Genomic DNA, 194,734 nt, shown 5'->3' with positions numbered 1-194,734 from the left:
AACCGAACAGCGCAACGCTGCTCTGCCCGGCTGGCTCCACTTCTACAATCACCACCGAGCCCACTCCGCCATCGGCGGCCAGCCACCAATCACCAGGCTGACCAACCTCCCTGGACATCACACCTAGGTGTTCCCGGAGCCTGCTCCAGACGTGGGCCATGCGCGGCGCACCGTTCTGGGACGCTGCCGTCGCCGGCGGCCCCGGCAGGCCGGCGGCCCTGGCAGGATGGCCGTCTCTCCCCACGAAGGACGGACGGACCATGGCCTACTTCCTGCGCACAGGCGCGACGACGTTCCACCCCACGGAGCACGTGGGCGGGGCGTGGAAGACCGACGAGCAGCACGTGGCGCCGACGCTCGGACTCCTCACGCACCTGGTGGAGCTCGACCGCGCGGCGCGGGGCCGGCACGAGCTGGCGGCCACGCGGCTGGCCTTCGACATCTGGGGCCCGTACCGGCTCGAGGAGATGACCACCGACGTACGGGTGCTGCGCCCGGGGCGCGGCGTCGAGCTGGTGGAGGCGACGGTGGCCTGCGGCGGTCGCACGGTCGTGACGCTCCGCGCGTGGCTCGCTGCCGTGGGCGACACCGCCGACCTGGCGGGCGGCGCACCCGCGCCCGTGCCGGGGCCCGACGAGCACGCGGCGTGGAAGCCTAGCGAAGACTGGCCGGGCGCCTTCGTCGAGTCGATCGACGTGCGCCGCACGCTGGCCGAGCCCGGCCGGGGCACGGTCTGGGTCCGCACCGACCACGCGCTCGTCGAGGACGAGGAGGTGGGCGGCCTCGCCCGGACCGTCGGGCTGCTCGACCTCGCCAACGGCATGTCGGTGCGCGCCGACCCGCGCCAGGTCGCATTCCCCAACCTCGACCTGGCCGCGCACCTGCACCGCGCCCCCGAGGGCGAGTGGCTGGGCCTCGACACCACGGTCACCTTCGGCGCCACGGGCACGGGCCTCACCAGCAGCGTGCTGCACGACGTCCACGGCTCGTTCGGCGCCCTCGCGCAGGGGCTTGTCGTCCGGTCCCTCGCTGGTTGAACCTGTCGAAACCTGGCTTCGACAAGCTCAACCAGCGGTTTCGCGCCCGTCGTCGATCCGACGCCGTACCAGCTCCACCACGCGCCCCACGTTCACGGTCCACCCGACGCCGAAGACGTGCGGGCCGAGCAGGTGCTCGGCGTCCGGATCCCACACCCGCTCGCGGATGCGTTCGACGGTGGGCATCCGGAACTCGTACGGGACGAAGCCCGCGACGGTGCCGTGCCAGGTGCGCTCGTCCTTGTCCTTCCGCAGCTCCTTGGTGACGGCCGCGACCGCGAGGCCGAGGATCACCAGCTGGTACAGGCTCGGCCCGCCCTTCTTGCGGCCGTGCTGTTTGCCGTGCTCCTTGCCCTGCTCCTTGCCCTGCTCCTTGCCCTGCTCCTTGCCGTGCCGCTGCTTGCCCATCTCGGCCTCCGCCCGTCGCGTCGCTGCCCCCGAACCCATCCTGCACCCGGCGGGGGGCAAGTTCAGCGGAGACGCCGGCCCAGCAGTACGGCCCCGGCCGCGACGACGCACACCGCCGCCGTCGTCAGCAGCCCCACGGAGAAGCTCGTCCCGGCGGCGATGAACCCGACGACGAGCGACCCGAGCCCGGTGCCGGCGTCGAACCCGATGTTCCACACGGCGCTCGCGGTGCTGTGCTGCCGCTGCGGCACGGCGGCGAACGCGGCGACGAGGGTGAGGTTCTGCAGGCTGCCGTAGGAGACGCCGACGATCGTCATGCCCAGCACGAGGACGGCCGGCCGCACGCCGCCCGCCGCGATCGCCCACGCGCACAGCGCCAGCCCGCCCGCGCAGACGGCGAGCAGCGGCGCGAGGAACACGCGCGGCCCGAACCGGTCGGCGAACCCGCCCACGCCCCAGCGGGCCAGCGCCGTCGCGGCCGTGAAGCCGAGCAGCCCCGCCACGGCGGCGCCAGCTCCCCCGCCCGCGCCGCCGGCGAACTGCGGCGCGAAGGTCAGCAGCGCCCCGCCCGGCGTCGTCACCGCGAGCAGCACGAGCGACGGCATCACCAGCGCGAGCAGGGTGCGCCCACGTCGTCGAACCGCCGCACCAGCCTGGTCGACCACGGCGGGCGCCGCGGCGTCCTCGGCCGCGCGGTCCGCGTCGACGGCGTCGAGCCGGCGGCCCAGCAACACCGCGAATGGCACCGCGAGCACCGGCAGGGCGCCGAGGGCGAAGACGACGCCGAAGTCGAGGGTCTCGGCGACCCAGGCCGCGCTCGGCAGGAGCACCAGCTGCGGGAAGGCGATCGACAGGCCGTAGAGCCCGATCGCCCGGCCGTGCCGCGGCCCGTCCACCAGGGCGGCGACGGCGCTCGACCCGCAGACGGTCAGGACGGCGAACCCCATGCCGCGCACCGCGGAGAACGCGAGCAGCCACGGGAGATGGTCGGTGGCCATGAACAGCAGCGACGGGATGCCGAGCAGGACGACTCCCACGGACATCGTGAGCCGCCAGCCCACCCGGTGCAGCAGCCACGGCACCGTGGTCTGCGTGAGCACCGTGGCCAGCATGAGCACCGCGTTGACCAGGCCGGCGCCGCCCTCGCCCGCGCCGCCGTGCACCGCCCACAGCGGCGCGGCGGGCAGCAGCAGCGCGTAGCCCGAGAAGCCCAGCGCCGACATCGCCAGCAGCGGCCGGAACCCCGGGACGCGAGCGACGGACGACGAGGACTCAGGGGCGGGGCGGCGCATCCCGGGCAATCTATCGTGCGCGCAGGTCCGGGTCGTCGGCGCGGCTCAGGCCTCCGTCGGGCCGAGGTCGGGTGCGGCGACGAACCGGGCGCGCGCCCCGGCCGCACCGCGCAGCTCGAGCAGCAGCAGCTCGTTGCCGCCCGCCCGGACGAGCGGCCCGGGCACATAGAGCGTCTCGGTGGGCCCCTGGCTCGAGTACCGGCCCAGCAGCTCGCCGTTGACCCACGCCAGGCCGCGGGACCAGCCGTCCAGGCGCAGGAAGTGGTCGACGCCCGCCACCGAGTCGAACGTGCCGCGGTGGAACGACGGCCCGGCGAACGGCGCGGTGTCGTCGGCGCCGCCCGTCCACGCGGCGTCGGTCAGCAGCGTCGGTGCCTCCTGCAGCCGCAACGGCATCGCCTCCCAGGCCGTGAGCTCCCGGGTCGCGGTGCGCACCGGCCCGATCAGCCCCTTCGGCTCGCCGATGCGGGGGCCGTAGTTCACCCGGCCCCGGTCCTCGACGAGCAGCGTCAGCGTGCCGGACCGCCGCGGGAGCGGGAGGGAGTACGCGTGGGTGGCGCGGTCGAGCACGCCGACCGGGTCGCCGTCGAGCGCGACGATCGCGCGGTCGCGCACCTCGTCGACGACGAGCACAGCGTCGTCGGCCTCGACGGTCGTGGAGTACTGGGCGAACCCCGACCAGTGCCGCAGCGCGTCCATCGTCGGAATGGTCGGCGGCGGGCCGTCCGACCGGACGGCGCCCCGCGGCGCCAGCAGGTGCTGCACGTCGGCGAGGGGCACGCGGCCCTCGAGGACGACGTCGAGCTCGGGCGCCGGGCCCGGCTCGGTCGGCAGCTCGTCCGGCACCGGGGCGTGCTTGCCGATCACCGCGCGCAGGGCGTGGAACTTGGCGGTCGCGGCGCCGTGCTCGGACAGCGGTGCGTCGTAGTCGTACGACGTGGTGATGGGCAGGTACGTGCCCTTGTCGTTGGCCCCGTTGGTGAGGCCCAGGTTGGTGCCGCCGTGGAACATGTACAGGTTCACCGACGCGCCCGCGCCCAGCAGGTCGTCCAGGTCCTGGGCCGTCGTCTCCGGGGCGGTGACGTGGTGCTCCAGGCCCCACGAGTCGAACCAGCCGTCCCAGAACTCCGTGCACATGAGCGGCCCGGTGGGCTGGTGGCGGCGCAGCACGGCGAGCCGCTCGAGGGACCGCGAGCCGAAGTTCGCCGTCTTGTGCAGCTCGGGCAGCCCGCCGCGCGACAGGTGCTCGTCGTCGGCCTGGTCGGACGTGAACAGGGGCACGTCGATGCCCTGCTCGCGGGTCAGGTCCACGAGCGCACGCAGGTAGCGGGTGCGTTCGTCGGCGGGCACGCCCGGGTACGCGCCGTACTCGTTCTCCACCTGCACCATGAGCACCGGGCCGCCGCACGTCACCTGCCGCTCGGCGACCACCGGCAGCAGCCGCGCGAAGTACGTGCCGATGGCCTCGAGGAACCGCGCGTCGTACCGGCGCACGCCGGCGGGCTGCCCGGTGGGATCGCCGGCGAAGAGCCAGGCCGGCAGCCCGCCGCCGTCCCACTCGGCGCAGATGTACGGGCCAGGCCGCACGATCGCGTGCAGCCCCTCCGCGGCGACCAGGTCGAGGAAGCGGCCCAGGTCGCGACGCCCCGTGAGGTCGAACTCGTCGGCCTCGGATGCGTGGAAGTTCCACGCGACGTACGTCTCGATCGTGTTCAGCCCCATGAGCCGGGCCTTGCGGATCCGGTCCGCCCACTGGTCCGGGTGCACCCGGAAGTAGTGCAGCGCCCCGCTGATCACCTGGAAGGGGCGGCCGTCGAGCAGGAAGTCCCGCTCGCCGATCTCGAACGTCGTCAACGTGGGCAACGTGCGTGCCACCTCTCCGGGTCGGGTGCTGCGAGGGCTCTCGCCGGGACTACGGCTGCTCGTTGACCGTGAAGCCCTGTCCGTTGCCGTACGTGGTCGACTGCTCCTGCCACGTCGCGAGCCCGTCGGTCAGCGTGGTGTCGGAGACGTACGCCTTGCCCACCGTGTCGTTGAAGATCGCGTTCGCGTACACCTGGAAGGGCAAATAGTTCCAGCCGTCCACGACGTCGGCGGCCGAGTCGGCGAGCACCTCGTTGATCTTCTGCCCGCCGAAGTACTCGGACTCCGTGCCGCGGAACTCGTCCGACTCGAGGTCGGCCGTGGTGGCGGGGAACGCGCCGCCGTCGATGCGGGTCTGCACGCCGTCGCCGGCGGTGGCGTAGTCGACGAACGCGTACGCGAGCTCGGTGTTCTGGCTGGCCGCGGGGACGGTCAGCGAGGAGCCGCCGTTCTCGGCCGACGCGTGCTCCCTGACGTCCCACTGCGGCAGCTCGGCCACGCGCCACTTGCCCGACCCCTGCGGGACGCCGGACTCGAGGTTGGCGGGCATCCAGGCGCCGGTGGCGAGCGACGCGATGCTGCCGTCGCCCAGGCCCTGGTACCACTCGTCGCTCCACGAGCCGACGGGGGCGAGCAGGTCCTCGTCGATGAGCTTCTGCCACACCTCGGCGAACTTCTGGGTGCCCGGGTCGCCGCTGAAGTCGATCGACACCCCGGTTCCGTCGACCGTGTAGGGCTCCCCGCCGGCCTGCCAGATCATGCTGGTAGTGAAGCCGGCGTCGCCGTTGTCGTTGGTGATGTAGGCGTTCGGGTCCTGTTTGTGGATGGAGCGCGCAGCCTCGAGGAACTCGTCCCACGTGGTCGGCACGTCGACGCCGTACTCGTCGAAGGCCTCCTCGTTGTAGAACAGCGCCATCGGGCCCGAGTCCATCGGCAGGCCGTAGGTGCCCTTTCCGCTCTGCACGGAGCTCCACGGCCCGATGGTGAACGTGTCGTCCAGCTCGGCCGCGCCGAGCGGGGCAAGGTCGGTGAGCGCCTCTGAGATGGCGAACTGCGACACCGCGAAGTACTCGATCTGCGCGACGTCGGGCACGCCGTCGCCGGCCGCGATCGCGTTCTGCAGCGCCGTGTACTGGTCGTTGGACGTGCCGACGTTCTCCAGGTTCACCGTGACGTTCGGGTACTGCTCCTCGAAGCTCTTCACCACGTCCTCGAGCGTGGGCTCCCACGACCAGACGGTGATCTCCCCGCCCTTCTCGAGGACGGCGGCGGTGTCGACGGGCGCGACGTCGTCGCCCCCGCCCGTCCCTCCGTCGTCCGAGGAGCCGCAGGCCGCGAGGCCCAGGGCCAGCACCCCGGCGAGAGCGGCGCCGCGCGTCAGGTGGCGGGATCGTGTGTTCATAGGTTTCCTCACTTCGTCGTCAGACGCTGAAAATCGGTGGTTGAGCCTGCGCCAGGAGGTCATTCCTTGACGCTCCCGGCGGCCAGGCCGGACTGCCAGAAGCGCTGCAGCAGCAGGAAGGCGACCACGAGCGGCAGGATCGTCAGCAGCGCCCCCGTGATCACGAGGTTGAAGACCGCCTCACCGCCGGCCGTGGCTGCCTGCGCGTTCCAGGCGTTGAGGCCGAGCGTGAGCGGGTACCACGACGAGTCGCGCAGCATGATCAGCGGCAGGAAGTAGTTGTTCCAGGTCGCGACCATGGTGAACAGCAGCACGGTGACGATCCCCGGGGACAGAAGCGGCAGGCTCACGCGGAAGAACGTGCGGAACTCCCCCGCCCCGTCGATCCGAGCGGCCTCGAGCAGCTCGCCGGGTACCGCCTCGGCGGCGAACGTCCACATGAGGTACAGCCCGAACGGCGAGATCAGCGTCGGGATGATCACGGCCCACGGCGTGTCCGTGAGCCCCATCTGGCTGAACATGAGGAACGTCGGGACGGCGAGCGCCGTGCCGGGCACGGCCACCGCGCCGATGACGAGGGCGAAGACGCCGCGCTTGCCGGGGAAGTCGAACTTCGCCAAGGCGTAGCCGCCGAGGATCGCAAGGAACGTGGCCCCGCCGGCGCCCACCACCACGTACAGCACGGTGTTGCCGAGCCAGCGCACGAAGACGCCGTCGTCGTAGGTCAGCGTGGCGCGGATGTTCTCCCAGAGGGAGAAGTCGCCGGCGAACCAGAGGCCGAACGAGGAGAACAGGCTCTCCTGCGTCTTCGTGGCGTTGATGAGCAGCCACGCGAGCGGCAACAGCGAGTACACCAGGACGACCGCGGTGAGCACGGTGAGCAGCGGGCTGCGCCGCGGTCGGGCGACGGAGTGGTGGCGGGGCGTGCGCAGCCGGGGCGCGGGGCGGGCCGGGCGAGCGGTCAGCGTCGACACGGGTCACGCCTCCTTGCGCATGCCGCGCAGCTGCACCACGTAGGCGATCACCATGGTGATCAGGCCCATGATGATGGCCACGGTCGCGGAGTAGTTGTACTGCTGGCCGGAGAACGACAGCGAGTAGGCGTACAGGTTGGGCGTGAACGACGTCGTGATGACGTTCGGGGCGAGCGACTGCAGGATGCTGGGCTCGTTGAACAGCTGGAAGCTGCCGATGATCGAGAAGATCGTGGCGATGACGAGGGCGCCGCGGATGGCAGGCAGCTTGATGGCCCCGACGACGCGCCACTGGCCGGCCCCGTCGATCTCCGCCGCCTCGTACAGCGAGTGCGGGATCACGCGCAGCGCGGCGTAGAAGATCAGCATGTTGTAGCCGACGAACTCCCACGTGACGATGTTGCCGATCGACGCGAGCACCAGGTCCGGGGACAGCGGGTCCGGCAGGCTGATACCGAGGGCGTCGTTGATGTTGCCCACCAGACCGAACCGCGTGCCGTACATGAACCCCCACATGAGGGACGCGACCACGGCGGGCACCGCGTACGGCATGAAGATCGAGATACGGAAGAAGCTCTTGCCGTACAGTCGGCCGCTGTCGATCGCGAGGGCCACGAGCAGGGCGAGGCCGAGCATGATCGGCACCTGCACCAGCAGGAACAGTGACACGCGGCCGAGGCCCTCCCAGAACCGCGGGTCCTGGAGCGCCTGCGCATAGTTGTCCAGACCCACGAAGGTGGTGCCGCCCACCAATTGCGTGCGGAATACCGACAGGTACAGCGAGTAGGCGATCGGGGCCAGGAACACCAGCGCGAAGACGAGCATGAACGGCCCGACGAACGTCCAGCCGGTCCACCGGCGACGGCTGCGGCGCACGGCGGTCACGAGGGACGGCGCGGAAGCCGAAGCGTCTGCGGTCACGAAGCTACTCCCAGGGGACGGGCCGAATGTTTACGTAAACATCCTGGCCGCATTAGAGTGTCGCGGGGTTGCATGGATGTCAAGCCGACCGCAGGTCACAGCCCTGGCGGTACGGCTCGGGGCGACGACGACCGGACGGGGGCGGCGATGGCGGCGACGGCGGAGACGGCGGGGGTGGGCGGGGCGCGCGACGAGCGCTCCCGGGGCGGGGCGCGCCCGCGGTCGGCCCCCTCGCTGGCCGAGGTCGCGGCGCTCGCCGGCGTGTCCTCGCAGACGGTCTCGCGCGTGTCCATGGGCCTCGACAACGTGCGGCCCGCGACGCGCGACCGCGTCCTCGCCGCCATGGCCGAGCTGGGCTACGCCCCCAACAACGCGGCGCGCGCCCTGCGCTACGGCAGCTTCCGCACGTTAGGGGTGATCGCCCACCGGCTCGCCCGCACCGGCGAGTCCCGCACGGTCGAGGCCGTCGTGGAGGCGGCGCGGGCCGAGGGCTACACCGTCACGATCGTCGACCTCGAGAGCCCGTCGCCCGACGACGTGTCGGCGGCCGTCGCGCGCCTCTCGCACCAGGCGATCGACGGCCTCGTCATCGTGCGCGCCGAGACCGCCACCCCCGACACGCTGGTGCTGCCACCGCAGCTCCCCGTGGTCGTGTCCGACTCCCGGTTCGTGGGGCGCCACCCCGCGGTCCGCGCCGACCAGGCCGCCGGCGCCCGGCTCGCCGTCGAGCACCTGCTGAGCCTGGGGCACCGCACCGTGCACCACGTCGCCGGGCCCGACGACTCCGTACCCGCGCAGAGCCGCACCGACGCCTGGCGCGACGCGCTGCGCGCGGCCGTCCGCCCCGTCCCGGAGCCGCTGCACGGCGACTGGTCGGCGCGGACCGGGTACGCGGCGGGCCGGGCGCTCGCCGCCGACCCCGACGTCACCGCCGTCTTCTGCGCCAACGACGAGACCGCCACCGGCGTGCTGCACGCGCTGCACGAGGCGGGCCGGCGAGTGCCGCAGGACGTGTCCGTCGTCGGCTTCGACGGCATCACCCTCGCCGAGCACCTGTGGCCGCCGCTGACCACGGTGGAGCAGGACTTCGCCCGGATCGGCAAGCGCCTCGTGGACCTCCTGCTGCGGCAGGTGCGGGACGGCGTCGACCTGAGCGGCACGCACGAGACCGTGCCCGTGCGGCTCATCGTGCGGCAGAGCACGGGACCAGCCCCGCGCTGAACGACCGGGAACCGCGGCGGTCGCGGCGCGGCGTCAGCCCCCGACCAGCGCCTCCCCCAAGGCGCAGCAGGTCGAACGCGCGGGCGGGGCGTGCCCGCGCGTTCGACGCAGCCGGCCCCACTGCAGCGGGTGGTAGTGCGGCTGCACGAGCACCCGGATCGCGTGCGCGAGCTCGTGGCCGGGCGAGACGCCGAACCGGATCGCCGAGACGTCGTCGGGGGCGAGGCGGAACTCCACGGTGCGGTCACGGCTGCTGCGGGGCACGGCGTCACCGTAGCGGGGCCGTCCTCACCTCGACCTCACTTCAGGAGCCCGTTGATCTGGTCGTTCACCTCCGTGAGCGTGCTGACGTCCCGGTCGCCGATGTAGATCTCGTCCATGATCGGCGTCATGATCGCGTCGATCGCGCCGTACTGCTCGGTCACCGGGTGGAAGAGCGTCTGATTCTTCTCGACCAGGTCCGTGAACACCGAGGCGTCCAGGCCACGGTCGCCGAACGCCTCGATCGCCGCCTCGGTACCGGCGGGCCGCGCGGGGAAGACCACGCCGGCCTCCCCCACCAGCCGCTGGCAGTCGTCCGACCCGAGGAACTCCACCCACCGGGCGGCCTCCTCGGGGTTCGGGGACTGGGCGCTGACAGAGTCGGCGAGGCCGTTGTACATCGACACCGGGTGGCCCACGGGGCCGCTCGGCAGGGAGGCGATGCCCAGGTCCACGCCTTCCAGGCCGGCGTAGGTGCCGAGCATCCAGGACCCGTTCGGCGAGATCGCCGCGCGGCCCGAGCCGAGGGCCTGCTGCGGGTTGGGCTCGGTGCCGACCTCCTCATACGGCGCCATGTAGCCCTTCTCCACCAGGCCGAACAGCCACCCGATGGAGTCCTGCACCCGCGGGTCGTCGAAGTGGTACTCGGTGCCCCACACGTCGGCGTCGGTGAACGTCCAGCCGGTCGCCCCCGCCAGCCAGGACCAGGTCGTCTGCCCGGCGGTGCCGCCCGACCCGTTCGAGGCAAGGCCGTAGACCGCGATGTGGTCGGGGTCGAAGCCCTCCTCGTCGCCGCGCACCCCGTTCTCGTCCACGCTGAGGTGGGCCAGCAGCTTCTCGAAGGTGCCGCCGTCCTCCGAGTTCCAGTCGAGGCCCTCGAGGTCCTCCGGGCTCAGCCCGGCCTCGGCGATGACGGCGTTGTCGTAGAACATCGCGACTGTGTCGAAGTCCTTGGGCATGCCGTACTGCGCGCCGTCCTGGCCCACCCAGAGGTCGGACAGGCCCTCCTGGAACCCGGCGTAGTCGACGTCGGCCGTGGCCTCCAGCGTGTTCAGGTCCCGCAGCAGGCCCTTCTTGGCGAAGCTGGGGTACTGGGTGAGGTGGTCGGTGAACGCGTCCGGACCGGCGCCGGCCACGAACCCCGCGGTGAGCTTGCGCCAGTAGTCGCCCCAGCCGTATTGGCTGATCCGCACCTGCAGGTCCGGGTTCTGCTCCTCGAACTCGTCCGCGCACCGCTGGTAGGCGGGCAGCTGGTTGGCGTCCCAGAGCCAGTAGTCCAGGGTGACGGAGTCCTCCGCGGTGCCGGGACCGCCGGTGGCGGGCCCCGCGCACCCGGCGAGGACGAGAGCGCCGGCAGCCAGTCCCGCGGCCAGGGCCCCGGCCTTGCGATATGTGTGCACGATCTGCCGCCTCACTTGATCCCGTTGAAGCCGATGGAGTTGACGATCCGCTTCGCGAACGCGAGGAAGAGCAGGATCATCGGCAGCGCGGCCACCAGGGTCGCGGCCATCAGCCCAGCCCAGTCCGGCCCCGTCTGCGGGGTCTGCGCGTTGAAGTTGCCCAGGGCCACGGTGAGCACCCGGGACTCGTCGGTGTAGCTGACCATCAGCGGCCAGAAGTAGTCGTTCCACGACCCGATGTAGGTCAGGATCGAGATGGTCGCGATCGGTCCCACGGACATCGGGATGATGATCGCGAAGAACACCCTGATCTTGCTGGCGCCGTCGATGAGCGCGGCCTCCTCCACCTCGGTGGAGACGTTCATGAAGAACTGCCGCAGGAAGAAGATGGCGAACGGGGTCATGAACAGCCCCGGCAGCATGATGCCGAGCAGCGAGTCGATCAGCCCCAGCTCTTTGATCAGGATGAAGTTCGGCAGCAGGGTGAAGATCACCGGAACCATCAGCGAGAGCAGGAAGACGCTGAACACGAGGTTGCGCCCCCGCCAGCGCAGCCGCGCGAACGCGTACGCTGCCATCGCGGAGAAGAACACCTGGCATGCGGTGACCACGGTGGCCACCACCACCGAGTTACGCAGGTAGAGCCAGAAGTCGATGGAGGCCCCAGAGCCTCCCTGCGCGATGGCCTCCTCCGTGGTCTGCAGCCCGAAGACGCGCTCGAACCCGCCCCAGCTGAAGTCGACCGGCAGCAGGGAGGTGGAGTTGGCGTACAGCGCCCCGTTGCTGGACAGCGCCGTGCGCAGCATCCAGTAGAACGGGAACAGCGTGACGAGCAGGAGCAGGATCATCACCACCCACGCCACTACCCGGCCGGGGCTGGGTCGGCGACGGCGGCGTCGCGGGGGCGCCTCGTGGTGCGGGGCGGTCGCCTCGACGATCGTGGGTTCGGCTGGTGCCTTGGTCTCGGTCATGGTCGCCGCCTCCCTAGTTCAGGTCCGTCTGGCCGGCCCGCGTCACGCGGTACTGGAAGAAGGTGACCACCACCAGGATCAGCAGCATGGCCACGCTCAGTGCGGAGGCGTACCCGAAGTCGAACTGGGCGAACGCCTTGTCGTAGATGTAGAGCTGCAGCACCCGGCTGGCGTCCACCGGGCCGCCGTTGGTGGTGACCGCCACGGTGTCGAACACCTGGAACGAGCCGATCACCGAGATGATCAGCACCAGGCCGAGGATCGGGCGCAGCAGCGGCAGGGTGATGCCGAAGAACATCCGCGTCTCCGAGGCGCCGTCGACCTTGGCCGCCTCGTACGTGGTGTGCGGGATGGTCTGCAGGCCGGCGAAGATCAGCAGGGCCGTGTAGCCCATGTGTCGCCAGACGTTCACCACGGCGATGGTCGGGATGGCCCAGGCGTCGGAGGTGAAGAACCCGATCCGGTCCAGCCCGATCCACTCCAGCACCTGGTTGCCGATGCCCAGCTGGAAGTCGAGGATCCACAGGAACACCAGGGCGGCGACCACGTTGGAGACCAGGTACGGGGCGAGCACGAGCGACCGCAGCAGCGTGGACTGGCTGAGCCGCTGCATCAGCACCGCGATCACCAGGGCCACCGCGGTCTGCAGCACGATGTTGATCACCACGTACAGCAGCGTGACCCGCACGGCGTTCCAGAACACCGGGTCCGCGACCATGGTCCGGTAGTTGTCCAGGCCGACGAACTCGGCCGGGCTGAGCAGGTCCCAGGACGTGAAGCTCAGCCAGATGCCGCGGACCAGCGGCCAGAAGTAGAAGACGACCAGCCCTATGGCGGCCGGCAGGATGAACGCCAGGGCGAGCCGGGTGTCGTCCCGGCGTCGTCCCATCCGCTCCCTGGGGACGGACGGTGCTGACATGAGATACCTCCTTTGCTTCGTTGCAGGCGGTGCTCGAACGGCCCGGCGTCGTCGATGACGCCGGGCCGGGTGCGCTCAGTCGCGCGCGGGCCGGCTCCCGAAGTCGGGGATGGGCAGCCGCTGGCCGCCCGCGAGCGCGGAGGCGTGCGCCACGATGCCGGGCGCGGTGAACACCGCGGACCGCCAGGCGTCCACCGGCGGGTGCTCACCGGTGACCACGCCGCGCACGAAGTCGTCGGCGAGGAAGTGGTGCGAGCCCTCGTGCCCGTTCGGGGCGTCGGCGTAGGAGGCGGGCAGCCGAGAACGGTCGTGCACCGGCGTGGACCCCGAGGTGAACGCCTCGCGCAGCGCCGGGTCGACGTCCGCGAGGTCGGCCTCGTCGGCCCCGCTTCGGACCGGGACGAAGTCGGCGGAAACGTCCGTGGAGGTCTCCTTGTCGTTCCAGACGCTCTGGTGGGCGAGCTGCTCGAAGCTGGCCTCGGTGCCGAAGAAGCGGAACCGCGACTCCCGGATGTGGGACGGGTAGCCCACGCGGCGCATCTCGTTGGTGCGCATCGCCCCGCCGTCGGACAGCTCGAAGAGCGCCGTGGCGTTGGAGAAGCTGTTCCCGAACTGGCTGACCTCCCGGTCGAAGACGCCGTCCCCGCGCCGGTCCTCCACGCCGAGGCAGCTCACGCTGACGGCGCGGGTAGGCAGGGCGCCGAGGACGCCACCGATCGCGTGGGTCGGGTAGAGCATCGGCGGGTAGCTGGCGGTGGACTTCCAGTTCTCCCCGCCGCTGTACTGGTACGCGGCGTAGAAGCCGAGGTCCATGTCGTGGACGTAGTCGCCCTCGGCGTAGAAGACCTGGCCGAGCGCGCCCTCGCGCACCTTCTCGCGGATGAAGACGGTGGCCGGGTTGTAGTAGCTCGTCTCGCCCATCATGTAGGTGAGGCCCGTGCGCTCGACGGCGGCGATGATCGCCTCGATGTCGGTGATCTCGGTGGCCATCGGCACCGCCGAGTAGACATGCTTGCCGGCCTCCAGCGCGGCCAGCACCAGGGGTGCGTGCGTCCAGCGCTGGGTGAAGATGGCGACGGCGTCGACGTCCGAGTCGAGCATCTCCTCGAAGCTGTCGACCACGGTCGCACGCTCGTAGCGGTCCGCCAGCGACTTGGCCCGCTCCGGCACCAGGTCGGTGATCGTGAGCCGGTCGACGTTCGGGTGCAGGTCCCAGAGCGTCGCGAAGCTCCGCGAGAACTGGCCGGCGCCGACGATGCCGATGCTGATCGAGCCGGCGTCCTTCTGGAGCGGGGCGGTGGGGTCGAGGGGCAGTGCGGTCAAGGCTTCCTCCTGGAAGTCGTGGGTCATGGGTGGTGGGTCAGGCCGGTTCGGGGTGACGGGTGGGCGGGTCGACGAGCATCCATTGGCAGGCGACCACGGCCGCGCCGCGCGCCCACTCGTCGAAGCCGGAGGTGAAGGCCACCACCTCCGGCGCGGTGGCGTTCGGGTGGAGGTGCTCGGCGATCGCGGCCTCCATCGCGGGCCGGGCATGGGCGAGCATGCCCAGCCCGTCTCCGGCCAGGATCACCGCGGGCAGGCCGAGGACGTTCACGAGCTGCGCGATCAGCGCGCCCAGGGCGCGGCCGGCGTCGGCGAAGACGCGCAGGGCGACGTCGTCGCCCGCCTCCGCGAGCCCGAGCGCCGCGTCCAGGTCCAGGTCGGCGCGGCCGAGCGGCACACCGATGCCCTGGGTGATGGCCCTCGTGGTGAGGAAGGCCGAGGCGCAGCCGCGATGCCCACGGGCGCACAGCGGGCCGGAGTCGGAGACCCGTTGGTGCCCGACCAGGCCCACCTTGCCGGTGGGGCCCGCGAGCACCTTGTCCTCGACGACGATGCCCAGGCCGACCCCGACGCCGACGGTCAGCACCGCGAAGTCGCTCATCCCCCGGCCCGGTCCGGACCACTGGACCCCGGCGGTCAGCGCCCGGGCGTCCCCGCTGAGGACGGTGGGGATGCCGGTGGCCTGTTCCAGCAACCGCGCCAACGGCACCTGGTCCCAGCCGAGGTAGCCGTTGCCGCGCACGGTGTGGTCGAACCGGGACATCTGGCCGGCCAGGCCGATGCCGAGCGCCTGGATCGGCCCCGCATCGCCGAGTTCCTTCACCAGTTCAATGATCTTTGCCACGACCGTCGCCTGATCGATGTCGGCCAGCACGCGGTGCCCGCTCGCCTCCACCCGTCCGGAGGCGTCCGCCCGCACCGCGTACAGCTCACCCGCGGTGACCTTGATGCCGAGGAACAGGTGCCGCGAGGCCTGCAGCACCAGCGGAGCGCCCGGGCGCCCGCGGCTCTCGGCGAGCGGGGCTGTGTCCTCGCAGATCAGGCCGGCTGCCAGCAGCGGCTGCGTCATCTTGGTGAGGCTCGCCGGGGAGCGCTCCAGGCGCCGCGCGAGCTCCGCCCGGGAGAGCGGCCCGGCCAGCAGCAGGGCGCGCACCACCGCCCGGGCGGAGGGCCCGAGCGAGCCGAGGCGGGGAACGTCTGAGCGGCGCTGCACCCGGACACTCTGGCGTCTATTCCTTCACCCTGTCAATGAATGGACGTCAGAGATGCGGCGAGACCTCCTGCACGGCGAACTCGGCGAGGAGCTGGGCGAAGCGTTCGGGCTGGTCCTCGCCGACGAGGGTGCCGCAGTTCGCGAGCACCTCGAGGCGCGCGTCCGGGTAGAGGGCGGCGAGCCGCGGCCCGTGCTCGGGCGGCATGAGCGGGTCCTGGTCGGTCCACACGACCAGCACGGGCTTGGTGAAGTCGCGCCAGCCCGCCGCGAGCCGCAGGAGCTCGTCGCGCTTCGGGGCGCCGCGGGCGAACTTCGCGAAGTCGCGGCGGATCAGCCGGTCGCGCGTGGCGGGTGCGAACCAGTCCACGAGGAGGTCGTCCGGGATGCCGACCACCGACATCCCGCCGTAGCCGCTGCGCATGCGTCGGAACGCGCGCACCCGGAAGAGCTGCAGCGTGAGCCACATGCCGCCGGGGATCGCGGCAGCCGTGCCGAGCGCCTTGGCGGGGCCCGGCGGGAAGTTGTCGAACGCCTCGCACGCGGCCAGCACCAGCCGGCCGATGCGGTCGGTGCGGCCGTCGTTGATCAGGAACTGCCCGCCGCCCCAGTCGTTCAGCACCAGCGTGACGTCCTCGAGGTCGAGGGCGTCGAGCAGGTCACCGAGGAGGCGCGCCGTGCCGCGCTGGGACAGGTCGGCGTCGGGGTGCATCGGCGTGGTGTGCCCGCCGAGCGGCAGGGTCGGCGTGATCACGCGGAACCCCGGGAGCAGCGGCACGACCTTGCGCCAGGTGCGGGAGTCCATCGGTGGGCCGTGGCCGAGCACGACCACCGGCCCCTCGCCGCCCGTGTCCTCGTAGGCGACGGGCCCTGCCTCCAGCTCGACCACGGCCATGTCGATCCCTTCGGAGTCACGCGATGGACAGGGTTGTTGATAGATCGTTCTAGTCAGTCCACCGTAGGCTGGCGCCATGGCCACGGCAACCCCCTCGAACCAGCCCCCGCTCTTCGCAGAGCCCCCCGCCGGCGCCGGCACCCGCACCCGCATCCGGCACGCGGCGGCGCGGCTGTTCGCGCGGCGCGGGTACGCCGGGACCGGCCTCAAGCAGGTGGCCACGGACGCCGCCGCGCCGTTCGGGTCGATCTACCACTTCTTCCCCGGCGGCAAGGACGCGCTGGCGGAGGACATGATCCGCACCACCGGCCCGCAGTTCATGACGCTCGTGCTCGGCCTGCTGGAGGAGCGCGACGACCCGGTCGAGGCCGTCGTGCACGCCTTCGACTCCGCGGCGCGCGACCTCGTCGCCGGCGACTACGCCGACGGGTGCCCCGTCGCGACGATGGCGCTCGACGTGGCGAGCACCCACGAGCCGCTGCGCGAGGCCGCCGCGGACGTGTTCGCCAACTGGGTCGAGGGCGGCACCGCCTGGTTCTCCCGGCACGTCGCCCCCGACCGGGCGCGCGACCTGGCGCTGGCCATGGTCATGGTCGTCGAGGGCGCGTTCCTGCTCAGCCGCACCACCCGCGACCCGGAGCCGATGCGCGCCGCAGGCCGCAGCATGGCCGCACTGGTCGAGGCGGCGCGCTGAGGTCTGCGCCGACCCCTTCGACCCTCGTCGAAAGGGTCGTGGCCCCGCCGGCTCCTCGCGAGGCTTGCCGCAACGACGTCGCCCCGACGTCGACCGACACGCAGGAGGAGTCATGGTCTCAGTGGCCTCAGTGATCCCCGCCGACACGATCCGCATCCCGGGCTCGCGCACGTTGCGCTTCGAGGGGCGCCCGCACGGCTCGGGCGTCTCGTTCTTCCTGGTCACCAACGACCCCGGCCAGGGCCCCGACCTGCACCGGCACCCCTACTCCGAGACGTGGTCCGTGCTCGAGGGCGAGGCCACGATCCGGATCGGCGACGAGACCGTCGTCGCCCACGCGGGCGACACCGCCGTCGTCGGGCCCGACGTCTGGCACGGCTTCACCAACACCGGCGCCGGCGCGCTGCGCATGATGTGCATCCACGCGTCCGCCACGATGATCCAGCAGAACAAGAGCACCGAGAGCGAGGGGAACCGCTGATGTCGTTCCAGTCCTACCTCGACAACGTCGAGACCAAGACCGGCCTCACGCCCCGGCAGCTCGTCGAGGCCGCCGCCGAGCAGGGCTTCGGCCCGGGCAGCAAGGCGACGCCCGTCGCCGCGTGGCTCAAGGAGACCTACGCCCTCGGCCACGGTCACGCGATGGCCGTGGTGCACGTCATCACCAAGGGCGACCGGATCAGCAGCAAACACGTCGGCACGGACGGCACTCACCGCGACTCGAGCGACCGGCTGTGGCTCGACGGCAAGGACTCGCGCCCCGCGGACTGGTGAGAGGGCGTGCTCGTCGAGGGCCGTTGCTGATCCGGCGCGCCGGACGTCACGCGCCCGGCGTGACCAGCTGCTCCGTGGCGACGCACGAGACGAGGCACCGCTCCTTGCGGTCGGCGAGGAGCTGGGCGGTCCAGGTCGTGAGGCCGCCGTCGCCGATCTCGCGTCCGTCCTCGGCGACGATCCGGACGGCGACACCGGCGTAGTAGCCGCGGGCGCGCTCCCGGGTCGAGTCCTCGACCACCCGCACGGCGCCGTCGCGCACGGCGGGCAGCACGGTGTCCGCGACCCGCTCCGCCACCGCGCCGTCGTCCCACACGGTGACCTCGATCCGCGGCCGGAGGTGCGCGGCCGTGGCGCCCAGCAGCCGTTGCCACGCGCGAATCGCCGCGAGGTGGACGACCGCGTCGCGCGGGCGGGCCGACCGGCGGTCCGCCGCCTCGACGGCGAGCACGTTGCTGGAGTCGCTCACCACCTCGGTGAGCCGCGTCGTCGCGACCACCCGGTGCTGGCTCACACCGCCGAGCGCAGCGGCCGTCGCGAGCGGGGCGACGGGCGCCGGCTCGACGGCCTCGAACTCGCCCGGCAGGGCCTCCCACAGCCGGGCCCCCAGCTGCCACAGGCGACGCGGGTCGGCGGCGGACGGTCGCACCATGCGATCGCGACGCCACTGCGCGAGGACGTCGGCCGGCCGGGTCGCGGCGGCGCGGGCGGCCGCGACGTCGAGCAGCAGCGTGCGCAGGTCAGTGCCCGGCAGGTCGCTCTCCAGGAGCGCCCGGGCGTCCGCGGGCAGCCGCCGCCACGCCCGGTCGGCGGGGCGGGTGCGCGCGTCGTCGGCGGCCATCGAGCCATCGAAGCACGCGCGGGCCGTCGCCGTCAGTCGCCCGGCCACTCCCCCGTCCACTTCTCGAACGCCCGCGCCCCACCCCGGTCGATGATCGCCTTCACCACGGAGAAGATCGCGCCCTGCAGCAGGGCCGCGACGAGGATCTCGCGCAGGCGGTACTCGGACTCCAGCGGCTTCGGCGCGTCCTGACGGTCGCCGGGCGTGACCCGTTTGTACACCTGCTTGAAGACCTGGCCCGCGACGATCCCGCCCACGATCGAGCTCACGATGCCGATGGGGCGGTACAGGATCTTCGCCGCCTTGCCGCCGCTCTTCTCGCCGCGGGCGTCGCTACTCGTGTCCTCGCTCATCCCTCGACGCTAGGCCGGGTCGACGCATCACGCACGGGACACCGGCGCGCCGCCCGTCACGACCGGTCCGTAATCGTTTCGTGACTTTTGGTGGGTCGATGCGATACGTTCCTGCCCGGTGGCGGTTCAGGTATCAAGAGAGGTCGCATGACAACCCAGGTACTCCGGGGCACCACGCAGCACGGCGCCGCAGGCTCGACCCGCCACCGCGGGCGGACGGCACGATGACGCACGAGCACGCCGCGCCGGCCTCCCCGACCGACCTCCGCACCCCAGGCGCACCCGCCCCGAGCCGCCGCGACCCCGGCCGCGGCGGCAAGAGCCGACACCCGGCCCCTGCGCGACGCCGCGCCACCGAGGCCGCCCCCGCCTCTGCCACCAAGCCCGCCCCCCAGGCGGTCCGGGCGACCACCCGGGCGACCACCCGGACGACCACCCGGACGACCACCCGGACGACCACCGCCAAGACCGCCCGCACGCGTACGCCGGGCCGCTGGGCGGGCATCGGGATCGGGCTGACCGTGGCGGTCGCCACGACGACGGCCCTCACCACGGCCGCGCCCCAGGCCGCCGCGCCGGAGGCCGACGACCGGCCCACCACCGGCACCCTCGAGGCGATCACCGCGGCCGCCGCGGCCGACGACCGCGACGGCGGGGCGTCGCGCAGCAAGGCACGCACCGCTCCCGGGGCGGGCGCCGTCGGGGGCGGCGCCCAGGTCAGTGTCGCCGACGACGCGCGCATGGCCGTCGAGACGCTGGACGGCGGGAAGATCGCCCCGGCGCCCCCGCCGCCCGTCCTGCCCGGCTGCGACGGCGAGGCCGCGTCGCTCGGGTCGAACGGCCAGGTGCCGAGCAGCGAGCTGTGCGTGCTCTGGGACGGGCACACCCAGGCGCGCGCCGACGCGGGAGTCGCCCTGGCCAACCTCAACAAGGCGTACATCGCGCAGTTCGGCGAGGCCATGTGCATCACGGACGGCTACCGCAGCTACTCCCAGCAGGTCTCGACGAAGGCCGCCAAGGGGTACCTCGCGGCCACGCCGGGCACGTCGAACCACGGCTGGGGCCTCGCCGTCGACATCTGCGCCGAGTCGTACGCGGGCGGCCGCTGGGACTGGCTCGCCGCGAACGCCCCGGCGTTCGGGTGGGACAACCCCGACTGGGCCCGGTCCGGCGGGTCCAAGTACGAGCCGTGGCACTGGGAGTGGATGGAAGCCGTCGCCCAGATGGGCGGCTCCTGACCCACCGGGCGGGCTACGCCCGGACCTCGAGCGGGTACCGCCGCCGCAGGACCAGCCGCTGGCCCAGGGTCCACGCCACCGTCACCAGCAGGTAGAGCCCCGCGGCGAGCGGCACGAAGCACGCGATCACGGCCGTCACGAACTGCAGCGCACCGAGCGCGCGCTTCCCGCGCGGCCCGGCGAGCGGGTGGGGTGGGCCGGCCGGGGAGGCCGACGTCGCGACCGGCGCCGCGGGCGCGGCCAGCGGGCCGCCCGGCAGCGTCGCCCGCCGCGTCAGCTCACCCACGAGCGCGACGGCGAGCACGAGCGCCCCGAGCACGGCGATCGTCGAGAGGGCGGCCGCGCCGCCGGAGATCGCGCCGACGAGGCTCGACCCGAGCGGCACGCCCAAGAAGGTGTGGCCGAGCAGCGCGTTCCCGTGCCCGGCGATCTGCGCATGGATGAACAGCGCGTAGATGACGCCGACGACGGGCGCCTGGAGCAGCATCGGCAGGCAGCCGGCGAACGGGCTCGTGCCCTCGTCGGCGTAGAGCTGCACCGTCGCGCGCTGCAGCTTCTCGGGGTCGTTCCGGTGGCGGCGCTGCAGCTCGGCGAGCCGGGGCGCGAGGCGCGCCCGGGTGCGCTCGCCCTTGGCCTGCGAGATGCCGACGGGGATCAGGACGGCACGCACGGCCAGCGTGACGGCGACGACGGCGACCGCGGCGGCGGTGACGCCCAGGGCGGGTTCGAGCAGGTGCGACAGCCCCATCAGGGCGCGGTAGGCCGTGTCGAGCACGGCGGCGACGGGCGGGAAGGCAAACAGGTCCATGGTGGTGTCCTCGGTCGAACGGCTGGGTACGCGTTCGCCGATCACCCCGGGGGGACGAGGCAGGGCACGCTGCGCGTGCGCGCAGCGCCGACGGTCGGGCGTCGAAGGTCAGGTGTCCCGGGCCGGGCGATCAGCCGAGGACGGCGCCTGGCGCCCTGGGCCGCGGCCGGCCGGGGGCATGGGGGTCGCTCTGGGAGACGAACGGGCGCTCGTCGACGTCGTGCCGCGTGCGGTGGGCCCCCACCGGCGCCACGCCGAGCGAGGCGGCCGTCGTCGCGCGGGCGACGAACGCCAGCGCGACCGCCGCCAGGGTGGTCGCCCCGACCAGGACGAGCACCGTCGTCAGGGTCTGCGTGCCGAGCAGGAGCGCGAGCGACGCGGTCGCGTCGCGCACCAGCGCGAGCAGGGGGTCGCCCACCCCGTCTCCCCTCGTCGCGCACGGCCGAAGTGGGCGGCCGTGCCACCTCACGATAGCCCCCGGGGGGGCGCATCGCCGTGCCCCGGCAAGCCTCGCCACCGGGGGTTGCGAGGACCCGGTGGCGGCGTCTACTGGAAGTGCTCGCCGGACGCCGGGGAGCGGCGGCGAGTCGCCCAGAGAACACAAGGAAGTGTTTCGCATGACTCCCTCGCGAACGCACCGGTCGCTACGAGCAGCGGCCCTCAGCATCACGTGCGCCGTCGGTCTGCTCCTCCCCCTCGGGGCAACAGCCACGGCAGACCAGGCCGCTCGAACGGCCTCTCCATCGCCCTCCTCCACTGCCCAGCTCCAGCGAGGTTCCTCCTCGCACGGCCAGAGATGGTGGGACGACTCGCGGTCCGCGGACCGTCGCGCCCGGGCACTCCTGCGGCAGATGACCCTCGAGGAGAAGGTCGACATGCTGCACGGGGAGCTCAACAACTTCTACGGCTTCTACAACGCCCCCATCGAGCGGCTCGGGATCCCGGCCCTCACGATGGCCGACGGCCCCGCCGGCGTGCGGATCGCCAACCCCGGCGTCAACGACCAACGGGCCACCGAGCTGCCCTCGCCGCTCGCACTGGCCGCCACGTGGGACACCGACCTCGCCGAGGAGTACGGCCTGCGCGCCGGCGACGAGGCGCACCGCACGGGCCACAACGTGCTGCTCGCGCCCGCGATGGACATCGCGCGCGTCTCGCTGGCGGGCCGGGCCTTCGAGGCGTTCGGCGAGGACCCGCTGGTCTCGGGCCTGATGGGCGCCGCCATCACCCGCGGCATCCAGGAGAACCCCGTCGTCGCGGACATCAAGCACTACAACGTCTACACGCAGGAGGCCAACCGCCTCCTCGGTGGCAACGCCGTGCTCGACGAGCGGACGCTGCAGGAGATCTACACCCGTCCCTTCGACATCGCGATCGACAAGGCCCACCCGGGCTCCGCGATGTGCTCCTTCAACAAGGTGAACGGCGCGTTCGCGTGCGAGAACGACGTGCTGCTCAACGAGATCCTCAAGGTCCAGCTCGAGTTCGAGGGCTGGCTCATGAGCGACTACGGCGCCACCCACAGCACGGAGGCGTCCATCCAGGGCGGGCTGGACCAGGAGATGCCCGGCAACTACGGCGGGAACGACTGCTTCTTCTGCGCGCCGCTGGTCGACGCGGTGAGCTCCGGGCAGGTGCCCATGTCCCGGATCGACGACGCCGTGCTGCGCATCCTGCGACCGATGTTCGGTCTCGGGCTCTTCGACGAGCCCCCGACCGTCCGACCGCTGCCGGAGGAGGAGAACGGCAGCTTCGCGCGCGAGGTCTCCGAGCAGGCCAGCGTGCTGTTGAAGAACGACGGTCCGATCCTGCCCCTGGACGACGAGGACTCGATCGCCGTCATCGGGACGGACGCCGACGCGACCGTCCAGGGCGGGGGGAGCTCCCAGGTCCTGCCGACATACTCCGTGAGCCCCCTCGACGGGATCGCTGACCGTGCCGCCGGCGCGACCGTGACCCACGTCCCGGGGACCGACCCCGTGACCTCTACGGCGCTGCTGGCGGGTCCCGACCCCATCCCGTCCGACGTCCTCACCTCCGCCGGCGACGGCGCACCGGGGTTCCGGGTCGAGTACTTCGCGAACCCGGACCTGTCCGGGGCTCCGGCGCTCGACCGGACCGAGCCGTACGCGGGCATCAACGGCGGCTTCTACTTCAACCCGGGCTTCAACTCCGCGTCGCCGCACTTCCCGACGCAGACCAACGACAACACGTCGTCGATCCGGTGGACGGGAACGCTCACCGCACCGGTGGACGGGAGCTATCAGCTCTCGGTCACCTCGAACGGCACGTCGACCGTCTACCTCGACGACGTCGCCGTGCTCACGACGGAGCCGACGGCGGACCCGCTGTCCGCCAACATCTCCACGGCCGACGTGACGCTCGAGGCGGGCGCGCAGTACGACGTGCGCGCCGAGTTCGCGATCGGAGCGTCCGGCACCGACTCCGGCGCCGCATTCAAGCTGGGCTGGGTTCCCCCCGAGGGCTTCGTCCAGCCGGGCATCACCGACGCGGCAGAGGCCGCGGCGGACGCGGACGCCGCGGTCGTGGTGGTGCGCGACTACTCCACCGAGGGTGGGGACCGCCCCACGCTCGACCTGCCGAACGACCAGGCCGAGCTCATCCGTCAGGTCGCGGCGGCCAACCCCCGCACGGTGGTGGTCGTCACGGCGGGTGCCGCGGTCCAGACCTCCGACTGGGAGGACGCCGTCCCCGCTGTGCTGCACAACTGGTACGGCGGCCAGGAGCAGGGCAACGCCATCGCGCGGCTCCTGTTCGGCGATGTCAACCCCTCCGGGAAGCTGCCCGTGACCATCCCCGTCGACGAGCAGTCCACACCGGTCAGCAGCCCCGAGCAGTACCCCGGCGACGGTCTCGACCAGCAGTTCACCGAGGGCATCTTCGTCGGGTACCGCGGCTACGAGGCGCTCGGCATCCAGCCGAGCTATCCGTTCGGGCACGGCCTGTCGTACACGACGTTCGACTACAGCAGGCTGCGCACGGCAATGGACCACCACGGCGGCACGAGGCACCGGGACAAGGACGTTGCGGTCTCCGTCCGGGTGCGCAACACGGGCGAGGTGAAGGGCACCGAGACCGTCCAGGTGTATGTCGGTGAGCTGCCCACGCAGCGCGTCGACACTGCGCCGCTGGCCCTCGCCGGATGGCGCGAGATCACCCTCCGGCCGGGCGAGCGTCGGACGGTCACCGTCACGCTCGACCCGGAGTCCCTCGCGTACTGGGACGTCGACCGTGACCGGTGGACCACGCCGCGCGGCACCGTCCCGGTCTACGTCGGCTCGTCGTCGACGGACATCCGCGAGACGGGCGAGATCCGCGTCGGCAAGCGGTGGGGAGGGTGGCACGGCGGCGGGCGCTGACCACCTGACCGTCGCACGACGAGAGGAGAACATCGACGAGGGCGCCGTCGTCACGACGGCGCCCTCGTCGCCGGGCACCCCTCCGCCGCGCCGACGACGACGGTGTCCGTCATCCGCTGGAAGGCGGCCCGCTCGTCGTCGGAGAGCCGGTCGAGCATCGCGTCGAGGGCGGCGGTGACGTCGGTCCGGAACGCGGCGAACGCCGAGGCTCCGGCGTCAGTCAGCGCGACGTCGACCGAGCGGCGGTCGCCCGGGACGGCGCGGCGCTCCACCAGCGAGCGCCGCTCCGCGCGGTCGACCAGCCCGGTGAGCGCGGCCTTCTCCACGGCCAGGTGCCGGCCCAGGTCGGCCATCCGCAGCGGGCCCTCGGCGGCCAGGACGTACAGCATCCGGCTCTGGGCGGGGGTGAGCTCGTACCGTTCGGCGACGCCGCCGACCGTCGCCTTGACCAGGAGGGCGAGCTCGACCAGCGCCGGGAGCGGGTCGGCGCCGGGCCGGCAGGGATCCTTGCGGCCGGTCGTCTCGCTCACCGGGCCAACGGTACACACCACAGATAGTTCGTGCCCTGTACAGTCGTCAGCGCGTACGGACGGACGACCGACGACGGAGGAAACGATGACCTTCACCCACCCCCAGGGCACCCGCGGCGCACGGCAGCCGCGCGGGCGTCTCCTCGCCTGGATGAACCGGCGCATGGCGAACCGGATCCGCTCCAAGGGCGGCAAGGCCGGCGGCGGGGACGCGCTGGCGCTGACGACGATCGGCCGCAGGAGCGGCGAGGAGCGGACCGTCCCGGTCGCGTCGTTCCCGGGTGAGGACGACACCTGGATCATCGTGGCCTCCGCCGGCGGCGCGCCGAAGAACCCCGCCTGGTACAACAACCTGGCCGCCCACCCCGACCGCGTGACGATCGAGGTGGCGGGCGAGAAGATCCCCGTCTCGGCGACCCAGCTGCACGGCGAGGAGCGCGCCGCCGTCTGGACGACGATCAAGGCGACGGCGCCCGGGTTCGCCCGGTACGAGGAGAAGACGGACCGCGAGCTGCCCGTCATCCGCCTCGCCCGGCGCTGACGCGCACGACCACGAGGCTGTGCAAGGTATCGGAGCGACGATGAAGGCAGCACAGTTCCACCAGTTCGGGGGCCAGGACGTCCTCGAGATCGTCGACCTCCCCGACCCGCACCCGGCCCCCGGCGAGGTCCGGGTCGCGGTGCGCGCGGCGGGCGTCAACGCGAGCGACTGGAAGAGGCGCCAGGGCGAGATGGACGAGGAGCTGCCGCAGACGCTGGGCTACGAGGCCGCCGGGGTGGTCGACGAGCTCGGCGAGGGCGTGACGGACGTGGCCGTCGGCGACCGGGCGTTCGGCTTCTCCTCCGACGGTGCGGCCCAGGCCGAGCTCGCGGTGCTGTCCAGGTATGCCCGGATCCCTCCGCCGCTCGACTTCCCCGCGGCCGCCGCGCTGCCGGCCGCCATCGAGACCGCCACGCGCGCGCTCGACCAGCTCGGCGTCGTCGAGGGAAGCACGCTGCTCGTCAACGGCGCCTCCGGGACCGTCGGCAGCGCCGCCGTCCAGCTCGCGGTGGCGCGCGGCGCGCACGTCATCGGTTCCGCCGGCGCGACGAACCAGGACTACCTCCGCGCCCTGGGCGCCCGGCCCGTCACCTACGGCGACGGGTTCGTCGAGCGGGTGCGCGCGCTCTCGCCCGGCGGCGTCGACCTGGCGCTGGACGCCGCCGGCAGCGGCGTCCTGCCCGAGCTCATCGGGCTCGCCGGCGGCCCGGAGCGAGTCGTGACGATCGCCGACTTCCGCGGCGCGCAGGAGCACGGCGTGCGGTTCAGCCGCGGCGACACCGGCCGGGCGCTCCACGTGCTCGCCGAGATCGGCGAGCTGATCGAGTCCCGTCGCTTCGCGCTCCCGGTCGCGCGGACCTTCCCGCTCACCGAGGTCGCGGAGGCGCACCGCCAGGGCGAGGGCGGTCGCGTGCGCGGCAAGGTCGTGCTGGTCGTCGACGCTGCCTGACCAGGGGATCGGCGGCGAGGATCGATCGTCCCGGCGCCGTGGCCCGGCTTCCCGATAGCCCGAGCGATTTGCGTCGCCTCGTAGCATCGGGGGCGTGCGCGTGCTGATCGTCGAGGACGAGCCCGACCTGGCCGAGGCCGTCCGCGACGGCCTGCGCCTGGAAGCGATCGCTGCCGACACCGCCGGCGACGGCCGCACCGCCCTGGAAATGCTGAGCATCATCGCCTACGACATCGCCGTCCTCGACCGCGACGTCCCCGGCCCCTCCGGCGACGAGATCGCCGAGCGCATCGTCGCGTCTGGCAGCGGCATGCCGATCCTCATGCTCACCGCCGCCGACCGTCTCGACGACAAGGCCTCCGGGTTCGAGCTTGGCGCCGACGACTACCTCACCAAGCCGTTCGCGCTGCGCGAGCTCGTGCTCCGGCTCCGGGCGCTCGACCGTCGCCGCGCCCACATCAGGCCGCCCGTGCGGGAAATCGCCGGCGTGCGCCTGGACCCGTTCCGCCGCGAGGTCTATCGCGACGGCCGGTACGTCGCGCTGACCAGGAAGCAGTTCGCCGTGTTCGAGGTCCTCGTCGGCGCCGAGGGCGGTGTCGTCAGCACCGAGCAGCTCCTCGAGCGGGCCTGGGACGAGGACACCGACCCGTTCACCAACGCCGTGCGCATCACCGTCTCGGCGCTGCGCAAGCGGCTCGGGAAGCCGTGGGTCATCGCCACCGTGCCCGGCGTCGGCTACCGCATCGAGACCGGGCCGGCCGGAGACGACGACGGCGGACATGGCTAGGGCCTCCGGGCCGAGCGTCCGGCTCAAGTTCACCCTCAGCTACGCCGCGTTCCTCATGGTCGCCGGCGCGCTGCTCCTCACGGTCGTGTGGGTGTTCCTCCTGCGCTACGTGCCCGACGGCGAGATCAGGACTCTCGGCCGGTTCGTCCCCAACCGATCCGACCTGACGGCGGCCTTCGCCCCGCGGGTGGGCTGGGCGTTGGTCGCCCTGCTGGTCTTCGGCCTGCTGGGCGGCTGGATCCTCGCCGGTCGCATGCTCGCCCCGCTGACGCGCATCACGGGCGCCACGCACACGGCCACGACGGGGTCGCTCTCCCACCGCATCCGGCTGCCGGGCACCAACGACGAGTTCCGCGAGCTCGCCGACGCCTTCGACACCATGCTGGCGCGGCTGGAGGCGCAGGTGGCCGAGCAGCGGAGGTTCGCGGCCAACGCCTCCCACGAGCTGCGCACGCCGCTGGCGATCACGCAGACCCTGCTCGACGTCGCCCGCCACGACCCCGATCGCGACACCGACGAGCTCATCGAACGACTCACCGCCGTCAGCACCCGGGCGATCGGCCTCACCGAGGCCCTGCTGCTGCTCAGCCGCGCCGACCAGCGGGCGTTCACCCGCGAGCGAGTCGACCTGTCGCTCCTCGCGGAAGAGGCCGCCGAGACGCTCCTCCCCCTCGCGGAGAAGCGGGGCATCACCCTCGAGACCTCCGGCGAAGTCACCCCGGCATTCGGGTCCGAGGCGCTCCTGCTGCAGCTCACCACGAACCTCGTGCACAACGGGATCGTCCACAACGTCCCCGCCGGCGGTACCGTGCGGGTCAACACCACGACCCGCGCCGCCGAGGTCGTGCTCACCGTCGAGAACACCGGCGAGAGGCTCGCCCCGGGCCTGGTATCGACGCTCACCGAGCCGTTCCAGCGCGGCACCGAGCGCATCCACGGTGACCAGGCCGGCGTCGGCCTCGGGCTGGCGATCGTCAAGAGCATTACCCGGGCGCACGACGGGGCACTCTTCCTCATCGCCCGGGACGGCGGCGGGCTCCGGGTCTCAGTGCACCTGCCCGCCGCGCCGTGAACCGCCCGACGCAGGATCAGCTGCGGTTCCGCCGACCGCCAGAGCTTCTCAGGAGTTCTCGAGAACGCCGTCGTCGTCATTCCAGGAGGGCCGCGGCCAGTGTCCGTTCCGCCCAATCGCGATACCTGCGGAGCGACCAGCCCGCCTGCACGACCAGCGCCTCGTAGGTCGCGGGCGAGCCGATGGACCAGACGACGGCGCCCACCGCGTCCGCGTCCAGACCGGCGCGCAGGCGGCCGCGCTCGCGCAGCAGCGTCTCGACCTGTCGGTACCGTTCCAGCCGCTGCTGGCCGCGACGCTTCCGCAGCTCGGCGATCTGCGGGTCGACCGCCGCCCCCTGGTCGATGATGCGGTTCACGGGCATGGTGCGCGGGTTCACCTCCGCGAACCAGTCGGCCAGCGCATCGACCGCCGACGCCGCGTCGACCGCGGCATCGAGCCGTTCGCCGAGGAACTCCAGCACCGGTCGACCCTCCGGGCCGGACGCGCTTCGATCGAGCACGGCCGAGAGCACCGCGGCCTTGTCCCCCACCGTGTTGTAGACGGTCTGCACGGCCGCGCCCGCCTCGCGCGAGATCGCGCCGATCGTCGTCGCGACGTACCCGTCCCGGCGGAACAGGCGGTCGGCGGCCTCGACGACGGCCTCCCGCGTGGCGGCCCGCTGGGCCTGCCGACGGTTCGGGGGTCTTGTGGGCGTCGACGGCATGGACGTAGAATAGCATTCCACTGAATTGACGATGATTCTAAGTTGGTGGCGCGATGGAGACCGACGTCCTGGTCATCGGGGCCGGCCAGTGCGGCCTGACCCTGAGCCGCGACCTGCGGCGGCGAGGGATCCCGCACGAGGTGCTCGACGCGCGCGCCGCCCCCGGCGACGCGTGGCGGGAGCGCTGGGACTCCTTGCGGCTGTTCACACCCGCCCGCTTCGACGGCCTGCCCGGGCTGCCGTACCCGGCACCACCCCGGGCGCGCCCCACCGCCACGGAGTTCGCCGACTACCTCGACGGGTACGCCGAGCGCTTCGACGTCCCCCTGCACCCGCGCACGCGGGTCACGCGCCTGACGGCGGTGCTCGGCGGCGGGTTCTCCGCAGCCACCGACGCGGCCACCGACGGGACGACGTGGCGGGCCCGGCGCGTCGTCGTCGCCACCGGCGGGGACGGCACCGCACGGGTCCCGCCCCAGGCCGCCGAGCTCGACGGCGCGATCGTGCAGCTGCACACCTCGCGGTATCGGCGGCCGGACGACCTGCCCGAGGGGCACGTCCTCGTCGTCGGGTGCGGCACCTCCGGCCTGCAGCTCGGCCTCGAGCTCGCCCACGCGGGGCGGCGCGTCACCGTGGCGGGGACGCCGACGACGGCGATCCCCCGCCCGCTCCTGGCCGTCGCCGGCGGGGCCTGGTTCGCCTTCCTGCATCGGATGCTCACGCGCGCCACCCCCCTCGGCCGCAGGGCCGCGCCACGGATGCTGACCTCGGGCGCCCCGCTGATCGGCATCAGTCCCCGGCTCCTCGACCACGCCGGCGCCGAGCGCCGCCCGCGCCTGACCGGCGTGGCGGACGGGAAGCCGCTGCTCGCCGACGGTCGCGTGCTCGACGTCGGCGCCGTGCTCTGGGCCACCGGATACCGGCCCGCGTTCGGGTGGATCGACGACCTGCCCCTGGACGAGCTCGGCCTCCCCCGGCACGAGCGCGGCGTCTCCACGACGATCGACGGCCTGGCCTTCCTGGGGCTGCCGTTCCAGTACGGCCTCACGTCCACGCTCATCGGCGGCGCGGGCCGGGACGCCGGTTTCCTCGCGGCGGCGCTGGCGGCACCTAGAGCAGCAGCAGGTTCAGCCTGACCAGGGTCAGGAAGTCGGCACCGAGCGCCCTGAGCGCCGCGGCGATCATCTCCAGCCCGCCAGATGCCGGACGAAGAACCTGCCCGCGTCCTCCCCCGCGTGCGCCGGGACGCCGGTGTGCCCGCCCACATTGGCCTGCAGCGTCTTCTCCTGGGAGCCGAAAGCGTCGAACAGGTCCAGCGCCTGCTGCCGGTCGTTCCATTCGTCGTCCCACTGCAGCAGGACGTGCACGGGGATCGTGACCTGACGGGCCTCGTCGAGGATCGCGTGGGGCACGAAGCTCCCGGCGTACAGACCGGCGGCCGCGATGCGCGGCTCGACCAGCGCCAGCCGGACCCCGACGGCAATCACCCCGCCCGAGTACCCGACCCGGCCGCCGATCTCGGGCAGTGCCAGGAGTGCGTCCAGGGTGGCCTGCCACTCCGGGACCGCCTGCTCGACCAGCGGAAGGACCAGCCGGTCGACGACGTCGTCGTCGACCGGCTCACCGGCCGCGAGCGCCCGGCGGAGGTCGGCGCGGGCCTGCTCGGCGTCGGCCGATGGGGGCCGGTCGCCGCTGCCCGGGCCCTCGATCGTGGCGGTGGCGAACCCGTCCGCCGCGGCGTGCCGGGCCCGGCCCGCCAGCCGGGGGTACATCCTGCTCGTCCCGCCGGGATGGCCGAGCAGGATCAGCGGCACCGGTGCGGCTGCGGAGGCGGATGCGGGCGTCCACAGGATGCCGGGGATCTCGCCGAGGGTGAACTCGCGCTCGAGGACGTCGTCGTCGAGGCGCTGTTCGGAGGTGAAGTGCATGGTCGTGCCTTTCGGGAGTGCTCGTGGACGGCGCTCCCGGACGACCTATCGCCCGACCGTGACCCCGGAGGGGAGCACCCATGTCGTTACTGCGTTCACGGGTACCACCTCCTCGTCCTCTCGCACGGCCTCCGGAAAGCTAGCAGTGGTCACCACGGCCCGGCAACGCATTTCTGACGTTGCTCACCGCGCCGTCGGCCCTCACATCCGGTCGGTGACAACCGCGGCGGCGTACACAACGCGCTCACCACACCCGTGGTCGACGTCGAGGCGGCCGAAGGCACGGGCCAGTACACCGTGGTCGACCTCCATGGCACCGACCGGGACGCGGCGTTCAGCAAGGCATTGCGCCTCAACCCTGGATGGCTGCGTTTCCGAGCCCGCGCTGGAGGTCCGGTCACCGTGCTTCGACTGACTCCGGGCAGGCCCTCCTCCACCCGGGTCACGATGGCATGATCCGTCGTATGGACATGCCATACCTGGCGCGAGCGATCGACGCGACGACCGCCATTGCCGTCTCCCTGGGTCTACCGGCTGACGACGTGACCGTTCTCCACAACTCCAACAAGCTCGCACTGCACCTGAAGCCGTGTGGGGTGATGGCTCGGGTCGCTCGTGTCGGACAGGAGGTCGCGCAGCTGGAGGTCGCGCTTGCTCGACAGCTCGCCGACCTCGGGGCTCCCGTCGGCGCCCTGGAGCCTCGGGTGGACCCGCTGGTCTACACCCGCGACGGCTTCGCGGTGACACTCTGGGTGTACTACGAGCCGGTGACGCCTACGGTCGCCCCGGGCGAATACGCCCAGGCGTTGGAACGCCTGCACGCCGGGATGCGCGGCGTCGAAGGCACGTTCCCACCCTTCACCGATCGGATCGCCGAGGCGGAACGGATAGTTGCCGAGCCGGACCTTTCCCCTGAGCTACCCGACGTCGAGCGTGCGTTCCTCGGCAGCAGGCTCCGATGGTTGCACGAGGCGATCGATGAGAACGGGCGCGAGCAGCTGCTCCACGGTGAGCCCCATCCAGGCAACATCCTGAGCACGCGCGACGGTCCGCTCTTCATCGATTTCGAGACGTGCTGCCGCGGACCCGTGGAGTTCGACCTTGCTCACGTCCCCGAAGAGGTCTCCGAGCGCTACCGGGGTATCGACCACGAGCTCCTCGACCACTGCCGTCAGCTCGTGCTTGCCATGGTTGCAGCGTGGCGTTGGGAGAAGGGGGACCAGTTCCCGAACGGGCTGCAATTCGGGGAGGAGCTCCTCCGTCTGCTGCATGCGGGACCCCCCTGGCCCACCCTCGACGCCGTGGTCGAGCGACTGGGTGCTCCGCCCCGGGTCTGATGGATGCACCGCGACAGGGCTCGCGCACCTCGTGGCGAGGTGCGCGAGCCCTGGGGGTCACCTGCTCAGACCACCCCCCAGAGGCCGGCGAGGTAGTTGCCGAGCCTCTCCAGGGCCGCCTGCAACGCCTCCGGCGAGTACCGGTCCCCTCCGGTCGACGCCTGGTGGTGCGTCGGGCGCCCGTGGTGCCCGTCGCCGGGGCGGCCGTGGTCCCGTCGTGGCGAGGTCAGGCTGTCGCGACCGAGCAGCACGGCGCTGTCGAGCTGCCCGTCGCGGGTGTCCGCCACCGCCACCTTGACGGTGGCCACCCGGCGCGGGGTCACCGTAGCGGTGCACTTCAGTTCCGTGGTGAACCCGTTGAGCTCGGTGTCGTGCTCCCCGGCCCCCGGGTCGTTCGGGGCGAAGTTCTCCACGTAGTACCGGGAGTTGCGGTCGGCGTTCACGGTGGACGTCGAGACCGGCTGACGGCTGCGCGGCACCGTCGAGCACAGCCTGCCGTTCACCCAGATCGCGAAGGCGTCGGCGAACTCCTGATCGCTCCAGCCGGCGTACTCCTCGCTGCCGAACACGTAGGTGAGCGACAGCTTGTTGCCGCGGGGTACCACCTTCATGGTCAGCACGGCCGCGTCGTACGTCGTCTCGTCGACGAGCCGGTCCAGCGCCCTGACCCCACGGCCGCCGAGGTCGCCGGTGGTGGTGAGCTTCTGGTTCGGCCCCAGGATCGAGGACGAGGTGAAGTCGGTGTCGTCGTCAGACTGGGGGTCTGCCGCGATCACCGATCCGGTGGTGAGGGCGACGCCGCGGGCGAGGCCGGTGTCTCCGAGCCCGGAGAACCTTCCCGCCTGGACGTCGTCGCCACGGAACGTCGCGCTGCGCACGGTGACGCCACGCCCGGCGAGGGTCGCGGCGAGGTCCTCGGCCTCGAGGTCGCGCAACGAGACCACGTTCTGGCCGGGCGACGCCGTCGCCGGGCCGGTCGCGACGAGACCTGCGGCAAGGGTCGCCGCAGCAGTTCCGCCGACGACGAGCGACCGCCATGCGGTCGGTCGGCGAGTTCTTCTGAGGGTGTTCATCGATGCTCCATGAGTTCGTCGGATAGCGCCCTGGGGCGCCGCCGCGCGGGGAGCGCATCGCTCCATGCGTGGCACGTACTCGATGGAGGGGAGGTGTTGTCGCGCGCCGTAGACGCGCTCGTCCGGCCGAAGTCGCAGAGTGCGGAACCGGCGTCTCCCGCCGGCCGTGGGGCGTCGGGCCGCCCCCACTGACCCTCTCGTCAGTTCTCTGGGTTCTGGTCACTGGCCCTCTGGGGGGCGCTTCACCCGCGTTGCGGGTGTGACCCGCATCACTTTACGCTAGGTCGCGAGAGGGGAACATCGTTCGGACGAAGACGCTCACGCATTCCAGCAGAAGGTGGATGGACGTGAAGTCTTCAACATTCGCACGACCACGCGCGAGGCTGACGGGCGCGCTGCTCGCCCTCGGTCTCCTCGCCGGCACGGCTGGCGCCGCTGCCGCCCCCGCCTCCGCGGCCATCGATCCGGAGGATGACGTCGTCACCCCGTTCCGGTATCCCGGGTTCCCGGCACCGTCGGTGCACAGCCAGCAGGCCCACGACCCGCAGGAGGACTTCACCTCCCGCTGGACGCGCGCCGACGCGCTCCAGATGCGGGCGATGACCGACCCGAGCGCACCCGCGGGCGAGAACTCGATGCCCGAGGAGTACACGATGCCGGAGGTCCCCCAGGACTTCCCGGTGCTCGTGGACACCGGGGGCGAACAGGTCTGGGTCTGGGACACCTGGACCCTCACCGACGAGCACTCGAACCAGGTCAGCTTCAAGGGCTGGGAGGTCGTCTTCTCCCTCGTCGCGGACCCCAACGCCGGCTACACGTTCGACGACCGGCACACGCACGCCCGCATCGGCTTCTTCTATCGCCAGGCCGGGGTGCCGGCCGACGAGCGGCCCGAGAACGGGGGGTGGATCTACGGCGGTCACGTCTTCCCCGACGGGGCGGCCGGGGCCATCTTCGAGGACCAGTCGTTCTCGACGGTGACCGAGTGGTCGGGCTCGACCCGGATCATGGAGGGCAACAAGCTGCGGCTGTTCTACACCGCGGTCGCCTTCTACCGGGACGACGACGACCAGGAGATCCAGCCGGCCGACCCACGCATCGTGCAGACGGAGCTGCGGCTCTTCGCCGACGACGAGGGCGTGTGGCTCACCGGAGCACGCGACCAGCACCAGCTCCTGGTGCCGGACGGCGAGTTCTACCAGACACGGGAGCAGAACGCGTTCGTGAACTTCCGTGACCCGTTCACCTTCGAGGACCCGAAGGAGGACGACAGCCCGACGTACATGGTGTTCGAGGGGAACACGGCCGGCGAGCGCGGCTCGGTCGAGTGCACCGAGGAGGACCTGGGCTACCGCGACGGTGACCCGTATGCGGAGGAACCGGAGACCGTCACGGAGTCCGGGGCCAACTTCCAGATGGCGAACGTCGGCCTCGCCGAGGCGCAGAACAAGGCGATGACCCACTGGGAGTACCTGCCACCGATCCTGTCGGCCAACTGCGTCAACGACCAGACGGAGCGGCCACAGATCTACGTGAAGGGATCCAAGTACTACCTATTCACGATCTCGCACCGGCACACGTTCGCGCGTGGCCCGGACACCGACTCCGAGGACCCGCGGTACTGGTACCTCGACGGCCCGGACGGCGTCTACGGGTTCGTCGGCAACGGCATCCGCTCGGACTTCCAGCCGATTAACGAGGGCAGCGGGCTCGCCCTGGGCAACCCGACCAACCTCAACCACGCCGTCGGGACCCCGGCCAGCCCGGACCCCTACCAGACGGCGCACGCGTTCCAGTCGTACTCGCACTACGTCCAGCCGGGGGGCCTCGTGGAGTCGTTCATCGACGCCATCGGCAACCCGAACGTGCGCCGCGGCGGCACGCTCGCCCCGACCGTCAAGCTCGACATCGCCGGCACCAGTGCCGTCGTCGACCGGTCCTACGGGGACGGCGGGCTCGGCGGTTACGGTGACATCCCGGCCAACGAGGAGCAGGACGTCTCTCCGCGTCCGGACCCGCGGCCGGTGCCCTGACCGACCTACCGTGGAGCGTGACCAGCACGCGCCGCACCATGACGGCCGCCGCCGCGACAGCGGCGGTGGCCGTCGTGCTGGCCGGGTGCACGGGGCCGACGACGCCACCGACGCCTGCCGCGACGTCACCGGCCACGACGTCTGCCACCACGGCGTACGACGAACGATGGCGCCCGCAGTTCCACTACTCCCCCGCCACCGGCCGGATGGCGGACCCGAACGGCCTGGTCCGGCTCGACGACGAGTGGCACCTGTTCCACCAGCAGGACGGCACCTGGGCGCACGCCGTCAGCCCCGACCTCGTGCACTGGGAGCCGCTGCCCACCGCGCTCGGGCACGACCGGCTCGGGCAGGCGCTGTCCGGCAGCGCCGTCGTCGACGGGGCCAACACCTCCGGACTGTTCGACGACGAAGGCGGCGGCCTCGTCGCCGTCTACACCTCCACCGAGGGCGGCGAGGCCCAGTCGATCGCCACCTCCGCCGACCGCGGGCGCACCTTCGCCCGCTACGACGGCAACCCGGTGATCCCGAACGACGGGCGCACCGACTTCCGCGACCCCAAGGTCTTCTGGCACGACGACACGTCGCGATGGGTGATGGTCGTGTCGGCCGGCGACCACGTCGAGCTGTGGTCGTCCCCCGACCTGCGCGACTGGGAGCACCTCAGCGACTTCGGCGCGGACCAGGGGCTGCACACCGCGGTGTGGGAGTGCCCGGACCTCTTCCCGCTCCCCGTCGAGGGCGGCGACGACGACGAGGTCCGCTGGGTGCTGACCGTGAACGTGGGCGACTCGGAAGCCAGCGACGGGTCGACCGCGCAGTACTTCGTGGGCGACTTCGACGGGACCACCTTCACCCGCGACCCCGCGACCCCGGCCGAGACCGTGCAGGTCACCGACGTGGGCCAGGACTTCTACGCCGCGCAGACGTTCGAGAACGCCGACGGGCGCAGGATCTGGATGGGCTGGATGGGCAGCTGGCGCTTCCCCTACTCCGCCCCCACCTCCCCCTGGCAGAACGCCATGAGCGTGCCGCGCGAGCTGTCCCTGCACCGCGCGGGCGACGGGTACGCGCTCGCGCAGGCGCCCGTCGCGGAGCTCGCCTCGTTGCGCGGCGACGCGATCATCGACCGGCGTGACGTCGTCGTGGACGGGGATCTTCAGCTGCCCGACACCGGCAGCGCCTACGAGGTCGTCGCCGAGATCGACATGGGCGACGCGGACGAGGTCGGGCTGCGCCTGCGCGAGCGGCGCGACGCGGACGGGCAGGTCGCCGAGGCCACGGTGGTGGGGGCGACCCGGGCCGAGCTGTTCCTCGACCGGACCGAGAGCGGGGTCGCCGAGCTGCCCGACGCACAGGGCGACCCGGCCACCTTCGGCGTGCGGCGCACCACCTCCTACGCCCCGCCCGACGGGGTGGTGCGCCTGCGCGTGCTGGTGGACGAGGCCTCCGTCGAGGTGTTCGTCGACGACGGCGCCCCCGCCGGGACGATGGTCGTGTACCCCGGCGACGACACCGACGGGCTGTCCGTCTACGCCGACGGCGGCACCGCGACCGTCCGCTCGGTCACGGTGTGGCCGATGGCCTCGATCTGGCCGTGACGGCGTTGACCCGTCGCCCGTCCTTCACTAGCCTCACAACCTGATTAAATTCTGATCTCGAATCATCACGCATCATCAGACAGAGGAGTCCAAGCCCCATGTCAGACAACGGTGTCATCCGCGCGGGAGTCGTCGGCCTCGGCTGGGCGGGCCAACAGCACATGGCCGCCTATCACGAGGCAGCGGGTGTCGAGCTCGTGGCCGTCGCGGGCAAGGAGGCCGATGCTCGCACCGCCCTCGCAGAGCAGTACGGCGTCGCCACCTATGAGAACTGGGAGGAGCTCGTCGCAAGAGGCGACCTCGACATCGTGAGCGTCGCGGTGCCGACGTTCCTGCACGCGCCGATCAGCATCGGCGCGCTCCGCGCAGGAGCCCACGTGCTGTGCGAGAAGCCCATCGCGCGGACCGCGGCGGAGGGGCAGGCCATGGTCGATGCCGCGCGCGAGGCGGGCCGCGTCCTGGAGATCACCTTCAACCACCGGCGCCGCGGCGACGTCGAGGCCATCCGTGCCTCCGTCGACGAGGGCACCATCGGCCGCCCGTACCACGCCAGGGCGATGTGGCTGCGCCGGTCCGGCATCCCCGCGCTGGGCAGCTGGTTCACCAACGCCGAGATGGCTGGCGGCGGCCCGCTCGTGGACCTCGGCGTCCACGTCCTCGACTGGACGCTGCACCTGATGGGCGAGCCCCGCGTGACCGCGGTGTCCGCCGTCACCCACGCCGAGCTCGGCCCCCGCGGCCTGGGCGGGTCGGGCGACGTCAAGCACGGCACCGGGTCGGCCTACGAGGTGGAGGACCTGGCCACCGCGCTGCTGCGCCTCGAGGGGGGCGGTTCCGTGGTGCTCGAGACGAGCTGGGCCACGCACCGGGCCACCCCCGACGAGTTCGGCATCACCCTGTACGGCACCGAGGGCGGCGCCGACCTGTCCGTCGTCGACTACGCGCCGGCGGGGCGCCTGACCATCTTCTCCGGTCACGGCGCGGACCAGCTCGACACCCCGGTCACCGCCGAGGCGGGGCGTGGGCACGTCGCGGTCGTCGACACCTTCCTCGAGCACGTGCGCGATCCCCGCACCTGGGCCGAGCACGACGGCACCGTCGGGCTGAGCCGCGCGAAGATCGTGGACGCCGCCTACACCTCCGCGGCCGCGGGCCGCGAGGTCGCCCTGGACGAGAACCTGAACATCATCGGAGGTGCCGCGTGACCATTCGTGTGCTCGTGTGGAACGAGAACGTCCACGAGACGACCCAGCCGGAGATCCGGGCGATCTACCCCGACGGCATTCACGGCGCGATCGCCGCGGGACTGACCGACCTGCTGGGGGACGACGTCGAGGTGCGCACCGCGACGCTCGCCGACCCCGAGCACGGCCTCACCGAGGAGGCGCTCGCCGGCACCGACGTGCTGCTGTGGTGGGGGCACATGGCGCACGACCAGGTGGACGACGAGGTCGTCGCCCGGGTGCAGCGCCACGTGCTCGGCGGGATGGGCCTGCTGGTGCTGCACTCGGGTCACTTCTCGAAGATCTTCATCCGCCTCATGGGGACCACGTGCTCGCTGGCCTGGCGCAACGACGCCGAGCGCGAGCTGGTGTGGACCACGGCCCCCGGCCACCCGATCGCCGCCGGCATCGAACAGCCGGTCGTCGTCGAGCACCAGGAGATGTACGGAGAGCACTTCGACATCCCCACCCCTGACGAGGTGGTGTTCATCAGCTCGTTCGAGGGCGGCGAGGTGTTCCGGTCCGGCGTGACGTTCACGCGCGGCCGCGGCCGGGTCTTCTACTTCAGCCCCGGCGACCAGGAGTACCCGGTCTACTTCCACCCGCAGATCCGCAGGGTGCTCGCGAACGCCGTGCGTTGGGCGGCCCCGACCGACGGGGAGCGCCTCGTTCCCGAGGTGACCAACCCCGCGCGCCACGACTGGCTGGCCCAGCCGGTCTGACACCCGGTCTGACCAACAGGGCCCGTCGGGACACGCGTACCGGGGCCGGTGAGCGCTTCGCTCACCGGCCCCTGTCGTGCAGCAGCAGCGGCAGTCAGCGCAGCGCGTCCAGCTCGTCGAGGGCGCGATGGCCGCGCTCGACCACCCCGGGGACGGCGTCGTGGTGCCCCTGGCGGATGGGGATCTCGAGCATGTGGAGGAGGTGCGCCGCTGCGAGCACCGCCGCCCCTTCCCCGCCGACCAGGTCGAGGATTCTCGCCCACAGCCGCCCTCGGACACCGTCCAGCAGCGGATCTCCGAAGGTGTACCAGACGAGTGCGGTGAGATCGGTCGCCCGCGTGCCGCTACCGGCGTTCCCGATGTCCACCACCGCCACCACCCCTCCGTCACGGACCAGGACGTTGCTGGGGGTAGCGAGATCGGCGTGGACCATGTCGGGTGCCCCTGGCGGCGGTGGGGCGCCGGCGCACACGAGCCGCCCGCGCTCGACCAAGGCCGATACCGCGGAGGAGTACTCCGGGAGCCTGGCCAGGGACTGGCGAAGACCCGACTGCTCCGGTGTCTCGTCGAGATCCGGCCCGGCGGCTCCCGGTTCCTGACCGGTGGCGACCCGCCAGGCGTACGACCAGTGGTCGTAGGGCTCCGAGGCCTGGCCTGCCTGGAGCTCGATGATCTCCATCAGCTGCTCCACGAGGGACGAGGTCAGCTCGGGCGCGGGAGCCGCGTCGACGAAGTCCATCAGATGCCACACGTGAGCGGCCGTGGCCCCCACCCCGAGCCAGGCCGGGGTGGGATAGCCGCTCCCCCGCATGTGCTCGACCACTCCCTGGGCCCGCAACGTCTCGTCCAGGTGGTGGGGGTGCGCCCGGGGCACTGCTTTGAGCACTGCGTCTGCCCCGCCGCCCAGCTGGACGCGCACGGCGCCCCCGTTGACGCCCCCGGGGAGGCGATCGAGAAGAGTGACCTCTGCTCCGACCGCGCGGGCCACGTCGTCCAGGACCTCGGCGGCGGGAGTGAACATGCACGGCACCTTACGGCCGGGCCGGGCGCTGAGGCTGTGCATCCCGCAGGATCACAGGGCGAGAGCCGGCTCCAGGCAGCTGATGACCTTGCCCTTCTCCCGGGCGTACGCGATCTCGCGGCGCGTCGCCGCCCCCACGTAGCCGCCTTCGCTCACCACACGGACCTCGTCCGCCAGGTCGATCCGCCGGAGGTGCAGCTCGCGCAGAGCCGCGCGCCTGGGCGGCGTCAGCTCCTCGCTGATCGCCTCGGGACCGAGCACGATCACGCCTCGGGCGGTCAGCCGTCGCCGCTCCGCTTCGAAGAGGGTCCGGAAGCGCAGCGAGCCGCACAGGCACACCACCCGGGGTCGCATACCGGCGTCAACGCCCGCGTCTCGCGGTGACATGTCGTTCACCGCGTCGCGGGATGAAACGACGTCGGCGCGGTCGGGTCGTGAGGCACGACGACGATCTGGACGTCGTCCTCATAGATCACGCGCCCCGGGTCCTGACTCTCGACCCGCACGCACCGCACGCCGTGCGCCCGCAGAGTCTCGAGGTACGGCGGAATGCGCTCGATGAGGTGGGTCGCGGTCTCCTTGAACCACGCCGTGGCGAGCGGATGCACGGTCTCGTCGTAGACGGTGGGGTCGGTGTCCGTCGGATCCGGGTAGGCCGCGGTGTACCAGTCGTTCCCCGCGCGCCACGCAGCGTGTTCGTCGGGGTTCAGCTGCCCCGAACGTCCTAGACCGTTCGTGAGCCCGAAGATGCCGGTGTGCACACCACGCTTGCCGGGGACTGGCGACTGAAATCGGACGAACATCTACCCATCCCACCGCGTTGAGGCCAAGAGCGCGTCGTGTTGCGTGGACGCGAGCTCGTGAAATCGAGGTTGCATCTCGACAACTGTCGACGTGCAGCTCAGATTGCGCGGACACGCCGCCATACCTTGCACGATCGTCGGCGTGTCACCGATGGCGTGCAAAGTAGGTAGCGAGCCCACCCCCTCGGACGATGAGCGAGGTGCTGGGGCGCACGATTCGATCGACCCCGGAGCAACACGGGTAGGGCGCGCTAGTTCACCATCGGCTCTCTGACCGGCGCCGGGCTCGGCTTTCACCCGCGCGTCGTAGGGCCGGCCGGCTTCGATTGTCGGCGGGTCATGGTTGGCTCCTGCCAGGTCAACGGAGGCACCTATGACATCGAGCCCGAAGGCAGGACCCAACGTCGCGGTCGACCCCGACGGCGCGACGCGCACCATCCCCGAGCGGGTGGCCCGCTGGGTCTGGGTCGTGGCCGGCGGGCGGTGCACCTTCTGCAACCGCTACCTGCTGAGCGAGGAGCACACGGGACAACCGGTCGCAGTGGGACAGCTGGCACACATCGTGGGCTGGACTACCAAGGACGGGTCCCCGCGCGGCAGCGACCCTCTCCCCCTCGATGACCGCAACCTCGAGGACAACCTCATCCTCATGTGCCACGACCAGCACCGCGTGATCGACAACCGATCCCTGTGGGACACCTACGACACCCAGACGCTGCGGACGTTCAAACACGCCCACGAACGACGCATCAAGCAGCTCACCGGACTGACCGAGGAAGACCGCAGCACCGTCCTACGCGTCGTCGCCCAGGTGCACGGCGCCGCATCAGCGCTCAGCACCTCCGCCGTAGCCAGGACCTTGCTGGCCGACGGCCGCTTCCCCGACTACGCCCTGGCTGGGATCGACGAGTTCGAGGTCGACCTGCGGAGGATCCCGGGAGAAGACATCCCGGGGCAGGGCTACTGGACCTCCGCGACTGCGCACCTGCGCGACAGCGTGCACCGGCTGACCGCGCACGTCGCCAGGGAGAAGATTCACCACGTCTCGCTCTTCCCCCTGGCCCGCGTGCCGCTCCTCGTGGCCCTCGGCACAATGCTCGACGACACCGTCCCCACCGAGATCTACCCCAAGCGCCGCGGACGGGATGAACGATGGGGGTGGACGAACGGCGCACCCACGATCGACTTCACCCACCGGGCCGTGGACGCCCCAACCGGCGCCACCAACGTGCAGGTGCTGTTCTGCGTGTCCGGCACCGTCGACCCGGCACGGCTGCCCACCGCGCCAGCGCCCGCGACGCGGTATGAGATCCGCCCAGTGTCCGCGGCACCCGGGCCGGAGCTGATCGCCTCACGCGGATCACTGGACGCGTTCGCCAGCGCCTGGCGGACCCTGCTGGCCGAGCTCGAGCACACCCACCCCGGGCTCGAGAGCATCGACGTGTTCGCCGCGGTGCCCCTGACCGCTGCGGTCGCGATCGGGCGTGTCCCGATGCGCGCCATCCACCCGCGCTTGCGCGTGTTCGACCGAGACACCACCAGCGGTACTTACCAGTTCGCGCTCGAGGTCGGTCGGTGAAGCTCACCGCATACTTCGCGCACTTCCTCACCTCGTGCGTCAACCTCAACGACAACCGGATCGCGCGCCTGAACGCCCGGGTGGACTCGATCACCTCGTTCCTGAAGTCCCACCCGGTCTTCGAGGAGTACTTCCTGGACGTCATACCCCAGGGGTCCTACGCCCAACGCACGATCATCAAGCCCGTAGGTGGCCGCGAGTTCGACGCCGATGTGCTCCTGGCCCTCACCGAGCACCCCGACTGGACCCCTGCCCATTACACGGCGGAGCTGAAGAAGGCGTTCGAGCACAGCACCACCTACCAGGGCAAGGCGCACAAACGCACTCGCTGCGTCTACATCGACTACGCCGACGACTTCTACATCGACGTCGTCCCCTACGTCGAGTCCCGCAAGGGCATCACCCACAACAAGGACGACGCCTGGGTGCACACCGACCCGGAAGCGTTCACCGCATGGTTCGAGGCCAAGAGCCGGGTCGTGGGCGCAGGGCGCCTCGAAGCAGCGCTGCGACTGCTGAAGTACCTGCGCGACACCAAGACGACGTTCTCCATCAAGTCCGTACTGCTGACCATCCTTGCCGCAGACCAGGTCGACTCCTGGCGCACCACCATCGACACGAAGTACTACGCCGACCTGCCCACCGTGTTCGTGCACGTCCTGGAAGACCTGGACACCTACCTGCAGGCCAACCCCACCCTGCCCGACATCTGGGACCCCGCCGGCACCGGGCAGAACTTCAAGGAACGCTGGACCCCCGACGGCTACGCGACGTTCCGAACCAAGATCCACGACTACGCCATCAAGGCCCGCGCCGCATACGACGACCCGAACAAGGTCACCAGCCTCGCGACGTGGCAGGAGATCTTCGGCCCGGCGTTCACCGCACCCCCGGTCCAAGAGAGCGCGGCCGCCCTGCACGCCTCTGCAGCCAGCGACCCCGGCGAAGAGTTCCTCGACACCGACCGCCAGGTCCCGATCCGGTTGACCCAGACCGTCAAGCTGATCGGCCGTGTTCGCAAGGCCGGCATCATGCGGCCCTACGACCTGCCCACCCGCGGAGATCGCGTAGCAAAGAACCGCGACATCGACTTCCGCCTCGAACACTGCACCGCACCCAAGCCCTACACCGTCATGTGGAAGGTCAAGAACACCGGCACCGAAGCGCACGACGCCCGCCAGCTACGGGGAGCGATCGAACACGGAGACGCCGGCCGTCACGAGCACACCAGCTACGCCGGCAGCCACTACGTCGAGGTCTACATCATCAAGGACGGCGTATGCGTCGCCACAGATCGCCAGCCCGTGATCGTCCTTCAACGTCACCCGCGCCCCTGAGACATCCTCGAGTTCGGCCAACCCCGCATTCCCGTGCGGGCACCCTTGCGGTGGGGATCGCGGACACGACGTGACACCTGAGGGCGCGGGACGTCTTCCAGGCGTCACGCCGCGTGAATCCCGCGACGCAACTCCGACACCCGGGTCTGTCCAGATTTCGGTGTAAGAGACTGCCGCACGAATGGGGTGACACCTGACGTGTGGTGCCTTAAGGCACTGCTGGAACGATTTGTCCCGCGCCCAGGCCTCATCGCCAATCCAGGCCAGAATCTCAATCCGTCGCTCGTTCGGCACGCCGCACCCAGCTACGGCGACTCACCCTTCTCGCGCGCGCGTTTGATCGAACCCAGCTCAGAGTTTCGGGGACGAGCTCTCAGGCGGACGGTGGCGCCTCCGCCGCGAGACCATGTTGGCGAGCCGGACTGCGGCTTCGTTCGGGTCTTCGTGCTCCCAAACACGAACGACAGCCCAGCCCGCATTCGAGATTCTCGCGTTCGTGTCAGCATCACGGCTGCGGTTCTGGGCGATCTTCGCGCTCCAGAAGGCAGCGTTCTGCTTGCGTTGGTCCCGTGCTTCGGGCATCCGTGCCAGAAACAGCCGTCGACGAACACCGCGACCCTCGCGCCCTGGAAGACCATGTCGGCCCTCCAGTTCAGGTCGCGAACGGGTCGAGCGTCCAAGCGGTAGCGGAGCCCGAGTGCATACGCAGCTCTCCGGAGCGCCATCTCCGGAGCCGTGTCTCGACGCCGGTTTGCTTGCATGCGTCGACGCGCGGCCGGCGACGACGCGGCCGCACGTCGAGACGGCGGTTGTCAGGACTGCATGTCGACGAACCGTGAGTAGTGGCCCTGGAACGCGACGGTGATGGTGTCGGTAGGGCCGTTACGGTGCTTGGCGACGATCAGGTCAGCCTCGCCGGCACGCGGCGATTCCTTTTCGTAGGCGTCTTCGCGATGCAGAAGGATCACCATGTCAGCATCCTGCTCGATGCTGTTATGGACGGCGATGCCGTTCGCGATGAAGTTGTGCGTGTCGAGCACGGTGGCGTCGAAGACCTGCTTCTCCCCCGCCGGCTCGATCGCAACCACCTCGTCCCAGAGCAGATCGTTGACCGCCATGATCTCGAGCTCCTCGCTCTCCAGGACCTGCGCGATCTTGCCGAGCCGCTGACGCGACGGGCTGTGCTTCCACATGGTGCTGCCGCAGAACTGCGTGCCGATGGCCTCCGCGAACTGGCGATGAGTCATCCCCCGCTCCACGAGCAGCTCGCGCACGTCGTCCCACACCTGACGCGGCACGGTGTCGACGTTGGTGTTCGCCTGAGTGTCGCGAATGATCTGCAACAACCGGGCGGCGTTCTCGCTCCGGTCGCCGTGAACCCCGATCTCCTGGAGGAAGCGGCGCTGGTCGTCCACTCCCGAGATGTCGAGGGTGTAGCCCTGCCGGTAGGCCCCCTTGAGCGTGGCGCGTCGTACCCGGGTCGAGATGCCGAACCGCAACAGAAGACGGGACAGCCCCTCGACGAGCGGTCGAGACGTCGACGCGTAGTAGATGCGGCCACTGCGGCCGTTCTTGTTGACCGTGACCGAGCCGTCGGTCGCCCAGATGTGCTTGATGAAGAGCGCGATCTGATGCTTGGGCAGGTGGAAGACGCCCGTCGGGACGAACTTCTCGTGGCTTCGCGCACCGAAAAGGCCCATGTGGTCCAGCCACTCCGCAATCGGGTTGCGCTTGCCGCGCGCCAGACGGTACGGCGCCGGGAGGCGCAGCGTGGTGACTCGGGCGGCGGCGTACTCGTCGAGGATGGGCGTGATGCCGAACGCACCCGCCGCCTCCGAAACCGCCGTCAGGTTCTGCTCGTCGATCGAGGCGTACCGGATCGGCTGCCGCTTCACGAAGGATCCGTCACCGAGGAGGTGCGCCAGCATGACGATCTTCCGGTCGTCCCACTCCGCGTTCAGCTCGGGCCCGGGAACGTGTCGCGACACACCGACGCGCGACCCGACCTCGAGCTCCCCAAGCGGCGTCCAGCCCTCGTAAGTGAGGAACGGGTGGTTCGCCGTCGCCTCAATTTCTTTGCCCGATGACAACCGCAGCCGGTACACGGGCTTGGTGCCGGTGGGGAACACGTGCGTCAGGTGGCGTCGGACGTATTGGAGCCGGTCGTTCAGCGCCCATACCGGTACGTCCTTGGCGTTGAGCGCGAACAACTCACCCATCGTCGTCTCGGCACCGGTGTCCGCGCGCAGGATGCGCGTGTCCTCCGTCAGGCAGCCGGACTCACGCAAGTCCGACATAGCAGGCTTCTTGTCCTGCCGCTGCTCTGGTCCACGGTTCAGCTGCGACAGCGCGATGACGGGGACGCCGATCTCCTTGGCCAGGAGCTTGAGGGCGCGGGAGAACTCGGAGACCTCCTGCTGGCGCGATTCGACCTTCTTGCCGGAGCTCATGAGCTGCAGGTAGTCGATGACGACGAGCTTCAGGTCGTGCTTCTGCTTGAGCCGCCGGCACTTGGCGCGGATCTCGGTGAGCGACATGTTCGGCGAGTCGTCGATGAACAGCGGCGCCTCGGAGATCTTGCCCATCACCTTGGCGAGCTTCTGCCAGTCGTCCTCGCCCATGGAGCCGTTGCGCAGCTTCTGCAGGTGCACACGCGCCTCGGCGGAGAGCAGACGCATCGTGATCTCGTTGCGGCTCATCTCCAGCGAGAAGACGACGGACGTCTGCCCGTTCTTGACCGACGCCGAGCGGGCGATGTCGATGGCCAGCGTGGAGTTGTGCGTCGGGATCATGGCGCGGCTCGCCAGGTACAGGTGCGACGGATGCTCGATCTCGACACAACGCACCGGGACGGACTCGACCGCGACCACGTCGACGATCTTCCACGCCACGCCCGGTCGAGCGAGGGTGTGCGCGGCGCCGTCGCGCATCGAGCGGACGATGTCCTCGGTCGTGCGGATCACGGCGTCCGCCGGGTCGCCCGAAGTGCTCGACGACCACTCGTGCCAGGCGTCCGCGACGATCGTCGTCCCGTCGTCGAAGACGACCTCGTAGCAGGGGCGACCGGTCATCACGTCGGTGGCGCGCACGACGCGGGTAGGCGTGCCGTCCGCGGCGATCAGCTCGTCGCCCACGGCGACGTCGCCCATGGTGGTCCAGCCGGTCGGCGTGGGCAGGGGCGTGTCGAGCGCCAGCGCCTTGCCCATGGCCGGTCGGGCGGCGATGACGATCATCTGCCCGGGGTGCAGACCGTTGGTGAGGCGGTCAAGGTCGGCGAACCCGGTGGGCACGCCGACCATGCCCTCGCCGCGGTTCCCGGCGGCCTCGATCTCGTCCATGGTGCCGCCGATGATCTCGGCGAGCGGCAGGTAGTCCTCGGAGGTCTTCCGCTCGGTGACGGCGTAGATCTCGGCCTGCGCGGTGTTGACGATGCCCTCGACGTCGCCGCCGTCGGTGGCGTACCCGAGCTGCACGATCTTGGTGCCGGCCTCGACGAGGCGGCGCAGCACGGCGCGCTCCTGCACGATGCGCGCGTAGTACCCGGCGTTCGCGGCGGTGGGGACGCCGGCCATGAGGTCGTGGATGTACGGCGCGCCGCCGACGCGGGTGAGCTCGCCGCGCTTGGTGAGCTCGGCGACCACGGTGATGGCGTCGGCGGGCTCACCACGGCCGTAGAGGTCGATGATGGCGTCGTAGACGGCCTCGTGCGCGGGGCGGTAGAAGTCGTTGCCGCGGATCTGCTCGACGACGTCGGCGATGGCGTCCTTGGAGAGCAGCATGCCGCCGAGCACGCTCATCTCGGCGGCAAGATCCTGAGGAGGAGTGCGGTCGAAAGTGGCGCGCGGCGCCCCCCCGAATCCCGCCTCGAGCTCCTCGATCGACATGCCCACCTCGCTCCCCCGCCGTCACCGACGTCCGGTCCGTCACCGGACACCGACTCCTCGCTGTCAGGTCCACGTTCTACCGTGGGCCACTGACACCGCGGACGACGCTAGGCGCGCCCGCGACGCAAAGCAACGGGCGCTGTGGACGCAGTTGTGGACGAGCCTGTGGATAGGGTGGCTCACCCTGTGCACGGTCGGTGGACAGGCATGTGCACAACTGGGGATATCGGCTGTGTACAACTTCTGGCGGCGCGCTGACCTGCGCCGACATTACCCTCAGGCTGTGGAGGAGAAAGAAGTTGGGTGAGTTGCACCGCACCTCGGATCCAGACGGCGGACACCCCGGCGACAGGCCTTCTTCACCGGCGCCGCCGGACGGTCACGCACCTTCACCCGACACCGAGCCGGTTGTCCACAGGGGCGCCCGGCGCCGCATCGACCGCGACATCCTCGCCCTCGCCCTCCCGGCGCTGGGCGCGCTCGTCGCCGAGCCGTTGTTCATCCTGGTCGACAGCGCCGTCGTCGGCCACCTCGGCACCGCGCAGCTCGCCGGCCTGTCCGTCGCCTCCACCCTGCTGGTGACGATGGTCGGCCTGTGCGTGTTCCTCGCGTACGCGACCACCGCCGCCGTCGCGCGCCTCGTGGGCGCCGGCCGCACCCGCGACGCCCTCCAGTCCGGCATCGACGGCATGTGGCTCGCCCTCGGGCTCGGCGCCGTGCTCGCCGCCGTGCTGGCCGCGAGCGCCCCGTGGGCCGTGGGGGCGATGGGCGCGGGCGACGACATCGCGGGGTACGCCACGACCTACCTGCGCTGGTCCGTCGTCGGGCTGCCGGGGATGCTCGTGGTGCTCGCGTCGACGGGCGTGCTGCGCGGCCTGCAGGACACCCGCACGCCGCTGTGGGTCGCGTCGTCGGGCGCCGTCGTCAACGCGATCCTCTCGGTGACGCTCGTCTACGGCGCCGGCCTGGGCATCGCCGGCTCGGCGATCGGCACGGCGGCCACGCAGCTCGCGATGGCGGCCGTGCTGACCGTCGTCGTGGTGCGCGGCGCCCGGCGCCACCACGCGTCGCTGCGGCCCCACCACGCGGGGATCTGGGCGAACGCCCGCGCGGGCGCGCCGCTGTTCGTCCGCACGGCGTCGCTGCGCCTGGCGATCCTGCTGACGGTGGCCGTGGCCACGGGCCTCGGCGCCACGGCCCTCGCGGGCTACCAGGTGGTCAACAGCCTGTGGGGCCTGGCGGCGTTCGCGCTGGACGCGCTCGCCATCGCCGGGCAGGCGCTGGTGGGCCATGCGCTGGGCTCGGGAGACGTCGGCCGGGTACGCGCGGTGCTGCGCCGCTCCCTGCAGTGGGGGGTGAGTGCGGGCGTGGTGATCGGCGTCGTGTTCGCCGCGTCCGGGTGGTGGATCGCCCCGCTGTTCACCTCCGACCCGGACGTGCGCGTCGCGATCACGGCCGGGCTGGTGGTCACGGGCGTGCTCATGCCGATGGCGGGGTGGGTGTTCGTGCTCGACGGCGTCCTCATCGGCGCCGGCGACGGCCGCTTCCTCGCCTGGGCGGGCATGCTCACGCTGGTGGCCTACGTGCCGTTCGCCCTCGCCGTCCGCGCCTGGGCGCCGGACGGCGCCGTCGGGCTCGCCTGGCTGTGGGCGGCATTCGCCGGCGTGTTCATGCTGGCGCGCGCGCTCACCACGGGCCTGCGCGCCCGCAACGACCGGTGGATGGTCACGGGCGCGTGACGCCCTCGGGCCGCCAGGTGAACGGCGTGTGACGCAGCCCCGCGGGAAGTACAGCCGGCGGCTCGACCGGCAGCGCTGTCAGACCGGCACGCGCAACCGGTACCCGATGCCGCGCACGGACGACACGCGCAGCTCGGGGAGCACGTGCAGGCGCTTGCGCAGGCGCTTCACCGCGGAGACCACCGCGTCGGGGTCGCCGAGGTAGCCGGTGCGCCACACGGTGCGGGTGAGCTCTGCGAACGACCACACCCGGTCCGGCGCGGACGCGAGCGCCACCAGCAGGTCGAACTCACGCAGCGAAAGGTGCACCGGGATGCCGGCCGCCGTGACCTCCCGCGCCGCCAGGTCGACCTCGAGCGCGCCCAGCACGATCCGGCCGGCGACCGGCGGATCGCCGACGTCGCCGTCGTGGCGGTCGGCGGTGGTGGGCCCGGTGTCCGGGGCGTGTGCGACGACGGAGACCCTGGGCCCCGTCCGGTCCTCGGCCGGCGGCACGGCGGTGTGCACCTTGACGGACAGCGCGTGGACCGGTGGGTCCGCGTCGTCCTGGGGCTCGAGCAAGGGCCCGAGCAGGGTGCGCGCGCCATCGGTGTCCGCGGTCGCGATCACCGCGGCACGGCCGCGCAGCAGCCTGGCCACCTCGCCCACCCGCTTCAGCGGGAGGCCGATGCACAGGACGTAGCCGCCGACCAGCTCGGCGGGGTGTTCGTGGGGCATCGCTTTCCTCCGTCCGACACACGCGCCGAGGGGGACGCGGACATCGTTTACCCAGGTGCCTATCAGAGTCTCGACGATGCTGCGCGCCGACGGGCGGCCCCGCCGACCCGGACCTGCCCCCGGACTGACCGCGAACTGGCCCTCGCCCGTCCTTGTTGTCGCAGGTCACATCGGATGGGCTGCAAGGTGGGTCCCGATCGGGCGCCCGTCACGACGTCCCCGCGATCCGGGGACACCCTCACCTGGAGGTACCGTGCACTCTCCGATCAGTAGGAGGAGGGGGTGGGTCGCGACGAGCGCGGCCCTCGCGCTCCTAGCCACGTCCGCGGCCGGGGTGGCGCCGGCGTTCGCCGCCACCGCCGATCCGCCGCTCGCGCCGTCGGGCGCCGTCCCTGACCCCGAGGACAAGATCACCGCCAAGACCCAGTCCGCGCTGGAGAAGGGCCCCGCCGACTTCTGGGTCGAGATGGCGGACACCGCCGACCTCGGCGCCGCGAAGGGCATCGCCGACTGGGACGACCGCGGCCAGTACGTCTACGACACGCTGACCAAGGTCGCTCAGCAGTCGCAGTCCGGCCTGGTCAAGCAGCTCGACGCGACCGACGCCGAGTACGAGACGTTCTGGATCTCCAACCGGGTGCTCGTCACCGACGGCACCCTCGCCCTCGCGAACGACCTCGCCACCTCGTCCGAGGTGGCCCGCATCAGCCCGACGAAGGTGCTGGAGCTGGTGGAACCGGTCGAGCGCAAGAAGGCGGCCGACAAGGGCACGCAGGCCGTCGAGTGGGGCGTGCAGGCGATCAACGCCGACGACGCCTGGGCCCTGGGCTACACGGGCCAGGGCATCACGGTATCGAACATCGACACGGGCGCGCAGGCCGACCACCCCGCCCTCGCGGCGCAGTACCGCGGCCTCCAGGACGACGGCACCGTCGTCGACGACTACAACTGGTTCGACTCCTCGAACGCCTGCACTGGTGACACCCCCTGCGACAACGACGGGCACGGCAGCCACACCATGGGCACCATGGTCGGTGACGACGGGGCGGGCAACCAGATCGGTGTCGCCCCGGGTGCCGACTGGATCGCGGCCAACGGCTGCGCCACCTGCTCCGACGCCGACCTGATCGAGTCGGGGCAGTGGATCCTCGCGCCGACCAGGACCGACGGGAGCGACCCGGACCCGGCCCAGCGGCCGCAGGTCGTCAACAACTCCTGGGGTATGAGCGCCGCCGGCGCGATCGACGACTTCATGACCGACGAGATCGCCGCCTGGGAGGCCGCCGGCATCTTCGGCTCCTGGTCGGCGGGCAACGAGGGACCCGCGTGCAACACGACGTCGTCCCCGGGCGCCAACGAGGCGACATACGCCGCCGGCGCCTTCGACTCGAGCGGGGCCATCGCCTCGTTCTCGTCGCGGGGCACGGGCGAGAACGACGGCGTGAAGCCGAACCTCTCGGCGCCCGGCGTCAACGTGCGCTCCTCGCTGCCGGGTGACGGCTACGGCTCGTACTCGGGCACGTCGATGGCGGCCCCGCACCTCGCGGGGGCGGTCGCGCTGCTGTGGAGCGCGGCCCCGAGCCTCGTCGGTCAGATCGAGGAGACCGAGGCGCTGCTCGACGGCGCCGCGGTGGACGTGGACGACACCACCTGCGGCGGCACCGCCGCCGACAACAACGTGTGGGGCGAGGGCAAGCTCGACGTCATGGCCCTGCTCGACGCGGCGCCGATCGGCGACACCGGCGAGGTGGCCGGCTCCGTCACGGACGGCGACGGCGCCGCGGTTGCGGGCGCCGAGGTCACCTTCGACGGCGCGTCCGACCGCACCGTCACGACCGACGCCGAGGGCGCCTTCGCGGCGCAGCTCGCCGTCGGCGACTACGCGGTGAGCGCGACGGCCTTCGGGTTCCTCGCCTCGGCACCGGCCGACGTCACGGTCACCGTCGACGAGACGGTCACCGTGCCGATCACGCTGGAGCGCGCGCCGGCCCACGCCGTCACCGGCACGGTCAGCGAACGGGACGGGGCGCCCACCGAGGGCGCGCTCGTCGAGCTCTCCGGCCCGCTGGACCCGGTCACGACCGGGGCCGACGGCACCTTCGCCTTCGCCGACGTGCCCGAAGGCACGTACACGCTGAGCGTCTCGGCCGGCACGTGCGCCACGCCGTTCAGCACGGAGGTCGTGGTGGACGGCGACGAGTCGGTCGACGCCACCCTGAGCCGCCTGGTCGACGACAACGGCTACTACTGCGCCACCGGGTCGGACGGGGCCGCGACCGGCGACACGCTGCTCGACCTCACGGGGGACGACGCCGCGACCGAGGTCGAGCTGCCGTTCGCGTTCCCGTTCTACGGCGAGGAGTACGACTCCGCGTTCGTGTCGACCAACGGGTTCCTGAACTTCCTCGCGACCTCGACGGCCTACAGCAACGTCGCCATCCCCGCCGCGGCGACGCCGAACGCCGGCGTGTACGCGTTCTGGGACGACCTGCAGGTGGACGAGGAGTCCGGCGTGTACACGGGCGCCACCACCGTGGACGGCCTCGACGCGTTCGTGCTCGAGTGGCGCGACGTGCGCAGGCGCGCACCGGTGACGGACCGCCTGACCTTCTCGGCCACGCTGGTCGCCGACGGGCGCGTCGTCCTGGGCTACGGCCCGGTGACGGACACCGACACCGCGCGCGGCAGCTCCGCGACGGTCGGCATCGAGGACGAGGCGGGCGCGGTCGCGTCGCAGTTCTCGTACAACGCGGCGGCCGTCTCGGACGGCCTGTCGATCACGTACGACCTCGCCGACATGGGCACCGTCACAGGCACGATCACGGACGGCAACACCGGCGATCCGGTCGAGGGTGCCGACGTCACGCTCACGTCGAAGGACGACGGGGACGTCACGACGGTGACCACTGCGGAGGACGGCACCTACGCCGCCCTGCTGCCGCTCGAGCGGTACGGGCTCGTCATCGAGGCCGACCAGTACGAGAGCGCCACCAGCGACGCCGCCCTCACCGAGGACGGCCAGGTCGTGACCCGCGACGCCGCGCTGGCGGCGGGCCGGCTCGAGGTGAACAAGGAGAGCATCAACGCGAGCCTCGCGATGGGCGGCACCGCGTCGCGCGCCTTCCAGGTGAAGAACACGGGGACGGTTCCCGTCGAGCTCGACCTGGGCGTGGGTGGTAGCGGGTTCGAGATGCTCGACGCCGGCTCCGGCGGCGTGATCTCGCACGTCACCGAGAAGGCGACCGTGCCCGACTCGAGCGGGTCGTCGATCGGCACCGAGGGCTCCGGCCTCGGCAAGGCCGACGGCAAGTCCGGTCTCGCGTCGTCCGGCGCCAAGGCCGGGACCGTCACGCCGGACCTCTCCGCGGTCCCGCTCGAGGACACGGTGCTCACCCACTCCGCGTCGCAGGACATCGTGGCGAACAACTCCGTGGCCTGCACCAACCAGGTGACCACGCAGGACAACGCCTACCTGCGCACCTTCACGCTGGACGACTTCGGCATCGACGGGACGTTCGACGTCTCGGCCGTGTCGTTCGCCGTCGAGGCCGTGCAGGTGGCCCAGCCGCTCACCGTCAACCTGTACACGCTCGAGGGCGACCTCGTGTACGCGAACATGACGCTGATCGGCAGCGCCGAGGCCACCATCGGCACCGACGCGGGCGGCACCGTCGTGTCCGTGCCGGTGGAGGGCGAGGTGCCCGCGGGCGCCACCCTCGTCGTCGAGGTCGACGTCCCGGCGGGCGGCTGGTTCTTCGTCGGGTCGAACGACGCCGGTCAGACGGCGCCGTCGTACCTGCGCTCGGAGAGCTGCTCCATGCCGGAGCCGACCGACACCGCCGAGATCGGCTACCCCGGAATGCACATCGTGATGAACGTGTCCGGTGAGACGTCGGGCGGCGGGGTGGAGTGGCTGGACGTCCAGCCGCCGAGCGTCACCCTCGCACCGGGCGCCAGCGTCCGGGCAGCGGCGACCTTCACGGCCGCGGTCGAGCAGCCCGGGGCGTACTCCGCCACGGTCACCGTGGGCGGGAACACCCCGTACACCGCACCGACCGTCGCGGCGCTGATGACCGTCAAGGCGCCGGGCGGCTGGGGCAAGGTCACCGGCACGGTCACCGGCGCGGGCAACCCGCTCGACGGCGCCGTCGTACACCTCGACGGCAAGGCATACGACAAGACCCTCGTCACGGGGGCCGACGGCACGTACGGGTACTGGATGCCCAAGGCCAACGGGCCGCTCCAGATGGTCGTCGCGGCGAACGGGTTCATCCCCGCCGTCCGCACGGCGCCGATCGTCGCCGGCCAGACGGCGGTCTACAACGTCGACCTGAAGCCGTTGCCGTGACCGCTCGCGCGATCACGGCCTGACAGCTCGACCTGACAGGACGAACGACGACGGCCCCGGTCCCTCGCGAGAGGAACCGGGGCCGTCGTTCGTGGTCTCGTCAGGCTCGACCACCGGTGAGCGGACTCAGCCGGCGACGACCTTCACGGAGATCTTCGCGGAGACCTCGGGGTGGAGGCGCACCGACACGGTGTAGTCACCGGTCGTCTTGATCGGCTGGCCGATCTCGATCTTGCGCTTGTCCACCTGAGGACCCGAGGCGGCGACGACCGCGTCGGCGATGTCACCGGTGGTGACGGCACCGAACAGACGGCCGGACTCGCCGGCGTGCGCCGTGACGACGACCGTCTTGGCAGCCAGCGAGTCCGCGGCGGCCTTGGCGTCGTCGAACGAGGCGATCTCGCGGGACTTGCGAGCCTTGCGGATCGCGGAGACCTGCGACTCGGCGCCCTTGGTCCACGGGGTAGCCAGGCGACGCGGGATGAGGAAGTTCCGGGCGTACCCGTCCTTCACCTCGACGACGTCCCCGGGCTCACCGAGACCGGTGACCTCGTGGGTCAGGATCAGCTTCGACATGATTCAGTGATCCTTTCCGGTCAGCGGGCCGAGGACGAGTACGGCAGCAGGGCCATCTCACGGGCGTTCTTCACCGCGCGGGCGATCTGGCGCTGCTCCTGGACGGAGACGCCGGTCACGCGACGCGCGCGGATCTTGCCGCGGTCGGAGATGAACTTGCGCAGCAGCACAGTGTCCTTGTAGTCGACGGTCTCGATCTTGGCCGTCTTGAGCGGGTTAGCCTTCTTCTTGGGCTTGCGCACCACAGGCTTTGCCATGGTGTTGCTCCTTCACAGGTGCAGTCCACACGCCGCGCCGGCCGCAGTGGCCGACGTCGCGCGGGACGGGGTGATCTGGGGACGGGCGATCGATCAGAACGGGGGCTCGTCCGAGAACCCGCCACCGGAAGTGGCGGGACCGGCCGTGGCCCACGGGTCGTTGCTCTGACCGCCGCCGGAAGAACCGGAACCTCCGCCGGGCTGGCCGCCACCCTGGGAGCCGCCGAAGCCGCCCCCCTGGTTGCCGCCGCCGCCGAAGCCGCCACCGCCGCCGGAACGCTGCGCGCGGGTGACCTTCGCCGAGGCGTACCTCAGCGAAGGGCCGACCTCGTCGACCTGCAGCTCCACGACGGTGCGCTTCTCCCCCTCGCGGGTCTCGTACGAGCGCTGAGTCAGACGGCCCTGCACGACGACGCGCATGCCCTTCGTCAGCGACTCGGCCACGTTCTCAGCGGCATCGCGCCAGACCGAGCAGGCCAGGAACAGCGCTTCGCCGTCCTTCCACTCGTTGGTCTGACGGTCGAAGGTGCGCGGCGTGGACGCGATGCGGAAGTTGGCGACGGCAGCCCCTGACGGGGTGAAGCGCAGCTCCGGGTCCGCGACCAGGTTTCCGACGACCGTGATGACGGTCTCACCAGCCATGCCATGCTCCTTCGTTCGTCCGAGAGTCGTGAGGGGATCCCATCACGAGGCAGTGACATCCACGCCATCGACGAGGATGCCGCCCGCGACGGGGGCAGAGATTCGGTTCAGGTCTCAGCGGGCGTCGGCGCGCAGGATCTTGGTACGCAGCACGACCTCGTTGAGGCCGAGCTGGCGGTCCAGCTCCTTCGCGGTGTCCGGCGTCGACGTGAAGTCGACGACGGCGTAGATGCCCTCGGAACGCTTGGTGATGTCGTACGCCAGGCGGCGACGGCCCCAGATGTCGACCTTGTCGACGGAGCCGCCGTCGGTCGAGATGACCGACAGGTACTTGTCCAGCGACGGAGCCACGGTGCGCTCCTCGACCTCCGGGTCCAGGATCACCATCAGTTCGTACTGACGCATGTGTTCAACCCACCTCCTCTGGTCTCAGCGGTCACGGTCGTTCCGTGACAGGAGGGTTCTTCGTGCGTCGGCCGACCTTCTGCCCCGGAACGGTCCGGGACGACAGGCACAGCCAGTGGATCAGGATACCCGCCATGGAGGGCGTCCCGAAATCGGGTCAGTCCCCGCCGAGCGGCCAGCCCGGTTTGTCGGTCGTGTCGCCGGTGGGCTCGTCGGTCGGGCCGTTGCCGTTCCCCTTGCCCTCCGGCCCCTTGGATACGACGAGGGTCACGCTCGAGCCGGGGTCGACGCTCGCGCCCGGCCCGGGTTCCGTGCGGATGACGTTGCCCACCGGGACGTCGTCGCTGAACTCCTCGCTGATGTTCGGCTGGAGCGAGTCACCGTGCAGGATCTGCTCGGCGGACGTGCGGGGCTGCCCGGCGAGGTCCGGCACCGCCACCTGCTCGGGCTCCTCCGGCTCGCCGGTCGACACCACGAGCGTGATGGTCGTGCCCACCGGCACCTCGGTGTTCGCGCCCGACATCTGCAGCACCGTGCCCTTGGGCTGGTCGCTCTTCTGCGACTGCGTGCGCACCTTGAGCTCCAGCCCCTGCAGCTGCTGGGTGGCGGAGGCCACGTCCTGCCCGACGAGATCCGGCACGGTGACCATCGCGTCCTCGGTCTCGGTGGGGGTGGGCGACGGCGTGAACGTGGGCTGCGGCGGCACGTACTCGGGGAACTCGACGACGTCCATGCCCTCGGTCGCGACCTTCATGAAGTCGGTCCAGGCGCGTACGGGCCACGAGCCACCGGTGATCTCGCTGTACTCGCCGAAGTCGTCGATCGAGGTCTGCCCGCCCATCTTGCCCTCGTCGAGGTCGAGCGTCTTGTACTGGCGCAGCCCGACGACGGTGGTGAGCTGGGGAACGAAGCCCGCGAACCACGCGGACACGTTGTCCTGCGAGGTACCGGTCTTGCCGGCCACGGGGCGATCGAGCTCCTGGGCGGTGTCGCCCGAGCCCTCCTCGACCACCTTGGTCATGGCATAGGTCGCCGCGGTGATGTCCTCGGCCTCGAACTCCTTCTCCTGCTCCTGCGGGCCCTTGTAGAACTCGCGGCCGTCCAGGGTCTCGACCTTCTCCACCACGTGCGGCGTCGTCCGGTACCCGCCCGCGGCGATGGTGGAGTAGGCGCGGGCGAGGTCGATCGGGTAGATCGAGGCGGTGCCCAGCACGTTCGACGGCTCGACCGGGATCGCGTTCTTCTCGGACTTGCGGATGCCCGCGCGGTACGCCACGTCCGCCGTGGTCTCGGGCCCGATCTCCAGGTTGAGCTCGGCGTACGCGGTGTTCACGGAGTTCGCGGTCGCCTTCTCCAGGCTGACCTCCCCGAGGCTCTCACCACCGAAGTTCCCGACGTCCCACTCCCCGCCGTTGTCGGCGTCCGGGAAGACCTTGGGCGAGTTGCCGTCGAACGTCTCGTCGAGGGTGTGGCCCTTCTCCAGAGCCCCGATGAGCGTGAACGGCTTGAAGGTCGAGCCCGCCTGGACCACGTCCTGCGTGGCGGTGTTGAGCGACTGCTTGACGTAGTCCGGCCCGCCGTACAGCGCCTTGATCCCGCCGGTCTTGGGGTCCATCGACACCAGCGACATGCGCGCGTTCTTGCTCGCCTTGCCGTAGGTGCCGTCCTCGTGCAGCGTCTTCTCCACCTGGACGGCGGTCTTCTGCAGCTTCTTGTCGAACGTGGTGGTGATCTGCAGGCCGAGGGTCTCGAGCTCCTGGTCGGTGAACGGGGCGTCCGGGTTGGAGTCGGTCTTCACCAGCTCCTTGCGCACGGCCTGCATCAGGTAGCCCACCTGCCCGCCCCGGGTGTTGGAGGCTTCCTTCTTCTTCTGGAACTCGGGGAACTCCGCCTTGGCGTGCTCCTCCTTCGTGATGTACCCCTGCTCGTACATCTCGCGGATGCTGCGGTCCCAGCGGAACTCCGCCTGCTTGGGGTTGATCGACGGGTCCCAGTTCACCGGCGACGGGATGATGCCCGAGAGCAGCGCCGCCTCGGACGGCGTGAGGTCCTTCGCGTCCTTGTTGAAGTACTCCTTCGACGCCGCCTGGATGCCGTAGGTGCCGCGCCCCCAGTAGATGGTGTTGAGGTAGTTCTCCAGCACCTCCTCCTTGGGCTGCGTCTGCGCCACCTTGAGCGCGATGATCGCCTCGCGTGCCTTGCCCGCGTACGACGTCGTCGTGTCCATGTAGTAGCGCTCCACGTACTGCTGCGTGAGCGTTGAGGCGCCCTGCGTGGAGTTGCTCTTGATGTTGCTGTACAAGGCGCGCGCGATGCCCTTGGGGTCGATGCCGCTGTTGGTCCAGAACGTGGAGTCCTCGGAGGCGACGACGGAGTTGCCCACGTAGGCCGGCAGGTCCTCGAGCGCGACGATCTCGCGCTTCTGCTCGGCGAACGTGCCCATCTCCTTGCCGTTCGCCCAGTAGACGGTGGTGGCCTGGTTGCTGACCTCGTCCAGGCCGCCCGGGATCGTCGTCGTGCTCCACGCGGCCACGAACAGGCCGGCGGCCAGGGCTGCGCCGGTGAGGCAGGTGCCGAGGACGACGCGCCACGAGGGCAGCCATCGCTGCAGCACGCCCTTGTGGGGGCGCGGATAGTTCCAGAAGCGACGTCTCCTCGCCACGTCAAGCCTTTCGTCGTGCGGGACCGGGGGCGCTCACGTGGGCGCACTCCGGCCAGCGGACCACAGGGAACACTAGGCGATCCGGGGCCGCCGACGGGAGCCTCAGGCGCCTCGGGCGACGGTTCTTCCCGACCATCCCCAGCCCCCTGGCCCGCGCTTCGCGGAACCTTCACAACTGACCGGGACGTGCGGCGACGATGCTGCCGTTGCGCGCGGGTGCCGACGGGTCCTATTGTCGCGATGTATCGACTCGATAGGTCGACACGACGGGTCGGCACAGCACGTCGACAGGACGGAAGCATCGAACAGGGAGGGGAACCCTCGTGCGCAGCAGGTCTGTGGTGCTCGAGACGGCCATCCTCGGCCTGCTCAACTCCGCCCCGCTGCACGGGTACGAGCTGCGCAAGCGGCTCAACCTGCTGCTCGGCTCGTTCCGCGCGTTCTCCTACGGCACCCTCTACCCTGCGCTGAAGTCCCTCGTCGCCCGCGGCCTCATCGAGACCGTCGAGCACGAGGCTCCCGCCGCCGGGGCGCGGGTGTCGGGTTCCCGCCAGTCCGCCAAGTCCGCCGGCAGGTCCACCAGCAAGGCGCCCCTCACGGGGCGGCGCGGGCGGATCGTGTACCGGCTGACGGCGGACGGCAAGGAGCACCTGCAGACCGTCCTCGCTTCGTCCGGGCCGGCCGCCTGGGAGGACGAGAACTTCGACGTCCGCTTCGCGTTCTTCGCGCAGACGGACGCCGAGACCCGCATCCGTATCCTCGAGGGTCGGCGTACCCGGCTCACCGAGCGGCTGGAGGCGGTCCGAGAGTCTGCCGCACGCACCCGCGAGCGGCTCGACGAGTACACCCTCGAACTGCAGCGCCACGGGCTCGAACAGGTCGAGCGCGAAGTGCGTTGGCTCGACGGACTCATCACCACGGAACGCGACCGGGCTCTCGGCCGCGACCGCGACCACAGCGCCGGGGTGCACGACACCCCGGCCCAGAGAAACAAGGAGCGAGGATGACCTCCGTCCGCGTTGCCATCGTCGGTGTCGGAAACTGTGCATCGTCCCTGATCCAGGGCGTGCACTACTACCGAGACGCCGACCCGTCCGACACCGTCCCTGGCCTCATGCACGTGCAGCTCGGCGAGTACCACGTGCGTGACCTGGAGTTCGTGGCGGCGTTCGACGTCGACGCGAAGAAGGTCGGCTTCGACCTCGCCGAGGCGATCCACGCCTCGGAGAACAACACGATCAAGATCGCGGACGTGCCGCCCACCGGCGTCATGGTCCAGCGCGGCCCCACGCTCGACGGCCTCGGCGACTACTACCAGGCGACGATCGACGAGTCGGACGCCCAGGCGGTCGACGTCGTGCAGGCGCTCAAGGACGCGAAGGTCGACGTCCTCGTCTCCTACCTCCCGGTGGGCTCCGAGGCAGCCGACAAGTTCTACGCGCAGTGCGCCATCGACGCCAAGGTGGCCTTCGTCAACGCGCTGCCGGTCTTCATCGCCTCCGACCCCGAGTGGGCCAAGAAGTTCGAGGACGCGGGGGTGCCGATCGTCGGCGACGACATCAAGTCGCAGGTCGGCGCCACGATCACGCACCGCGTGCTGGCCAAGCTGTTCGAGGACCGCGGCGTCGTGCTCGACCGCACCTACCAGCTCAACGTCGGCGGCAACATGGACTTCAAGAACATGCTGCAGCGCGACCGCCTCGAGTCGAAGAAGGTCTCCAAGACGCAGGCGGTGACCTCGAACCTCACCGGCGCACTCGGCGGCAAGAAGGAGGACCGCAACGTCCACATCGGCCCGTCGGACTACATCGCGTGGCTCGACGACCGCAAGTGGGCGTACGTCCGCCTCGAGGGCCGCGCGTTCGGCGAGGTGCCCCTGAACCTGGAGTACAAGCTCGAGGTGTGGGACTCCCCCAACTCCGCCGGCATCATCATCGACGCCGTCCGCGCGGCGAAGATCGCCCTGGACCGCGGCGTCGGCGGCCCGATCCTCTCGGCGTCGACCTACTTCATGAAGTCCCCGCCCGTGCAGATGGAGGACACCGCGGGGCGCGCCCAGCTGGAGTCGTTCATCCGCGGCGACATCGAGCGCTGACACCGCTCGCCGGTCGAGCCTGTCGAAACCCCGACGACCGGGTTTCGACAGGCTCTACCGGCGGGGTCAGCCGACCAGCTCGACGGACCCTGTGCGGGTGACCACGTCGTCGAGCGTCACCCACGATGTCGGCCCACTGGGTCGCGTGCGAGCTGCCGTACTGCGCCACGTGGAACCCGTTCGGGTCGGCACTGATGCGCAGCAGCATCCGCAGGGCGGCCTCCCCCATCTCCGCGATGGGCTGGCGCACCGTGGCCAGGGCGGGGCGGGCCCACTGCGAGACCGTCCCGGTCGACATCGACACCCACGTGACGGGCGTGCACCGCCACGAGTCCGGCGCCCTCTCGACGCTCGTGATGAGCTTCGACGCCGCCGCCACCCACGCCTCCCGGATCGAGGTGCACGGCCCGGCGGGCTCGCTCGTCGTGCCCGGCCCGACGCCGCCGTCCCGCCGAGGAAGAGAAGGCAGCCCGCGGGGTCAGGGCGCGAGGTGGATGACGGCACCCCCGGCGGCGACGGACTCCTGGGCCGCGGCGACCACGCGCAAGGTGCGCAGCCCCGTTCGCCCGTCGGGACCGGGGGCGGTGCCGGTACGGAGGCACCCCAGGAAGTGCTCGAGCATCAGGGCGTCGAGGTTCTCGCCGAAGCCGTACCAGGCGGGTCGCGAGCCCCCGTCGACGAGGCCGCCGACGTGCGCACCGAAAGGGGCGATCTCGACGACGCCTCCGGTGCCGACGACCCACAGGGTGAGGCCGCCCCACGTGGGCCCGCCGTCGGGCATCGACCAGGAGCAGTCGACGGTCACCTCGGCGCCGCCGGCGTAGGTGATGCTGACGAGCCCGCCCGTCTCGGCGCGCACCTGCGGGTCGTCGCCGTGCAGGATCCGGTTGGTCACGGCCCGCACGGCGACGGCGTCCTCGCCGAGGAGCGCGTCGAGCAGGTCGGCCACGTGCACCACGTGGTCCACGAGCGCCCCGCCGCCGGCGAGGGCCGGGTCGGTGAACCACGCCCGGCCGGCGGGGACCTTGCCGTTGTTCGTCCCCGTGGCGCCGAGGACAGTGCCGAGCGTGCCCGCGTCCGCCAGCGCGCGCAGGGTCTGGAACTCGGGGCTGAACCGCACCGGGTAGGCGGTCATGAGGACGACGCCGGCGGCGGCGCAGGCCGCGACCATCTCCTCGGCGTCCTCGACCCGCGTGGCGAGCGGCTTCTCGCACAGCACGTGCGCCCCCGTCGCCGCGGAGGCGAGGACGACGTCCCGGTGGCGGGCGTTCTCCGAGCAGACGATCACGGCGTCGGGGCGCCAGGCGAGGGCCTCGTCGTAGGTGTCGACGTACGACGCTCCGAGCCCTTCGGCGAACTCGCGGCCCCGCAGCTCGCCGGCGGGCGCGGTCGCCGCATCGGGGTCTGCGGTGAGGAGCTCGACGTCCGGCCGGTCGCGCAGCAGCGCAAGGTACGACCCGGCGTGCGGGTGCGCGAAGGAGAGCACGGCCACCTTGAGGACGGTCGGGGTGGTGTCGTGGGTCATGCCGGGCTCCCGGTGGTCGTGAGGGCGGGCGCGCCGTGCGGCGGCACCGGCGCGCCCCCGAGCTCGCGCACCCGTGCGGCGGTGTCCAGCGCGACGGGCGCCCCGGACTCGATGGAGGCGAGCGCCGCCTCGGCGATCTCGACCGCGACGACGCCGTCGACGGCGCTCACCCGGGGACGGTCCGGATGATCCGCGGGCAGCGCCGTCGGCGAGGCCGCGAACGCCCGGGCGAACTCCCGGATCTCGGTGAGGTACGGGCTCTCCCCGGCCGCCGGCGCGGGCCGGTCCTGCCCGCCCGTCGGGACGGGCGGCAGGTCGGTGCGCACCCCGCCCGCGCCGGCCGAGTCGAAGCGCAGCACGCCGGCCCCGCCCGCGACGTGGAACGACGTGCGGAACGTGGTGTGCGGGGCGCCCCACAGCCCGCGCGAGTGGGTGATCGCGCCGCCGGCGTGCGTGAGGACGACGTGCGCGAGCGTGTGCGGCGCCCCGTCCTGCTCCAGCGAGCGCCGGGTGGCGAACACCGTCGTGACCTCCCCCGCCACCCACCGGGCGATGTCGAGGTCGTGCAGCATCAGGTCCATCACGACGCCCCCGGACAGCGCGTCGTCGCCGAACCACGCCGACCAGACCGGGAACATCCCGCCGCGGGCGAACCGCAGGACGGCGGGCGCGCCGACGTCCCCGGCGCGCACGGCGGCCCGCAGCGCGGCGTACTCCGGGAAGAACCGCACCACGTGCCCCGGGTAGAGCTGCCGGTCGGCCGCGCGGGCGGCCTCCAGCAGGGCGACGGCGTCCGCCCCGGTGCGGGCCAGGGGCTTCTCGCACAGCACGTGCCTGCCCGCCGCGAGCGCCGTGGCGGCCACCTCGAGGTGTCGCGGCGTCGGGGTGACGACGTCCACGACGTCCACGACGTCGAGCAGCTCGTCGAGCGACCCGGCCACGCGGCCGCCGTGCGCGGCGGCGAGCTCCGCCGCGCCGTCGTGCGAGTGCACGACGAGGTCCGCGCCGAGCGCGCGCCACGCGGGGGCGTGGGCCCGCGCGATGCCGCCGGCGCCGACGAGGCCGACGGTAAGGGGTGGTGCAGACCGTGCTGGCGGTGCTGACATGTGTGCTCCCTACTTGAGTCCGGAGTGGGCGAGGCCGTCGATCACCCGACGCTGCATGACGACGAACAGCAGCAGGATCGGGGCCATGGCGAGCACGCTGGCCGCCATCATCACCGTGTAGTCGGTGGTGGTGCGCCCGGCGAAGGTCGCGATACCGGCCGCGAGCGGCATGCTCTCGGCGCGGGTCGAGACCACGAGCGGCCACAGGAGGTCGTTCCACGACCACAGGACGGTGATGATCGTCAGCGCGCCGAGGCTGGGCCCGGCGAGCGGCAGCATGATGCGCGTGAAGACCTGGAACGGGTTGGCGCCGTCCAGGCGGGCGGCCTCCTCGAGCGAGTCGGGCACGCCCTTGAAGAACTGCATCATGAGGAAGGTGCCGAAGGCGCTGAAGACGCCGGGCGCGGCGATCCCGGCCACGGTGTTCAGCCAGCCGAGCCCGTTGACGATCTGGTACTGCGGGATGAGGTACACCTGCGACGGCACCATGAGGATCGACAGCACGAGGGCGAGCAGCACGCCGCGCAGCGGGAACCGCATGCGCGCGAACGCGTAGCCCGCCATCGAGCACAGCACCAGCTGGCCGACGGTGCGAACCACCGTGATCGACACCGAGACCCAGAACTCCTGGAGGAACGGGAGCTTGGAGAACACCTCGGCGTAGTTGCCCCACTGCAGCTCCCCCGGCCAGAACACCGGGGGCACGCTCATCACCTGGGCGTTCGTGGACAGCGACGTGAGCAGCTGCCACACGAACGGGAACACCATCACCACGCCGCCGGTGGCGAGCAGCACGTGCGCCCAGGCGTTGGACCCGTGGCGCGAGCCGCGCCGTCGGCCGCGGGGCGGTGCTCCGTCGGTGCTGCCTCGGGTCGGGCGTCGCGTCGTCCCGGCGACGGCCGGGGCGGGCACGAGGGTCGCGTCAGGCATAGGTGACCCACCTCCTCTGCATGCGGAACTGAATCAGAGTGACCGCGCCGACGATGAGCAGGATCACCATCGCGATGGCGGCCGCGAAGCCCTTGTCGTTGCGCAGGAACGCCTCGTTGTAGAAGAGGTACACGAGGGACTGTGTCTCCTGGATCGCGGGGTTCCCCTGCCCCATGAGCGCGTACAGCAGGTCGAAGAGCTGGAACCCGTTGATCACGGTGATGACGGTGACGAAGAAGACGCTCGGGGTCAGCAGCGGCACGGTCACGGACCGGAACTGCCGCCAGGCGGTCGCGCCGTCCAGGGACGCCGCCTCGTACAGCTCCGTGGGGATGTTCTTCAGGCCCGCGGACAGGATGATGATGGCGAACCCGAGCGACGTCCACAGCCCCACGACCGACACGGCGACCAGCGCGAAGCCCGGCGTCGACGTCCACGCGGGGCCGTCGATGCCGACCAGCCCGAGCGCCCAGTTGAGGACGCCGAAGTCGCCGTTGTAGATCAGGCGCCACACCATCGCCACCGCCGTCGGCATCGCGACGTACGGCATGAAGAAAAGCACCCGGTAGAACGCGGTGAGCCGCATCCCCGGCCGGCTTAGCAGGCTCGCGACGAACATCGCGATCGGGATGCCCAGCAGCACGATCGCGGTGTAGACGAGCGTGTTGACGATCGAGGTGCCAAGGTCGGGGTCGGCGACGAGGCGTGCGTAGTTCTCGGTGCCCACCCACGTCTGGCCGCCGAACGCGCCCCACTCCGTGAAGCTGAAGTAGCCGGTCTGGACGATGGGCCACAGGTAGAAGAGCACCACCCCGAACATCGTGGGCAGCACGAACAGCACGGGCCACCAGCCGTCGTGCCCCCGCCTGGCCCCCCGCATCGCCCCCTGCCCGGACCCCCGCGCGCGAGCGGTCGTCATTCCTTCGCCAGCTCCTCGTTCATGGCGTCCGCGAGCTCGCGGGCGACCTCCTCGACGGGCCGCTTCCCGGAGAACGCCTGGGGCAGCAGATCGTTCTCGAGCGCGTTCCAGGCCGCCGTGTTCTTCGAGATCGGGTACGGGAACGCCATCTCGTCGGCGGACTCCAGGAAGACGTCGATCCCGAAGCCCGGCTCGGAGTCGACGAACGCCTGCTGCGTCCCGGTGTACGCAGGGTTCGCGACCCCCATCTCCGCCTGCGTGCGCTGCGCCTCCTCGGAGCCGAGGTAGGCGACGAAGGCGTTGGCGGCCTCCTTGCTCTCGCTGTCCGCGGCGACCACGTTCGCGAGGCCGTGGATGACGGTGGCCCGTCGCTCGGGCCCCTCGGGCAGCCGCACGGTGCCGAAGTCGTCCTTGTTCGGCGAGTCCTTCATCTCCGCGACCGACCAGTTGCCGGACCAGAACATGGCGGCCTTGCCCGAGTTGAACCAGACGTTCGGCTTGGTGTCGGACATCTGCTCGAGCTTCGGGGACGCGCCGTCCGCCACGAGGTCGGCCCACAGCTGCAACCCCTCGATCGACGCCGGGTCGTCGTAGCCGGACGTGGTGCCGTCGTCCGAGATGACCTGCCCGCCCGCCTGCAGCATCGTGTCGTAGTAGCTGCTCTGCCCGCCGCTGTTGAGCTCGGTCACGACGCCGTAGATCCCCTGGCCGGACAGCTCGCCGGAGATCGTGTCGGCCGCCTTGGTGAAGTCGTCCCACGTCCAGTCGTCGGTCGGCAGCTCGACGCCGGCCTTCTCGAAGATCGCCTTGTTGTACCAGAGCGCCACGGTGTCGAAGTCCTTGGGGACGCCGTACTGGGCCTCCTCGAACGTGAACAGGTCGTTGAGCGCGTCGGGGTACTTCGACGGGTCCAGGTCGCCGCTGTCCACGAGGCCGTCGATCGGCTCGAGCAGGTCGTTCGCGGCGTAGAGCTGCACGTTGGGGCCGTTCATCCAGAACACGTCGGGCAGGGTCTTCGACTCGCCCTGGGTCTGGAGCTTGGTGAAGTACTGCTGGTACGGCGTGAGGTCCACGGTGACCTTGATGTTCGGGTAGGTGTCGTTGAAGTCCGCGATGTTCTGGTCGATCGCGGGCTTCTGGTTCTCGTCCCAGATCGCGTAGGTGATCTCGCCCTCGGCGTCGGTCGGCGCGGCGGTCGCGGCGCCGTCGGCGGCCTCGCCGCCGCTCGAGCAGGCCGCGAGCGTGAGTGCCACCGCGGCGACGCCCGCGACGGACCCGCTGCGCATGAGGTGCTTCATCAGTGGTGCTCCTCCGATGGTGGTCGTTACCTCTGGTCCCGCGCGACGGTGCCGCGGGTCTCGACGTCCTCGTCGAAGTGGGCCGCGACCTCGGGGGTCACGGGGCGGACACGCTGCGGGGCGGAGCCCGACCGCAGCGAGACGGTGGCGGCGATGCCGGTCGCGACGGCGTCGCGGGCCATCACCGGGGAGGTCGTGATGGGCGCGCCGTCGGCCACGAACCGCAGGAACTCGTCCACGGTGCGCCGGTCGGCGTCCTGGTGGCCCGGGCCGCCCGAGGCGATCGGGTACTCGACGTCGCCGCGCTCGGAGTACGACGTGCGGCGGTTCCACACCCGCACCGAGGCGCCGTCGCCGTCGCCGAAGTTCTCGAGCCGGCCGCGCGTGCCGATCACGGTGTAGTTGCGCCAGTAGTCCGGGGTGAAGTGGCACTGCTCGTAGCTGGCGAGCACGCCGTTCTCGAGCCGCATCAGCATCATCGACGTGTCCTCGACGTCGACCACCGGGTGCAGCCCCTTCTGCTCGAGCGGGGGCCAGTTGTCGGAGGAGAACCAGTCGGTCATGAGCTGGCCGGAGCGGTCCTCGCGGTCGTCGATGCGCCCGTAGACCTGCAGGTCGCCCATCCCGACGACCTCGCGCGTCGTCGAGCCGGCCAGCCAGTGGATGACGTCGATGTCGTGCACGGCCTTCTGCAGCAGCAGGCCCGTGCTGCGGGCCCGGTCGGCGTGCCAGTCCTTGAAGTAGTAGTCGCCGCCGTTGCCCACGAAGTGCCGGCACCACACGGCCTGCACGTCGCCGATCTCGCCGCGCGCGACGATGTCGCGCATCGTGCGGATCGCCGCCATGTGCCGCATGTTGTGGCCCACGTACAGCCGGGTGCCGGTCTCCGCCGCGGCGGCGAGCACGCGGTCGCAGTCGTCGGTGGTGGTGGCGAGCGGCTTCTCGAGGTAGACGGCGACGCCCGCGCGCAGCAGGTCCTCGGCGATGTCGGCGTGCGTGTCGTCCGGGGTGCAGACGATCGCCGCGTCCAGCGCGCGGCCGTCCTCGTCCGGTCGCAGCAGCTCCCCGCGGTCGGTGCTGAACGACGCCTCGGGCCCGAAGAGCTCGCGCGCGCGGCCCCGGCCCGCCGGGTCCACGTCGACGGCGGCGACGATGCGCGCGGGCACGCCGGTGCGCCCCACCCACTGCGCCAGGCGGGCGCGGGCGCCGACGCCCACCACCGCCACGCGCAGCGGCTCCCGCACGGAGACGGTCGCCGGTGCCGGCTCGTCCTCGGCCGCGATCGTCTCCTCGGCGGGAGGGGCCAGTGTCCGGGCGGCCTGGGCGAGCACCTCGGCCAGCGAGGCCGCCGGGTCGGCGGCGTGCAGGGACGGGACGGCGATCTCGTCGCTGGCGAACACCGCCTCCGAGCCCACCTCGAGCGCGCGGACCAGCGCGCCCAGGGCCGCGCCGTCGGACGCGAACGCGGAGCTCACCAGCGGCGCCGCCGCCCGCGGGTGCACCAGGCGGTCGATCTCTGCCTGCAGGGGCGCCCGCAGCACGTCGCCCGCGCGGGACAGGCCGCCGCCGAGCACCACGTACTCGGGGTCCACCACCATGGCGAGCGTCGCGACCCCGGGCGCGACGCGGCGCACGTACTGCTCCAGCAGCGCCACGGCGGCGGGCTCGCCCGCCCTGGCCCGCAGCGCCACCTCCTCCGCTCCCCCGGCCCGCTCGATCTCGCCCAGCAGGCTGCCCTCGCACCACCCGTTCCACCCGGTCCAGGAGAGGTCGCCCACCTCGCCGGCCGCGAACCGGTTGCCGCGGTAGACCCGGCCGCCGAGGACGAGTGCCGAGCCCACGCGGTACCCGAGCTGCACAAGGACGACGTCGTCGGCGAGGCGCGCGGCACCCAGCGCGTGCTCGGCGAGGGCGGCCATGTTGATGTCGTTCTCGACGACCACCGGGTGGTCGCCGCCCGTGGAGAGCCGGGCGGCGAGGTTCACGCCGGTCCAGTCCGCGATCGGCAGGGACAGCCGCACCCGCTCGCCGTCGACGATGCCGGGCACCGCGGCCGCGACGGCGGCGAGGCGCGAGCGCGGCGCGTCGACGTGGTCGAGCAGCTCCCGCTGCACGGCCCGGGCGACCTCGAGCCGCTCCACGCCGTCGATCGGGGCGTCCACCGTGCGGCGCACGACCGAGCGGACCTGGCCCGCGAGGTCCGCGATCATCCCGGTCACCGAGTGCACGCCGAGGTCGAGCCCCACGACGTAGCGCGCGTCGGCCGCGAAGGCGAAGCGGCGCGCGGGGCGGCCCAGCGCGCCCTCCTCGGCGCCGTCCACCTCGAGGGCGAGGCCCTGCTCCACGAGCTCGGAGACGATCGACTCGACCGTGGGACGCGACAGCCCCGTGTCCTTGGCGAGCGCGGTCAGCGTGGTCGCGGGCGTGCCGCGCAGCACCTCGATGCAGCTCAACGTGTTGCGCCGGCGCACGTCCGTGACGCGCCGATCCTGTGCACCGATCCCGTGGCGGACCATGCGCCCTCCCGTCCGTGGGCACGCGGTGTGTTCTGGCGCACACCGTCGAGCAACTTCTGGAAGGTATCTTCATAAATGGCCACCCACAAGACCGTGTCCGAGGTGCCGCAGGTCAGATCCGTGCCACAGCCGCACCACCTCGCGGAATCCCTGCAAGGCAGACCGAACACCCGGAAGCCGGAAATTTACCTAGGCCGGCTTCGAAATCCCCGACGGGACGGTCGCGGGCGCCTCGGGGGCTCTCCCCAGGTCGGCGCGCGTCGCGGACGCCATAGGCTGACCGGGTGGTAGTCATCTCGGAGCTGCGGGCGTTGCTGCGCCTCGAAGGCTTCCGCAAGCTGTTCGCCGTCCGCCTCGTCTCGCAGGCGGGTGACGGCATGTTCCAGGTCGGCCTGGCGTCCCTGCTGTTCTTCTCCCCCGAGTCGCAGGGCACCGCCACCGCGATCGCGGGCGCGTTCGCGGTGATGCTCGCCCCGTTCACCATCGTCGGGCCGTTCGCGGGCGTGCTGCTGGACCGGTGGCAGCGCCGGCAGGTACTCGTCTGGGGCAACGCGGTGCGCGTGGTCCTCACGCTCGGGATGGCGGGTCTGATGCTCGCCGGCGGCGTCAGCGGCGGCATCTACGCCGTCGGGCTCGCCGCCCTGTCGGTCAACCGCTTCCTCCTGGCGGGCCTGTCCGCCGGGCTGCCGCGCGTCGTCGACGGGCCGCTGCTGCTCACGGCCAACTCGCTGTCCCCCACCCTCGGCGCGGGCGCCGCGTTCGTGGGCGGTGGCATCGGCTTCGTGCTCGGGCTCGCGTTCGAGCCCGGCCGCATCAAGGACTCCTCCGCCCTCGTGTGCGCGGCCCTCGTCTTCGCGGTCGCGGCGCTGCTCGCGACGCGCCTCGGCCGCACCCAGCTGGGGCCCGAGGCACCCGCCGAGGCGGACCTGCGCAGCGAGGTCGCCAAGGTGGCGCGCGGGCTGGCCGACGGCGCTCGCTACCTCGTCTCTCGCCGCACCCCCGGCCAGGCGCTGCTCGCCATGGCCGTGCACCGCTTCCTGTACGGCGTCGTCTTCATCGCCTCGATCCTCATCTCGCGCAACCTGCTCGACCCGGGGAGCCAGAACGCCGGGATGGGGACGTTCGCCGTCGTCATCGGCCTCACGGGCGCGGGCGGCGCCGTCGCGATGGTGCTCACGCCGATCCTCTCGCGCCGCACCGGCCCGCAGGGCTGGATCGCGGTGATGCTGCTGCTCGCCGCCGCGAGCCAGCTCCTGCTCGTCACGACGCCGGACCGCGCCGTCGTCTACACCGGCGCCGCGCTGCTCGGGCTGGCGGCGCAGGGCACCAAGATCGCGGTGGACACCATCATCCAGCGCGACACCGAGGACGAGGTCCGCGGCCGGGCGTTCGCGTTCTACGACGTGCTCTACAACGCCGCGTTCGTCGGCGCCGCCGCCCTGGCCGCCTTCACGCTGCCCGACACCGGCTGGTCGCGCGGCGTCTTCGTCGGCCTCGCCGTGGCGTACGTGCTGGCCGCCGTCCTCATGGCCACCCGCGGCGCGCGCACCGCGTCCGCCGCCCCGGCCCGCGTCGCGCGTGGGGGCTCCGAGGACGTCGCCACCCCAGCCTGACCCTCCCGGCCGCACAGAACCCGCACCCTGGGTGCCGACGAGTTCGGTCCGGAAAACAAGTCGTCACGCCAAGCGGGAATATCGCAGGATGGTTCGTGGTCGTACACAGTACGGTCACGCCTTCCGGCGACCGCACCGAGGGTGACCGCCCCCCGGGGTACGACCGACAACGACGACGTGCAGCGCCCGACCGGCGCTCGCCGTCGCCTGCCCTTCGCCGGGCTCCCCCGGCACCGACGCGAGCGGAGCACAAGCGTGCCAGCCCCCCGACCGACAGAGACCACCGTCCCCATCGCGAGCACCCCGGAGGCCACCCTGACGACTCCCGCGACCACCGAGGCCGAGACGACCGCCACCGGTACGCCGCGCGTCACGACCACCACGGCGCCTGCGCCCGAACGCCTGACGCGGCAGCAGTTCACCGTCATCGGACTCCTGCTGACGTCGGCGTTCGTCGTCATCCTCAACGAGACCACCATGGGCGTCGCGCTGCCGGCGGTGATGGACGACTTCGCGATCACCGAGTCGAGCGGGCAGTGGCTGACCACGGGGTTCCTGCTGACGATGGCGGTCGTGATCCCGACGACCGGGTGGCTCCTGCAGCGCCTCGGCACCCGGGGGGCGTTCATCCTGGCGATGTCGTTGTTCAGCGCGGGCACGCTCCTGGCCGCGCTCGCGCCTACGTTCGGCGTGCTCGTCGCGGCACGCGTCGTGCAGGCGACAGGCACCGCGATCATGATGCCGCTGCTCATGACCACCGTCATGAGCACGGTCCCCCACCACCGCCGCGGCCGCGTCATGGGCAACGTCTCGATGGTCATCGCCGTCGCGCCCGCGCTCGGCCCCACCATGTCCGGCACCGTCGTCACGGCCCTCGGCTGGCGCGAGGTGTTCTGGATCGTCCTGCCCATCGCGCTGCTGGCCCTGGCGCTCGGGGCGCTCCTCGTGCGGGACGTGGCCGACCGGGCTCGCAACCGGCTCGATCCGGTGTCCCTGGTGCTCTCGGTGGGCGCGTTCGGCGGCCTGGTCTACGGGCTCTCCGCGCTCGGCGAGTCCGCGGGGCACGCGATGGCGGTGCCGCCGGCGGTGCCGCTCGTCGCCGGCGCGGCGTTCCTCGCACTCTTCGTGTGGCGTCAGCTCGTGCTCCAGCGCACCGGTGCCGCCCTGCTCGACCTCCGCGTCTTCCGGGCGCCGGGCTTCACCGTCGGCCTGGCGGTGATGGCCGTGAGCATGATCGCGATGTTCGGCATGATCATCGGGTTGCCGCTCGTGCTGCAGCGGGCGATGGGTCTGTCGCCCGTGACCAGCGGCCTCCTCATGCTGCCGGGCGGGCTGGCGATGGGCGTGCTCGGCCCGGTGGTCGGGCGCCTCTACGACCGGCTCGGGCCGCGCCCGCTGGTCCTTCCCGGCGTCGCCGCCGTAGGCGTCGCGATGGTGCTCTTCGCGGCCCTGACGCCGACCTCGCCGCTGTGGCTCGTGCTGGTGGGCCACATGGTCCTGAGCATCGGGCTGGCGTTCATCTTCACCCCGACGTTCACGTCGGCGCTCGGTGGCCTCACGCCGTCGATGTACTCGCACGGGTCCGCGGCGGTCGCCACGATCCAGCAGCTCGCGGGCGCCGCCGGCACCGCGCTCTTCGTCGCGCTGCTGACCCTGCGGTCGGTGACGCTGCTCGACGGCGGCGCCTCGCAGGCCGAGGCCACCGCAGGCGGGGCGCAGCTCGCGTTCACGGTCGGCGCGGTCACCGTGGTCGCCGCGCTCCTGGTGGCCACCCGGCTGCGCAGGACGGACGCACCCGAGGGTGCGCCCGTCGGCCACTGACCGCGATCTCGCTGGTTGAGCCTGTCGAAACCCGCTGGTTGAGCCTGTCGAAACCCGCTGGTTGAGCCTGTCGAAACCCGGTTTCGACAGGCTCAACCAGCGAATGGCCGGCTCAACCAGCGGACGGCCGGGTCAACCAGCAGCCGCCGGCTCACGCGAGGCGACCCGGAACGCCGGCGCGAGGGCGACCACGCCCAGCGCCAGGAGCGCCGGCACGGCGAACGCGAGGCGCAGGCTCGTCAGCTCGGCGACGCCGCCGATCAGTCCCGCCCCGACCACGAAGCCCACGTAGTTGAAGAGGTTGACCCGCGCCACGGCCACGCCCGTACCGTCCGGGTCGAGGCGACCGGCCACCGAGAACGACAGCGGCACCACGACGCTCAGCCCCAGGCCGGTCAGCGCGAAGCCCAGCACGGCCACCCACGCGGAGGGGGCGAGCGTCACGGCCGCGAGACCCGCCGTCCCGACGATCCCGCCGGCGGCCACGGGCACCACGGGACCGAATCGGTTGACCTGACGGTCGGCCGCGAGGCGGCCCACGAGTTGGCAGGCCAGGTAGGCCGCCAGGCCGAGCGGCGCGACGTTCGCCGCCCCGCCCAGGGCGTCCTCGATGTACTTGGTCGACCAGTTCGACGTCGCCGAGTCGGCGACGTAGACGATGGTCACCGCGAGGCCCACGAGCACCAGCGGCCCCCAAGGCGGGCGCGCCGCGCCCTTCGTCTCTCCCGCCGTCGGACCCGTTGCCGGACCCGCTGCCGCCCGTGACGCAGCCTCCGTGCCCACGACGAGTGAGGGGCTCCCCGCGGCGACCAGGCCCGGCACGGCCCCGCCGACGCCCGCTGCCGGTGTCCCGCGTCCCGCCAGCGCCGTCGCAGAAAGGTCCACAGCCACGCCGACAGCGGCCACCAGCCCCAGGCCCCCCGCGAGCGACCAGCCCGCCGAGTGGGCCAGCACGGCGGCGAGCGAGCCGAGGATGCCGCCCACGCTCCACGCGCCGTGGAACGAGTTGAGTAAGCTCCGGCCGTACCGCTGCTCGGCCTCGACGCCCTGCATGTTCATGGTGGCGTCCACCAGGCCGAGCAGCAGCCCCACCACCGCGACCGTCGGATACAGGACGGTGACGGTCGGCGCCAGGCCCGCGCCGAGCACGGCCACCGCCACCAGCGGGCCGCACACCCGCAGCAGCCGGGCGCTGCCCACCCGCGGGGCCAGCGCCCCCGCGAGCACGCTGCCGACCCCGGCCACCACCGGCACCACCAGGAGGATCAGGGTCAGGGTGCCGTCGGAGATCCCCAGCTCGTCCTGCAGCGTCGGCACCTGCGCGAGGAGCCCCGCGAAGCACATGCCCTGCACCAGGTAGAACGCGGACACGACGAGGCGCGCCCGCCGGTCGGCCCGGCCGCCCGTCGTGTCGCCCGCCGTGGCGCCCGCACCGGGCGCCCTCGTGGAACCGCTCATGTCCCGCCTCCGCTCAGCGACGCGGCGGGCCCGCCGTCCGGCCGGGGCGTCAGGTCACGCCTGGCGGTCGGCCCACCAGGCTCGCAGCTCCTGCTCCGCGCGCTCCTCGCCGAGCGGGCCGTGCTCCATCCGCAGGGCGAGCAGGTGCTTGTACGCCTGCCCGACGGCGGGTCCCGGCGCGATGCCGAGGATAGCCATGATCTGCGTCCCGTCCAGGTCCGGGCGGATCGCGTCGATCTCCTCCGCCTCTCGCAGCCGCGAGATCCGCTCCTCCAGATCGGTGTACGAGTCCGCAAGCCGCTGCGCCTTGCGCCTGTTGCGGGTGGTGGAGTCGGCGCGCGTCAGTCGGTGCAGCCGCTCCAGCAGCGGCCCAGCGTCGGTGACGTACCGGCGCACCGCGGAGTCGGTCCACTGGGCGTGCTGCCCTGGGCCTGTCGAAGGGTCGCCGTAGCCGTGGAAGCGCAGGTGCAGCTCGACGAGCCGCGCCACGTCCTTGACCACCTGCTTCTCGTACTTCAGCGCGCGCAGCCGCTTCGCCGCGAGCTTGGCCCCGACCACCTCATGGTGGTGGAAGCTCACGCCGCCGCCCGGCTCGAAGCGCCGCGTGGCGGGCTTGCCGATGTCGTGCAGCAGGGAGGCCAGGCGCAGCACCAGGTCAGGCGCGGGCACCGGGCCGTCGGGCCCCGTCTCCTGCGCGATCGCCTGCTCCAGCACCGTGAGGGAGTGCTGGTAGACGTCCTTGTGCCGGTGGTGCTCGTCGATCTCCAGCCGCAGCGCGGGCAGCTCGGGCAGCACGTGGTCGGCCAGGCCCGTGTCGACCAGCACCTCGAGGCCGGCCCGCGGCCGATCGCTCAGCAGCAGCTTGGAGAGCTCGGCCTGCACCCGCTCCGCCGACACGATCTCGATGCGGCCCGCCATGTCGACGATTGCCGCGCGCGTGGCCGGCTCGACGGCGAAGCCGAGCTGGGCGGCGAACCGCGCGGCGCGCATCATCCGCAGCGGGTCGTCGTCGAACGACCGCTCCGGCGCGATCGGGGTGCGCAGCACGCGGCGGGCGAGGTCGCTCAGCCCGTCGAACGGGTCGACGAACGTGAGATCTGGCAGCCGCACCGCCATCGCGTTCACCGTGAGGTCGCGCCGCGACAGGTCGCCGTCGAGCGTGTCCCCGAACGCCACGACGGGCTTCCGGGAGGCGGGGTCGTACTCGTCGCTGCGGTAGGTCGTAACCTCGACGACGACATCCCCGCCGTCGGGACCTCCGCGCCCGGAGCGCGCGAACCGGCGCGCACCGATGGTGCCGAACTCCTTGCCGATGTCCCAGTGCGCGTCACCCCAGCGGGCCAGCAGCGCCTGCGTCTCGTCCGGCGTGGCGGACGTCGCGAAGTCGAGGTCGTTGCTCGGGCGGCCCAGGAAGGCGTCGCGCACGGGACCGCCGACGAGCGCGAGCTCGTGCCCGGCGTCGCGGAACACCTCGCCCAGCTCAACGGCGGCGGGGGCCGTCTCGGTCAGCATGGCGAGGGCGCGGCGCAGCAGTGCTGCGGGGGCCGGGGGCTCAGGGGTCGACACGGCGTCCCATACTCCCAGATCCTGCCCGTCCGCGCGCCGGGGACTGGGCGGGAGGGCGGGCGCTTCTCGGTAGGGTGGGCGCATGTCATACCCGGCACCGGTTCCCGGCCCCCGGCGCGGGCGCCCGGCCGCGGGAGTCCCCGTGCCACCGGGTGGGCACCCGCTCAAGGTCGACCCCGCACGGCTCGCCGGACCGCGCGGTGCGACGAGGCCTGCCGTCGTCGGCGTCGCGCCGTCGGGCACCACCACGCACCTGCCGGTGGTCGAGGAGACCTCGGCGGGCGGGCTCGTGGTGCGGCTCGCCCCGGGCGGCCCGCAGGCCGCCGTCATCGTGCGGCGCAACCGCGGCGGCAGGCTCGAGTGGTGCCTGCCCAAGGGGCACCTCGAGGGCGAGGAGACCCCGGAGCAGGCCGCGGTACGGGAGATCCGCGAGGAGACGGGCATCCTCGGCACCGTCCGCACCCGGCTGGGCGTCATCGACTACTGGTTCAGCGGCGAGGACCACCGCGTGCACAAGGTGGTGCACCACTTCCTGCTACGCGCGGAGGGTGGCACGATCACGGCGGCCGGCGACCCCGACGGGGAGGCGGAGGACGCGCTGTGGATCCCCTTCGAGCAGCTGACCGACCGGCTCTCGTACCCCAACGAGCAGCGGCTCGCGGTCGCCGCCCAGCACGTGCTGCGCCGCACCCCCGGCGTGCTCGGGCACGCACGCGATGACACCGACGACACCGACGGCGGCTCCCGCCCTGGACCCGTCGAGTGAGGCCCGCCGCGTGACCACCTCCCGATCCACGGGTGCCCTCGCCGCACTCGCCGTTCCGTCCGCGCGCCTGGCCCGGCTCCTCGCCGTCGTCGTGCTGCTCGCGGGCGTCCTCACGATGATCGCGCAGGTGGTCGTCCCGGCCGGCCACGCGGCCGCGGCGACCCTCCCGTCCGCGCGCCAGGACGGCGCGGTGACGCTCGAGCTCGTGGGCTCGACACCGTCCGTCGCGCGGCCTGGCGACACGGTGACGCTCACCGTCCAGGTCACCAACGGCACGGACGCGGCCGTCGACGGTGCCCAGCTCGGCCTGGGGGTGTCGTGGCGACCCCTCACGTCGCGGGAGGCCCTTGCCGAGTGGGTCGACGGCGACAGCGGGCCCGCCCCGAACCAGCTCACCGAGCCCGTCGACCGGCTCGCCCCCGGCAGGTCCGAGCGGGTGCGCCTCGACCTCGACGTCGACAACCTCGGGCTCGCGGCGGACGCGCCCTGGGGCCCCCGCGAGATGTCCGTGGCGGTGACGCAGGGCGGCGCGCACCTCGACGTGCTCCACACGTTCCTGCTGTTCGCCCCGGACGACACCGACCCGGAGCCCGTGTCGGTGAGCGCGGTCGCGCCCGTCACCGGCCCGGAGCCCGACCCCCTCGACCCCGACGCGTACGCCGCCCAGCTCGCCACCCGCACCGCGGCCGACGGGCGGCTCGGTCGCCTGCTCGACGCCGCGGCGTCCACCGCCGACTCGCCAGGTCTGTCCCTCGCCGTCGATCCGGCGCTCGTGGTCGCGGCGGAGTCCGCCGAGGACACCGACACGCAGGCCTGGGCCGCGCGGCTCACCGGCCGCCCGGCGGGGTCCCAGGACGCGGACCACGACACGGTCGAGGACGAGGACGCGATCGAGACGATGGGCGCGGCGAGCACCGCCGCGGCCGCCAGACCGGCGGCCGACGTCGCCGTCCTGCCCGGCTTCGACCCCGACCTCGCCGCGGTCGCGCACGCCGACCCGTCGCGAGCGGACGTCGCCGCCGCGACCAGCGGGGAGTCCGCGCTGGGCGCGGCGTGGGAACGCCCGGAGGGCTGGGACCTCACCCTCGGGTGGCCGCAGGGCCTGCCTGACGGCGCGACGATGGCCACCGCCCGGGACGCCTCCGTCGACCAGGTGCTGGTCCCGGAGGGCCTCGCGCCAGAGGACGAGTACGTCCCCACGTCGGCCCGCACCGCCGTCGAGACGTCCTCAGGCAAGGTCTCGGCGCTCGTCGCGGACGCCGGGCTGTCCCGCGCCTTCGCCTCCCTGACGGACGGTGACGACGCACCGACCAGCACCGAGGCGGCGCAGCGCGTGCTCGCCGACACCGCGCTCCTCGCAGCGCAGCAGGAGGCTGCCGGCGGCGAGGGGTTACACGTGCTCGCGGCGCTCTCCCGGAGCTGGTCGCCGGACCCGGAGCTGGTCGCCCAGGTGCTCCGCGCCCTCGACGACGTCCCGTGGGCCGACGTCGTCCCGCTCTCGGAGACGGTCGCCGCCCCCGCGTCGCGGGTCGATCGCGACAGCCTCCCCCGCGACCGCACGGTCGACACCGAGCTCGCCCCCGAGTCCGTGCGCAGGCTGCTGGACGCCCACAGCTCCGTCGCCGCGTTCTCGACCGTGGCGGCCGATCCGGTCGAGCTGAGCGGCGACGTCGACCAGGACCTCCTCGCCCCCCTCGCCGTCGCCGGGCGGGCCGAGCCCGAGGTGCGGGCCGCCGCCGTGGACTTCGCGGTGGAGCAGGCGCGCGAGCTCCGACAGGGGATCACCGTCGCCGACCGCTCCGACGTCACCCTCGTGAGCGACACCGGCAAGCTGCCGGTGATGGTCGGCAACGGGCTCCCGGTCGACGCCACCGTCACCGTGGTGCTGCGCCCCGACGACCCGCGTCTCGTCGTCGAGTCGCGGCCCACCGTCGTCGTCCCGGCCGGCACGTCCACGAACGTGCACGTGCCCGTCCGCGCGATCGGCTCGGGCGACGTCGAGCTCCAGGTCGAGGTGCTCGCGCCCAGCGGCTCGGTCGTGAGCGGGCCCACCAGCTTCGCGGTGCGCGTCCGCGCCGGGTGGGAGACCGTCGGCACCGCCGTGGTCGCCGCGGCGGTCGCCCTGCTCTTCCTCGGGGGGATCTGGCGTACCGTGCGTCGCGGCCGGTCTTCCGCGCGAACCACCGACGAAGGTGTCGCCGAGGCCGTCGACCCGCTCCACCGCGACGACGCCCCTGATCCCCCCGACGAGGCGCCCGACGACGAGCCCGGTGCCGGCACCCCGCCCGACGCCGATCGCACCATCAGTCCGCACCCCGCCAAGGCCACGGAGACCGACGCCCCATGACCTCCGATTTCCCCGCCCCCCCCGACGACGGCGGGCCAGAGCGACCCGTGGGCGGCGCGCCGCACGGCGCCGCCGGTGGCTTGCCCGACGGCTCGCCCGACGGTGCGTCCGCCGCCCCCGCCAGGGACTCTGCCGGTGACTCTGCCGGCGACTCGGAGCCTGTCGGCGGGGTGCGGCGCACGAGCCTCGGCCGCGGCTCGCTGGTCATGACGCTGGGCACCGTCGCGTCGCGCGCCTCCGGCCTGATCCGGGCGATGCTGCTGGTCGCGTGCGTCGGTGCGGTGGGTACGGTCGCGGACGCGTTCGACATCGCGAACAAGCTGCCGAACATGCTGTTCGCGCTCATCTCGGCCGGCGTGCTGCAGGCGGTGCTGATCCCCCAGATCCTCCGCGCGATGAACGCCCGCGACGCGCGCGTGCGGCTCGACAAGCTCCTCACCCTCTCCGGCCTGGGCCTGCTGCTCCTCACCGGCGTGCTCGTCGTCGCGGCCCCGCTCATCATCTGGCTCTCCACCCTCAGCGGGGCCTGGGACGCGGACGAGCGCCATCTCGCCGTCGTGTTCGCGTACTGGTGCATCCCCCAGGTCTTCTTCTACGGCCTGTACATGCTGCTCGGCCAGGTGCTCAATGCCCAGGGTCGCTTCGGCGCGTACGGCGCCGCCCCGGTCGCGAACAACGTCGTGTCGCTCCTCGGCTTCGGTGCCTTCCTCGTCGTCTGGGGCACGGCGCCCGACCGCGGCATCTCCGACCTGTCGAGCTGGTCGACCGGCCAGACGGTTCTGCTCGCCGGCACGGCGACCGTCGGCATCGCGGCGCAGGCGTTCGTGCTGTTCGTCGCGCTGCGCCGCACCGGGTTCCGCTGGCGGTTCCGGCTGGGGCTGCGGGGCATCGGGCTGCGGGCCGCCGGGACGGTCGTCGGCTGGACCATCGGAGCCGTGGCGCTGGAGCAGATGGGGGTCCTCTTCCTCACCAACGTCCTCGGTGCCGCCGGCCAGACCGGCAGCAACCTCGACCAGGTGTTCGCCGGGAACGCCGCGTATACCAACGCGATGACGATCTACCTGCTCCCCCACTCCCTCGTCGTGGTCTCCATCGTCACGGTGCTGTTCCCGCGCATGACGGCGGCCGTGCAGGCCGGCGACATCCCCGGGGTGCGCCGGGACATGTCGCTCGGAATGCGGTCGGCCGGCGTCTTCTCGGTGTTCTCCGCAGCCGTCCTGATCGTCCTCGCCGTCCCCCTGACGGCGTCGCTGCTGCCGACCCTCGGCGCCGACGGGGTCGCCGCCGTCGCGCCGATCATCCAGGCGATGGCGATCGGCATCGTCGCCCTCGGCGCCACCGTGCTGGTGCGACGCATGTACTTCGCCTTCGAGGACGGCCGGAGCATCTTCGGCATCCAGGTCATCGCGACGGTCTCGATGGTGGCCGCGCTGTGGATCGCGATCCAGCTGCTGCCGGCCTCGTGGTGGGCCGTCGCCGCCGGCGGCGCGTACGCGCTGTCCACCTGGATCTCCCTGCTTCTGCGCGTGCGCGGCATGCACCGCAAGCTGCACGGTCTGGACGGTCGGCGCGTCATGCGGCTGTACGTCCGCGCCTCGATCGGCGCGGTCGTGGCCGGCCTGCTCGGGTGGCTGACGATCCGCCTGCTCGACGGCTTCGTGGTCACCTCCTGGGGGCACTCGGTGCTGGTCACGGCCGTCGCGGGCGTCGTCATGCTGCTGGGGTACGTCCTCGCGCTCAAGGTGCTGCACGTCCGCGAGCTCGACGACGCGCTCGCTCCCGTCCTCCGGCGGCTCAAGCGATGATGACGCGCCCGTGCCCGGGTCGGGCGAGTTCGGTGAGGGCCCTGCGGGCGCGCCCTTGCGCCACCGCGTCCAAGGCACCCACCCGCCCGTACCATGGTCCGGTGGACCGGAGGACACCCTCCCCCCGAACCCCCACTGAGGAGTCCAGGTGAGCACCGCCCATCCCGGGACCGTCATGGTCGATCGCTATCGGCTCGTGCAGCCCGCAGCCACCGACCTCGTAGCAGCCGAGGCGTGGGAGGCGCACGACCAGATCCTGGACCGTCCGGTCCGGGTGACGTTCATCGACGGGCCGTACGCCTCGTCCGCGCTCGACGCGGCGCGTCGCGCCGCGCTCGTGGCCGACCCCCGGCTGTCGCGCGTGCTCGACGTCGGCGCCACCGACCTCGGTCAGGGCCCGCGCAGCTACATCATCAGCGAGCCGTTCCGCGGGTCGTCGCTCACGGAGATCGTCTCCGGCGGACTGGTCGACGCCCAGCAGGCGCGCGCCGTCGTCGGCGAGGCCGCGGCTGCCCTCGAGGCCGCCGGGCAGCGCGGCGTCCACCACCTCGCGCTCCGCCCGGAGGCCGTCCGGGTGGACGGGCACCGGGTGGTCGTCACCGGCCTGGGGATCGACGCCGCGCTCGCCGGCGTGGACGGCGACCGGGCGAGCGCCGGCGGTCCGGACGCCGCGGCGGCCGACGCCCGCGACCTCGTGGCGCTGGCCTACTACGCCCTCACGGCGCGGTGGCCGGGCGACAGCCTCGACGAGCCGTGGGTCACCTCCGACACCGTGCGCCCGCTGCCCGCGCAGACCGACGCGAACGGCGTCGTCCCCGTCTCCGCACTCGTGCCGCACGTGGACCAGGAGATCGACACGCTGGTGCGCCGCACCTTCGGCAATGACTCGCCCGACGCCCCGGCCGGGCCGGGCGACGTCGTCGCCGCGCTGGCCCCGTGGGGCGAGGTGTCGGTGGTCGCCGCTCTCCCCCAGTTCGTCCAGCCGTCGACAGAACCGCCGGTGCGCTCCTCCGTGCTGGGCACGGTCGGGGCGGGCGCCGGGCTGCCGGGTACGCCGCCGCCCGCCGCGCCGGTCCGCCGGCCCTCCAGCGGGCGCATCGCCCGGTCCGCCCTGGGCGGGGCGGCCGCGGGAGGCTTCGCCGGAGCCGCCGCCGCAGGTCAGCCCGCCGGTGCTGCTCCCGCGCAGTCCACCCAGGCCACCCCTCCCGTCGCGGCCCCCACGGCCGCACACTCACCGGTCCCGCCGCCCCCGGGCCCCTCCACCTCGGCGATGTCGCCGGTGCCCCAGGGCGCTCAGGCGGCCGGCCAGACGCAGGCGTACGGCGCCCCCGCGCAGGGGTACGGCGCCGCCCCGGCGGGCTACGCCACCCAGCAGTACAACGGTGCGCCGCCCGCAGATCCCCGGACGTCGCACTCGCCCGTCCCTCCGCCCCCGGGCGGCAACGGTGGCGAACCGCGCACCGACACCGGTGGGTTCGCGTCCAGCCCGGCCCCCAAGCGCAAGGGCGTCAACCCGACGCCGATCGTCCTCGGGCTGGTCGTCGTGCTGGTCCTCGCCGGCGCCGTGTGGGCCGTGTCGCGCGCGATCTCGCCGATCGGCACAACCACCGCGGCGACCTCCCCTCCCGCGGAGCAGGCCGGGGGTGGCGGCGGTGGCGAGGAGCCCAGCGACGGCGAGTCCACGCCCGAGGAAACCCCGGAAGTCCGGCCCGTCATCGCGACCGGTGACCAGCTCGACCCCGGGGGCGACGGGCAGCACCCGGAGGCGGTCGACCTCGCCTACGACGGCGACCCGTCGACGTTCTGGTACACGCAGTGGTTCAACGAGCCCAACTTCTCCGGCCTGCGGGAGGGGATCGGGTACGTCATCGAGCTGGAGGAGCCCGCTCCCGTCACCTCGATCACGCTGAACACGAACTCGTCCGGTGGCCACGTCGAGGTGCGAGCCACCTCGCGCGACGAGCCCAGCGGGGGCAAGGTGCTCGCCGAGGGGTCGTTCGACTCCGAGACGACGCTCGACCTGTCGGAGGAGACCGTGGCCGACACGTTCGTCCTGTGGATCACCGAGCTCCCGCGGACCAGCGACAAGAACTACCTCGAGCTCAACGAGATCGTCGTGTCGTGAACGTTCCCGGCCGACCACACCGTGGTCGGCCGGGAACACCAGGCCCCCTCGAGGTGTTGACCGCGATGGCGCCCCAGGACGCAGACGGACCCGCAGACGACCAGGAGAAGACGTGACCGATCAGCCGACCATCACCACAGGTGAGGCCCCCGTGCACGACATCGTCATCGTCGGTTCGGGTCCCGCCGGCTATACCGCGGCCATATACGCCGCGCGCGCCGGCCTGGCACCCGTCGTCGTCGCCGGCTCCGTCACCGCCGGCGGCGCACTGATGAACACCACCGAGGTCGAGAACTTCCCCGGCTTCCCCACCGCCATCCAGGGCCCCGACCTCATGGAAGCCATGCGCGAACAGGCCGAGAACTTCGGCGCCAAGGTGCTGTGGGACGACGCCGAACAGGTCGACCTCACCGGCGACATCAAGACCATCGTCACCGGCAGCGGCGAGACCTACAAGGCCCGCGCCGTCATCCTCGCCACCGGCTCCGCCTACCGCGAACTCGGCCTACCCGAAGAGAAGCAACTCTCCGGGCGCGGCGTCTCCTGGTGCGCCACCTGCGACGGCTTCTTCTTCCGCGACCAACACATCACCGTCATCGGCGGCGGCGACTCCGCGATGGAAGAAGCCACCTTCCTGACCCGCTTCGCGTCCAAGGTCACCGTCGTACACCGCCGCGACTCCCTGCGCGCCTCCAAGATCATGGCCGACCGTGCCCAGGCCAACCCCAAGATCGAGTTCGCCTGGAACAGCGAAGTCGCTGCCATCCACGGCGAAGACAAGGTCACCGGCATCACCCTGCGCGACACCCACACCGCCGCGACGCGCGAGCTCGACGCGACCGGCCTGTTCGTCGCCATCGGGCACGACCCCCGCACCGACCTCGTCAAGGGCCAGATCGACCTTGACGACGAGGGCTACATCCTCGTCGAGGGCCGCACCACCCGCACCAACCAGCCCGGCGTCTTCGCCTGCGGCGACGCCGTCGACCACACCTACCGCCAGGCCATCACCGCCGCCGGCTCCGGCTGCGCCGCCGCCCTCGACGCCCAGGCCTACCTCACCGAGGTCGCCGACGCCGAGGGCAAGCAGGCCCTCGCCGGCACCCCCGCGGCCCCGAACCCGGACGGTCTGCCGGCAGCCCTCGACGGCCCGCTCGACCCCGTCTCCCTCTGACCCACTCCCCCACTTCGACCGAAGGAGCGACACATGGCTACCGTCGCCGTCACCGACGACACGTTCAAGACCGAGGTCCTCGAGTCCGACGTCCCGGTTCTGGTCGACTTCTGGGCGACCTGGTGCGGCCCCTGCCGCATGGTCGCGCCGATCCTCGAGGAGCTCTCGGACGAGTACGAGGGCAAGGTCAAGATCGTCAAGCTCGACACCGACGCCAACCAGGCCACCACCATGGCGTACGGCATCACCTCGATCCCCACGCTCAACGTCTACTCCGGCGGCGAGCTCGTGAAGACGGTCATCGGTGCGCGCCCCAAGAAGGCACTCCAGGAGGAGATCGACGCGGTCCTCGCGCCGAGCGCCTGACACCTCCTGCGCGTCGGCCGGGTCTGTTTCACGTGAAACAGACCCGGCCTTCGAGCTGTGCACGCCCGGACGCAACCGACACCCCGGACGGTCGCCCGCTGGAGCCGTGACGGCGTCCTCCGAGGCGTCGCCCAGGGCCACCGGCGTACGCCGAGGCCAGCTGCCCTCCCCCGTCCGGCACGGCCTCCGCGTAGATTCCGAGATGTCGGAAATAGCCGGCACGGCGTGAATGTCGAGGCCCGCCTCCGGACGTCAGGTCGTGGCGCCGGTTCTGCTCGTGTCACATGACGAACGGCCGAGACGAGATGCTCCGATCTGCCGAGACGACCTGCCGACGACTCGTCCTTCGACAGCGCTCCCCCCGCTCAGCACCGCGTCCTCCTTTGCCAGCGGAGCCCCCGCTTGGAACGATCGTTCGGACTGCAGCCTGTTTCACGTGAAACATGGGCAACCCCGCCCTCGAAGACCGTCGGTGCACAGTCGTCGACACAAGAGTGGGCGCCATCCTCAGGATGGCGCCCGCTCTCGCGGTAGTGCGGGTCGTCAGGAACGCAGCAGGCCCGGGTCCCCCGGAGCCATCACCCCGAGGATGCGGTTGAGGTCCTCGACCGACGCGAACTCGACCGTCATGCGGCCCTTCGTCTTCCCGATGCTCACCTTCACCCGCGTCTCGAAGTGGTCGGCCAACCGCACGGCGAGGTCGTCCATCGCCTCGCTCCGCTGCCCGGCTCGAGGGCCTCTCCGTGCGGGCGCCTCACCATCGCCACTGGTCAGCAGCGTGGCGATCTCCTCAGTCGCACGGACCGAGAGCCCCTCCGACACGATCCGCTGTGCAAGCCGCTCGATCTCGGCGCCATCGGTCAGGGACAGAAGGGCGCGTGCGTGTCCGGCCGAAAGGACCCCCGCGGCCACCCGCCGCTGCACCAGAGGAGGCAGCTTGAGCAGGCGAAGGGTGTTCGAGATCTGCGGCCTCGACCGCGCGATCCGGGTGGCGAGCTCCTCGTGCGTGCAGCCGAAGTCGTCCAGCAGCTGCCGGTATGCCGCCGCCTCTTCGAGCGGGTTCAGGGCGGCGCGGTGCAGGTTCTCCAGCAGCGCATCGCGCAGCATGTCCCCATCGTCGGTCTCGCGCACGATGGCCGGGATCGTGTCGAGGCCAGCCGCCTGCGTCGCACGCCAGCGACGCTCGCCCATGATCAGCTCGTACCGGTCCGCGTCGTCGGCGTCCGGCCGCACGACGATCGGCTGCAGCACGCCGATCTCGCTGATCGAGGCGATCAGCTCATCGAGCTCACCGTCGTCGAACACCGCTCGCGGCTGCCAGTTGTTTGGACGGATCGCCTCGACAGGAATCTCGGCGAAGCGCGCCCCCGGCACCGGCCTGAGCCCCGTTTCACGTGAAACAACGTCGCCGCCGTCCGCGGGTTCACCGGTGCCCACGGTCGAGGTCGCCCCGCGGCCCTCGGTGTCGTCCCCCGTCTGCTGTTCCCGGACCGCCGTCGGGGGGTCGCCGGGCTCCGCCAGGTCTGCCACCTCGATGCTGGTGATCAGGCCCATCGAGAGTCCGTCGGCCCCGAGTGTCTCGGCAGTCGAAGCGTCCTCGATCGTGTCGGCCGGGACGTCGCCCGTCGGGCGCTCGTCCGTAAGGAGCGCCGCGACCACCCCGTTCGACTCGGCGGCGTCCGACCCGTTCGTCTCGCCGTCATCCCTCGCCACGGCGTCGCTTCCGGTGCGAATGCTCAGGCGGCCACCGGCGATCGCCGAGTCCCAGGTCGCCGTCCGTCGGCTGGTGCGACCCGCGGCGTCGTTCGCATCCGACGGACCCGAGCGGTCATCTTCGCTGGTCAGAGCGGCTGACGAGCCGCCCCACGGGCCAGGCTCGCGCGCGTCGCCGGGCGGGAAGAACACATCGACCGGTCGATCGCTCTCCGGTCCTGACGGGATCAGAGCACCGAGACCCCGGCCCAGACCACGCTTCTTCTGACTCATGCTCCTGCCTCCTGCAGCATCGGGCCCCGCGCTCCCCGTGTCGTCGTCACCTTCGCGACCCCGCCGGGGTCGCGGTTAGCATCCCACGGCCAGGCACACTCTTCGGTGGTGCGCCTCGCCGATCCGTGGATACTCGTCGCGCGGCTGTTCCCCGCCTCATCCGGCGCTCTACCCGAGGTCAGCACGTCGAGGAGCTCGCTCCGCGAGCTCTCGCGCGGCCTCGAGATACGCGAGCGACCCGGTGGATCCCGGGTCGTACGTCATGACGGTCTGGGCATGACTTGGCGCCTCGGAGATCCGCACGGATCTGGGCACGCTCGTGCGCAACGTCTGGTCGGGGAAGTGTTCCCGCACCTCCGCGGCCACCTGCTGCGCAAGGTTCGTCCTGCCGTCGTACATGGTCAGCAGGATCGTCGAGACGCGCAGATCCGGATTCAGATGCGCCTTGATCAGCTCGATCGTCTTCAGCAGCTGACTCAGCCCCTCGAGCGCGTAGTACTCGCACTGGATCGGGATGAGCACCTCGCGCCCCACGACGAAGGCGTTCACCGTGAGCAGCCCGAGGCTCGGCGGGCAGTCGACGAAGACGTAGTCGATCCGCTCCTCGCCCTTGGCGTCACGGTCGGCGAGGTAGGCGTCGAGCGCGCGCCGCAACCGTGTTTCACGTGAAACAAGGGAGACGAGCTCGATCTCCGCCCCCGAGAGATCGATCGTGGCCGGAACTCCGAACAAGCCCGGGACCGTCGGGCACTCCTGCACGGTGTTCGCCAGGGGCTCGCCCTCCACGAGGACCTCGTAGATCGAGGGGGTACCCGCGCGATGCTCGATGCCGAGAGCCGTGGAGGCATTGCCCTGCGGGTCGTTGTCGATCACCAGGACCCTGAGCCCGGCCTGCGCTAGGCCCGCCGCCAGGTTGACGGTGGTGGTCGTCTTCCCGACGCCGCCCTTCTGATTGGCCACGGTAATGATCCGCGTGCGCTCCGGCCGGGCGAACTGCCGGCCCTGCAGCTCGATCCGACGACGGGAGTCGATCGCCAGCTGCGCCGCGAGCGGCGTCGACTCGTCCGCGACCGGTACCGAGGCGACGAGCGCGGCGCGGTGTCCGTCGAGTCCGGAAGGGAGGCCGCCGTGCGCCCACGCCAGCTCCGGAGCTGTTTCACGTGAAACGTGCGGTTCGCCCGTCCCGGTCCCGCCGTGCTGGGGGACGTCGTCGACGTGCTCCGTACTCGTGCTCACGTGCCACTCCTCCGGTTCGTCACAAAGACTGTGCACGAGCCCGCGGCATGAACCATGACGCCACGGTCAGGTGCTCCGCGCTCACTCTACGGCCTCGTCTACCCGCGTCGATGTCGAAACTCCGGCCTGCTGGGATCCGGGTCCGCCGGGATCCCGTGTGCCTCTCCCGCCGAACCTTCCGGCAGGTCAGCCGCGCCGAATCCGCAGGATGGTGGTGGGCTCGACGCCCTCGACGGTCCGGCCCTCGAGGATCTCTGGCTCGGCGGTCTTGAAGCTCCGCAGCACCTTGCGCGCCGGCTCGATCTCACGGTCGACGTTGCGTCCCTTCAGCACGATCATGGCCCCGCCCTTGCGGGCCAGAGGCAGACTCATGCGCGCCAGCTTGTTCAGTGCGGCGACCGCACGGGACGTCACGACGTCTACCTCGAACGCGTCGTGGTACTCCTCGGCGCGCCCCCGGTTGATCGTCACGTTGTCGAGGGAGAGGTCGTCGACGATCTCCTGCAGCCACGTGGTGCGCCGCTCCATGGGCTCGATCAGCTGGAACTCGACGTCAGGCTGCTGAATGGCGAGCACCAAGCCGGGCAGCCCTGCCCCGGATCCGATGTCTGCCACGGAGGTAGCCCCGCCGAGGTAGGGGGTGACGGCGGCGGAGTTCAGGAGGTGCCGCTCCCACAGGCGAGACACCTCGCGCGGCCCGATCAGGCCGCGGATCTCACCCTCGGTGCGCAGCCTCTCGGCGAACCGAGAGACGAGTGCGTAGCGCTCGCCGAAGTATGCCCGCACCGACGCATCGCGTCCGAGGGCCTCGTCGTCCGCGCCACCAGCTCCCGGCGCGTCGTCCTGTGCCATCTCGCACACTCCCCTCTCTCAGTCATCTCATGACGAGAGCCCGTTGTTTCACGTGAAACAACGGGCTCTCGGATCCGCCATCAGGAGGCCGGTTCGTCACCCTCGGGCGCCGCCGGCTGCACCACGACGTACCGCGAAGGCTCGACGCCACGGGAGTCGCTGACCAGCCCAGCGGCCGCCACCACATCGTGCACCACCTTGCGCTCGAAGGCGTTCAGCGGGTCGAGCTCCACCTCCCGGCCGGACTCACGAACCTCTCGGACCGCCCGTTCCGCCAGCACGGTCAGCTCATCGCGTCGGCCGGCGCGGAAGCCTCCGATGTCGAGCATCAGGCGGCTCCTCTCACCGGTACGGGCCTGCACGGCGAGCCGCGTCAGCTCTTGGAGGGCCTCGAGGACTTCCCCGTCCCGGCCCACGAGCGAGGAGAGGTCCTCCCCCTCCTCGGCCACGACCTCGACGGCCGCCCGGTCGTGGCGGATGTCCAGGTCGATGTCGCCGTCCAGGTCAGCGATGTCGAGGAACTCCTCCAGGTAGTCGGCCGCGATCTCGCCTTCCTCCTCGAGCCGGGCCGTCCGGTTCTGTCCCTGCTCCAGCGGCGTGTCCGTGGTCATCTGTGGTGACGTCCTCTCGCTACTCAGCCGCGCTTCTGGCGGTTCTTGCGCTTGGGCTGCTCCCGCTGCCCGCGCGGCAACTCCGGCTCCGGGTCAGGAGCGGCCTCGATGGCGCCCTTCGCGGCAGCCTTGCGGGCCTGCCTCTCCTTGAGCATGCGCTCCGCCTCGGAGCCCGGAGCGGGCATCTTCTTGATCGTGTAGAACTGCTGACCCATCGACCACAGGTTCGAGATCACCCAGTAGATCAGCACGCCGACCGGGAAGTTGATGCCCGAGATCAGGAAGATCACCGGGAGGATGTACAGCATCATCTTCTGCGTGCTGGCCATCGGCCCCTCGAGGGCGGCCTTCGGCATGTTCTTCATGGTCAGCTGGCGCTGCGTGAAGAACATCGTGGCGCTCATGACGATGATCAGCGCGATCACGACGACCCGCGCCGTCATGTCGTCCGTCGTGCGGAAGACGTCGGAGAGCTGCGCGCCGAACAAGGACGACGACTCGATGTCCCGGGCGACGTGCTGGTCGATCGGCCCGATCGGGTCATGGGTGCCGTTGGCGATGCCGACCAGGTTGTTGAGCACGCGGAACAGCGCGAAGAAGATCGGCGACTGCAGCAGAATCGGCAGGCAGGACGCCATCGGGTTGGTGCCGTGCTTGCGGTAGAGCTCCATCGTCTCGCGACCCATCGCCTCCCGAGACGCGGGGTCCGTCTTGCCCTTGTACTTCTTCTGGACGGCCTGCAGCTCCGGCTGCATGATCTGCATGCCGCGCGACGCCTTGATCTGCTTGAAGAACAGCGGGATCAGCGCGATACGGATCACGACCGTGAGCGCGACGATCGACAGCACCCACGCGAGGCCGGCCCCGTCCTGCATGCCGAGTGTCGTGAGGACGGTGTGTGACCCGTACATGATCCAGGCCACGACCCACTGAATGGGGAAGAGGATGGTGTCGATCATCCCGATATGTCTCCTTGGTCGGAAAGTCTGAGATCCCGGTGGCGCGGACCGGGAAGATCAGTGGCGAGGGGCGCCGCGGCGCTCGTGCACCGGCACGTCGTCGTCGACATGCTTCACACGAACGGGCGGTACATCGTCAACGCCGCCGAGGCTCCAGGGGTTGCACCGAAGGATGCGCCACAGAGCGAGACCGGTCCCCCGCAAGGTCCCGTGCGTGCGGATCGCGATGATCGCGTACTGCGAGCACGAGGGGTAGTACTTGCAGGAGGGGCCGGTGAGCGGGGAGAGGACAGTCTGGTAGACGCGGATCACGCCGATCATGACGGCCGCGGGAAGGTTGCGCAGCACGTCGCGGCCGTGTCCAAGGTTCGAGGTGCTCATCGGACGCTCCGGGCGTCGCCGGCTGCGCGCGCGACAGCCCGCCCGAGGCTGCTGAGGAGATCGCGGTCGAGCTCCGCGTAGCTGGCGCCGCTCGACGCCGGGAGTGCCCGGACGACGACGTCGGCGCCCGCGGGGAGCAGTGCGAGGTGCGCGGAGGCGGAGTGCCGCAGCCGTCGCTTCACCTTGTTCCGATGCACGGCGTTCCCCACGGCCTTGGATACGACAAGACCGACCTGTGGTGGTTCCGGCATGCTCCCGCTGCCCCTGCCGTCCTCCTGGACGGCCTCGGGGTCGACGAAGAGATGGACCACCACGGTCGATCGACCTGCACGCGTGCCGCGGCGCACCGCCCGTTCGAAATCGACGGAACGGCGCAGTCGGTGCGCCGCGGGCAGCATCCGTCAGGCAGAGAGCTCGGCGCGACCCTTGCGCCGACGCTTCGCCAGGATGGCGCGGCCGGCGCGGGTGCGCATGCGCAGCCGGAAGCCGTGGGTCTTGGCACGGCGACGGTTGTTCGGCTGGAAGGTCCGCTTGCTCACGAGGTACTCCAAGAAACGTCGGGGAGGTACACCGTCAGATCCTCGACGATGCAGGTCTTGTCGCAGGTCAGCGCACGCGTACGAGACGTGGAGGCGTCGACCGGGCCGGCCCGAGGACTGCCTGCCCGTGTGAGGGCGCGCGAAAGGACCTGGAACGGCTGTCTGACGTTACGCCGCCGGGTGGCTCTGGGTCAAACCAGGCCGAGGGGCACCGGACCGCGCTCGGTGACTACGATGACGGGGACCTCACGCACCCTCGGCGCGACGTCGCGCCGGCTGCCCGGTTACGGTCATCACCCACAGCGTTGTCCACAGGTTCCACAGCATGTGGACAACCATGTGGACGGACCGTCGGCGTGGCAGACTCGCGACTTCGCTGCCCGCCGAACGACCGAAGGACGACGCCCGTGGCCCCACCAGACGAGAACATCACCGACGTCTGGGCCCACACGCTCGCCACCCTCGAGGCACGCCCCGACATGACGGCCCGACAGCTCGCGTTCATCAAGCTCGCCAAGCCCATGGCGATCCTCGAGGACACCGTCTTCATCGCGGTGCCGCACGAGCAGACCCGCGCGTACCTGGAGACCAGCGTGCGAGACCAGCTCGTCTCCGCGATGGCCTCCACCCTTGGCCGCGACATCCGCTTCGGCATCACCGTCGATCCCGAGCTCAGCAGCGACACCCTCGCAGGACCCTCCCAGGACTACACGGCTCCCCTGCAGTCCGGGATCCCCGACGAGCCGGAGGCCCCGCCGCTGGCGCCGATCCCCAAGCCGTCGGCCGAGCCCACGCGGCTCAACCCGAAGTACATCTTCGAGACGTTCGTCATCGGTGCGTCCAACCGCTTCGCACACGCCGCGGCGGTCGCCGTTGCCGAGGCGCCGGCGAAGGCGTACAACCCGCTGTTCATCTACGGCGACTCGGGGCTGGGCAAGACGCACCTGCTGCACGCCATCGGGCACTACGCACACAACCTCTATCCCCACGTGCGCGTGCGCTACGTGAACTCCGAGGAGTTCACCAACGACTTCATCAACAGCATCGGCGAGGGGCGTGCCGGGGCGTTCCAGCGCCGGTACCGCGACGTCGACGTCCTCCTCATCGACGACATCCAGTTCCTGCAGGGCAAGGAGCAGACGATGGAGGAGTTCTTCCACACCTTCAACGCGCTGCACAACGCGGACAAGCAGGTCGTGATCACGTCCGACGTCCCGCCCAAACAGCTCAACGGCTTCGAGGACCGCCTCCGCTCACGCTTCGAGTGGGGCCTCATCACCGACGTCCAGCCGCCGGACCTCGAGACCCGTATCGCGATCCTGCGCAAGAAGGCCGCGAGCGAACGTCTCGACGTGTCGGCCGAGGTGCTCAGCTACATCGGTTCGCGCATCTCGTCCAACATCCGTGAGCTCGAGGGCGCGCTCATCCGCGTCACGGCGTTCGCCAACCTCAACCGGCAGCAGGTCGACCTTGCCCTCGCGGAGATCGTCCTGAAGGACCTCATCACGGACGACGACACGGCGGAGATCACGCCGTCGATGGTCATCGCGCAGACGGCCGCCTACTTCGGCCTCACGATCGACGACCTGTGCGGCTCCTCGCGCTCCCGCGTTCTCGTCACGGCACGCCAGATCGCCATGTACCTCTGCCGCGAGCTCACCGACCTGTCCCTGCCGAAGATCGGCCAGCAGTTCGGTGGTCGCGACCACACCACCGTGATGCACGCGAACAGGAAGATCGCCGGGCAGATGGCGGAGCGGCGCTCCACCTACAACCAGGTGACCGAGCTCACCAGCCGCATCAAGCAGCAGCACCGCGGCTGACCTTCCGCTCTCCCGACCCCGCCCCGTGGGGCCGTCTCGCCTGGGTGGGGCCGCCTTCCCCAGGCGCTGGACGGCCGTCTCGATCGTTCTCCACACCGTCGCCCACAACCGCGACGGCGATTTCGCGCGCCTCGTGCCCGATCGTCCCCAACCCTGTGGACCAGATCCGTGGACAACCTCGTCCTTCTCGGCGACATCGAGATGCACACCTGTGGATAACTCTGTGGACGAGTGTGGATTGTGGCCCGCTTTCCGTGGACGAGCAGACCCTGATCGGTGGACACCTGTGGGTACGAATCTCTTCGCCCACAGGCACCACGAGTTACCCACAGCCGCGCCCCCACTGCCTCCACAGCCAGAAGAGTGCTCTGACCTGCGCAAACACACGTCATCCCCAGATTCCACAACCCCGATGACGACGACGAACGTTTGATCTAGAAGGGAAATCCACACGCCTTCATCAGGCCGGCACGCTCCGCTAGGCACACGTCCACCACCAGTCCGGTGACGGCGTGCCGAAGCCGCCCTGTCTCGCGTAGGGTTTGGCTCGGACGACGAGGCCTGTCCGGTCACGTCGGAGGAGCCCGGGCGACTGGGCCACGACGGCCAGGTGCGCCGTCGTCCACATCGATCGACAACTCGAGGAGTGGGATGAAGTTCCGGGTTGAGCGTGACGTCCTGGCCGAGGCCGTGACATGGACGGCGCGCACGCTCCCCACGCGCCCGCCTGCCCCGGTGCTGGCCGGCGTCCGCATCGAGGTGGAGACGGCAGGCACGATCTGGCTGTCCAGCTTCGACTACGAGGTCTCCGCCCGCGCCGAGATCCCGGCCGAGGTGTCCGAGCCCGGGACGGTACTGGTGTCAGGGCGGCTGCTCGCCGAGATCTCCCGAGCCCTGCCGAACAAGCCGGTGGACGTCACGCTCGAGGGCACCAAGGTCGTGCTCACCTGCGGTGCGTCCCGCTTCACCCTGCTCACGATGCCGGTCGAGGACTACCCGACGCTGCCGCAGATGCCGGAACTCACCGGCACGGTCACCGGCGACGCGCTCACGCACGCCGTCGCGCAGGTCAGCGTGGCTGCGAGCCGCGACGACACGCTCCCCCTGCTCACCGGCGTGCGGATGGAGATCGAGGGCGAGCGGATCACGCTCATCGCCACCGACCGGTACCGCCTGGCGCTGCGGGAGCTCACCTGGACCCCGGTCACCCCCGGGTACTCGGCCGTGGCGCTGGTGCGCGCCCGCACGCTCACGGACGTCGCCAAGTCCCTCGGCGGCGGGGGCGGCCTCGTCAACGTCGGGCTCTCGACCGGCCAGGGCATGGACCTCATCGGCTTCGAGGCCGGCGGGCGGCACACCACGTCGCAGCTCGTGGACGGCGACTACCCGCCGGTGCGCCGCCTCTTCCCGGACGCGACCCCGATCCACTCCGTCGTCGCCACCGCCCCGCTCATCGAGGCGGCCAAGCGCGTGTCGCTCGTGGCGGAGCGCAACACTCCGATCCGGCTGTCGTTCACGGACGGCCAGGTGGTGCTCGACGCCGGCCAGGGTGACGACGCGCAGGCCTCCGAGGCGCTCGAGGCGGTGCTCGTGGGCGAGGACATCCAGGTGGCGTTCAACCCGCAGTTCCTGCTGGACGGCCTCGGGGCGCTCGGCACGGACTTCGTGCGGTTGTCCTTCACGCACCCGAACAAGCCGGTCGAGTTTACCGGTCAGGAGTCGCTCGACGGCGAGGACTCGTCCGAGTACCGGTACCTGCTCGTGCCCATCCGGTTCGCCGGCTGACGCACGCTTCCACCGCTCCTCGCTCCGCTCCCGGAAGGAACCCCATGGTCAGCCACATCGGACTCGTCGGTCTGGGCAAGATGGGTAACAACATGCGCGAGCGGCTGCGTCGCGGCGGCATCGAGGTGACGGGTTACGACCCGCGTCCCGAGGTCTCCGACGTGGCCTCGCTGGCCGACCTGGTGGCCGCGCTGCCCGCAGACCGTCGCGTGGTGTGGGTGATGGTCCCGGCCGGCGACCCGACCCGCGGGGTCGTCCAGGAGCTGGGCGGTCTGCTGGGCGAGGGCGACGTGGTCGTCGAGGGCGGCAACTCGCACTACCCGGAGGACCAGGCGCGCGCGGCGGAGCTGGCCGAGCGGGGCATCGGGTACGTCGACGTCGGCGTCTCGGGCGGCGTGTGGGGCCTGGAGAACGGGTACGGGCTGATGTGCGGCGGCGACACCGCGCACGTCCAGACGCTCATGCCCGTCTTCGACGCGCTGCGGCCCGAGGGCCCCCGCGAGGAGGGATTCGTGCACGCCGGCGAGGTGGGCGCCGGGCACTTCGCGAAGATGGTGCACAACGGCATCGAGTACGGCCTCATGCAGGCGTACGCCGAGGGCTACGAGCTCCTGGCCGCCAAGGACATCGTCACCGACGTGCACGGCACGATGAAGGCCTGGAAACGCGGCACCGTCGTGCGGTCCTGGCTGCTCGACCTCATGGTCAAGGCGCTCGAGGAGGACCCGGCGCTGCAGGCGATCGACGACTGGGTGGACGACTCGGGCGAGGGCCGCTGGACGGTGGACGAGGCGATCGACAACGCCGTGCCGCTTCCGGTGATCTCGGCCGCGCTGTTCGCCCGGTTCGCATCCCGGCAGGACGAGTCGCCGGCGATGAAGGCCGTCGCCGCGCTGCGCCAGCAGTTCGGCGGGCACGCCGTCAAGCCCGCGTCGTGACCGACCGGCGGTGACCCACCGAGAAGGCCCATGTACGTCTCGCACCTCTCGCTCCTCGACTTCCGGTCCTACGCCGCGGTCGACGTCGAGCTCGAGCCCGGACCGAACGCGTTCGTCGGTCGCAACGGCCAGGGCAAGACGAACCTCGTCGAGGCGATCGGGTACGTGTCGACCCTCGGCAGCCACCGGGTCGCCACCGACACCCCGCTGATCCGCGCCGGCGCGGAGCGGGCGGTCGTCCGCACCCGCGTCGTGCGGGGCGAACGGGCGTCGACGATCGAGCTCGAGATCACCGCCGGCAAGGCGAATCGCGCGCGGGTCAACCGGGGCCAGCCGGGCCGAGCGCGCGACGTGCTGGGGATCCTGCGTACCGTCCTCTTCGCCCCCGAGGACCTGACCCTGGTCAAGGGGGACCCCGACGGCCGCCGCCGCTTCCTCGATCAGCTGGTGGTGCAGCTCCTCCCCCGCGCTGCGGCCCTGCTGAGCGACTACGAACGCGTGATCCGGCAGCGATCGGCCCTGCTCAAGTCGTTGCGCGGCGTGCGGCGGGCGGGCGGCGGCACGGTGGACACCAGCACCCTCGAGGTGTGGGACGCGCGCGCCGCCCAGCTCGGCGGCCAGATCCTCGCGATGCGCCTGTCGCTCGTGCAGGCGCTGACCCCGCACGTGGCGGCCGCGTACGAGCAGGTCAGCGACGGGGACGGCGATGCGGAGCTTGCTTACCGCTCCGGCGTGCCGGAGGCGGTCGAGGGCGCCGGTGGCGGCCTGCCCGCGGCCGAGGACCTGGAGAAGGCGATCCTCGCTGCGATGGTGGAGGCCCGCAGCCAGGAGGTGGAGCGCGGTGTCAGCCTGGTGGGCCCGCATCGCGACGACCTCGTGCTGACGCTCGGCGGCCTGCCTGCGAAGGGGTACGCGAGCCATGGCGAGTCGTGGTCGTTCGCGCTGGCGCTGCGGCTGGCGTCGTACCGGCTGCTCGGCGGCGGCGCGGAGCCCGCCCACGCGCCGGACACGGCCTTCTGGGACCCGGACCTCGACACCGACGCCGACCCGGTGCTCATCCTGGACGACGTGTTCGCGGAGCTGGACGTCCGGCGTCGGGAGCGACTCGCGGAGCTGGTGGCCCCGGCCCGGCAGGTCCTCGTGACCGCCGCCGTGCCCGAGGACGTCCCGGCGGGACTGCTCGGTGCTCGGTTCGAGGTGACACCGGGCGAGGTGCGACGTGCGGGCTGACGGGGGCGGCGACGTCCCGGGCGCCGGCGATGTCCCGGGCGGCGAGGCAGGGACCGAGGCCGTGGACGACGACGCGAGCGACAGGCCGGCGCGCGACGCGGACGATCCGCGACCGGTGAAGGACCGCACGGAGCTCACGCCGCCCTCCGCGGTGGCGCGCGAGGCGCTCAACCGCGCCAAGGCGGCGGCTCGCGCCAGGGGGCTGCGCCCGGGCTCGCCGGCGCGACGCTCCCCGCTGGCCGAGCCGCGGCTGTCCGGCCAGGGGCCGGGGGCGCGCGACCCGCAGCTGCTCTCGGAGGTGCTCGGGCGCCTGCTCCGGGACAAGGGCTGGACGTCGGACGTCTCCGTGGGCGGCGTCATCGGCCGGTGGCGCGAGGTGGTGGGCAGCCACGTGGCGGACCACTGCCAGCCGGAGACGTTCGAGGAGAAGGTCCTCGTGGTGCGCGCCGACTCGACGGCGTGGGCCACGCAGGTGCGCCTGCTGGTGCCGACGCTGCTTCGCCGGCTCGCCGAGGAGGTCGGGGAGGGCGTGGTGGAGCAGGTCACCGTGCTCGGACCCGCCGGGCCCGGCTTCCGACGCGGACGCAGGACGGTGCGCGGGCCGGGGCCACGCGACACCTTCGGGTGAGCACGCAACCAGTCCGGAGACGAGAAACGCTGGTTGAGCTTGTCGAAACCAGGTTTCGACAAGCTCAACCAGCGTGAGCCCGACCGGCGTGACCGGTCAGCGCGTCAGCGTCAGCGCTGCTGCAGGCGTCGACGCAGCCAGAACAGCGCGCCACCGCCCACCACGAGCAGCGCGGCCAGCCCGGCAGCGATGCCGACCGTGGCACCCGTCTGCGGGAGCTGGTCGCCCTCGGCGGGCGGGCCCGACGCCTCGACGTCCGGGCCGCCCATGCCGGCGGGGTTGGCACAGCCGGACGACGTCGGCGGGTAGTCGACGACCGTCGAGTAGTGCGGGTTCACCTCGAAGAGCACCTGCACGCCGTCACGGGTCCAGGCGTAGTTGCCGTCGGTCTCGACGTACGAGCCGTCGTCCTGCTGCTCCCAGCCCGGCCACTGCTTCGGCTCCTCGGTGGAGGCGCCCGGCCACAGGAGCTCGCCCTCGAGGGGCTGGTCCTCGGCGACGAAGTTCTCGCCGCCGTCCGGGTTGATGAACGTGATCGTCAGCGGGTTGTCGCTGTCGACCTCGATGCCCTCGGGCAGCGAGACGCCGTAGCCGAGGTACGGGACGTCGGACTCGCAGACGGCCGCGATGTCACCCGGGATCAGCGCGCAGTCCTCCTCGGCGGGCACCAGGTCCGCGATCGGGAAGAGCACATCGCCGGCCTCGGTGCGGGTGTAGCCGCCGAGGTCGTCGCCGAACGTGTTGCCGGCGGTCGGCGCGGCGAGGACGCCCTGCTCGGTGCGCAGGTAGGTGACCTGCTCGGTGTCGGTCGGCAGGATGACGTCGGACGCGTCCGAGCCGCAGACCTCGACGGCGGCGGGAGCCTCAGGAACCACGACGACGGGCTCGACGGGCTCGGGGGGCTCCGGCGTGGCGCAGTCCTCGTCGCTCGGGACCTCGATGCCGAGGTCGGAGAGCTCCTGGTGCGTCCAGTCGACGAGGTGGTCGTCCATGGAGGAACCGTCGGGGTACGTGATGCTCTCCGGCACCGTGTACTCGTCCGGACCGCCACGCACCAGGTCCTGCTGGATGCCCCAGCCGGTGCACAGGTCGATGTCGTCGAGCGCGTCCGTCTCCGGCAGCTCGGTGTACCAGTGCTCGCCGCTCAGCAGCTCGTCCTCGGGCAGCGTGAGGGTCGTGGTGCCGAGCAGCTGCTGCTCACCCGAGTTCTCCCAGGCCGCGGGCTTGGTGCTGTCGAGCTTCGGGTACAGGTAGATGCCGACCTGCACCTGGGGCTCAGGTGTGGTCGGCGGGCAGGGCTCGGTGCTGCCGGACTGGGTCCAGTCGTACCGATCGCCCCCCTGTGCGTCGACATCGACGGTCCACTCGTGGGCCTTGGCGCCGTCGAGCTCGAACGTGCGCTCCCAGGCCTGGTCGAATCGCTCCTGGGCGACCGAGGCGCCGTCGACGGTGACCGTCACCTCGGCACCGCTGTACTGGGTCAGGGTCACCGCGAGGCTCGTACAGCTGTCCTCGACACGGGGGGTGTGGGCGGAGGCGGACGCCGCGGTGGCGACGAGCATCCCTCCGACAGCGAGCGTCGTTGCTGCGACGCCCGCCAGGGTCCTCTTCACTGTGGGCATGTCCCTTCGATGGTGACCGGTACTGGTCGGCACCGGTCGACGTGCGAAACGGGGAATCGTGGTGAATTAGACCAGTTTCCGCCGTAAATAGGGAGACCCTGTTGATAACGGTCAGAGTACAAAAGACGGACGAGTCGGGAGGATGGCCGCGGTTCGGGCGCCGGGTGTGGACAACCCTGGGGATAACTCTGTGGACAACCCTGGGGACAACCCGCCGGGGCGCTCCTGTGGACGACGTGTGCCGAACTTCGCACCAACGGCGTCAATCCGCCATTTCCTTGCCCTCGGCAGGTAGACTGGGACCGTCATTCCGGGTCGTGTTCCGACCTCCCGCGCGGCTCGGTCGGTGCGTACCCGGAACCTGTGAGCCGCGCCGCCCGTACTGAGCACGATGCGTCGACGCGTGCACGACGACCGAGGAGCAGTACCGCCTGTGGCAGACCGAACCGACACCCCCCGTCCCAGCACTGCCGCCGCAAGCGGAGCCGCCGGACCGGGGGCCGGGTACGACGCCGGCAACATCACCGTCCTGGAGGGCCTCGAGGCCGTCCGCAAGCGCCCCGGCATGTATATCGGCTCCACGGGCGAGCGGGGGCTGCACCACCTGGTCTACGAGATTGTGGACAACTCTGTGGACGAGGCCCTCGCCGGTCACGCCGACACCGTCGACGTGACTCTCCTGGCCGACGGCGGTGTCCGCGTCCAGGACAACGGCCGTGGCATCCCGGTCGCGATGCACCCCACGGAGGGCAAGCCGACCCTCGAGGTCGTCATGACGATCCTGCACGCGGGCGGCAAGTTCGGCGGCGGCGGGTACACCGTCTCCGGCGGCCTGCACGGCGTGGGCATGTCCGTCGTCAACGCACTGTCCAGCCGCTTCGTGGCGGACGTGAAGCGGGACGGGTATCACTGGCGCCAGGAGTACCGCGACGGCGGCGAGCCCGTCACCGGGGTCGACCGCCTGGAGCCGCTCGCCGAGGGCGAGTCGACCGGCACGACGCAGACCTTCTGGGCCGACGGCACGATCTTCGAGACCACCGACTACGACTTCGAGACCCTGCGCTCACGCTTCCAGCAGTACGCGTTCCTCAACAAGGGCCTGCAGATCACGCTGCGGGACGAGCGTGTTGGTCATGGGGCTGTGGACGACGAGGTCGTCGGCATGGAGACCGATGCCGGAACGGACGGCGGCAGCGGCACGGCCGACGACGCCGACCCGGTCCGCACGGTGACCTTCCGCTACGAGAACGGCCTCATCGACTACGTGGCGCACATCAACGCGGCCAAGAAGTCGGAGCTCGTCCATCCGGAGATCATCGACGTCGAGGCGGAGGACGTGGAGCGTCGCATCTCGGTGGAGATCGCGATGCAGTGGACCAGCAGCTACAGCGAGTCGGTGCACACGTTCGCGAACACGATCTCCACGACGGAGGGCGGCACGCACGAGGAGGGCTTCCGTTCGGCGCTCACGACGCTCGTCAACAGCTACGCCCGCGAGAAGTCGATCATCAAGGAGAAGGACGAGAACCTCACGGGTGACGACATCCGCGAGGGCCTCACCGCCGTCCTCTCCGTGAAGCTCGGCGAGCCCCAGTTCGAGGGACAGACCAAGACGAAGCTCGGCAACACCGAGGCCAAGACGTTCGTCCAGCGGGTCGTGCGCGAGAAGCTCACCGACTGGTTCGACGCGCACCCCACCGAGGCGCGCGACGTCATCCGCAAGGCGATCCAGGCGTCGCAGGCGCGCATGGCGGCGCGCAAGGCGCGCGAGGCCACCCGGCGCAAGGGCATCCTCAGCTCGGGCGGCATGCCGGGCAAGCTCAAGGACTGCCAGTCCAACCGCGCTGAGGACTGCGAGGTCTACATCGTGGAGGGCGACTCAGCGGGCGGCTCCGCGGTGCGCGGTCGCAACCCGCACAACCAGGCGATCCTGCCGCTGCGCGGCAAGATCCTCAACGTCGAGCGGGCCCGCCTCGACCGGGCGCTGTCCAACCAGGAGATCCAGTCGCTGATCACCGCCTTCGGGACCGGCGTCGGCGAGGACTTCGACCTCTCCAAGCTCCGGTACCACAAGATCGTGCTCATGGCCGACGCAGACGTCGACGGCCAGCACATCTGCACCCTGCTGCTCACGCTGCTGTTCCGGTACATGCGCCCGCTCATCGAGCACGGCCACGTGTACCTCGCGCAGCCGCCGCTGTACCGGCTCAAGTGGTCGAACGGGCCGCACGACTACGTGTACTCCGACCGGGAGCGGGACGCGTTCCTCAAGGAGGGGATCGCCGCCGGCAAGCGGATCCCCAAGGAGAACGGGATCCAGCGCTACAAGGGCCTCGGCGAGATGGACTACACCGAGCTCTGGGACACCACGATGGACCCCGAGCACCGCACGCTGCTGCAGGTCACCATGGACGACGCGGCCGCGGCCGACGAGATCTTCTCGGTGCTCATGGGCGAGGACGTCGAGTCTCGCCGCAGCTTCATCCAGCGCAACGCCAAGGACGTCCGCTTCCTCGACATCTAGCCGACCCACGGCGTCGTACAAATGGTGCGCACGTCGTTGTACGGCAGTTGACAGCGGTTCGAGGACGACGGTTCCCGCGCCCAGGCGGTGCGGGAAGGAAGAAGGTAGACGGTGACGGACGAGACCCCCGGTCCCGACATGACGGACGGCGTTCCCGGCGACGGAGCGCCCAAGAGCCCGGACGGTGGCGTCGCGGTGCACCACGGCCGCATCGAGCAGGTCGACCTGCAGCTGGAGATGCAGCGCAGCTACCTCGACTACGCGATGAGCGTCATCATCGGGCGCGCGCTGCCCGACGTGCGTGACGGCCTCAAGCCGGTGCACCGCCGCGTGCTGTACGCCATGTACGACGGCGGCTATCGCCCCGACCGGGCGTACTCGAAGTGCTCGCGCGTGGTCGGCGACGTCATGGGCAAGTTCCACCCGCACGGCGACACGGCGATCTACGACGCCCTCGTGCGCCTGGTGCAGGACTGGGTGCTGCGCTACCCGCTCGTCGCCGGCCAGGGCAACTTCGGCTCCCCCGGCAACGACCCCGCCGCGGCACCGCGGTACACCGAGTGCCGCATGGCGCCGCTCGCGCTCGAGATGGTCCGGGACATCGACAAGAACACCGTCGACTTCCAGGACAACTACGACGGCCGCACGCAGGAGCCCATCGTCCTGCCGGCCCGCTTCCCGAACCTGTTGGTCAACGGCTCCGCGGGCATCGCCGTGGGCATGGCCACCAACATCCCGCCGCACAACCTCCGCGAGGTGGCGGACGGCGTGCGCTGGCACCTGGCGCACCCGGACGCGTCCCGCGAGGAGCTCCTGGCCGCGCTCATGCAGCGGATCAAGGGCCCGGACTTCCCGACCGGCGCGCAGATCCTCGGCACCAAGGGCATCGAGGAGGCGTACCGCACCGGCCGCGGCTCCATCACCATGCGCGCGGTCGTCAACGTCGAGGAGATCCAGAACCGGATCTGCCTCGTCATCACCGAGCTGCCGTACCAGGTCAACCCGGACAACCTGGCGGCCAAGGTGGCCGACCTCGTCAACGACGGCAAGATCGCGGGCATCGCCGACATCCGCGACGAGACGTCGGGCCGCACGGGTCAGCGCCTCGTCATCGTGCTGAAGCGTGACGCGATCGCCAAGGTCGTGCTCAACAACCTGTACAAGCACACGCCGCTCCAGTACAGCTTCGGCGCCAACATGGTCGCGCTCGTCGACGAGGTGCCGCGCACGCTCAGCCTCGACGCCTTCGTACGGCACTGGACCACGCACCAGATCGAGGTCGTGCGCCGGCGTACCGAGTACCTGCTGGCCGACGCCGAGCGGCAGATCCACATCCTGCGTGGCTACCTCAAGGCCCTGGACGCCCTGGACGAGGTCATCGCCCTCATCCGCCGGTCCCCGACGGTCGAGGAGGCCCGCACGGGCGTCATGGAGCTGCTCGACGTCGACGAGGAGCAGGCCAACGCCATCCTCGCGTTGCAGCTGCGCCGCCTCGCCGCCATGGAACGGCAGAAGATCATCGACGAGCACGACGGGCTCGAGCGACAGATCACCGACTTCCGCGACATCCTGGCCAGGCCGGAGCGGCAGCGTTCCATCGTGGAGGAGGAGATGGACGGCATCGTCGAGCGCTACGGGGACGAGCGCCGCACCACCGTGCTGCCGTTCGACGGCGACATGTCCGTCGAGGACCTCATCCCGGAGGAGGAGGTCGTCGTCACGATCACGCGCGGCGGGTACGCCAAGCGCACGCGGTCGGACTCATACCGCGCCCAGCGCCGTGGCGGCAAGGGCGTGCGCGGTGCCGCGTTGCGCGAGGACGACATCGTCGACCACTTCTTCGTGACGACCACGCACCACTGGTTGCTGTTCTTCACCAACCTGGGCCGCGTGTACCGGGCCAAGGGCTACGAGCTGCCCGAGGGCGGTCGTGACGCCAAGGGGCAGCACGTGGCGAACATGCTGGCGTTCCAGCCGGGCGAGCACATCGCCCAGGTGCTGGACCTGCCGGACTACGCAGCGGCGGACTACCTGGTGCTCGCCACCCGCCGCGGCCTGGTGAAGAAGACCCGACTGGGCGAGTACAACTCGCCACGCTCGGGTGGCCTCATCGCGATCAACCTGCGCCAGGACGACGACGGCGCCCCGGACGAGCTCGTCGCCGCGCGGCTCGTCAACGCCGACGACCACCTGATCCTCGTGTCCCGCAAGGGCCAGTCGATCCGCTTCCCCGCCGACGACGACACCCTGCGCCCGACGGGGCGCGCCACGTCGGGCGTCACGGGGATGAAGTTCCGCGAGGGGGACGAGCTCCTCAACGCGGACGTCGTGACCCCGGGCACGGACCTGTTCGTCGTGACCGAGGGCGGGTTCGCCAAGCGCACCGCCATCACCGAGTACCGCGTGCAGGGCCGTGCCGGATTCGGCATCAAGGTGGCGAATCTCGTCGAGGCTCGTGGAGACCTTGTGGGGGCGCTCGTCACCGAGCCGGACGACGAGGTGCTGGTCATCATGGAGCGTGGCAAGATCGTGCGCTCCGCGGTGGCCGAGGTGAACCTCACCGGCCGCACCACGCAGGGCGTCACGTTCGCCAAGCCGGATCGCGGCGACCGCATCATCGCCGTCGCTCGCAACGTGGAACGCCGCGTGGACGACGAGTCGCCCAGCGACGAGTCGGTTAGCGTGGACGGACAGGGCGCGGACGAGCAGGAGACGAGCGGGGACGAGGACTGATGACGGAGAACACCGCGTCGACCAGGGCGACGTCTGCGACGCCGGCAGCCGAGCCGGAGATCGACGAGGCGACCCATCGCAGGGGTCCGGCGTCGTCTGCTCCGCGACAGGGTGGCGGGTCCATCCCGGCCGGCGTGGTCGTCGGCGGCGCGGCGGCCGCGCAGCGGGGCAGTACACCACCCGCGCCGCCGCCACCGCCGGCAGGCCCGGCAGAGGCGGCCCCGAGCACCGCTCAGGGGGCGTCGCCGGTCAAGGAGGGCGCGGTGAAGGCGGCCGCGGCGGCCCTCGCGGCCGCTCGGGCCGCGGCGAAGAAGGTGCAGTCGGTGATGCCCGAGGCCTCCGCCCGCGAGAACGAGCGCGCCGCTGCGGGTGCGCGACCGGCGCCGAGCGCGAAGGCCGGTCAGAAGCGCTCCGCGCCGGCCGAGCCGCGCCCGGAGATGCACTACTCCGCGGGCGGCGTGCACCCCGCGCCGGCCGCGGGCACCCCGATGGTCGGCACGATGCCGGGCGGCGCCGGGCCCCGACGTGTCCGGCTGTCGGTCTCGCGGGTCGACCCGTGGTCGATCATGAAGCTCGGTTTCCTCCTCTCCGTCGCGATCGGCTTCATCACCGTGGTCGCCGCGATGGTGGTCTGGTACGTGCTCAACGACATGGGCACGTTCGCCACGGTGCAGACGTTCCTGAGCGACACGATCGGGCCGCAGGCCGTGAACCTCATGCAGTTCGTCGAGTTCGACCGTGTCGTGTCGCTCGCCGTGCTCATCGCCATCGTGAACGTCGTGCTGCTCACCGCGCTGACCACGATCATGGCCATCCTGTACAACATCACGGCCGCGCTCGTCGGCGGCGTGCACCTGACCCTCACCGACGAATGACCCGGTCCCTGACCGGGAACGACGTCACACCGCGTGAGCTCGGGCCCAGTTTGGGTGCGGGCCCGCCGGTGCGGTAATGTTCCGTGCTGCACGCGTTCCCGCGGGGAGCGTGTTCGGGGCTATAGCTCAGACGGTTAGAGCGCTTCCCTGATAAGGAAGAGGTCGGAGGTTCAAGTCCTCCTAGCCCCACTCCAGGCCGCACCAGGCCCGGGCCCGACACGTACGGCCCTCGTGGTCGTGACGAGGAGGCAGAAGATGAAGAAGCTGTTCGTCCTCCTGCTCGCGCTCGGCGCGGGCTACCTGATCTGGCGCCGGCTCAACGAGGACTCCGCCGACCGGGACCTGTGGTCCGAGGTCACCGACACCATCGACTGACCTCGTCGGCAGCCCGACGCACTCCTGGCCCGGCTCGCCGAGGCCGCCAGGGGCCATGGCGCAATTGGTAGCGCACCTGCTTTGCAAGCAGGGGGTTAGGGGTTCGAGTCCCCTTGGCTCCACCGACAGCACACCGCACGGGCGCCTCGGCGTCGGCCGCGCTGACGCGGTCCGGCTTCACGGAGCGACCGGTCCCCTGAAGGGGAGGGTCTGGCCATAGACCACGCTGTTCGCCGTCGAGCCCTCCTGCCGATGAGTGCGCAGGATCGGGAACGACGAGGGCCCCGTCCTGTGGACGGAGCCTTCGTCGGGTGCGGTGCTGCTGCCGGGTGAGGAGCGGGTCAGGCTTTCGCGCCCGAGCCTGTGTCGCCCTTGTCGCCGCTGGTGTCGGTGCTGCTCGTCGTCCCGCCGGCCGTGTCGTCCGCCTTGCGGGTCGTGGTCCGGGCACGGCTGCCGGCCTTCTTCGCCGCGTCGGCGGCCTTGTCCCGAGCCTTGTCCACAGCCTCGGTGACCTTCTCGCCGACGTCCTCGCCCAGCTCGGTCGCCTTCTCCGCGGCCTCGCGGCCCCTGGCGACGGCCTGACCCGCGACCTCGCCCACGGCCTCGGCCGCGTCCCCGACCGCATGGCGGGCGTCGCGTGCGGCGCCGTCGAAGTCGGGGCCGGGCGACTGCTCCCAGGGCTCCGCCCACGGGTCGTTCTGCGGCTGCGCGCGCCGCCAGAAGGCGTAGCCGGCGACGGTGGCGCCGACGAGCGCGAGGATCCAGAAGACGCCCTTGCCCTTGCCGGACGACTTCTCGGCCTCCTTGGCCGCCTTCTCCGCAGCGACCTGGGCCTTCGCAGCCTCCTTGGCCGCCTGCTTCGCGGCCTTCTTGCCCGCTCGGCCCGCCTTCTCGGCGGCGTCCCTCGCCGCGTCTGCGGCGGCGACGCCCGCGGCACCGGCCGCCGCCCCCGCCCGGGTCGCGGCGTCGTTGAACGCGGCGACCACGCGCGGCATGTAGTCGTCGACGATCCGGTCGTGCGCGGTGTCGACCAGCGGCCCGGCCTTGTCGGCCGCCTTCTCGACCCGGGGGGCCGCGGCCAGCACGCTGTCGCGCCAGGCCTTCTCCGCCCGCGGGGTCAGCCACTCCAGGAAGTTGTCCACGCGCGGCTCGGCCCAGTCCTTGGCGCCGCCCGCGGCTCGCGCGCCGACCTCGACCAGCACGGCGGCGGCCTCGGTCGCGGAGTCCTTGAGCTTGTCGGTGTCGAGCTCGTTGATCTTCTCGCTCACCCTCGTGGCGAGCTTCTCGTTGAGGTTGGCACTGTCCTTGACGCTGTCGCCCACGTTCTTTCGCACCATGGACCCACTGTGCCACCCGGCGCCGTGGGATGCAGCGGAACGCGCGCGCCTGTTCCGGACCGGGGCCACGGGGACGGGGTGAGAGGATGGGGCGCATGTTCGCAACCCTCCACACCTCCGCCGGTGACATCCGTATCGAGCTGCTGCCGAACCACGCGCCCAAGACCGTCGCGAACTTCGTCGGCCTGGCCAAGGGCACCACGACGTGGACGGACCCGGCCACGGGCGCCGAGCGCAACGACCCCCTGTACGACGGCGTGATCTTCCACCGTGTGATCGAGAACTTCATGATCCAGGGCGGGGACCCGCTGGGCACCGGGACGGGCGGCCCCGGCTACACCTTCGACGACGAGATCCACCCCGAGCTCACCTTCGACAGCAAGTACATCCTCGCGATGGCGAACGCGGGCAAGCGTCGCAACCCGGTGACGGGCGCCGTCGAGGGCACCAACGGCTCGCAGTTCTTCATCACCACCGGCGCCACGCCGTGGCTCAACGGCAAGCACAGCATCTTCGGCAAGGTGGCGGACGACGAGTCCCGCGCCGTCGTGGACGCCATCGATTCCACCGCGACGCGCCCCGGCGACCGTCCGGTCACCGACATCGTCATCAACAGCGTCACCATCGAGGACTGACCGACACCAGGTCACGCGGTCGGGGTCAAGACTCCCGGCGCGGTCGTCTCCCTCCCGAAGCGCAGCGCCCCCTGGGGCGCGTGAACGCGATCGCCCCGAGAGTCTTGACCCCGACCGCGCTGCCGAACTACGGAGGGCCGACCCATCTCGACACCGCAGCCGCCGGGCCCCGTAGGCCCGCAGCCCGGGCAGCCCGCCGGCGGGCCGCCCGTGTGCCCCCGGCACCCCGACCGCGTCTCGTACGTGCGCTGCCAGCGCTGCGGCAGGCCCGCGTGCCCGGAGTGCCAGCGTCCGGCCCCCGTGGGGATTCAGTGCGTGGACTGCGTGGCGCAGGCCGCGCGTGCGACGCCGTCCACCCGCACGGTCTTCGGTGGGACCGTGCGGCCGGGGCGCCCGGTCGTCACGCTGACGATCGTCGCGCTCTGCGTGGTGAGCTGGGTGCTGCAGCTCGTCACCGGCGGCGAGTGGACGATGCGCTGGGCGTTCGCCCCCTCGGTAGGGCTGGACGAGCCCTGGCGGTTCCTCACCGCGGCGTTCCTGCACTCCGAGAGCCCGCTGCACATCCTGTTCAACATGTACGCGCTGTGGCTCGTGGGCCCGTTCCTCGAGCAGGCGTTCGGGCGGGTGCGCTTCGTGTCGGTGTACGTGCTGTCCGCCATCGGTGGCTCGGTGGGCTACCTGCTGATCGCGAGCCCGACGATCGACGGCGGGTGGAACACCGTCGTCGTGGGCGCCTCAGGGGCCGTCTTCGGACTCTTCGGCGCGATCATCCCGGCCCTGCGGCGCATGGGGCGCAACGCGACGCAGATCGTGGTGCTCATCGTGATCAACATGGCGATCCCGCTGCTGCTGCCGGGGATCGCGTGGCAGGCACACCTCGGCGGGCTCGTCATCGGGCTGGCCATGGGCGCGGCCTTCGCGGCCGCGCCGCGGGAGCGTCAGGCCCTCGTGGGATGGGCGCTCCCGGCGCTGGTGGCCGTCGTCCTGGTGGGCGCGTCCGCATGGAAATACGCCTCCGTCGGCTGGTTCTGAGCCCGTCGTCCACAGGTTTGCTCACAGCTGTGGAACTACACCGGTGAAAGTCTCAGCGCCAGCGCGTCGTCAGTCCGAAGCCGGCGATGATCAGCACGAAGCCGACCGCGAGGTTCCAGCCGCCGAGGGCCGGGATCGGCAGCCCCAGGTTCGGCGCCGTGAGGTAGTAGGTGACGATCCAGGCGAGGCCGACGAGCATGAGCCCGAGCATCGTCGGGACGAGCCAGCGGGGGTTGCCCTGCGGCTTCGCGCGCTTCACAGCGGCGGTCGCCGGCTCGGCCGGGGCGTTCTTCTTCTTGCGGGACTTCGACTCGGGCACGGGTTGGCTCCTGTCCGGGCGGGCTGTGCGGCGGCCGAAGGCCGGATGCCCGCCGCCGCCATGGATTCTGTCGACTAGCGTAGTCGTCAGCAGGCTCGAGATGGACAGCCCGAGAGGGACGAGGTGTGCGGATGAACCGTCGACTGCGCGCGAGCGCGACCGTCGCGTGTGTCCTGGCCGCGTCCGGACTCATGTTCACCGCCAGCGCCCAGCTCGCCGACAGCAAGGACGGGCGCGACCCGCAGGACCTCGCCGAGCTCGTCACCACCGAGTCCGACCGGGTGACCGAGCTGACGGACCAGATGAACTCGCTGGAGTCCGAGATCGACGACCTCGGCGAGCGGGTGGGCACCGACCTCCCCGCCCTGGGCGTGGACCTCGCGGCCCGCGAGTCCGTGGTCACGGGCGCGCGCGCCGTGCGCGGGTCCGGCGTCACCGTGTCGCTCGACGACGCGCCCGCGTCCAGCCAGTCGATCAGCGGCGCACGGCCGGACGACCTCGTGGTGCACCAGCAGGACCTGCAGCACGTGATCAACGCCCTGTGGGCCGGCGGAGCCGAGGCCATGACGCTGCAGGGCGAGCGCGTCACCGCGACGTCGGCGTTCCGCTGCTCCGGCAACATCCTGCTGCTGCACGGCAAGGTCTTCTCGCCGCCCTATGTCATCGAGGCGGTCGGCGACCCGAAGGCGCTCCGCAACTCCCTCGACGCCGACCCCGGCGTCGACATCTACCAGCAGTACGTCGACTGGGTCGCCCTCGGCTGGTCGGTCAAGAACCAGGGCGGGCTCGAGCTGCCCGCGTACACCGGCAGCTCCGAGATGCGGTACGCGAAGGTCCCCGACGGCACGGACGTGTTCTCGTGAGCGGCGCGCAGCTCCGGTCCGTCGGACGCCGGCGATGGCGTGGCAGCAACGCCCCGCAGACCTCCTGACCACCACCCCCGAAGCGAGCCAGCCATGATCTTCCCCGCCACCTCCACGACCGGCGACCGATCGCGCATCCTCGTGGTCGACAACTACGACTCGTTCGTCTACACGATCGTCGGCTACCTCGACCAGCTCGGGGCGAGCACCGTCGTCGTGCGCAACGACGCCGTGCCGGAGCCTGACGCCGCCGGCGTCTTCCACGACGCGGACGGCACCCCGTACGACGGCGTGCTGGTCTCCCCCGGGCCGGGCACGCCCAAGGAGGCGGGAGCGTCGGAGGACGTGATCCGGGCCTGCGCCCGCTCCCGGACGCCGATGCTGGGGGTATGCCTGGGCCACCAGGCCCTGGCCGAGGTGTACGGCGGCACGGTGGCGCACGCGCCGGAGCTCATGCACGGCAAGACGAGCCTGGTGGAGCACGACGGCGCGGGGGTGCTCGACGGCCTGGGCGCGCCGTTCACGGCCACGCGGTACCACTCGCTGGCCGTGCTCCCGGAGAGCGTCCCCGCCGAGCTCGAGGTGACCGCCACGACCGCGACCGGCGTCGTCATGGGCCTGCAGCACCGCGACCTGCCGCTGCACGGCGTCCAGTTCCACCCGGAGTCCGTGCTCACCGAGGGCGGGCACCGGCTGCTGGCGAACTGGCTCGCCGTGTGCGGGGACGCCGGCGCCGTGGAGCGGTCACGCGGGATGGCGCCGCTGGTCCACCAGGGCTGAGCTTCGCTGATCGGACTCGTCGACCCCCGCTGGTCGAGCCTGTCGAGATCCGGGTTTCGACAGGCTCAACCAGCGAAGGCCGACAGGCTCAACCAGCGAAGGCCGACAGGCTCAACCAGCGAAGGCCGACAGGCTCAACCAGCGGGGGTCGACAGGCCCAACGGGCGGGTGCTCAGCCCTCGCCGTCCCCGCCGAGGTCCAGACCCGGGAGCGGGTCCTCGGCGTCGGTCGCCGTCGGGTCCGGGTCGGGGGTCTCGTCGGCCTCCGGCCCGGTGGAGATCACGATCCCGACGTGGGAGTTCACCTCGACCTCGGTGCCCGCCGGCACCTCCTGCGAGATGACGACGCCCGCCGGCACGGTGTCGGAAGGCTCGAACGTGTCGTCCGGGATGAGCTGCGCCCCGCCGAGCTCCGTGTGCGCGTCGTCGGCAGTGAGCCCCTGCACCTGCGGCACCGAGGTCTTCTCGGGGGCCTTCTCCTTGGCGATGACGATCGAGACCTCGCTGCCCTGGGTGACCGGGCCGGCCTGCGGGCTCTGCTTGATGACCGTGCCGGGGTCCTTGTCGCTCTCCTCCGTGCTGGACGACGAGCTGAGTTTAAGGTCCGCGATCTTCGCCTTGGCCTCGTCCTCGGTCATGCCCCTCAGGTCGGGGAGGTCCACCTGGCCGGTGGAGACGATCAGGCCGACCGTGTCGCCCTCGCTGACGGCCTTGCCCTCCTCGGGGCTCGTGCCGATGACGACGTCCTCGGGCACGGACTTGCTGTTCTGCTGCTCCACCTCGCCCACCTGGAGCTTGGCGTCCTCGATGATCTGGCGCGCCTCGTCCTCGGTCTTGCCCGCCACCTCGGGGACGCCGATGGTGTCCGGGCCGGCGGAGAACGTCACGGTGACCGTGGAGCCCTGGTCCACCTCGGTGCCCCCGTCGGGGGTCTGCCCGAGGAACGTGTCCTCGGGCTCCGTGGAGTCGGTGTCCGTCTCCTGCTTGTAGACCAGCCCGGCGTCAGTGATCCGCTTCTCCGCCTCGGCGGGCGTGACGGTGGCGCCGAGCTCCGGCACGGTGGCCTTGGCCATCGTGCCCGAGTTGATGATGAGGAACGTGATGATCGCGGCGAGCGCGATGGCGCCGACGGCGATCAGGGCCCACATGAGCCCCTTGCGGCTCTTGTGCTCCTCCTCGGGCGCCTCTTCGGGATTGGCGGCGGGCCCCCACTGCGACGTCCCCGCGGGGTCCATGACCTGGGTCGCGTTGCCGGCGCCCAGCACCTGGGTGGCGGCCGCCGCGCCCACCAGCGGCGCCGTGACATCACCGCCGCGGATGGCGGACTCGAGGTCGGCGCGGAACTCCGCCGCCGTCGAGTAGCGGGCGTCGCGGTCCTTGGCGAGGGCCTTGAGCACGATGCGGTCGAGCACCTCGGGCACGTCCGAGGCCAGCTCGCTGGGGCGCTGCGGCGCCTGGCCGACGTGCTGGTACGCCACCGCGACCGGGGAGTCGCCGATGAACGGTGGCCGCCCGGTGAGCAGCTCGAACAGCACGCAGCCCGTGGAGTACAGGTCGCTGCGGGTGTCGACGGTCTCGCCGCGGGCCTGCTCGGGCGACAGGTACTGGGCGGTGCCGATGACGGCGTGGGTCTGCGTCATCGTCGCCGCGGAGTCCGCCATCGCGCGCGCGATGCCGAAGTCCATCACCTTGACCGCGCCCGTGGGCGTGATCATCACGTTGGCGGGCTTGATGTCGCGGTGCACGATGCCGGCCTGGTGGGAGTACTCGAGCGCGCTGAGGATGCCCGCCGTGATCTCGACGGCCTCCTCGATGGGCACTGCGGCGCCGTCCTGCAGGATGTCGCGGACGGTGTGACCCTCCACGTACTCCATGACGATGAACGGCACGTGCACGGACGCGCCCTGCGTGTCGGTGTGGGTGTCCTCCCCCGTGTCGTACACCGCGACGATGGAGGGGTGGTTCAGCCCGGCGGCAGACTGCGCCTCGCGTCGGAACCGGGCCAGGAAGGACGGGTCGCGCGCGAGGTCGGACCGCAGCACCTTGATCGCGACGGTGCGACCCAGGCGCGTGTCGTGCCCGATGTGTACCTCGGCCATACCGCCGCGGCCGATGAGCTCACCGACCTCGTACCGGCCCGAGAGTACTCGGGGCGTCTTGTCCACCACTCAGTCGTCCTTCTCGGTCATGGCCGCGCGCGGGGCGCACGGCGTGTCTCGGAGCATCATCCCAGAGTTGGGACGGACGCCCGTGCCGGTGCGGGCGAGGGCGAGCAGGGGGCCCGTGACGAGCATCGCCGCCTCGCCGTCGCCCTCGGCCGCCATCGCCTGCACCATCGTGGCGAGCAGCAGCACGACCAACAGCCCCAGCAGGGCGAGCAGTGGCCAGGAGAGCCGCCCGAGCGGCCCGAAGCGCTGGCCCGTGGACGTCGACGTCCGGCGCGGGCCCTGCTTCGTGTCGGGGGCGGAGCGGCCCCCGGTCGACCTGTTCCGTGACGGCGCAGGGCCCGTCGCGGACTTGCGTATCGCCGGGCGGCGCGCGTCGTGCGTCCTGGCGCGGACCTCCCGGCGCAGCGGGTAGGCGCGGCCCGCGGGCCCACCCACGATGTGCTCCGCGAAGTCGTCGTCGGCGTGCGGGCCGTCGAGCGGCGGCGGGTCGGGGACGGGGACGCCGGCCTCCGGCGTCGCCTCCCCCGCGGCCTGCTGCGGCGTCGCGGGGGTGCGGGTGTCGTCCTTCGGGTTGACCGCCGTCCAGGACACGGGCAGCGCCTGCGGGGTGGCCGGGCTGCCCGGCCGCGCCTGGCCGGGCGCCGCGTGCGCGGGGACGGCCCGCGGCGAGCGCGTGACCGGGCGGGCCCCCGACGCGGCGGCGCGCCGGGCCGACCGGGACCGCGCCCCGAGCGGGTCCTGCGCGATCTCGCGCGCGAGGGCGTCGAGCTCGCCCGCCAGCGCTGCGGCCGACTCCGGCCGGCGCGACGGCTCCTTCTCCAGCATCCGCCCGATGACGTCGGCGAGGCCCGGGTGCACGTGCGTGGGGAGCGGCGGTACCGGCGCGTTGACGTGCGCCACCGCGATGTCCACCGGCGTCGAGCCGGTGAACGGGCGCTTACCCGCCGTCGCCTCGTACGCGACGACCCCGAGCGCGTACAGGTCGGAGGCGGCCGTCGCGGCCTGCCCCACCGCCTGCTCGGGCGACAGGTACTGGGCGGTGCCCATGACCATGCCGGTGGCCGTCATGGGGGCCTGGTTGGCGGCCAGGGAGACCCCGAAGTCGGTGATCTTCACGCTGCCGCCGTGCTCCAGCAGGATGTTGCCGGGCTTGACGTCGCGGTGCACCACCTTGGCCAGGTGCGCGTGGTGCAGGCCCCGGGCGGTGGCCGCCAGGATCGGCAGCAGCTTGCGGGGCGCGACGACGGGCTCGCGCTCGAGCAGGTCGGCCAGGGGTTCGCCGAGCACCAGCTCCATGACGAGGAAGCCGGCGCCGTCCTGCTCCCCGTAGTCGTACATCTGCGCGATGTTCGGGTGCGAGAGGGCGGCGCTGTTGCGCGCCTCCGTGCGCAGGCGGCGCAGGAAGTCCTCGTTGCCGGTGTACTCCTCGCGGAGCACCTTCACCGCGACCTCGCGGCCCAGGAAGCCGTCGTCGGCCACCCAGACCTCGCCCATGCCGCCCACCGCGATCTGCCGGGTGAGGCGGTACCGCTCGCCGAGGGCGAGCCCCGTGGTGGGCCTCATCCGTTCAGCACCGCTTCCATGACGGCCTTGGCGATCGGTGCCGAGACGCTGCCGCCCGTGGCCGAGGACCCCAGCGTGCCGCCGTTCTCGACGACGACCGCGACCGCGACCTGCGGGTCCTCCGCCGGGGCGAACCCGGTGAACCACACGTGCGGCGGCTCGGAGTTGTCGCCGTGCTGGGCGGTGCCCGTCTTGCCGGCGACCGAGACGCCCGAGATCTGCGCGCTCGTGCCCGATCCGGACTCGACGACGCTCTTCATCATGTCCGTGAGCTCGCCGGCGTTCTTCTCCGAGACTGCCCGGCCGAGGCTGGTGGGCGAGCCCTGCCGGACCACCTCGAGCTGCGGGTCCCGGATGGTGTCCACCGAGTACGGCGCCATGACCTCGCCGCCGTTCGCGATCGCCGCGGAGATCATGGCTACCTGCAGGGGCGTCGCGGTCACGCTGCCCTGGCCGATGCCCGACTGCTCCACCTGGTCCGTGGACATCGCGTCCGGGTCCTTGTCGTACGTGCTGGCCGCGGCCTTGAACGGGATATCGAAGGTCTTGCCGAAGCCGAACTTCTCCGCCTGCTCGTCCATGGCGTCCGCGCCGAGCTCGCCGCCCAGGCCGAGGAACGCGGTGTTGCACGAGATCCGCAGCGCGTCGGCCAGCGTCATCTCGCCCACTGACGCGCACGACGTGCCCGCAAAGTTGCCGACCTGGGTGTTCGTGCCGGTGAGGGTGAACGTCGACGGTGCGGGGATCACAGTCGACGGCTTGTAGTCGCCGCTCTCGAGCGCCGCGGCGGTGGTCACCAGCTTGAACGTCGAGCCCGGGGGGTAGCTCCAGGCGGTGGCGCGGCTGATCAGCGGCTTGTCGTCGTCGTGGAGCAGCTTGGTGTATGCCTCGCTCGCCTCCTTGGTGGAGTGCGAGGCCAGGTCGTTCGGGTCGAACGTGGGCTTGGAGACCAGCGCGAGGATCGCGCCCGTCTTCGGGTCGAGGGCGACGACGGCGCCCTGCTGGTCGCCGAGGGCGTCCCACGCGGCCCGCTGCGCATTCGGGTCGATGGTGAGCTCCACGGAGGACCCCTCGGGGTCCTTGCCGGTGAGCAGGTTCTGCAGCCGGTCCACCCACAGGGCGTCGGCCTGCCCGTTGAGGTAGTCGTTCTCCGCGTGCTCGATCCCCGTGGTGCCGTTCGCCAGCGAGAAGAAGCCGGTCAGGGGCGCGTACGTGCGCGGCCTCGTGTACTCGCGCTGGTAGCCGAACTCGTCGTCCACCTGCTTGGACAGGGCCACCGCCTCGCCACCCACGACGATCGGCCCGCGGGCGCGGCCGTACTCGGCGTAGATCGAACGGATGTTGCGGGTGTCGCCGTTCAGCTCGTCGGCGTGGAAGAACTGGATCCACGTGGTCGAGACCATGAGCGCCAGGAACATGACCATGACGACGCTCGCGAGCCGGCGCAGGGTCGTGTTCACAGGTGCTCACCTCCTCTGCTGTCCGGGTTCTGCGGGTCGCGCGGGCGTTGGATGTACTCCGTGGCCTGCCCGCCCCCGCCCCCGGCACCGTCGTCGACCGCCCCGGTCGCCGACCTCCGTACGGGCGTCCCTCGGCCCGGAGTCGTCCCGTCCTGGGCGCCGACGACGATGGGGTCGTGCATGGCACCGCCCTGGGCGATTGTGCCCCGCACCGGCAGGGCGGACGGACGCCGGGCGTTGTCCGAGACGCGGAGCAGCAGTGCGATGACGATCCAGTTGGCCAGCAGCGACGACCCACCCTGCGCGATGAACGGCAGCGTCAGGCCGGTGAGCGGGATGATGCGGGTGATGCCGCCGACCACGACGAAGAGCTGCAGCGCCATGACGAACGCGAGGCCGCCGGCGAGCAGCTTGCCGAACCCGTCGCGCACCGCGATCGCCGTACGCAGGCCGCGCTGCACGATGAGCAGGTACGTCAGGAGGATGGCGAGCAGGCCGGTGAGGCCGAGCTCCTCGCCCAGCGACGAGTAGATGAAGTCGGAGAAGGCGTACGGCACGAGGTACGGGTACCCCTCGCCCCAGCCGGTGCCGAAGAGCCCGCCGGAGGCGAGCGCGAACGTGCCCTGCACGATCTGGTACGACCCCGCGGGGGCGTCGTACAGCTGTTGATCGAACGGGTTCAGCCACACGTCCATGCGCGCGCCGACGTGCGGGAACATGCTCGCGGCGAGCACGGCCCCGGCGGCGAACAGCACGAGGCCGATGAGCACCCAGCTGAACCGCTCCGTGGCGAGGTACAGCATCGCGACGAACAGGCCGAAGAACAGCAGCGACGTGCCGAGGTCGCGCTCGAAGACGAGGACGCCGAGCGAGGCGGCCCACACGATGATGATGGGGCCGAGGTCGCGGATGCGCGGCAGCTGCAGGCCCAGCACCTTCTTGCCCGCCAGGGCGAGGGTGTCCCGGTTGGTCACCAGGTAGCCGGCGAAGAAGATGGCGAACGCGATCTTGGCGAACTCGGCGGGCTGCAGCGAGAAGCCGCCGATGTTGACCCAGATGCGGGCGCCGTTGATCTCGCGCCCGATGACGGGCACGAGCGGCAGGACCACGAGCCCCAGGCCCACGAGCATGGCGGTGTAGGTGAGCCGCCGGATCCAGCGGTGGTCGCGCAGGAACCAGATGAGCAGGACGGCCAGGCCCGCGCCCAGGCCCGTGTACGTCATCTGCGACCACGCGTCGGCGCCGTTCATGTCCGCGAGCTGCAGGCGCAGGATCATCGCCAGGCCCAGGCCGTTGAGCAGCACCACGGCGGGCAGGATCACCTGGTCCGCCCACGGCGCGCGCAGGCGCAGCACCACGTGCGCGGCGAGCCCGATGAGGGTGAGCAGCACGCTCGTGGGCCAGAAGTCCTCCGGCAGCGCGCCCGTGATGCTGTGGCCCACCATCGCGAACGCCGCGATCCCGGCGCCGAGCGCGAGGATCAGCAGGAACAGCTCGGCCAGGCGTGCGGGCCGGCGCTCCGTGGGCTCGACCGTGCGCCCCGCGGGGGCCTCCTCGACGGCGGCGCTCACCCCTTCGACCCCTTGTCGTCCGCAGCGTCCGCGGGCTTGGTGGCCTTGGCCGTGGGCTTGTCGGACGGAGTCGGCTTGTCGGAAGGAGTCGGCGTGGGCTCGGGGGCGGCCTCCGAGATGAGGCGGTCGGCGCGCTCGCGCGCCTCGGCTTCGGACGACGTGCGGATCGAGCCGTCGAGGCGGTCCGCCCAGTAGTCCGGCAGGTCGGACACCGGCGTGCCGGTGAGCTCCACGGGGGTGGAGAGCGTGAGCGGGCCGGCGCTCGCCGGGATGCCCTGGAAGACGGCGACCTCGCCGTCCGCCACCCCGACGTAGTACTGCTGCTGCGTCCAGCCGTACGCCCACCACAGCCCGTACCCGACGCCGCCGAGCACGACGAGGACCACGAGGAGGGTGATCCACGGGTGCCGTCGCCGCTCCGGGCGGGCGTCGTCGTCGGGGTCGTCGTCGTCGTCCGGGTCGCCACTCTCCGCCGCGGTCCCGTCCTCGGGGGCGGGATCGGCGCCGTCGGGCGCTTCCTGGGGCGTCGTGAGGACTGCGGGGAGCTCGCCGGTCGCGGCGGCACCCACGATCTGCGCCGCTGCGGCCGACGTCGGCAGAGCGGTCGTCGCGCCGGCCGTGTCGCCCGCGGCCGCGTCGTCGTCCAGGACGTCCGCGACGATCACCGTGATGTTGTCGGTGCTGCCTGCGGTCATGGAGAGCGTGATGAGCAGGTCGGCGGCCTCGTCCGGAGTCGGCGACTCGACCAGCACCTCGGTGATCTGCTCCGGCGAGACGAAGCCGGACAGCCCGTCAGAGCAGAGCATCCACCGGTCGCCGGCGCGCGCCTCGCGCACGGACATGTCGGGAGTCAGGTCGACGTCGAAGTCGCCCAGCACGCGCATGACGACGTTGCGCTGCGGGTGGTGTTCGGCCTCCTCCGGCGAGATCCGGCCCGTGTCGACGAGGTGCTGCACGAAGGTGTGGTCCACCGTGACCTGCGTGAGGCGGGCGTCGCGCAGCAGGTACGCGCGCGAGTCGCCCAGGTGCGCCATCACGAGCGTGGTGCCCGTGTGCAGCAGAGCGGTGACGGTGGTGCCCATGCCGACCAGCTCGGGGTCGGCGTCGCTGACGCGCACGAGGTCCTGGCGGGCGCGCTCGATCGTGTGCTCGAGGTCGGTCAGCGCCTCCTCGGGGCCGTGCTCCGTGCGGTCGAGCGGCGCGAGCGCGGCGATCGCGAGCCGGGACGCGACGTCGCCGCCCGCGTGCCCGCCCATGCCGTCGGCCACGGCGAGCAGGTGCGGGCCGGCGTAGGCCGAGTCCTGGTTGTTGGAGCGCACGAGCCCGACGTCGGACCGCGCGGCGTACCGCAGGGTGAGGGTCACGGAGCGCTCACCCCTGGAGCTCGACGACGGACTGGCCGATCCGGACGCCGACGCCCGGCGCCAGCAGAACCGGCCCGGAGACCTGCGTGTCCCCGATGAAGGTGCCGTTCGTCGATCCCAGGTCCTCGACGTACCACTGGTCGCCCTGCGGGAAGATGCGCGCGTGCCGCGACGACGAGTAGTCGTCGTCGAGCACGAGGGTGCAGCCCGGCGAGCGGCCGATGAGGATCGACGCCGAGGACAGCGGGAGCGTGGTGCCCGTCAGGGGGCCGGTCGTGACGACGAGGCGGGACGGGCCGGAACGGGCGGGCGCCGCCGGCGCCGCGGGCCCGGCGGCAGCGGGGGCGGCCTCGGTGCGCCGTCGCTCCGCGCGGGAGACCCGCGGGGCCCCACGGGGCGCCAGGTCGCGGCGCAGCACCGCGATCGCGGAGAGCACGAACACCCAGAGCAGCACCAGGTAGCCCAGCCGGAGCAGGGTGATCGTCAGCTCACTCATTCTGGGGAGATCACCAGTCCTCGGTCTGTTGGCCGGAGGCATTACCGGTCCAGAACATGATGCGCGTACGGCCGATGGTCAGGGTGTTCCCGTCGAGCAGGGTGGCGGCGGGCACCTGGTGGCCCTCGACGAACAGGCCGTTGGTGGAGCCCAGGTCGGTGGCGACCACGCCCTCCCCCGTCACGCGGATCTCCAGGTGACGGCGCGAGACGCCCGGGTCGTCGACGACGATGTCGGCCTCGGCGTCGCGGCCGATGACCGTGACGGGGCCGGTGAGCAGGTAGCGCTGACCGTCGATGTCGATGAGCGGGTGGCGCGTAGACGGCGCCGCGGACGTGGCTGGGGCGACGTTGCCGCGCACCGTCGCGGAGCGCAGCTCGAAGCGGCCGGCGGCGATGTCCTCGTGCTCCTCGAAGGTCACGCTGACCGGGCCGACGAAGGCATAGTGCTGCGACGCCGCGTACTCCGTGAGGTTGGTCGCGAGCTCGTCGGCCATCGTCTCGGCGCCCCAGGCGTCGATCTGGGAGAAGTCCGCCGTGGACAGCTCGATGGTGAACTCGTTGGGCACGACAGTGCGGTCCCTGCCGACCACCGCTGCGCGGTCGTCGACCTCACGGCGCAGCCGGCTCGCCAGCTCGACCGGTTTGATCTCGCTGTTACGACCCACCTTCGCGAACGCGTTGTTCATCGCGCGTTCCACGCTCTTCTCGAAGCGATCCAAGGCGCCCATGCCACCTCCTCCCGTCGGCCCGACTCGTTCGCGGGCAGACTATCTAGATCGTAGGCAGCGCCGCAGCACCATCCCTCCGCGCGGTGTGGATTTCCTGCGAACGCTCGGCGCAGACTCAGAACCGGCAGGTCACGACCAGGTCACGTCGCACGCGGCCACCACCTGCGTCGGGACGACGGTGCCACACCCCCCGCTCCGGTGCCCGCTCGGGCGCGCCACAGTGATTGGGGAGCACCCTCGCCGCCGTGTTAATCTTCTGCGGCACGCGCGAGTGGCGGAATAGGCAGACGCGCACGGTTCAGGTCCGTGTGCCCGAGAGGGCGTGGGGGTTCAACTCCCCCCTCGCGCACGTGAGGAGGGTTTCGGCTTCAGGGCCGGAACACCTTCGGAAAGTCCCGGTCAGGTTCTCCTGGCCGGGATTTTTGCGTTCCCGGGCCCGCTTCGAGCGTCGGGAGCCAAGTTGTGGCTGGAGATTCGTTGGCGGGGTCGCCAGATGCGGCCTCAGCGGCGCGTCGTGGGCGAGCGAGAGCATGCCGCAGCGAGGTGCACGCGATGTTGAGGCCCTAGTACTACAGCCGTAGATCGTCATCGTGACCTGCGGTGATGCGCCGGTGGTAGTGGGCGGTACGGGCTCTGGCTTGGTGGCGTTGGCGCCAGAGGGACCAGTGGAGGATGTCGTCGGTGCTCCGTGCCACGCTCGCGGCGAGAGCGGTGAACAGGCGTCGGGCTTCGGCGACGGTGATCGCGATCAGCCCGGGCTGTTGTCGGGCGTCGCTGCGCGCGACGGCTGCCAGGACGGTGAGGAACGCGTGAGCGAGCGTCGCCAGGGTGGTCCACCGGTGCCAGGAGTCCCAGCGCCGGACCTGGTGGTGGTCGAGTCCGACGAGGCCCTTGGCGGCTTGGAAGTTCTCCTCGATGCGCCATCGCTGCCCGGCCACGCGCACGAGCGTGCGCATCGGCACGGGCCTGGGGGCGTGGCACAGGTGGTAGGCGAGTTCGCCGGTGGTGTCGTTGCGGCGCACGAGCAGCGTCTGCTCCCCGCCTGGGGCCGAGTTCGTCGTGCTGGCGGGCTCGGGTTCGGGGTCGATGCTGATCAGCGCCCAGGAGTAGTAGCGGTGCCCCGTGGACCCTTCGCCGGCGGAGTAGGTCTGCCACGCCGAGGCGGGCATCCTCGCGGCCAGGTCCCGTACGGGAATCCTCCCGACGGCGGTGGTCACGTGCCGGTTGGCGGCGGTCTGCATGACATACCCCAGCCCGCGGGCACGGATGCGGGCGCGCAGCGTCGCGTCGCCGCCGTAGACCTCGTCGCCGGCGACCCACGACGCCGAAGCTCCGGCCGCCACGGCGCGGTCGATCATCGCCGCGGCCAGTTGCGGCTTGGTCGCGAACCCGACCGCTTCCGGGATGCCGGCACGTGTCCGCCGATCACGGTCGTCGCACCAGGACTTCGGCAGATACAGGGCTCGGTCGATGAACGCGTGCCCGCCCGGGGCCGCGTAGGTCAGGTAGACCGCGACCTGCGCGTTCTCGATCCGGCCCGCGGTGCCGGTGTACTGGCGCTGCACCCCCACGGATCCGGTGCCCTTCTTCAAGTCCCCGGTCTCGTCGATCACCAGCACCGCACCGGGGTCAGCGAGAGGGTCGAGCACGTAGCCGCGCACGTCGCCCCGGGCCCCGTCGGCGCGTCTCACAGCATCACCGCAGGTCACGATCACGATCTACGGCTGTAGTACTAGGGAACAGGAGAGTGAGCTGGGCCGTGGGTCGCACCCTGCTACCCGGTGTGCGGCAGCCAGGTCGGTGTCGCTCATTTCATTGCGTTCTGTCGCGCCCTACCGGCTGACATGACGCGGAATCGCCACCGTGATGAGTTTGTCTGGATTGCGGATGGCATAGAAATTGGTGATCTTTCCGTCGATGATCTCGATCAGGAAGACCCCTTCCAGACAGTCGTCGCTGTAGACGACCATCGCGGGCGCGTTGTTGCAGTTGACGATCTCGATCCGCAGGTTCTGCGTCCTCCTCGCCTTGTGGAACAGGTCGATGACGCAACTGGCTACCTTCTCCGCGCCCACCACTGGCCGACGAGCTGCGGTCGCCTTGCCACCGCTGTCGGCGGTCCAGGTGGCGTCCGAAGCGAGTAGCGAGAGCAGCCCGTCGGTGTCACCGGTGGCCGCGGCCGTCATGAACTGCTCGGTGATCCGCGTGATCTGCGCCCCGTCAGCGGGCTCGAAGCGTTTGCGCCGCGCCTGCACGTGTGAGCGGGCGCGGTGCGCCACTTGGCGCACCGTCATCACGGATTTGCCTACCGCTGCGGCGATGTCGCGGTAGTCGAAGCCGAACACCTCACGCAGAACGAATACTGCTCGCTCGTCGGGAGTAAGGGTTTCCAGCAGCACGAGCATGGCCATGGACACCGATTCGGCGAGCACCATGTCGGCTGAGGCGTCGTGCTCGTCGAGCAGCAGTGGCTCGGGCAGCCACGGGCCGACGTACTCCTCGCGGCGGCGCGCGGCCGCCCGCAACGTGTTGAGTGCCTGCCGGGTTACCAGCCGGGCCAGATATGACTTCGTGTCGCGCACCGTCGCCAGGTTCACATTGGCCCAGCGCAGATAGCTGTCCTGCAACACGTCGTCGGATTCGGTTGCCGAGCCGAGCATTTCGTAGGCAATCGTGAAAAGTAGCGGGCGCAGTATGGTGAACCGCTCGGCATGTTCGTCGGTTGTCATGAAGGCGAAACCACCGGTGCAGCACCAGTCGGATGCTCAGGCCGCGGGCCGCCCTTGGGCCAGTACACAGCACCTGGCTTGCGGGCCTCCCGGTGGATCTTCCCTACCCCCACCTTGCAAGTCGACTCCTTGATTCTGGCGCCCATGCCGCCGCCGATGTAGAGATTCACCGCGGTGTCGTCTCGGCGGGCGAGCTGTCGGATGCCGACGCGACGGCCGAGGCTGATGCACGTCCCAGTGAGGGCCAGGTTGATCACCGCCGGTTCGGTCCCCGCGATGTGGCTCAGAACAGTGTTGGCGGCCTGCGCCCCGAGCGGACCAGCGGCTTGGCCGCTCATCCGCAGTGGCTGCCCCGACGGTGCGGCGGCGTCACCGGCCGCGACGATGCGGGCGTCATCGACACTGGTCAGCGTCTCGTCGGTGAGCAGTCGGCCCAACGCGTCGGTCCGCAGTCCACTCGCGGTCGCCAACTCGGGCACGCCGAAGCCCGTCGTCCAGATGGTGAGGGCGCTCGGACGTACCGTGCCTTCGGCGAAGGCGACCGCATCCGGCCGGACCTCGATCACCCGGTCGGCCTCGAGCACGGTCACACCCTGCCGTGACAGCCACTTGACGACGTACCGGCGACCTGGCGCACTCAGTGACGGCATCAGGGTTGCTCCGCACACCAGCGTGACCGTGCGTCCTTGTTCGGCCAGTTCAGCTGCCGTCTCGATACCGGTCGGCCCGCCACCGACCACGGTGATAGGAGCATCGAGGGGCACCTCATCGAGCCTGGCGCGCAACCGCTGCGCGGCCTCGAATTCAGCGATGGGGAAAGCGAACTCGGCCGCACCGGGCACAGACGGTATTGCCGCGGTGCTGCCGGCCGCATAGATGAGGTGGTCGTAGTTCAGCTCGCGACCCGACTCCAGCCGCACCATACGAGCGGCGGCGTCGATGCGCGTGGCGCTGTCGACAACCAACTCGATCCCCTCGCCGAGCAGCGCGCCGTAGTCGATCGTCGCGTCGCCGGTTCCGGACACGAACTGGTGCAGCCGGACTCGATCGACGAACGTTGGTCGGGGATTGATCAGTGTGACAGCGACATCGGTGCGCATCCGCAGATGATTGGCCGCGAGTGTTCCGGCGTAACCGCCCCCTATGACGACGACCCTGTGGCGTGTGTTGTGTTCAGTCATGCCCTCAAGACACCGCCGATCAGCGAAACGTGACACGGCGCGACGTGACGTGCACCACTTCAATCACCAACGTGGGACGTTGCACCGTCAGCGCCGCCACGCGGCCGCTAGCGCTGTTCGGATCGTGGCAAGCATCAGAACAGCATGTCGCGGAAGGGTCGGGTGATGATGCACGGGTCCACCGCACGGTTGTGGGGGTCAGTGTGGCGGGCGAGGCGAGCGTGTTCTCCTGGCCGGGACACGGGCGGCGTCGCGCGCCTGAAGCGTCCGGTCCTTCAGAAGGGCCTTCTGCTCGGTCCTGTCGGCGTGCGTCGACTCACCAGCGGAGCGGATGACACGACGGGACCTGGGGTCGACGACGTCGACCGGGGCGTCGACGTCGTACCGAGCCGTGGTGCTGGTCGCGTACCCCGCTGCGTACTCCGCCTCGATCCGGCGGTCTGCGATCCACAGCATCGGTGAGAACGGCCCCCGGCCGATCAGGAGGGCGCAGGCCAGGAACGCGAAGATGGAGGGCAGTGCCCACGAGGGCTCCTCCGGGAGGACGAACGCTGTGCAGCCGGCCACGAACAACAGGCCTGCGACGCCGAGCAACGACGCGAAGGCATGCTCCCACCACCTGGCGGACGGTCCAGGGATCAGCTGCCTTGCCATGTGTGGATGCCATCGCATGTCCGGAGCGCGGTCCCTGTCGAGATACTCGAATTCCGCTGCCTGGGGGACGACGCCGAGATCCTCCAGGGCGCGCCGCACGTACTCTTCCCGCTGCGACGAGACCGCGTTCACGGCTCCGTACCGTGGTGCGACCACGATTCTGAACGAGCCATCCGCTACCTGGATCCCGGGCCATGAGGTGCCGCCGGCGACGACAACACGCCTGGTAACTCGCGCGCGCACACGATCGACAGTCCAGCGTGGTTCCGGTTCCGCCCGACCGTTCCACACCTCGACTCGATGCTCCGACACGGACATGACAGTCGGCGATCCTCCGAAGGTGCTCCAGCCCGAGGTGGGGGAACCGAGCGAGCGGGCGATCGCGCGCATCTCCACCCCCGAGAGAGCGGGGATCACGGTGGCGTGTGGGCGGATCTCCGCCATATGGTCGGCGAGCCGGATGAGTCGATCGGTCGAACGCCGGACGACGACCACGGAGTACATGACGAGTCCCACGACGGCAGCGGCAACACCCGACGTGATCGATACCCCTCGCGACTCGACGTTCCAGGTGCCGAGGCCAAGGCTGGCGAGAACGAGTACCGCGAGCGTCCCACCGGCCGCGACGCGACGCGTCGTTGCTGCCCGTGGGTCGCTCGCGCCCAATGCATAGTCGCTGGCCACGGCCCGATCCTAGTGGGCGTCGAATCGCCGAAACGCGCCGGACGGCGTGCGGAAGGGGCTGCCAGTCGGGCGGCTTGGTCCGAGGTTTGAGGGCGGCAGATTCCGAGTTGAGGTAGCGGCAGCTGAGTCGGACGACTACCTCCAGCTCGCACAGAACGGCTCGTCTGCTGTCGTCGGCGAGACACGCCCGTGCACTCCCGATGCTCCCGATCGAGCGACTCTGGACCTGGCTCCGCGACCACGGTGAGGACGCACAACGCGAAGCGTGTGCGCCCGGATGCTCCCACTCAGGTGTGCCTTGGCCGTGGGCACTGTGGCGAGCACGCACTCCCGAGACGCCGTGAGTGCGTCCGGGTCCTTGCGCGGTCGATTCTCCCGGCGGAGCGGCCGAGGGCCACCCCCCGGGGGCGGGTGGGTGTTCGACACCGACTTCGTCCCCGAGGCGTACGCCCTGAAGAGCGAAGAGCTCGAGGAGACGACGGCCCTGCTGTTCGGCCGACGCAGCTACGAGGCGTTCTCCGACGTCTGGCCCGCGTCCGCCGATCACGCGGCATACAAGGACCTTCCGAAGTTCGTCGCGTCTTCGACGCTCGACGACGACGCGCTCGTCGAGGGTTGGGGACCGACGACGATCCTGCGCAGCACCAAGGACGTCGCCGATCTGAAGCAGGCCGACGGGGGGCCGATCTTCATCCACGGCAGCGCGGAGCTCTCATTGGGTCTGGGCGAAGCCGGCCTCATCGACCGCTACAACCTGCTGATGTTCCCGTACCTCCTCCCAGGCGGCAAGACGATCTTCGGCGCGCACGGCGCCGACCGTCGCGCCCTGTCGTTGCGCGAGTCCGCGGCATACGCGAACGGCGTGGTCAAGCTCGTCTACGACGTCCGGCGCTGAAGGATGGCGTCAGGTCCGCGCGCGCATCGCCTGCCGCGCGGCCAGCTCGGTGGTGGCCAGGACCAGCCCGAAGCTGGTGGCGACGACGAGAGCGAGCATGCCGGCGTCGACGGCCGGGAGGATCCGTTCGCCGTTGCTGAGGGCGAACGTGAGCCCGCAGAGCCCGGGGACGGACGCGACCAGCGCGACGAGGCACCCGGTCGCCGCGAGGAACGTCGCCTCCCAGCGCGCCGTCCGTCGTTGCTGGGCCGGCGTGGCCCCGACGACGCGGAGGCAGGCGAGCTCGGCGCGACGCGCGAGCGTCGTGACCACCAGCGAGTTCACGACGGCGATCGCGATGTAGCCCCACAGGATCAGGAGCAGGAGGACGGGGAAGACCGATGAATCGGCCGCCGCCTCGTCGGCTCGATCGGCCGCCGTCGCCCGGGTGACGGCGAGGCCGGGGCGTCCGGCGAGCCGCTCCTCGATCCGGAGCTCGACGTCGGCCACGGTCGCGCCGTCGGCGGCGAAGACGGCCAGCGCGGTCGGCCGCCCGGAGGCCGTCGCCGGCGCCAGGTCGTCGATCGGGACGACCACGTCGCCGAAGCCGAGGCCGCGCAGGTAGGTCCCGGTCACGCGGCGCTCGACCGTGCGTCCGTCCGGGAGCACGACGTCGAGCTCGTCGCCGTCGTCGACGCCCAGCGAGCTCGCGACCTGGCTGCTGAGGGCGACGCCGCCGTCGGCGACGTCGAGCGCGGACGATCCGACTGGCCGCAGGTCGGCGTACGTCTCGATCCGGTCTCCCTCGACGGCGAGCGCGGGCAGCGACTGCCAGGTCGCATCCCCCTGGTTCGCCAGGACCAGGACGTCCGTCGTCACGACCGACGCCACCCCCGCGACGCCGGTCATCGCGACGACGTCGTCCGCGATCTCCTCGCCCACCCCGGTCATCCGTCCCTGGACCAGCACGTCGGCGTGCTGCCCTGCGTCGACCTGGTCGGTCGCGACGGCCTGCTCGGTCACGCCGGTGAAGAGCTGCGTGCAGCTGAGGCTGACCCCGAGCACGAGGGGCGTCAGGACGCCGCCGACGCGCGCGGCCCGTGCGCCGATGCTGGCCAGGGCGAGATATCGGGTCGCCGAACGACCGGCCCGCCGCCGCTGCGTCCGGGCCACCAGCCGCACGACCAGCGGGCTGAGCGGGCCGAGCGAGAGGGCGATCGCCAGCCCCGACAGGCCGGCCAGCGCGGCGGCCGCCTCGCCCGAGACGTAGACCGGCGCACAGGCCATGGCGAGCCCGAGCGCCACGCCCGCGAACCCCGCCAGCGTCCGGGGGGCGCGGGTTCGTCGCTCGTCGGACCCCTCGAGCCCGGCGAGGGGGCTGCCGCCCACGACGTGTCGGGCGGAGACCCGCACGGCGATCTCCGCGGAGGCGACCGCGACGGCGAACGCGGTCACGAAGGGCACCGGGCCGAACACCGGGTCGAGGCTCCGCGGGATGACGTCCCAGGACCGGAGGAGGCCGACCAGCAAGGCGCCGAGGAACGGGCCGACGAGGGCTCCCGTCGTGGAGGCGATGAGAGCCACCCTCCTGATCTCGCCGCGCAGCAGGCGCTTCACCTGCCGCGGGGTGGCGCCGACGACGCGGAGCACGGCCAGCTCTCGCGAGCGTTCCCTGATCTGCAGGGCGGTGAGGGCGATGAGCGTGGACGCGCTGACGATGATCCCCAGCGCGCCGAAGGCGGCCGACGCCGAGACGAGCGCTCCCTTGGCCGGGCCCTGCCGGACCACCTCGATGGCGCCGCGGTCGGCGGCCGGCCACGTGCCTGCGCCGCTGCTCGCGACGGCGGCCAGGGCCACCTCCTTGGTCCCGGTGTCGTCGCCCGCGCCGGGCCAGACGCCGACCGCCGCCACGCGCTGCTCGCCCCGCAGCCGCGCGTGGTCGTCGCTCAGGTAGGCGTCCGCCACGTCGATGCCGGAGTCGTCGGCGGCGAGGACGCCGACGATGGTGAACGGCTCCGCCTCGCCCCCGAACCCGACGTCGACGACCTCGCCGAGGTCCGGCTGCTCGGCGCCGTCGACTCCGCCCGCCAGCACGATCTCGTCCTCGGCCTCCGGTGCGCGCCCAGCCGCGAGGCCGCGGTCGCCCAGCGTGGTCGCCGACCACGGGTGGACGTCCACCGGGTCGTCGCCGGCGGCCAGGACGCCCGGCACGATCCGGTCCACGACGACCCGTGCGCCGGGCAGCGCGCGGGACACCTCCGCGACGACGGAGGGCGGCAGCAGGGCGCGGCCCGGGACCGGCAGGTCGACGTCGTCGCGCACCGGGCGGGTCTGTGGGGCGCCGACCAGGACCGGGGCGGCCGCGTACTCGCCCGTGCCGACCTGCCCACGCACGCCCGTCTCGGTCATCAGGCCGAGCGCACCGATCAGCGCCGCGGAGAACGTCATGGTGACGGCGAGCGCGAGCACGTGCCCCCATCGTCCGCGCAGGCTGAGGCGGACCAGCTCCTTCACGCGTGCCGTCCCAGCTGCGGCAGGGCGCCGGCGATCTGTGCGGCAGTGGCTCCGCGCATCTCGCCCCGCCACTGGCCGTCGGCCATGAAGAGGACGCGGTCGGCCGCGGAGGCGGCGACCGGGTCATGGGTGACCATCAGGACCTGCTGGCCCATGTCCCGCACGATCGAGCGCAGGAGGCCGAGAACTGCCTCGGCCGAGGCGGAGTCGAGGGCGCCCGTGGGTTCGTCCGCGACCACGAGCTCGGGGTCCGAGATCAGCGCACGGGCGAAGGCGACGCGCTGCTGCTGCCCGCCCGAGAGCTGAGCCGGCCGGTGGCCGAGGAAGGCGCCGACTCCCACCGCGTCGGCGAGGCGCTGCACGGCGGCCGTGTCGATCGGCTTGCCCGCCAGCCGGAGGGGGAGCGAGATGTTGTCGGCCGCCGTGAGCGCGGGGATCAGGTTGTAGGCCTGGAACACCACCCCGAGCCGCGACCGCCGCAGCTCCGCCAGTCGGGTCTCGTCGAGACGGGCGATGTCCGTGTCTCCGACGTAGATCGCGCCGGAGTCGGGCTTGTCGAGCCCGAGCAGGCAGTTCAGGAGGGTCGTCTTGCCCGATCCCGACGGACCCATGACCGCCGTGAAGGTCCCCGGCTCGAGCGCGAGGTCGATGTCGACCAGCGCCCACAGCCTGCCCCCGCCACGGCCGTAGCTCTTGCTGACCCCGCGCATCCTGATCATGTCCCCATCGTCCGAGGACGACGACGGCGCCGGAATCCTGCGAGGGGCCGGATCGAGGTAGTGCTGGCACTACCTCCCGGCGACACGGGTCGATCTCGGTAGGGTCGGCCCGTGACTGACGCGGCCGGCAGAGTCCCGCGGCCGGACGCCAGGACAGCAGCTGCCGGGCAGGCGCGTGCCGTGCGCTACCTGGTCGGGGACCTGTTCGCCGGCCTGGTGGCGCTCGTTCTCCTGGCGACCTCGGTCGCCGTCCTCGTGCTGTCCGTCGTGGGGGTGGGGTTGCTCTTCGTCGGTCCCGTGGGCCTCCTGGTGCGCCGGTGGTGCGACCGGGAGCGGACCCGCGTCGGGCGGGTGCTCGGGAGGCCGGTCGACTCGCCCTACGTCGGCGAGCCCGGTGCGCGGTTCGGTGCGCGGTTCGCCGCGGCGCGTGCCCATGCCGCGTCGGGGACCCTGGCCCGCGACGCGGGCACGCTCGCCCTTCGCGTGCTGGCCGGCCTGCCGCTCGGCGCGGCCGCCATCGCGCTGCCCCTGTTCGCGCTGAACTACGGCCTCGTCCCGTTCTACTGGTGGGCGCTCCCCGAGGGGGAGTCCGCCGTCATGTTCGCGGTGACCTCGTGGCCGGCGGCGGCTGCCTCGGCCGCGATCGGCGTCGCCGCCTTCGCCCTCTGGGCGACCGCTCCCGCGGTGGCGAGGGTCGACGCGAAGGTCGCGGCGACGCTGTTGCTGCCGAGCCCGGCGCAGGAGCTGCGCCGCCGCGCGGAGATCGAGAGGGTCCGCCGCGAGTCGGCCGTGTCCGCCCATTCCGCGGAGCTGCGACGGATCGAGCGGGACCTGCACGACGCGGCGCAGAACCGCCTGGTGGCGGTCGCGATGTACGTGGGCATGGCCCAACGCCAGCTCGAGACCGGGTCGGGAGACCCCGGCGCCTCGCTGACCAAGGCCGGCCGCGCCGCGACCGATGCCCTCGCCGAGGTGCGGCGGGTGATCCACGGCATCTATCCGCCCCTCCTCGCCGAGGAGGGGCTGGTCCCCGCCGTGGGGTCTCTCGTGGACCAGAGTCAGATCCCCGCCAGGCTGCACGTGGACGGGCCTGCACCCACCCCCGCCTCCGTCGACGCGGCGCTCTACTTCTCCGTCGCCGAGCTGCTGACCAACGTCGCCAAGCACAGCGGCGCACGAGAGGCGACTGTGGAGCTGCGCTGGAAGCCGGTCGGACAGGTTCCGTGGGTGACGGCGGTGGTCGGCGACGACGGCAGAGGCGGAGCCGACCCGAGCGCAGGCAGCGGCATCGCGGGCGTGGAGAATCGCGTCAGGGCCCTGGGGGGTTCGCTGCACGTGACCAGCCCGCCCGGCGGGCCGACCAGGATCGAGGTGAGCTTGCCGTGCGAGTCGTGATCGCCGAGGACGACGCACTGCTTCGTGAAGGGCTTGCGGCGCTGCTGCGCGCCGAGGGCATCGAGGTCTCCGCGGCGACCGACACGGCGGAGTCCCTCGACGACCTGATCGCCGCGCACGACGCGGACCTGGCCGTCGTCGACGTGCGGATGCCGCCCACCTGGACCGACGAGGGTCTCCGGGCGGCCATCGAGATCAGGCGCAGCCGGCCCGGCTTCCCTGTCGTCGTGCTCTCCGCCCACGTCGAGCCCGCGTCGGCGGGTCAGCTGCTCGCGGAGGGTGCCGGTGCGGTGGGGTACCTCCTGAAGGAGCGGGTCGCGGCCGTCGGGGACTTCATCCACGCGGTGCACCGGGTCGCCGGCGGGCACACCGCGCTGGATCCCGAGGTCGTCAGCATCCTCATGCAGCGCCGCCGCAGCCCGCTGGCGACGCTCACCGCTCGCGAACGGGCCGTCCTCGAGCTCGTGGCCCAGGGCGATCGCAACGGGGAGGTCGCCGCGAAGCTCTTCGTCTCCGAGGCGGCGATCTCCAAGCACATCCGCAGCATCTTCGACAAGCTGGGCCTCCACGCCGAGGATGTCGGTCATCGACGAGTGCTCGCAGTCCTGTCCTACCTCCGGGAGAGGTAGCACCTCGGGCGGCGCCTCGTCAGGCCGGGGGCTTCGCCGTTCCGCCGACGAGGCCGCTCTCGTAGGCGACGATCACGGCCTGCACGCGGTCCCGCACGCCCAGCTTGGCCAGGACGTTGCCGACGTGGGTCTTGACCGTCGTCGCGCCGAGCACGAGGCGCTCGGCGATCTCGGCGTTGGACAGGCCCTCGGCGACGCAGCGCAGCACGTCGAACTCGCGCGGGGTGAGCGTGCGCAGGCGGGGGTCGAGGTCGTCGGCGGGGCGCCCGGCGTCAGCGCCGGTGCCGGTCGGCAGGTGCGGGGCGAACAGGTCGAGCATGCGGCGCACGACGCGCGGCGCGACGACGGAGCTCCCGGCCGCCACGGCGCGGATCGCGTCGACGAGCTCGTCCGGCCGCGCGTTCTTCAGGAGGAACCCGCTGGCCCCCGACCGGAGCGCGGCGAACGCGTACTCGTCGAGGTCGAACGTGGTGAGCACGAGCACGCGCGACGACGGGTGCTGGGCGACGACCCGCCGCGTGGCCTCGATGCCGTCCATGCCCGGCATGCGGATGTCCATGAGCACGACGTCGGGGTCGAGCGACGCCACCTGATCGAGCGCGACCGCCCCGTCCGACGCCTCGCCGACCACCTCGAGGTCCGGCTCGGACTCGATCACGAGGCGGAACCCCATCCGCAGCAGCGCCTGGTCGTCCACGAGCAGCACCGTCGTCATGCGCGGTCTCCTTCTTTCGCGGCATCGTCGTCGGCGTCATCCCACGGCAGGACGACGCGCACGCGCCAGCCGCCCTCGGGGCGGGGTCCCGCCTCGACGTTGCCGCCGAGGATCGCGGCGCGCTCGCGCATGCCGAGGATGCCGCGGCCGGACCCGCCGCCGGTGCCGGGGCGGGTGCCGCCGTCGTCCAAGACCTCTATCTCGACGGCCGAGGCGGTGCGACGGACGACGACCCGGGCCGACGGGGTGCCGGGCGCGTGCCGCAGCACGTTCGTCAGCGCCTCCGGCACGATGCGCGCCACGGCCAGGCGGAGCGACGTGTCCTGCGGCAGCTCGACGTCGAGGCCCGTCGCCGTGACGGGGACGCCCGCGGCGCGGAAGCGTTCGACGACGCTGCCCAGGCCGGTCACCTCCGGCTCCTGGCGACCGTCAGACCCGTCGGCCCCGGCCGCCACGTCGTCGTCCGGGCGGGGTTCGAGGACGCCGAGCACCCGCTGCAGGTCCGACAGCGCCTCGCGGCCGGTCCGCGACAGCTCGCGCAGGGCCTCGCGGGAGCGGTCGGGTACGCGGTCGAACGCCGCGCCGGCGCCGTCGGACAGCGCGACCATCACCGAGACGCTGTTCGCGACGACGTCGTGCATCTCGCGCGCGATGCGGGCGCGCTCCGAGACGCGGGCGAGCGCGGCGCTCTGGTCGCGGTCCTGGGTCATCGTCTGGTAGCGCCCGACGACCTCCTGGGCGTAAAAACGGCGGGCGCGCGCCACCGACCCGGTCGCGAGGCCGAGCGCCACGAGCGCGAGCAGGAGCGCCGCCGAGATCATCCGGCGGCCCGAGGAGAACGGCGGTGCCTCGAGCTGCCGGCCCGGGTCGCGCCCGTTCGGCAGCCCCGTGCTCCACATCAGCATCTCCGCGAGGCCGACCTCCTGCCACCACCACAAGGCGGGCACGACGACCAGGAGGACTGCGCCGGACGCGATCCAGGCGGTGCGTGCCGGCCGGGTGGCCGCGACCGTGTACAGCGCGCAGGCGAGGCACAGCCCGAGGACGCCGAGCACGCCCGCCAGGCCGAGCGAGGCGACGGCCAGCACGGTGAGCGCCGCCGTGGTGCCGAGCGGCCACCGCCGACGGACGGCGAGCAGCCCCGCCCCCAGGACGGCACCGACGAGCCACACGGTCGGGACGGTCCATGCGACGGCATCGCCAGGCCGGTACAGCCCCAGGCTGGTGGACCCCTCCACGGTCTCCAGGCTGATGGCGGCGGTGACGAGCCCGACCAGCAGCACCGCCCCGACGAGGGCGGCGTCCGCGCCCCGGGGATGCGCGGCGACCAGGCGCCCCACCGGCCCCTGCCGCTGCACCTGCCCCGCCGTCAGGGCGTCGGCAGTGCGCGAGGTCGTCACGTGCCCCACTCTCCCACCGCGCGCCGCGACGGCCGACCCGCGCTCAGGTGACGTCATGACGCCGCAGCCGGTACGCGGCCGCGGCGAGGAGGCCGACGACCCACAGCAGGAGGACGAGCCCCGCGCCGCCGGCCCCGACATGGGGGCCGAGGGTCGTCGCGTCGAGGGAAGCGAGCCCCGCGTCGTCGAGGAGCAGCCGCCCCCCGGCACCGGGCAGGAGGGTGCGCACCGTGTCCGTGACCTGCCCGGGGTTGGTCGCGAGCAACTGGTCGACGACGACGAGCAGCAGCACCGCCGCGACGAGCGCGGCGGCCGGACGGCGCAGCAGCGCCCCCAGGCCGAGCCCCAGCAGCGCGACGCCCGTCAGGGAGAGGACGAAGCCGGCCAGGACGCGCGCGGTCTCGCCGTCCGCGAGGTCGACGGCCAGCTCGGCCGTGGCCCGCGGGCCGGCCGTGACCAGGAACGACGCCGCGACGGCGAGCGCCGCGGTGACGAGGGCGACGACGGTCGTGACGACCGCCTGGGCCGCGAGCACCGGCAGCCGCCGCGGGACGGCGGTGAAGGTCGTCGTGGCCGTGCCGGTGCTGTACTCGCCGGTGCCGACCAGCACGCCCAGCACCAGGGACCCGAGCTGGGCGAGCAGGTAGCCGGAGACGACGAGCGAGGCCCCCGACCGGCCGTCCCCTGGCCGCACGAACATGCCGAGCGCGAAGGCGAGCCCCGCCGCCGCGACGACGGTCCCCAGGGCGATCCACAGGCTCGAGCGCAGGCCGGTGAGCTTGGTCCACTCCGCGGCCAGGACGCGGGCGAACGAGACCCGGGTGCCGTTTCGGTCCACGGTGCCGTCCACCGTGCCGTCTACCATGCCGGACCTCACGTCAGGTCACGGGTGCGCAGCCGGAGCGCGGCCGCGGCGAGGGGGACGAGGATCCAGGCGGCGAGGACGAGCCCGCCGCCCCAGGCGCCGAGGTCGGGGGCGCCCTCGACGCCGCCGACCCCCGGCGTCATCGTCAGCAGCGTCCCCGCGCCGAAGGGCAGGAACGTGACGACCGTGTTCACCGCGTCCTGTGCGGGCGTGCTGCCCGACGCCGCCATCTGGCCGGTGGACGCGTCCGCCGCGAGCATCAGCGCGGTCGGCAGCACCAGGACGAGGGCGATCGCGGTGACCAGGGCCGGGACAGCGCGCCGCAGGAGCGCCCCGACCGCCAGGCCGACCAGGGCCAGCCCGACGAGGAAGAGCACCGTGCCGATCAGCACCTGGGGCGTCCCGTCCGCGGCGAGGTCAAGGGCGATCCCCCGCGACCGGGCGGACGGCAGCAGCCCGATCACTGCGGCCGCGACGGTGAGCACGGCGAGGACGAGCGTGAACGCGGCCGTGGCGATGGCCTGACCGGCGAGGACGGGTAGGCGCCGCGGCACCGCCGTGAACGTGGCGCGGAACGTGCCGGTGCTGAACTCCCCGGTCCCCACGAGGACCCCCAGGACCAGCGGGCCGACCTGGGCGAGCGGGAGACCCGCAGTGAGCGAGTCGAGCGGGATGAAACCCGGGTCCACGGACGAGGCGCTCGCGGCCGCGGACGTGAGAACCCCGGACACCACCACGGTCGCGACGGCGATCCAGAACGGGGAGCGCAGGCTCGTGAGCTTGGACCACTCCGACAGGATGAGGTGTGAGAGCGTCATGCCGCGTCACCGCCCCGGTACTGCACGGAACCGGCGGTCAGCTGCAGGTAGGCGTCCTCGAGCGAGCCGCCGCCGGAGCCGTCCACGATCTCCTGCACCGACGCGTCCGCGAGCAGCCGGCCCTGGCCGATGACGACCACCCGGTCGGCGCACAGGGCGAGCTCGTGCATGAGGTGCGAGGAGAGGAGGACGGTGCGCCCCTCGGCGGCGAGGTCGCGCACCAGCCCGCGCACCCACAGGATCCCGTCGGGGTCGAGCCCGTTGACCGGCTCGTCGAGAATCAGCGTCCCCGGGTCGCCGAGCAGCGCCCCCGCGATCCCGAGCCGCTGACCCATGCCGAGGGAGAACGTCCCCGCCCGGCGCCCCGCGACCGACCCGAGGCCCGTCATCGCGATCACCTCGTCGACGCGGGACCGGGGGATGCCGTGGGTCCGGGCCTGCGCCAGCAGGTGGCGGAACGCCGTGCGCCCCGGGTGCACGGAGCGGGCGTCGAGCATGACGCCCACCGAGCGCAGTGGCGCGCGGAGGTCCGCGTACTGCCGGCCGTCGACCGTCGCGGTGCCCGACGTCGGCCGCTCGAGGCCCACGATCATCCGCATGGTCGTCGACTTTCCGGCGCCGTTGGGGCCCAGGAACCCGGTCACCGTCCCCGGCCGTGCGCTGAATGTCAGCCCGTCCACCGCCGTCGTGGACCCGTAGCGCTTCACCAGCGCCTTCACCTCGATCATGCATCCTCCTGACGTCCCTGCTGCGTCGCCGCCCATGCGGCCTTCCGATGCCTACGACGCTAGGGACAGCCCGGGGGTCTGCAGCACCTGCCGGCGGACGAGATCGGCGGTCGGTCGTCCTCCTCCGCAAGGACGAGGACGACCGACCACGGGACGACCGCGGGCCCTCGCTCAGGCGAACATCTCGCCGAGCAGCTCGGGGTCGAGGGGGATGGGCGCGGGCCGATAGGCAGGCGGCTGGGTGCCCAGCAGCTCGCGCACCAGGAAGTCCCAGCAGCGCGTGCGGACGTACGCCAGGGAGTCGATGAACATGTGCTCGGCACCGGGCACGACGAACATCTCGAAGTCCTTGCCCGTCGCGACCAGCCGGTCGGCGAGCCGCAGCGTCTGGTCCGGGTGGACCCGGTCGTCCATCTCGCCGTGGATCAGCAGGAGCCGGCCCTCCAGCCGGTCCGCGATCTCCACGTTGGACGTGCGGGCCCAGGCCTCCGAGGCGTTCGCGCCGTCGTAGGCCTCCACGAAGTCCAGGCTGAAGCACCGGGCGTCGTGAGAGCCGGACAGGGCCACGCCCACCCCGTACACCTCGGGGTGGTCCAGCATCGCCCGGGCGGCGGCGAACCCGCCCCCGGAGTGGCCGAACGCGGCCACCCGGCCGGTGTCCATCCACGGCCGGGTCGCGGCCAGCTGCTGCAGCGCCGCGACGTGGTCGTCCAGGCTGCCCGCGTCGGCCAGGTGGCCGTAGGAGGCGTCGTGGAAGGCCTTGTCGCGCCCGGGGGTGCCGCGCCCGTCCACGGCGACCACCACGAAGCCCAGCGCCGCAAGAGGCTCTGCGTCCAGGCCCATCCCGCCGGGGTCGAAGCACGGGTCCACACGGTTGACCTGCGGGCCCGGGTAGAGGGTGTCCACCACGGGGTAGCGGCGCGCGGGGTCGAATCCCCGCGGCCGGTACAGCACCCCGTAGACGTCGGTGACGCCGTCGGCCGCCTTGACGCGGAACCGCTCCGGCGGCGTCCAGCCCGCGGCCTCGAGCCTCGAGACGTCGGCCCGCTCCAGCTCGACCAGCACCCGACCGGACCAGTCGCGCACGCGGGTGACCGGCGGGGTGTCGACGGCGGACGCGGAGTCGATGAAGTACTCCCCGCGCTCGGGCAGGGTGACGACGTGGTCCAGGTCGTCGTCCGTGACCGCCGCGAACCCGGTGCCGTCCAGACCCACCCGGCACACGGTGCGCCGGTACGGGTCGGACCCGACCAGCCCGGAGGCGGTGAAGTACACCACCCGCTCGGCCTCGTCCACGTGCAGGATCTGCCGCACGGCCCACGGCCCGGACGTGACCTGGCCCAGCAGGTCGCCGGTGCGCAGGTCGTACCGGTACAGGTGGCCCCAGCCGTCCCGCTGCGAATACCACAGCACCTCGTCGGCCAGCACGCGCACGATCGGCAGGTCGTACAGCCACTGGTTCGGCTCCACGCGGGTGGGCCCCGACTCGCTGAGCACCACGGTGACCTCGCCCGTGGCCGGGTCCATCCGGTGCAGGGCGAGCGTGCGGCGGTCGCGAGGCTGGCTCAGGTAGTACACCGCCGAGCCGTCCGCGGCCCACCACGCCCAGCCACCCATGACGGGCGACACCATCGGCGTGAGCAGCGGCTCGGCCTGGGCGTGCACCGCCGTGCCCGCCGCGACGTCCAGCACCACCAGCTCGGACCGCGGCACGGCCTCGTCGCCGGCGTAGGCGTACCGCTGGGCGTGCATGCGCGGCGGCCCGCCGTCGGCCGGCCGGGCCTCCACGAGGTGGGTCTCGCGGACGTCGCGCTCGTCGGTCCGGTGCGTCAGCACCCGCGTCGAGTCGGGCGACCACGCCACCGCGGGCGGTAGGTGCGGCAGCCCGAACTTGCGCAGCAGGGTGCCGTTGCCGAGGGCCTCCGGGCTGGTGCCGTACCCGTAGGCGGGAGCTCCGTCGGTGGTCAGCGCCCACTCGCGGTCGTCCGTGAGGGAGCACGCCCACAGGTCGTGCCCGCGCCGGGACACCGCGAGCTTGCCGTCGGGCGACGACACGTCCAGCGGGTTGCCGGACGGCGGGGTGGCCGCGGTCGATGCCGCGAGGAGCGGTGCGGGGTCGGACACCTCCTCGCGGGTGCCCGCCGCCGGGTCGACCAGCACGAACTGCTTCTCGGCGCCGGTGCTCACGGCGTACCAGAAGCGGGTGCCGTCGTCGATCCACCGCGGCCGGACCTTGTCCCCGACGACGAGCTCGCCGGGGCTGAGCGGTCGGCGCAGGAGCTTCTCGGCGGCCTGGTAGTCGTCGGTGATACTCATGTTTCGAGTCCCTTCGTGGAGCCGGTGGGCGGTGCGAGTGCGGTGCGAGGGGTGGCGCGCGTCAGACGCTGCGGGCGGTGATGTTGCCGTATGCGGTGGTCGCGCGGACGTCGAGGTCGGCGGTGCCGGTGTTCTTCAGCGAGTTGTGGACCCGGCCGTAGGCGGTGCCGGCGTCCAGCGAGGCGGACACCCCGGCGGCGGCCGCGATCGACACGTCGCCGGCGTCGGTGCGCAGCACGACCGTGCCGCGCACCGCCTCGGCGACGCGGATGTCGCCCTTCGACGTGCTGATCTCCGCCGGGCCGCCCAGGCGGCCGACCGTGACGTCGCCGGCGAGGACGGCGAGGCGGGCGCTCGCGGCCTCGTCGAGCGTGATCGCGCCGTGTGCGAGGTCGACGTCGACGTCGCCGAGCCGGCCGACGCCCCGGATCTCGGCGCTGGCGACCTTCGCCTCGACGCGGGACCCGGCGGGCAGCTGGACCGTGACCTCGACGGCCCCGGTGGCGCCGACGGGCCGGTGCTTCACCGGGGTCGTGACCCGCAGGGCACCGTCGGCGTACTCGACGGTGGTCTCCGCCGCGGACTTCACGTCGCGGCTCCTCGACGGGTCCGCCGGGAGCACCTCGACCGTCGTGTCGGCCCGGTCGGCGGCGATGATCTGGACGCGGCCCGCGGGGACGTCGAGGGAGAGGGTGATGGCGGTGGGGGTGTCGAAGGTCTGCATGGTGCTCAGCTCCTGTGGCTCGAGGCTCGGTGTTTCTGATACCGGAAACGCTATGTTGCGTTTCAACTGGATGGCAACAGTGTTGTTGCGTTCGAGCGTTATCTACGCAGGTCAGAGTGCATTAATCATTGCAACCAGCCTGCGCGGAATGCAACAAGCGAGCGTCGTCGCGTTGCAATGAATCGGAAGTGAACGCTAGCCTGGCCGCCCACGGGAGCAACGAGGAGGCACCATGCCCGGAGGCAGGCTCACCCAGCAGGAACGCCGGCAGATCGCGCTGGGCCTCGCCGACGACCTCGCCTACGCCGAGATCGCCCGGCGGCTCGACCGCCCCACGTCGACGATCACGCGCGAGGTCATGCGCAACGGCGGCCCCGGTTCCTACCGTGCCGACCTGGCCCAGCACTCCACGGAACGCCGCGCCCACCGGCGCCGGCAGGCCGTGCCCCGCCGGTCGGCGGCGCCCCTGGCCGCCCACGGGCGCGACCCCGAGGCCGTGCGGGAGCTCGAGGAGACCTTCACCGCCCTCTTCATGCAGTCGGGCCTGCCCCGCATGGCGGCGCGCGTGCTGACCCACCTCTACACGACCGACGCGGGCAGCCTCACCGCGTCCGAGCTCGTCCAGCGCCTGCAGGTCAGCCCGGCGTCCGTCTCCAAGGCGGTCACGTTCCTCGAGGGCCAGGGCCTCGTCCGCAGGGAGCGCGCGGAGGGGCGGCGCGAGCACTACGTCGCCGACAACGACGTCTGGTACCAGTCGATGATCGCCGCGGCCCGGTCCAACGCCCAGCTCGCCGAGACCGCACGGCAGGGCGTCAGCGTCCTCGGGCGTGGCACCCCGGCCGCCGTCCGACTGGAGAACACGGCCCGCTTCATGGACTTCGTCGGCGAGAGCATCGCTCGCGCCGCGGAACAGGCCCGCGAGATCCTCTCCACGGACGTCGAGACGCCGCCGGGGGGTCCGCCGCCGCCGGAGGCCGGGGCCGGCGCGACCGCCGCGAGCTAGGGAAACCGCTGGTGGTCGGGCCCGCGCCGGTCCACGATGGTGCGCATGCCCGACCCGGTGCACGTCGTCGAGATCGCGTGCGACGAGTCGGGGTTCTCCGGGACGAACCTCCTGGACCCCGCCTCGCCGGTGATCACGCACGCCGGTGTCGACCTCACCGTCGAGGAGGCCGCCGAGCTCCTCGCCACGCTGCGGTCGCGGTTCGGCCATCCGCGAGCGCCGGAGCACAAGTCCGCCGCGCTGCTGCGGCCCGGGCAGCAGCGGACCGTCGACTGGTTCCGGGGCGCGCTCCGCGGGAGGTCGCACGTCCACGTCGTCGACAAGCGCTCCTACGTCGCCGCCCGGGTGGTCGAGCTGCTCGTCGACGAGCCGTCGTACGGCGCGGGCACGCGGCTGGGCGACGACCACGCCGACGCCGTGGCCACGCTGCGGGAGCGCACGCCGCTGCTCGCGGCGTTCATCGCGATGACGCACACGAAGCATCGCCGGCGCATCGAACCCGCCGCCGTCGACCGGTTCCTCGCGACCGTGCCCGCCGACGTCCCGGCGCTGCGCGGCGTCACGAGAACGAGGGTCGAGCGCGTCCTCGAGCGGCTGCTCGCCGGCGACCCCGCCATCCCGCCCCCGCTCGAGCCGCTCATCCCCGCGGTCGCGGAGACGGCGCTGTGGTGGAGCGCCGGACGGCGGTCGGTCGCCGTCGTGCACGACGAGCAGAGCGCGCTCACGCCGCAGCGCATGGCGCGCCTCGCGGCCTACCTGGCGCGGGAGGTGTCGCCGGCGCCGCCACCGCTGCTCGGCGTGCGGCAGGTCGACTCTCGGCACGACCCGCGCGTGCAGGTGGCCGACCTCCTGGCCGGTCTCGCCCGGCGGGACGCGACGACCGACCCGGCGGCCGCGCTTCTCGAGAAGCGGTGACGGTTGACCGGGAGGCGGCCGGCAACATCGTCGACAACGTCACCTGGTCCGAGCCCGGCGACGACAACAACCCGGCCGGGCCGGACCCGGAGTGCACGACGTCGAGCTGCAGGTCTCGGACGGGTCGTGCGAGGCGCAGGAGCCGGCCCCGGGGCGGACGCGATCGTCGCGGCGCACCCGCACCCGGTCGGCGCCGCGCGCCGACAAGCCGTCAAATGCCGGGGGCAGCAAGAAGCCCGCGGGCTGGAGGTCGAACCTCCTACCGTGCTGGACGAGGGCACGGCACCCGCGGGCTCCGGTGGTCGCGAGAAACTCGCTACCCGTCCCGCGCGCCCACCGGGCTCGACGACCTGATCGCCGGGTCCGGTAGCGCGAAACGCTCAAGGGCGCGCGCGACTAGCGCGCGACCACCTCATGGGTCCGAAGAGTCTTCACTACTCCGATCACCTCCTTTCTCATGTGCCGATGACGCTACGCCGGGTCCACGGGGGAGGCCAAGGGTTTTCCTCAGGGTGAACGACGGGGCCGTCGAGGGGTGACCGGAGGGCGGTCGGAGGCCCGGTCAGCCGCGCCGCAGGTGCGCCCACTCGCCGGGGTAGTCGTCGAGCCACTGCGCCAAGGAGCGGGCCGGGCGGCCCACGAGGCGGCCGACGTCGTCGGAGACGTGCGCCAGCTCGCCCGCGGCGATGGCGGTGTAGGACGAGATCCACCCGTCCACCTCGAACGGCGCCGCCCCGTACCCGGCGCGGGAGGCGTACGCCTCCTCCTCGGTCTCCGGGTGGTAGGTGATGTCGCGCCCCGCGGCCCGGCCGAGCGTCGCGGCGACCTCGTCCAGCGTGAGGGCCTGCGGCCCGGTGACCTCGTAGGTCGCGCCGTCGTGCCGCGCCGGCCGCTCGTCGAGGATGACGGCGGTCGCGACGTCGGCCACGTCGTCGTGCGAGACCGCCGCGACCCGCCCGTCGCCCGCCGGGCCGCGGATCACGCCGTCGCGCCCGACGAACATGCTCAGCGCGTGGTGGTAGAGGTTGTCGCGCAGCACCGTCCAGCGCAGGGCGGACCGCTCCCCCACCTCGGCCAGGTGCTGCTCGGTGCGCCAGTGGTCGCGGGAGAACGTGAACACGGCGTCCGGCGCCGCGCCCGCGAACGACGTGTAGACGAGCCGCTCGACGCCGGCCGTCACGGCGGCGTCGACCATGGCCGCGTGCTGGGCGACCCGGTCCGGCGCCTCGCGGGCGCTCACCAGGAACAGGGTGCGCACCCCGTCGAACGCCGCCCGCATCGCGTCCGTGTCGCGGTAGCCGTCCGCGACGGCGACCTCGCACTCCGGCAGGGCGCGGCCGTCGCTGAGCCGCGGCGCCCGGGCGGGGTCGCGCACCACCAGCCGCTGCCGCGCGCCCTCCGCGGCGAGGCGGAACGCCAGCCGTGACCCGAGCCGCCCGCTGGCCCCCGTCACGGCGACCAGACCGTCCGCCGCCCATCTCGCCATGGCTCACGGTAGGCACGACCTCGCTGGTTGAGCCTGTCGAAACCGGATGGAGACGGCCGGCCGGCCGGGTCAGAATGGTGCCGTGACTGCCACCCCGTACCGCATCATGACCGTCTGCACCGGCAACATCTGCCGCTCCCCCATGGCCGAGATCGTGCTGCGCGACCGCCTCGGGGCCGCCGGGCTCGGCGACCGGGTGGTCGTCGACTCGTCCGGCGTCAGCGACGAGGAGCACGGCAACCCCGTGGACCCGCGCGCCCGGCGGGTGCTCGCCGCGCGCGGCTACCCCACGGGCGACGGCCACCACGCCCGCCAGACCACCCCCGACGACCTCGCCTCCCACGACCTGCTGCTGCCCATGACCGCGCAGCACGCGCGGCGGCTGCGGCGCCTCGTCACCGGGCGCGAGGACGGGCTCGCGGAGATCCGCATGTACCGGTCGTTCGACCCGGACGCGCCCCTCGTCGAGCCCGGGGGCGACGAGCACCTGCTGGACGTCGAGGACCCCTGGTACGGCGACCAGGACGGGTTCGAGACCTGCCTCGACGAGATCGAGGCAGCCGCCGACGGCGTCGTCGAGCACGTGCGGGCCCGCCTCGACGCGCGGGAGCCCGCGAGCTGACGAAATGGCGGGGTGCGCGGCCCCGGTCGGGTGGAAGGATCCCCGGCATGACGACGAACTCCCCCGGTCCCTCGTCCACGGTGCGGCGCATGCGGGCTGACGAGTGGCGCGAGGGCAGGGAGCTGCGGCTGGCGGCGCTGCTCGACCCGGCGGCGCCGGTGGCATTCCTCGAGACGCACGGGGCGGCGTCCGCGCGGCCGGACGAGTTCTGGCAGGAGCGGGCGCGCGGCAACGCGTCGAGCGACACGGTGGCCGCGTACGTCGCGGTCGACGAGGACGGGCGCTGGGTGGGCACCACGACCGGGCTGGTGGAGGAGCCGGGCGACGAGGACGCGCTCGGCGGCCCGCCGCTGCACCGCCAGGTGCACCTGGTGGGCGTGTTCCTGCGCCCCGAGCACCGGGGCGCCGGCGTGCTGGGGCGGCTGTTCGACGCGGTGCAGGAGTGGGGGCACGACCAGGGGGTCGAGCGCGCCCGGCTGTGCGTGCACGTCGACAACCCGCGCGCGCAGGCCGCCTACCGCAAGCTCGGCTTCACGCCGACCGGCGTGCGCTTCACGCTCGACGCGGGCGAAGAGGTGGAGATGGTGCGTGCGCTCTGACGCCGGCCGAACGTCCGGCGCCACCACGCCGCCAGCCTCCCCGCTCGGGTTCGGCGGCCTGCCGCGCGCCGACGTACGCGCCGAACCAGCGCGTGATCTCGCTCCAGACGACCTCGCGTACCTCGGGGGCCGAGAGGGTCACGTCGTGCATGGCGTCGTGGACCCGCACGAGGGTGACGACGCTGCCCAGCGAGGGCACGCGCCGGGCCACGCCCGCGACGTCGAGCACCGAGTCCGACCGCATCATGTCGGGGCTCCACCGCACGGGCGGCGTGGAGCGCGTCGAGAGCAGCACCAGCACTGGGATGTCGATGGCGAGGCCGCGCGCCACCCGCTCCTGCCCCTGGAAGATGGCGGACAGCCACGCGGGGGTGGCGCGCCACCCGAGGTCGGGGCGCCAGGCCGGGTCGATGTCCCACGCCCCGTCGAAGCGCGACGACACGCTGCGCACGTAGAAGCCCAGGTCCACGTTCGCCAGGTGGCTGCGCGGGGCGAGCGCGGCCTGCGCGCGGACGCCCGGCTCGAGCACCCGCCGTCCCACGCTGCGCGTCTGGAACTCCAGCCACGGGCTGTTCAGCACCAGAGCGGCCGCGCGGTCCGGGCGGTGCGCCACCCACAGGCTGAGCACGAGCCCGCCCGTCGAGTGGCCCATGAGCACCAGCTCGCGGCCCGGCGTCGCGCCGGGCCCGTGGCCGAGGACGGCGAGGGCCGCCTCGATGTCCTCGTCGTAGGTCTCCAGCGACGTGACGAACCCGGGCGTCTGGTACGGGCGCAGGCTGCGCCCGTACTTGCGCAGGTCGAGCGCGTGGAACCGCGCGCCGAGGCGCTCCCAGAACGCGGCGAGGTGGGTCTGGAAGAAGTAGTCCGTCCAGCCGTGCACGTACAGCACGTCCACGCCGGCGTCGGGGACGACGACGCCCGGCTGCGGCGCCCGGCGCACGAGCGTCGCGACGACGTCGCCCTCGAAGTCGGGCGCCAGGTCCAGGGTCGTCTGCTCGAACCCGGGCAGGACGTCGGGCACCCACGAGACGGGTACGCCGGCAGGCGTGCTGGACGGGTCCACGCCCTGAACGTAAGGAACCCCGCGCGCCCCCGCGACTCCACCGCTGGTTGAGCTTGTCGAAACCCTCCCCGCTGGTTGAGCTCGTCGAAGCCGAGGACGGCGTCTCGACAGGCTCGACCAGTGACGGTCTACACGACCAGCCAGAGCAGCCAGGTGAAGAGCAGCCCGAGGACGGCGATGAGGGTCTCCATCACCGTCCACGTCTTGAGGGTCTGACCCACCGTCATCCCGAAGTACTCCTTGACCAGCCAGAAGCCGGCGTCGTTGACGTGGGACAGGATCAGTGAGCCGGCGCCGATGGCGAGGACGACGAGCGCCAGGTGCGTCGGGGACAGGCCCGTGGCGAGGGGCGCGACGATGCCGGACGCGGTGACGATCGCGACGGTCGCGGACCCGGTGGCGATGCGCACCAGCGCCGCGATGAGCCAGCCCAGCAGCAGCACGGACAGGCTCATGGCCACGGCCGCCTTGCCGATCGCGATGCCGGTGCCGCCGTCCACCAGCACGGCCTTGAAGCCGCCGCCGGCGCCGACGATCATCGTGGCGCTCGCGATGGGCTTGAGGCTGTCGGTCATCTTCGACATCAGCGTGGACGGCGAGAACCCGACGCTCGTGCCGAACGTGATCATCGCGAGCAGGACGGCGATGAGCAGGGCCACCAGCGGCTCGCCGATGAAGGATACGAACGGGTAGAACCAGGAGTCCTCGCTGGCCCAGACCTCGACCCCCGCGCGCACCAGCATGAGGACCACCGGGCTGAGGATCGTCACGAGGGTGAGCGTGAACGTGGGGTTGCGCGTCTTGACCGTGCCCGGCTCGCCGGAACCGCCGGTGTCCTCCGCGACCAGACCGCCGCCGCCGCCCTGCGCGCCGATCGGCACCAGCCTCGCAGCGAACCGACCCCACACGGGACCGGCGAGGATCACCGTCGGCACGGAGACGAGCAGGCCGAGGGCCATGGTGACGCCGACGTCGGCGCCGAGGTTGCCGATCGCGGCCAGCGGGCCGGGATGCGGGGGCACGAAGCCGTGCAGCACGGACAGGCCGGCCAGTGCCGGCATGGCCAGCAGCATCGCGGGCAGCCCCGAGCGGCGCACCGCGAGCATGATCACGGGGATCAGCAGCACGAGGCCCACCTCGAAGAACATCGGGATGCCGATGAGGAAGGCGATCAGCGCCATCCGCCAGGGCATGCTGCCCGTGCCGCCGCGGAAGATCTTGTCGACGATCTCGTCGGCGCCCCCCGAATCGGCGAGCAGCTTGCCGAGCATGGCGCCCAGCACGATCAGCACGCCGACGCTTCCCAGCACGTCGCCGACGCCGCTCTCGAACACCCCGGCGACGTCGCCGAGCGGGATGCCGGACCCGATCGCCACGAACAGCGACCCGATCGTGAGGGCGAGGAAGCCGTGCATCTTGAGCAGCGTGATGAGCAGCACGACGATCGCGATGCCGATGGCCGTGACCACCAGCACCTGCGTGTCGTGGTCGGCCCACGGCTGGTTGATCAGTTCGAGGGTGTCGTCGTCCCCGGCTGCCTGAAGCAGTGACCGCATCGGGTGGTCTCCTGTCTCAGCGGGTGCCCTCGCCCGTGCGCCGCAGTGCGCGGCCGGGGAGGGCGTCGGTGCGGGCGCCGTCGTCGATGACGGCGGCGCCCCCGACCAGGACGAGGTCGATGCCCGTCGCCTGCTGGCGCGGGTTCTCGAACGTGGCGGTGTCCTGGACGGTGTCGGGGTCGAGCAGCACGAGGTCCGCGGCGTAGCCGGGGCGCACCAGGCCGCGGTCGACCAGGTTCAGGCGGGCGGCGGGGCGCCCGGTGAGGTGGTGCACGCAGTCCTCGAGGGTGAGGAGGCCGAGCTCACGCACGTACCGCGCGAGGTACCGCGGGAACGTGCCCCAGGCGCGCGGGTGCGGGCGTCCGCCCACGAGGATGGCGTCCGAGCCGCCGCAGTGCGTGCGGTGCGCCATGATCGTGCGCACGTTCTCCTCGTGCCCCACGTGCTGCAGGATCGTGGTGCCGAGCCGGTCGGTGACCAGCAGCTCCACGAAGACGTCGCCGGGCGCGCGGCCCTCGTCGCGGGCGATCGCCGCCATGGTGCGGCCCACGCGGTCCGCCAGCGCGGGGTTCTGCACGCCGCTGATCTCGATGGTGTCCCACTCGGCCACGCAGCCGTGGCAGCCGTCGGTGCCGACGTGCTCCAGCTCGTACAGGATCCGCTCCCGGTCGGCCGGGACCGCCAGCCGCTCCAGCAGCGCGTCCGGGCCGCCGGAGAACGCCCAGCTCGGCAGGATGGCGCTGAGCGTCGTGGAGCCCGGCAGGTAGGGGTACGTGTCCAGGGTGATGTCGACGCCGCCGTCCAGCGCGTCGTCGATCAGCGCGACCAGTTCGCCCGCGCGGCCCTTGTTGGGGCCGAAGTTCATCGTCGCGTGCGTGAGGTGCAGCGCGCAGCCGGCGGCGCGGGCGAGGTCGATCATCTCCGCGTACGCCTCGAGCGCGCCCTTGCCGTACGAGCGGTGGTGCGGGCTGTAGTAGCCGCCGAGCGCCGCGACGGTGCGCAGCAGGGCCGCGAGCTCGTCGTCGTCCGCATACATGCCGGGCGTGTACGTGAGGCCGCTGCTCATCCCGAGCGCGCCCTCACGCATGCCCCGGGCCAGCAGCTCCGCCATCCGCGCCACCTCGGCGTCGGTGGCCGGCCGGTCCTCCGGGCCCACCACCAGGTGGCGCAGCGTGCCCTGCGGCACGAGGTACGCGGCGTGGCAGGCGATGCCGCGGTCGAGGCGGTCCAGGTAGCCCGCCACGGAGTCCCAGTCGTAGTCGAAGCAGGGCGGGTCGTCGTTCCAGCCCGCGATCTGCGCGCGGATCGCGGTGCGGGTGCGCTCGTCCACCGGGGCGTACGAGAGCCCGTCCTGACCCAGCACCTCCAGCGTCACGCCCTGGCTCACCTTCGCGGTGTGGTCCGGGTTCGCCAGGATCTGGATGTCGGAGTGCGCGTGCATGTCGATGAAGCCGGGGGTGAGCGCGCGCCCGTCGGCGTCGACGGTGCGGTGCGCGCCGCCGGTGCGGGCGTCGGAACGGCCCGGGTCGACGGCGGTGATGCGGCCCGCGGTCACCGTGACGTCGGCGACGCCGCCGGGGCGCCGGTGCCGTCCAGCACCAGCGCGTCGCGGATCAACCAGTCGGCGGTCATGCCGCTCCCACTCCCTGGGTGGTCGGAGCCACCGTCAGAACCACGTACGCACGAGGTCGACGACGACCGGGTCCGCCGCGTCGGCGTCGTCGATCACCGGCACGAGGCCCCACTTGTCCATGGCCGTGCACGGGTGCGACAGGCCGAGGCGCAGCTCGTCGCCGATGCGCACCGGCGCCTCACCGGCCCCGGCATCCCACCGCAGGAAGCCGTGCTGGTCGTTGAGCGCCGTGACCTCGACGCCCGACACGGGCGCGGGCGCCTCGCCGTCGGCCCGGGGGCGGCGGAGCTGCACCTCGGGCAGGCCCTCGTCGAAGGGCAGGTCGCGCTTGCCGGCGTCGAAGAGCGCCAGGCCGGGCTCGGGCTGCGAGCTGACGCGCGCCCAGCCGTGCATCGCGGCCCGGAACCCGGGGCCGCCGGTGCGGGGCTCCTCGCCGAGCGGGGAGATGTGCCGGTAGAAGCCGTCGTCGTGCACCACGTACGCGCCGCTGCGCAGCACCACGCGCGCGCCCGTCGCCACCAGCGGCGAGAGCACCTCGTCGACGACGTCGAAGTACGCGCTGCCGCCCGCGGACACCACGGGCGCGTCGACCTCGTAGCGGCCGGCGGCCACCAGGCGCTCGTGCACCTCGACGAGGTCGCGCAGGTAGCCGCGCACCACGTCCTGGCTGTGGGCGTCGGAGTCGTGCGCCAGCGCGCCCTCGTACCCGGCGACGCCGGCCAGGCGCAGGTGCGGAGACGCCGCGACGCGCTCCGCGACGGCGAGCGCCGAGTCGAGGTCGCGGGCGCCGGTGCGGCCGCCCGCGCCGCCGCGCTCGACCAGCACGTCGAGCGGCGGCCGTGCGCCGGCGTCGGCCACGTGGGCGGCGAGCGCGTCGTGCATGAGGTCGACGGCGTCGACCGAGTCCGCCCAGACCAGCACGCGAAGGTCGCGGTGGGTCGCGAGGGCGTCGACCGTCCAGCGCAGCGCGAGCGGTGAGATCACGCTGTTGGCCACCATCACGCGGCTCACGCCGAACTCGAGGGCTACCGCGAGCTGGAACGGGTTGGCCACGGTGATCGCCCACGCGCCGGCGTCGATCTGCTCGGCCCACAGCTGCGGCGCCATCGTCGTCTTGCCGTGCGGGGCGAGGTCGAGGCCGCGCTCGGCGCACCAGTCGGCCAGCACGCGCAGGTTCGTGTCGAGGGCCGGGCGGGACAGGGTCAGCAACGGTGTCGGGAGCTCGGACAGCCGGGGACGGCGCTCGCGGACCTCGGCGACGGTGAGGCCCCACAGCTCCGGCGGGACGGCCTTGTGGCGCCAGCCGACCTGCTCGGCGTCCCGTGCGGCGATCTTCTCGCGGTCGATCCGACAGGCGTCCTCTGCCCCGGTGCGGTCCATCGTCAGACCCTCGCTCCCTGCTCACGTTGCACATAGCGCAACGTTCGTTGCGCAGGATGACGCACCTTGCTAGCATCACGGCGGTCGCGCCGTCAATCCGGCCACCGTCCATCCGGCCATCGATCGAGCGCGTCCCGAGCATGTCCCGGCAGGCCGCGCAGCGCGAGCCGGACGGCGAAGAACGGGCAGGTCAGGAGGGGTCGTGAGCCAGAGCGTGGGGCGCGCGCTGCGGATCGTGGGGCTGCTGGGCCAAGGCCCGCGCACCCTCGACGACCTCGCCCAGGAGCTCGGCGTGCACAAGACCACCGTGCTGCGCCTGCTGCGTGCGTTGGAGAACGAGCGGTTCGTGCGCCGCGACGACCGCCGCCGCTACTCGCTGGGGTCGCGGCTCTTCGAGCTGGGCCGCGGCGCCCTCGAAGGTCACGGCATCCGCGACGTCGCCCTGCCGCACCTGGAGCGCCTCGGGCGCGAGACCGGCGGGCAGGCCGTGCACCTCGCCGTCCTGGAGGGCGCCCGACCCGTCTACGTGGCCAAGGTGGAGAGCACCAGCTCCGTGCGCATGTACTCCGAGCTCGGCCTCCCAGCGCCCCTGCACGCCACCGCCGTCGGCAAGGTCCTCGCCGCCGGCCTGCCGGAGGGGCGGCTCGCCCAGGTGCTGGCCGCCGCCGACTTCCACGCCTTCACGCCCCGGACCCTCACCGACCCCGACGCCTACCGTGCCGAGCTGGCGCGCGTGCGCGAGCAGGGATGGGCCGAGGACGCCGCCGAGCACGAACCGTTCGTCAACTGCGTCGGTGCGCCCGTGCACGACGCGTCCGGCACGGTCGTGGCGGCGGTGTCGATCTCGGTGCCGGACGTGATCCTCGACCTCGACGGCGTGCGCGCCCTCGTGCCGCAGCTGCGCGCGGCGGCCGCCGCGATCGAGGCCGACTGGGCGGGGCGCGCCGCACCACCCCACGACGCATCACCCCGCGACGCATCACCCCGCGACGCACCACCCCACGACGCACCACCCCACGAAAGGACGAGCACATGACCTCGAAGACCGCCGTCAGCACCGACCAGGCCCCCGCCCCGGCCCACACCTTCTCCCAGGGGGTGCGTGCCGGGAACCTGCTGCAGGTCTCCGGGCAGGGCCCCATGGACCCGGCCACCAACGAGTACGTCTACCCGGGCGACGTCGCGGCGCAGACCACGCGCACGCTGCAGAACGTCGAGGCGATCGTCACCGCCGGGGGCGGCAGCATCGCGGACGTCGTCATGCTGCGCGTGTACCTCACCACCCGCGACGACTTCGCCGCGATGAACGACGCCTACGGCGCCTTCCTCGCCGAGCGCCTCGGCCCGGACGCCGTGCTCCCGTCGCGCACCACCGTCATGGTCGGCCTGCCGCGCGAGGAGATGCTCGTCGAGATCGACGCGCTCGCCGTCGTCGAGTGACACCTCCTGCCTAGCGGGCCCCGCTCACCCTGCCGTGCCCGCTGTGGTGCGTGCCGGGTGGGCGAGGTCCTGGGTCGGCACGAACGTGACCGGCACCTCAGGGACGACGTCGCGCAGCCAGTCGGCGAAGAATGCCATGCCGGCCTGCTCGGAGGGGATGTGCCCGACCACGACGAGGCCAGTGCCGCCCGGCGCTCCCTCGCGGGTGCCGAGATGGGCGGCGTCGACGGCGTACGAGCCGGTCTCCCACTCGTGCGCCTCCCCCACCAGCACGGCGTCCACGCCGTCGTGCCGCAGCAGCGCGCGGTTGCCGGCGAAGCCGCGGAATCCCAGGTTGAGGCCCACGCGCCGCACGGGCAGATCCGGGTGGCCCACGAACCGCGCGGTGCGGGCGCCGAGCGCCGCGGCGACGTGCGCGGCCAGCTCGCCCAGCGTCGTCGGGCCGACGTCGCACAGCGACGCGTCCTCCGCCGCGGGGTCGAGCGCCCAGCCCAGCGCGCGCGCCGCGCCCTCGTCCACGCCGTCGGGCCTCCGGTCGTGCCAGGCGTCGTGCGCGCGCCAGACGACGAGCTCGTGCTCGGCGACGAACGCCCGCTTCGCGGCGAGGACGGGGTCGCCCTCGGCCTCCAGATCGGATACCGACGCGCCCGTGTGGTCGTAGTCCATGGGCTCGTGGGAGACGACGACGTTCACGCCCGCCGCGACCGCGGCCTCCAGCACCTCGAGCGTCGCCAGGGTGGTCACGGCGACCCCGCGCACCACGGTGGCCGGGTCGCCCGCGACGATGCCGTCCACCGTCGTGGGCCGGGGCACGACGGCGAGCGCCGTCGCCGCGCGCGACACCAGGCAGGCGGCGGTCAGGGTGGGTCGCTGAGCGTCGTCACAGGACCACGGTACGGGTGGCGCCTGGCCTCAGCGGATCCCGCGGGCGCGCCGGCGTTCGCGCCACCGCTGCACCTCGCGCTCGACGTCGCGCGTGGGGGTCACCACCGGCGGGCCGCCCATGAGCTGGCGACGGGCGTCGATCACGCGTGCGTTGAACTCCTCGACGATCGTGCGCACCCGGGCCTCCTCGGGCTCGCGGTCGAGGGCCTCGTCGAGCTCGGCGGCGTCGCGGCGCAGCTGCGCGGCCGGGAGCACGCCCGTGATCTGCTCGCGCTCCACGAGGTTCTTGAGCCACCAGTCCGGGTCGTGCGTGCCGCCCAGCCCCGGGATCGGCTTGCCCGCCAGCGGCAGGTCGTCGAACTCGCCGCGCCGGATCGCCTGGTCGACGACGGTGTCGACCCACAGGGCGCGGTCGTCCATGCGGCGCGCCGGGCGGCTCTCGCCGGGCGGCTCGTCGCCGCCGGGACTCTCTTGCTCGTCGGCGGCGATCTCGCGTTCCACCTGGTACTGCGCGGCCCGGCGTGCAGGGTCGCTCTCGTGGCCGTGACGGCGTCGGAACATCAGCATTCCCCTCGGTCGACTCGCCCCAGCGTATTCGCGTCCCGCCCCCACCGATCTGGTCAGATCTGGTCTGACCTGGTCTGACTATCGAGGAGGAGGAGGTGACCGCGCACGTGAGCATCTACGAGGCCAAGGCACACACCGAGGTCGCGATCGAGGATTCGCCCGGCAAGCTCCAGTCCCGGAGGGCTTTGCGGACGCGCTCGTCGACGGAGGCCTCATGGCGCTGAGCCTCGAGCCGGAGCACGCCGAGCAGCTGCGCGGTCTGCCCTGGCACCACCGTGACCCGTTCGACCGCATGATCGTCGCGCAGGCGCAGGTCGAGGATCTCGTCGTCGCGACGGTCGATCCGGCCTTCGGTGCCCACGAGGTGCGGACGATCTGAGACCGCTGGGCCGGCGGGCCGACGCGGCATGATGGCGGCATGAAGGTCTCCCGCCGCAGCCACGTCCCCCCGTTCGCCGTCATGCAGGTGCTGGCGTCGGCGAACGAGCGCCGCGCGGCCGGGCACGACGTGCTCAATCTGTGCGCGGGCGAGCCCTCCACCGGAGCGTCCGACGTCGTGCGCGAGCGGGCGGCGGAGCTGTTGCGCACCGCGGACCTCGGCTACACCGAGTCCCTGGGAGTGCCCGCCCTGCGCGCGGAGATCGCCGCGCACTACCGGCGCTGGTACGACGTCGAGGTGGACCCGGCACGGGTCGCGGTGACGACCGGGTCGAGCGGCGGGTTCCTGCTCGCCTTCCTGGCCGCGTTCGACGTCGGGGACCGGGTGGCGCTCGCCCGGCCCGGGTACCCCGCGTACAAGAACATCCTGGCTGCGCTCGGGTGCGAGGTGGTCGAGCTCGACTGCGGCCCGACCACCCGGTACCAGCCCACGATCTCGCAGCTCATGGAGGCGTACTACGGCGGCGGTCTGGACGGCCTCGTCGTCGCCTCCCCCGCCAACCCGACCGGGACGATGCTCCCGCCGGCCGAGCTGGCCGCCCTCGCGCGCTGGTGCGAGGAGCACGACGTCCGCCTGATCAGCGACGAGATCTACCACGGCATCGCCTACACCGAGGACGTACAGCAGGCCACCGCGGCGATGTACACGAACTCCGGCGCGGTGGTGGTGAACTCGTTCTCCAAGTATTGGGCGATGACGGGCTGGCGGCTCGGCTGGCTCGTGCTACCCGACGAGCTGCTGGTCCCGGTGGACGCTCTCGCCGGCAACGTGGCCCTGTCGCCCCCGGCGCTGGCGCAGCACGCGGGCGTCGCCGCCTTCTCCCCCGCCGGCTACGCCGCCGCGGCCGAGAACGTCGCGCGGTACGCGGCGTCCCGCGCCGCCCTGCTCGACCGCATCGACGAGCTCGGTTGGCGCCCGGTCGCCCCTGCGGACGGGGCGTTCTACCTGTACGGAAACATCGCGGGCTTCCGTGACGCCGTCGGCGGCGACTCCGTGACCTACTGCCGCCGCCTCCTGGCCGAGGCCGACGTCGCGATCACGCCCGGCGCCGACTTCGACGCCGTGAACGGCGGCGACTGGGTACGCCTGTCCTTCGCCGCCGCACCCGACGTCGTCTCCCGCGCCGTCGACCGCATCGTCGCCTGGCACCGCACCCTCTGACCGCGAGGTAGTCCGAAATCCCGCGAGGTAGTGCCCCCGAGCGCCGAGGTAGTCCCGCATCTCGCGAGGTAGTTCGAAACCACGCGAGGTAGTACCCCCGAGCGGCGAGGTAGTCCCGGTTTCGGCGAGGTAGTTCGAAATCCGACGAGGTAGTCCCGGTTTCGGCGAGGTAGTTCGAAATCCGANAGGTAGTCCCGCATCTCGCGAGGTAGTTCGAAACCACGCGAGGTAGTACCCCCGAGCGGCGAGGTAGTCCCGGTTTCGGCGAGGTAGTTCGAAATCCGACGAGGTAGTCCCGGTTTCGGCGAGGTAGTTCGAAATCCGACGAGGTAGTCCCGGTTTCGGCGAGGTAGTTCGAAATCCGCCGAGGTAGTTCCTCCTCGGGCGTCGAGGTCGCGGGATCTAGCGCGAGGGACAACGATCGTCGGAGGGCCCGACGGCGGCCGGGCGTCGCACAAGGACTACCCCACCGAAAACGGGACTACCTCGCCGAAAACGGGACTACCTCGCCGAGAATCGCACTACCTCGCGGCATCCGGGGCTACCTCGGCAGGTTTCGTGGTACCTGGCGGATGTGGGAGGCGGATGTGGGAGGGGGCGGATGATCCGGCTCGTGACGGCGAACGTCCAGCACGCGCTCGACGACGACGGGCGCGCGGATCTCGACCGCCTGGGCGAGGCCCTCGGGAGCCTCGACGCTGACGTGATTGCGCTGCAGGAGGTGGATCGCGACCAGGCGCGGTCGGGCAACGCCGACCAGGCGCGCGCGCTCGCGCACGCGTTGGGGATGCCCGAGCACCGGTACGTGCCTGCGCTGAGCGGACCGCTCGAGCGGACGCTCGGCCGCCGCCGGACCGGTGTGGTCACCGCGAGCGTGTCAGGCCCGCCGTCCGACCGCCCGGGCTACGGCGTCGCGCTCCTTTCCCGGCATCCGGTGCGCGCCTGGCACCCGATGCTGCTGCCGGGCCTCAACGTTCCCGGCCTGCCTCCGCTCGGGGTGGATGAGCCGCGGGTCGCGCTCGCCGCGGCGATCGTCACGCCGGCGGGCCCGCTGACCGTCGTCACGACGCACCTCTCCACCGGCGACCCCTGGAAGCGGGTGCAGCTGCGGCGCCTGCGGCAACGACTCCGGCACGCCCCGCGCCCGATCGTGCTGCTGGGCGACCTCAACACCCGCGACGACCTCCCGGCGAGACGGACGGGCTGGCGCGAGCTGGTGCAGGTGCCGACGTATCCGCGGGCGCGCCCGTGGCTCCGGATCGATCACGTGCTGGTCGACGGCCCGGTGGCCGCCGTCACGGCAGCGCGTGCGGTCGACCTGGGACTCAGCGACCATCGCGCGGTCGTGGTCGACCTCGCGCTCGGCGCGGAGGACTGCGCGGAGGGCGGAGCGGGGGGCGACGGCAGGTGAGCGACGAGCTGACGGGTGGCGCGACCGACCGCAGGCGCGGCCGGCCGGAGACCCCGGAACAGCGGTCGGACCGCAACTGGAACGAGCTGCTGCAGGAGCTGCGCGTCATGCAGACCGGCGTGCAGATCCTCACGGGGTTCCTGCTGATCCTGCCGTTCCAGTCGCGCTTCTCCGAGCTGGACGACTACCAGCGCACGGTCTACCTCACGCTGGTGCTGGTGTGCATCGCGACGACGGGCCTGCTCGTGGCGCCGGTCGCACTGCACCGCGCCCTGTTCCGCAAGCACATGAAGCACTCGGTGGTCACGGGCGGGGATCGGATGACGCGGGCCGGTCTGGTGCTGCTCGCCATCGCGCTGTCGGGGACGGCGCTGCTGGTCTTCGACGTCGTCGTGGGACGGGCGACGGGAATAGTCGTCGGGGCGAGCGCCGCGGTGGTGCTGCTCGGCCTGTGGGCCGTGGTGCCCGCCGTCGTGCACCGCCGGGCCTGAACGTGCCGCGCCGCGGGCGGCGCGAGCGCGTCAGGCGGCGAGGTCGACGCGCTCCGCGGTCTCGAGCTTGTGCACGAAGGGCGCGTCGGTGACGGTCGCCTCGATGCCGCCGGTGGTCGGGTCCTGCGACCCGTCGACGACCGCCGCGACGGCGGGGGCGCCGGACACCTGGGCGAGCGCGGCCCGCTCGGACCGGCGGGCGCGGGCGATCGTGCGCATCGCGAGGGCGCCGATGATGACGGCGGCGACGTTCGCCAGCGCGGACGGCCAGATGCCGTTCACGATCGCGATGAGGAGCATCACGAACGCGCCGGCGACGTTGGACAGCTGGAACGGGAGACCGTCGGCCGTCCAGCGGCCCTTGCTCACCATGCCGTAGGCGAGGACGACGGCGATCGCGCCGACCCACCCGAAGGCGGTAATCACGGTCAGAAGGGAGATCGTCATGACGGGCACCTCCGGGGGCCGGCGCGGCACAGGCGTGCCACGGCGAGTGGTTGATCTGAGGGTGTGTGCGCCCTCCCCGAGAACCGGGGAGCTGGCCGGGCCGGCCGGCGCTGTGACCATTCTGAGACACGAATGGCCTTCAGCGCAATCAAATCTTTCTGCTACCGGCAGTTAGTATCGCTACATGGCCACCGACCCACGAAGACTTGCCTTCCTCCTTGCCGTGCACCGCGCCGGGGGCGTGCTCGCGGCAGCAGATCTTCTGCATGTCACCCCGTCCGCCGTCTCCCAGCAGATCGCCCGTTTGGAGTCCGAGGAGGGCATCGCCGTGCTTGATCGCGGCCCGCGCGGCGTCACGCTCACCCCGGCGGGCCGCGTGCTGGCCGAGGCCGGGGAACGCATCGAGGCCGAGCTGCTCGAGGCCCGCCAGGCGATCGCCGCCCTCGGCGAGGGCGTGAGCGGCAAGGTCGTGCTCGGGGCATTCCAGTCGGCCATCCGTGCCGTCGTGGCACCGATGCTGGTCGACCTCGCCGAGCAGTACCCGGGCGTCGAGGTCGACGTGCGCGAGCAGGAACCCGCCGAGGCCGTCCGGATGCTGCGCGCCGGCGACCTCGACGTCATCCTGCTCGAACGCGACGTGGACATGGACGCCCCCGCCCCCCGCGGCGTGCACGACGTGCCGCTGCTCGACGAGCCGTGGTGCGTCGTCGTCCCGGCCGCGATGCCGATGCCCGAGCGCCTCGACGACCTCGGCAACTTCCAATGGATCGGTGCCGAGCCCGGCACCGCGTCCGACCGCGCGCTGCGGCGCCTGGCGCGCACCCTGGGCACGTCGTTCACCACCCGGCACGCCTTCTTCGACTTCGACACGGCGCTCTCCCTCGTCGCCGCGAACCAGGGCGTGGCGATGCTCCCCGCGCTCGCGCTCGAGGGCGGGGACGTGCCGGAGGGCATCGAGGTGGCGCGCCTCGCCGGGCTCGGCACCCGGCGCATCGTGGCCCGGCACCGCGCCACCCGGCACGAGCCCGGCCCCGCCGTGCGGGCCGTGGTGGACGCGATGGTCGAGGTGACCCGCGACCTCGAGCTGGGCTGACCCGGCCTGTTGCGGCCCGTCGCGGCCGCGGCTTCCTGGCGCGCGGCGCGGCCGCTGCGCTCCTAGCATCGCCAGCATGAGCGACTCAACGTCCGGCACGACCAGCGGGGACGCGCCGCTGTCGGAACGCGCGCTGGGCACGGCCCGGCGGTTGTGGGGGCTCGTGTACGTGCGGGCCCTCGCCTACCTCGTGGCCGGCGTCGTCCTGTTCGCCAACCCGGACGAGGGCCTGACCTGGCTGCGCTGGCTGATCGGCATCGTCATCCTGGTGCAGGGGATCCTGCTGACGGTCGAGGGCCTGCCGTCCCGGCGCGCGGGCGGGCAGCAGTCCGACGGCGACGAGGTGAGCTGGCGGCTCATCGCCGGCGTCGTGAGCATCGCGGCGGCCCTGGTCATCGTGCTCTGGCCGTCCATGAGCGGGCCCGTGATGTACCTGGTCGTCGGGATCTGGGCGTGCGCGGCCGGCGTCGCGGGGATCATCGGGGCGCTGCGGGGCCGGGCGGTGCGGGCGGTGGCCTGGGACTGGCAGCTCGCGAACGCGGTCCTGTGGATCCTGCTGGGGGTCGTCGTGCTCGTGCGCCGCACCGACGACGCCCGGACCATGGCCCTGCTCCTCGCCGTGTACCTGCTGTTCTCCGGGGCCGTGCTGCTGGTCGGCGGCCTCGCCACGGGCACCCGCCACCGTGACGCTCGCAAGGCGCGCGAGGGGGCGGGAGCGCCGGCCTCGATGTCGGCGTCGGCGAAACGGCCGTCGCGGGCGGACCGTCGCGCCGCGAAGAAGGCGGGACCCGGCACGGGACTGCCGGGCGGGGACGACCGGCTCCCCGGGTAGGATCGGCCGCACAACGCAACACGCTGTTCGAACCGCGTCGGGAGAGCTCGCGCCGTGACGTCGGACCGGTCCACCGGTCCGCGCTGCGGCCGGCGCCGAAGGAGCAATCCCTCCCCGGGAATCTCTCAGGCACCCCGTACCGTCGCGGTAAGGCAACTCTGGAAAGCGGTCCGCAGCCGCCGACGGCCCCGGCCGGCGACGACGAACGACCCACCGACGGTGCAAGTCGGCGCCCCGTCGTCGTCCTGGCCTGCTGTGACGCAGGCCGGGCCGATGCCAGGTGGACCGGCAAAACTCTCAGGTCGATGTGCGACCGGGCAGCAGCCCGGCGCGGTCAGATGACAGAGCGGGGAGGGACTCGACCGTCCCCGTCCGCCTGCCCGACCGACCTCCCGGAGCGTTCGACGTGACCACCTCCCCCGGCTCCCCCGCGTACGACCCCGACGTCTTCGCCGACCGCCACCTGGGCCCCCGCGGCCAGGAGGTCGCGACGATGCTGGACCAGCTCGGCCACGACAGCCTGGACGCGCTCGTCGACGCCGCCGTCCCGAAGGCGATCCGCACCGACCGCCCGCTCGCCCTGCCCGCCGCCCGCTCCGAGGCCGAGGTGCTCGCGCACCTGCGCGACCTCGCGGGGAAGAACCAGGTCAAGCGCCAGATGATCGGCCTGGGCTACTACGGCACCGCCACTCCCCCGGTGATCCGCCGCAACGTGCTCGAGTCCCCCGCCTGGTACACGGCCTACACCCCGTACCAGCCGGAGATCTCGCAGGGCCGGCTGGAGGCGCTGCTGAACTTCCAGCAGGCGGTGGAGGACCTCACGGGGCTCGGCATCGCGGGCGCGTCCCTGCTCGACGAGGCGACGGCGGTCGCGGAGGCCGTCGCACTCATGTGGCGGGTGTCGCGGGCGAAGAGCGGCTACGTGGTGCTCGACGCCGACCTGTTCCCGCAGAGCCTGTCCGTGACGCGCGGGCGTGCGGAGGCGATCGGCCTGCCGGTCGTGGTGGCGGGGCTCGACGGCGGCCTCGCCGCGGGCCTCGACGGGTACGTCGCCGCAGGTGGTGACCTTCCCGAGGGCGACCTGGTCGGCGTGGTCGTGCAGCAGGCGGGCGCGTCGGGGCGCGTGCTCGACGCGCGCGACCTGGTCGCCGAGGCCAAGGAGCGCGGAGCGCTCGTCACGATGGCGACGGACCTCCTGGCGCTCACGATGCTGGTCTCCCCCGGCGAGCTCGGCGCGGACGTCTCGGTCGGCTCGGCCCAGCGCTTCGGCGTCCCGCTGTTCTACGGCGGCCCGCACGCCGCGTTCATGGCGGTCCGCAAGGGCCTGGAGCGTCAGCTCCCCGGTCGGCTCGTGGGTGTCTCGACGGACGTCGACGGCGCCACGGGCCTGCGCCTGGCGCTCGCCACCCGCGAGCAGCACATCCGCCGTGAGAAGGCCACGAGCAACATCTGCACCGCCCAGGCCCTGCTGGCCATCGTGGCCTCGATGTACGCGGTCTACCACGGCCCCGAGGGCCTCCGCGCGATCGCCGAGCGCACCCACGCCCGCGCGGTCGCCGTCGCGGACGGCCTGCGCGCCGCGAACATCGACGTCGAGCACGACGTCTTCTTCGACACCGTCCGCGCCGTCTTCCCGGGCCGCGCCCAGCAGGTCGTCGAGACCGCAGCGGCAGCGGGCTACAACCTGTACAAGGCTGACGCCGACCATGTACAGATCGCCTGCGACGAGACGACGACGGCTTCCGACGTCGCGGCCCTCCTGTCGGCCATCTCCACTGCGGTGGCCGGCGGTGCCGGTGAGCCGAACGCCAAGGGGTCGGGCGCCGCCGCCCTGCCCGCGGAGGTGACACGAACGACGCCCTATCTCCAGCACCCCATCTTCCACATGCACCGCTCCGAGACCTCGATGCTCCGGTACCTGCGGTCGCTGAGCGACAAGGACCTGGCGCTGGACCGCACGATGATCCCGCTGGGCTCGTGCACGATGAAGCTCAACGCGACGGCGGAGATGGAGGCCATCAGCTGGCCGGGCTTCGCCGACATCCACCCGTACGTGCCGGCTGACCAGGCACGGGGCTATGCGGAGCTCATCTCCTTGCTGGAGGCGCAGCTCGCGGAGATCACGGGGTACGCGGCGGTGTCGGTGCAGCCGAATGCGGGGTCGCAGGGGGAGTTCGCGGGCCTGCTGGCGATCCAGGGGTACCACCGGTCGCGGGGGGAGTCGCACCGCGACATCGTGCTGATCCCGGCGTCGGCGCACGGGACGAACGCGGCGTCGGCGGCTCTCGCGGGGCTGCGCGTGGCGGTGGTGGCGACGGCGGACGACGGCGAGATCCTGCTGGACGACCTGCGCGCGAAGCTGGCCCAGCACGGCGAACAGGTGGCCGGGATCATGATCACGTACCCGTCGACGCACGGGGTGTACGAGGAGCACGTCCGCGAGGTCTGCGATCTCGTACATGAAGCCGGTGGGCAGGTGTACATCGACGGTGCGAACCTGAACGCGCTGGTCGGGCTGGCGCGGCCGGGGGAGTTCGGCGGCGACGTGTCGCACCTCAACCTGCACAAGACGTTCTGCATCCCCCACGGCGGCGGCGGCCCGGGCGTGGGCCCGGTCGCGGTGGCGGAGCACCTGGTGCCGTTCCTGCCGGGGAACCCGCTGGCCTCGCTGGTCGAGCCTGTCGAAACCGGGGTATCGAAGAGCTCAGCGAACGGCGGCGTCCCGGTGAGCGCCGCCCCGCACGGGTCGGCGGGCATCCTGCCGATCTCGTACGCGTACCTCGCGCTGATGGGCCCGGACGGGCTCACGGAGGCGTCGAAGGCTGCCGTCCTCACCGCGAACTACGTGGCGTCGCGCCTGGACCCGTACTTCCCGGTGCTCTATACCGGCGCGACCGGCCTGGTGGCGCACGAGTGCATCCTCGACCTGCGCCCGATGACCGCAGAGACCGGCGTGACGGCTGAGGACGTGGCCAAGCGCCTCATCGACTACGGCTTCCACGCGCCCACGATGTCGTTCCCGGTGGCGGGCACGCTGATGGTGGAGCCCACCGAGAGCGAGGACCTGGCCGAGCTGGACCGCTTCGTCGACGCGATGATCGCGATCAAGGGCGAGATCGACCGGGTGGCGGCGGGGGAGTGGACGTCCGACGACTCCCCGCTGCGCCACGCCCCGCACACCGCCGCGAGCGTGATGACCGACGAGTGGGCGCACCCCTACTCCCGCGAGCTGGCGGGGTTCCCCCTGCCGAGCCTTCGGGCCGGGAAGTACTGGCCGCCGGTGCGGCGCGTCGACGGGGCGAAGGGCGACCGGAACCTCGTGTGCGCCTGCCCCCCGATCGAGTCCTACGCCGTCTGATCGCCAGTGATCGCCGGTCGAGCCTGTCGAGACCTGGTTTCGACAGGCTCGACCGGCGGGTTTCGACACGCTCAACCATCGAAGGGAGCCTCGATGACCGAGGACAAGCAGGACAAGACCACGCCCCTGCACGACGAGCACGTCGCGCTGGGCGCGAGCCTCACCGGCTTCGGCGGCTGGCTGATGCCGCTGCGCTACACGTCCGACCTGGCCGAGCACCGCGCGGTGCGGGAGGCGGCCGGGCTGTTCGACCTGTCGCACATGGGGGAGATCCACCTCGAGGGCCCGCAGGCGGGCGCCGCGCTCGACCGGGCGCTGGTCGGCAACGCGAGCGCGATCGGCGTCGGCCGCGCGCGCTATTCGATGATCTGCGCCGAGGACGGCGCCGTGCTCGACGACCTGATCGTGTACCGGCTGGCCGACCAGCACTTCCTCGTGGTGGCCAACGCCGGCAACGCGCAGCGCGTGTTCGCCGAGCTCGTGGCGCGCGCGGCCGGGTTCGACACCGTCGTCACCGATCGCTCCGCCGAGACCGCGCTCGTCGCGGTGCAGGGACCGCAGGCGGAGGACATCGTCGCCTCGCTCATGGCGCCGGAGCACGTGGACGCCGTCCGGTCGATGAAGTACTACGCGTCGGCGCCCGCCACGGTGGCCGGCATCGAAGTGCTGATGGCCCGCACGGGATACACCGGGGAGGACGGCTTCGAGCTGTTCGTGCCCGCGGACCGCGCCGTCGAGCTCTGGCGTGCGCTGCTCGCCGCGGGCCGGGACCGCGGCCTCGTCCCCGCGGGCCTGTCGGCGCGCGACTCGCTCCGGCTCGAGGCCGGGATGCCGCTCTACGGGCACGAGCTCGACGAGACCACCACGCCGTACGAGGCCGGCATGGGCCGGGTCGTGAAGCTCGAGAAGACGGGCGACGACGGCGAGCCGCTGCCGTTCGTCGGGCGTGCGGCCCTGGCGGCGCGCGCGCAGAGCGCGCCGGCGCGGGTGCTCGTGGGCCTGCGCGGCGAGGGCCGGCGCCCGGCGCGGGAGGGTTACGACGTCGTGCAGCGCGGCCCCGACGGGGCCGTGGGCGCCGTCGTCGGACGCGTGACGTCCGGGGCGCCGTCGCCCACGCTCGGCTACCCCGTGGCGATGGCGTACGTGACGCCGGAGGTCTCGGGGGAGGGCACCGAGCTGGCGGTCGACGTGCGCGGCCGCGCCGAGCCGTTCGTCGTCGTGCCCCTGCCGTTTTACAAGCGCCCGTAGGACGATCGTCCTCATCACCAGCATCACCAGCATCACCAGCATCACCAGCATCACCAGCATCACCGACCCCGAAGGAGCAGTCCCCATGGCCGACTTCCCCGAGAACCTCCGGTACTCCGCCGAGCACGAGTGGCTGGACGACGCGTCGCCCGCCACGGTGGGCATCACGTCCGTCGCCGCCGACGCGCTGGGCGACGTCGTGTACCTCGAGCTGCCGGAGGTGGGCGCCACGATCGAGGCGGGCGCCGTCGTCGGCGAGATCGAGTCCACCAAGTCCGTCTCGGAGCTCTACTCGCCGGTGAGCGGCACCGTGGCGGAGGTCAACCAGGCCGCCGTGGACGACCCGGCCGTGGTGAGCTCCGACCCGTTCGGCGCCGGGTGGCTCTTCAAGGTCGACGTGACCTCCCGCGGGGAGCTGCTCACCGCGGAGGAGTATGCCGCCCAGGCGGGCTGACGCGCCTCGCGCAGGTCGTGACCGAATCGTGATAAAGGCGCGGGATCCGGTTGGTTGCTTGAGATCACCGCGCTGACCAGTGTCAACACGGCCGGCTTCACCCCGCAAGTGGGTGAGGCCGGCCGTTTCGTGTGCGGGGGCAGCATCTGATCGCTGTGTTCCGCGTCATGACCCCCCTGGATCGGCCTCTTCATCCATGACGGCTTCCCCAGGTCGACCCATCGGTCGGCGGCCGTTGAGGAGGAAGAACGATGAGCACGATCGAGCTGACCTACCCCCTGACGACGAGCCGCCTGCTGACGCGTCGTGAGCGCGTGATCCTGTCCAACCTGTCCGAGGATGTCACCCTCGAGCAGATCGCGACCAAGCTGTTCGTCACCCGCAACACGGTGAAGTCGCAGGTGCGCAGCGTGTACAGGAAGCTGGGCGTGTCGAGCCGGGCCGAGGCCGTCGCGTGGGCGCGACAGTCCGGCTTCGGGGTCATCTGAAGGCCGGTTGTTGCGGGCCCCGCACGGCGGCAGGGGAGGTCGCCGGGGCGGGGCTCTCGCACGTCCGGGGCCGGATGGCAGACTTTCGGGTATGACCGCACGCCGCCTCGTCGTCGCCGCCGCGATCGTCGACGAACTCGACCGCCCGGGCCGCCTCCTGGCTGCCCGGCGAAGTCGGCCGGCGCACCTGGCCGGGCGGTGGGAGTTCCCGGGCGGCAAGGTCGACCCGGGGGAGTCGCCGGTCGAGGCGCTGCACCGCGAGCTCGACGAGGAGCTCGGCGTGCGCGTGGACCTCGGGGAGGAGTTCGCCGGGCCCGACGACGGCGCCTGGATCATCACCGACCGGCACGTGATGCGGCTGTGGCTCGCGGTCGTGGCCGACGGCACCCCGCAGCCCCTGGTGGAGCACGACGAGCTGCGCTGGCTGGACCGCGACGCCCTGCTCACCGTCGACTGGCTGGACGGCGACGTCCGGATCGTCGAGGCGCTGGAGCCGGTCCTCGCCGACCCGGTGGACGCCGCCTACTGAACGTCCGGGGCTGCGGACGTCGACGACCCCGCCCTGGGGCCGCGCGCCAGTGCTGCGCCGTGCATATAGGCCGCACGGCGGTTCATCGTGACGTACGCGAACACGTTCTCGGAGACGGCGCTGTCCACGAAGCCCTCAGGGCGAAGATCTTCACCTTCCCCGACTCGACGTCCTCGTTCGCCGCGCCAACGTCGAGGAAGTCTGGCACCTTCGGACCCAAGCCCGCGCGATGACCTGCGCGGGCGTGCCATATTCCGGAGTGGGGGCATCGGTGGTTGTGAGTCACAGCTCGGCAGGTCGGAGCGCGCGTCGTCCGGGGGGCGGGCGGGTCCGGCGGGGGTGGTCCGTGCTCGCTGTGGTCGCACTCGGGCTGGCTGGCGCCATCATTCCTGCGACGTCGGCGTCTGCGGCGACATGGTCCATCGGCAAGGAGGTGGAGACCCCGGGACCGTACGTACCGGGCCAGCAGGTGACGTACGAGGTGCAGATCTCCTGCTCCGACCCATCCAGCCCGTGTCGGAATGCCGTGCTCACCGACGAGCTGCCCGAGGGGCTCGAGCTGGTCTCGGCGGCCATCGCGGGTGAGCCGTCCGGGATGAACGGCGATCTGACGGTCGATACCGACGGCGACGTCGTCACCGTGACGTGGCCCTCCTTCACGAACGGCGAGCAGGCGGCGATCGAGATCACCGTGCGAATCGACCCGGACCTGCCGTACAGCGGGAGCGGCGTCCCGATCGTCAACGCGGCGACCGTCGTCGCGGACAACGCGCCGGAGAACTCGGCGGACGCGCCCATCACGCCGGTGGTCGAGCTGCTCCTCGACTCGGAGACGACGAAGTCGATCGCCCCGGAGGGCGCCCTCGCGGCCCCTGGCACGGCCGCGACCATGACCCTCGGGTCGACGAACACGACGAACGACCCGGTGGACACCCTGGTGATCCAGGACCCGGTGGACCCGACCGCCGACCCCAACCCCTTCACGTACCTCGAGTACGCCGGCACTGGCGACATCACGATGCCGCCGAACGCGACCGAGGTGACCCAGGAGTACTGGGACAGCGCCTCGTGGGAGCCCCTCGACGACTCCGTGGACCCCACCACCGTGCAGGGCGTGCGGTACACGTTCAGCGGCGACATCCAGCCCGGGGCGACGGCGGCCGTGCCCGTCGAGGTCCGGCAGAGCGAGGCTGTCAGTGAGCTCACCGACCCCCTCACCGTCACCAACGTGGCGTCGTCGTCCGTGACGGACGGCGACCAGGAGTCGGAGCCGACGACGGCGGACGACACGTACGTCGTCACTCCTCCCAACAACAGCGTCACGGCGAGCAAGAGCTTCGACCCGGCGACCGTGAGCGCGGGCGACCCGACCACGGTGACCATCGGTGCCACCAACACCGGCACGTCCGTGGCCGAGATGACGATCACGGAGCCGGCGCCGGACACGGCCAACCCGTTCACGGGCGACGACCCGCTCACGTTCACCGGATTCGGCCCGGAGGGCGACGGCACGGGCGTGCAGTGGCCCGACGGTGCCAGCGGGGCGAGCGTGACGTTCACCTGCGCCGACGGGTCCGCCCCGGCGCTCGACGCGACGGCGCCGGGCTCGTTGCCGAACCCGCCCGAGGGCTGCGTGGTCCACGGGTTCACGGTGACGTTCACGGGCGACCTGGCGACGGGGGCGGAGGCGTCGGTCCCGTTCACGGCGGACACCGACCCCGACCAGGACGCCGATGACGTCACGCACTCCAACACGGTCCGGGCGGCGGTGCCGAACGGCGAGCCCGCCGACGCCTCGGCCGACCTCGTGACGCTGGTGGACCGGCTCGCGACCGAGACGAGCAAGAACGTCTCCCCGTCCACGATCCCCGCGGTGCCGGGGCAGGGCGTCGTCGTGCAGCTCCCGACGCGGCTGCTCCCGTTCGGGCCGGACGGCTCGACGACGAACGCCGACCAGATGGTGATCCAGGACCCGGCCGACACCGCCGCCCCGACGGACTTCTGGGACCACTTCGCCGCCACGTCCGTGCGCTCCACCGACGTGCCCGCGAGCTCGACCCTGACGGTCAACTACTGGGACGGTGCGCAGTGGGTGGCCGCCCCCGGCTGCGGCCCCACCACGGGGCCGGCCACCGTGAGCTGCGACCTGCCCGAGGGTGCCCAGGGGGTGCAGTTCGTCTACGACTCCACCGGCGACGGGTTCCCGCCGGGCACCCAGTTCCAGCCCAACTTCGGCGCCGAGTTCACCGGCCCGGACGGATGGGACGACCCGCTGACGAACTGCGGCGCCTCCACCGCCTCCGCGGACACGGTGGAGCCGACGGAGCCGGCGGAGGGCTGCGACACCGTCGACCCGTTCCCCGTGGACGGCGACGGGCCGGGCGACTTCATCGCCAAGGACTTCCTGGGCGGGGACCCGCCCGACGTGCTGGCCCGCTCCGACGACCGGGTGACCGCGCAGATCACCTGGTCCACCGGAGGCTTCTCCGGCGTCGACCCCCTGGTCCTGTCGGACATCGCCGACCCCGAGGGCACGGCGGTCGCGGACTCGTTCTACGAGGCGTTCGACCTGGTCCGCGTCGAGGCGATCGACGCCCGCATGGACCCGTTCATGAGGTACGACCAGGTCGAGTCCGTGGAGCTCTTCGTCGACGGCACCTGGGTGGAGGCGTCGGGCGACCCGTGCCCGCAGGCCTGCGACGGGACCTTCCCCGGCTACACGCTGACCGCCGCGGAGCGGGCGTCGGCCACGTCGGTGCGGCTCACGTACACGGAGTCGCCGTCCCGCGACGACGCCGACCCGACCGCGCCCCAGACCGGTGACGGGGTGGCCCGGTCGACGCTCGAGAGCGGCCGGCACCTGAACCTCACCTTCCAGGTGCGGGACGACCGGCGCAGCAACGGCGACCCGGTGCTCGGCTCCACGAACGAGACGATCTACAACCTCCCCGACGACGCGGGCATGGTCCGCGACACCGCCGCGGGCACGGCCACCTACGACGGCCGGGAGCACACCGACACCGACGCCGACGACGTGCTGATCATCGACCAGCCGCTCAACGTGTCCGTGACCAAGGACTGGACGGGCGGCCCGATCTCGGTGCCGCCGGCCGCGACGCCGGACGCGTACTACCCCAGCACCCACGTGGTCATCGAAGGCACCAACGAGTCGGCGGCCAAGGTGGAGCAGCTGCGCCTGGCCGACCCGGTGGCGCAGGGCTCGGGCGACGTGGTGACGGCGGACGGCACGAAGCCGTTCGACGCCTTCACCCTGCGGGCGATCGACCTCACCCCGCCCCGGGGCGCCACGAGCACCACCGTGACGGTGCACCACGACGACGACACCACCGCGACGTTCGACGAGGCGGCAGCGGAGGCTCTCACGGCCGCCGACCTCGCGGACGTGGTGGGCGTCGAGGCCGCGTACGACGGGCTGGTGGAGCCGGGCGCGGCGGGCACGATGGACCTCACGCTCCAGCTGCGCAAGACCGACCGGTACACCGGCGGCCCGGTCGACGTGGCGGGGTACGACCCGGTTCCCAACCGCGCGGCCGCGACGATCGACGACCCGGGCGGCGTCGCCGGCGGCGACGTCCGCGAGGCCGACGACGACGCGTCGATCCAGCTCCAGGACGCCGCCATCGACCTCGAGGTGGGCAAGTCGTTCAGCCCCGACACGATCGTCGAGCCCCGCACGGGCCCCGTCACGATGGTGCTCACGGGGAAGCCGGTGGGACCGTCGCGCACCGTGGAGATGGTGCTCACGGACGACGACCCGCAGTTCTGGAACCAGTACGGCTTCGTCGGCTTCGACGGCGCCAGGTTGACGGCCCCGATCCAGCGGGTGCAGGTGGACGCCTTCGTGGGCGCCAGCTTCTCCGGCGACCCGGGATCGTCGGACCCGGTCACCGTGACCGGCGGGGGCTGGGTCGAGGGCGAGGCGGCGTCCACGTTCGCGCTGCCCGACGGCGTGGCCCCCGGCGACGTCCAGGGCCTGAGGTTCACGTTCACCCGCACCGACGGGTCCGTCTGGGAGAACCCGGCCACGCCCTCGCAGCGCGTGCCGATCTCCGTGGAGCGGCGCGACGAGATGCGGTCGGGCGGTCCGGTCCTGCCGGACCTCGCGGCGAACCCGCCCGCGCCGGGCGAGGCTGCCCCGGGCGTCGCGAGCAACTCGGTGCAGGGCAGCGTCACCGGCGCCGACCTCGTCGTCGACCCGGACACCGGCGACACCGTTCCGGTGAGCGCGGACGACGAGGCCGCGGCGCCGATCCTGTACGAGCACTCGACCAACGGCGTGAAGATCGTCAAGGACTTCGACGGCGTGGTCTCCGGCGGGGCGAAGTCGCCCAACGCCGTCTTCCCGATGAACATCAGGGTGACCAACACCGGCGACCGCGCGGTCACCGACCCGGTGATCCTCGACGACCCGATGCCGTCGGACGACCGGGGGCCGCAGCTGCGGCTGGCCAATGTGGCCGAGCCCTTCTCCTATGCGCTGAGCGGCACGGACCCCGACCCCGCGACGCCTGATCTCCCCACGAGCGCGACGCAGGTGACGGTGGCGCAGGCGGGCGACATCGACAGGCTGCGGTTCACGTTCCCCGAGGGCTCGGTGCTCGAGCCGAACCAGACGTACACCGTCACGGTGATGGTGAGGTTCCGGGTCGGGCTGGAGCCGCAGGCCACGGTGCAGAACACCGCCGGCGTCACCGGCGACCGGCCCTGGGACGAGTGCGTCACCCGGTTGGACACGGAGACCGGCGCCTGCGAGGCGGACGCCGACGTCCACCCCACGGAGACGGCGGCCCTCGCGCAGTCGAAGCGCGTCAAGGCGACGGAGAACGACGAGCTGGGCGTCTTCGTCGACCCTGCCGCCGACCCCGACACCACGTGCGTCCCCGACGCGGCCGGCTTCTACGGGTACCCGTGCACGCCGATCGTGGCCCCGGGCCACGACGAGACGTGGCGCATCCGGATCGACAACGTCGGCAACGACCCGATCACCAAGCTCGTCGCGTACGACCGCATCCCCGCGCCGGGCGACACGGGCTCCTACGACACGACGCCGCGCGGCTCGCAGTGGCGGCCGTTCCTCTCCAACGAAAGGCCCCCGGTATTCCAGGACCTGCCGGCCGGCGCTCGCGGCACCGTCTACTACTCGGCGGCGACCGACTACTGCATGGACGACATCGAGGACCCGCTGGGCGAGCCGGTCTGCCCGACCGACGACCCGGCCACGGGCTGGGTGCCGCTGAGGAACGACATGACGGACGAAGAGTTCGCCGCGATCCGGGCGCTGAAGATCGTGGTGACCTTCTCCGACGACCACCCGATGGCGCCCGGTGAGTTCGTCACGCTGGACAAGACGACGACCACGCCGGCGCGCGTTCCGGCGGCGGCGGACCGGTCGATCGCGTACGACTCGGCGGCGGCGGCGGCGGCGTACATCCGCCGGGACGGGTCGGTGCGCAACCTCCTGCCCACCGAGGGGCAGAAGGTCGGCGTCGCCACGGCGTCCGGCCCGTTGCAGGTGGACAAGATGGCGATCGGTGCGGGGCGGGAGTACGCGCCGGACTCGTTCGACCTCGAGGTGCGGTGCACGTCCGCCCCGGGTACGTGGGTGGAACGCGAGCTCGACCCGATCCCCATCACCGTCGTCCCTGGCGAACCGGTCACGGTGCCGAACCTGCCGTACGGCGCCGAGTGCACGATCACCGAAGGTGACAACGGCCAGACGGACCTCATCGTCGGCACGGTGACGATCGGTGAGGAGCCCGACCTCACGACCATCGTCGCGGTCAACGTCTACGAGCTCGCCGGCCTCGAGCTGTCCAAGACGGTGGAGAGCGACGCGGTCGACCAGGATGGCAACCCGATCGCCTACGGGCCGTTCGAGGCCACCGTGGAGTGCACGTTCCTCGGCGAGGAGGTGTACGCGGAGGGGTACGGGCCCGACACGCCGATGGTCGTGGAGCTGGCCGGCGACGGCACTCCGGTCGAGCTGACCGGCCTGCCCGCGAACGCCGAGTGCACGATCACCGAGACCGGCACTGCGGGCGCGCCCGGCACGTCGATGGCCGTGACGCAGGGAGACGACGACCCGGTCACCACGGACGGGACGTCGACGACCGTGACCCTCTTGCCGGACACCCCGGTGACCGGCGCGATCACCAACGAGGACGCCATCACGAACATCTTCGCCGTCGGTGCGATCAACCTCCAGAAGGTGGTCGAGGGCGAAGGCGGGGAGGCCTACGGATCCGGCCCGTTCCACCTGCAGGTGGTCTGCACCTACGACGCCGACGGCGACGGGCCGGGGGAGCCGGGCACCGTGTACGACGGCGAGGTGGTGCTCGGCGGCGCCGGTCCGCTCGAGATGCAGATCTCGAACCTGCCGGTGGGCGCGGAGTGCTCCGTCACGGAGACCGACGGTGGCGGCGCCACAGGGTCCGTCGTCGTGCCGGACACGGTGACGGTCGACGCCGACGAGGTCGCCCAGGTGGTCATCACCAACACGTTCGACGTCGGGACGATCGAGGTGGACAAGAACCTCGACGGCCTCGGCGCGCTCTACGGACCCGGACCGTTCGAGGTGACCCTCGCGTGCACCTACGGGGAGGACGCCGAGGGAGACCCGGTGACGATCGCCATCCCGGGCGGCGCCGTGCGGACCTTCGTGCCCGGCCAGCCGGCCGTGTACCAGGGCCTTCCGGTCGGGTCCGAGTGCACCGTCACCGAGACGGAGGACTTCGGCGCCACCGAAGTCACCATGAGCGTGGACGGTGGCGACCCGGTGGCCGGCACTTCGGTGGATGTCGTCGTGCCGCCCGCGAACGAGGACGGCTCGCCGGCCACCGCGAGGGTGACGGTGACCAACACGTTCCTCACCGCGCCCCTGCTGCTGGCGAAGGTGGTGGACGGCGACGCCGCGGACTTCGCACCAGGGATGCCGGACATCCCGCCACTCCCGGAGATGCCCGACGAGCCGGTGACGCCGGAGGAGCTCGCCGACCTGATCGCGCAGGTCGACGACTTCTACGCGCAGTTCCCGCTCGGGGGCATCCCGTACCAGGCCTCCCTCGAGTGCACCGTCCAAGGCGGAGACGTCCCGATCCCGGGCGGTCCGACGCGGCCCTTCGGGCCGGGCCTTCCGGGCGTGTACTTCGGCCTGCCGGTCGGGGCCGTGTGCTCCGTGACGGAGACCGAGGCCGGCGGCGCCACCTCGACGACCGTGCAGCCGGACCCGGTGCAGATCGATGAGCGTGTGCTGCCGGCCGACCCCCAGGTGGTCACGGCCACGAACACCTTCGACGCTGGCGCGATCCAGGTGGAGAAGGTCGTGGACGGCGACGGCGCGGAGTTCGTCACCGCACCGTTCGAGGTCTCCCTGGCCTGCACGTTCGAGGGGCAGGACATCGACATCCCCGACGGCGCGGCGCGCGAGCTCCACCCGGGCGACCCGGTCGGCTACGACGGCCTCCCGGTCGGCGCGGAGTGCGTCGTGACGGAGACCGATGACGGCGGTGCGGCCTCTTCGACCGTCTCGAGCGTCGACCCTTCGACAGGCTCAGGGGAGTCAGGCGGCCACCCGGGTGCGGTGACGGTCGCGGCGGGCGACGCCGTGCAGATCACGGTGACCAACACCTTCGACCCGCCGCCGCCGAACGACGGCGGCGACCCGGGTGGTGGCCAGGGCGGGGACGACGGCTGGTCGCCGGGCTGGCTGCCGCGCACCGGTGCCGACGTCATGTGGCTCATCGGGATCGCGTTGTTCGTCACGGCTGCGGGCGTGGTGCTCGTGTCGGTCCGACGGCGTCACCAGCCCTGACAGGCGCCGTCGGATGCATGGATCCGCGAGCGGCCCGGGAGCTCCTCACCGGGCAGGATCTTGGCGCTGCACCTACCTTCGACATAGGTCGTGGCACGCGCAGAACGGCATGGCGCGGGCCTGCCTGCTCAAGTACCGCAGTCCGAGAAGAAGGAGCATGACATGGCGACTCTGACCGTCTGGAAGTTCGACTCCCCGACCGGTGCGCAGCAGGCCGAGGAAGCTCTGATGGCCCTGCAGAAGCAGGAGCTCGCCCAGGTCCTGGATGCCGCCGTCGTCTCCTGGGAGCCGGGCGCAAAGAAGCCCAAGACCCGCCAGCTGCATCACACGACCGGTTTCGGCGCCCTGGGTGGTGGCTTCTGGGGCCTGCTCTTCGGCCTGATCTTCTTCGTGCCGCTCCTTGGCGTGGCCGTCGGCGCAGCGGCGGGCGCGCTCGCGGGCTCGCTGACCGACGTCGGCATCGACGACGACTTCATCGACACGGTGCGCGGCCAGGTCACCGAGGGCACCTCGGCCCTGTTCGTGATGACGCAGGGCGTCGTCGTCGACCGGGTGAAGTCCGCGCTCGAGTCCCAGGGGATCAGGGGCCAGCTCATCGAGACCAACCTCTCGGCCGACGAGGAGGCCAAGCTCCGCGAGGTCTTCAACGAGGCCTGAGCACGGGTCGCCCGAAGGATCGGAGAGGACCCACGATGGCCACGTTCACCGTCTGGAAGTTCGACACCCCCGAGGCCGCAGGAGAAGCCGCGTCGATCCTCAAGCATGCGGAGTCCGAGGGACTGATCACCGTGGTCGACCACGCGGTGGTGTCGTGGCCCGTCGGCCAGGCCACGCCGACGACGAAGCACAGCCACGACGACGAGCGGCGCGGCACCGGCTGGGGAGCCTTCTGGGGGCTGCTGCTGGGCGTGCTGTTCTTCATGCCGCTCATCGGCGCCGCGGCGGGCGCGGCGCTCGGCGCCCTCGCGAAGCACACCGAGGCCGTGGGGATCGACCGGACCCAGCTCGAGACCATCCGCGAGCAGGTCACCACGGGCACGTCGGCGCTGTTCGCCGTCACGCAGGACGGGGACACCGACCGCGTCGGCGAGCGGTTTCACGGCCTGCACGGCGCCCTGATCGCCACCAACCTCACGGACGCGGAGCGCGCCGTGCTGCTGGAGACGTTCGGCTCCTGACCGGGAGGGTGCGGCAACGGTGCCGCACCCCCGAGACGACCGAGAGGGAGTACCGATGCGCCCCGGTCCCACGCCCCGGAACGCAGCCCTCGTGGGGTCCCGCGGATGGTGGTGGAAGACCCTGCTCGGGGGGATCCTCCTGTGGATCGTCACCGCGGGGGTCACGTACTCGACGCAGAACACGAACCTGGTGCCGACGGTCATCCTGCTGGGCAGCTTCCTCGTGCCGTTGGCCGTGGTGTTGTTCGTCGCCGAGCGGTCCCGCGGGATGCTCGACCCCGTGCTGCTGCTCATGGCGTTCTTCGTGGGCGGGATCTTCGGCGTGCTGGGCGCCTCGCTCCTCGAGTCGCACCTGTCGCCGGCGTGGTGGATGTACCTGGGCGTCGGGGCGATCGAGGAGCTGGTCAAGGCGGTCGTGTTCCTCGTCGTGGGTGCGCGCGTCGCGCAGAAGACTGGCCTCACGGGCGCGTGGCTCGGCGCGACCGTCGGCGCCGGCTTCGCCGCCTTCGAGTCCGCCGGGTACGCCTTCAACGCCGGGCTGACCACGCTCGGCAGGATCGACCTCGACTCGATGCTGCAGACCGAGGCGGTGCGCGGACTGCTGACGCCCGTGGGACACGTGCTGTGGACGGCCGTCCTCGGCGCCGCGATCTTCGGCGCGGCGTCCGCCGCGGGCCGGTACCGCCTCACCGGCAAGGTGGTCCTCGCGTACGTCGCGGTGGTGCTCCTGCACTCGCTGTGGGACTCGATGGGCTTCCTGGCCGCGTTCCTCGCACTCGAGGTCACGGGCGGGCTGCACCAGGCCCTCGACTACGGCCAGCTGTTGCCGGCCACCGCCGACGCGGCCTCGACGTACTCGACGATCTTCTACGTCCTCGGGCTGGCCGTGATCTCGGTCGTCGGGGTACTGCTCCTGCGCCGGTGGGCGCGCGCCCGCCCCGTGGCGTCCGCCGCTCGTGCCGGCGCCGCGATGTCGTAAGCAGGGCGAGCTCCTGGGTTTCGACAGGCTCAACCAGCGGGTTGCGACGAGCTCAGCCAGCGGTCGGCGTCGGCGTGGCTGTGCAGCCGCACGACCTGCAGGTGCGGGGCGTCGACGGCCAGCCGCTGGTCGAGTCCCCGCAGCTTGTGCCGGGTGTCCCACGCCCAGCGCACGATGTGGTCCCGGCTCGTGAAGAACGTGGCCAGCGGCGGCTCGACGTTGCCGTTCCACAGCTCGACGCGGTGCCGGCGCCGGTGCAGCGTGCGCCGCACCACCTGCGTCATGACGACGCGCACGGGCAGGTCGAGCCACACCAGCATCTCGGCGCGCTCCAGCAGCAGGGGTCGCACCTGGCGGTACTGCCACTCCGTCACCCACGCGTCGCCGGCGGCGAGCGCCCGCGCGTCGGCCTCGAACTCCGGCCGTGGCGTCCACGCGGGGCCGTGATGCAAAGCGTCGAGCTCGGTGTGCGGCACGCCGAGGGCCGCGGAGATCCGCCCGGCCAGCGTCGTCTTGCCCGCGCCCGACGTGCCGGCAACGAGGATCCGCCGGGGGTTCCGGACTGGCTGGGGAACCGGGGCGTGGTGGGGCATCCGCGGGAGCCTACGTGATCCGGGCGGCCAGCCGCGGGCCGCCGGCGTCATCGTGAAGACTCTTGCCATGCTGCTAGTACGGTATGGAGAAATCTGCCAACCGATCTGCCAACCCAGGGTCGTCGTCGACCCGGACGGACGGAGAGCTCATGCCGACCTCCTCGCACCCGCCGCACGCCCGGCCGCCGGAGCCGGCGGAGGCAGGGCTGCTCGAGGGGCGCGCCGACGACGAGGGCTGGTCGTCCGCCGCGGCCCTCCTCACCACGCCGGCGGGGTCGGTGCGCGAGTTCGCCGACGGGCCAGATGCCGCCGGCCGGACGGGCGCCGCGAGCCTGTTCGACCTCGCGTCCGTGACCAAGGCGTTCGTCGCCGTCGCCGCGGCGACCGCCGTCGACGACGGGCTGCTCGACCTCGACGCGCCAGCCCGCGAGATGCTGGACGTCCCCGCGACGGCGAGCGGCGCGACGGCGCGCCAGCTGCTCACGCACTGCGCCGGCCTGCGCGACAGCTCGCTCGTCTGGCGCACGTCGTCCGACCCCGCCGCCGTGCTGGACGACGCCCTCGGCCCTCCCATCGAGGCGCCCGGGTCCGTACACCGGTACTCGTGCCTCAGCTTCATCGTCCTCGGCCGGCTCCTGGAGGAGCTCACGGGCGAGCGGCTCGACCGCCTGGTCGCCGGAAGGGTCGCGGAGCCGATCGGTGCCACGGGGCTCCGGTGGTCGCCCGTGGGAGGCGACGGCGGCCCCGCCGACCCCACTGACCTCGTCCCGACCGAGCCGGGGACGCCGACCGGGCGGGTGCACGACGAGCTGGCCGCGGCGATCGGCCGCCCCGTGGGCAACGCAGGGCTGTTCGGCACGCTGGACGACGTCGCCCGGCTCGCGGGCCTGGTCGCGTCGCGCGGCGTCGCGGGCGGCCGCCGCGTCGTGAGCGAGGAGTCGTGGCGCGCGCTGGTCGAGCCGGACGCCGGCGCGCGACGTGCGGGGGCACCCTGGGGTCAGGCGCTCGGGCTGCGGCGGGGCGACCCGGGGTTCATGGTGACAGAGGACCAGGTGGGCCACACGGGGTTCACGGGGACGTCGTTCGTCGTCGACCTCGCGACGGGCGCGTCCGCCGTGCTGCTGACGAACCGGGTGCACGCCGGCCGAGGGGCGAGCGTGCAGCGGCGCCGTCGGCGGCTGGCGGCCGTCGCCGCTCGCGGGGCATCGCTGCCGGACAGGAACACGGAGGTGCGGGGATGACGGGGCGGACCACGACCGGCGACGGGCACGGCTTCGAGCTGCGCACGGACCTGCTGAGCCGGGTGGCGCACGCCCACGACGCCTCCCACTACCTGCTGCGCCCGGAGGCGGTGGTGCGCGCGCACGACCGCGACGGCGTGGTCGCGGCGATGCGCGAGGCCGACCGGCGCGGCCTGCCGGTGACGTTCCGCTCGGGCGGCACGAGCCTGTCGGGCCAGGCGTCGGGTGCGGGCATGCTGATCGACACGCGCACCCGGTTCACGCGGGTGCGGGTGCTGGACGGCGGGGAGCGGGTGCGCTGCGAGCCCGGCGCCACGCTGCGGCTGGTGAACGCCCACCTGGCCCGGCACGGCCGGCGCCTGGGCCCCGACCCGGCGAGCGAGATCGCGTGCACCGTCGGGGGAGTGGTCGCGAACAACTCCAGCGGCATGTCGTCGGGCATCACGCGTACCGCCTATCGGACCGTGGAGTCGATGACGGTGGTGCTGCCCAGCGGCACGGTCGTGGACACCGGCACCCCGGACGCCGACGTGCGCCTCTCCGCCGTCGAGCCCGCCCTCTACCGCGGCCTGTCCGAGCTGCGCGACCGCGTGCGCGGCAGCGCGACGATGCGCGCCGAGGTGGAGCGCCAGTTCGCGATGAAGAACACGATGGGCTACTCGGTCAACGCGCTGCTCGACCACGACACGCCGGCGAAGATCCTCGAGCACCTCATGGTCGGGTCGGAGGGCACTCTGGGCTGGGTCGCGGAGGTCACCTTCCGCACCGTCCCGCTGCTGACGAAGGTCGCGACCACGTTGCTCGTCTTCGACTCTCTCGAGCGGGCCACCGACGCGCTGGTGCCGCTGGGAGCCTCCGGGCCGGAGGCGATCGAGCTCATGGACGCCGCGTCGCTGCGCGTGGCGGCGCCCGACCCGAAGGCGGACGCGTCGATGCGGGCCCTCGCCCGGGGCGCGGGCATCACCGGCCAGACGGCGCTGCTCGTGGAGTACCGGGCCGCGACCGACGACGCGCTCGCCCCGCTGCAGGACGCCGCCCGCGCCGTCGTCGACGGCCTCGCGCTCGAGGTGCCCGCCACCCTCACGACCGACCCGGACACCCGCGCGCGCCTGTGGCGCGTGCGCAAGGGCCTGTACACGGCGGTCGCGGGCGCGCGCCCGGCGGGGGCAACGGCGCTGCTGGAGGACGTCGTCGTGCCGGTGCCGGACCTCACCGCGACCGTGCGCGACCTGGGCGGCCTGTTCGCCCGGCACGGGTACGACGGGACCCTCAACGACGAGGCCGTGACGTTCGGGCACGCCAAGGACGGCAACCTGCACTTCATGATCACGCCGCGGCTGGGCGACGCGGCCGAGCTGGACCGGTACGCGGCGTTCAGCGACGACCTCGTCGACCTGGTCCTCGGGCACCGGGGTTCGCTCAAGGCGGAGCACGGCACCGGCCGCATCATGGCGCCGTTCGTGCGCCGCCAGTACGGCGACGACCTGTACGCCGTGATGCGCGAGATCAAACGCCTGCTCGACCCCCGCGGTCGCCTCAGCCCGGGCGTGATCATCACCGACGACCCGCGCGAGCACCTGCGCGACCTCAAGATCGAGGCGTCCGCCGGCGGCGAGGACGCGCCGTTGGTGGACCGCTGCGTGGAGTGCGGGTACTGCGAGCCCGGCTGCCCGTCGCGGACGGTGACCACCACGCCGCGGCAGCGCATCGCGCTGCTCAAGGAGCTGGCGGTGGCGCCCGAGGCCGAGCGTGAGGAGCTGCAGCGCGCCTACCAGTACTGGGGCGTGGAGACCTGCGCGGCGGACTCCATGTGCGTGGAGGCGTGCCCGGTGGGCATCGACACGGGCATCGTGATGAAGGGGCACCGCGCGCGGTCCCAGCCCGCGCTCGTGCGCAAGGGCGGCGAGGCGCTGGCGGGCAGCTGGGGGCCCGTCGTGGACGTGCTGCGCGGCGCGCTCGGCGTGGTGCAGGCGGTACCGACGCCGGTGGTGCGGGTGGTGTCGGAGGTCGCGCGGGGTGTCGTGGGCACCGACGTCGTGCCGCGGGTGGACGACGACCTGCCCGGCCCGGGCCCGCAGCGCGACGAGCGCGACCTGTCGGTGCCGGGGGCGGCGCCCAGCGCGGTGCTGTTCGCCTCCTGCATGGGGGAGCTGTTCGCCCCGGCCTCGCCGGTGGTTGAGCCTGTCGGAACCCCGCTGGTCGAGCCTGTCGAAACCCCGCCGGTTGAGCCTGTCGAAACCCCGCCGGTTGAGCCTGTCGAAACCCGACGGCCGGGGCTGGGTGCCGAGGCGGCGCTGCGCGAGCTGTGCGAGCGGGCCGGCGTCGGCCTCGTCGTCCCGGAGGGCATCGGTGGCCTGTGCTGCGGCACCCCGTGGGTGAGCAAGGGCCTGCCCGACGGCGCGGCGAGGATGGCGCGCCAGGTGCTCGACGCCCTGTGGACGGCCACGCGCGGGGGCGAGCTGCCCGTGGTGTGCGACGCGTCGAGCTGCACGCACGGGCTGGTCGAGACGCCGCACCACCTGTCGCCCGAGGACGCCGAGCGGTTCGCGAAGCTGCGCATCGTCGACGCCGTGACGTTCGCGCGCACGGACGTGCTGCCGGCGCTCGCGGCCAAGGGCGTCGACGTCGACCGGCTGCCGAGCGTCGTCGTGCATCCCACGTGCGCCACCGTGCACCTGGGCGCGGTGGACGACCTGCGCGCCGTCGCGGCCGCCGTCGCAGACGACGCCGTGGTACCCGCCGCCTGGGGCTGCTGCGGCTTCGCCGGCGACCGCGGCATGCTGCACCCGGAGCTCACCGCGGCGGCGACACACGCCGAGGCGGCGGACGTCGCGGCGGGCGAGCGCGGGCTGCCGGGGGGCCGGTACGACGCGTACGTCTCCTCCAACCGCACCTGCGAGATGGGCATGTCGCGCGCCACGGGCAGGGACTACGTGCACGTGCTGGAGCTGCTGGAGGCGGCGACGCGCTGAGACCCACCCGTCGAGGAGTCTCAACCCTCGAGGTCGAGCACGGCCTCCAGTTCGGCCACGCTCGGGAGCGCGGCGCGCGCGTCGTCGGGCAGGCCTGGTAGCGCAGCCGTTCGGTAGAGAGGACTACCCGGACCCACCGGAAGGCTGTGCTCTCCTCATCTGCGCGGCTGCCCTCCGCGCCGATGTCCACGACGTCCACGACATGCGCCGATCCTGCGGCGACCACCCTGCAGCGACGTCCCTCGACGACACACCAAGGGTCGGGCCAGAGTGAGAGGTCACCCATGCCGCGGGCGATGCTGGTGTGCCGCAATCAGCCGGCGGCGCTCACGCGGAGATCCCGTTGAGTTCGACCTCAGCACTGGATGCGACTTGTGTCGTGGCAAGGAAATTCGTCATGACTTCCACGCTAAGAGGACTATTCACGGTGACCGTCCCAGGCGGTCGAGCTCGAGGTTCGTGACGATGCGGATCGCGCGGGGTGGTTCGGCGAGTCGTCCGCGGTATCCGGTGGCGAGCCCGGCGCTGCGATCACGCAGCCGTGGACGTGGTGGGGGTGTCGGAGCGGTAGGAGTGCCCGAGTTGGGTGCTGAGTCCGAAGTAGTGACGGAAGCTGTAGATCAGCGGCTCCCATACCCCGGGATCCACATGGCCGGTGCCCGGCACCACGATCTGCTCAGCGGCGTGGACCCGGCTCACGGCCACCTCGATGATCATGAACCCGCCCGCTGCCCCAGGGATCACGTTCACGGCTTCACCTTCGAGCTGGAACGGGCACTCCGCCACCCGCGGTGGCCGGACCGTCGCGGACGGGGCGGGGGTCAACCCCGCGGCACCGAATTTGTCCGGTTCGAACCTCATTCCAGCGGGTTTGCTCGCCGGGACCGGGAACCGCCCCGTCAACGACGCCAGCCGTTCAATGTTCGCCCACGACCCCGCGGACGGCACACTTACGACCAGCTCAGGTCGTTCGAGAAGATTCGCGACGGTCTGACCGGCTGAGCCGATCCCGAGAACCAGGGTGTGGCCCAGCGCCCATGCCGAGGAGATCGGCGCGAGGTTGAACGTCCCGTCGGAGTTCTCGGTCGTGACCAACACCACCGGGGTTCCGAAATACAGAATGTTCGGCTCGATCACGACAAAGCCGTCAGCACCAACCTGTGATTCGACGTCAACAGCACTACTCATGCCGTCCAGCGTAAATGCTGGACACTTCGGTCAGAGGCGAACTATGCCGCACGACGTGCTCCGCGCTTCGACGGGACTGGTGCACGGAGAGGTGACGCCCCACGTGTGGTGCCGTGAGGCGCTGCTGGAGGGATGTGTCCCGTGCCCAGACAGACCCCGTCCCAACGAGTTCCGCGACGACGTCGTCGCGATCGCTCGGCAGGGCGATACCCGGGTCGCGCAGGTCGCGAAGGGCTTCGGCATCAGCGAGTCGTGCTGGCGTAGCTGGCTGCAGGCCGCCGATGTCGAGGACGGCGCCAAGCCGGGGCGCGACCGCGTCGGAGTCGGCGGTCGAGCCCGTCGTGGTCTCGACAGGCTCGACCGACGATGACGGGCTCAGCGGACGGGGCGCACCACCATGGCCGCGCCGCCGCCGCGGCGGCGCGGCTCGGACACGGCGGTCAGCAGGCCGTCGTCCCCGATCTGCACGGCGGTGGCGGCGCCGATCTCGGCGGCCGACGTGAACTGGTCGCCCGCCGCCACGAGCGTGTGCCCGTACGCCTCGAGCGCGGGGCCGTACGCCTCGATGAACTCGGGCTCGGCGGTGACCGACGCGGTGTTGCGCTGCGCGGCGCGCGGGGCGGCGAGGGCTTCGCCGATCGGCATGCCGCGGTCGAGGTGGTTGGTGAGCGTCTGCAGCACCGTCGTGATGATGGTGGAGCCGCCGGGGGAGCCGAGCGCGAGCACGGGCTCGCCGTCGCGCAGCACGATCGTGGGCGCCATGGACGACCGGGGCCGCTTGCCGGGCTGGATGCGGTTCGGGTCGGCGGCGTCCCACACGGGGGAGAAGTCGGTGAGCTCGTTGTTGAGCAGGAAGCCGCGGCCCGGCACCACCATGCCTGACCCGCCTGTCTGCTCGATCGTCAGGGTGTACTCGACGACGTTGCCGCGCTTGTCCACGACGGTGAGGTTGGTCGTCGAGACGTTCTCCGTGTCGGTCTCGACGGGGGCGACGGTCTCGCCGCACTCGGCGTCGTCGGCGTCGACGTCGCCCGGCGCGACCGGCTTCATCGCCGCCGTCTCCGGGTCGAGGAGGCAGGCCCGCTCGGCCGCGAAGTCGTCCGACAGCAGGGTGTCCAGCGGGACGTCGACGAAGGCGGGGTCACCCACGTACTTGCCGCGGTCGGCGAACGCGATCGCGCTGGCCTCCAGGTAGTGGTGCAGGTACGCGGCGTCGTCCATGGCGGCCAGGTCGAAGGTCTCGAGGAGGTTCAGCGACTCGCCGACGGTCGAGCCGCCGCTGGACGACGGGGCCATGCCGTAGACGTCGTAGTCGCGGTAGTCGGAGCGGGTCGGGTCCTGGAGCAGCGCCTCGTACCCGGCGAGGTCGTCGAGGTCGAGATGGCCGGGCGGGACCGGCAGGTCGGTGCCCGGGGTGGTCCGCGGGTGCTGGACGACGCCGACCATCTCGGCGGCGAGCCGGCCGCCGTAGAAGGCGCCCGTGCCGCGCCTGGCGAGCAGGTCGTACGTGTGCGCGAGGTCCCGGTTGCGGAACGTGCTCCCGACCGCGGGCGGCTCGCCGCCCGGCAGGAACAGCTCGGCCGTGGCGGGGAAGGCGGCGAAGCGCTCGGCGTTGTCCGCCGTCTGGTCGTGGAACGTCTGGTCGACGACGAACCCGCGCCGCGCGAGCTGGGTGGCGGGCTTGAGCGCCTTCCGCAGCGAGTACGTGCCCCACTCGTCGAGCGCCGCATCCCACGTGGCGGGCGTGCCCGGTGTGCCGACCGACACTCCGCTGGTGACGAGCTCCGGCGTGAACGGGTACGGCTCGCCTGTGGCCGGGTCGATGAACGCGTCGTTCGGCATGTCAGCCGGGGCGGTCTCGCGGCCGTCGATGGTGTGCACCTCGCCGCTGCGGGCGTCGTAGTAGACGAAGTACCCGCCGCCGCCGACGCCCGCGCTGTACGGCTCCGTCACGCCGAGCGCGGCCGCGGCGGCCACTGCCGCGTCGACGGCGTTGCCGCCCTTGCGCAGCACGTCCAGCCCGACGCGGCTTGCCTCCGGGTCCACGGTGCTGATCGCGCCCCCGTACCCGACGGCGGTGGGCACCTTCTCGTCGTCGCGGGGGTGGGCGCCCGCCGCGGTGGACCCGACGAGGGCGGTGGTGGCCGCCAGGGTGAGGGCGGCGAGGCCGGCGGCGGGTCTCGACAGGCCCGACCGCCCTGGCCGGAGCGGGCGAGCGGAACGACGGTGGTCCATGACGCCTCCTGGCAGGGGTGGGTAGGGGCCTCCGGACCACCGTGCCGCGTCCCGGCCCAACTCGCGCGCGGGGGCGTGAGGTCGGCCGGGACGGAGCGCCCCTCGGTCAGAGGCGCCACTCCGTGCGGTACTCCGGGTGTCGCGCGTACGGGAGCGCGAGCGACCGGAGGATGCGGTCGCCGACGAAGGCGATCCCGCTTTCCGTGCGGGCCGTCACGGCCCGGTCGAGGTCCACGGTCATGTCGAGCCCGGTGGCCTCGTAGGCCAGCTCCACGACGCGCCGCTTCGACTCGCACTCGGCCGCCGCCCGAGTGGACCACCGGTCGTCGACGTCCGCAGCCGCGGCCTCGTCGTCAGCGATCCGAGCGAGCAGGAACTCCGTGAGCGTCATGGGGCCATCTTCCCCCGGGGCGGGTCATCGTGGTGTGACATCCGCGCTACCGCGGGCCGGGCACCACCGGCAGGTGCAGAGCCTGCTCGGCGGGACCGGACGTGACGGTGGCATGGTTCGCGAACGAGCACCGTGACGAACAGCACGAGCTGGCCGCGGGCGCCGAGGCGCTGGGTCGGGAGCGGCGGAGGACCGTGGTCCGGCTTGGTCACAGCCGTTTCGCCAGGAACAGCGAGTCCCCGTGCGCCTCGTCCCGCTCCACGCGGCCGGTCTCGACGAACCCCACCTTGGTCAGCACCCGGCGGGACGCGGCGTTCCAGTCACGGACCGTGGCCCACAGACGCCGGTACCCCGACTCCCGCGCCCGGTCGAGCACCGCCCGGGCCGCCTCGGTCGCGTACCCCTGACCCCAGGCCCTCTGCAGGAACTCGAACGCCAGCTCCGGCTCGTCGGCCGGGCCGTGGGTGTTGGCGATCAGCCCGCAGTAGCCGATGGCGTCGCCGGAGCCCTTCCGTTCCGCCGCCAGCAGCTCGAGCGACCGGGAGGGCGAGCCCTGGCGGATCCAGCCCTCGACGTCCGCGAGGGACGGGCGCCCCGCGGCGTCGATCCGGCGGTGCGCGGGGACGCGCGGGTCGCGCTCGGCCCACATCTCGCGCTGGATCGCGGCCTCGGACACGTGCCAGGGCCGGAGCAGCAGCCGTTCGGTCTCGAGCACGGTCTCGGGCTCGGGAACGGGAACGGTCGACGCACCCGCTCGGCGGAGGATCTCGTCGACGACCCGATCCTGGGGCCGGGTGGCGTCGACGACGATGCCGTCCGGCGGGATGTCTTCCTTCGTCCGGTGCAGGCGCACCGCCACGTCCCGTTCCGCCTGCTTCCCGCCCCACTCGTCCTCCGGCCGCCGCTCGAGGCGTCGGAGCAGCGTCTCGAGGTCGACCTCGAGGACGAAGACACCGTCGAACAGGTCGATGAACCGGGAGGAGTTCCGGGAGCCGCCGCAGAAGAACGTCACCTCGTCCTCCTGGTCGGCGACCAGGGCCCGCACCGCGTCGACGCGCCACACGTGGTGCTCGTGCGCGAAGCCGCCCGTGGGTTCGCCGGTCTCCGGGTCGCCCTGATAGGCCAGCTCTCGGTCACCGTGGACGGCGCGGAACCCGCGCCGCTGCAGCTCGGTGGCGACCGACGTCTTGCCGGTGCCGGAAACGCCCTCGACCAGGTAGTTCCGCACGCCCATCGCCCGACCCTACAAGGGCGCGCGAGGCCGCCGGCGGGGCCGCCACCGCACTCCCGCTCGCTACCGTTGCCCCTGCAGCTCGCAGGTGCGCGAGCGAACGAGGCCAGGCGCGTAGGGGGGCACGGCGTTGGTAACGCTACCAGGGACGGTCACCGCGGTCGACATCGGCGGGACGCACGTGTCGTCCGCGATCGTCGACCCGGCGCTCGGCATCCACGAGGAGCGGCGGGTGCCGCTCGACGCCGACGGCGGCGTGGACGACCTCCTGGACCGCATCGCGGAGTGCGCGAGCGACCACAGCCGAGGGACCGACGGCGTCGCCGTGGCTATCCCGGGGCCGTTCGACTACGCCCGTGGCGTCGGCGACTTCCGGGGAGTCGCGAAGTTCGGCCTGCTCAGCGGCGTCGACGTCCGCGCCGCGCTCGCGGAGCGCTGGGGCCGCCCCCCGGACAAGCTGCGCTTCCTCAACGACGCCGAGGCGTTCGGCCTGGGGGAGTGGGTGGCCGGAGCCGGTGAGCGCGCGGGGCGCTGCGTCGCGCTGACCCTCGGCACGGGTGTCGGCAGCGCCTTCATCGACCACGGGCGGTGCGTGAGCTCCGGGTCGGAGGTGCCGACCGACGGGAATCTCCACACGGTCGAGGTCGACGGCGTACCGCTGGAGGAGCGCGTCTCCCGCCGCGCGCTGATGCAGTCCTACCGGGACCGCACCGGTCGCGACGCGGACGTGGCGGACATCGCCGGGCGCGCTCGGGTGGGCGACCGGCACGCCTCCGACGTCCTCGCGTCCGGCATGCGGACGCTCGGCCGGGCCCTCGCCCCGTGGCTCGTGCGCTTCGGGGTGGACCGGCTGGTCGTCGGCGGCTCCATGGCGGAGTCCGCCGATCTGCTGTTCCCGCCGCTGCGCAGCCAGCTCACGGCGTCGACGGGCACCGCGGCCCGCATCCGGCGAGGCGTCCTGCCGGCAGAACGGGCCAGCATGATCGGCGCGGTGGTCGGGACGTCGAGCCCGTAGCGAGCGCTCGGTGCGTCTGCGCGGTCCTTGCGCCGCTCGCGTTGGTAACGTTACCGTGACGCCGACCCGCTCCGCGTGGCGCCTCCTTGTCCTGCTGCCGGGGGTGCCACCACCCCGAGAGGAGACCTGGTGTCAGAGACGACACGGATTCCGAACGCGATCAGCAGGCGTGCACTTCTTCGCACCACGGGAGTCGCGGGCGCACTCGCGCTGCTGCAGGGGTGCGCACGCGGGTCCCTCACCCGGGCCGCGCCGGGCCCCGACGTGACGTTGACGAGCGACAACCCCAGCTGGACCCCCGGCTTCACGAGCGCGGCCGAGGTGCTGAGCGCCAAGGTCGGCCACGGGATCGCCGTGCGCGCCAATCCCGACACCAGCAGCTACCAGCAGATCGTGCGGACGGCTGCGCGCACGGACTCCACCACGGACCTCGTGAAGTGGTGGAACGGGTATCGGCTGCGCGACGTGGCACGCAGCGGGGTCTTCGTCGACCTGTCTCAAGCCTGGGACAAGGCGGAGTCGCACGGTTGGGTCAGCCCGAGCATGCGCGAGAGCTTCAGCCACGAGGGCAGGCCCTATGCGGTCCCGCTCTACCAGTCCTACTACGCGATGTACTACAGCAGGCCCGCGTTCGAGAAGCTCGGCCTGCGGGAGCCGCAGACCTGGGACGAGCTCATCGCCGTCGCCGAGGAGCTCCGGGACGCGGGGATCACCCCGATCATCAGCGGCGGGATCAACACCTGGGAATCGCTCATCTGGTTCCAGCAGCTGGTCAACGGCATCGATCCCGAGTTCTACACGGAGCTGACCGAGGGCCGCGCGTCGTACCTGGACGACGTCGCCGTGGAGGCGATGGAGACGTGGGTCGAGATGTACGACCGCGGCCTGTTCTCGTCCCCCGACACCGGAGGGACGGAGAACCCCGGGCGCTTCCAGGAGGCGTCTGCCGGGATGCACCTGTACGGCACCTGGGACGCCAACTCCTACGTCCGGGCAGGCCTCGGTGACGTCTTCGGCCTGTTCATGGTGCCGCCGAAGAACCCGTCGGCGCCGCTCACCCTCCTCACCGAGAGCGGCGCCCTCGCCGTCGCGGAGAACGCGCACAAGCGGGACGAGGCGCTCGCGGTGGCGGGATCGTGGTTGGACACCGACGTGCAGCACGCCTGGGTCGATTTCCTGGGCGACCTGTCGGCGAACCCCGCGGCGCTGCCGTCGATCCCGGCGGTGCGCGAGTTCGGCGCGACCGTCGCCGACGCCGAGCCCCTCCTGGCCACCCGCTACTGGGAGGCGTCCCCTCCGGTGATGGTCGAGGGCAACGTCCAGGAGCTCGGAGCATTCATGGCCGAGCCGACGTCGGGCATGGCCCGCTCCGCGTTGCGGCGCATGCAGGACCGCGCCGAGGCCGAGTGGAAGAGGTGGGAGCTGTGACCCGGTACCGCAAGGGCGTCCGCGGCCGCCCCGGCGCGGCTGCCCCCGCGAGACCCGGAACCGCCACCCGCGTGCAGCTCGCGCTGTTCCTCGCCCCGGCGGTCCTCCTGGTGACCGTGCTGCTCTTCCTGCCGTTCGCGTTCACCGCGTACCGGAGCTTCTTCAACGACGACGGCCTGCAACGCAGCTGGGTCGGGCTCGAGAACTACATCTCCCTGATCACCGACGAGTCGTTCACGCGTGCCCTGCTGAACACCGCGATCTGGACGGTCGGCACGCTGCTGCTGCCGGTGCTGCTGGGACTGCTGATCGCCGTCGGCACCAACAACATGAGCTGGGGGCGCATCGCACGCTTCGCGGTCGTGCTGCCGTACGCGCTGTCCGGCGCGACGACGGCCATCCTGTGGAACTTCATGCTCCAGTCGGACGGTGCCGTCAACGACATGCTCGCCCTGCTCGGGCTCTCGGGCTTGCAGCAGGAGTGGCTGCTCGACTGGCCGATGAACACCATCGTCATGATCATCGCGACCACCTGGCAGGCCACCGGGGCGAACATGATCCTCTTCCTGGTCGGGCTCCAGTCCATCCCCACGGAGACGATCGAGGCCGGCCGGCTGGACGGGGCCAGCGGACTGCGGCTGCTGGGCAGCGTGATCCTGCCGCAGCTGAAGCCCATCACCATCGTCGTGATCGGGATGTCCCTGGTCGCGAGCCTCAAGACCTTCGACATCGTCTGGCTGCTGACCAAGGGCGGGCCGGGGACGGCCTCGGAGACGCTCGCTCTGACGATGTTCCGGCAGACGTTCACGCTCAGCCGGTACGGCTACGGGGCCGCGGTCGCCGTGGTGCTCACGGTGATCGTGCTCGCCGCCTCCTGGGTCTACCTGAGCCGCCAGCTGCGGACCAACCGTTGAGGAAAGGGGCGTAGCGATGAGACGAGGACTGCACGGTGCCTTGCTCGCAGTCGTAGCTTTTGTCTGGCTGATCCCCTCCTATCTGGCGGTGGTGAACGCCTTCACCTCCCCCGCCGACTATGCGGGGCCGCGATGGTGGTTCACGTCCTTCTCGTTCTTGGACAACCTCCGCGTCGCTTTCGAGGCCTCCGCCATCGGCCAGGCGATGTGGAACACCTTGCTGTACGCCACGGGCGCGGGGGTGCTTTCCGTCGGTATCGCCGCGCTGGCATCTTTCGCCGTGGTGATCATGCCGGTGAAGCGGCCCGCGCTGTGGTTCTGGATCGTCTACGTCGGGACACTCCTGCCGCTGCAGGTCTTCCTCTCGCCGCTGTTCAACGGCTATGCCGCGTCGTCCCTCTACGACACGCAGTACGGCATGCTGCTGATCTACACGGCCGTCGCCATTCCGTTCGCCTTCTTCGTCATTCGCAACTACATGACGACGGCGCCGAAGGAGATGATGGAGGCCGCCCAGCTCGACGGCGCGAGCTGGATCATGATGTTCTTCCGCATCCACCTGCCGCTGGCACGAGGCGCCCTGCTGGCCGCCTTCCTCTTCCAGTTCCTCGCCACCTGGAACGACCTGCTGTTCGGCATCACCCTGTCGACCAGCCCGAACGTGCGCCCGCTGATGGCCGCGCTGGCCGAGCTCAACGGCCAGTACGCGGGCCTGGGCCCGCCCGTCATCCTGGCCGCCGGCATCGTCGCCTCCGTGCCGACGGCGCTCCTCTTCCTCACCTTCCAGAGGTTCTTCGTGAGCGCCCTGCGCCTCGCGCCCTGACCCCGACGACCGACTCGACCGACCCTGACCGACCTCGACCCGCACCTTCACCTTGATGGGGATTCCTGGATGACAACCGCACTGGTCAAGAACCGACCCTGGTCCCTCGAGCGAGCTCGTTCCGGGCTCGTCGACCGCGCCGTCGCCGCCGAAGGCGTGTTCGGCGGCCGGCGCCTCCGCGTGATCCCCGAACCGCTGTTGCGCCGGGGCGACGACGGCCTGCTCCAGTCGATCCGCCTCGAGGTCGACGCGCCCGTCGACCTCGGCCAGATCCTGGTGCGCAGCAGCGCGGGGACGTCGGGCCCCGCGTCGACGCTGCCCGGCCCGGGCGGCAGCGCCCGCGCGCTGCTGCCGGCCGTCGACGAGACCACCAAGGTCACGCTCGAGCTGCCGGGGCTGGGCACGGACGCCGCGCTCACCTTCGCCCAGGAGCCGGTCCGGGAGTGGTCCATCCACCTCGTCCAGCACTCGCACTACGACATCGGGTACACCGACCCGCAGGGCCGGGTGCTGCGCGAGCAGCTCGCCTTCCTCGACTCCTGTCTCGACCTCGCGCGTGCCTCCCGGGACCGGCCCGAGGACGCGAGGTTCCGGTGGTCGCTGGAGGCGCTCTACCCGCTCGCGGCGTGGATCGACGCGCGTCCGCGCGCCCAGGTCGAGGAGTTCTTCGACCTGGTCCGGGCCGGGGAGATCGAGCTGACCGCCCTGCCGTACAACCTGCACCTGGACACGTGCTCTACCGACGAGCTGCACGAGCTCCTGCGCTTCTCGCGTGAGCTGCGCCAGCAGCACGGCGTCGAGATCGCCGCCGCCATGCAGACCGACGTCCCCGGCCAACCGGTGGGCCTGCCCGCCGCGCTCGCGCAGCAGGGCGTCTCCTACCTCTCCGTGGCGCACAACTGGGCCGGGCGTTCGGTGCCGCACCTGATCGGCGGCCAGCACCTGCCGCGGCTGTTCCGGTGGCGCGCGCCGTCGGGGGAGAGCGTGCTGGTGTGGATGACCGACTCCCCGCACGGCCTGGCGTACAACGAGGGGGCGACGGTCGGGTTCACCACGGACTACCAGACGGTCGACGACCTGCTGCCCGCCTACCTGACCTCCTTGGTCGCCAACTCCTATCCCTACGGGCCCGGGGCGTTCGGGTGGCACGGCCCCGCCGTCACGGACCGCGAGCCGTACCCGCACGACGTGCTGCACCTGCGGGTGCTGGGCCGCTCCGGCGATAACGCGCCGCCCACGCTGCTGCACGCGGACATCGCGCGGCAGTGGAACGAGACCTGGGAGTTCCCGCGGCTGCGGACGTCCACGAACACCGAGTTCTTCCGCGAGGCCGAGCAGCGCGTAGGGGAGGAGATCCCGACCCTCACCGGCGACTGGGGGGACTGGTGGGTCGAGGGCGTCGGGAGCGCGGCCCACCCCCAGGCCCTGGTCCGTCGGGCGCAGTCGCTGGTGACCGACGCCCAGATGGTCAACGCCGTCGGCCGCGAGCTCGCCGGCAGCTCCATCCCGGACGAGGCCGCGCGGTCCCGCGAGGTGTACGGCGCGATCTCGATGTTCAACGAGCACACCTGGGGCGCCATGGACCCGTGGCAGGCCTCGGACTCGGGAGGCAGGGCCGGCCAGGAGCAGTGGCACTGGAAGTACGCCCGGTCGCTCGAGGCCTACGACGGCGCCGAGCTGCTGCTGGACACCGCCGTGGCCTATGCCGGGGCGGGCCTGACCGAGGAGCCCGACGCCCTCGCCACCTATCAGGTGGTCAACCCCACCGGACTCGAACGCACGAGCACGGTCACCCTGTTCGTCCGCGAAAGCCGGGCCGCCCTCGACGCGGCGCTGGAGGTCCGCGACGGCCGCACCGGGGAGGTGCTGCCGAGCGAGCAGGTCCCGCAGTCGAACCCCGTGCACCGGGCCGCCGGCCAGTTCCTGCGCCTGCGCGTGCCGGGCGTGCCGGCCGCCGGGGCGGTCCGGCTCACCGTCCACCCGGCGACGGAGGGCGGGGAGCCCCGTGGGGAGCTGCGGCCCGAGAGCGCGTCGGCGTCCGGCCCGGTGATCCTCGAGAATGCGCACCTGCGGGTCGAGGTCGACCTGCGCCGCAGCTGCATCGCCTCGATCCACGACAAGGCGACCGGCCGCGAGATCGTCGACCAGGACGCCGTGGTCGGCATGAACGCCTACCTCTATGACACGTACACGTCGGCCCCCGGGTTCAACCACCAGTCGAACAAGACGTCCGTGTCCGAGGAGCTCGAGCTGCTCGGCCACCGTTCGCTCGCCAAGCCCGCGGTGCTGCTGGAGCACACCAGCACCCCGCTCGAGCAGCGCGTGACGTACGAGTTCCCGGCCGACGGCGTGGACTGGGCACGCGTCACGCTGCGCCTGCCGCACGACGCCGCACACCTGGAGATCGAGAACCGGCTGGCGAAGCCCGCGACGATGGCGAAGGAGAGCGCCTTCTTCGCCTTCCCGTTCGACGTGCACGAGCCGCGGACGCGCTACGAGATCACCGGCGGGCTCACGGGCCCGGACATGGCCGAGCTGCCGGGGGCGCCGCAGCACATGAAGGCGATCCGCCACTGGGTCACCGTCGAGGACACGGAGCAGGCCATCGCCTGGGCGACGGCGGACGCCCCGCTGATCCACCCCGAGGTGGTCGCGCTGCCCTACGCGCCGTTCCCCGAGAGCATGTCGCCCAGACAGCCCGGCACCGTCTACTCCTGGGTGCACAACAACGTGTGGGACACGAACTTCCCGGCCGAGCAGGCCTTCGAGACCACCTTCCGCTACGCCATCGGCGTGCGCCGCGCGGGCGAGGAGGTGTCCACGCCCGCCCTGGCGAACCGGACGGCCGCGGAGATCACCCACCCGCTGGTCGGCGTCCTCGCCACGGGTGGCACGAGTGGTTCGGGTGCCGGGCACGGGCCGACGCCGGCGCAGTGGCAGCTGCTGGACCTGGACGACGACCGGGTCCGCCTGGTCGCCGTCACGGTGCCGGACGACGGGCCGGCCGGCGCGCGCCTGGTCAAGCTGCAGTCGTACGCCGAGGAGCCGGTCGTCGTCCGCGTGCGGCCGCGGTTCGCGGTCGCTGCCGCCGCCCGGGCGACCTATCTGGGCGACCGGGTCGCAGACCTGCCGGTGACGGACGACCAGGTCGCCGTGGAGCTGGCACCGCTGGAGACGGCCGCGGTCCTGCTCTTCGGGAACGATCGATAGAAATGGCCCTCGCCGGACCCGCGGGCACCGCGGGTCCGGCGTCGCCTATCCGCGCAACGGTTGCCGACGACGGCGGGTGCGGATCCTCGTGGGGAGCTCGATGGTGCGGGTCGGGCGGTCGGTCCGCTTGCCCTGCAGCCGCATGAGCAGCAGCTCGGCCGCGGTGCGGCCGAGCTCGCGGGCGTCGTGCGTGACGATCGAGATGTCGCCCGGCACGAGCTCCTCGAGGTCGAAGTCGTCGAAACCGGCGAGCCGCACCGCGGCGAAGAGGTCGACGCCACGCTCGATGCCCGCGGCGTGCACCGCCTTCACCACCCCGACCATGTTGCGGTTGTTGGCGCTGAAGAACGCCGTCGGGGGCTCGTCGAGCGCGAGCAGGTCCTGGGCGGCGATCTCGGCGGAGCGCACGTCCTGCTGGGCGCGTCGCACCAGCTCCGGCAGCACCGGGACGCCGGCGAGGCGGTGGGCGCGCTCGAAACCCTCGAACCGTCGGTGACCGGTGAACACCGACAGGGCGTTGCCGATGAAGGCGATGCGGCGGTGCCCCTCGGCCAGCAGCTGCGCCGTCACCTCCTCCGCACCCCGGACGTCGTCGACGAGGACGGAGTCGACGTCCACCCCCTCCAGTCGGCGGGAGGCAAAGACCAGCGGAACCCCCTGTCGTTGCTCGGACCGCAGATGGTCGGTGCCTCCGCCGGCCGGGACCACGATGAGGCCCTCTGCCTGCCGCCCCACGAAGTCGGCCACCAGCTTCGCCTCCTGCTCCACGTCCTCGTGGGAGGCGCCGACGACCACCTGGCGGTTCTCCTCGGCGAAGATCTCGCCGATTCCGTCCAGGACCCCTGCGTAGTAGGGGTTCGACAGGTTCGTGATCACGACCCCCACCAACCCGCTCTTGTGCCCGGGCCGCAGGCTGCGCGCATTCTCGTTCCGCCGATATCCCAGGGCTTTGGCAGCTGCCTCCACCTTGCGACGCATCCCCGGGCTGACGTTCTCCGTCCCGGAAAGGGCCCGCGACACCGTCATCGGACTCACCCCGGCATGGCGCGCGACGTCGCTGATGGTCGGGTTCGATCGGGACACCCCGGCGCCCTGCGATTCGTCCGGAGAAGTCATGAGGTCACCTTATGGCGGCAGCTCGCCGAGTGGCTCACTTCAGATGGCGTGTGGCTCGGGGGTCAGCCGATCAGCCGCATGCCCTTCGGTTCCCAGCTGCCACATCTCATCGTTCCCGCATTCCGCCGTGATCTCTGCCGTCTCCCGAGCCGCGGTGAAGAAGCCGCCGGCCATCGGCGAGGTGCGCGCTGCCGCCATCGCGAGGTGCACCTGGTCGGGCGCCAGGTCCGGGACGGGCACGTAGCTGATGCAGCAGCGTGCGCGTCTTCGTCGCTGGCGGGACCGGCCGTTCCGGTTCGTACATCATCCCGGAGCCCATCGCCGCCGGGCGCGAGTGCCCGCGGCTATCGCAACCGAGACAATTGCCGGCTACGGATGCTCCTCGCTGCCGGAGGGCTCACGACCTGATCCCCCGCCGGATCGGCGAAGAGCCGGGAACTCGATCGTCACCGCCGGGTGCGCGACGAAGCCAGCTTCGCGCGAACCGTACGGTGACCAGCGTCGGTGGTGCTGGGGCCCGCCTGCGTTCGTCGTTCGCCGCCCGCCTACCGACGTGCCGTGGTGGGTTGCTTGGTCGAGCAAGCTATGGTTTTGCTCATGCAAGCAACAGGTTCGACGGGAGTCTCACGAAGGACGCAGATCGTCAGTGCGGCGATCGAGGCCATCGCGGCCGAAGGGTATGCGGGCGCGTCCTTCGCGAAGATCGCAGCGCGCGCCGGTCTGTCCAGCACCGGGTTGATCTCGTACCACTTCGCGAGCAAGCGCGAACTCGTCGAGCAGGTCGTGGTCACGGTGTACTCGCACCTGCAGGGGTTTATGACCGCGCGGCTCGAGGGGCAGTCGACCGCGGCAGCCGCAATGCGCACCTATATCGAGAGCAACGTTCGGTTCTCCGCGACGCACCGTACGCAGATGCAGGCGTTGATGAATATCTTCGTGAGCGGCGGCCTCGACTATGACGAGGACGCCGAACGGGAGGCGGCCTCGGCGATCGAGCACATCCTGGGCTGGGGGCAGAAGACCGGGGAGTTCCGCGAGTTCAATATCCGGGTGATGGCTACCAGCCTCCAACGCTCGGTCGAGGGCCCCGTCTTCCTGTTCGCCCATCAACCCGAGCTGGATCTAGATGGCTATATCCACGAGCTGGTGACGCTGTTCGACCTCGCGACCCGGAACGTTGGCGACCGGAATGAGTGACTCCGCGCGGGGCCGGCCAACCGGTATGGGCGGCATGCTCAGCACCCTGCTCATGGACCTCGTGGTCCCCGTCGCGGGGTTCTATCTGCTGCGCGCTGCGGGGCTCGACCCGGTACCGGCGTTGATTATCGCAGGCGTGCCCACGACCCTGGCCATAGGTTACCGCGCGATCCGACAGCGCAAGGTGGACGCAATCGGCATCTTCGTGCTGACGGTCCTGGCCGGCAGCGTCGTCCTGACCTTCGTCACTGGAAGCGCACGCTTCTTGCTGGCGAAAGAGGCCTGGTTCACCGCGGCGATCGGCGCGGCGTTTCTGGTGAGCTTGCGGTTTGCACGACCACTGGCCTTCACTATTGCCTGGGCGATGCTGCGGAACTCCACGATGGGCGCCACGCTGGCCGTGGGCACCTGGGGCGAGTACTGGCAGAGCGATCCTCGATTTCGTCATACGTGGCGGGTGGCCACCGTCTTCTGGGGAGTCGGGCTCATCGCCGACGCGGCCGTGCGTGTAATCATGGCCTACACGTTGCCGGTCGATATCGTCCCAGGGCTTGGCGGAGCGCTGTGGGCTGGCACGTTCGTCATCCTGCAGATCATTCAGCACCTCTACTTCACTCGTGTCGGCCTGTGGAGCGGGCTGAGTGCCCGAGCGGCCGACCCCGCAAGCAACGCCACCGAACCGAAGACACCCACATGAGACAACCGCTACCTCGCGGGCGTTGGGCTGCGAAAGCACTTCTGGCCGCGATGACCAGCATCTCCGCGGTACCGCCCGAAGACCCGGCGGTGCGGCTCGACTCCAGCCCCTTCGCGAGCATGTCTTCGGAGGGCTGCCTGTTCCTCCACGTGACCACCCCGAAAAGACGCGCCCGCGAACCGCTTCCGGTGATGGGGTGGCTGCACGCCATACACACAGCTGATTGCCACGCGGAACATCGCTGTGACTTTTGGCAGCAGCTGCACGAGCACCACACATCTACACTCCACAGGAGAGGTGTCGATCGCATTGAAGTTTCAACACGATCCGCGCGGTGATCAGTTCTTCGCGCTGAGAACCTTCCGTGAGGACGGATCGGCCGTCACGACCCCAATCTGGCTCGCACCATCCGACGGACACTGGTACGGCTACACACCGAGCAGATCGTGGAAGATCAGGCGCATAGGCCGCAACGACCACGTACAGATCGCACAATCTACCTTCCAGGGCGAGCCCACCGGAGACTGGCACGCTGGCCGGGCCAGGGTACTTCCGCCCTCGCAGCTACGCGTGGCCAAACGTGTACTGACAGCGAAATACGGCGACCGGTTCCGCCTATTCATGATCGTGACGTTCATAGGACGGCTACGCAAGCACGGCGGCCGTGCCGTCGGAATCGAAATCCTCCGCACCGCCCCGCAGGACACCGACCAAAGACAGCCGGCCCCGAGGAGCGACCCGTGACCTACCCCGATCGAGCGCATCTCACAAGGCGGACGAATATCGGGCAGCGGGTCAAGCCGTCGTGGAAATGCACTCGAGCCTGCGTTTCGGCCGGATGGGGTGCCCGCAGTGGAACATGGACTCCGAGAGGTTTTCTCACCAGCGTGATCGCCGGGTCCCGCGTTGAAGGTTGAGTAGCACGAGTGCTGCGGCGGTGATCTCGGTG

166 protein-coding genes, 3 tRNA genes, 2 pseudogenes and 1 riboswitch are annotated in these 194,734 nt (G+C 71.9%); of the genes and pseudogenes, 84 read left to right on the top strand and 87 right to left on the bottom strand.

Annotation, left to right across the window (positions count from 1 at the left end):
* Together AC1C2V_RS17280 and AC1C2V_RS17275 are read left to right on the top strand one after the other, a co-directional pair.
* Window positions 1-127, top strand: a pseudogene (locus tag AC1C2V_RS17280) (IS481 family transposase); the annotation flags it as partial.
* A 31-nt stretch (window positions 128-158) separates the two neighbouring features.
* On the top strand, window positions 159-1,037 hold the full coding sequence (locus tag AC1C2V_RS17275) for a thioesterase family protein (protein ID WP_495390874.1): 879 nt from the start codon (window positions 159-161) through the stop codon (window positions 1,035-1,037).
* A 27-nt stretch (window positions 1,038-1,064) separates the two neighbouring features.
* On the opposite strand, the gene AC1C2V_RS17270 is transcribed toward AC1C2V_RS17275, so the two are convergent.
* From AC1C2V_RS17270 to AC1C2V_RS17245, 6 genes are all read right to left on the bottom strand, one after another.
* Window positions 1,065-1,445, bottom strand: coding sequence for a DUF5808 domain-containing protein (locus tag AC1C2V_RS17270; protein ID WP_495390873.1), 381 nt, complete (start codon window positions 1,443-1,445; stop codon window positions 1,065-1,067).
* 62 nt (window positions 1,446-1,507) lie between these two features.
* Window positions 1,508-2,737 carry an MFS transporter gene (locus AC1C2V_RS17265; RefSeq protein ID WP_495390872.1) on the bottom strand — a complete coding sequence of 410 codons (1,230 nt, stop codon included), beginning with the start codon at window positions 2,735-2,737 and terminating at the stop codon, window positions 1,508-1,510.
* A 45-nt stretch (window positions 2,738-2,782) separates the two neighbouring features.
* Complete coding sequence (locus tag AC1C2V_RS17260) at window positions 2,783-4,591, bottom strand: glycoside hydrolase family 35 protein (RefSeq protein ID WP_495390871.1); 1,809 nt, start codon at window positions 4,589-4,591, stop codon at window positions 2,783-2,785.
* A gap of 58 nt (window positions 4,592-4,649) precedes the next feature.
* Window positions 4,650-6,002 (bottom strand): ABC transporter substrate-binding protein, encoded by a 1,353-nt coding sequence (locus AC1C2V_RS17255; RefSeq protein WP_495390870.1) that lies wholly within the window; start codon window positions 6,000-6,002, stop codon window positions 4,650-4,652.
* Between the two features lie 59 nt (window positions 6,003-6,061).
* Window positions 6,062-6,976, bottom strand: coding sequence for a carbohydrate ABC transporter permease (locus AC1C2V_RS17250; protein WP_495390869.1), 915 nt, complete (start codon window positions 6,974-6,976; stop codon window positions 6,062-6,064).
* A 3-nt stretch (window positions 6,977-6,979) separates the two neighbouring features.
* Window positions 6,980-7,801, bottom strand: coding sequence for a carbohydrate ABC transporter permease (locus AC1C2V_RS17245; protein ID WP_495390882.1), 822 nt, complete (start codon window positions 7,799-7,801; stop codon window positions 6,980-6,982).
* Window positions 7,802-7,969: 168 nt separating this feature from the next.
* Here AC1C2V_RS17245 and AC1C2V_RS17240 point away from each other — a divergent pair, with 168 nt between their 5' ends.
* Entirely contained in the window at window positions 7,970-9,118 is a 1,149-nt protein-coding gene (locus AC1C2V_RS17240; RefSeq protein WP_495390868.1) for a LacI family DNA-binding transcriptional regulator, read from the top strand.
* A 33-nt stretch (window positions 9,119-9,151) separates the two neighbouring features.
* Here the strand turns inward: AC1C2V_RS17240 and AC1C2V_RS17235 are convergent, their stop codons facing one another.
* From AC1C2V_RS17235 to AC1C2V_RS17205, 7 genes are all read right to left on the bottom strand, one after another.
* On the bottom strand, window positions 9,152-9,382 hold the full coding sequence (locus AC1C2V_RS17235; RefSeq protein ID WP_495390867.1) for a hypothetical protein: 231 nt from the start codon (window positions 9,380-9,382) through the stop codon (window positions 9,152-9,154).
* Window positions 9,383-9,417: 35 nt separating this feature from the next.
* Complete coding sequence (locus tag AC1C2V_RS17230) at window positions 9,418-10,779, bottom strand: ABC transporter substrate-binding protein (RefSeq protein ID WP_495390866.1); 1,362 nt, start codon at window positions 10,777-10,779, stop codon at window positions 9,418-9,420.
* Between the two features lie 11 nt (window positions 10,780-10,790).
* Window positions 10,791-11,750: a carbohydrate ABC transporter permease gene (locus AC1C2V_RS17225; RefSeq protein WP_495390865.1), complete on the bottom strand. Its 960-nt coding sequence runs from the start codon at window positions 11,748-11,750 to the stop codon at window positions 10,791-10,793.
* Window positions 11,751-11,763: 13 nt separating this feature from the next.
* Complete coding sequence (locus tag AC1C2V_RS17220) at window positions 11,764-12,669, bottom strand: carbohydrate ABC transporter permease (RefSeq protein WP_495390864.1); 906 nt, start codon at window positions 12,667-12,669, stop codon at window positions 11,764-11,766.
* 75 nt (window positions 12,670-12,744) lie between these two features.
* On the bottom strand, window positions 12,745-13,992 hold the full coding sequence (locus tag AC1C2V_RS17215; RefSeq protein ID WP_495390863.1) for a Gfo/Idh/MocA family protein: 1,248 nt from the start codon (window positions 13,990-13,992) through the stop codon (window positions 12,745-12,747).
* A 37-nt stretch (window positions 13,993-14,029) separates the two neighbouring features.
* On the bottom strand, window positions 14,030-15,205 hold the full coding sequence (locus AC1C2V_RS17210; protein WP_495390862.1) for an ROK family protein: 1,176 nt from the start codon (window positions 15,203-15,205) through the stop codon (window positions 14,030-14,032).
* A gap of 46 nt (window positions 15,206-15,251) precedes the next feature.
* A complete protein-coding gene (locus tag AC1C2V_RS17205) occupies window positions 15,252-16,097 on the bottom strand; it encodes an alpha/beta fold hydrolase (protein ID WP_495390861.1) in 846 nt (281 codons plus the stop codon).
* Window positions 16,098-16,173: 76 nt separating this feature from the next.
* Here AC1C2V_RS17205 and AC1C2V_RS17200 point away from each other — a divergent pair, with 76 nt between their 5' ends.
* The 3 genes from AC1C2V_RS17200 to AC1C2V_RS17190 all read left to right on the top strand — a co-directional run bounded on the left by AC1C2V_RS17200 (window position 16,174) and on the right by AC1C2V_RS17190 (window position 17,565).
* On the top strand, window positions 16,174-16,791 hold the full coding sequence (locus AC1C2V_RS17200) for a TetR/AcrR family transcriptional regulator (RefSeq protein WP_495390860.1): 618 nt from the start codon (window positions 16,174-16,176) through the stop codon (window positions 16,789-16,791).
* Between the two features lie 112 nt (window positions 16,792-16,903).
* Window positions 16,904-17,272, top strand: a complete 369-nt coding sequence (locus AC1C2V_RS17195) for a cupin domain-containing protein (protein ID WP_495390859.1) — start codon at window positions 16,904-16,906, stop codon at window positions 17,270-17,272.
* On the top strand, window positions 17,272-17,565 hold the full coding sequence (locus AC1C2V_RS17190) for a DUF4287 domain-containing protein (RefSeq protein ID WP_495390858.1): 294 nt from the start codon (window positions 17,272-17,274) through the stop codon (window positions 17,563-17,565). The genes AC1C2V_RS17195 and AC1C2V_RS17190 overlap by 1 nt, the downstream gene beginning before the upstream one ends.
* A 46-nt stretch (window positions 17,566-17,611) precedes the next feature.
* Here the strand turns inward: AC1C2V_RS17190 and AC1C2V_RS17185 are convergent, their stop codons facing one another.
* On the bottom strand, window positions 17,612-18,406 hold the full coding sequence (locus tag AC1C2V_RS17185; RefSeq protein WP_495390857.1) for a hypothetical protein: 795 nt from the start codon (window positions 18,404-18,406) through the stop codon (window positions 17,612-17,614).
* A gap of 32 nt (window positions 18,407-18,438) precedes the next feature.
* On the bottom strand, window positions 18,439-18,759 hold the full coding sequence (locus AC1C2V_RS17180; RefSeq protein ID WP_495390856.1) for a DUF4235 domain-containing protein: 321 nt from the start codon (window positions 18,757-18,759) through the stop codon (window positions 18,439-18,441).
* Between the two features lie 224 nt (window positions 18,760-18,983).
* Here AC1C2V_RS17180 and AC1C2V_RS17175 point away from each other — a divergent pair, with 224 nt between their 5' ends.
* The gene (locus AC1C2V_RS17175; RefSeq protein WP_495390855.1) at window positions 18,984-19,997 is read left to right on the top strand and encodes a M15 family metallopeptidase; all 1,014 of its coding nucleotides are present in this window, start codon (window positions 18,984-18,986) and stop codon (window positions 19,995-19,997) included.
* Window positions 19,998-20,010: 13 nt separating this feature from the next.
* On the opposite strand, the gene AC1C2V_RS17170 is transcribed toward AC1C2V_RS17175, so the two are convergent.
* Window positions 20,011-20,805 (bottom strand): YidC/Oxa1 family membrane protein insertase, encoded by a 795-nt coding sequence (locus AC1C2V_RS17170; protein ID WP_495390854.1) that lies wholly within the window; start codon window positions 20,803-20,805, stop codon window positions 20,011-20,013.
* 130 nt (window positions 20,806-20,935) lie between these two features.
* Entirely contained in the window at window positions 20,936-21,223 is a 288-nt protein-coding gene (locus AC1C2V_RS17165) for a DUF6412 domain-containing protein (RefSeq protein WP_495390853.1), read from the bottom strand.
* 433 nt (window positions 21,224-21,656) lie between these two features.
* On the opposite strand from AC1C2V_RS17165, the gene AC1C2V_RS17160 reads away from it, so the two are divergent.
* Window positions 21,657-24,185 (top strand): beta-glucosidase family protein, encoded by a 2,529-nt coding sequence (locus AC1C2V_RS17160; RefSeq protein WP_495390852.1) that lies wholly within the window; start codon window positions 21,657-21,659, stop codon window positions 24,183-24,185.
* Between the two features lie 50 nt (window positions 24,186-24,235).
* On the opposite strand, the gene AC1C2V_RS17155 is transcribed toward AC1C2V_RS17160, so the two are convergent.
* A complete protein-coding gene (locus tag AC1C2V_RS17155) occupies window positions 24,236-24,715 on the bottom strand; it encodes a MarR family winged helix-turn-helix transcriptional regulator (protein ID WP_495390851.1) in 480 nt (159 codons plus the stop codon).
* A gap of 85 nt (window positions 24,716-24,800) precedes the next feature.
* Here AC1C2V_RS17155 and AC1C2V_RS17150 point away from each other — a divergent pair, with 85 nt between their 5' ends.
* From AC1C2V_RS17150 to AC1C2V_RS17135, 4 genes are all read left to right on the top strand, one after another.
* Complete coding sequence (locus AC1C2V_RS17150; RefSeq protein WP_495390850.1) at window positions 24,801-25,256, top strand: nitroreductase/quinone reductase family protein; 456 nt, start codon at window positions 24,801-24,803, stop codon at window positions 25,254-25,256.
* Window positions 25,257-25,296: 40 nt separating this feature from the next.
* Entirely contained in the window at window positions 25,297-26,205 is a 909-nt protein-coding gene (locus tag AC1C2V_RS17145; RefSeq protein ID WP_495390849.1) for an NADP-dependent oxidoreductase, read from the top strand.
* Between the two features lie 94 nt (window positions 26,206-26,299).
* Window positions 26,300-26,992 carry a response regulator transcription factor gene (locus tag AC1C2V_RS17140; protein WP_495390848.1) on the top strand — a complete coding sequence of 231 codons (693 nt, stop codon included), beginning with the start codon at window positions 26,300-26,302 and terminating at the stop codon, window positions 26,990-26,992.
* Window positions 26,985-28,064: a sensor histidine kinase gene (locus tag AC1C2V_RS17135; protein WP_495390847.1), complete on the top strand. Its 1,080-nt coding sequence runs from the start codon at window positions 26,985-26,987 to the stop codon at window positions 28,062-28,064. Before AC1C2V_RS17140 ends, AC1C2V_RS17135 begins: the two co-directional genes overlap by 8 nt.
* Window positions 28,065-28,140: 76 nt before the next feature.
* On the opposite strand, the gene AC1C2V_RS17130 is transcribed toward AC1C2V_RS17135, so the two are convergent.
* Window positions 28,141-28,770, bottom strand: a complete 630-nt coding sequence (locus AC1C2V_RS17130) for a TetR/AcrR family transcriptional regulator (protein ID WP_495390846.1) — start codon at window positions 28,768-28,770, stop codon at window positions 28,141-28,143.
* Between the two features lie 53 nt (window positions 28,771-28,823).
* Between AC1C2V_RS17130 and AC1C2V_RS17125 the strand changes: the two genes are divergently transcribed.
* Window positions 28,824-29,906, top strand: a complete 1,083-nt coding sequence (locus tag AC1C2V_RS17125; protein ID WP_495390845.1) for a flavin-containing monooxygenase — start codon at window positions 28,824-28,826, stop codon at window positions 29,904-29,906.
* A 45-nt stretch (window positions 29,907-29,951) separates the two neighbouring features.
* On the opposite strand, the gene AC1C2V_RS17120 is transcribed toward AC1C2V_RS17125, so the two are convergent.
* Window positions 29,952-30,698: a dienelactone hydrolase family protein gene (locus AC1C2V_RS17120; RefSeq protein ID WP_495390844.1), complete on the bottom strand. Its 747-nt coding sequence runs from the start codon at window positions 30,696-30,698 to the stop codon at window positions 29,952-29,954.
* A 464-nt stretch (window positions 30,699-31,162) separates the two neighbouring features.
* Between AC1C2V_RS17120 and AC1C2V_RS17115 the strand changes: the two genes are divergently transcribed.
* Window positions 31,163-32,035 (top strand): aminoglycoside phosphotransferase family protein, encoded by an 873-nt coding sequence (locus tag AC1C2V_RS17115; protein ID WP_495390843.1) that lies wholly within the window; start codon window positions 31,163-31,165, stop codon window positions 32,033-32,035.
* Between the two features lie 65 nt (window positions 32,036-32,100).
* Here AC1C2V_RS17115 and AC1C2V_RS17110 read toward each other — a convergent pair whose 3' ends face one another.
* Window positions 32,101-33,108 (bottom strand): choice-of-anchor L domain-containing protein, encoded by a 1,008-nt coding sequence (locus AC1C2V_RS17110; protein WP_495390842.1) that lies wholly within the window; start codon window positions 33,106-33,108, stop codon window positions 32,101-32,103.
* A gap of 341 nt (window positions 33,109-33,449) precedes the next feature.
* Here AC1C2V_RS17110 and AC1C2V_RS17105 point away from each other — a divergent pair, with 341 nt between their 5' ends.
* From AC1C2V_RS17105 to AC1C2V_RS17090, 4 genes are all read left to right on the top strand, one after another.
* Window positions 33,450-35,141 (top strand): glycoside hydrolase family 68 protein, encoded by a 1,692-nt coding sequence (locus AC1C2V_RS17105; RefSeq protein WP_495390841.1) that lies wholly within the window; start codon window positions 33,450-33,452, stop codon window positions 35,139-35,141.
* A 17-nt stretch (window positions 35,142-35,158) separates the two neighbouring features.
* Window positions 35,159-36,742: a glycoside hydrolase family 32 protein gene (locus AC1C2V_RS17100; RefSeq protein ID WP_495390840.1), complete on the top strand. Its 1,584-nt coding sequence runs from the start codon at window positions 35,159-35,161 to the stop codon at window positions 36,740-36,742.
* Window positions 36,743-36,840: 98 nt separating this feature from the next.
* On the top strand, window positions 36,841-37,947 hold the full coding sequence (locus AC1C2V_RS17095) for a Gfo/Idh/MocA family protein (protein ID WP_495390839.1): 1,107 nt from the start codon (window positions 36,841-36,843) through the stop codon (window positions 37,945-37,947).
* Window positions 37,944-38,687, top strand: coding sequence for a ThuA domain-containing protein (locus tag AC1C2V_RS17090; RefSeq protein ID WP_495390838.1), 744 nt, complete (start codon window positions 37,944-37,946; stop codon window positions 38,685-38,687). Before AC1C2V_RS17095 ends, AC1C2V_RS17090 begins: the two co-directional genes overlap by 4 nt.
* Before the next feature lie 94 nt (window positions 38,688-38,781).
* On the opposite strand, the gene AC1C2V_RS17085 is transcribed toward AC1C2V_RS17090, so the two are convergent.
* From AC1C2V_RS17085 to AC1C2V_RS17075, 3 genes are all read right to left on the bottom strand, one after another.
* On the bottom strand, window positions 38,782-39,708 hold the full coding sequence (locus AC1C2V_RS17085) for a phosphotransferase (RefSeq protein ID WP_495390837.1): 927 nt from the start codon (window positions 39,706-39,708) through the stop codon (window positions 38,782-38,784).
* A gap of 51 nt (window positions 39,709-39,759) precedes the next feature.
* A complete protein-coding gene (locus AC1C2V_RS17080; RefSeq protein WP_495390836.1) occupies window positions 39,760-39,969 on the bottom strand; it encodes a hypothetical protein in 210 nt (69 codons plus the stop codon).
* Window positions 39,970-40,100: 131 nt separating this feature from the next.
* Window positions 40,101-40,511: a hypothetical protein gene (locus AC1C2V_RS17075; RefSeq protein WP_495390835.1), complete on the bottom strand. Its 411-nt coding sequence runs from the start codon at window positions 40,509-40,511 to the stop codon at window positions 40,101-40,103.
* A 373-nt stretch (window positions 40,512-40,884) separates the two neighbouring features.
* Here AC1C2V_RS17075 and AC1C2V_RS17070 point away from each other — a divergent pair, with 373 nt between their 5' ends.
* A complete protein-coding gene (locus AC1C2V_RS17070; protein WP_495390834.1) occupies window positions 40,885-42,090 on the top strand; it encodes an SAVED domain-containing protein in 1,206 nt (401 codons plus the stop codon).
* Window positions 42,087-43,427, top strand: a complete 1,341-nt coding sequence (locus tag AC1C2V_RS17065) for an SMODS domain-containing nucleotidyltransferase (RefSeq protein ID WP_495390833.1) — start codon at window positions 42,087-42,089, stop codon at window positions 43,425-43,427. The genes AC1C2V_RS17070 and AC1C2V_RS17065 overlap by 4 nt, the downstream gene beginning before the upstream one ends.
* A gap of 305 nt (window positions 43,428-43,732) precedes the next feature.
* Here the strand turns inward: AC1C2V_RS17065 and AC1C2V_RS17060 are convergent, their stop codons facing one another.
* Both AC1C2V_RS17060 and AC1C2V_RS17055 read right to left on the bottom strand, forming a co-directional pair.
* On the bottom strand, window positions 43,733-44,152 hold the full coding sequence (locus tag AC1C2V_RS17060; RefSeq protein WP_495390832.1) for a hypothetical protein: 420 nt from the start codon (window positions 44,150-44,152) through the stop codon (window positions 43,733-43,735).
* A gap of 87 nt (window positions 44,153-44,239) precedes the next feature.
* Entirely contained in the window at window positions 44,240-47,311 is a 3,072-nt protein-coding gene (locus AC1C2V_RS17055) for a replicative DNA helicase (protein WP_495390831.1), read from the bottom strand.
* A gap of 434 nt (window positions 47,312-47,745) precedes the next feature.
* Here AC1C2V_RS17055 and AC1C2V_RS17050 point away from each other — a divergent pair, with 434 nt between their 5' ends.
* Window positions 47,746-49,050 (top strand): MATE family efflux transporter, encoded by a 1,305-nt coding sequence (locus AC1C2V_RS17050; protein WP_495390881.1) that lies wholly within the window; start codon window positions 47,746-47,748, stop codon window positions 49,048-49,050.
* 78 nt (window positions 49,051-49,128) lie between these two features.
* Here the strand turns inward: AC1C2V_RS17050 and AC1C2V_RS17045 are convergent, their stop codons facing one another.
* Window positions 49,129-49,767, bottom strand: coding sequence for a winged helix-turn-helix domain-containing protein (locus tag AC1C2V_RS17045; protein ID WP_495390830.1), 639 nt, complete (start codon window positions 49,765-49,767; stop codon window positions 49,129-49,131).
* A 253-nt stretch (window positions 49,768-50,020) separates the two neighbouring features.
* Between AC1C2V_RS17045 and AC1C2V_RS17040 the strand changes: the two genes are divergently transcribed.
* On the top strand, window positions 50,021-54,115 hold the full coding sequence (locus AC1C2V_RS17040) for a carboxypeptidase regulatory-like domain-containing protein (protein WP_495390829.1): 4,095 nt from the start codon (window positions 50,021-50,023) through the stop codon (window positions 54,113-54,115).
* A gap of 126 nt (window positions 54,116-54,241) precedes the next feature.
* Here AC1C2V_RS17040 and rplI read toward each other — a convergent pair whose 3' ends face one another.
* The 5 genes from rplI to AC1C2V_RS17015 form a co-directional block, all read right to left on the bottom strand.
* Window positions 54,242-54,691, bottom strand: a complete 450-nt coding sequence (gene rplI, locus AC1C2V_RS17035) for a 50S ribosomal protein L9 (protein ID WP_495390828.1) — start codon at window positions 54,689-54,691, stop codon at window positions 54,242-54,244.
* A gap of 20 nt (window positions 54,692-54,711) precedes the next feature.
* The gene (rpsR, locus tag AC1C2V_RS17030) at window positions 54,712-54,948 is read right to left on the bottom strand and encodes a 30S ribosomal protein S18 (protein ID WP_495390827.1); all 237 of its coding nucleotides are present in this window, start codon (window positions 54,946-54,948) and stop codon (window positions 54,712-54,714) included.
* A 93-nt stretch (window positions 54,949-55,041) separates the two neighbouring features.
* Complete coding sequence (locus tag AC1C2V_RS17025; protein WP_495390826.1) at window positions 55,042-55,590, bottom strand: single-stranded DNA-binding protein; 549 nt, start codon at window positions 55,588-55,590, stop codon at window positions 55,042-55,044.
* A 114-nt stretch (window positions 55,591-55,704) separates the two neighbouring features.
* Window positions 55,705-55,995: a 30S ribosomal protein S6 gene (gene rpsF, locus AC1C2V_RS17020; RefSeq protein WP_495390825.1), complete on the bottom strand. Its 291-nt coding sequence runs from the start codon at window positions 55,993-55,995 to the stop codon at window positions 55,705-55,707.
* A 157-nt stretch (window positions 55,996-56,152) separates the two neighbouring features.
* Entirely contained in the window at window positions 56,153-58,657 is a 2,505-nt protein-coding gene (locus tag AC1C2V_RS17015) for a transglycosylase domain-containing protein (RefSeq protein ID WP_495390824.1), read from the bottom strand.
* Window positions 58,658-58,980: 323 nt separating this feature from the next.
* Here AC1C2V_RS17015 and AC1C2V_RS17010 point away from each other — a divergent pair, with 323 nt between their 5' ends.
* Together AC1C2V_RS17010 and AC1C2V_RS17005 are read left to right on the top strand one after the other, a co-directional pair.
* The gene (locus AC1C2V_RS17010; protein ID WP_495390823.1) at window positions 58,981-59,664 is read left to right on the top strand and encodes a PadR family transcriptional regulator; all 684 of its coding nucleotides are present in this window, start codon (window positions 58,981-58,983) and stop codon (window positions 59,662-59,664) included.
* Window positions 59,661-60,752: an inositol-3-phosphate synthase gene (locus AC1C2V_RS17005; RefSeq protein ID WP_495390822.1), complete on the top strand. Its 1,092-nt coding sequence runs from the start codon at window positions 59,661-59,663 to the stop codon at window positions 60,750-60,752. The genes AC1C2V_RS17010 and AC1C2V_RS17005 overlap by 4 nt, the downstream gene beginning before the upstream one ends.
* 478 nt (window positions 60,753-61,230) lie before the next feature.
* On the opposite strand, the gene AC1C2V_RS17000 is transcribed toward AC1C2V_RS17005, so the two are convergent.
* Genes AC1C2V_RS17000 through AC1C2V_RS16975 form a run of 6 tightly spaced genes read right to left on the bottom strand, consistent with a single transcriptional unit; the run spans window position 61,231 to window position 69,046 of the window.
* Window positions 61,231-62,277 carry a Gfo/Idh/MocA family protein gene (locus AC1C2V_RS17000; RefSeq protein WP_495390821.1) on the bottom strand — a complete coding sequence of 349 codons (1,047 nt, stop codon included), beginning with the start codon at window positions 62,275-62,277 and terminating at the stop codon, window positions 61,231-61,233.
* Entirely contained in the window at window positions 62,274-63,383 is a 1,110-nt protein-coding gene (locus tag AC1C2V_RS16995) for a Gfo/Idh/MocA family protein (RefSeq protein ID WP_495390820.1), read from the bottom strand. Before AC1C2V_RS16995 ends, AC1C2V_RS17000 begins: the two co-directional genes overlap by 4 nt.
* Before the next feature lie 9 nt (window positions 63,384-63,392).
* Entirely contained in the window at window positions 63,393-64,313 is a 921-nt protein-coding gene (locus AC1C2V_RS16990; protein ID WP_495390819.1) for a carbohydrate ABC transporter permease, read from the bottom strand.
* On the bottom strand, window positions 64,306-65,232 hold the full coding sequence (locus AC1C2V_RS16985; RefSeq protein ID WP_495390818.1) for a carbohydrate ABC transporter permease: 927 nt from the start codon (window positions 65,230-65,232) through the stop codon (window positions 64,306-64,308). The genes AC1C2V_RS16990 and AC1C2V_RS16985 overlap by 8 nt, the downstream gene beginning before the upstream one ends.
* Complete coding sequence (locus AC1C2V_RS16980; RefSeq protein ID WP_495390817.1) at window positions 65,229-66,530, bottom strand: ABC transporter substrate-binding protein; 1,302 nt, start codon at window positions 66,528-66,530, stop codon at window positions 65,229-65,231. Before AC1C2V_RS16980 ends, AC1C2V_RS16985 begins: the two co-directional genes overlap by 4 nt.
* Window positions 66,531-66,556: 26 nt before the next feature.
* Window positions 66,557-69,046, bottom strand: a complete 2,490-nt coding sequence (locus AC1C2V_RS16975; protein WP_495390816.1) for an ROK family protein — start codon at window positions 69,044-69,046, stop codon at window positions 66,557-66,559.
* Window positions 69,047-69,330: 284 nt separating this feature from the next.
* On the opposite strand from AC1C2V_RS16975, the gene AC1C2V_RS16970 reads away from it, so the two are divergent.
* Together AC1C2V_RS16970 and AC1C2V_RS16965 are read left to right on the top strand one after the other, a co-directional pair.
* Window positions 69,331-70,659, top strand: a complete 1,329-nt coding sequence (locus tag AC1C2V_RS16970; protein ID WP_495390815.1) for an MFS transporter — start codon at window positions 69,331-69,333, stop codon at window positions 70,657-70,659.
* Between the two features lie 255 nt (window positions 70,660-70,914).
* Window positions 70,915-72,480, top strand: a complete 1,566-nt coding sequence (locus AC1C2V_RS16965; protein WP_495390814.1) for an MDR family MFS transporter — start codon at window positions 70,915-70,917, stop codon at window positions 72,478-72,480.
* Between the two features lie 132 nt (window positions 72,481-72,612).
* Here AC1C2V_RS16965 and AC1C2V_RS16960 read toward each other — a convergent pair whose 3' ends face one another.
* The gene (locus AC1C2V_RS16960) at window positions 72,613-73,938 is read right to left on the bottom strand and encodes an MFS transporter (protein WP_495390813.1); all 1,326 of its coding nucleotides are present in this window, start codon (window positions 73,936-73,938) and stop codon (window positions 72,613-72,615) included.
* Window positions 73,939-73,992: 54 nt separating this feature from the next.
* Entirely contained in the window at window positions 73,993-75,450 is a 1,458-nt protein-coding gene (locus tag AC1C2V_RS16955) for a CCA tRNA nucleotidyltransferase (protein WP_495390880.1), read from the bottom strand.
* A 136-nt stretch (window positions 75,451-75,586) separates the two neighbouring features.
* Between AC1C2V_RS16955 and AC1C2V_RS16950 the strand changes: the two genes are divergently transcribed.
* The 6 genes from AC1C2V_RS16950 to trxA all read left to right on the top strand — a co-directional run bounded on the left by AC1C2V_RS16950 (window position 75,587) and on the right by trxA (window position 84,087).
* The gene (locus AC1C2V_RS16950) at window positions 75,587-76,270 is read left to right on the top strand and encodes an NUDIX hydrolase (protein WP_495390812.1); all 684 of its coding nucleotides are present in this window, start codon (window positions 75,587-75,589) and stop codon (window positions 76,268-76,270) included.
* A gap of 10 nt (window positions 76,271-76,280) precedes the next feature.
* On the top strand, window positions 76,281-78,617 hold the full coding sequence (locus AC1C2V_RS16945) for a DUF6049 family protein (protein ID WP_495390811.1): 2,337 nt from the start codon (window positions 76,281-76,283) through the stop codon (window positions 78,615-78,617).
* On the top strand, window positions 78,614-80,422 hold the full coding sequence (gene murJ / locus AC1C2V_RS16940) for a murein biosynthesis integral membrane protein MurJ (RefSeq protein ID WP_495390810.1): 1,809 nt from the start codon (window positions 78,614-78,616) through the stop codon (window positions 80,420-80,422). Before AC1C2V_RS16945 ends, murJ begins: the two co-directional genes overlap by 4 nt.
* Before the next feature lie 148 nt (window positions 80,423-80,570).
* A complete protein-coding gene (locus AC1C2V_RS16935; RefSeq protein WP_495390809.1) occupies window positions 80,571-82,547 on the top strand; it encodes a protein kinase family protein in 1,977 nt (658 codons plus the stop codon).
* A gap of 112 nt (window positions 82,548-82,659) precedes the next feature.
* Window positions 82,660-83,721, top strand: a complete 1,062-nt coding sequence (gene trxB, locus AC1C2V_RS16930) for a thioredoxin-disulfide reductase (protein ID WP_495390808.1) — start codon at window positions 82,660-82,662, stop codon at window positions 83,719-83,721.
* A 33-nt stretch (window positions 83,722-83,754) separates the two neighbouring features.
* Window positions 83,755-84,087: a thioredoxin gene (gene trxA / locus AC1C2V_RS16925; protein WP_495390807.1), complete on the top strand. Its 333-nt coding sequence runs from the start codon at window positions 83,755-83,757 to the stop codon at window positions 84,085-84,087.
* Window positions 84,088-84,630: 543 nt separating this feature from the next.
* On the opposite strand, the gene AC1C2V_RS16920 is transcribed toward trxA, so the two are convergent.
* The 8 genes from AC1C2V_RS16920 to rpmH all read right to left on the bottom strand — a co-directional run bounded on the left by AC1C2V_RS16920 (window position 84,631) and on the right by rpmH (window position 90,651).
* Window positions 84,631-86,073: a ParB/RepB/Spo0J family partition protein gene (locus AC1C2V_RS16920; RefSeq protein WP_495390806.1), complete on the bottom strand. Its 1,443-nt coding sequence runs from the start codon at window positions 86,071-86,073 to the stop codon at window positions 84,631-84,633.
* 168 nt (window positions 86,074-86,241) lie between these two features.
* On the bottom strand, window positions 86,242-87,309 hold the full coding sequence (locus AC1C2V_RS16915) for a ParA family protein (RefSeq protein ID WP_495390805.1): 1,068 nt from the start codon (window positions 87,307-87,309) through the stop codon (window positions 86,242-86,244).
* A gap of 186 nt (window positions 87,310-87,495) precedes the next feature.
* Window positions 87,496-88,161: a 16S rRNA (guanine(527)-N(7))-methyltransferase RsmG gene (rsmG, locus tag AC1C2V_RS16910; RefSeq protein ID WP_495390804.1), complete on the bottom strand. Its 666-nt coding sequence runs from the start codon at window positions 88,159-88,161 to the stop codon at window positions 87,496-87,498.
* An 80-nt stretch (window positions 88,162-88,241) separates the two neighbouring features.
* Window positions 88,242-88,772: a Jag family protein gene (locus tag AC1C2V_RS16905; RefSeq protein ID WP_495390803.1), complete on the bottom strand. Its 531-nt coding sequence runs from the start codon at window positions 88,770-88,772 to the stop codon at window positions 88,242-88,244.
* Window positions 88,773-88,795: 23 nt separating this feature from the next.
* Complete coding sequence (yidC, locus tag AC1C2V_RS16900; protein WP_495390802.1) at window positions 88,796-89,731, bottom strand: membrane protein insertase YidC; 936 nt, start codon at window positions 89,729-89,731, stop codon at window positions 88,796-88,798.
* Between the two features lie 57 nt (window positions 89,732-89,788).
* Window positions 89,789-90,112 (bottom strand): membrane protein insertion efficiency factor YidD, encoded by a 324-nt coding sequence (yidD, locus tag AC1C2V_RS16895; protein ID WP_495390801.1) that lies wholly within the window; start codon window positions 90,110-90,112, stop codon window positions 89,789-89,791.
* Window positions 90,109-90,510, bottom strand: coding sequence for a ribonuclease P protein component (rnpA, locus tag AC1C2V_RS16890; RefSeq protein WP_495390800.1), 402 nt, complete (start codon window positions 90,508-90,510; stop codon window positions 90,109-90,111). The genes yidD and rnpA overlap by 4 nt, the downstream gene beginning before the upstream one ends.
* A gap of 3 nt (window positions 90,511-90,513) precedes the next feature.
* Complete coding sequence (gene rpmH / locus AC1C2V_RS16885; protein ID WP_495390799.1) at window positions 90,514-90,651, bottom strand: 50S ribosomal protein L34; 138 nt, start codon at window positions 90,649-90,651, stop codon at window positions 90,514-90,516.
* Window positions 90,652-91,058: 407 nt separating this feature from the next.
* On the opposite strand from rpmH, the gene dnaA reads away from it, so the two are divergent.
* The 5 genes from dnaA (at window position 91,059) to AC1C2V_RS16860 (ending at window position 97,055) form a co-directional block, all read left to right on the top strand.
* Window positions 91,059-92,474 carry a chromosomal replication initiator protein DnaA gene (gene dnaA / locus AC1C2V_RS16880; protein ID WP_495390798.1) on the top strand — a complete coding sequence of 472 codons (1,416 nt, stop codon included), beginning with the start codon at window positions 91,059-91,061 and terminating at the stop codon, window positions 92,472-92,474.
* 651 nt (window positions 92,475-93,125) lie between these two features.
* Window positions 93,126-94,259 carry a DNA polymerase III subunit beta gene (dnaN, locus tag AC1C2V_RS16875; RefSeq protein WP_495390797.1) on the top strand — a complete coding sequence of 378 codons (1,134 nt, stop codon included), beginning with the start codon at window positions 93,126-93,128 and terminating at the stop codon, window positions 94,257-94,259.
* Window positions 94,256-95,197, top strand: coding sequence for a phosphogluconate dehydrogenase (NAD(+)-dependent, decarboxylating) (gene gnd / locus AC1C2V_RS16870; protein ID WP_495390879.1), 942 nt, complete (start codon window positions 94,256-94,258; stop codon window positions 95,195-95,197). The genes dnaN and gnd overlap by 4 nt, the downstream gene beginning before the upstream one ends.
* Before the next feature lie 30 nt (window positions 95,198-95,227).
* Entirely contained in the window at window positions 95,228-96,427 is a 1,200-nt protein-coding gene (gene recF / locus AC1C2V_RS16865; RefSeq protein ID WP_495390796.1) for a DNA replication/repair protein RecF, read from the top strand.
* 115 nt (window positions 96,428-96,542) lie between these two features.
* Window positions 96,543-97,055, top strand: coding sequence for a DciA family protein (locus tag AC1C2V_RS16860; RefSeq protein ID WP_495390878.1), 513 nt, complete (start codon window positions 96,543-96,545; stop codon window positions 97,053-97,055).
* A 110-nt stretch (window positions 97,056-97,165) separates the two neighbouring features.
* Here the strand turns inward: AC1C2V_RS16860 and AC1C2V_RS16855 are convergent, their stop codons facing one another.
* Window positions 97,166-98,677, bottom strand: coding sequence for an LPXTG cell wall anchor domain-containing protein (locus tag AC1C2V_RS16855; protein ID WP_495390795.1), 1,512 nt, complete (start codon window positions 98,675-98,677; stop codon window positions 97,166-97,168).
* Window positions 98,678-99,110: 433 nt separating this feature from the next.
* Here AC1C2V_RS16855 and gyrB point away from each other — a divergent pair, with 433 nt between their 5' ends.
* The 6 genes from gyrB to AC1C2V_RS16825 all read left to right on the top strand — a co-directional run bounded on the left by gyrB (window position 99,111) and on the right by AC1C2V_RS16825 (window position 105,306).
* Window positions 99,111-101,201 (top strand): DNA topoisomerase (ATP-hydrolyzing) subunit B, encoded by a 2,091-nt coding sequence (gyrB, locus tag AC1C2V_RS16850; RefSeq protein ID WP_495390794.1) that lies wholly within the window; start codon window positions 99,111-99,113, stop codon window positions 101,199-101,201.
* A gap of 138 nt (window positions 101,202-101,339) precedes the next feature.
* Window positions 101,340-103,934, top strand: coding sequence for a DNA gyrase subunit A (gyrA, locus tag AC1C2V_RS16845; protein ID WP_495390877.1), 2,595 nt, complete (start codon window positions 101,340-101,342; stop codon window positions 103,932-103,934).
* A complete protein-coding gene (locus AC1C2V_RS16840; protein ID WP_495390793.1) occupies window positions 103,934-104,809 on the top strand; it encodes a DUF3566 domain-containing protein in 876 nt (291 codons plus the stop codon). The genes gyrA and AC1C2V_RS16840 overlap by 1 nt, the downstream gene beginning before the upstream one ends.
* Before the next feature lie 115 nt (window positions 104,810-104,924).
* Window positions 104,925-104,998 (top strand) — tRNA-Ile (locus AC1C2V_RS16835).
* 66 nt (window positions 104,999-105,064) lie between these two features.
* The gene (locus tag AC1C2V_RS16830) at window positions 105,065-105,184 is read left to right on the top strand and encodes a DLW-39 family protein (RefSeq protein WP_495390792.1); all 120 of its coding nucleotides are present in this window, start codon (window positions 105,065-105,067) and stop codon (window positions 105,182-105,184) included.
* A gap of 49 nt (window positions 105,185-105,233) precedes the next feature.
* A tRNA-Ala gene (locus AC1C2V_RS16825) sits at window positions 105,234-105,306 on the top strand.
* A 219-nt stretch (window positions 105,307-105,525) separates the two neighbouring features.
* Here AC1C2V_RS16825 and AC1C2V_RS16820 read toward each other — a convergent pair.
* Window positions 105,526-106,521 (bottom strand): hypothetical protein, encoded by a 996-nt coding sequence (locus AC1C2V_RS16820; RefSeq protein WP_495390791.1) that lies wholly within the window; start codon window positions 106,519-106,521, stop codon window positions 105,526-105,528.
* 95 nt (window positions 106,522-106,616) lie between these two features.
* Between AC1C2V_RS16820 and AC1C2V_RS16815 the strand changes: the two genes are divergently transcribed.
* Together AC1C2V_RS16815 and AC1C2V_RS16810 are read left to right on the top strand one after the other, a co-directional pair.
* Window positions 106,617-107,156 carry a peptidylprolyl isomerase gene (locus AC1C2V_RS16815; protein WP_495390790.1) on the top strand — a complete coding sequence of 180 codons (540 nt, stop codon included), beginning with the start codon at window positions 106,617-106,619 and terminating at the stop codon, window positions 107,154-107,156.
* 315 nt (window positions 107,157-107,471) lie between these two features.
* Window positions 107,472-108,188 (top strand): rhomboid family intramembrane serine protease, encoded by a 717-nt coding sequence (locus tag AC1C2V_RS16810; RefSeq protein WP_495390789.1) that lies wholly within the window; start codon window positions 107,472-107,474, stop codon window positions 108,186-108,188.
* 52 nt (window positions 108,189-108,240) lie between these two features.
* On the opposite strand, the gene AC1C2V_RS16805 is transcribed toward AC1C2V_RS16810, so the two are convergent.
* Window positions 108,241-108,507, bottom strand: a complete 267-nt coding sequence (locus AC1C2V_RS16805; RefSeq protein WP_495390788.1) for a cell division protein CrgA — start codon at window positions 108,505-108,507, stop codon at window positions 108,241-108,243.
* 131 nt (window positions 108,508-108,638) lie between these two features.
* On the opposite strand from AC1C2V_RS16805, the gene AC1C2V_RS16800 reads away from it, so the two are divergent.
* Window positions 108,639-109,370 (top strand): DUF881 domain-containing protein, encoded by a 732-nt coding sequence (locus tag AC1C2V_RS16800; protein ID WP_495390787.1) that lies wholly within the window; start codon window positions 108,639-108,641, stop codon window positions 109,368-109,370.
* A 93-nt stretch (window positions 109,371-109,463) separates the two neighbouring features.
* Window positions 109,464-110,150 (top strand): aminodeoxychorismate/anthranilate synthase component II, encoded by a 687-nt coding sequence (locus AC1C2V_RS16795; protein ID WP_495390786.1) that lies wholly within the window; start codon window positions 109,464-109,466, stop codon window positions 110,148-110,150.
* A gap of 172 nt (window positions 110,151-110,322) precedes the next feature.
* Here the strand turns inward: AC1C2V_RS16795 and pknB are convergent, their stop codons facing one another.
* From pknB to AC1C2V_RS16760, 7 genes are read right to left on the bottom strand one after another with little or no spacing between them, the layout of a single operon-like run.
* Window positions 110,323-112,317, bottom strand: a complete 1,995-nt coding sequence (gene pknB / locus AC1C2V_RS16790) for a Stk1 family PASTA domain-containing Ser/Thr kinase (RefSeq protein WP_495390785.1) — start codon at window positions 112,315-112,317, stop codon at window positions 110,323-110,325.
* Complete coding sequence (locus AC1C2V_RS16785; RefSeq protein ID WP_495390784.1) at window positions 112,318-113,880, bottom strand: serine/threonine-protein kinase; 1,563 nt, start codon at window positions 113,878-113,880, stop codon at window positions 112,318-112,320.
* Window positions 113,877-115,340 carry a peptidoglycan D,D-transpeptidase FtsI family protein gene (locus AC1C2V_RS16780; RefSeq protein ID WP_495390783.1) on the bottom strand — a complete coding sequence of 488 codons (1,464 nt, stop codon included), beginning with the start codon at window positions 115,338-115,340 and terminating at the stop codon, window positions 113,877-113,879. Before AC1C2V_RS16780 ends, AC1C2V_RS16785 begins: the two co-directional genes overlap by 4 nt.
* Window positions 115,337-116,911 (bottom strand): FtsW/RodA/SpoVE family cell cycle protein, encoded by a 1,575-nt coding sequence (locus AC1C2V_RS16775; RefSeq protein ID WP_495390782.1) that lies wholly within the window; start codon window positions 116,909-116,911, stop codon window positions 115,337-115,339. Before AC1C2V_RS16775 ends, AC1C2V_RS16780 begins: the two co-directional genes overlap by 4 nt.
* Window positions 116,908-118,275, bottom strand: coding sequence for a PP2C family protein-serine/threonine phosphatase (locus AC1C2V_RS16770; protein WP_495390781.1), 1,368 nt, complete (start codon window positions 118,273-118,275; stop codon window positions 116,908-116,910). The genes AC1C2V_RS16775 and AC1C2V_RS16770 overlap by 4 nt, the downstream gene beginning before the upstream one ends.
* Before the next feature lie 7 nt (window positions 118,276-118,282).
* Entirely contained in the window at window positions 118,283-118,771 is a 489-nt protein-coding gene (locus AC1C2V_RS16765) for an FHA domain-containing protein FhaB/FipA (RefSeq protein WP_495390780.1), read from the bottom strand.
* A 10-nt stretch (window positions 118,772-118,781) separates the two neighbouring features.
* Complete coding sequence (locus tag AC1C2V_RS16760) at window positions 118,782-119,501, bottom strand: FHA domain-containing protein (RefSeq protein ID WP_495390779.1); 720 nt, start codon at window positions 119,499-119,501, stop codon at window positions 118,782-118,784.
* Window positions 119,502-119,766: 265 nt separating this feature from the next.
* Between AC1C2V_RS16760 and AC1C2V_RS16755 the strand changes: the two genes are divergently transcribed.
* Window positions 119,767-119,850: transfer RNA gene (locus AC1C2V_RS16755), tRNA-Leu, on the top strand.
* A gap of 220 nt (window positions 119,851-120,070) precedes the next feature.
* On the opposite strand, the gene AC1C2V_RS16750 is transcribed toward AC1C2V_RS16755, so the two are convergent.
* From AC1C2V_RS16750 to AC1C2V_RS16735, 4 genes are all read right to left on the bottom strand, one after another.
* Window positions 120,071-121,192 (bottom strand): IS701 family transposase, encoded by a 1,122-nt coding sequence (locus tag AC1C2V_RS16750; protein WP_495390778.1) that lies wholly within the window; start codon window positions 121,190-121,192, stop codon window positions 120,071-120,073.
* 141 nt (window positions 121,193-121,333) lie between these two features.
* On the bottom strand, window positions 121,334-122,230 hold the full coding sequence (locus AC1C2V_RS16745; RefSeq protein ID WP_495390777.1) for an RNA polymerase sigma-70 factor: 897 nt from the start codon (window positions 122,228-122,230) through the stop codon (window positions 121,334-121,336).
* On the bottom strand, window positions 122,227-123,411 hold the full coding sequence (locus tag AC1C2V_RS16740) for an NAD(P)/FAD-dependent oxidoreductase (protein ID WP_495390776.1): 1,185 nt from the start codon (window positions 123,409-123,411) through the stop codon (window positions 122,227-122,229). The genes AC1C2V_RS16745 and AC1C2V_RS16740 overlap by 4 nt, the downstream gene beginning before the upstream one ends.
* Window positions 123,412-123,609: 198 nt before the next feature.
* Window positions 123,610-124,749 (bottom strand): hypothetical protein, encoded by a 1,140-nt coding sequence (locus tag AC1C2V_RS16735; RefSeq protein ID WP_495390775.1) that lies wholly within the window; start codon window positions 124,747-124,749, stop codon window positions 123,610-123,612.
* Between the two features lie 415 nt (window positions 124,750-125,164).
* Here AC1C2V_RS16735 and AC1C2V_RS16730 point away from each other — a divergent pair, with 415 nt between their 5' ends.
* The gene (locus AC1C2V_RS16730) at window positions 125,165-125,644 is read left to right on the top strand and encodes a dihydrofolate reductase family protein (RefSeq protein ID WP_495390774.1); all 480 of its coding nucleotides are present in this window, start codon (window positions 125,165-125,167) and stop codon (window positions 125,642-125,644) included.
* A 9-nt stretch (window positions 125,645-125,653) separates the two neighbouring features.
* On the opposite strand, the gene AC1C2V_RS16725 is transcribed toward AC1C2V_RS16730, so the two are convergent.
* The gene (locus AC1C2V_RS16725; RefSeq protein WP_495390773.1) at window positions 125,654-128,137 is read right to left on the bottom strand and encodes an FtsX-like permease family protein; all 2,484 of its coding nucleotides are present in this window, start codon (window positions 128,135-128,137) and stop codon (window positions 125,654-125,656) included.
* A complete protein-coding gene (locus AC1C2V_RS16720; RefSeq protein ID WP_495390772.1) occupies window positions 128,134-128,856 on the bottom strand; it encodes an ABC transporter ATP-binding protein in 723 nt (240 codons plus the stop codon). The genes AC1C2V_RS16725 and AC1C2V_RS16720 overlap by 4 nt, the downstream gene beginning before the upstream one ends.
* A gap of 111 nt (window positions 128,857-128,967) precedes the next feature.
* Between AC1C2V_RS16720 and AC1C2V_RS16715 the strand changes: the two genes are divergently transcribed.
* Both AC1C2V_RS16715 and AC1C2V_RS16710 read left to right on the top strand, forming a co-directional pair.
* Window positions 128,968-130,251 (top strand): sensor histidine kinase, encoded by a 1,284-nt coding sequence (locus AC1C2V_RS16715; protein ID WP_495390771.1) that lies wholly within the window; start codon window positions 128,968-128,970, stop codon window positions 130,249-130,251.
* The gene (locus AC1C2V_RS16710; RefSeq protein WP_495390770.1) at window positions 130,239-130,880 is read left to right on the top strand and encodes a response regulator transcription factor; all 642 of its coding nucleotides are present in this window, start codon (window positions 130,239-130,241) and stop codon (window positions 130,878-130,880) included. Before AC1C2V_RS16715 ends, AC1C2V_RS16710 begins: the two co-directional genes overlap by 13 nt.
* 19 nt (window positions 130,881-130,899) lie before the next feature.
* On the opposite strand, the gene AC1C2V_RS16705 is transcribed toward AC1C2V_RS16710, so the two are convergent.
* The 7 genes from AC1C2V_RS16705 to AC1C2V_RS16675 all read right to left on the bottom strand — a co-directional run bounded on the left by AC1C2V_RS16705 (window position 130,900) and on the right by AC1C2V_RS16675 (window position 138,446).
* Window positions 130,900-131,595 (bottom strand): response regulator, encoded by a 696-nt coding sequence (locus AC1C2V_RS16705; protein ID WP_495390769.1) that lies wholly within the window; start codon window positions 131,593-131,595, stop codon window positions 130,900-130,902.
* Window positions 131,592-132,995 (bottom strand): sensor histidine kinase, encoded by a 1,404-nt coding sequence (locus AC1C2V_RS16700; protein ID WP_495390768.1) that lies wholly within the window; start codon window positions 132,993-132,995, stop codon window positions 131,592-131,594. The genes AC1C2V_RS16705 and AC1C2V_RS16700 overlap by 4 nt, the downstream gene beginning before the upstream one ends.
* A gap of 43 nt (window positions 132,996-133,038) precedes the next feature.
* A complete protein-coding gene (locus AC1C2V_RS16695) occupies window positions 133,039-133,860 on the bottom strand; it encodes a hypothetical protein (protein WP_495390767.1) in 822 nt (273 codons plus the stop codon).
* A gap of 8 nt (window positions 133,861-133,868) precedes the next feature.
* Window positions 133,869-134,678 carry an ABC-2 transporter permease gene (locus tag AC1C2V_RS16690; protein WP_495390766.1) on the bottom strand — a complete coding sequence of 270 codons (810 nt, stop codon included), beginning with the start codon at window positions 134,676-134,678 and terminating at the stop codon, window positions 133,869-133,871.
* The gene (locus AC1C2V_RS16685) at window positions 134,675-135,406 is read right to left on the bottom strand and encodes an ABC transporter ATP-binding protein (protein ID WP_495390765.1); all 732 of its coding nucleotides are present in this window, start codon (window positions 135,404-135,406) and stop codon (window positions 134,675-134,677) included. Before AC1C2V_RS16685 ends, AC1C2V_RS16690 begins: the two co-directional genes overlap by 4 nt.
* A gap of 171 nt (window positions 135,407-135,577) precedes the next feature.
* Window positions 135,578-137,722, bottom strand: a complete 2,145-nt coding sequence (locus AC1C2V_RS16680) for a S9 family peptidase (protein WP_495390764.1) — start codon at window positions 137,720-137,722, stop codon at window positions 135,578-135,580.
* A gap of 61 nt (window positions 137,723-137,783) precedes the next feature.
* The gene (locus tag AC1C2V_RS16675; protein ID WP_495390763.1) at window positions 137,784-138,446 is read right to left on the bottom strand and encodes a DUF4097 family beta strand repeat-containing protein; all 663 of its coding nucleotides are present in this window, start codon (window positions 138,444-138,446) and stop codon (window positions 137,784-137,786) included.
* Between the two features lie 232 nt (window positions 138,447-138,678).
* Here AC1C2V_RS16675 and AC1C2V_RS16670 point away from each other — a divergent pair, with 232 nt between their 5' ends.
* Window positions 138,679-139,449 carry a GbsR/MarR family transcriptional regulator gene (locus AC1C2V_RS16670; RefSeq protein ID WP_495390762.1) on the top strand — a complete coding sequence of 257 codons (771 nt, stop codon included), beginning with the start codon at window positions 138,679-138,681 and terminating at the stop codon, window positions 139,447-139,449.
* Between the two features lie 45 nt (window positions 139,450-139,494).
* The gene (locus AC1C2V_RS16665; protein ID WP_495390761.1) at window positions 139,495-140,364 is read left to right on the top strand and encodes a DUF3800 domain-containing protein; all 870 of its coding nucleotides are present in this window, start codon (window positions 139,495-139,497) and stop codon (window positions 140,362-140,364) included.
* Window positions 140,365-140,926: 562 nt separating this feature from the next.
* On the opposite strand, the gene AC1C2V_RS16660 is transcribed toward AC1C2V_RS16665, so the two are convergent.
* Window positions 140,927-141,850: an SDR family oxidoreductase gene (locus AC1C2V_RS16660; RefSeq protein WP_495390760.1), complete on the bottom strand. Its 924-nt coding sequence runs from the start codon at window positions 141,848-141,850 to the stop codon at window positions 140,927-140,929.
* A gap of 106 nt (window positions 141,851-141,956) precedes the next feature.
* On the opposite strand from AC1C2V_RS16660, the gene AC1C2V_RS16655 reads away from it, so the two are divergent.
* Together AC1C2V_RS16655 and AC1C2V_RS16650 are read left to right on the top strand one after the other, a co-directional pair.
* Window positions 141,957-142,472, top strand: a complete 516-nt coding sequence (locus AC1C2V_RS16655; protein ID WP_495390876.1) for a low molecular weight protein-tyrosine-phosphatase — start codon at window positions 141,957-141,959, stop codon at window positions 142,470-142,472.
* A 47-nt stretch (window positions 142,473-142,519) separates the two neighbouring features.
* The gene (locus AC1C2V_RS16650; RefSeq protein WP_495390759.1) at window positions 142,520-143,071 is read left to right on the top strand and encodes a GNAT family N-acetyltransferase; all 552 of its coding nucleotides are present in this window, start codon (window positions 142,520-142,522) and stop codon (window positions 143,069-143,071) included.
* Here the strand turns inward: AC1C2V_RS16650 and AC1C2V_RS16645 are convergent.
* From AC1C2V_RS16645 to AC1C2V_RS16630, 4 genes are all read right to left on the bottom strand, one after another.
* Window positions 143,025-144,134, bottom strand: coding sequence for an alpha/beta hydrolase (locus AC1C2V_RS16645; RefSeq protein ID WP_495390758.1), 1,110 nt, complete (start codon window positions 144,132-144,134; stop codon window positions 143,025-143,027). The genes AC1C2V_RS16650 and AC1C2V_RS16645 overlap by 47 nt on opposite strands.
* Window positions 144,135-144,262: 128 nt before the next feature.
* The gene (locus tag AC1C2V_RS16640) at window positions 144,263-145,690 is read right to left on the bottom strand and encodes a GntT/GntP/DsdX family permease (protein WP_495390757.1); all 1,428 of its coding nucleotides are present in this window, start codon (window positions 145,688-145,690) and stop codon (window positions 144,263-144,265) included.
* 16 nt (window positions 145,691-145,706) lie between these two features.
* On the bottom strand, window positions 145,707-147,245 hold the full coding sequence (locus AC1C2V_RS16635) for an N-acyl-D-amino-acid deacylase family protein (RefSeq protein ID WP_495390756.1): 1,539 nt from the start codon (window positions 147,243-147,245) through the stop codon (window positions 145,707-145,709).
* A gap of 111 nt (window positions 147,246-147,356) precedes the next feature.
* A complete protein-coding gene (locus AC1C2V_RS16630; protein WP_495390755.1) occupies window positions 147,357-148,703 on the bottom strand; it encodes a type III PLP-dependent enzyme domain-containing protein in 1,347 nt (448 codons plus the stop codon).
* 202 nt (window positions 148,704-148,905) lie between these two features.
* Here AC1C2V_RS16630 and AC1C2V_RS16625 point away from each other — a divergent pair, with 202 nt between their 5' ends.
* Together AC1C2V_RS16625 and AC1C2V_RS16620 are read left to right on the top strand one after the other, a co-directional pair.
* Window positions 148,906-149,739: an IclR family transcriptional regulator gene (locus tag AC1C2V_RS16625; protein WP_495390754.1), complete on the top strand. Its 834-nt coding sequence runs from the start codon at window positions 148,906-148,908 to the stop codon at window positions 149,737-149,739.
* A complete protein-coding gene (locus tag AC1C2V_RS16620; protein WP_495390753.1) occupies window positions 149,736-150,143 on the top strand; it encodes a RidA family protein in 408 nt (135 codons plus the stop codon). The genes AC1C2V_RS16625 and AC1C2V_RS16620 overlap by 4 nt, the downstream gene beginning before the upstream one ends.
* A 24-nt stretch (window positions 150,144-150,167) precedes the next feature.
* On the opposite strand, the gene AC1C2V_RS16615 is transcribed toward AC1C2V_RS16620, so the two are convergent.
* Together AC1C2V_RS16615 and AC1C2V_RS16610 are read right to left on the bottom strand one after the other, a co-directional pair.
* On the bottom strand, window positions 150,168-150,986 hold the full coding sequence (locus AC1C2V_RS16615; protein ID WP_495390752.1) for a Nif3-like dinuclear metal center hexameric protein: 819 nt from the start codon (window positions 150,984-150,986) through the stop codon (window positions 150,168-150,170).
* A gap of 69 nt (window positions 150,987-151,055) precedes the next feature.
* A complete protein-coding gene (locus tag AC1C2V_RS16610; RefSeq protein ID WP_495390751.1) occupies window positions 151,056-151,589 on the bottom strand; it encodes a DnaJ family domain-containing protein in 534 nt (177 codons plus the stop codon).
* Between the two features lie 101 nt (window positions 151,590-151,690).
* On the opposite strand from AC1C2V_RS16610, the gene AC1C2V_RS16605 reads away from it, so the two are divergent.
* The 5 genes from AC1C2V_RS16605 to AC1C2V_RS16585 all read left to right on the top strand — a co-directional run bounded on the left by AC1C2V_RS16605 (window position 151,691) and on the right by AC1C2V_RS16585 (window position 155,097).
* Entirely contained in the window at window positions 151,691-151,819 is a 129-nt protein-coding gene (locus AC1C2V_RS16605; protein ID WP_495390750.1) for a hypothetical protein, read from the top strand.
* Window positions 151,810-151,974: a type II toxin-antitoxin system VapC family toxin gene (locus tag AC1C2V_RS16600; RefSeq protein ID WP_495390749.1), complete on the top strand. Its 165-nt coding sequence runs from the start codon at window positions 151,810-151,812 to the stop codon at window positions 151,972-151,974. Before AC1C2V_RS16605 ends, AC1C2V_RS16600 begins: the two co-directional genes overlap by 10 nt.
* A gap of 39 nt (window positions 151,975-152,013) precedes the next feature.
* Window positions 152,014-153,195: an aminotransferase class I/II-fold pyridoxal phosphate-dependent enzyme gene (locus tag AC1C2V_RS16595; RefSeq protein ID WP_495390748.1), complete on the top strand. Its 1,182-nt coding sequence runs from the start codon at window positions 152,014-152,016 to the stop codon at window positions 153,193-153,195.
* Window positions 153,196-153,796: 601 nt separating this feature from the next.
* Window positions 153,797-154,606 carry an endonuclease/exonuclease/phosphatase family protein gene (locus AC1C2V_RS16590; protein ID WP_495390747.1) on the top strand — a complete coding sequence of 270 codons (810 nt, stop codon included), beginning with the start codon at window positions 153,797-153,799 and terminating at the stop codon, window positions 154,604-154,606.
* The gene (locus AC1C2V_RS16585) at window positions 154,603-155,097 is read left to right on the top strand and encodes a DUF6328 family protein (protein WP_495390746.1); all 495 of its coding nucleotides are present in this window, start codon (window positions 154,603-154,605) and stop codon (window positions 155,095-155,097) included. Before AC1C2V_RS16590 ends, AC1C2V_RS16585 begins: the two co-directional genes overlap by 4 nt.
* Before the next feature lie 30 nt (window positions 155,098-155,127).
* On the opposite strand, the gene AC1C2V_RS16580 is transcribed toward AC1C2V_RS16585, so the two are convergent.
* A complete protein-coding gene (locus AC1C2V_RS16580; RefSeq protein ID WP_495390745.1) occupies window positions 155,128-155,544 on the bottom strand; it encodes a CBU_0592 family membrane protein in 417 nt (138 codons plus the stop codon).
* A 184-nt stretch (window positions 155,545-155,728) separates the two neighbouring features.
* On the opposite strand from AC1C2V_RS16580, the gene AC1C2V_RS16575 reads away from it, so the two are divergent.
* The 11 genes from AC1C2V_RS16575 (at window position 155,729) to AC1C2V_RS16525 (ending at window position 173,534) form a co-directional block, all read left to right on the top strand.
* The gene (locus AC1C2V_RS16575) at window positions 155,729-156,637 is read left to right on the top strand and encodes a LysR family transcriptional regulator (protein WP_495390744.1); all 909 of its coding nucleotides are present in this window, start codon (window positions 155,729-155,731) and stop codon (window positions 156,635-156,637) included.
* Between the two features lie 76 nt (window positions 156,638-156,713).
* Window positions 156,714-157,469 (top strand): HdeD family acid-resistance protein, encoded by a 756-nt coding sequence (locus AC1C2V_RS16570; RefSeq protein WP_495390743.1) that lies wholly within the window; start codon window positions 156,714-156,716, stop codon window positions 157,467-157,469.
* Between the two features lie 28 nt (window positions 157,470-157,497).
* A riboswitch (glycine riboswitch) is annotated at window positions 157,498-157,621 on the top strand.
* A 254-nt stretch (window positions 157,622-157,875) separates the two neighbouring features.
* On the top strand, window positions 157,876-160,827 hold the full coding sequence (gene gcvP / locus AC1C2V_RS16565) for an aminomethyl-transferring glycine dehydrogenase (protein ID WP_495390742.1): 2,952 nt from the start codon (window positions 157,876-157,878) through the stop codon (window positions 160,825-160,827).
* Between the two features lie 93 nt (window positions 160,828-160,920).
* Window positions 160,921-162,075 (top strand): glycine cleavage system aminomethyltransferase GcvT, encoded by a 1,155-nt coding sequence (gene gcvT / locus AC1C2V_RS16560; protein WP_495390741.1) that lies wholly within the window; start codon window positions 160,921-160,923, stop codon window positions 162,073-162,075.
* A gap of 85 nt (window positions 162,076-162,160) precedes the next feature.
* Window positions 162,161-162,529 (top strand): glycine cleavage system protein GcvH, encoded by a 369-nt coding sequence (gene gcvH, locus AC1C2V_RS16555; RefSeq protein WP_495390740.1) that lies wholly within the window; start codon window positions 162,161-162,163, stop codon window positions 162,527-162,529.
* Between the two features lie 251 nt (window positions 162,530-162,780).
* Window positions 162,781-163,017 carry a helix-turn-helix domain-containing protein gene (locus tag AC1C2V_RS16550; protein WP_495390739.1) on the top strand — a complete coding sequence of 79 codons (237 nt, stop codon included), beginning with the start codon at window positions 162,781-162,783 and terminating at the stop codon, window positions 163,015-163,017.
* A 91-nt stretch (window positions 163,018-163,108) separates the two neighbouring features.
* Window positions 163,109-163,546: a (deoxy)nucleoside triphosphate pyrophosphohydrolase gene (locus AC1C2V_RS16545; protein WP_495390738.1), complete on the top strand. Its 438-nt coding sequence runs from the start codon at window positions 163,109-163,111 to the stop codon at window positions 163,544-163,546.
* 346 nt (window positions 163,547-163,892) lie between these two features.
* Window positions 163,893-171,377, top strand: coding sequence for a DUF5979 domain-containing protein (locus AC1C2V_RS16540; protein WP_495390737.1), 7,485 nt, complete (start codon window positions 163,893-163,895; stop codon window positions 171,375-171,377).
* A gap of 162 nt (window positions 171,378-171,539) precedes the next feature.
* On the top strand, window positions 171,540-172,034 hold the full coding sequence (locus tag AC1C2V_RS16535) for a DUF1269 domain-containing protein (protein WP_495390736.1): 495 nt from the start codon (window positions 171,540-171,542) through the stop codon (window positions 172,032-172,034).
* A gap of 35 nt (window positions 172,035-172,069) precedes the next feature.
* The gene (locus AC1C2V_RS16530) at window positions 172,070-172,555 is read left to right on the top strand and encodes a DUF1269 domain-containing protein (RefSeq protein WP_495390735.1); all 486 of its coding nucleotides are present in this window, start codon (window positions 172,070-172,072) and stop codon (window positions 172,553-172,555) included.
* Window positions 172,556-172,646: 91 nt separating this feature from the next.
* A complete protein-coding gene (locus AC1C2V_RS16525; protein WP_495390734.1) occupies window positions 172,647-173,534 on the top strand; it encodes a PrsW family glutamic-type intramembrane protease in 888 nt (295 codons plus the stop codon).
* A 29-nt stretch (window positions 173,535-173,563) separates the two neighbouring features.
* Here AC1C2V_RS16525 and AC1C2V_RS16520 read toward each other — a convergent pair whose 3' ends face one another.
* A complete protein-coding gene (locus tag AC1C2V_RS16520; RefSeq protein ID WP_495390733.1) occupies window positions 173,564-174,127 on the bottom strand; it encodes a P-loop NTPase family protein in 564 nt (187 codons plus the stop codon).
* Between the two features lie 149 nt (window positions 174,128-174,276).
* On the opposite strand from AC1C2V_RS16520, the gene AC1C2V_RS16515 reads away from it, so the two are divergent.
* On the top strand, window positions 174,277-175,368 hold the full coding sequence (locus AC1C2V_RS16515; protein WP_495390732.1) for a serine hydrolase domain-containing protein: 1,092 nt from the start codon (window positions 174,277-174,279) through the stop codon (window positions 175,366-175,368).
* Window positions 175,365-178,340, top strand: coding sequence for an FAD-binding and (Fe-S)-binding domain-containing protein (locus tag AC1C2V_RS16510; protein ID WP_495390731.1), 2,976 nt, complete (start codon window positions 175,365-175,367; stop codon window positions 178,338-178,340). Before AC1C2V_RS16515 ends, AC1C2V_RS16510 begins: the two co-directional genes overlap by 4 nt.
* Window positions 178,341-178,871: 531 nt before the next feature.
* Here AC1C2V_RS16510 and AC1C2V_RS16505 read toward each other — a convergent pair.
* Window positions 178,872-179,528: a flavin reductase family protein gene (locus tag AC1C2V_RS16505; RefSeq protein ID WP_495390730.1), complete on the bottom strand. Its 657-nt coding sequence runs from the start codon at window positions 179,526-179,528 to the stop codon at window positions 178,872-178,874.
* Window positions 179,529-179,571: 43 nt separating this feature from the next.
* Here AC1C2V_RS16505 and AC1C2V_RS16500 point away from each other — a divergent pair, with 43 nt between their 5' ends.
* Window positions 179,572-179,898 carry a transposase gene (locus tag AC1C2V_RS16500; RefSeq protein WP_495390729.1) on the top strand — a complete coding sequence of 109 codons (327 nt, stop codon included), beginning with the start codon at window positions 179,572-179,574 and terminating at the stop codon, window positions 179,896-179,898.
* A gap of 5 nt (window positions 179,899-179,903) precedes the next feature.
* Here the strand turns inward: AC1C2V_RS16500 and ggt are convergent, their stop codons facing one another.
* The 3 genes from ggt to AC1C2V_RS16485 form a co-directional block, all read right to left on the bottom strand.
* Window positions 179,904-181,763 carry a gamma-glutamyltransferase gene (gene ggt, locus AC1C2V_RS16495; protein ID WP_495390728.1) on the bottom strand — a complete coding sequence of 620 codons (1,860 nt, stop codon included), beginning with the start codon at window positions 181,761-181,763 and terminating at the stop codon, window positions 179,904-179,906.
* Window positions 181,764-181,869: 106 nt separating this feature from the next.
* Window positions 181,870-182,154, bottom strand: coding sequence for a DUF6221 family protein (locus AC1C2V_RS16490; RefSeq protein ID WP_495390727.1), 285 nt, complete (start codon window positions 182,152-182,154; stop codon window positions 181,870-181,872).
* A 208-nt stretch (window positions 182,155-182,362) separates the two neighbouring features.
* Complete coding sequence (locus tag AC1C2V_RS16485) at window positions 182,363-183,388, bottom strand: GNAT family N-acetyltransferase (protein WP_495390726.1); 1,026 nt, start codon at window positions 183,386-183,388, stop codon at window positions 182,363-182,365.
* 127 nt (window positions 183,389-183,515) lie between these two features.
* On the opposite strand from AC1C2V_RS16485, the gene AC1C2V_RS16480 reads away from it, so the two are divergent.
* The 5 genes from AC1C2V_RS16480 to AC1C2V_RS16460 all read left to right on the top strand — a co-directional run bounded on the left by AC1C2V_RS16480 (window position 183,516) and on the right by AC1C2V_RS16460 (window position 190,775).
* Window positions 183,516-184,400 (top strand): ROK family protein, encoded by an 885-nt coding sequence (locus AC1C2V_RS16480; protein ID WP_495390725.1) that lies wholly within the window; start codon window positions 183,516-183,518, stop codon window positions 184,398-184,400.
* A gap of 129 nt (window positions 184,401-184,529) precedes the next feature.
* On the top strand, window positions 184,530-185,828 hold the full coding sequence (locus AC1C2V_RS16475) for an ABC transporter substrate-binding protein (protein WP_495390724.1): 1,299 nt from the start codon (window positions 184,530-184,532) through the stop codon (window positions 185,826-185,828).
* Window positions 185,825-186,742, top strand: coding sequence for a carbohydrate ABC transporter permease (locus tag AC1C2V_RS16470; RefSeq protein ID WP_495390723.1), 918 nt, complete (start codon window positions 185,825-185,827; stop codon window positions 186,740-186,742). The genes AC1C2V_RS16475 and AC1C2V_RS16470 overlap by 4 nt, the downstream gene beginning before the upstream one ends.
* Before the next feature lie 88 nt (window positions 186,743-186,830).
* On the top strand, window positions 186,831-187,565 hold the full coding sequence (locus AC1C2V_RS16465; RefSeq protein WP_495390722.1) for a carbohydrate ABC transporter permease: 735 nt from the start codon (window positions 186,831-186,833) through the stop codon (window positions 187,563-187,565).
* 69 nt (window positions 187,566-187,634) lie between these two features.
* Complete coding sequence (locus AC1C2V_RS16460) at window positions 187,635-190,775, top strand: glycoside hydrolase family 38 N-terminal domain-containing protein (RefSeq protein WP_495390721.1); 3,141 nt, start codon at window positions 187,635-187,637, stop codon at window positions 190,773-190,775.
* Between the two features lie 45 nt (window positions 190,776-190,820).
* Here AC1C2V_RS16460 and AC1C2V_RS16455 read toward each other — a convergent pair whose 3' ends face one another.
* The 3 genes and pseudogenes from AC1C2V_RS16455 to AC1C2V_RS16445 form a co-directional block, all read right to left on the bottom strand.
* Window positions 190,821-191,651, bottom strand: coding sequence for a substrate-binding domain-containing protein (locus AC1C2V_RS16455; protein WP_495390875.1), 831 nt, complete (start codon window positions 191,649-191,651; stop codon window positions 190,821-190,823).
* Window positions 191,652-191,714: 63 nt separating this feature from the next.
* Window positions 191,715-191,891 (bottom strand): annotated as a pseudogene (locus AC1C2V_RS16450) (LacI family DNA-binding transcriptional regulator); the annotation flags it as partial.
* 39 nt (window positions 191,892-191,930) lie between these two features.
* Window positions 191,931-192,131, bottom strand: coding sequence for a hypothetical protein (locus tag AC1C2V_RS16445; RefSeq protein WP_495390720.1), 201 nt, complete (start codon window positions 192,129-192,131; stop codon window positions 191,931-191,933).
* 357 nt (window positions 192,132-192,488) lie between these two features.
* On the opposite strand from AC1C2V_RS16445, the gene AC1C2V_RS16440 reads away from it, so the two are divergent.
* The 3 genes from AC1C2V_RS16440 (at window position 192,489) to AC1C2V_RS16430 (ending at window position 194,529) form a co-directional block, all read left to right on the top strand.
* On the top strand, window positions 192,489-193,088 hold the full coding sequence (locus AC1C2V_RS16440; protein ID WP_495390719.1) for a TetR/AcrR family transcriptional regulator: 600 nt from the start codon (window positions 192,489-192,491) through the stop codon (window positions 193,086-193,088).
* A 34-nt stretch (window positions 193,089-193,122) separates the two neighbouring features.
* Entirely contained in the window at window positions 193,123-193,785 is a 663-nt protein-coding gene (locus tag AC1C2V_RS16435) for a VC0807 family protein (protein WP_495390718.1), read from the top strand.
* A 243-nt stretch (window positions 193,786-194,028) separates the two neighbouring features.
* Window positions 194,029-194,529: a PPOX class F420-dependent oxidoreductase gene (locus tag AC1C2V_RS16430; protein ID WP_495390717.1), complete on the top strand. Its 501-nt coding sequence runs from the start codon at window positions 194,029-194,031 to the stop codon at window positions 194,527-194,529.
* Window positions 194,530-194,734: the final 205 nt, after the last annotated feature.

Source organism: Isoptericola sp. Y541, from assembly GCF_059445465.1.
The sequence above is the reverse complement of the archived record's forward strand: the minus strand, read 5'-3'. Positions and strand labels throughout refer to the sequence as shown.

Excerpts from the sequence above, each read along its gene's own strand:
- AC1C2V_RS17275 (WP_495390874.1), top strand. The coding sequence starts at position 159 with ATGCGCGGCGCACCGTTCTGGGACGCTGCCGTCGCCGGCGGCCCCGGC.
- AC1C2V_RS17270 (WP_495390873.1), bottom strand. The coding sequence starts at position 1,445 with ATGGGCAAGCAGCGGCACGGCAAGGAGCAGGGCAAGGAGCAGGGCAAG.
- AC1C2V_RS17265 (WP_495390872.1), bottom strand. The coding sequence starts at position 2,737 with ATGCGCCGCCCCGCCCCTGAGTCCTCGTCGTCCGTCGCTCGCGTCCCG.
- AC1C2V_RS17255 (WP_495390870.1), bottom strand. The coding sequence starts at position 6,002 with ATGAACACACGATCCCGCCACCTGACGCGCGGCGCCGCTCTCGCCGGG.
- AC1C2V_RS17245 (WP_495390882.1), bottom strand. The coding sequence starts at position 7,801 with ATGCTCGTCTTCGCGCTGGTGTTCCTGGCCCCGATCGCCTACTCGCTG.
- AC1C2V_RS17240 (WP_495390868.1), top strand. The coding sequence starts at position 7,970 with ATGGATGTCAAGCCGACCGCAGGTCACAGCCCTGGCGGTACGGCTCGG.
- AC1C2V_RS17225 (WP_495390865.1), bottom strand. The coding sequence starts at position 11,750 with ATGACCGAGACCAAGGCACCAGCCGAACCCACGATCGTCGAGGCGACC.
- AC1C2V_RS17220 (WP_495390864.1), bottom strand. The coding sequence starts at position 12,669 with ATGTCAGCACCGTCCGTCCCCAGGGAGCGGATGGGACGACGCCGGGAC.
- AC1C2V_RS17205 (WP_495390861.1), bottom strand. The coding sequence starts at position 16,097 with ATGGCCGTGGTCGAGCTGGAGGCAGGGCCCGTCGCCTACGAGGACACG.
- AC1C2V_RS17200 (WP_495390860.1), top strand. The coding sequence starts at position 16,174 with ATGGCCACGGCAACCCCCTCGAACCAGCCCCCGCTCTTCGCAGAGCCC.
- AC1C2V_RS17195 (WP_495390859.1), top strand. The coding sequence starts at position 16,904 with ATGGTCTCAGTGGCCTCAGTGATCCCCGCCGACACGATCCGCATCCCG.
- AC1C2V_RS17190 (WP_495390858.1), top strand. The coding sequence starts at position 17,272 with ATGTCGTTCCAGTCCTACCTCGACAACGTCGAGACCAAGACCGGCCTC.
- AC1C2V_RS17185 (WP_495390857.1), bottom strand. The coding sequence starts at position 18,406 with ATGGCCGCCGACGACGCGCGCACCCGCCCCGCCGACCGGGCGTGGCGG.
- AC1C2V_RS17180 (WP_495390856.1), bottom strand. The coding sequence starts at position 18,759 with ATGAGCGAGGACACGAGTAGCGACGCCCGCGGCGAGAAGAGCGGCGGC.
- AC1C2V_RS17175 (WP_495390855.1), top strand. The coding sequence starts at position 18,984 with ATGACGCACGAGCACGCCGCGCCGGCCTCCCCGACCGACCTCCGCACC.
- AC1C2V_RS17170 (WP_495390854.1), bottom strand. The coding sequence starts at position 20,805 with ATGGACCTGTTTGCCTTCCCGCCCGTCGCCGCCGTGCTCGACACGGCC.
- AC1C2V_RS17160 (WP_495390852.1), top strand. The coding sequence starts at position 21,657 with ATGACCCTCGAGGAGAAGGTCGACATGCTGCACGGGGAGCTCAACAAC.
- AC1C2V_RS17150 (WP_495390850.1), top strand. The coding sequence starts at position 24,801 with ATGACCTTCACCCACCCCCAGGGCACCCGCGGCGCACGGCAGCCGCGC.
- AC1C2V_RS17145 (WP_495390849.1), top strand. The coding sequence starts at position 25,297 with ATGAAGGCAGCACAGTTCCACCAGTTCGGGGGCCAGGACGTCCTCGAG.
- AC1C2V_RS17135 (WP_495390847.1), top strand. The coding sequence starts at position 26,985 with ATGGCTAGGGCCTCCGGGCCGAGCGTCCGGCTCAAGTTCACCCTCAGC.
- AC1C2V_RS17130 (WP_495390846.1), bottom strand. The coding sequence starts at position 28,770 with ATGCCGTCGACGCCCACAAGACCCCCGAACCGTCGGCAGGCCCAGCGG.
- AC1C2V_RS17125 (WP_495390845.1), top strand. The coding sequence starts at position 28,824 with ATGGAGACCGACGTCCTGGTCATCGGGGCCGGCCAGTGCGGCCTGACC.
- AC1C2V_RS17120 (WP_495390844.1), bottom strand. The coding sequence starts at position 30,698 with ATGCACTTCACCTCCGAACAGCGCCTCGACGACGACGTCCTCGAGCGC.
- AC1C2V_RS17115 (WP_495390843.1), top strand. The coding sequence starts at position 31,163 with ATGGACATGCCATACCTGGCGCGAGCGATCGACGCGACGACCGCCATT.
- AC1C2V_RS17110 (WP_495390842.1), bottom strand. The coding sequence starts at position 33,108 with ATGAACACCCTCAGAAGAACTCGCCGACCGACCGCATGGCGGTCGCTC.
- AC1C2V_RS17105 (WP_495390841.1), top strand. The coding sequence starts at position 33,450 with ATGGACGTGAAGTCTTCAACATTCGCACGACCACGCGCGAGGCTGACG.
- AC1C2V_RS17095 (WP_495390839.1), top strand. The coding sequence starts at position 36,841 with ATGTCAGACAACGGTGTCATCCGCGCGGGAGTCGTCGGCCTCGGCTGG.
- AC1C2V_RS17085 (WP_495390837.1), bottom strand. The coding sequence starts at position 39,708 with ATGTTCACTCCCGCCGCCGAGGTCCTGGACGACGTGGCCCGCGCGGTC.
- AC1C2V_RS17075 (WP_495390835.1), bottom strand. The coding sequence starts at position 40,511 with ATGTTCGTCCGATTTCAGTCGCCAGTCCCCGGCAAGCGTGGTGTGCAC.
- AC1C2V_RS17070 (WP_495390834.1), top strand. The coding sequence starts at position 40,885 with ATGACATCGAGCCCGAAGGCAGGACCCAACGTCGCGGTCGACCCCGAC.
- AC1C2V_RS17060 (WP_495390832.1), bottom strand. The coding sequence starts at position 44,152 with ATGGCGCTCCGGAGAGCTGCGTATGCACTCGGGCTCCGCTACCGCTTG.
- AC1C2V_RS17055 (WP_495390831.1), bottom strand. The coding sequence starts at position 47,311 with ATGTCGATCGAGGAGCTCGAGGCGGGATTCGGGGGGGCGCCGCGCGCC.
- AC1C2V_RS17045 (WP_495390830.1), bottom strand. The coding sequence starts at position 49,767 with ATGCCCCACGAACACCCCGCCGAGCTGGTCGGCGGCTACGTCCTGTGC.
- rplI (WP_495390828.1), bottom strand. The coding sequence starts at position 54,691 with ATGTCGAAGCTGATCCTGACCCACGAGGTCACCGGTCTCGGTGAGCCC.
- rpsR (WP_495390827.1), bottom strand. The coding sequence starts at position 54,948 with ATGGCAAAGCCTGTGGTGCGCAAGCCCAAGAAGAAGGCTAACCCGCTC.
- AC1C2V_RS17025 (WP_495390826.1), bottom strand. The coding sequence starts at position 55,590 with ATGGCTGGTGAGACCGTCATCACGGTCGTCGGAAACCTGGTCGCGGAC.
- rpsF (WP_495390825.1), bottom strand. The coding sequence starts at position 55,995 with ATGCGTCAGTACGAACTGATGGTGATCCTGGACCCGGAGGTCGAGGAG.
- AC1C2V_RS17005 (WP_495390822.1), top strand. The coding sequence starts at position 59,661 with ATGACCTCCGTCCGCGTTGCCATCGTCGGTGTCGGAAACTGTGCATCG.
- AC1C2V_RS17000 (WP_495390821.1), bottom strand. The coding sequence starts at position 62,277 with ATGACCCACGACACCACCCCGACCGTCCTCAAGGTGGCCGTGCTCTCC.
- AC1C2V_RS16995 (WP_495390820.1), bottom strand. The coding sequence starts at position 63,383 with ATGTCAGCACCGCCAGCACGGTCTGCACCACCCCTTACCGTCGGCCTC.
- AC1C2V_RS16990 (WP_495390819.1), bottom strand. The coding sequence starts at position 64,313 with ATGCCTGACGCGACCCTCGTGCCCGCCCCGGCCGTCGCCGGGACGACG.
- AC1C2V_RS16985 (WP_495390818.1), bottom strand. The coding sequence starts at position 65,232 with ATGACGACCGCTCGCGCGCGGGGGTCCGGGCAGGGGGCGATGCGGGGG.
- AC1C2V_RS16980 (WP_495390817.1), bottom strand. The coding sequence starts at position 66,530 with ATGAAGCACCTCATGCGCAGCGGGTCCGTCGCGGGCGTCGCCGCGGTG.
- AC1C2V_RS16975 (WP_495390816.1), bottom strand. The coding sequence starts at position 69,046 with ATGGTCCGCCACGGGATCGGTGCACAGGATCGGCGCGTCACGGACGTG.
- AC1C2V_RS16960 (WP_495390813.1), bottom strand. The coding sequence starts at position 73,938 with ATGAGCGGTTCCACGAGGGCGCCCGGTGCGGGCGCCACGGCGGGCGAC.
- AC1C2V_RS16955 (WP_495390880.1), bottom strand. The coding sequence starts at position 75,450 with ATGCTGACCGAGACGGCCCCCGCCGCCGTTGAGCTGGGCGAGGTGTTC.
- AC1C2V_RS16950 (WP_495390812.1), top strand. The coding sequence starts at position 75,587 with ATGTCATACCCGGCACCGGTTCCCGGCCCCCGGCGCGGGCGCCCGGCC.
- murJ (WP_495390810.1), top strand. The coding sequence starts at position 78,614 with ATGACCTCCGATTTCCCCGCCCCCCCCGACGACGGCGGGCCAGAGCGA.
- trxA (WP_495390807.1), top strand. The coding sequence starts at position 83,755 with ATGGCTACCGTCGCCGTCACCGACGACACGTTCAAGACCGAGGTCCTC.
- AC1C2V_RS16920 (WP_495390806.1), bottom strand. The coding sequence starts at position 86,073 with ATGAGTCAGAAGAAGCGTGGTCTGGGCCGGGGTCTCGGTGCTCTGATC.
- rsmG (WP_495390804.1), bottom strand. The coding sequence starts at position 88,161 with ATGGCACAGGACGACGCGCCGGGAGCTGGTGGCGCGGACGACGAGGCC.
- AC1C2V_RS16905 (WP_495390803.1), bottom strand. The coding sequence starts at position 88,772 with ATGACCACGGACACGCCGCTGGAGCAGGGACAGAACCGGACGGCCCGG.
- yidC (WP_495390802.1), bottom strand. The coding sequence starts at position 89,731 with ATGATCGACACCATCCTCTTCCCCATTCAGTGGGTCGTGGCCTGGATC.
- yidD (WP_495390801.1), bottom strand. The coding sequence starts at position 90,112 with ATGAGCACCTCGAACCTTGGACACGGCCGCGACGTGCTGCGCAACCTT.
- rnpA (WP_495390800.1), bottom strand. The coding sequence starts at position 90,510 with ATGCTGCCCGCGGCGCACCGACTGCGCCGTTCCGTCGATTTCGAACGG.
- dnaN (WP_495390797.1), top strand. The coding sequence starts at position 93,126 with ATGAAGTTCCGGGTTGAGCGTGACGTCCTGGCCGAGGCCGTGACATGG.
- recF (WP_495390796.1), top strand. The coding sequence starts at position 95,228 with ATGTACGTCTCGCACCTCTCGCTCCTCGACTTCCGGTCCTACGCCGCG.
- AC1C2V_RS16855 (WP_495390795.1), bottom strand. The coding sequence starts at position 98,677 with ATGCCCACAGTGAAGAGGACCCTGGCGGGCGTCGCAGCAACGACGCTC.
- gyrA (WP_495390877.1), top strand. The coding sequence starts at position 101,340 with ATGACGGACGGCGTTCCCGGCGACGGAGCGCCCAAGAGCCCGGACGGT.
- AC1C2V_RS16840 (WP_495390793.1), top strand. The coding sequence starts at position 103,934 with ATGACGGAGAACACCGCGTCGACCAGGGCGACGTCTGCGACGCCGGCA.
- AC1C2V_RS16830 (WP_495390792.1), top strand. The coding sequence starts at position 105,065 with ATGAAGAAGCTGTTCGTCCTCCTGCTCGCGCTCGGCGCGGGCTACCTG.
- AC1C2V_RS16820 (WP_495390791.1), bottom strand. The coding sequence starts at position 106,521 with ATGGTGCGAAAGAACGTGGGCGACAGCGTCAAGGACAGTGCCAACCTC.
- AC1C2V_RS16815 (WP_495390790.1), top strand. The coding sequence starts at position 106,617 with ATGTTCGCAACCCTCCACACCTCCGCCGGTGACATCCGTATCGAGCTG.
- AC1C2V_RS16800 (WP_495390787.1), top strand. The coding sequence starts at position 108,639 with ATGAACCGTCGACTGCGCGCGAGCGCGACCGTCGCGTGTGTCCTGGCC.
- AC1C2V_RS16795 (WP_495390786.1), top strand. The coding sequence starts at position 109,464 with ATGATCTTCCCCGCCACCTCCACGACCGGCGACCGATCGCGCATCCTC.
- AC1C2V_RS16785 (WP_495390784.1), bottom strand. The coding sequence starts at position 113,880 with ATGAGGCCCACCACGGGGCTCGCCCTCGGCGAGCGGTACCGCCTCACC.
- AC1C2V_RS16765 (WP_495390780.1), bottom strand. The coding sequence starts at position 118,771 with ATGAGTGAGCTGACGATCACCCTGCTCCGGCTGGGCTACCTGGTGCTG.
- AC1C2V_RS16760 (WP_495390779.1), bottom strand. The coding sequence starts at position 119,501 with ATGGGCGCCTTGGATCGCTTCGAGAAGAGCGTGGAACGCGCGATGAAC.
- AC1C2V_RS16745 (WP_495390777.1), bottom strand. The coding sequence starts at position 122,230 with ATGACAACCGACGAACATGCCGAGCGGTTCACCATACTGCGCCCGCTA.
- AC1C2V_RS16740 (WP_495390776.1), bottom strand. The coding sequence starts at position 123,411 with ATGACTGAACACAACACACGCCACAGGGTCGTCGTCATAGGGGGCGGT.
- AC1C2V_RS16720 (WP_495390772.1), bottom strand. The coding sequence starts at position 128,856 with ATGATCAGGATGCGCGGGGTCAGCAAGAGCTACGGCCGTGGCGGGGGC.
- AC1C2V_RS16705 (WP_495390769.1), bottom strand. The coding sequence starts at position 131,595 with ATGACGACGGTGCTGCTCGTGGACGACCAGGCGCTGCTGCGGATGGGG.
- AC1C2V_RS16695 (WP_495390767.1), bottom strand. The coding sequence starts at position 133,860 with ATGGTAGACGGCACGGTGGACGGCACCGTGGACCGAAACGGCACCCGG.
- AC1C2V_RS16690 (WP_495390766.1), bottom strand. The coding sequence starts at position 134,678 with ATGACGCTCTCACACCTCATCCTGTCGGAGTGGTCCAAGCTCACGAGC.
- AC1C2V_RS16685 (WP_495390765.1), bottom strand. The coding sequence starts at position 135,406 with ATGATCGAGGTGAAGGCGCTGGTGAAGCGCTACGGGTCCACGACGGCG.
- AC1C2V_RS16680 (WP_495390764.1), bottom strand. The coding sequence starts at position 137,722 with ATGAGTATCACCGACGACTACCAGGCCGCCGAGAAGCTCCTGCGCCGA.
- AC1C2V_RS16675 (WP_495390763.1), bottom strand. The coding sequence starts at position 138,446 with ATGCAGACCTTCGACACCCCCACCGCCATCACCCTCTCCCTCGACGTC.
- AC1C2V_RS16670 (WP_495390762.1), top strand. The coding sequence starts at position 138,679 with ATGCCCGGAGGCAGGCTCACCCAGCAGGAACGCCGGCAGATCGCGCTG.
- AC1C2V_RS16665 (WP_495390761.1), top strand. The coding sequence starts at position 139,495 with ATGCCCGACCCGGTGCACGTCGTCGAGATCGCGTGCGACGAGTCGGGG.
- AC1C2V_RS16660 (WP_495390760.1), bottom strand. The coding sequence starts at position 141,850 with ATGGCGAGATGGGCGGCGGACGGTCTGGTCGCCGTGACGGGGGCCAGC.
- AC1C2V_RS16655 (WP_495390876.1), top strand. The coding sequence starts at position 141,957 with ATGACCGTCTGCACCGGCAACATCTGCCGCTCCCCCATGGCCGAGATC.
- AC1C2V_RS16650 (WP_495390759.1), top strand. The coding sequence starts at position 142,520 with ATGACGACGAACTCCCCCGGTCCCTCGTCCACGGTGCGGCGCATGCGG.
- AC1C2V_RS16640 (WP_495390757.1), bottom strand. The coding sequence starts at position 145,690 with ATGCGGTCACTGCTTCAGGCAGCCGGGGACGACGACACCCTCGAACTG.
- AC1C2V_RS16630 (WP_495390755.1), bottom strand. The coding sequence starts at position 148,703 with ATGGACCGCACCGGGGCAGAGGACGCCTGTCGGATCGACCGCGAGAAG.
- AC1C2V_RS16620 (WP_495390753.1), top strand. The coding sequence starts at position 149,736 with ATGACCTCGAAGACCGCCGTCAGCACCGACCAGGCCCCCGCCCCGGCC.
- AC1C2V_RS16610 (WP_495390751.1), bottom strand. The coding sequence starts at position 151,589 with ATGTTCCGACGCCGTCACGGCCACGAGAGCGACCCTGCACGCCGGGCC.
- AC1C2V_RS16600 (WP_495390749.1), top strand. The coding sequence starts at position 151,810 with ATGGCGCTGAGCCTCGAGCCGGAGCACGCCGAGCAGCTGCGCGGTCTG.
- AC1C2V_RS16595 (WP_495390748.1), top strand. The coding sequence starts at position 152,014 with ATGAAGGTCTCCCGCCGCAGCCACGTCCCCCCGTTCGCCGTCATGCAG.
- AC1C2V_RS16590 (WP_495390747.1), top strand. The coding sequence starts at position 153,797 with ATGATCCGGCTCGTGACGGCGAACGTCCAGCACGCGCTCGACGACGAC.
- AC1C2V_RS16580 (WP_495390745.1), bottom strand. The coding sequence starts at position 155,544 with ATGACGATCTCCCTTCTGACCGTGATTACCGCCTTCGGGTGGGTCGGC.
- AC1C2V_RS16575 (WP_495390744.1), top strand. The coding sequence starts at position 155,729 with ATGGCCACCGACCCACGAAGACTTGCCTTCCTCCTTGCCGTGCACCGC.
- AC1C2V_RS16570 (WP_495390743.1), top strand. The coding sequence starts at position 156,714 with ATGAGCGACTCAACGTCCGGCACGACCAGCGGGGACGCGCCGCTGTCG.
- gcvT (WP_495390741.1), top strand. The coding sequence starts at position 160,921 with ATGACCGAGGACAAGCAGGACAAGACCACGCCCCTGCACGACGAGCAC.
- gcvH (WP_495390740.1), top strand. The coding sequence starts at position 162,161 with ATGGCCGACTTCCCCGAGAACCTCCGGTACTCCGCCGAGCACGAGTGG.
- AC1C2V_RS16550 (WP_495390739.1), top strand. The coding sequence starts at position 162,781 with ATGAGCACGATCGAGCTGACCTACCCCCTGACGACGAGCCGCCTGCTG.
- AC1C2V_RS16545 (WP_495390738.1), top strand. The coding sequence starts at position 163,109 with ATGACCGCACGCCGCCTCGTCGTCGCCGCCGCGATCGTCGACGAACTC.
- AC1C2V_RS16535 (WP_495390736.1), top strand. The coding sequence starts at position 171,540 with ATGGCGACTCTGACCGTCTGGAAGTTCGACTCCCCGACCGGTGCGCAG.
- AC1C2V_RS16530 (WP_495390735.1), top strand. The coding sequence starts at position 172,070 with ATGGCCACGTTCACCGTCTGGAAGTTCGACACCCCCGAGGCCGCAGGA.
- AC1C2V_RS16520 (WP_495390733.1), bottom strand. The coding sequence starts at position 174,127 with ATGCCCCACCACGCCCCGGTTCCCCAGCCAGTCCGGAACCCCCGGCGG.
- AC1C2V_RS16515 (WP_495390732.1), top strand. The coding sequence starts at position 174,277 with ATGCCGACCTCCTCGCACCCGCCGCACGCCCGGCCGCCGGAGCCGGCG.
- AC1C2V_RS16510 (WP_495390731.1), top strand. The coding sequence starts at position 175,365 with ATGACGGGGCGGACCACGACCGGCGACGGGCACGGCTTCGAGCTGCGC.
- AC1C2V_RS16505 (WP_495390730.1), bottom strand. The coding sequence starts at position 179,528 with ATGAGTAGTGCTGTTGACGTCGAATCACAGGTTGGTGCTGACGGCTTT.
- AC1C2V_RS16500 (WP_495390729.1), top strand. The coding sequence starts at position 179,572 with ATGCCGCACGACGTGCTCCGCGCTTCGACGGGACTGGTGCACGGAGAG.
- ggt (WP_495390728.1), bottom strand. The coding sequence starts at position 181,763 with ATGGACCACCGTCGTTCCGCTCGCCCGCTCCGGCCAGGGCGGTCGGGC.
- AC1C2V_RS16490 (WP_495390727.1), bottom strand. The coding sequence starts at position 182,154 with ATGACGCTCACGGAGTTCCTGCTCGCTCGGATCGCTGACGACGAGGCC.
- AC1C2V_RS16485 (WP_495390726.1), bottom strand. The coding sequence starts at position 183,388 with ATGGGCGTGCGGAACTACCTGGTCGAGGGCGTTTCCGGCACCGGCAAG.
- AC1C2V_RS16460 (WP_495390721.1), top strand. The coding sequence starts at position 187,635 with ATGACAACCGCACTGGTCAAGAACCGACCCTGGTCCCTCGAGCGAGCT.
- AC1C2V_RS16440 (WP_495390719.1), top strand. The coding sequence starts at position 192,489 with ATGCAAGCAACAGGTTCGACGGGAGTCTCACGAAGGACGCAGATCGTC.
- AC1C2V_RS16435 (WP_495390718.1), top strand. The coding sequence starts at position 193,123 with ATGCTCAGCACCCTGCTCATGGACCTCGTGGTCCCCGTCGCGGGGTTC.